The sequence below is a fragment of the Streptomyces sp. NPDC032745 genome, assembly GCF_055579465.1.
This window is the reverse complement of record NZ_JBVING010000011.1, coordinates 118,514-300,661: the sequence shown is the minus strand read 5'-3', so window position 1 is coordinate 300,661 and position 182,148 is coordinate 118,514. Positions and strand designations below refer to the sequence as shown.

The window sequence follows — 182,148 nt, the reverse complement described above, 5'->3', positions numbered from 1 at the left end:
CACGCTGTTGAGTTCTCAAGGAACGGACGCTTCCTTTGTACTCACCCTCAGTAACACTTACTGGGGCTTTCCTCCGGGCTTCGTTCTTCGTTTCCAACTCTACCAGATCATTTCCGTTGTCGTTTCCGAACTTGGATTTGAATTCCGGTGGCCGTTGGGGGCCTTTGCCTTTCGGCGTTCCACCACTTTAGCGCTTATCCCTTGCGACTCATAATCGAGCCAACGGATTCGAATTCGGGCATGCCGAAATCGACCCCGTCAGGGGTACGTCGTAGGTAGTGGGTTGGCCGCTCCGGGGGTCTGCTGATAGCAGTGCCCCGTTCAAGCGGCTCGGGCTACGTTAGGCGTCCGCCAAGGGCGAGTCAAGTTGAGCGGCGGCGTGGCGCGTGGGCGCGATACGGGCTCACCGTCGGGTCGTGGGTGATCCAATAGCGGTAGGGGTGGCCCGCGCCGGCGCCGCCGACCCCCGTGCGGGGACCGTTGCTCACCAGGTCGGGTGAGGTGGCAGTGCCCGTCAGGAGTGCCAGGGGGGATTCCGGACCGGCACAGAGGTCGGCGCCGTCCAGGGAGCGGTCCACCGCCAGGGCCGTGGCCAGCCGAGCCGGGCCTTTGGCCAGTTCCTTGTCGCTTCTGGCTGAAAGTCGACGTTTGCGGGCCAGGTCTGCACCCACGGTGATCTCACCCGCGCGCAGCAGGACCCCGCTCGCGTGGTCCCGTGGGCCGCACACCAGGTTGAGGCTGAACCACATCCCGTAGATGAAGTAGACGTACGCGTGTCCGGGCGGACCGAACATCGATGCGTTGCGCCGGGTGCGGCCCCGGTAGGCGTGGGAGCCCGGGTCGGCTTCGCCCTCGTACGCCTCCACCTCCGTGATGCGGAGCTCGAGGGGGCCTTCGGGTGTACGCCGGACCAGTACACGGCCGAGGAGATCCGGGGCCACCGTGAGGACCGGCCGGTCGAAGAAGGACCGGGCCAGGGGCGTACGGTCGGGGCGCGCGCTCATCCGCTCGAGCGTAGTGGAACGCGCACACCTGCAACCGGGGCCTAAGGTTCCGCGTTTGTCAGTGTGTACTCGTAAGCGGTAGTCGCACGAGCCTTCAAGGGGAGTCAGAGCATGGGGTTCAAGAAGCTGTTCGCGGCGCTGGGTGCCGGCGGTGCTTCGGTGGACACGATCATCACCGAGCCGAACGTGGTGCCGGGCGGGATCGTCCAGGGCGAGGTCCGCATCCAGGGCGGGTCCGTCGAGCAGCAGATCGAGGGCCTGTCCGTCGGCCTGCAGGCGCGGGTCGAGGTGGAGGGCGGCGACCAGGAGTACAAGCAGGACATCGTCTTCACCAAGCAGCGCCTCGGCGGTGCCTTCCAGGTGCAGGCGGGCGCCCTGCACGTGGTGCCGTTCGGGCTGGAGATCCCGTGGGAGACGCCGATCACCCACTTCGGGGGTCAGCACCTGCACGGGATGAACATCGGGGTCAGCACCGAGCTGGAGATCGCGCGTGCGGTGGACGCCGGCGACCTCGACCCGATCAACGTGCACCCGGTGCCGGCGCAGCAGGCGATCCTCGACGCCTTCCGTCAGCTCGGCTTCGGCTTCCGCAGTGCGGACATGGAGCGCGGGCACATCCGCGGGACGCGCCAGACGCTGCCGTTCTACCAGGAGATCGAGTTCCTGCCGCCGTCGCAGTACCGCGGGCTGAACCAGGTCGAGCTGACCTTCGTCTCGGACGGCCGCGAGATGGACGTCGTGCTGGAGATGGACAAGAAGTCCGGGCTGTTCTCCGAGGGCAGTGACACGTACCGCTGCTTCCAGGTGGGTCTGCAGTCGTACCAGGAGACCGACTGGGCTGCTTACCTCAACCAGTGGATCGCGTCCGTGGGTTCGCAGCGCAACTGGTTCTAGGCTCGGGCCCGGTACTGGTTCGGTACCGGTTCGCGATCAGGAGGTTCAGCAGTGGCCGAGCAGAACAGGGCACCCCTTCCGCACGACTTCCACCCTCAGGTGCACGCGTTCTCCGTGGAGAGCGTGGACCTCGAGCCCGGTGCGGACCTTGGCGATGCCCAGGTCCTGAAGGGCGGGAACCTCTCGCCGCATCTGCGGTGGGAGGGGTTCCCGGAGGGGACGAAGAGTTTCGCGGTGACGTGCTTCGACCCGGACGCCCCGACGGGCAGCGGGTTCTGGCACTGGGTGCTCTTCGATCTGCCTGCGTCGGTCACCGAGCTGCCGGCCGGGGCGGGGAGCGGGAAGTTCGAGGGGCTGCCCGCCGGGGCCGTGCACGTACGGAACGACTACGGCACGAGGGACTTCGGCGGGGCTGCTCCGCCGGCCGGGGAACGGCACCGGTACGTGTTCACCGTGTATGCGGTGGACCAGGAGAAGCTGGGCCCCGGGGCTGACGCCACTCCGGCGGCCGTCGGATTCAATCTGCGTTTCCACTCGTTGGGGCGGGCGCAGTTGATCGGTGAGTACGAGGCCCCCGCGAGCTGATCGTTCGCCGTGCGTTTGCCCGGTCCTGGTCTAAAGACGACCAGGACCGGGCATTTTTATTGCGTTGTCCCGCGTGGCGCGCGCGGCCAGAGTGGTTGCGGGCCCTGCCGCCAGGGTGGTTGCGGGCCTGCACACGGGAGGTGGGCGAGATGCGGGACACGCTGGTGCTGAATGCGAGCTTCGAGCCGCTGTCGACGGTGACGCTGAACCGGGCTGTGGTCCTGGTGCTCCAGGACAAGGCCGTCGTCGAGCAGTCGCATCCGGAACTGCGTGTGCGCGGTGCCTCCATGGATCTTCCGCTGCCCCGGGTGATCAGGTTGTGCCGGTACGTACGGGTGCCGTTCCGAAGACATGCCCCCTGGTCACGGAGGGGGGTGCTGGTCCGGGACCAGCACCGGTGCGCGTACTGCGGGAAGCGCGCGACGACCGTGGACCACGTACTGCCCCGCGCCCAGGGCGGTGGGGACACGTGGCTGAACACGGTGGCGTCCTGCGCCGAGGACAATCACCGCAAGGCGGCCCGGACTCCGGAGGAGGCGGGAATGCCGCTCCTCCGGAAGCCCTTCGTACCGTCTCCGGCGGACGCCATGCTGCTGGCCCTGGGGGTGGGGGGCCGCGATGCGCTCCCTGACTGGCTGGAGCGTTCCGCCTAGTCAGGCCGGTCCGGCTGGTCCCGCCGCATGATCGCCGGTGCGCTGGGCGACGTAATTCCGCTACGTCGCTCAGCGCAGCAGCAGCTGGACGATCGCGATGACGCCGACCGTCACGATGACCGCGCGGAGCACGGTCGGCGACAGGCGGCGGCCGACCTTGGCGCCGATCTGGCCGCCGAGGGTGGAACCGACGGCGATCAGCAGCACGGCCGTCCAGTCGAAGTCGGCGACGAAGAGGAAGAAGACGGCCGCGATGCCGTTCACCAGGGCGGCGATGACGTTCTTGACGGCGTTGATGCGCTGCAGGTCCTCGTGGAGCAGCAGGCCCATCAGGCCGATGTAGAGCACGCCTTGCGCGGCGCCGAAGTAGCCCCCGTACATGCTGGAGAGCAGCATTCCGGTGAGCAGGGCGGGGCCGCCGTCGGGGTGTCCGGTGTCTCCTCCGGCGGCTTCCTGGCGCCTGCGCAGGGCCGCGGCGAGCCGGGGCTGGAGGATGACGAGCACGAGGGCGAGTCCGATGAGGACGGGCACGATCGTGTCGAAGGAGTCCGACGGCAGGGTGAGGAGCAGGACGGCGCCCGCGAGTCCCCCGACGAGGGAGACGGCGCCGAGCCGGATGATGCGGCGGCGCTGGCCCTGGAGCTCCTTGCGGTAGCCGATGGCTCCGCTGATGGAACCGGGCACCAGGCCGAGGGTGTTGGACACGTTGGCGGTGACGGGCGGGAGTCCGGTGGCGAGCAGCACCGGGAAGGTGATGAGCGTGCCGGAGCCGACGATGGTGTTGATGGTGCCGGCGCCGATGCCTGCCGCGAACACCGCCACTGATTCCCAGATGGACATGGACATGGACTGGGCCATCCCCTTTGCATGAGTGAGTCGCCTCCCCGCCATGAAGGTCGAGGGGCCTCACTGATCATGCAGGAGGGGATGCCGGTCCGGGGCGGGCGGGGGTCAGTCGATCGGGGGCTGCTCGCGCCGGTCCGTGCCGTTCGCACCGTTGCCGGCACCGTTCCCGTCGACTCCGGCGGACTTGCCGGAGTTCTGCGGGTTGAAGCCGGAACCGCCGCCCATGGGGCCGAAGTTGCCCATGGCTCCCGAGAGGCCCTTGAGCGCGTCTCCGATCTCGCTGGGCACGATCCAGAGCTTGTTGGCGTCGCCTTCGGCGATCTTCGGGAGCATCTGGAGGTACTGGTAGGCGAGGAGCTTCTGGTCGGCGTCGCCGGCGTGGATGGACTCGAAGACCGTACGGATGGCCTGCGCCTCGCCCTCGGCGCGCAGGGCCGCGGCCTTGGCCTCACCCTCGGCGCGCAGGATGGAGGACTGCTTCTCACCCTCGGCGCGCAGGATCTCGGACTGCCGGACGCCTTCGGCCTGGAGGATCGCGGCGCGCTTGTCCCGGTCGGCGCGCATCTGCTTCTCCATCGAGTCCTGGATGGAGGTCGGCGGCTCGATCGCCTTGAGCTCGACGCGGTTGACGCGGATGCCCCACTTGCCGGTGGCCTCGTCGAGGACTCCGCGCAGGGCCGCGTTGATCTCCTCGCGGGAGGTCAGGGTCCGCTCGAGGTCCATGCCGCCGATGATGTTGCGCAGGGTGGTGACGGTGAGCTGCTCGATGGCCTGGATGTAGCTGGCGACCTCGTACGTCGCGGCGCGGGCGTCGGTCACCTGGTAGTAGATGACCGTGTCGATGTTGACGACCAGGTTGTCCTGGGTGATGACCGGCTGCGGCGGGAACGGCACGACCTGCTCGCGCAGGTCGATGCGGTTGCGGATCGAGTCGATGAACGGGACGACGATGTTGAGGCCCGCGTTGAGGGTGCGCGTGTAGCGGCCGAAGCGTTCGACGATGGCGGCGCTGGCCTGCGGGATCACCTGGATCGTCTTGACCAGTGCGATGAAGACCAGAACCACCAGAATGATCAGGACGATGATGATCGGTTGCATGCGGTTCCCCGTGCCCTTCCGGCTGTCTGTGCTGCCCCGTTGGGCGAGTCTCGCAGACCTCGCCGCCGCGGGTCGGCTCCTTGGCTCACAAGCTCACATCACGACCGCGGTGGCTCCGTCGATCTCCACGACGTCCACCTGCTGGCCCGGTTCGAAGCTGCTGTCCGCGTCGAGGGTGCGGGCGGACCAGATCTCGCCGGCGAGTTTGATCCGGCCTCCGCTGCCGTCGACGCGTTCGAGGACGAGCGCGCTTCTGCCCTTCAATGCGTCGATTCCGGTGCGGTGTTGGGGCCGCTGCTCGCGGTGGTGGTTGGCGATCGAGCGGACGACGGCGATGAGTGCCACCGACACGACGACGAAGACCAGGACTTGGGCGACGACTCCCCCGCCGAACGCCGCCGTGACGGCGGCCGCGACCGCGCCGACGGCGAACATGCCGAACTCCGGCATCGCCGTCAGGACGAGCGGGATGCCCAGTCCGACCGCGCCGATGAGCCACCACAGCCACGCGTCGATGTTCACATGGTCATGGTAGGTCGGGCGGGCGCGGTCGGGACAGGGTGCGACGGCGCCCGTACCGGCGGTGCCCGCCGCTACTAGCGCAGCGGAAGGCCCTGGGCGGTCCAGCGGTCGTGGTCGTTGCGCTCGACGACGAGCGGGAGGCCGAAGCAGAGCGAGAGGTTGCGGGAGGTCAGCTCGAGGTCGATCGGGCCCGCGGTGACGACCTTGCCCTGGCGGATCATCAGGACGTGGGTGAAGCCGGGGGCGATCTCCTCGACGTGGTGCGTGACCATCGCCATGGACGGCGCGAGCGGGTCGCGGGCGAGGCGGCCCAGGCGGCGTACGAGGTCCTCGCGGCCGCCGAGGTCCAGGCCGGCGGCGGGCTCGTCGAGGAGGAGCAGCTCGGGGTCGGTCATCAGGGCGCGGGCGATCAGGGTGCGCTTGCGCTCGCCCTCGGAGAGGGTGCCGAACTTCCGGTCGAGGTACTCGGTCATGCCGAGGCGGTCGAGGAAGGCGCGGGCGCGCTGCTCGTCGATCTCCTCGTACTCTTCCTGCCAGGTCGCCGTCATGCCGTAGGCAGCGGTGAGGACGGTCTCCAGGACGGTCTGGCGCTTGGGGAGCTTGTCGGCGAGCGCGATGCCGGCGACGCCGATGCGCGGGCGCAGCTCGAAGACGTCGCTGCCGGGCTTGCCGAGGGTGCTGCCGAGGATGGTGGCGGAGCCCTTGGTGGGGAAGAGGTAGCTGGAGGCGAGGTTCAGCAGCGTGGTCTTGCCGGCGCCGTTGGGGCCGAGGATCACCCAGCGCTCGCCCTCCTTCACCGACCAGGAGACCTGGTCCACCAGAGCCCGGCCCTCGCGGACCACGGATACGTCCACCAGCTCCAGAACATCGCTCATGAGCGTGTTGTCTCCCCTTGCAGTCTCGGTTTCGTCTGTGCACCGGTAGGCGCAGCCCCAGGGGAAAACCTACGCCACTCGGCGAGGGGTCCGGGCGCCAGGTGGGCCGCGGGCCCGGATCCGGGGTGATCCGTAAAGTGGGGGAATGCTTTTCGAACCACGTTCAGGGCGGTTGGCCGCCTGGGGGAACGCACTGCTGGCCGGACTGGTCTCGCCCGACGAGGCCGTGTTGTCGATCGTGGGCGAGGACGCCGTGCACCGGGTGGAGGGGCTGCCCGGCGAGTCGGGTCCGGTGGGCCTCACGCTGGCGCTCGGGCGGATGCGAGCGCTGGGGGTGACCGGGCTGCGGGTGGCGCTGCCGGCGCCGGGGCATCCGCTGGGGCTGAGCGGGCCTGCGGAGTTCAATGCGCGGGCGCTGGATGCCGAGGAGGCGGTGGTCGCGGTGGGCACGGCGCTGGGTCTGGTGCCGGAGGTGGCCGAGGCCGGGCCGGAGGGGGACGTGCACGTCTCGGTGACCTGGCACTGCCTGCCGGTACGGGAGGCCCCGCCGGCGGACGTGCCGTCGCTCGGTGAGGCGGAGCGGGAGCTGGCGGAGGCGCTGCGCGAGGCGACGGTGGTGCTGACCCGGCTGGACGTGGCGGGGTCGGGGCCGGTGGCGGAGGCCGCGCTGTCGGCGTACCGGGCGCGGGCGGAGGCCGGGCGGGAGGTGCTGGCGCCGGGGTATCCGGCGCGGGCGGTGCGGGTGCTGTCGCTGGCGCAGCGGGTGGATCTGCTGGTGTCGCTGGCGTACGAGCACGGGCCGGGCGGTGCGGTGGCCGCCTCGGAGATGGCGGCGAGGGCGGAGGCGCTGCGTCCGGTGGAGCGGGTGGCCCGGCGGGCGCTGGTCGCGGCGTACAACTCGGCGGTGGAGGAGCGCGAGCGGGGCTGAACGCACCGCGGCCCCGCTTCCCGGGGAGAGGTGGGGGAAGCGGGGCCGGTGGAGGGGGCGTCAGGCGTTCACGCCGGTGTTGCCGAAGGCGCCGTTCAGCAGGCCGATCACCGTGACGGTGTTGCCGACCACGTTCACCGGGACGTTGACGGGGGCCTGGATGAGGTTTCCGGAGACGACGCCGGGCGATCCCGCGGCCTCGCCCTCCGCCGACGCACCGCCGTGCGCCGAGGAGACGCCGGCGGCCGCGGCAAGGAGGCCGCCCGCGATCATGGTGACGGCAGTGGCCTTCTTGATGTTCTTCACGTTCTTCGTCCTCCGTTACGTCTGCCGCGGCCAGCCGCCGCGGCACGTCATGAAGAACGGTCATCCGATGAACGGGATACGCCATGTGGGCGACATACACCCGACCGTATGAATCCGGGATCGGAGCTGGACGGTCCGTTTCTGGCCCGCTCCGGCCGGGTTCAGTCGGTGATCCCGTGCCTGACCGCCCACAACGCCGCCTGGGTGCGGTCCGCGAGGTCCAGCTTCATCAGGATGTTCGAGACGTGCGTCTTGACCGTCTTCTCGGACAGCACCAGCGCGCGGGCGATCTCCCGGTTGGAGCGGCCGTCCGCGATCAGGGACAGGACCTCCCGCTCCCGCTCGGTCAGGGAGCCGCCCCGGCTCGACGACGGCTGTCCGTCCTGGGAGAGCAGGGCCTGCGCCACCTCCGGCTGGAGCAGCACGTGCCCGGCGTGGACGGAGCGGATCGCTCCGGCCAGGGCGTCGGGGTCGATGTCCTTGTAGACGTATCCCGCGGCGCCGCCGCGCAGGGCCGGCACGACCGTCCGCTGCTCGGTGAAGCTGGTGACGATCAGCACCCGCGCCGGGTTGGCCAGCGCACGCAGCCTGCGCAGGGCCTCGATGCCGTCGGTGCCCGGCATCTTGACGTCCATGAGGATCACGTCGGGCCGCAGCTCCTCGGCGCGGGCCACGCCCTCCTCGCCGTCGGCGGCCTCCCCGACCACCTCGATGTCGTCCTGGACCTCCAGGAACGTGCGCAGGCCGCGGCGGACCACCTGGTGGTCGTCCACGAGCAGAACGCGGATGGGTGTGTCAGCCACCGGGGACCTCCATCTCGATCGTGGTGCCCGTACCGGGCTCCGAGTGCACGGTGAGGCGGCCGCCGACACCGCTCGCCCGGTCCCGCATGGAGACCAGGCCGAGGTGGCGCCCGGCCGCGCGGATCGAGGAGGGGGAGAAGCCGCTTCCGTTGTCCGTGACGGTCAGGACGGCTCCGGCGTCCCGGCGGGCGAGGGTGACCTCGACGCGGTCGCCGCCCGAGTGCCGCAGGGCGTTGTGGAGGGCCTCCTGGGCGACGCGGAGCAGTGCCTCCTCCTGGGTCGCCGGGAGGGCCCGTACTCCGTCACAGGTGAAGGTGACGTGCGCGGTGTGGGCGCGGTCGAGTACGTGCGCCTGGTCCCGGAGGGTGGCGACGAGGCCGTCCTCGTCGAGGGCGGCCGGGCGCAGCTCGGTCACGGCGGCGCGCAGCTCGTCGGCGGCCTCCGCGGCGAGGACGGCGACCTGCTGGAGCTCGCCCTTGGCACGGGCCGGGTCGCGGTCCACGAGGGCGGCGGCGGCCTGGGCGGTCAGGCGGAGCGAGAAGAGCTTCTGGGCCACGGCGTCGTGCAGCTCGTGGGCGAGGCGTGAGCGCTCCTCGGCGATGGTGAGCTCGCGGCTGCGCTCGTAGAGCCGGGCGTTGGTGAGGGCGATCGCCGCGTGCTGGGCGAGGAGGGCGAGGAGCTCCTCGTCCTCCTCGGTGAAGCCGCCGGGTCTGCGTTTGTTGGCGAGGAAGAGGGCGGCGAGGGTCTCCTCGCCGTCGCGGACGGGCTGTCCGAGGAAGTCGGACATCTCGGGGTGGGCGGCGGGCCAGCCCTCGAAGCGGGGGTCCTTGCGTACGTCGGCCAGCCGCTCGGGGCCGTCCTGGTGGAGCATCGCGGCGAGGATGCCGTGCTGGCGGGGCAGCGGGCCGATCCGGCGCCACTGCTCCTCGGTGATGCCGTCGACGACGAACTGGGCGAAGCCGCCGTGGTCGTCCGGGACGCCCAGGGCCGCGTACTCGGCGTCGAGCAGCTCGCGGGCCGAGACGACGATCGTGCGCAGCACGTCGCGGACCTCCAGCCGGCGGCTCATGGCGAGCAGCGCGGTACTCACGGCGGCGAGGCCGCCGCGGGGTCCGCCGAACACGGGACTACCGGTCATGGGCTCACCGTACTAGTGGCTCTGACCTGCAGGATCGGGCTCGAGCCCTAGGGCCGGGGGCGGTGTCTCCTCCTCCTTCGGGAGGGGGTCGCGGGGGTCTTGTCTGCCTTGGGGATGAGGGCCGGCGGGGGTTTGTGGTCCTCAGGTCGGAGAATTCCGTTACAGAATGCATTGCTCTAGCAACGCATGGTGAGACCGTTACGTGGCCGATGTGAGCCCGCGCATAGGACCCACGTCACTTACGAAGGTGCCTAGTGGACGCGTAAAGACGGTGTCAGCACTGCTGCGCCTAGCGCATAGCCCGAAATTTCGGGCCAGTCGGCGCCCCCTGATCCACTAAGCGGGATCGTACGTCACACCTTTGCCACAAGATTTTGCCGCCGCTAAGAATTGCTCCCGTCGCACAGCACCACCGGATCCCGGATCCGAACGGTGCTTTCCTGCGGCTCCCGCTATTCGAAGAGGTTGCTACGCATGTCCAAGACCAGCACCCCCGGCCAGATTCGTCGTCTGACGAAGGCGCACAAGATGTCCTTCGCCGCCGTTGCCACCATCGGCGCCGCCGCCGTGGCCGCCACCCTCGTCCCCGCCGGCACCGCCGACGCCGGTACGACCGTGGCCGCCGCCCCCGTGGCGTGGACCCAGGCTGTCGAGGGTGTCCAGGCCAAGACCGTGCAGCACCTCTCCGCGCAGTCCAAGCTGGCCACGGACGCCGCGAAGCTCGAGGCCGCGGTGAAGGCCAAGGCCGCCGCCGCGAAGGCGAAGGCCGACGCCGACGCCGCAGCCAAGGCGAAGAAGGACCGCGAGGCGAAGGCGGCCGCCAGCCGCTCCACCGTCCGCAAGCCGGTCTACGCGAACAACCTTGACGGCTGGATCAAGGAGTCGCTGGCGATCATGAAGGCGCACAAGATTCCGGGCACGTACAACGGCCTGTACAAGAACATCATGCGCGAGTCGAGCGGCAACCCGCGGGCGATCAACAACTGGGACATCAACGCCCAGAACGGTATCCCCTCGAAGGGTCTGCTCCAGGTCATCAAGCCGACCTTCCTCGCGTACCACGTCCCCGGCACCCCGCTGGACCAGTACCACCCGGTCGCCAACATCGTCGCCGCGGCCAACTACGCCGCCGACCGTTACGGCTCGATCGACAACGTCAACAGCGCCTACTGAGGGCCACTGGCGTAGCAACCCCCATGCGCCTCAGGGCGGCACCCGGTATCCGGGTGCCGCCCTGAGGCGTTTGTGGCGGGGCCTGCGCGCAGCGGTGCCGGCTAGTTGCGCATGACCTCGGGCTCGTGGCGGCGCAGCAGCTTCTGCACGGCGAATCCGCAGGCGACGCCGATGAGCAGCAGGATCGTGATGTTCACGCCCCACTGGGCGACCGAGTGCTCCCACAGCGGGTCGGTGTTGGTCGGGTTCTGCTGGTCCCACGGCGGCATGAGCTTGCCGAGGTCGAGCGTGGTGCCCGCGGCGGCGACCGCCCAGCGCGACGGCATCAGCCAGGCGAACTGCTCCAGGCCCGGCGAGTCGTACACCTGGAAGAGGATGCCGGTGAAGACGACCTGGACGATCGCGAACATGACCAGCAGCGGCATGGTCTTCTCGGCGGTCTTCACCAGCGAGGAGATCACGAGGCCGAACATCATCGACGTGAAGCCGAGCGCGGTGACCGACAGGCAGAGCTCGACGGCCGGCGGCATGAGCAGGCCCTCGGTGGGCAGGTCGCGCGGGGCGAAGCCGATGGCGCAGATGACCGCGCCCTGGATGGCCGTGATGAAGCCGAGGACGATCACCTTCGACATGAGGTACGCCGACCGGGACAGGCCGGTGGCGCGCTCGCGCTCGTAGATGACCCGTTCCTTGATCAGCTCACGGACCGAGTTCGCGGCGCCCGAGAAGCACATGCCGACGCAGAGGATCAGCATGATCGTGCCGGCGTCGCCGTTGAACCGGGACGGCGGCTTCGGCGGCGCGAGGCCGAAGGTCGCGGGGATGACCGTCGAGACCACGCCGAGGACCGCGGGCAGGATCAGCATGAGGGCCATGAAGCCCTTGTCGGACGCGATCACCGAGACGTAGCGGCGGATCAGGGTCCACAGCTGGTCGCCCCAGCCCTGCGCCTTCGGCGGCATCATCTGCTGCATCGGCGGCATCGCGACCTGCTGCGGGGCGACCGAGTCGAGGTCGGCGGCGTACAGCTGGTAGTGCTGCGAGCCCTTCCAGCGGCCGGCCCAGTCGTAGTCGCGGTAGTTCTCGAAGGCCGAGAAGACGTCCGCCCACGTGGTGTAGCCGAAGAAGTTCAGCGCCTCGTCCGGCGGGCCGAAGTACGCGACCGAACCGCCCGGGGCCATGACCAGCAGCTTGTCGCACAGCGACAGCTCGGCCACGGAGTGGGTGACGACCAGGACCGTGCGGCCGTCGTCGGCGAGGCCGCGCAGCAGCTGCATGACGTCGCGGTCCATGCCCGGGTCGAGGCCGGAGGTGGGCTCGTCCAGGAAGATCAGCGAGGGCTTGGTGAGCAGCTCGAGCGCCACGGACACGCGCTTGCGCTGACCGCCCGAGAGCGCGGTGATCTTCTTGTCCTTGTGGATGTCGAGCTTGAGCTCGCGCAGGACCTCGTTGATGCGCGCGGCGCGCTCGGACTCGGCGGTGTCGCCGGGGAAACGGAGCTTGGCCGCGTACTTGAGGGCCGTGCTGACCTTCAGCTCCTTGTGCAGGATGTCGTCCTGCGGGACCAGGCCGATGCGCTGGCGGAGCTCCGCGAACTGCTTGTACAGGTTGCGGTTGTCGTAGAGGACGTCGCCCTCGTTGGCGGGCCGGTAGCCGGTCAGCGCCTTGAGCAGCGTCGACTTTCCGGAGCCGGAGGGCCCGATGACGCCGATGAGCGACTTCTCCGGGACGCCGAAGGTGACGTCCTTGAGGATCTGCTTGCCGCCGTCGACCGTCACCGTCAGGTGGCGGGCCGAGAAGGAGACGTCACCGGTGTCGACGAACTCCTCGAGCCGGTCGCCGACGATCCGGAACGTCGAGTGGCCGACGCCGACGATGTCGTTCGGACCGAGCAGCGCGGTGCCGGACTTGGGCAGCGGCTGGCCGTTGACGTAGGTGCCGTTGTGGCTGCCGAGGTCGTGGATCTCGAAGCGGCCGTTCGCCGAGCGGAACTCGGCGTGGTGGCGCGAGACCTGGAGGTCCGAGACGACCAGCTCGTTCTCCAGCGCACGGCCGATCCGCATGACGCGGCCGACGGCGATCTGGTGGAACGTCGTCGGGCTGCGGTCACCGCCGTACGCGGGAGCGGCGCCCTGTGCCGGCACACCGGCGCCGCCGCCCTGCTGCTGCGGGAAGTGCGGCTGCTGCGGCTGCTGGTGGGCGGCGGCTTGCTGCGGCTGCTGCTGCCAGGCCTGCTGCTGCGGCTGAGCCTGGGCAGGGGCCTGGTACGCCGGGGCGGCCTGCTGGGCCGGGGCCTGGTAGGCGGGCGCCGGGGCCTGGTAGGCCGGGGCCGCCTGCTGCGGTACGGCCTGCTGCGGCGCGGCGGCGGCGCTCAGATTCAGCCGCGGGCCGTCGGTCGCGTTGCCCAGGTGGACCGGCGTGCCGGGCACGAGCTCGGTCTGCTGGACCCGCGCGCCGCGCACGTAGGTGCCGTTGGTGCTGCCGTGGTCCTCGATGCCCCAACCCCGGCCGTTCCAGGCGATGGTGGCGTGCCGCCACGACACCCGGGCGTCGTCGATCACCACGTCTCCCTGGGGGTCGCGCCCCAGCGAGTACGACCTGGACGGATCGAGCGTCCAGGTCCTTCCATTCAATTCCAGTACGAGTTCCGGCACTCCAGCCCCACTTAGGTCCCCCGAGAATCCCCCTGGCGTCAGGGAGTCCGACGGCAGGGAGTCTAGGGATGGCGAACATCCGGGGGAACTATTTCAGGCCTGGGGCCACATGTGGAATCGGGGCCTTCCCGGGGCGTCTACGCCTGCCCGTTGACGGGGTCGAAAGTCACCCGGAGAGTGAGATACGGGACTTCTCGCCCTGGCCGGACCCGTCCTGCTCGGCACGCACACCCGCCACACCCGCCACACCCACCGCACACGCTCGGCACGCATCGGGGGCACGCATGCGCCGCATTCGCTGGGGAGACGTGGTCCTGTCGGGCATCGCCGCCACCGGCTGGGCCCTCGTCGTGATGGCCGGGGCCGCCGCGCTGGGGCTCCACCTGCTGGGCGCCGACGCCGCGGGAGGATCGCTCGGGGCGATGACGGCCGCCGTGGTGGTCCTCGCGATCGGCGGCACGGTGACCGCGTCGGGGGACGTGTCGGTCCTCGGAGTCACCGCGCCGGGTGCGCAGACCTCACTGGACGTCATGCCGCTCGGGGTGGGGCTGGCCGGGGCGCTGGTCCTGGCCGGGATCTTCCTGCGCTCGGTGCGGACCGGGGCGGGGCCGGGGGAACTCGCCGCCCGGGCGGCCTCGGTGGCGGTGCTGCTCGTGGCCGCGGCGGGCGGGCTGGCCCGGGCCGGGCACGACCTGGTCACCCTGGACGGGCCGCGACTTCCGAGGACCCCGCAGAAGGTGGTGGTCCCCGGGATCGGGGACATCGGCGGCTTGCTCCCGGACCGCATCGGCGACCTGATCGACACCGAGGCCCGGGTGGGGTTCTCGGTGGAGTTCGGGCCGACGCTGCTGGGCGCGGCGGTGTGGGCGCTGGCCGTACTGGCGGTGGCGCTGCTGGCTTCGCGGCGCGGCCCGGCGGCGCTCGCGCGGCTGCGGCCCGCGGTGTCGGCGCTGGTGGTGGCGCTGCTGGTGGCGGTGGCGGCCGGGCTGGCGGCGGCGGTGTGGGCGGCGCTGGGGGACGACCATCCGCGGCGGGTGCTGGGCGCCGCCCTGCTGGGGGCGCCGAACGGGGCCTGGACGGGGATGCTGCTGGGGTTGTCCGTACCGTTCGAGGGGCGGGCCACGGGCACGCTGGGCCGGCTGCTGCCGGATCCGCTGGACGATCTGCTGGGGGTGTCGGCGCGCGTGCCGGTGACGGTGGCCCGGCTCGCGGAGTACGACGGGCGGGTCTGGCTGCTGGTCGCGGGGGTGGGGTTGCTGCTGCTCTGCGCCGGAGTGCTGGCCGCCGTACGGACCCCGGGGCGCGGGATCCTGGGGTGCGCGGTGCGGCTGTCGGCCGTGACCGGGGTGGTGCTGGCGGGGCTGGTGTGGCTGACGGGGGTGTCGGTTGGGGTTCCCCCCGGCGGAGCTGGGGGAGCCTCGCTATCGGTGCTCGGCATCGACGCGGTGGACGCCGGGGTGGAGCTGCGGGGCGACGTGCCGTACGCGCTGCTGCTCGGGGCGGTCTGGGGTGCGGCGGCGGGCGGGGCGGGGGCGCTGCTGGCCCGGCGCCGCCGCCCGCCGCGGCCGGTCCCGGCGGCGCCGGGGGCTGCGCCCGATGCGCCGACGGCCCCGTACCGGCCCCCGCCGGGGCGCCCGTACCCGTACCCGAACCCCGGGCCGAACCCGAACCCCGGGCCGAACCCGTACCCCGACCCGTACCCCGACCCGTACGCCGAGCCCGACGGCTCCTGGGACGTCACGATCACGCGGCTGCCCCGGAGGCCCTCCGGGCGCCCGGCTCCGCCCCACCGCCCTCCGTTCACCCCGCCCCCGCCGCCTCCCCCACCGCCGCCGCTCGGGCCGCCGGGCTGAACCGCCGGGCTGAACCGTCGGGAAGGGGGCAAGGGGTATCAAATCGAACACGGACGGCCACCCGTCCGCCCCGAGGGCCCCTGACACCTCCCCGTCGGCCCCCGTTCACCCCGTCGCCGTCCCCCGGGCGCCTGCATCGGGCAGCGGCGGGGGGCGCTCCGCCGGAGAATGGTTCCGGCAGGTGGGACGGGGGTCCAAGCACGAAGGGCGGGAAGATACGGTGAGGGCACCATGAGCGCTTCGCAGACCTCCGACGTCCCCACCCTCCTCGTCAAGATCTTCGGCAAGGACCGTCCCGGGATCACCGCCGGGCTGTTCGACACCCTCGCCGCCTACTCCGTCGACGTCGTCGACATCGAGCAGGTCGTCACCCGTGGCCGCATCGTGCTGTGCGCCCTCGTCACCCAGCCCGTCGGCGGCACCGAGGGCGAGCTGCGGGCCACCGTCCACAGCTGGGCCGAGTCGCTCAAGATGCAGGCCGAGATCCTCTCCGGTACCGGTGACAACCGGCCGCGCGGCAGCGGCCGTTCCCACGTCACCGTGCTCGGGCACCCGCTGACCGCCGAGTCCACCGCCGCCATCGCCTCCCGGATCACCGCGACCGGCGGCAACATCGACCGTATCTTCCGGCTCGCCAAGTACCCCGTGACGGCCGTCGAGTTCGCCGTGTCCGGTTGCGAGACCGAGCCGCTGCGCACGGCCCTGGCCACCGCCGCCGCGCACATCGGCGTCGACGTGGCCGTGGTCTCGGCCGGCCTGCACCGCCGGGCCCAGCGCCTGGTCGTCATGGACGTGGACTCGACCCTGATCCAGGACGAGGTCATCGAGCTGTTCGCCGCGCACGCCGGCTGCGAGGCCGAGGTCGCCGAGGTGACCGAGCGGGCCATGCGCGGTGAGCTGGACTTCGAGCAGTCGCTGCACGCCCGCGTGAAGCTGCTGGCCGGGCTGGACGCCTCCGTCGTGGACAAGGTCCGCTCCGAGGTGCGGCTCACGCCGGGCGCCCGGACCCTGATCCGCACCCTCAAGCAGCTCGGCTACCAGGTCGGCGTGGTCTCGGGCGGGTTCACCCAGGTGACGGACGATCTGCAGGAGCGGCTGGGGCTGGACTTCGCCTCGGCCAACACCCTCGAGATCGTCGACGGGAAGCTGACCGGCCGGGTCACCGGCGAGATCGTGGACCGGGCGGGCAAGGCCCGGCTGCTGCGCCGCTTCGCCGCGGAGGCCGGCGTACCGCTGGCCCAGACGGTGGCCATCGGCGACGGCGCCAACGACCTGGACATGCTGAACGCGGCCGGGCTGGGCGTGGCCTTCAACGCCAAGCCGGTGGTCCGCGAGGCCGCGCACACGGCGGTGAACGTGCCGTTCCTGGACGCGGTGCTGTACCTGCTCGGGGTCACCCGTGAAGAGGTCGAGGCCGCCGGCCTGACCTGAGCCACTCGCGTACGAGGACGGGCCCCGTAGCGGATCGATCCGCGCCGGGGCCCGTCCTCGTAGCCGTGCTCAGTGGTCCTTGGGGGTCCAGTAGTCCAGCAGCGTGCCCACCCCGTGCTCCACTGACTTCCAGGAGCCGGTGAAGGAGACGACGGCGAACGCAGCGGTCGGGAACCCGGTACGGGTCATCCGGGCCAGGGTGTCGCCCTCCGCGCGCCCGGCGAGGGCGTCGGCGAGGGCGTGCATGCCGGGGTTGTGGCCGATGACGAGGAGGTCCTTGACCTCGTCGGACGTCTCGTTCAGCAGGGCGATGAGCTCGCCCAGCGAGGCGTCGTACAGCCGTTCCTCGTACGAGGTCCGCGGCCGGTGCGGCATTTCCTGGACGGCGAGCTTCCAGGTCTCACGGGTGCGGGCGGCGGTGGAGCAGAGGGCCAGGTCGAAGGCGATGCCGGTCTCGGCCAGCTTCAGCCCTGCGGCCGGTGCGTCCTTGCGGCCTCGCTCCGCCAGCGGGCGCTCGTGGTCGGACACCTGAGGCCAGTCGGCCTTGGCATGCCGGAGGAGGACGATCCTGCGGGGTGTGTCGGCGCTCATGGCTCCCAGCTTCGCATGGATCGGGCCATGGGGCGCAGGGTGTTGAGGGGCTGCGCCGCGGGCGCGGGTGGCTCCCGGCGCACGCCGGCGCGGGCGCCCGGCGGGCGGTCGGGGCGTACCCGCTCAGCCGACGGCGCGCAGGAGCTGTTCGGTGAGGTGGAGGAGCGCAGAGACCTCGCCGGATGCGGCATGGGCCTCGGCGGAGCCGGCGAGGAGCAGCAGCAGGAGGCCGAAGGCGAGCGCGGGCAGGGCCAGCGCCCACCAGTGCAGCCGGGTGCTCGCGCCGTGGACTCGGGGACCGGGGCCGGGGAGGTGCGGGGGAATCGTGGGGGCCGACATGGGCCGCCTCCGTGGGTGCGCGGGGTGGGACTGGCTCGCTCTCTTCGAATCTATGGATCCGAAGGCGCGGGGCCCATCCGGGGCACACCCCACTCGACCCTGAACCTGTCCCCCTAAGGGTTGGTGGGGTTAACCCCACCAACGGCCCCCGTCAGGGGGAGACCACGGACGCGATGACGGAGATGATCACGGTCACGACGAGCATGGCGCCGAGCACCATGCCGAGCTTCTTGTGGCTGTTCTGCGGGTTCGGTTCGAGTACGGGCGACATGCCGCTCAGTCTCGCATGCCGCATTCGTCCTCGATCGTGCGGTCCCGGCCGGCCAGGACGCCCAGCGCGACCTGCGGGATCAGCAGGCCCGCCATGAGGGTGAGGGGCAGGTCCCAGCCGCCGCTGTGCTGGTAGAGGGCGCCGATGAGGAGCGGTCCGGGGATGGAGATGAGGTAGCCGACGCTCTGGGCGAAGGCGGACAGCTTGACGACGCCGGCCGGGGACTTGGCGCGCAGCCCGATGAGGGTGATGACGAGCGGGAAGGCGCAGTTGGAGACGCCGAGCAGCAGCGCCCAGGCCCAGGCGCCGGCGGCGGGGGCGAAGTGGAGGCCGCTGTATCCGACGAGGCCGAAGACGCCGAGGACGGCGGCGATGGCCCCCTGGTTCTTCATCCGGCCGGCCAGGTTGGGGATGACGAACGCGAGCGGGACGCCCATGACCATGGTGACGGCGAGCAGGACGCCGGCGGTGGAGGCGGAGACCCCGGCGTCGCGGAAGATCTGCGGGAGCCAGCCCATGGTGATGTACGCGCCGGTGGCCTGGAGCCCGAAGTAGCAGGCCAGGGCCCAGGCGGTGCGGCTGCGGACGATCTTCGGGCCCGCGTCCGCCCGTACGTGCCCGGCCGGCTCCGAGGCGGCGGCCCGCTTCTCCCGCCGGGCGGCCGCCGCGACGGGCAGCCAGGGCACCACCGCGACCACCGCGAGCACGGCCCAGACCAGCAGGCCCGTACGCCAGCTGCCGCCGAGGGCGGCGGTCATCGGGACGGTCGCGGCGGCGGCGAGCGAGGTGCCGAGGGCCAGGGCCATGGAGTACAGGCCGGTCATGGTGCCGACGCGGTCCGGGAACCAGCGCTTGACGATGACGGGGAGCAGCACGTTGGTCAGGGCTATGCCCGCCAGGGACAGGGCGCTGGCGGCGAGGAAGCCGGCGGCGTTGTGGGTGAAGGGGCGGATCAGCAGGCCGGCCGCGACGGCGGCCATGCCGGCGCAGACGACTGCGGCCGGGCCGAAGCGGCGGGAGAGCCGGGGCGCGGTGACGCCGAAGACGGCGAAGCAGAGGGCAGGGACGGAGGTGATCAGTCCGGCGACGGTGCCGCTCATGCCGAGGCCCGTGCGGACCTCCTCGAAGAGGGCTCCGAGGCTGGTGATGGCGGGCCGCAGGTTGAGGGCGGCCAGCACGATGCCGACGATGAGGACCGGGCCGAGCCAGGTGGGCTGAGGGCTCGCGGGAATGGCGGGACGGGCCTGTGCGGGTACCGTGCGCGCGGCCTGGGGCCGGTCGATGGTCTGGGTTTCTTCGTCGGGCATTACACCATCATAGAATCATGGGATGATTGGTTGTCACCCCCCGGACCGGACCCCCGAGAGGACCCCGCCCGCATGCCGCTGACCTCGCCCCGGCGATCTGCGCTGGTCGACCAGGTGATCGCCCAGCTCAGGAACCAGATCACGTCCGGCGAATGGCCCGTCGGATCCCGCATCCCCACCGAGCCGGAGCTGGTGGAGCTGCTGGGCGTCGCCCGCAACACCGTCCGGGAGGCCGTCCGGGCCCTCGCGCACAACGGGCTGCTGGACATCCGGCAGGGCTCGGGTACGTACGTCATCGCCACCAGCGAGCTCGCCGGAGTGATGCACCGCCGCTTCGCGGGCGCCGACCCGCGGCACATCGCGGAGCTGCGCTCGACCCTGGAGTCCTCCGCGGCCCGGCTGGCGGCGGAGCGGCGGACCGAGCGGGACCTCGTACAGCTGGACGCGCTGCTGGCGCGGCGCGAGGCGGCCTGGGCGAGCGGGGAGGCGGAGCGGTTCGTGGCGGCGGACGTGGCGCTGCACATGGCGGTGGTGGCGGCCTCGCACAACGAGGTGCTCATCGAGCTGTACGCGGACCTCGGCGACCTGGTGGCGGACTGGCTGCGCACGGACGTCGGCACGGAGCTGGATCCCGCGTCGCACCTGGACCACGCCCGGCTGATCGAGGCGATCCGGCTCGGCGACGGGGACGCGGCGGCGTCGGAGGCGGCGGGCTACCCGTTCGTGTGCCTCGGCCGGAAGTAGCCCCGCCCGGGGTCACGACCGCTGGTGGGTGACCCAGGCCGAGCGGACTTCCTTCCAGCAGCGGCTGGCGAGCTCGACCCGGCCGGCCGGTCCGACGGCCACGGCGGCGCTGTCCGCGTCCAGGTCCCACCAGCGGTCGCATTCCACGTGCAGGCGGACGAGGTCGGTCTCCGGATAGCCGTTGTGGCAGCTCGCCCTCACCTGCGAGCCCTCGATCAGGGTGTCGCAGTCGGCGCCGAACAGCTCCGGGGCGGCGGGCGGCTCGGGCCGTACGGGGGGCTCTGCGGGGATCTCGTCGAGGTTCACGACGGCGGGGGCCGCCGCCTCGGGCCCGAGGGCCGGTTCTCCCCCGTCGGGCTGCGCGAAGGCTCCCGGGACCAGGAGTCCCGTCAGGACCACCGAGGTGACCAGCAGCGATACCGCTCGGCTCCGCCTCCCGCGCACGGCCCTGCCTCCTCCCCGCCGGAGCCGAGAAGATCCCGGCCAGGTCAGTTTGCAGGCATCTGTCCCGGTTTTCGACTCGGGAAGATCCGGCCGGAGGGCGAAAATCTGATCGAGCGCCCGGCCGTCCCCGCCCTCACCGGCACGTACGGCGACGGCCGCGCCTCCCGGAAGGGAGACGCGGCCGCCGCCGTACGGACGTACGAGTGCCTGGCTCAGGCACCCATCGCGTGCAGGCCGCCGTCCACGTGGACGATCTCGCCGGTGGTCTTCGGGAACCAGTCCGACAGCAGGGCGACGATGGCCTTGCCCGTCGGCTCCGGGTCGCTCATGTCCCACTCCAGCATCGAGCGGGAGTTCCAGACGTCCGCCAGGTCCGAGAAGCCCGGGATGGACTTCGCGGCCATCGAGCCGAGCGGACCGGCCGAGACCAGGTTGCAGCGGATGTTCTCCTTGCCCAGGTCGCGGGCGAGGTAGCGGCTGGTGGCCTCCAGCGCGGCCTTGGCCGGGCCCATCCAGTCGTACTGCGGCCAGGCGAACTGCGCGTCGAAGGTGAGGCCGACGACGGCCGCGCCCTCCGCCGGGAACAGCGGCTTGCACGCCATGGTCAGCGACTTCAGCGAGAACGCCGAGACGTGCATGGCGGTCGCGACCGACTCGAACGGGGTGTTGAGGAAGTTGCCGCCGAGGGCGTCCTGCGGGGCGAAGCCGATGGAGTGCAGGACACCGTCGAGGCCGCCGAGCTCGTCGCGGACGAGGCCCTCCAGGCGGGCCAGGTGCTCGTCGTTGGTGACGTCGAGCTCGATCACCTTGACCGGCTTGGGCAGCTTCTTGGCGATGCGCTCGGTCAGCGTCGGGCGCGGCCACGCGGTGAGGATGACCTCGGCGCCCTGCTCCTGGGCCAGCCTGGCGGCGTGGAAGGCGATGGACGACTCCATCAGCACCCCGGTGATGAGGATGCGCTTGCCGTCGAGAATTCCGCTCATGGTGATCAGTGACCCATGCCCAATCCGCCGTCAACGGGAATGACGGCTCCTGTGATGTACGCGGCGTCGTCGGACGCCAGGAAGCTCACGGCTGCCGCGATCTCCTCGGGCTGCGCGTAGCGGCCCAGGGGCACCTGGCCCACGATGCCCGCGCGCTGCTCGTCGGTGAGCACCTTCGTCATGTCGGTGTCCACGAAACCGGGGGCCACGACGTTGAAGGTGATGTTGCGGGAGCCGAGCTCACGGGCGAGCGAGCGGGCGAACCCGACCAGCGCGGCCTTGGAGGCGGCGTAGTTGGCCTGTCCGGCCGAGCCCAGCAGCCCGACGACCGAGGAGATCAGGACGACGCGGCCCTTCTTGGCACGCAGCATGCCACGGTTCGCGCGCTTGACCACCCGGAAGGTGCCGGTGAGGTTGGTGTCGACGACGGAGGCGAAGTCCTCCTCGGACATGCGCATCAGCAGCGTGTCCTTGGTGATGCCCGCGTTGGCCACCAGCACCTCGACCGCGCCGTGCGCGTCCTCGATCTGCTTGTAGGCCTGCTCCACCTGCTCGGAGTCGGTGATGTCGCAACGGACCGCCAGGACGCCGAGCGAGGTGAGCTCCTGCGGCGGCTCACCCGACCGGTACGTGATCGCGACCTTGTCGCCGGCCTGCGCGAAGGCTCGGGCGATGGCGAGGCCGATGCCCCGGTTTCCTCCGGTGACGAGAACCGAGCGGCTCAACGGATCACCCTTTCGACTAGCGGTCTGATTACCAAAAACCTATAGGCCCGGCCCCCCATGCGGAGAATCGATCTCCCACAGGGCCTCGCTACGGGCTCTGTCGAGTCCCTACAGAAAGATGTAGGCACAAGCGCCCCGAGCGCGACATGATCGAGGCGACCGGCCCCGACTCCGGGAGGACTTCCGTGCCCCATTCCATCGACGCGGCCTTCACCGCGCTGCCCCTGCGGGCGCTCGCCGACGCGGCGCTCGCCCGGGCCCGCGCGCTGGGCTGCGACCATGCCGACTTCCGGCTCGAGCGGATCCGCAGCGCCTCCTGGCGGCTGCGGGACGCAAAGCCCTCCGGCGGCTCCGACACCACCGACCTCGGGTACGCGGTCCGCGTGGTGCACGGCGGCAGCTGGGGGTTCGCCTCCGGTGTGGACCTGACCATGGACGGCGCCGCCAAGGTGGCCTCGCAGGCCGTGGCCATGGCGAAGCTGTCCGCCCAGGTCATCAAGGCCGCCGGCTCCGAGGAGCGGGTCGAGCTCGCCGACGAGCCGGTGCACGCCGACAAGACGTGGATCTCCGCGTACGACGTGAACCCGTTCGAGGTGCCGGACTCCGAGAAGGCGGCCCTGCTCGCCGACTGGAGCTCCCGGCTGCTGGCCGCCGACGGGGTGGCACACGTAGACGCCTCGCTGCTCGCCGTGCACGAGAACAAGTTCTACGCCGACACCGCCGGCACCATGACCACGCAGCAGCGCGTGCGGATCCACCCGCAGCTCACCGCGGTCGCCGTGGACGCCGGCACCGGCGAGTTCGACTCGATGCGCACCATCGCCCCGCCGGCCGGGCGCGGCTGGGAGTACCTGACCGGCACCGGCTGGGACTGGGACGCCGAGCTGGAGCAGATCCCCGTACTGCTCGCCGAGAAGATGCGGGCGCCGAGCGTCGAGGCCGGGCGCTACGACCTGGTCGTGGACCCGTCCAACCTGTGGCTCACCATCCACGAGTCCATCGGCCACGCCACCGAGCTCGACCGGGCGCTGGGCTACGAGGCGGCGTACGCGGGGACCTCCTTCGCCACCTTCGACCAGCTGGGCAAGCTCAAGTACGGCTCCTCCATCATGAACGTGACCGGTGACCGCACCGCCGAGCACGGCCTCGCCACCGTCGGTTTCGACGACGAGGGCGTCCAGGCCCAGAGCTGGGACCTGGTCAAGGACGGCACCCTGGTCGGCTACCAGCTGGACCGGCGGATCGCGAAGCTCACCGACCTGGGCCGCTCCAACGGCTGCGCCTTCGCCGACTCCCCCGGGCACGTGCCCGTCCAGCGCATGGCGAACGTCTCGCTCCGGCCGGATCCGGGCGGGCTGTCCACCGAGGACCTGATCGGCGGGGTGGAGCGCGGCATCTACGTCGTCGGCGACCGCTCCTGGTCGATCGACATGCAGCGCTACAACTTCCAGTTCACCGGGCAGCGGTTCTTCCGGATCGAGAACGGCAAGCTGGCCGGGCAGCTGCGCGACGTCGCCTACCAGGCCACGACCACCGAATTCTGGGGCTCGATGGAGAAGGTCGGCGGGCCGCAGACGTACGTGCTGGGCGGCGCCTTCAACTGCGGCAAGGCCCAGCCGGGCCAGGTCGCGGCGGTCTCGCACGGCTGCCCGTCCGCGCTGTTCCGCGACGTGAACATCTTGAACACCACGCAGGAGGCGGGCCGATGAGCCGTACGAGTCCCCACGAGATCGTCGAGCGCGCGCTGGAGCTGTCCACCGCCGACGGCTGTGTCGTCATCGCCGACGAGGAGTCGACGGCCAACCTGCGCTGGGCGGGCAACGCGCTCACCACCAACGGCGTCACCCGCGGCCGGACCCTGACGGTCATCGCCACGGTCGACGGCAAGGAGGGCACGGCCTCGGGGGTCGTCTCGCGCTCCGCCGTGACCACCGCGGACCTGGAGCCGCTGGTCCGGGCCGCCGAGGCCGCCGCACGGGGCGCGAGCCCGGCGGAGGACGCCCAGCCGCTGGTCACCGGCACCCCGTCCTCGCCGGACTTCACCGACGCCCCGGCCGAGACCTCCTCGGCGGTGTTCGCGGACTTCGCCCCGGCCCTCGGCGAGGCCTTCGCCCGGGCCCGCGCGGGCGGCCGGGAGCTGTACGGCTTCGCCAACCACGAGCTGGTCTCCACGTACGTCGGCACCTCGACCGGGCTGCGGCTGCGCCACGACCAGCCGAACGGCACCCTGGAGCTCAACGCGAAGTCCCCCGACCGGCAGCGCTCGGCCTGGGCCGGCCGCTCCACCCGGGACTTCAAGGACGTGGACCCGACCGTGCTGGACGCGGAGCTGGCCGTACGCCTGGGCTGGGCCGAGCGGAAGATCGACCTGCCCGCCGGCCGGTACGAGACCCTGCTGCCGCCGACGGCCGTGGCCGACCTGCTGATCTACCAGATGTGGTCCGCGGCGGCCCGGGACGCGGTGGAGGGCCGGACGGTCTTCTCCAAGCCCGGCGGCGGCACCCGGCTCGGCGAGAAGCTGTCCGAGCTGCCGCTGACCCTGCGCAGCGACCCGAACGCGCCGGGCCTGGAGTCCGCGCCGTTCGTGATCGCGCACAGCTCGGGCGACGACGCCTCGGTCTTCGACAACGGGCTGCCGGTCCCGGCGACCGAGTGGATCCGGGACGGCCGGCTGGCCCGGCTGACCACGACCCGGCACAGCGCGGCGATGACCGGGATGCCGGTCTCGCCCGGCTTCGGGAACCTGATCCTGGACGGCGGCGGCGACAAGTCGCTGGAGGAGATGGTGGCCGCCACCGAGCGGGGCCTGCTGCTGACCTGCCTCTGGTACATCCGCGAGGTCGACCCGGCGACGCTGCTGCTCACGGGCCTGACCCGGGACGGCGTCTACCTGGTGGAGAACGGCCAGGTCGTCGGCGAGGTGAACAACTTCCGGTTCAACGAATCGCCGGTGGACCTGCTGTCGCGGGCCTCGGAGGCGGGCCGGACCGAGAAGACCCTGCCGCGCGAGTGGAGCGACTGGTTCACCCGGGCCGCGATGCCCGCGCTGCGGATCCCGGATTTCAACATGAGCTCGGTCAGCAAGGGCGTCTGATCCACCTAGACTGAATCCTTGGGCGTGACGCAATTCCATTCGAAGGAGTCGAGAAACCGTGACGGACATCGTCGACGAGTTGAAGTGGCGCGGGCTCTTCGCCCAGTCCACCGACGAAGAAGCGCTCCGCAAGGCGTTCGCGGACGGTCCGGTCACCTTCTATTGCGGCTTCGACCCGACGGCGGCCTCCCTGCACGTGGGGCATCTCGTGCAGGTGCTGACCGTACGCCGGCTCCAGCAGGCCGGGCACCGGCCGCTGGCGCTGGTCGGCGGGGCCACCGGGCAGATCGGTGACCCGCGGCCGACCGCCGAGCGGACCCTGAACGACCCGGAGACCATCGCGAACTGGGTGACCCGGCTGCGCACCCAGATCGAGCCGTTCCTGTCCTTCGAGGGCGAGAACGCGGCGCTCATGGTGAACAACCTGGACTGGACGGCGGGCATGTCCGCCATCGAGTTCCTGCGGGACATCGGCAAGCACTTCCGGGTCAACAAGATGCTGACGAAGGACTCGGTCGCCAAGCGGCTCGACTCCGACCAGGGCATCAGCTACACCGAGTTCAGCTACCAGCTGCTCCAGGGCATGGACTTCCTGGAGCTGTACCGGCGCTACGGCTGCGTGCTCCAGCAGGGCGGCTCCGACCAGTGGGGCAACCTGACGGCCGGGCTCGACCTGATCCACCGGGTGGAGCCGGGCGCGGTCGTGCACGCGCTGGCGACCCCGCTGATGGTCAAGGCGGACGGCACCAAGTTCGGCAAGTCCGAGAGCGGGGCCGTGTGGCTCGACCCGGAGATGACCACGCCGTACGCGTTCTACCAGTTCTGGCTGAACGTGGACGACCGGGACATCTCCACCTACATGCGGATCCTGTCGTTCAAGTCCCTCGAGGAGCTCGAGGAGCTGGAGGCGCAGACCGCCGAGCGGCCGCAGGCGCGCGCCGCCCAGCGGGCGCTGGCGGAGGAGCTGACCACGCTGGTGCACGGCGCCGACCAGTGCGCGGCCGTGATCGCCGCGTCGAAGGCGCTGTTCGGCCAGGGCGAGCTGGCGGACCTGGACGAGGCCACGCTGGCCGCGGCCCTGTCCGAGCTGCCGCACGCCCGGGTCGCCGAGCTCGGCCTGGTGGTGGACCTGCTCGCGGAGACCGGGCTGGTGGCGAGCAAGTCGGCCGGCCGCCGGACCGTGAAGGAGGGCGGCGCCTACGTGAACAACGCGAAGGTCACCGCCGAGGACGCGGTCCCCGTCAAGGAGGACCTGCTGCACGGGCGCTGGCTGGTGCTGCGGCGCGGCAAGAAGAACCTGGCGGCGGTCGAGGTCACGGGCTGACACCCGGGGCCTGACGCCTGAGCGCGGCGGAGGGGCCGGTCCGGACACCACGTCCGGCCGGCCCCTCCGTCATGCCGCCCTCAGGTCATCTGCTTGCTGCCGCCCCTGAGCGACTTGTAGACCATCTCGCCGAGAGCCACGATGAGCACCGCTCCGGCAAGTTGCAGCAGGTGCCGGGTCCAGTCGATGCCCTTGGTCTCCCCGACGCCGATCCACCCCGCGACGGCGTTGCCGAGGATGGCGCCGACGATGCCGAACAGGGTGGTCAGCCAGAGGGGCTGATGCTGCTTGCCCGGCAGGACCGCCCGGGCTATGAGGCCCAGCACGAAACCGACGATGATCGCCCACAACCATGACATGTCGAGCCTCCTCGTGGCGCGTTGTGCGCATGTGGGCCCAGTTTCAACCCGTCCGGCGTACTGCGCATTTCGGACAGCCCCATTCGGGGGACACCCCCTCTCCTCGCCGCGGGATCGGCGGCGTACGGTGGGAGGATCCGGACCGGGGAGTGTCCGGCGGGCGGATCGGGCGGTGGAGCGTGGAGCGGAAGAAGCGGAACGGGGCCGAGGTCTTCCGGATCACCGGGGCCCGGATGGGCCTCGACGAAGACGTGCGGGGACGGCAGCGCCGGTACGTCATCTCGATGTCGATCAGGACGCTGTCGGTCCTGGCGACGGTAATCCTGTGGAACGTGGAACGTCATGTGGCGATCGTGACGCTCATCGCGGGCGCGCTGCTGCCGTACGTGGCCGTGGTCATCGCCAACGCGGGGCGTGAGTCGACCCCCTCACTGCCCTCGCACTTCATCCCGTCACCTGTGCGTCCCGCACTGAACACGGGAAACCTCAATAAAAGCTCAGATCAATCATGAAGTTCCGGTGCACTGCACCGGGTCCTGCGTGACATACTGCCTACGCGCTCCGCATCCCCCGTCGGAGCGACGGACCGACGCCGGGCAGCTCCCCCCGTGGCTGCTCGGCGTCGCCTTTCCGTGACAGCGGTTTGTAGGGTTGAGGCGTGAACTCCCCTGACTCCCCCGAATCCGCTCGTTCCACTGATCCCGTGGACGCGCCCACCTGCTCGGCCAAGGGCTGCCGCGATGCGGCCGTCTGGGTCCTGGCGTGGAACAACCCGAAGCTGCACACCCCGGAGCGCCGCAAGACCTGGCTGGCGTGCGGGGAACACCGCGAACACCTCTCCCAGTTCCTGGGGGTCCGCGGTTTCCTCAAGGACGTCGTGAAGCTCGACGAGTGGGTCCAGCCGGAGGGCTCGGAACGCCTCTAGCCGTCCGGGCCGGGGCCCTCAGCCGCCGATCGCGGACATCGGGCGGTCGGGCTGCAGGAAGGACGGGTCGTCGAGACCGGACCCGGCCTTCTTGCCCCACATCGCCACCTTCCACAGGCGGGCGATCTCCTCGTCCGGGGCGCCGGAGCGCAGAGCACCGCGCAGGTCCGACTCCTCGGTGGCGAACAGGCACGTACGGACCTGGCCGTCGGCGGTGAGCCGGGTGCGGTCGCAGGCGCTGCAGAAGGGCCTGGTCACCGAGGCGATCACGCCGACGGTGGCCGGGCCGCCGTCGACCACCCAGCGCTCGGCCGGAGCGGATCCGCGCTCCGCGGCGCCTTCCTCGGTGAGCGTGAAGCGGGTGCGCAGCGACGCGAGGATGTCCCCGGCGGTGATCATGCCGTCGCGCTTCCAGCCGTGCTGGGCGTCGAGCGGCATCTGCTCGATGAAGCGGAGCTCGTACTCGTTCTCCACGGCCCAGGCGAGCAGGTCCGGGGCCTCGTCGTCGTTCAGGCCCGGCATCAGGACGGCGTTGACCTTGACGGGGGTCAGGCCCACCTCGCGGGCGGCGGCCATGCCGTCGATGACGTCGCGGTGCCGGTCACGCCGGGTGAGGGTCTTGAAGACCTCGGGCCGCAGGGTGTCCAGCGAAACGTTTACGCGGTCCAGGCCGGCGGCCTTGAGCGCCTGTGCGGTGCGCTTGAGGCCGATGCCGTTGGTGGTCAGGGACATCTTGGGGCGGGGCTCCAGCGCCGCACACTGCTCGACGATCCCGACCAGGCCGGGGCGGAGCAGCGGCTCGCCGCCCGTGAAACGGACCTCGGTGATCCCGAGCTGCGTGACGGCTATCCGGATCAGCCGGACGATCTCCTCGTCACTCAGCAGATCCGTTTTCCCGAGCCACTGCAGACCCTCCTCGGGCATGCAGTACGTACAGCGCAGGTTGCACCGGTCGGTGAGTGAGACGCGCAGGTCAGTGGCCACGCGGCCATAAGTGTCGAGAAGCATTTCAGGCCCCCTCCCCTGTCCGGTCCATAGAGGTTCGCGCCACCTCGGATAAACGCCTGGCGCCGTAATCGAGCCTACGCGACGCGCGTGAGGCGTAGGGATGCCCGAATGAACGAGACGCGACGTGGCCGCGTCGTAGAGAAATACGACGCGGCCACGCTGTGTGTTCGGCCCATGTCACATGAGTACGGTCTCAGTGTGCGCCGGTTCCGGTAAGGGAGCGCACCTCGAGTTCCGCGAACTTCTGGGGGTCGGCCTTCTCCTTCGACAGCACGGTTCCCAGCCAGCCCAGCAGGAAGCCGAGCGGGATCGAGACGATGCCCGGGTTCTCCAGGGGGAACCAGTAGAAGTCGGCGTTCTTGAACATCGAGGTCTCCTTGCCGGAGACGACCGGGGAGAAGAGGACGAGGACGACCGCGGAGACGAGGCCGCCGTAGATCGACCACAGCGCGCCCTGGGTGCTGAACCGCTTCCAGAAGAGGCTGTAGAGGATGGTCGGCAGATTGGCGGAAGCGGCGACCGCGAAGGCGAGGGCGACGAGGCCGGCGACGTTGAGGTCGCGGGCCAGGGCCCCCAGGCCGATGGCGGCGGCGCCGATGACGACGGTGGACCAGCGGGCCGCCCGGACCTCCTCCTGCTCGGTGGCGTTGCCCTTGCGGATCACGTTCACGTACAGGTCGTGGGCGAAGGACGAGGAGGAGGCGAGGGTGAGCCCGGCCACCACGGCGAGGATGGTGGCGAACGCGACCGCGGAGATCACGGCGAGCAGGACCGCGCCGCCGGTGGAGCCCGCGCCGCCGCCGAGTTCCTGGGCGACGAGCGGGGCCGCGGTGTTGCCGGCCTTGTTCGAGGCGATGATGTCGGTGCGCTTGAGCAGGGCCGCGGCGCCGAATCCGAGGGCGATGGTCATCAGGTAGAAGGCGCCGATGATGCCGATGGCCCAGTTCACGGACTTGCGGGCGGCCTTGGCCGTGGGAACCGTGTAGAAGCGGATCAGGATGTGCGGCAGGCCGGCGGTGCCGAGGACCAGGGCGATGCCGAGCGAGATGAAGTCCAGCTTCGTCGTCGCGTCCTTGCCGTACTTGAGACCGGGCTCCAGGAACTTGGTGCCCCGGCCGCTGTTCTCGGCGGCCTTGCCCAGCAGGTCGGAGATGTTGAAGTTGAACTTCAGCAGCACCAGGAAGGTGATGAGCAGGGCGCCCGCGATGAGCAGGACGGCCTTGATCATCTGGACCCAGGTGGTGCCCTTCATACCGCCGATGGTGACGTAGAGGATCATCAGCACGCCGACCAGCGCGACGACCGCGACCTTGCCGCCGTCGCTGGTGATGCCGAGGAGCAGCGAGACGAGCACGCCGGCGCCGGCCATCTGGGCGAGCAGGTAGAAGATCGAGACGACGATGGTCGAGGTGCCGGCGGCGGTGCGGACGGGCCGCTGGCGCATCCGGAACGCGAGGACGTCGCCCATCGTGTAGCGGCCGGAGTTGCGCAGCGGCTCGGCGACGAGCAGCAGGGCGACCAGCCAGGCCACGAGGAAGCCGATGGAGTAGAGGAAGCCGTCGTAGCCGAAGAGCGCGATGGCGCCGGCGATGCCGAGGAAGGACGCGGCGGACATGTAGTCGCCGGAGATGGCGAGGCCGTTCTGGAAGCCGGTGAACTGGCGGCCGCCCGCGTAGAAGTCGGCGGCGTCCTTGGTCTGGCGGCCGGCCCAGATCGTGATGATGAGGGTGGCGACGACGAACAGCCCGAACAGGGTGATGATCAGCGGCCGGTGCTCGGTGGCCCCGGCGGCGGTGTTCGCCGCGAGGTGGAGGGGGAGGGTGCCGCTCATTCGCCGGCCTCCATCCGCGCCTTGATCGCCGCGGCCTTGGGGTCGAGCTTCTCGGCGGCGTGGCGGGAGTACAGCCAGGCGATGAGGAAGGTCGTCGCGAACTGGGCGAGGCCGAACACGAGGGCGACGTTGATGTTCCCGAAGAGCTTGGTCCCCATGAAGCCGCCGGCGTAGTTGGACAGCAGGACGTAGAGCAGGTACCAGGCGATGAAGGCCACGGTGAGCGGGAAGGCGAAGGAGCGGTAGGAACTGCGCAGTTCGGCGAATTCGGCGCCCTGCTGGACAGCTGTGAACTCTTCGGCCGTGGGGCTCGCCGTGGATGTTCCCGCGCTGCCGTGCGGCGGCGCTGCTTCGGTGGTCACGGGGGGTTCTCCTTGTGACGCGGGTGCGGTGGGGACGACGGACAAAACAACCTCCGTGTGGGGGGACGGTGGCGCTGAGCCCCCCTGCCCAACGGCACGGCCGGCGCGGCGGGACGGTTCAACACCCGTTGGTTCTTCGAAAACTGATTTCTCGAACTGATGGCGGAAAGACGAACCCCGGCACTAGGTTCACGTGTCATGAACTCGTCGTCCTGCGCGACCACGCGCGGACGGCTTCTTTCACGGATGATGTGGAGAACCCATGGCTCATCTGGGACCCGGCCGCCGGCGTATCGCCGTACCGGTCGGCCTGGCGCTCACCGCCTCGCTCGCCTTCCTGCCCTCGGTCGCGGCCTCCGCCGCCCCGCTGGGCAACACGGCGGGTACGGCGGCCGCGGCGAAGCCCGACACCACCGGCCCCAAGCTCTCGTACGTCGCGAACCTGAACTCGTACGCCACGGTGAAGGCCGCGAACAAGGCCATCGAGCGGGCCGGCGGAACGGTGGTGACGTCCTATGAGCAGATCGGGGTCGTCGTCGCACACTCCCAGAACCCGGACTTCGCCAAGCAGCTGCGTGCGCAGCGCGGCCTGTTCGTGTCGGTCGGCGCCACCCGGACGGCCCCCCTCCAGCCGGTGCAGACCACCGAGGAGGGCACGACGCAGAAGCTGAGCGCGGCGGACGCCGCCAAGGCGGCATCGGCCGCCGCGGACGGTCAGGAGCCGCTGGAGCCCAACCAGTGGGACCTGCGGGCGATCAAGGCCGATCAGGCGCACAAGATCAACGATGGCAGCCGGGACGTCACGGTGGGCGTCATCGACACGGGTGTCGACGACACCCACCCGGATCTCGCGGCGAACTTCTCCAAGGGCCAGTCGGCCAACTGCGTCGGCGGCGTCGCGGACACCACCGAGGGCGCGTGGCGCCCGTACGCCGACGGCAGCGACCACGGCACGCACGTGGCCGGCACCATCGCGGCCGCCCGCAACGGAATCGGCATCTCGGGCGTCGCGCCGGGCGTGCAGGTCGCCGCGATCAAGGTGAGCGAGCCGGGCACCAGCCTGTTCTTCACCGAGGCGGTCGTCTGCGGCTTCATGTTCGCCGCCGAGAAGGGGATCGAGGTGACCAACAACAGCTACTACGTCGACCCCTGGCTCTACAACTGCAAGGCGGACGACGACCAGAAGGCGCTGGTGGAGGCCCTCGGCCGGGCGACCAAGTACGCCGAGCGCAAGGGCGTGCTCAGCGTGGCCTCGGCCGGCAACTCGAACCACGACCTGGCGTCGAACGCGATCGTCGACGACACCAGCCCGGACGACGGCACCCCGGTCCCGCGCACGATCGACCCGCACGTCTGCCTGGACCTGCCCACCCAGCTGCCGGGTGTGGTCACGGTGAGCGCGACCGGCGACCAGGGCTTCAAGTCGTACTACTCCAGCTTCGGCCTGGGCGTCGTCGACGTCGCCGCCCCCGGCGGCGACAAGTGGCAGGTCCCGGCCACGCCGGACGCCAACGGCCGCGTGCTGTCGACCCTGCCGGGCGGCGGCTACGGCTACAAGCAGGGCACCTCGATGGCCGGACCGCACGTCGCGGGCGTGGCCGCGCTGCTCAAGAGCGCGCACCCGTCGGCCACGCCGTCGCAGCTCCAGGCCATGCTGAAGGCCCAGGCCACCAAGGCGGCCTGCCCGGAGAAGGTCTACGACGCGACCGGTGCGCTGGTCGACGCCACCACCTGCCAGAGCAAGTGGGGCCAGACCGGGTACTACGGCTACGGCGTGGTGGACGCGCTGAAGGCCGTGAAGTAGCCGCTTGAACACCTGAGCGCCCGAACAGGCGAAGGGGCCGGGCTTCGGGGGGATTCCCCCGAAGCCCGGCCCCTCCTGCCGTCACTCGGGCCGTCAGGGCTTGATGAGCACCTTCAGCGCGCTGCGGTCGTCCATCGCGCGGTAGCCGTCCGGGACCTCGTCCAGGGAAACGGCCCGGTCGAAGACGGGCGCCGGGTCGATCGCGCCGCTCAGCACGTCCTCCAGCAGCTCCGGTATGTACGCGCGCACCGGGGCGACGCCGCCGCGCAGGGTGATGTTGCGGTCGAACATCACGCCGAGGTCGAGGCCGGTGCCGCTGCCGTGCGGGACGCCGACGTAGCCGATGGCCCCGCCGTCGCGGGTGATGTTCACCGCGGTACGCATGGACTGCTCGGTGCCGACCGCCTCGATGACCGCGTGCGCGCCCTGGCCGCGGGTGAGTTCGCGGACGGCCGCCTCGGCGGCCTCGCCGCGCTCGGCGACGACGTCGGTGGCCCCGAAGAGCTTGGCGATGTCCGTACGGACGGTGTGGCGGCCCAGCGCGATGATCCGCTCGGCGCCCAGTCGCTTGGCGGCGAGGACCCCGCACAGGCCGACCGCGCCGTCACCGACGACGGCCACGGTGGAGCCCTTGCGCACGCCCGCGCCCAGCGCGGCGTGGTGCCCGGTGCCCATGACGTCGGACAGCGCGAGCAGGCCGGTCAGCAGCTGGTCGTCGGAGACGGCCGCGGCGGGCAGCTTCACGAGGGTGCCGTCGGCGTGCGAGACGCGGACCGCCTCGCCCTGGCCGCCGTCGTGGCCGACCGAGCCCCAGAAGCCGCCGCTCGTGCAGGAGGTGTACAGGCCCTCGGAGCAGTAGTGGCAGGTTCCGTCCGACCACATGAAGGGGGCGACGACGAGGTCGCCGGCCTTCAGTGTGGACACGGCCGAGCCGGTCTCCTCGATGACGCCGAGGAACTCGTGGCCGATGCGCTGGCCGGGCTGGCGCTCGGCCTCTCCGCGGTAGGCCCACAGGTCGCTGCCGCAGATACAGGCACGCAGGACGCGGACGACGGCGTCCTCGGGGCGCTGGATCGCAGCGTCGGGCACCTCCTCCACGCGGATGTCGTGCGGGGCGTGGATGACGGTGGCGCGCATGGGTGTGCAGCCCTCCGGATCAGTTGGTTGAGTCTTGTATGACCGTCCTACGGTACGCCTGCGTCGGAGTGAGCGCGCCGGTGGCCAGCAGGTACTGGGCGGCGACGTAGGTGGCCATGATCCAGAAGTCGGGGCGCGGCAGCTGCGGCCAGTCGGCGACCCCGGTGGCGATCAGCGTGTCGGAGAGCAGGAACAGGGCCCCGCCGAGGCCCGCGCGCAGGCCGAGGGCGCTGGAGCGGTAGGCCATGGCGGTGAGCAGCAGGCTGTACCCGGCCACCGGGATCCGCAGGTCGGCCGGCAGGTCGCCCCAGAGCAGGCCGACGGTCCCGAGGAGGGCGACGGCGTACGCGCCCCCGAGCGCGGGATGCGTCCTGCCCCGGCCGAAGAGCACGAGGTAGCAGACGTGCCCGGCGGCGAAGGAGCCCATGCCGACGAGGAAGGCGGGCTCGGCGTCGAAGAGCAGCGCCAGGTCCCCGCCCCACCCGAACAGCAGGGCCGCGATCAGCAGGCGGGGCGCCCTGCGGCTGATGACGTACGCGACGAGCAGCGGCATCAGCAGCGGCTTGGCGAGGACGTGCCCGAGGTGCCAGCCGGCCAGCAGCGAGCCGAGGTCGACGGCGGTGGCGGCGGCGAAGGCGCCGAGCAGGATCCGGCCGCGCGCACCGTCGGCGGCGGCCGCTGCGGGGCGGGCCCAGGAAGGCGTACGGGACTCGGTGGCGTTCACGCGGCGTGCTCCGAGGCCTTCGCGGGGGCGGCGGGCTCGACGGCGGACCCGGCGGCGGGCTCGACGGTGGGCTCGGCGGCGGGCTCGGCGGCGGCGCTCTCGGCCGCCACCGGGGCGGCGGGCTGCCAGCCGGGGCCGCGGAAGACGCGTCCGGCGCGCTCGCGCCAGCTGCCGGCGGCGCGGACGTCGCGGGCGATGGCGGCGTACTCGTGGGTGGCGACCCGCAGCGGGTTGTAGGTGCTGATGTTCTTGGTGAGCCCGTAGACGGGCTTGTCGGTCTCGCCCACCCAGGAGCCGAACATCCGGTCCCAGATGATCAGGATCCCGCCGAAGTTGCGGTCCAGGTAGCCGCCCTGGGAGGCGTGGTGCACACGGTGGTGGGAGGGGGTGTTGAAGACGTACTCGTAGGCCCGCGGCAGCTTGCCGATGCGCTCGGTGTGGACCCAGAACTGGTAGAGGAGGTTGATGCCGTAACAGAACGGGATCGCGGCCGGGTGCACGCCGAGGGCGACCATCGGCAGGTAGAACCACCACGTGGTCGCGCTGGTCCAGGGCTGGCGCAGGGCGGTGGTGAGGTTGAAGTTCCGGCTGCTGTGGTGGACGACGTGGCAGGCCCACAGGATCCGGATGACGTGGTGGCCGCGGTGCTGCCAGTAGTAGAGGAAGTCCTGGGCGAGCAGCATCAGCAGGGCGGTCCACCACAGGAACGGCACGCGCAGCGGGGTCAGTTCGTAGACCGCGGTGAAGACGGCGACGACCGGGAGCTTCCACAGCAGGTCGAAGCCGATGCTGCCGAGCCCCATGGCGACGCTCGTCGCCGCGTCCTTGGTGTCGTAGCCGGCGGCGTCCTCGTCGGGATGCAGCCGGTAGCTCACCACCTCGATGACGGTGAGCAGCACAAAGGCGGGTATGGACCACAGCACGACATCGGGCAGGTTCGGCATGCCCGCACCATAGAGCGGGTTCGGGGGCTCCGCTAGGGGTTGTTACCGATCGGTATCCGACTGGGTTACCGCAGGTACCCCTGATACTGGACGGCCAGGGTGGGGAGGCCGTGTGACGGGGTTCGAGACAGTTCTCTTACGGGTGGCGGGTACCGCGGCGGGAGCGGTGGTGAAGTCGCTCGTGGCACGGGCCCCGGGGGCGGGACTGACCCCCGACGCAGCCGCCCCCGCGCCGCGCTGGCGGCGGCCGGCGGAACTGGGCGACGCGGAGATCCGGAAACTGACCGGGACTCTGGTGGAACGGCTGGGCCCGGCGTGTGCGCTCCTGCCGGACCACGAGCGCCTCGCGGCCCTGAACGCGGTGGGCGACGCCTTCGGGGCGCTCGGGACGCTGGACGCGGAAGCCCTCTTCGCGGTGGACCTCGACCCGGGGGCCCTGGCGGCGGCGCTGCCACCGCCGCCGCCGGGCCTCGGCGCGCGGGCCGAGGCCCTCTACCGGCGACTGGCCGGCCTGTGCTGCGTCCACGTGGTCGAGTACGTGACGACGCTGCCCGGGTTCGGGGCGCGGGCGGATCTGGAACTGGTCCGCCGCACCGGCGGGCTGGAACGCCGCATGGACCGCATGGCGGCGCGGCTCGCGCCCGTCCCGGAGGCGGAGGCCGGCCGGTTCGAGGAGCGCTACGCCCGGTACATGGCCGAGGCTCACGGCCGGCTCCAGCTCTACGGCCTGACGCTCAGCCAGGCCCGCCAGGAATGGCCGCTCGACCTGGCCTACATCAGTCTGGCGGTGACCGGCGACCCGCTGCTGGAGGAGCCCGGCTCGCACCGGAGCGCCGTCAAGGTGGAACAGGCGATCGGCGGCTCCGCCCGGGTGCTGCTGCGCGGCCCGGCCGGATCCGGCAAGTCGACCCTCGTCCAGTGGATGGCGCTGAACGCGGCCCGGCGCAGCTTCGGGCGGCAGTTGGCGCACTGGAACACGCTCGTCCCCTTCGTCCTGCGCCTGCGCTCCTTCCACGCCTCCGAGGCCCTGCCCGTCCCCGAGGACTGGCTCCGGGCGTCCGGCGTACCGCTGCAGGCGCCGTCCGGCTGGACGGAGGGCCTCCTGTCGAGCGGGCGGGCGCTGGTGCTGGTCGACGGGGTGGACGAGGTGCCGCAGCGGCTGCGCAACCGGACCGAGGCGTGGCTGCGCTCACTGATCGCGGCCTTCCCGAGGGCGCGCTACATCGTGACCAGCCGCCCGTCCGCGGTGCCGGAGGACTGGCTCAAGGGGCAGGGCTTCGCCCCGCTGTCGCTGGTGTCGATGGAGCGGGACGACGTACGGGCGTTCATCACGCACTGGCACGACTCGGCGCGCGAGGAGTGCGGGTCCCGAGAGGAGCGGACGCAGCTCGACACCTTCGAGCGGACGCTGATCCAGTCGGTGGGCTCCCGGCGCGATCTCGGCCGGCTGGCGACGAACCCCCTGATGTGCGCGCTGCTGTGCGCCCTGAACCGGGACCGCCGGATGCAGCTGCCGCGGGCGCGCAAGGAGCTGTACGACGCGGCGCTGGACATGCTGTTGGTCCGCCGCGACGCCGAACGGGACATAGCCGGGGTCGAAGGGGTCTACCTCAGCCGGGACGAACAGACCGTGCTGCTCCAGCGGCTCGCCTACTGGCTCATCCGCAACGGGCAGGTGGAGGCGGCCCGTGAAGACGTCGTGCTGATGCTGGACGAGTGGCTGGACGCGATGCCCCAGGTGCGGGCGCAGGGCAGTACCGAGCGGGTGTTCAAGCACCTGCTGATCCGCAGCGGGCTGCTGCGCGAACCCGTGCCCGACTCCGTGCACTTCGTGCACCGCACCTTCCGGGACTACCTGGGTGCCAAGGCGGCCGTGGAGTCCCGCGACTTCGGGGTGCTGATCCGCAACGCCCACGAGGACGCCTGGGACGACGTGTTCCGGATGGCCGTCGGGCACGCCCGGCCCGACGAACGCGCCCGGATGCTGACCCAGCTGCTGCGACGCGCCGACAAGGTCAAGCGTGACCGCAGCCGGCTGGTGCTGCTGGCCGCGGCCTGTCTGGAGCACGCGCCCGAGCTGGATCCGCGGGTGCGGGCCGACGTGCAGGCGCGCACGGCGCAGCTGCTGCCGCCGCGCGGCCCGGGCCAGGCCGAGGAACTGGCCAAGGCGGGCGAGCTGGTGCTGGAGCTGCTGCCGGAACCGGTGGACCTCGGCGAGGAGGAGGCGGCGGCGACCGTACGCACGGCGGCGCTGATCGGCGGGGACCGGGCGCTCCAGGTGATCGCCGGCTTCCGGCGCGACGACCGCTACGAGGTGGGCCACGAGCTGTCCGAGTCCTGGGGCCGCTTCCCCACCGGGGACTACGCGGACGCGGTCCTTGCGGGCGCCACGATGAGCGCCGCCCACCTGCACATCCGCACGCCCGAGCAGCTGAGGTCGTTCCGCGGACTGCCGCACATCCGCCGGGTGCACCTCACCTGGGACGGGCCGCTGCCCCCCGAGATCACCGGGCGCCGGGACCTGCAGTGGCTGGTCCTGCAGCGCAACGCGGAGCTACTGGACCTCACGGCGCTGGAGGGGCATCACGCGCTGGAGCACTTCGGGATCTTCGACTGTCCGCAGCTGACCGGCATCGACCCGATCGGGGAACTGACCCCGGACAGCCTGGCCTTCGGATACGTGCCGGACGGGCTCTCGCTGGCCCCGCTCGCCGGTGTGCCCACCCTCCGGTCACTGGTGATCGGCTTCGAGCCGAAGGAGCGGCACATCGGGGACGTCCCCGCGTCACAGGGGCTGGTCAAGCTGACCCTGTGGCAGGGCGCGCGCGGCCTCTCCCTCGACGGGCTGGAGCGCTGGCCCGCAGTGCGCGATCTCACCATCGCCGGGGAGAGTCAGTACGGGCAGCTCGTGCGGCGGGAGCCGCTGACCGGGCTGACCTCGCTCCAGATCCGGCACACCGTGGCGGTGGACCTCGGGGTGCTGGCCCCGTACGAGCGGCTGACCGAGCTGATGCTGCTGCGCTGCGGATTCCCCGGCGGACTGGGGCCCCTCGGGCACCTGCCCGCGCTGGGCCGGCTCCGGCTCGTCGAGTGCGCCGGGGTCGTGGACCTGTCCCCGCTGGCCGAGCTGCACACGCTGCGGATCGAGCTGGACCGCCGGTCCGCCTTCACCGGCGCCGAGCTGATCCCGCCGGAGCGGCTTTCGTACATCCACTGAGCCGCTCCGGCGGCGGCGCCGGTGTCACCAGACCCGGACCGAGCCTCCCCTGGCGAAGGCCGGGCTCGTGGCCCCGGGGGGGATCTCGGTCAGCGGCTCGGCGATCTCCGAGACCAGGGGGCCGTGCTTCGCGGCCACCGCGTCCAGCAGGGGCAGGTCGAAGCCGTACACGCGGGCCGCGTTGCCGCCGGCCATCGCGGCGACCTCCTCCCTCGGGAGGCCTGCGTACGCGATGCGCAGGCCCTCGCGGGAGAACGGGGTGGTGCCCTCGTCGTGGGGGTAGTCGCTGCCCCACATGATCTTGTCGAGGCCGATCCGCTCCCGCAGCGGGACCTCGTGGGGGCGCATGAAGCTCGCCCCCACGAAGCAGTTGTCCCGCCAGACCTCGCCCGGGCCCTTGCCCATGGACTCCGCCAGGCCCGCCCCGAACTTGGCCTCCGCCGTGGCCGACGCCGCGACCAGGCGGCCGTGGTAGTAGTCCAGCATCTCCACGACCCCCGGGATCCAGCCGGAGCCCTGCTCCGTCAGGACCAGCTTCAGGCCGGGGTGGCGGCGGAAGGCCCCGCCGAAGATGAGGTGCCACAGCGCGCGGTGCGAGAACCAGGTCGTCTCCACCATGAACACGGCCCGGGCGGCCGGTTCGTCGCCGAGCGGCGGGGACGCCGAGCCGCCGTGGTGGTTGACCGGGACGTCGAGCTCGTCGCACACCGCCCAGATCGGGTCGTACACGGCCGAGTACAGCTCGGGGACCGACGAGCCGGGCGGGACACCGGGCAGCAGGATGCCACCCGTCAGGCCTGCCTCCCTCGTGCGGCGGATCTCCTGCACCGCCGCGTCCACGTCGTTCAGCAGGATCTGGACCACGCCCGCCCGCCGGCCCGGTGCGTCCGCGCAGAAGTCCGCCAGCCAGCGGTTGTGGGCCTGGAGCCCCGCCCAGCGCATCGTGTACTCCGCGGCCGTCGGAGGCTGGGCCATCAGCGAGGCCTTGGGAAAGAACGGCGGGATGGTGTTGGGGAAGAGGACCTCGGCCACGATGCCGTCCGCCTCGAGCTCGGACAGACGGCGGGCGGAGTTCCAGTTGCGGTCCGCGGTGTCCGCGAGGAGGTCCTCGTACGGGTTCACGTACGTGGCGGCCCAGGCGTCGAACTCATCGTGGTACCGCTTCTCCAGGTACGGCTTGTAGTCCAGCAGGTCCGCGCCCGCATGGCAGTCCGCCGAGATGACCGTGTAGCGGTCCGCCATCAGGACACCCCCAGGACGGGGAAGTCGTGGCCCGTCAGCCAGTGGCGGCCCGTCTCCCGCGAGCGGGCCCACGAGGACTCCACGGAAGTCTGGTCGGCCGGCTGGCCCAGCTCCGCCGGGGTGGGGCCGATCCGGCGGGCGACCGGAGCCAGCTTGTCCGTGTCGAAGCCGAAGACCTCCGCCGCCGCCAGGCCCAGCATCCGGCGGGTCTCGCCGACCGGGATGTCGTGGAAGGTGTTCCTCAGCCAGGTCCGGGTGTTCGGCCAGGTCCCTTCGGGGTGCGGGAAGTCCGAGCCCCACAGGATGTTGTCCACGCCGATCTCGTAGCGCTGCGCGAGTTCGCGCCGCTTGGTGTTCGTCGCGCAGATGAACACCTGGCGGTCCAGGTACTCGCTCGGCGGGCGCTTGAGCTCCTCGAAGGGCGACAGCTTCTTGCCGCCGTGCGCACCGAGGTACAGCCGGTCCATGAACCACAGCTGGTTCGGCAGCCACCAGCAGCCCGATTCGGCGACGCCGAACCTCAGGCCCGGGTGCCGCTCGAAGACCCCGGACCAGAGCAGGAACCACAGCGGGCGGGCCGGCCACCAGGTGACCTCGGAGACGAAGATGCCCAGGTGGTCGCCGTATTCGTGGCGGGGCGAGGACCCGGAGTGGGTGACGATCGGCATCTGCGTCTCGGCTGCGGCCGCCCAGACCGGGTCGTAGCGGCGGTCGTGGTACGGGGCCTTGTCCACCCACATCGCGGGGATCATCAGCGCGCCGAGCCCGGACTCCTTGGCCCGGTGGATCTCGGCGACGACCTTCGACGGTTCGCCCGTGATGGGCAGCAGGGCGACCCCGCAGTGCCGTTCGGGGGTCTGGGAGACGAACTCCGCGAGCCAGCGGTTGTGCGCCTGCGCGCCCGCCATGCCGAGCTCTGGGTCCTGGTCTCCGGAGAGCCCGAGGCCCACCCCGAAGGGCGCGGCGGTCTGGCTGTCCACGGCGTCGGCGTCGGGGAAGACGACCTCGGCGGCCACCCCGTCGCCGTCGAGTTCCTTCAAGCGCTGCGCCGTGTCCCAGCCGCCCTTGAGGCCTTCCTCGTGGTCGTGGAACCACTTCTCGGCGAAGGCCTCGTTGCGGACGCCGAGCTTCGTGGCCACGGCGCGGCGGGCGCCCTGCTGGCCGAGGAACTCGTCGAACTGCGGGTGGAAGCGGGAGTCGAGGTACGGGCGGTACTGCTCGGTCGGCAGGCCCGCGTGGCAGTCGGAGGAGATGATCAGGTACGGGTCTTCGTACGTGCTGTCGCTCACGGTCTCACTCACTGCAAACGCTCCTCAGTCGAGGATGAAGCTCTCCAGGTAGGCGGGGTCGGCGCGGTCGAGCATCGACTGCGACCGGGCGCGGATCTGCCGGTCGCTGTGCTCGCTCGCCGGGAGCATCCAGAAGCGGTCGGCGCGGATGCCGTCGACGACGTGCTCGGCGACCTCCTCGACCGGGGTGAATTCCACCTCGTGGCCGGCCTTCTTCATCGCGGCCTCGTACTGGTCGAGGCTGCGGTACGGGGTCTTGCGCGGCCGCTGCTTCGCGTACCGCCGGGGCCGGTTGCGGTGCGACTCCCACAGTCCGGTGCGCAGCATGTGCGGGCCGGGGAAGAGGACGGAGGCGCCGACGGCCGCGCCCTCCGCCTTGAGGTGGGCGTACAGGGACTCGGTCATGGTGACCACGGCCGCCTTGGTGACGGCGTAGACGGAGGCGGTGGGCAGCGGGGCGATGCCGCCGTCGCCGGAGGAGGTGTTGACGACGTGGCCGGGGCCGCCGGCCGCGATCATGCGGGGGACGAATGCCTGGATGCCGTGGAAGACGCCCCAGACGTTGACGGAGAAGGCCCACTTCCAGTCGTTGGGCTCGTGCTCCCACATCCGGCCCTCGGCGCCGGAGCCGACGCCCGCGTTGTTGCAGAGCACGTGCACGGCGCCGAAGGTGTCGTACGCGGCGTCGGCCAGCGCGATCACGGAGTCGCGGTCGCTGACGTCGACGAGCCGGGCGAGCACCTGGGCGCCGTCGGCGGTCAGCTCGTCGGCGGCCTTGTGCAGGGCGCCCTCCTCCACGTCGGCGAGGACGACCTTCAGCCCCTCGGCGGCGAAGCGGCGGGCCATGGCGAGGCCGATGCCGCCTGCGGCGCCGGTGACGACGGCCACCTGTCCCGGTTCGAGCCGCATCAGACGCTCCCCTCGGGCGGGCCGTCGAGAATCTGCATCGGGTCGTCGTAGCGCTGGTGGATGTACGGGAGGAGGGCCTGGGCGCTGACCCGCTCGACGACGCGGCCCTTCTGGTCGGTGGTCTTCTCGCCGATGGTGATCTCCACGATCCGGCGTACGGGGAGGTCGGCGACGGGGTCGAACATCGACTCGCGCAGGACCACGTCACCGGTGATGTGCTCCAGCTTGCGGACCTTCTCGTTGCGGGTGACGTGGACGAGCACCGGGTCGGCATCGAAGCCCGAACCGTCCACTGCCGGAAGGAACTTGAAGTAGAAGTCGGTCTTGGCGGCGGGCTCGGGCAGCGGCAGTTCGCGGTCCACCGCCCCGCGCACCTCCACGAAGGCGATCCCGTGCCGGGCCAGGGAGGCCCGCACGACGAGGCCCTCGCGCTCGACGTCGACCTCGCCCAGCTTCTTCGGCTCGCCGAAGACCTCGCGGCCGCCGACCAGGGCCCGCTCGTGGGTCATCGGCATGACCAGCGGGTACCAGCCCTCGACCCCGCCGTGCTGCGCGGCGACGGCCACCGAGCCGGCGCCGAGGGGGTAACCGGGCAGGTCGACCTTGCTGATGTTGGCCCGTACGAGGGGCCGCTCGGCGGGCTTGAGCGGCGGCGGCAGGACCGCCGCCACCACATCCGGGTCGCTCTCCCAGACCGCCACCACACCGGTGGACCAGATGTCGGGGAGCCGGGAACTCTTCTCGCGCAACGCCTTGATCTCGGCCTCGGTGCGCGCTCCGTACCGTACGCGTGCCATCTCTCGCACCATCCCTCGTCTCGGGGGGAGTCGGTTCTGTAACACAGTTACACCGCCACCGATGAAGGGTAAAGACCCCTGCACCGACCAGAACTGACGATCCGACAGATTGGCGGACTGCCGTGGCCAGAACCACGCTCACCCGTGACGAGGTACTGGCGGCGGCCGTCTGCCTGGTCAAGCAGCACGGCCCGGCCGCCCTCACCATGCGCAAACTCGCCGCCGAGCTGGGCACGGCGGTGACCTCCATCTACTGGCACGTCGGCAACCGCGAATCGCTGCTCGACGCCCTCGTGGAGCGGACCGTCCAGGAGATGGGCGTGATCCGGCCGGCCGGCCGCACCCCCACCGAGCGGATCCTGTCCGTGGCCCGGATCCTGCGCCGCGAACTGCGCGAGCGGCCGCACCTGATCGCGATGGTCCACGAACGCGGGCTCACCGAGCGGATGTTCCTGCCCGCCCAGCAGGCCCTGGTCCACGAGGTGCACGCGGCCGGGCTGCGCGGGGCCCGGGCGGCCGACGCGGTGCGCGCGGTCCAGTTCCAGATCGTCGGCTTCCTGCTCGTGGAGCGCAACCGCGAGCGATCCCCCGCCCAGTCCCCTGCCGAGAGCGACCTCTGGGACCCTCCCCCCGGCTCCGCCGAGGGGACCCCCACCGCCGTCCCCGACGACCCGGAACTCGGCCGCGCCCTGGCCCGCCCGGCGGATCCGGAAAGGCTGTTCCAGCTGTCCGTACGGGCCCTCGTACGCTCCCTGCTGGCCTCGGCGAACCCGCCCCTGCGATAAATCGGTTTGCGGCCGCCCGGGCCCGTGGTTGTATCTGCGGCGCGGGGGCGGCTCCGCGACGTGCTTCCTTCTCATCCTTCTGACGACACCCGTAGCGCGTCCCCTCTCCGCCCCGCCTCAATCCCTTTCCGGTTCCGGAGGAATCCCCCTTTTGCCCGAGCTGTCGACCGTCCTGTTGCGCCGTCTGCACACCGTTTACGTCGACCAGGCCGGGCCGCGCCCGGGCGACCCGTCGACAGCCGAGGGCCTGACGGCCCTGGAGGCCGAACTCCTCGACCGGGGCTACGCCCTGACCGGCCCCCTGCGCTCGGCGCTCGCGTGGCTCGGGCCCGCCGGACTCGCCGCCGCCGGAACCCAGTTGGTCCGGGACATCGACATCCTGCTGGGCGCCGACCGCACCCACATGCCGCTGTTCCGCTCCTTCCCCGCCTCGGTGCCCGACGACACGCACGCCCTCTGGATCGACCGCGTCCTCACCCTGCTCCTGCAATGGCCGGACCAGCCCTGCGTGCTGTGCGCGACCGTGGGCACCGTCCACCCGGTCGCACCCTGCGCCCACCTCGTCTGCCGCGGCTGCTGGGACGGCGCCGACTACGCGGGCTGCCCGGTCTGCCACCGGCGGACCGACCCCGCCGACCCGTTCCTGCGGCCGTCACCGCAGCCCGGCGCCGCTCCCCCCGGAGGCGGCCCGCTGCGGCTGCTGAACTTCGCCGCCGACCGCGCCGCCGACTGCGTCACCGCCCTCGGCAAGCTGCTCGCCCGCCGCACCCCGCTGTCCTCGCAGGACACCGAGGACGCCCGGGTCCTGCTCGCGCACGCCCCGGCCGCGCTCGACTGGCTGCCCGACGCCATGCCCGTACGGGAGACCAAGGCCCTGGTCCTCGGCACCCTGCTGCGCGACCACCGCACCCAGGAGGCCGTACGGGCCCTGCTGCCCGAGCGGCTCACCACGGCAACCGACGTCCTGCGGCTGCTCGCCGTCCGGTCCGGCGGCGAGGCGGACCTGCTGGCCCCGCCGCGCCTGCGCTCCCTGCCGCGGCCGCTGCGGCGCGAGCTGCTCGCCGTACTGGACGCGCTGGATCCGGCGCTGCTCGTCGAGGACGTACTGCGCCACGGCGACCTCTGGAAGCGCGCGGCCGAGATCCTGCACCCCTTCGAGCGGTACGAGCGCCACCCGCGCGCCGCGCTCGCCTTCGCCGTCCTGCGCGGGACCGACACCTCCGGGCCCGGGCTGGGCGCCGCGCTGCTGGCGACCGCCGCCGCGTATCCGCAGGCGGTACGGGTCGACGGCGCCCGGCTGCGCGCAGCCACCTGGACCGGCCGCGCCGAGGAGGCGCTGCGCGGCGGGGACCCGGACCGGGCCCTGGCCGTACTCGCCGAGCGGCCGGGCGAACTCGTACGGCGGCTCGACCACCTGCTGCGGCTGTACGCGGCCGAGACCCTGCCCGGGCGGGTGGCGGAGGTACTGGCCGAGCGGCTGCCGAAGGCGGGCCCCGGGCCGGTGCTTTCCGCGCTCGGCCGGCTTCGGATCCGCCATCTGCCCGGCACCCGGCGGGTGTTCTTCCCGCGCGGCCAGGTCGCGCACTCGTACACCCGGGACGAGGACCGGGCCCCGCTGGCCGAGGCGGTGACCCGCTCGGTGTGCGGGCTGTTCGAACGCGAGCTGCTGCGCCGGCTGGCCGCGGCCCGGCCGTACGACGTGGCGGTCCTCGACTCCCGCCTCGGCCACCTCCATGTGCCCTCCGCCGAACGGGCCGCCGCCAAGGCGCTGGTCACCGTACCCAAGGGCAGTTTCCAGGCGCTGCCCGGCGGCGAGGTGCTGCGGATGTTCCTGCACTGGATGGAGCCGCCGAAGAAGCGGGTGGACCTGGACCTGTCGGTGGTGCTGTTCGACGCCGACTGGAACTACGCGGGCCTGTGCGACTTCACGAACCTGGTCTACGGCGAGCGGGCCGTCGTCCACTCCGGGGACCTGACCTCCGCCCCCGCGCCCGACGGGGCGAGCGAGTACGTGGACATCGACCTGGACCGGCTCGCCGACACCGGGGTGCGCTTCGCCATGCCCGTGGTCTTCAGCTACAACAACATCCCGTTCGAGCTGCTGCCCGACGCCTTCGCCGGTTTCATGGCCCTGCCCGGCCGCTCCGGGCGCACCTCCCGCTACGACCCGCGGACCGTGCGGCAGCGCTACGACCTGGTCGGGAGCTCGCGGATCCACGTGCCGCTCCTCGTCGACCTGGAACGGCGCGGGTTCCTGTGGACCGACGTGCACCTGCCGGACGACGAGGGCTACCACAGCGTGTGGGCGCACCGGGAGGACCTCGCCCGCATCGGGCGCGACCTGTTCCAGTACTTCTCGACGGGCCGCACCACCCTGTGGGAGCTGGCGGCCTGGCACGCGGCCGCGCGCTGCCCCGAGGTGGTCGTGCTGCGCCGCACCCCGCGGCCGGGCGACCCCGACGAGCTGTGGACCTACCGGCGCGGGGCGGACGAGGACACCGCGGCCTTCGCCGCCCGGCTGGTCGGGCTGCGCGACCCGGACGGCCTGCGGCCCTCGGCGGACGTCGACGCCCTCGCGGGCGCCGCGGCCTCGGGGAGGTCGGCGTTCCTCGCACTGGTGGAGGGCGACGTCGCGCCGGCCGGGGCGAGCGGGTCCGTATACCGGCTGCTGCCGGGGCCTGTTGACGGCTGCGGGCTCGAACAGCTCGCCGCGGGCGACCTCGTCGCGGCGCTGGGGTGAGGGGCGGACGGCGACCGCTGACAGCCCATCGGGCTCCGGGTGTCAGTCCGTGCCGATATCCTCTGTGACCATGCTCGACGACCGTACGACCGCAGAGACGACGTGGCCGACCGCGTACCCCGAGGGGTACGCGGTCGTCGACGTGGAGACGACCGGACTCGCTCGCGACGACCGGATAATCTCCGCCGCCGTCTACCGGCTCGACGCGCAGGGCAATGTGGAGGACCACTGGTACACCCTGGTCAACCCGCAGCGGGACCCGGGCCCGGTCTGGATCCACGGGCTCACCAGCGACATGCTCCAGGACGCGCCGCTCTTCAAGGACATCGCCGAGGAGTTCGCGGGCCGGCTCGCGGACCGGGTGCTGGTCGCGCACAACGCCATCTTCGACTGGCAGATGATCGCCCGCGAGTACGCGCGGGCGGCCGAGACCGCGCCGGTCCGTCAGCGGCTGTGCACCATCGCCCTGTCGAAGGAGCTGAACCTCCCGCTGCCCAACCACAAGCTGGAGTCGCTCGCCGCGCACTTCGGCGTGGTCCAGCAGCGCGCCCACCACGCGCTCGACGACGCCCGCGTGCTCGCGGAGGCGTTCCGCCCGTCGCTGCACGCCGCCGCGCGGGACGGCGTACGGCTGCCCCTGCTGGAATGCCGGCCGCTGACGGAGTGGTCCGACTCCCCCGTCACCCCGCGGATCGGCCGGCAGGCCTCGTACGGGAGCGGCAGCTGGCGGCCCTCGCGCAAGCGGCCGCCGTGCCCGCACCCGAACCCGGGGCGCTTCGAGGACGGCAAGCCGCTGAAGCAGGGCATGCGGATCGCCTTCTCGGGTGACACATCGGTGGACCGGGAGCTGCTGGAGGACCGGGCGGTCGAGGCGGGCCTGCACGTAGCGACGAGTGTGTCGCGGCTCACGAGCCTGCTCGTGACGAACGACCCCGACTCGGCCACCTCCAAGACGGTCAAGGCGAAGTCCTTCGGTACGCCGGTGGTCGACGAGGCGGCCTTCACCCAACTGCTGCGGGACGTGGCTGCGGCAGACGGGTGAGCGTCGGGCGACTCGCCCGGCACCCGCTTCCGCGTTCCGCCCGTCCGGTCCCACCCTGTGGCGCATGGCACGTTGTGAGGTCTGCGGAAACGATTACGGCATGTCCTTCGAAGTGCACGCGCAGGGCAGCGTGCACGTCTTCGACTGCTTCTCCTGCGCCATCCACCGCATGGCGCCCATCTGCGAGCACTGCCGTGTGCAGATCATCGGGCAGGGCGTCGAGGTCGAGGGCCAGTGGTACTGCGGGGCGCACTGCGCCCGGGCGGAGGGGAAGGTGGGCATCGTCGACCGCGTGTGACCCTCCGCCCCTCCGACCCTGCGTGTGACGCTCCCCCGGTTCCCCTCCCCCGTCCCCCACCCCGTTCCCCTTCCCGACCCCGGACGGCCACCCGGCCACCGGGGTCTTCCCGGCTGGGGGTACCGTCGTGGGCGTGTACCGCTTTGTGCTGACCCGGCAATGGGTGTGCCTCACCCTCGTCGCCCTCGCCCTCATCCCCGCGATGATCAAGCTGGGGTTCTGGCAGTACCACCGCCATGAGCACCGGGTCGCCCAGAACGAGCTGATCGCGTCGAACCTGTCCGCGAAGCCGGTTCCGATGACCGAGGTGACCTCCCCCGGCCACACGGTCCCGCGGGCCGACTACTGGCGTGCCGTCACCGCCACCGGGACCTACGACACCGCGCACGAGGTCGTCGTACGGATGCGCACCGACAACGACGACAAGGTCGGCTTCCACGTCCTGACCCCGCTGGTGCTGGCCGACGGCCGGGTGGTCCTGGTCAACCGCGGCTGGGTGGCGGGCGGCGACGACCCGCGCGCCTACCCGCCGGTGCCGGCCGCGCCCGCGGGCGAGGTGACGGTCACCGGGCGGCTGAAGGCCGACGAGACGAGCGGCGGCAGCGGCATCAAGGACCGCAAGGGCCTGCCGGACCGCCAGGTGATGCTGATCAACAGCGCCCGGCAGGCGGAGTACCTCGGCAAGCCCGTCCTCGGCGGCTACCTGGAGCTCACCGCTCCGGCCCCGGCGGGCGGCAGCCCCGAGCCGGTCGCCGACCCCGACCACGACTCGATCGGCCCGCACATGGCGTACGCCGTGCAGTGGTGGCTGTTCGCCGCGTCGGTGCCGGTGGGCTGGCTGGTCCTCGTACGGCGCGAGAAGCGCGACCGCGCGGCGGTCGCTGCGGCCGGCGCCGACCCCGAGCGGGAGCCGGCGCCGACGGCGTAGCGTGTCGGGCATGGATCTTGGACTGAAAGACCGTGTCTACGTCGTCACCGGAGCCACCCGCGGCCTGGGCTTCGCCTCGGCGCGCGAACTGGCGGCGGACGGCGCGAAGGTGATCGTGACGGGCCGCGACGCGGCGCGCGCCGCCGAAGCGGCGGCCTCGCTGGGTCCGAACGCCGTGGGGATCGCCGCGGACAACTCCGACCCGGAGGCGGCGGCCACCCTCGTCGCCACTGCGAAGGAACGGTTCGGCCGCTTGGACGGCATCCTCATCAGCGTCGGCGGCCCCGCCCCGGGTACGGCGGCGAGCAACACCGACGAACAGTGGGCCACGGCGTTCGAAGCGGTCTTCATGGGCGCCGTACGCCTGGCCCGCGCGGCGGCTGCCGAGCTGGGCGAGGGCGGGGTCATCGGCTTCGTCCTGTCGGGCTCGGTCCACGAGCCGATCCCGGGACTGACGATCTCCAACGGCCTGCGGCCGGGGCTGGCGGGCTTCGCCAAGTCCCTGTCGGTGGAGCTCGGACCGCGCGGCATCCGGGTGGTCGGGCTGCTGCCGGCCCGGATCGACACCGACCGCGTCCGCGCGCTCGACGCGCTGTCGGGCGACGCCCAGGCGGCCCGTGCGGCCAACGAATCCGGCATTCCGCTGCGGCGCTACGGCACCCCGGAGGAGTTCGGCCGCTCGGCGGCGTTCCTGCTGTCGCCCGCGGCCTCGTACCTGACGGGCATCATGCTCCCGGTCGACGGCGGTTTCCGGCGCGGCTTCTGAGCCCCTGGGCCCGCCGTCAGGTGACGCGGCGGGCCCGGTGGGAGGTGATCCGGAAGCGGGCCTCCGCGGGAAGTGCGGGGAGGCCCGCCGACCGGCGGGCGTGGTTCAGCACCGGCCCGGCCAGCGCGGCCAGCGCATCGGCCGGGACGGCATGCGGCTCCAGCTCCAGCGCCACCTGCAGCTTGGGCGCACCGCGCTGGCCGCGCCTGCCCTGCCGCCCGCGCAGCACGACGCTGCACCGGGCGACCCCGTCCAGCGCCCCGGCCTCTGCGGCCACCGCCTCCTCCAGCGCCCGCCCCCGCAGCACCGCGAACGCCCCGTCCCCGGTGTCCACCACCAGCGCGGGCAGCCGCGGACGCCGCAGCTGGGCCAGCAGCCACCACAGCGCGAGCACCACGCACACCCCGAGCCCGGCGAGCACCGCCCACCACCACCAGCCCTCGGCATGCCAGTACCGCTGCCGGGTCGCCTCCGTCAGCAGCGGCTCGTGGCGGCCGCCGAGCGGCCGGAACGCCGTCAGCAGCGCCACCCCGGCCGCCAGCAGGACGAGGCCGATGACCCCGAGCAGGATCCGGTTCACCGTCCCGAGCATCCCCTCACCCCTTCCCGACGGCGGCCCGGGTGACCCGTACCCGCGGCTGCGGCGCGTGTGCGAGGCCCAGTTCCCCGATGCCGACCGCGAGTACCGCCTCCAGGTCGGCCCGTACGTCGTCCAGCTCGCGGAAGTGCGACGCGGCCCGGACCGCGACGTGGGACCGGCTCACCGCGACCCGCGCCGACTGCACCCCGGACACCTCCATGGCCCGGTCCCGCAGCACCTGCGCGGCGGCCTTCCGCCCGAGCCCGGCCCGTACCCCGGCGTCGGGGTCCGCCGTCCGCATCGGCAGGATCCTGCGGAGCCCGGGGGCCAGCGCGAGGAACAGGAGCACCGCCCCGGCCGAGGCGAGGGCCCCGGCGCCCACGAGCACCCAAGGGTCCGCGGGGGTGTGCCGCTCCAGCTGGTGGGCGAGTTCGCGGCGCCACTCCATCCCGGGGCGGCCGGTCCGTACGGCGGCCAGGTCGTAGAGGAACAGGCCCGCCACCCCGAGCACGACGAGGGCGGTCAGCGCGGCCGGGACCCGCCGGGCCGACCGGAACCGGGCGACGCGGACCGGGGGCTCCGGGGCCGGGTCCGGGGCCGGGGCACGGCCGGGGGCGGGCGCCGTCACCGCAGCTTCCGGTCCCGTGCGGCGGATCCGGGGGTGTGCGCGGTGTGCAGGTGCTCGATGTCGATGTCCACCTCGGGTACGGACATGGCGGCGCACTCCTCGATGCGCAGGACGACCTGGCGGCGTACGGCGGCGCACTGGGCGGCGAGGTCGGAGGGGTAGTCGAGCTCGAGGCTCACCCGCACCCGGGCGATGTCATGGTGCACGGTGACGGTGGCGTGCGGGGCGGCCGGCCCGGCGCCGCCGGACCCGGTGGACACGGCGAGTCCGGCGGCGCGCACCGTGCCCGTGGCCGGCTGCGGCCCGCCCGGCGGCGCGGTGAGCGCCTCCCGGGCGGCCTGGGCCGCGATCTTGGCGACGACCCGGTCGGCGATCCGGGTTGCCCCCCGGTCGGCCGGCGGAACCCGCGGCTGGGTCGCCCGTGGCGTGCTCATCGGGGCCTCACCTGTCGCGGTCGCGGGGGCGGAAGAAGTCGCCGAGTTCAAGGTCCCCCTCCAGGAACCGGCCCACGACGAAGCCGATGGCACCGAGCGCCGCCACCAGCAGGAAGGCCCCGAAACCGCCGAAGTATCCGGCGAAGGCCAGCGCCATGCCGGCGAAGAGGCCGACGACCGCCATCCTCATGCGGGCTCCCTCACTGGAGTCGGGACTCCGGCTCTTCGTCGGGCTCGTCGGGGAGCTTGACGTCGCTGACCGCGATGTTGACCTCGACGACCTCCAGGCTCGTCATCCGCTCGACCGCCGAGATGACGTTCTCCCGGACGGCCCGGGCCACGTCGCGGATCGATACGCCGTAGTCCACGACGATCTCCAGGTCGAGGGCCGTCTGCACCTCTCCGACCTCGGCCTTGACCCCGCGGGTGGCGGACGACTTCGCCCCGCCGGGGACGCGGTCGCGGACCGCACCGAAGGTACGGGAGAGGCCGCTGCCGCTGCCCATGGCATGGACACCGACCACCTCGCGGGCCGCGAGCCCGGCGATCTTCTCGACGACCCCGTCCGAAATGGTGGTACGGCCGCGGTCGGCCGGCTGGCGGGAGGCGCCCCCGGATGTGGATTCGGTCATCGCGTGTCCCTTCGCGTGGATGGACTCACTCCGCACCACGGTAAGCGCCCGGCCGCGGCGGCGCTCCGGGACTACGCCGGTCGGCCGGGACCGGATTCCCTCCGCTGCTTGACCTCAACTGCGGTCGAGGTCCGAGAGTGGGGTGAGTGATCAAGGCCGAAAGGCCATGGCGCGTTCCGAATGCCGAATGCGGAACGGCGAACGAGGGGATGTCATGCGGGCGATACGGGTGGACGGATACGGCGGTCCCGAGGTCCTGGTGCCGGTCGAGCTGGCGGACCCGGTCCCGGGGGCGGGAGAGGTGGTGGTCCGGGCCGAGGCCGTGGACACGATCTACGTGGAGACCCAGATCCGCGGGGGCTGGGGCGAGTCCTTCGGCATCCACCCGCCCTACGTGCCGGGCGGCGCGGCCGCGGGGACGGTCGTCGCGGTGGGTGAGGGGGTGGACCCGGCCTGGCGGGGCCGCCGGGTGGTGGCCGCACCGGGTACGAGGGGGACGTACGCGGAACTGGTCCGGGTCCCGGTGGAACTGCTGGTCCCGGTCCCGGAAGGGCTGGAATCGGCGGAGGCGGCGGCGCTGGCGCACGACGGGGTGACCGGCTCGGGCATCGCCCTGGGCGTCGGGATCAGGCAGGGCGACCGGGTGCTGATCCTGGGCGCGGCGGGCGGGATGGGGACGCTGCTGGTGCAGATGGCGGTGGCTGCGGGGGCGTACGTGGTGGGGGCGGCACGGGGCGAGCAGAAGCTGGCGCTGGTCCGGGAGCTGGGCGCGGACCGGGCGGTGGACTACACGGAACCGGGCTGGACCGAGGCGGTCGGCGGTCCGGTGGACGTCCTGCTGGACGGGGTCGGCGGTGAGCTGGGCCTGGCCGGCTTCGGACTGGTCCGGGACGGCGGGAGGGTCTCGGCGCACGGCGCCCCCAGCGGCGGCTTCACGGAGCTGGACCCGGCGGAGGTGGAGCGGCGCGGGATCGCTCTGCGGGGGATCGCGGAGGTCCAGTTCCCGCCGGCGGAGATCACCCGCCTGGCGGGCCATGCCCTGGCCGAAGCGGCGGCGGGGCGGCTCCGCCCGGTGATCGCGCGGAGGTTCCCGCTCGCGGAGGCCGCGGAGGCGCACCGCGCCATCGAAGCCCGGACGGTTGTGGGCAAGGCCCTCCTGATCCCCTGAGGGCCGGGCCGCTGCGCGGGGCTGTCCGCCACCCGCCCTTCCGCCGTCCCCCGGAGTTCGACCGACCGGACCCGCACCTCGAACGCCGGCGGGGCTGAAAACAGCCTGCCGGCGTTGGAGGCGGCGGGGGTCAGTCCGAGAGGCCGGCCAGGTCGCGGAGGCGGCGGGCCTGGGCGGCGCGTTCCGCCGAGCGCTGGTCGTCGTACGGGCGGGACACCGCCTCGCGGAGCAGCGCCTTCGTCTCGATCACGGCATCCCGCGGCGGAGCCAGCAGCGCCGTCGTGAGGTCCTGCACCGCCGCGTCCAGCTCATCGGCCGGTACGACCAGGTTGGCCAGCCCGACCCGCTCCGCCTCCTCGGCATGCACGAAGCGGCCCGTCGCGCAGATCTCCAGCGCGCGGGCGTAGCCCACCAGGGAAGTCAGCGGCTGCGTGCCCGCCAGGTCCGGCACGAGGCCCAGGCTGGTCTCGCGCATGGCGAACTGCACGTCGTCCGCGACCACCCGCAGGTCACACGCCAGCGCGAGCTGGAAGCCGGCGCCGATCGCATGCCCCTGCACGGCGGCGATGGAGACGATGTCGTTGCGCCGCCACCAGGTGAAAGCCTCCTGGTACTCGGCGATGGTCGATTCGAGCAGTTCATCCGAACCGCGCGCCAGATCGAGGAAGGACGGCTCACCCTCGAAACCCTCGGGGGTGAACGCCTGCCGGTCGAGTCCGGCGGAGAAGGACTTGCCCTCACCGCGCAGCACCACGACCCGGACGGTGCCCGGCAACGACCTTCCGGCCTCCGTCAACGCCCGCCAGAGCGCGGGGGACTGAGCGTTTCGCTTGGCCGGATTGGTCAGTGTCACCGTGGCGACCGAGTCGTCCACGGTGAGCCGTACGCCGTCCTTGTCGAGCAGAGCCATCTGGTGCCTCCGGTGTGCAGTCGGCCGCAATCCCGGCCTAAGTGACTGCACAGTAACCACCCGATCGGCCACAGGGCCGACCGGGGGTCACCGAAGGAACCGCGGTGTGGGCAGGCAAGCGTCTTCCACCCCGGCCCCGGGCCTCACGGCCAGGGTTCGGGTCAGGCCGAAGCCGCCTTCTTGCCACGCGTCGCGCCACCGCGACCACGCAGCACGACTCCGGACTCGCTGAGCATCCGGTGGACGAATCCGTAGGACCGGCCGGTTTCCTCGGCCAGCGCCCGGATACTCGCACCGGAGTCGTACTTCTTCTTCAGGTCTGCCGCGAGCTTGTCGCGCGCGGCGCCGGTTACCCGGCTGCCCTTCTTCAGAGTCTCGGCCACCCGTGCCTCCTCATGGGAAGTGCGCTCTGGACTTCTCATGATCACCCCTCCCCGGCTTCCTGGCCACCCATTCAGCAAGGTCGGTACGACGGCATTTCTCGACCAGTGGACACATCAGCAGAACGGAATCTTCTCTTCCGCTGCATGACGTGCGTCACACTTCTCCGACCTCGGCGGGAATCGCCAGGTCAGGGGCCAGACGCCGAAAAACGACGGCCCCGGCCGCATGCCCGGGCGGGCACGGCCGGGGCCGTCGTACAGAGCGCAGAGGTACGAGACCGTCTCACTCAGATGATGGATCACGCCTGAGCCGAATGATCCATAAGGAACTGGATCAACCCGCCGGGCAGCCGCCGGGCATCCCGGCGAACCTCAGGCGAGGGTGACGAGGTCCCGGTAGTCCGGGCCCCACAGGTCCTCGACGCCGTCGGGCAGCAGGATGATCCGCTCCGGTTCCAGCGCCTCGACCGCGCCCTCGTCGTGCGTGACGAGGATGACCGCGCCCTTGTACGTGCGCAGCGCGCCCAGGATCTCCTCGCGGCTGGCCGGGTCGAGGTTGTTGGTGGGCTCGTCGAGCAGCAGCACGTTCGCCGAGGAGACGACCAGCGTGGCAAGGGCCAGCCGGGTCTTCTCGCCGCCGGAGAGGACCCCGGCCGGCTTGTCCACGTCGTCGCCGGAGAAGAGGAACGAGCCGAGGGTCTTGCGTACGGCGACCAGGTCCAGGTCGGGCGCGGCGGAGCGCATGTTCTCGAGGACCGTGCGGTCGGGGTCGAGCGTCTCGTGCTCCTGGGCGTAGTAGCCGAGCTTGAGGCCGTGGCCCGGGGTGACCTCGCCGGTGTCCGGCTTCTCGGTGCCCGAGAGCAGGCGCAGCAGGGTGGTCTTGCCGGCGCCGTTGAGGCCGAGGATGACGACGCGGGAGCCCTTGTCGATGGCCAGGTCGACGTCGGTGAAGATCTCCAGCGAGCCGTACGACTTCGACAGGCCCTCGGCGGTCAGCGGGGTCTTGCCGCAGGGCGCCGGGTCCGGGAAGCGGAGCTTGGCGACCTTGTCGGAGGCGCGGACGGCCTCCAGGCCTGCGAGCAGCCGGTCGGCGCGCTTGGCCATGTTCTGCGCGGCGACGGTCTTGGTCGCCTTGGCACGCATCTTGTCGGCCTGCGAGTTCAGGGCCGCGGCCTTCTTCTCGGCGTTCTGGCGCTCGCGCTTGCGGCGCTTCTCGTCGGCCTCGCGCTGCTGCTGGTACAGCTTCCAGCCCATGTTGTAGACGTCGATCTGGGAGCGGTTGGCATCCAGGTAGAAGACCTTGTTGACGACGGTCTCGACCAGGTCGACGTCGTGGGAGATCACGACGAAGCCGCCGCGGTAGTTCTTCAGGTAGTCGCGCAGCCAGACGATCGAGTCGGCGTCGAGGTGGTTGGTGGGCTCGTCGAGGAGCAGGGTGTCGGCGTCCGAGAAGAGGATCCGGGCGAGCTCGACGCGGCGGCGCTGACCACCCGAGAGGGTGTGCAGCGGCTGGCCGAGGACCCGGTCGGGGAGGCTGAGGGCGGCCGAGATGGTCGCGGCCTCGGACTCGGCGGCGTACCCGCCCTTGGTCAGGAACTCGGTCTCCTGGCGCTCGTACTGCCTGAGCGCCTTCTCGCGGGTGGCGCCGGCGCCGGTGGCGATGCGCTCCTCGTTCATCCGCATCTTCTTGATGAGGACGTCGAGGCCGCGGGCGGACAGGATCCGGTCACGGGCGAGCACGTCCAGGTCGCCGGTGCGCGGGTCCTGCGGGAGGTAGCCGACCTCGCCCGAGCGGGTGATGGAGCCGGCGGCGGGCTGACCCTCGCCGGCGAGGCACTTGGTGAGGGTGGTCTTGCCCGCTCCGTTGCGGCCGACCAGGCCGATGCGGTCGCCCTTGGCGATACGGAACGAGGCGGACTCGATGAGGACGCGGGCGCCGGCGCGCAGCTCGACGCCGGTGGCGGTGATCACGGAAATACTCCAGGGCGGGGGGACGGCGGAAGGGGGGCAGGACGCGATGCTTCGACGCCGCTAATCCGCGAGGAGATTTGCCATGGGATTCATTCTACCGGGGGTGTGCAACTGGTTATGGGGGCGTCCGGCCCTTCACGCACGCCCCGCCCGTCCCCCGTCCGTCCCCCTTCCGGCCCCGTTCCCGGTCCCCCGTTCGGCCCACGGACCGCCCCGGTGGGCCGGGGCACGTATCAGGATGGACCGGGTGATATTCGCCGCAGGGCGGCCACGTGGAATCGAGGGCGGTGCGGGATGCAGTTCGACGACGACGCCGATCTGGACACTTCCGAGGTCGAGGACGTACGTGGCAGCCGCATCCCGGGCGGGCGGGCGACGATCGGCGGCGGTATCGCGGGCCTCATCGCACTGGTCCTCGGGCTGCTCTTCGGCGTGGGCCCGGACGAACTGGGGCTGTCCTCGGGGAACCCGGAGCCGGCGGCGACCTCGTCGTCCGTCAGTCAGGTGGAGCAGTCCTGCAAGAAGGGGCGGGACGCGAACGCCCGGGAGGACTGCCGGCTGGTCGCGGTCGTCAACAGCACCCAGGACTTCTGGAGGGAAGAGTTCACCCGGCGCGGCGGCCGGTACACCCCTGCGTCGACGGTCTTCTTCACCGGCCGCGTGAACACCGCCTGCGGGACCGCCACCTCGGCGGTCGGCCCCTTCTACTGCCCCGCCGACCGGCGGGTCTACCTGGACCTCGGCTTCTTCGACGACCTGAGGACGAAGTTCGGCGCGAGCGGCGGCCCGTTCGCCCAGGCCTACGTCGTCGCCCACGAGTACGGGCACCACATCCAGAACCTGACCGGAACCCTGCAGAAGGCCCAGGGCGGACAGCCGGGCGCGAACAGCAACGCGGTCAAGGTCGAACTGCAGGCCGACTGCTACGCCGGGGTGTGGGCGCACAACGCGACGAGGACCCCGGACGAGTCCACGGGCCGCCCGCTGATCACGCGCCTCACCGACCAGGACATCAGGGACGGCCTGGACGCGGCGGCCGCGGTCGGCGACGACCGGATCCAGGAGAAGTTCCAGGGCCGGGTGACCCCGGAGTCCTGGACGCACGGCTCCGCCCAGCAGCGCCAGCAGTGGTTCTACCAGGGCTACCGCACGGGCGACATGGCCCAGTGCAACACCTTCCGCTGACCGTCGGCGGCGCCTGCCATGCTGTGACACAGGTCACCGTCACGAGAGGGAGTGGTCGTCATGGCAGGCGTTCCGTCCATCTGTCCCACGCTGCGTTTCCGCGACGCGAAGGCGGCCATCAAGCTGCTGACCGAGGCCTTCGGCTTCAGCCAGGTCGCGGTGTACGAGGGCGAGGACGGCTCGGTGATGCACGCGGAACTGGCGTACGGCAACGGCCTGGTGATGCTGGGCAGCAAGGGCACCGGCAGCGTCTTCGACAAGGCCATGGAGGGCGGCGGTCCCGTGGGGGTCTACGTGGTGGTCGACGACGTGGACGCCCACCACCGGCGGGCCGAGGAGCACGGCGTGGAGATCCTGATGGAGCCCACCGACCAGGACTACGGGTCCCGCGACTACATGGCCAGGGACGCCGAGGGCAACATCTGGAGCTTCGGGACGTACGCGCCGCAGGTCTGAGACCCGCGGCGCGTTCCTGCGTACGTACCCCTACGGGAGCCGAGCGGCCTCGGGGAAGTGGGCGCACCCCCCTTCCCCGAGGCCGCTCAGGCGCCGCCGGTGTGGACCTGGAACGCGGCCCGGCGGACCGCTTTGGCCAGGGCCGGGTCCGGGTGGGCGGCGGCCAGGGCGACCAGGACCTGGACGGTGCGTGGATGGCCGACCGCGCGGACCTCGTCCAGCAGCCGCGGGACGGTGGTGCGGACGGCCGAGTCGAGGTGGCGCGCCAGCAGGTCGGCCTCCCCGTGGTCGGCGATGGCGGCCGCGGTGTCCACCCAGAGCCAGGTCGACTCCTCGGCGGTGAGCACGTCCTGGGCCTCGTCGGGATCCACCCCGTCGTGCTCGGCGAGCCAGAGCAGGGCGTAGGGCCGCAGGGCGGCGTCGCGGACGGCGGCGCGCACCTCGGGTTCGGCCGGGGCGCCGACCACGCGCAGGGCCTCGAAGGCCAGGCCGCGCAGCAGGGCGTCCTCGCCGCGGGCGGCGTGCAGCAGCTCGCTGACGGCATGGCCGACGGGCCGGGCGGCGAGCCAGGCCTGGTACTCGGCGCGGGCCGGTCCCGGGGTGAGCCGGGCGCAGCCGTGCAGCATCGCGGCGGCGGACTGCTCGATGTTCCCTGCGGGGCTCTGCGCGGCGACGCAGATCTGCTCGAGCTTGACCCAGACGGCCCAGCTGCCGAGCGGGGTGAGCGCGGCCTGGGCGGGGCCGAGGGTGACGGCGTCGACGGCGGCGAGTCCGCCGAGCGCCCAGCGCAGCAGCCGGGCGAGCGGGACGGGCGCCGTGTGAGCGGTGGCGGCCTCCGCGACCGCTGCCGCCGCCCCGGGGCCGGTCGCCTCGGAGCCGGACGCCTCGGGGCCGGACGCCTCGGCGTCGGCGGCGGCTGCCGTCCCGTCAGGGGGCGAAGTCTCGCGCGGCGGGGCGTCGTAGGGGACCTCGCACCGCTCGTCGCGCAGTTCGGTGACCCGCTGGCCGAGCAGGTCCAGCAGATCCGGCACGGTCACGGGACCGGCGGACAGCTGGAGCAGGGACAGCAGTTGGGGCATCGCCTCGACCACCTCGGCGACGACCGCGGGCGCGATGTCGGCGGGGGCCGGGTGGACCAGTGACCAGGCGTCGAACAGGGCGACCCAGCCGCGCAGTACGGCGGTGTCGTCGCGGTCCCAGGCGCGCAGCCGCCAGCCGGGCCGGGCGTGGCCGCCGTGCACTTCCACGAGACCGGCGAGCCGGGCGCGGTCCCAGCCGACCCGGATCTGCCCGTGTGTCAGGTTCAGTTCAGCGGCGGCCCGTTCCACGTCGGGGGCGGGCAGCGCTCCCGCCGGGGCGGGCCGGCCTCCGTCACCGGCGCCGAGGTTGAGCTCGGCCCAGCGGGCGAGCCGTACGGCGTCGGCGAGCGAGGCCCGGGCCCGGTTCGCGAGTTCGGCCGTGGCCGGGGTACCCGCCGGGGGCCGGGAGGCGGTACGGGCGCGCCGGTCGGTCACCGCCTTGCGGGCCGCGGCGACGGAACGCGGGGAGACGAGTCGGAGTCTGGAGTCGCGAGCCAACTGCTCATCAGGCTTTCGGGACGTCACGGAAGCAGTCTCGCCCGTCACCGGCCGAAAGCCCAAACGGAACCAGCCATTATCGCCGGTCGCCAGGGGGACATACGGGGAGAATGCACCCTCCCTGTCCCGTCCGGCACACGGCCTTCACATAAGAGGGGTGAGAAAGCGCCTCAGGGCTTCCTCGTATCCGGCCGGGTCGGCGTTCCACATCGCCCCGTGCGGGGCTTCGCGGACGGTCTTCAGGGTGACGAGGTCGGGGCGGGCGGCGGCGAGCCGGCGGGAGGGCTCCCAGGGGGCGAGCGTGTCGTCCGGGCCGTGGAAGACCAGGACGGGGACGCGCAGCGCCGCGGGGTCCGCCCCGGGCCCCGGGCGGTCGGCGCGCAGCCCGGCGCTCCCCTCGGCGGCCCGCACCGCGAGCGGCACCAGCGGGGCCGGGGTGCGGCGGGCGGCGACGAGCGCGCGCAGGGTGGCGTGCCAGTCGAGCACCGGCGAGTCCAGCACGAGCCCGGAGATCCGGTCGGCGAGGGCCGAGCGCTCCGCGGCGTACACGGCCATGGCGGCGCCGGTGGACCAGCCGTGCAGGACGACCCGGCGGGCGCCGTAGCGCAGGGCGTAGCGGATGGCGGCGTCCACGTCCCGCCATTCCGACTCGCCGAGGTGGCCGAGACCGTCCGGTGAGGCGGGGGCGCCGAGGTCGCCGCGGTAGGCGAGGTCGAGGACGGGCATCCGCTGGCGGTACAGGAAGGGCATGACCACCATCGGGTGCTCGCGGCCGGTGCCGAGCCCGTGGACGGTGATCACCCAGGTGTCGCGGGCGGCGGGCACGAACCAGGCGGGCAGCCCGCCGAGCTCACCGGGGATGTCCACGTCGGCGTGCTCGAGGCCGAGGGCGGTGCGGGGGTTGCCCGCGTGGACCTGGGGGGTGAGGGCGACCCGGGTGCCGGGCTCGAGGCTGCCGTGGGTGACGGCGAGGAGCCGGCGTACGACCGTGTCCGGGCCGGGAGCGGCCCCCTCGAGGACGGGCCCGACCACGGCGTGCACCCCGGGGGCGGTGAGTCCGTACGTACCGGGGCGCAGCGAGGCCAGCGAGCGGGTCAGCACGATCCGCCCGGAGCCGGCGGAGTGGACGCTGAGCCGCGGCTCGCCGGGCAGGGGGCGGCCGGGCTCGTGCCGCAGGGCGGCGTCGGCGGCGTACCGGCCGGCCGCGACCGCGGCTGCGCCGGCACCGACGAGGGAGGTGGCGACGACCGCGGCCGTCGCTGTGGCGGTACGCACGGCTCCAGTGTCGGCGCGCGAGCCCGGGCGGGCCACCTGAGCGGAACGCTCCGCATACCGCCGGGCGGGGCCGGGAAGGGATCGTTCAGCGGCGCGGCGGGCCGGCCGGAGGAGTGATCTAGGTCTCTTCCAGGACCCCTCGAGGGCGGGTCCAGGGGCCTCTGATCGTCCGCGGATCCTTTCGTTCACCCCGCTTTGACGTGCATTAATCGCGGTATCAGCGGCAAAATCAGGACGAAGGTCCCGATGGCACGACGGGCCAGTACACCGCTCCGCCCGCGTCAGTTCATCTTCCGTTCACTCAGGTTGCCTACGGTCGCCGAGCCACTGACGTCAAACAGAAGCCTGGGTAAATGGAGCACATAACGCTTCTCCTCGGGATCGTGATCATCACCGCTCTCGTGTTCGACTTCACGAACGGTTTCCACGACACGGCCAACGCGATGGCCACCACCATCTCGACCGGCGCCCTCAAGCCCAAGACGGCGGTGGCCATGTCCGCCGTGCTCAACCTCGTCGGCGCTTTCATGTCCGTGGAGGTCGCCAAGACGATCTCCAAGGGCCTGGTCAACGAGGAGGGCATCCAGCCAGAAGTGATCTTCGCCGCCCTGGTCGGCGCGATCCTCTGGAATCTCGTCACCTGGCTGGTCGGACTCCCCTCCAGCTCCTCCCACGCACTGATGGGCGGCCTGGTCGGCGCGGCCGTCGCCTCCGCCGGCCTCGGCGCCGTCAACGGCGGCACGCTCGTCAGCAAGGTGCTGCTCCCCGCGGTCGCCGCGCCGATCGTGGCCGGTGTGGCCTCGATGCTGGCCGCCAAGGTCACGTACAAGCTCGGCGGCAAGGTCGGCGGCAAGACCGCCACCAAGGGCTACCGCGCCGGGCAGATCGCCTCGGCCGGTCTCGTCTCCCTCGCGCACGGCACCAACGACGCGCAGAAGACGATGGGCATCATCACCCTGGCGCTCATCGCCGGCGGCGCCCTGGACTCCGGCGCCAACCCGCCGGTCTGGGTCATCGTCTCCGCCGGCATGGCCATCGCCCTGGGCACCTCCCTGGGCGGCTGGCGCATCATCCGCACCATGGGCAGCGGCCTGACCGACCTCCAGCCGCAGCAGGGCTTCGCCGCCCAGACCTCGGCCGCGAGCGTCATCCTGGCCTCCTCCACCCTCGGCTTCTCCCTCTCCACCACCCACGCGTGCTCCGGCGCCGTCATGGGTGCGGGTCTGGGCCGCAAGGGCGGCGTGGTCCGCTGGTCCACCGCCACCCGCATGTTCATCGCGTGGGGCCTGACCCTGCCGGCCGCGGCCGTCGTCGCCTCCGGTGCCGAGCTGGTCATGCGCACCGGTGACGTCGGCGTCGCCGCCGTCGCGCTCTTCCTGGTCGCCTCCTGCGTCGCCATCTGGGTCATCTCCCGCCGCCAGGTCGTCGACCACAGCAACGTCAACGACGCACAGCCGGCCGCGGCCGAGGAGCCGGGTGTCGTGACCACGGCCATGGCCGCCGTCGCCGTCCCGCCGACCGTGGCCGCCGAGGCCGCCGCCGGTACGACCGCCGCGGTCACGGACGACGCGCTGAAGGCCACCATCCCGGCGGCCGCCCCGACCACGCCGGCGGCCCCCGCCGCCGCGGTCTGACCCCGAGAACGACAGAGGAATCCGCAGTATGAAGATCGACTGGGCAGCACTCGGCTCCGTCTTCGGGGTCAGCCTCTCCGCCACCGTCGCGCTCGTGGCCCTGTTCACCCTGGGCCTGGTGGGCCTCTCCAAGCACGAGACCGCCACCGAGCAGGGCGGCACCGCCACCCTGGCCCGCAGCGGCGCGTACGCCTGCTTCGCGCTCGTCGCGGCGGCCGTGGCGTACGGCATCTACCTGATCGTCAGCTGACCGATTCGGGCACGGCGCACGAAAGCTCCCTCCGGGCTTCCCGGGGGGAGCTTTCCCGTACCTGCGGCCCGGGGTGGTGACCCGCCCCGCCGCAGGTCAACGGCGAGTTGACGGGCCTTCGCGGTGCGTGGTGGACTGCCCGAGCCAATACGGCGGCATGGAGAGGAAGTCCGGTGCGAATCCGGCGCGGTCCCGCCACTGTCACCGGGGAGCACGCGGCACGTGCGCCCCGGGAGCCAGGAACTCCCACCGCCGGACACGTCGAACCAGGGCGCGGACCCTGAGTGAGGACATACCTGCCACCATGCGTGCCGATCGCGTCTTCGCGTACGGCGCCACGGCGGGCCTGATCGGCGACCGGATCCTCGGTGATCCGCGCCGAGGGCACCCCGTGGCCGCCTTCGGACGAGCAGCCGCCGCCGTCGAAGGCGCCCTGTGGCGCGACGACCGCGCCCGGGGCCTCCTCCACACCCTCGTGTGCGCCGGGGGCGCGGCCGCCGTCGGCGCGCTGAGCGCCCGCGCCGTGCGCTCCCGGCCCGCGGCCGTCCGTATCGCCCTGACCGCAGCGGCCACCTGGGCCGTCGTCGGCGGAACCTCCCTGGGCCGTGAGGCCCGCGCCATCGGCGGCGCGCTCGCCGCCGGGGACGCCGAGGTGGCCCGGGAGCGGCTGCCGCACCTGTGCGGGCGCGACCCGCAGGCCCTGGACGAGCAGCAGATGGCCCGCGCCGTCGTGGAGTCGGTCGCCGAGAACACCTCCGACGCGGTGGTCGGGGCCCTGGTGTGGGGCGCCGCCGCCGGTGTCCCAGGGCTGCTGGCCTTCCGCGCCGTGAACACCCTGGACGCGATGGTGGGGCACAAGTCGCCGCGCTACCTGCGCTACGGCTGGGCCTCGGCCCGGCTCGACGACCTCGCGGGCTGGCCGGGCGCCCGGCTGACCGCCCTGGCCGCCGTACTGGCCGGACCCGACCGGCGGGGAGCCGTACGGGCCTGGCGTGCGGACGCCGCCAAGCACCCGAGCCCGAACGCCGGCCCGGTGGAGGCCTCGTTCGCCGGGGCGCTCGGCGTACGGCTGGGGGGCACCCTGGCGTACGCGGGGCGGGTCGAGCACCGGGCCGTGCTGAACGGCGGGGCGGGGCGGCCGGTGCAGGTCGCGGACATCGAACGGGCGGTGCGGCTGTCACGCCAGGTGACGTGGCTGGCGCTGGGGACGTGTGTGGCACTGCGCTGTGCGGTGTCACGTGTTGCTGGGAGGGGACGCCCGTGAGCGGCGGAAAGCTGGGCGGGGGACTCCTCGTCGCCGGTACGACATCGGACGCGGGCAAGAGCGTGGTCACGGCGGGCATCTGCCGCTGGCTGGCCCGGCAGGGCGTGAAGGTGGCGCCGTTCAAGGCGCAGAACATGTCGCTGAACTCGTTCGTGACGCGCGAGGGCGCCGAAATCGGGCGGGCGCAGGCGATGCAGGCGCAGGCGGCGTGCGTGGAGCCGACGGCGCTGATGAACCCGGTGCTGCTCAAGCCCGGCAGCGACCGCAGCAGCCAGGTGGTGCTGCTGGGCAAGCCGGTGGGCGAGATGAGCGCCCGGGGCTACCACGGGGGCAGGCAGGAGCAGCTTCTCGGGGTCGTCACGGACTGCCTGGAGCAGCTGCGGGGCACGTATGACGCCGTGATCTGCGAGGGGGCGGGCAGTCCGGCCGAGATCAACCTGCGCCGGACCGACATCGTGAACATGGGCATCGCGCGGGCCGCGCGGTTCCCGGTGGTCGTGGTCGGGGACATCGACCGGGGCGGGGTCTTCGCCTCGTTCTTCGGGACGACGGCGCTGCTGTCGCCGCAGGACCAGTCGCTGATCGCCGGATACATGGTGAACAAGTTCCGCGGCGACGTGTCGCTGCTGGAGCCGGGCATGGAGATGCTGCGTTCCCTGACCGGCCGGGCCACGTACGGGGTGCTGCCGTTCCAGCACGGTCTCGGCATCGACGAGGAGGACGGCCTGCGGGTCTCCCTGCGCGGGGCGGTCCGCGAGTCCGTGGTCGCGCCGCCGGTGGGCGAGGACGTGCTGCGGGTCGCGGTGTGCGCGGTGCCGCTGATGTCGAACTTCACGGACGTCGACGCGCTCGCGGCGGAGCCGGGGGTCGTGGTTCGGTTCGTGGACCGGGCCGAGGAACTGGCCGACGCGGACCTGGTGGTCGTACCCGGCACCCGGGGCACGGTGAAGGCCCTGGAGTGGCTGCGGGAACGCGGGCTCGCGGACGCGCTGCTGCGGCGGGCCGCCGAGGGGCGGCCGGTGCTGGGCATCTGCGGCGGCTTCCAGGTGCTCGGCGAGCACATCGAGGACGAGGTCGAGTCCAGGGCGGGCTCGGTGGACGGGCTCGGCCTGCTGCCCGTACGGATCCGCTTCGAGCGGGAGAAGACCCTGGCGCGGCCGCAGGGTGTAGCGCTGGGCGAGCCGGTGACGGGCTACGAGATCCACCACGGGGTGGCCGAGGTGCTCGGCGGCGAGGCCTTCCTGGACGGCTGCCGGGTCGGGTCGGTGTGGGGCACCCACTGGCACGGCTCGCTGGAGTCGGACGGCTTCCGCAGGGCGTTTCTCCGTGAGGTGGCCACGGCTTCGGGCCGCCGCTTCGTCCCGGCGCCGGACACGTCCTTCTCCTCCCTGCGGGAGGAGCAGCTGGACCTGCTGGGCGATCTGATCGCCGAGCACGCGGACACGGATGCCCTGCTGCGCCTGATCGAGGGCGGCGCCCCGCCGGGCCTCCCGTTCCTCCCCCCGGGCGCGCCGTGACGGCCCGCGCAGCGGCGACTCGCAGCCGGGCCGTGGACCATGCCCTGCACGCCCCTTGCCGGCCCGCCGCCGACGCACCACGCGCCCGCACCAGCCCGCGCACGCAGACCCGTACCCGCACAAAGAGAGGCACCGCATGAGCACGCCCTACCCGTTCACCGCAGTGGTCGGCCAGACCGACCTGCGGCTGGCGCTCCTGCTCAACGCCGTGAGCCCAGCGGTCGGCGGCGTGCTGGTCCGCGGCGAGAAGGGGACCGCCAAGTCCACCGCCGTCCGCGCGCTGTCCGCGCTGCTGCCGCAGGTGGACGTCGTTCCCGGCTGCCGGTTCTCCTGCGCTCCCGCCGCCCCCGACCCGGCCTGCCCCGACGGCCCGCACGGGCCCGGCCCGGGCCAGGACCGGCCCGCCCGCATGGTCGAGCTGCCCGTCGGCGCCTCCGAGGACCGCCTCGTCGGCGCCCTCGACATCGAGCGGGCCCTCGCCGAAGGCGTGAAGGCCTTCGAGCCCGGCCTGCTGGCCGACGCACACCGCGGCATCCTGTACGTCGACGAGGTCAACCTCCTCCACGACCACCTGATCGACCTGCTCCTCGACGCGGCCGCGATGGGCGCCTCGTACGTCGAGCGCGAGGGCGTCTCCGTACGCCACGCCGCCCGCTTCCTGCTCGTCGGCACCATGAACCCCGAGGAGGGCGAGCTCCGCCCGCAGCTCCTCGACCGGTTCGGGCTGACCGTTCAGGTGGCGGCCTCCCGCGAGCCCGCGCAGCGCGTCGAGGTGGTGCGCCGCCGGCTCGCGTACGAGGACGACCCGGCCGCCTTCGCGTCCCGCTGGTCCGGTGACGAGCAGGACATCCGCGCCCGCGTCGTGGCCGCCCGGGCCCTGCTCCCGAAGGTCCGCCTCGGCGACGCCTCACTGCTGCAGATCGCCGCGACCTGCGCCGGCTTCGAGGTCGACGGCATGCGCGCCGACATCGTGATGGCCCGTACGGCGACCGCGCTGGCCGCCTGGGCCGGGCGGACCGACGTACGCAAGGAGGACGTACGGCAGGCCGCGCTGCTGGCGCTCCCCCACCGCCGGCGCCGCAACCCCTTCGACGCACCCGGCCTCGACGAGGACAAGCTCGACGAGATCCTGGACCGGTTCCCCGACGAGGAGCCGGACGACGAGCCCGACCCGGAACCGGAGCCCGAGCCCGGGGGTCCGGACGACGGCGGTCCGCAGGACGGCGGCCCCGACGGCGGAGGCGGCGGGGTCCCCCCGCAGGGCGGACCGGACGCACCCGAGCCCGAGGCTCCCGAGACCTCCGAGGCTCAGGACGACCCGGCCCCGCCGGCCCCGGACGCCCCGGAGTCCCCGGAGCCGCAGCCCGCCTCCCGGGACGGCGCCGCACCGGAGCAGGCGGCCGTACGGGCCGCCGAGCCGTTCCGGACCAAGATGCTCAGCGTGCCGGGCCTCGGCGAGGGCGCGTCCGGGCGGCGTTCGCGCGCCCGCACCGCGCACGGCCGGACCACCGGCGCCCAGCGCCCCCGCGGCCACCTGACCAAGCTGCACCTCGCGGCGACCATCCAGGCCGCCGCCCCGCACCAGAAGGCGCGCGGGCGCAGCGGACGCGGGCTCGTCGTCCGCAAGGACGATCTGCGCCAGGCCACCCGGGAGGGCCGCGAGGGCAACCTGGTCCTCTTCGTCGTCGACGCCTCCGGCTCGATGGCCGCCCGGCAGCGCATGGGTGCGGTCAAGGGGGCGGTGCTCTCGCTGCTGCTGGACGCCTACCAGCGCCGGGACAAGGTCGGCCTGATCACCTTCCGCGGCGCCGCCGCCGAGCTGGCGCTGCCGCCCACCTCCTCGGTGGACGCGGCCGCGGCCCGGCTCGAGCAGCTGCCGACCGGCGGGCGCACCCCGCTCGCCGCGGGCCTGCTCAAGGCCCACGAGGTGCTGCGCATCGAACGGTTGCGGGACCCGAGCCGCCGTCCGCTGCTCGTGGTCGTCACAGACGGGCGGGCCACCTCGGCCGGTTCCGTCGGCGGGGACCCGCGCGAGCTCTCGGGCCGCAGCGCGCGGCTGCTCCAGGCCGAGGGCGTCGCCTCGGTGGTCGTGGACTGCGAGTCGGGGCCGGTCCGGCTGGGGCTGGCCGGTGTACTGGCCGCCGACCTCGGCGGGCCCGCCGTCACGCTCGACGGGCTGCGGGCCGACTCGCTGGCAGGGCTCGTGAAGAACGTACGTACCGCAGTGACTTCCCCGTCTCACCACACCACCAGGAGGGCCGCGTAATGCCGCAGGGACAGCCGACCGTCGTTCCGGACGACGGACTCACGACGCGCCAGCGCCGCAACCGCCCGCTCGTCTTCGTCCACACCGGCCCGGGCAAGGGCAAGTCGACGGCGGCCTTCGGGCTGGCGCTGCGCGCCTGGAACCAGGGCTGGTCGATCGGGGTGTTCCAGTTCGTCAAGTCGGCGAAGTGGAAGGTCGGCGAGGAGAACGCGCTCAAGGTGCTCGGCGCCTCCGGCGAGGGCGGCCCGGTCGTCTGGCACAAGATGGGCGAGGGCTGGTCCTGGGTCCAGCGGGACGCGCAGCTCGACAACGAGCAGGCGGCCAAGGAGGGCTGGGAGCAGGTCAAGCGCGACCTGGCCGCCGAGACGCACAAGCTGTACGTGCTGGACGAGTTCGCGTACCCGATGCACTGGGGCTGGATCGACGTCGACGAGGTCATCGAGGTGCTGCGCAACCGGCCCGGTACGCAGCACGTGGTGATCACGGGGCGCAACGCACCCGAGAAGCTGCTGGAGTTCGCGGACCTGGTCACGGAGATGACCAAGGTCAAGCACCCGATGGACGCCGGCCAGAAGGGCCAGAAGGGCATCGAGTGGTGACATCTCTGCACGTTCCGCGCCTGGTCGTTGCCGCGCCGTCGTCCGGCAGCGGCAAGACCACGGTCGCGACGGGCCTGATGGCGGCCTTCTCGGAGCGCGGCCTCGCCGTGTCCCCGCACAAGGCCGGGCCCGACTACATCGACCCCGGCTACCACGCGCTGGCCACGGGCCGGCCGGGGCGCAACCTCGACGCGTTCATGTGCGGGCCGGAGCTGGTCGCTCCGCTGTTCGCGCACGGGGCTGCGGGGTGCGATCTCGCCATCGTCGAGGGCGTGATGGGGCTGTACGACGGGGCCGCGGGGCGGGGTGAGCTGGCGTCGACGGCGCAGGTCGCGAAGCTGCTGCAGGCGCCGGTGGTACTGGTCGTCGACGCGTCGTCGCAGTCGCGCTCGGTGGCTGCGCTGGTGCACGGCTTCGCATCGTTCGACCCGCAGGTGCGGCTGGGGGGCGTGATCCTGAACAAGGTCGGGTCCGACCGGCACGAGGTGATGCTGCGGGAGGCACTGGAGGAGGCCGGGATGCCGGTCCTCGGCGTGCTGCGGCGGGCTCCGCAGGTGGCTGCGCCGTCGCGGCACCTGGGTCTGGTGCCGGTCGCCGAACGGCGCGCCGACGCGCTGTCCTCGGTCACGGCCCTGGCGGACCAGGTCCGGGCGGGCTGCGACCTGGAGGCCCTCATGGCCCTGGCCCGCACGGCCCCGCCGCTGGCCTGTGCAGCCTGGTCACCGGAACAGGCCTTGTTCCCCCGCCCCGCCCCTTCCCGAAACCGTGCTCTGCCCGGACCCGGTCCTCGAACGCCGGAGAATTCAGCCCCGCCGGCGTTCGAGGCGCGGGGGTTCGGGGGCAGCGCCCCCGACAGCGGCGCCGCACCCGTCATCGCCGTTGCGGGCGGGCCGGCGTTCACGTTTTCCTACGCCGAGCACACGGAGTTGCTCACCGCCGCTGGGGCGGAAGTGGTCACCTTCGACCCCTTGCGGGACGAGACGCTCCCGCCCGGAACCGCCGGCCTGGTGATCGGCGGCGGGTTCCCCGAGGTGTACGCCCCCGAGCTCGCCGCGAACGAGCCGCTGCGCAAGGCCGTGGCGGCCTTCGCCGCGGACGGCGGGCCCGTCGCCGCCGAGTGCGCCGGGCTGCTGTACCTGGCCCGCTCCCTGGACGGCAAGTCCATGTGCGGGGTCCTCGACGCCGATGCGCGGATGTCGGAGCGCCTGACCCTCGGCTACCGCGAGGCCGTCGCGGTGTCGGACAGCGCGCTCGCCGCCACCGGCACCCGGCTCCGCGGCCACGAGTTCCACCGCACCGTGATCGAGCCCGGCGCCGGCGCCGCCCCCGCCTGGGGGTTCACGCACCCCGAACGCCGGGTCGAGGGCTTCGTACAGGGGGGTGTGCACGCCAGCTATCTGCACACGCACTGGGCGGCGGAGCCCTCCGTGGCCCTTCGGTTCACGGAAGCCGCGGCGCGGGCCAGGTGAGTTCAGTCCGCGAGGCCCACCACCAGCCAGATCCCGGCCACCCCGCCCACCGTGCACATCAGCGTGGACAGGGCGGGGTGCTTGTGGTGCGCCTCCGGCAGGATCTCGGCGGCCGCGAGGTACAGCAGGGCTCCGCCGAAGAAGCCGAGGTACGCCCCGAGCGGTTCCTCCGGAAGGGTGAACAGCAAAGTGGACGCCGCGCCCAGAACCGGGGCCACCGCGTCCGCGAAGAGCATCAGCACGGCCTTGCGGCGGGCGTTGCCGTACAGCCGGGTGAGCGTGTACGTGTTGAACCCGTCGGCGAAGTCGTGCGTGACGACGGCCAGCGACACGGCCACGCCCATCCCGCCGCCGACCTGGAAGGCCGCGCCCAGGGCCACTCCGTCGGCGAAGCTGTGGCCGACCATCGCCGCGGCGGCCGTCAGCCCGACCTCGGGGACGCGGCCCCCGTTCTCGGCTCCGTGCGCGGCCTGCCGTACCGCCAGCAGGCGTTCCACGACGTGCGCGATCAGGAACCCGGCCACGAAGAGCAGCAGCGCGAGCGGGACGCCGAACACCTCGCGGCCCGCCGCGCGCAGCGATTCCGGCAGCAGGTCGAGTCCCACGACGCCGAGCATCAGCCCGCCGGCCAGGCCCAGCACGAGGTGGCGGCGGTCGGTGACGCGCTGCGCCGTCCATCCGCCCGCCAGGGTCATCAGGAACGCGCCCAACGCCACGATCACGGCCATGTGCCCCTGAATACCGACTCCTCGCCCCGTGCGCACGTGTGCGCGCGGGCGGCGGGCCACGAACCATTGACGACTACGGAGGGGGCATGATCCCGGTGGGCGAGTACGCGACGCAGCTGGTGGTCGGGGTCGGCGGACGGGCGGGGGTGTCCGTGGCGGAGGTCTGCGCCCTGGTCGAGGAGACGCTGCGGGGGGCCGGGCTGACCGCCGGGGCGGTGAAGGCGCTGGCCACGGTGGAGTCGAAGGCCGGCGAGGCCGGGATCACGGGCGCGGCGGAACGTTTCGGCGTACCACTGCTCAGCTATCCCGCCGAGGAGCTGGCGGGCATCTGCGTACCGCACCCCTCCGACACGGTGCGCGACGCCGCCGGGACTTCCTCGGTGGCGGAGGCCGCGGCGCTCGCGGGCGGCGGGGAGCTGCTCGTACCGAAGCGGCGCTCGGTCGCGGCGACCTGCGCCGTGGCCACCGCGCAGGCCCATGACCTGCGCCATCACGGGGACGCGGAGGTACGCGGCGACGGCGGCGCGCTGGTGGACCTCGCAGTGAACGTACGGGCGCACACCCCGCCGGAGTGGCTCAAGCAGCGCATCGCGGCTTCGCTCGACGTTCTCTCCGCATACCCCGACGGGCGGTCGGCCCGCGCGGCGGTGGCGGCTCGGCACGGGCTGCCGGCCGATCGGGTGCTGTTGACGGCGGGGGCCGCGGAGGCGTTCGTGCTGATCGCGCGGGCCCTGGGCGCGCAGCGACCGGTCGTCGTGCACCCGCAGTTCACGGAGCCGGAGGCGGCCCTGCGCGACGCGGGGCACACGGTGGAGCGGGTGGTGCTGCGGGCGGCGGACGGGTTCCGGCTGGACCCGGCGGCGGTGCCCGAGGACGCGGACCTGGTGGTGGTGGGCAACCCGACCAACCCGACGTCGGTCCTGCACCCGGCGGCGGTGCTGGCCGCGCTGGCCCGGCCGGGCCGGATCCTGGTCGTGGACGAGGCGTTCATGGACGCGGTCCCGGGTGAGCGGGAGGCGCTGGCCGGGCGGACGGACGTGCCGGGCCTGGTGGTGCTGCGGAGCCTGACCAAGACGTGGGGGCTGGCGGGGCTGCGGATCGGCTACGTGCTGGCCGAGCCGGACGTGATCGCGAAGCTGGCGGCGGCGCAGCCGCTGTGGCCGGTGTCTTCGCCGGCGCTGGTGGCGGCAGAGGCCTGTATGGCCGCGGCGGCGCTGTCGGAGGCGGAGGCCGCGGCCCGGCAGATCGCGGTGGACCGGGCGCATCTGCTGGCGGGCCTTGCGGAGTTCGAGGAGATCACGGTGTCGGGGGTCGCGGAGGGGCCGTTCGTCCTGATCCAGGTGGCGGGGGCCATGGAGATCCGCACCCGGCTGCGCGCCCTCGGCTTCGCGGTCCGCCGCGGGGACACCTTCCCGGGCCTGGACCACTCCTGGCTGCGGCTGGCGGTCCGGGACCGCGCCACGACGGGCCGCCTCCTCCAGGCCTTCGACCACGCCCTGGCGCTGACCGCCCGCTGACCTGCGCCTCCCGGACGCAGGGCCGGTCACCCGAGCGGGCCGTGCCGCGCAGCCGACACCTCTGACCTGCGACGCCTCGGATATCCGGACGATCCGGCTCCGTTGGCGGGGCGAGCGGAGGTAGGCGATGATCTCGGCATCAGCAGGGAACCCCGGGGGGCCGGAATGAACACGAAGACGAAAACAGGCTTGGCACTGACCGCGGTGGCGGCCGTGGCCGGCGGGATCCTCGCCCTGCCGAGCCTGCTCGACCACCTCGACGCCGACGGGGGACGGGGCAACGGCGAGCAGCGGCTCGGGGCCGAGCCCGGCCAGGGCAAGGCGGGCCAGGGCAAGGCGAGTCCCAAGACGCCCGCCGGCGCCAAGCCGTTCACGCTGGTCGCGACGGGCGACATCATCCCGTACCCGTCGATCGTCCAGCGGGCCGCGGACGACGCGCAGGGCAGCGGCCAGAGCCACGACTTCCGGAAGATACTCGCGGGGGTCAAGCCCCTGGTGGCCGCCGCGGACCTGGCGATATGCCACCACGAGATACCGTACGGCCGGCCCGGCGGCCCCTACACCGGATATCCCGCGTTCAAGGCCCCGCACCAGCTGGCCGACGCCCTGAAGGACGCCGGGTACGACAGCTGCTCGACCGGCTCGAACCACACCCTGGACGACGGCTACGACGGCCTCGTCCGCACCCTGGAGCACCTGGACCGGGTCGGCATCAAGCACGTCGGCTCGGCCCGCAGCGCCGACGAGGCCAAGGCCCCGGCGGTCCTCTCCGCCGGCGGTGCCAAGGTCGCCCAGCTGGACTACACGTACGGGACGAACGGCATCCCGGTCCCGGCCGGCAAGCCCTGGTCCGTCAACCTGCTCGACCAGAACCGGATCGTCGCCGACGCCCGCGCCGCCCGGGCGGCCGGCGCGAACGTCGTCGTCCTCAGCGTCCACTGGGGCACCGAGTGGCAGACGGCACCCGACCAGCAGCAGCGCGATCTGGCGCAGGCGCTGACCGCCTCGCGCGGCCCGGACGGGCTGCCCGACATCGATCTGATCATCGGCACGCACAACCACGTGCCGCAGCCGTACGAGAAGATCAACGGCACCTGGGTCGTCTTCGGCATGGGCGACCAGATCGCCAGCTTCTACGAGGCGGACAAGGCGCGCGGCAACATGTCCTCGATCCCGCGCTTCACCTTCGCCCCGGCGGCCGCCCACCCCGGCCGCTGGGAGGTGACCAAGGCCGAGTACCTCACGCAGTACTCGGACATGAACCCGCCGTTCCGCGTCGTCTGCACCTCCTGCGCCCCCTCCGACTCCGGGCTCGGCGCGGCCAGGCAGTCCGCGTACGCCGCCGTCGACAAGCAGGTCAGCGAGGCCGTGCTGTCGCGCGGAGCCGACAAGCAGGGCCTGGTGCACGCCACCCGCTGAGCTGCGGACCCCGTTACGAGGTCACGCGATCACGAGGTCACGAGCTGCGGCCGCGCCGGGTCACGACCAGCGCGGTCACGCCGATGCCGAGCAGGGCCAGTGCACCGCCCGCGACGTAGGGGGTCACCGAACCGCCGCCGGTCTCGGCCAGGTTGGCGTCGGTGGTGAGGGCGGCCCCGGTCCCGGAGGCAGCCGTCTGCGCCTTGACGTCGGGCTTCGCGGACGGCTCCGGGGCCGGCCCGGCCGGGGTTTCGCAGTGCGCCTCGGCGAGCACGACCTCGCCCTCGACCTGCGCCACGTTGAGGTCCAGCGGGTTCACCGACACCTTCAGCCGGAGCGCGGCCGCGGCGGCCGTGGTGGAGGTGGTCTCGGTACCGGAGAGCTCCAGGCTGACCATGCCCACCTTGGGGACCTCGAGCTTGGTCGGGCCGCCCGCCGAGAGGGTGACCTTCTTGCCGAGCGCGGTCACCGTGCCCAGCACGTTCGAGCTGGCCACGGGCTTCTTGCCGGCCTCGCACAGGGCCTTGGAGGTGACCTTCTCCACCTGGATCAGGGAGAGCAGCGGCAGCCCGGGCACGTGCACCTCGGCGTTGGCCAGGTTGGCTTCCGCCTCGGCGCGGTCCTTGTCCGCGGTCGCCTTGGACGTGGCGACGTCGGCACGCAGCACGCTCACCGGCTGCCCTCCCTCGACCCCGTCCAGAGTCACGGAGAGGGCGGTCTTCTGGGCCGTCGCGGGGGCGCTGACCTCGTTGAGGGTGGTCTTCAGCGGCACGTGGACGGTCTTGTTGAGCAGGCCCACGTCCAGTCCGGCGCGCAGGACGACCGCGCCGGCCTTGCCCTCGCCGCCGCCCGTGGAGCCGCCGCCTCCGGTGGCGGCGGCCGGCGGGGCGGTGAGCAGGGCGACCGCTCCGGTGGCGAGCAGGACGGCTGCGGGCATGCGGAAGGTGTTGCTGTTCAAGGTGGTGGAACCCCCGGGGAGATGGGAGCCGTCGCGCCGCCAATGGGGGACATCGCGCGCCGACGGCCTCTAACCCTCGGAATCTTTACGCACGGAGAGTGAACGGGCGGCAACCCGAGGTGAGTTCACCCCAAAGGGTGGTTTCCATGCACGTATTCGATTAGCTGCGCATCACAAGGAACGGGAGTTCTTTTCCGCCACAGGGCGGAGGGGAATGCGCCGACGCCGGCGCCCCGGACGGCCGTTCACAACGACCGCCGGGGCACCGGCGTCACGCGCGCGTCAACTCCTCGCTCAGGCCCGGACCTTGCCGTTCACGATCACGCGCCGCGGCTGCGCCAGCGCCCGCACGTCGGCCCGCGGGTCGGCGTCGTAGACGACGAGGTCCGCCGGCGCCCCCTCGGTCAGGCCTGGTCTGCCGAGCCACTCGCGCGCCGCCCAGGTCGTCGCCGAGAGGGCTTCCAGGGCCGGGATCCCGGCCCGCACCAGCTCCGAGACCTCCGCCGCGACCAGGCCGTGCGGCAGGGAACCCCCCGCGTCGGTGCCGACGTACACGCCGATGCCCGCGTCGTAGGCGGCCCGCACGGTGTCGTACCGGCGCTCGTGCAACCGCCTCATGTGTGCCGACCAGCGCGGGAACTTGGCCTCGCCGCCCGCCGCCATCTTCGGGAACGTCGCGATGTTCACGAGCGTCGGGACGATCGCCACCCCGCGCTCCGCAAACAGCGGAATGGTGTCCTCCGTGAGCCCGGTGGCGTGCTCGATGCAGTCGATGCCCGCCTCGACCAGGTCGCGCAGCGAGTCCTCCGCGAAGCAGTGCGCGGTGACGCGGGCGCCCAGCCGGTGCGCCTCGGCGATGGCCGCCTCGACCTCGGCCCGCGGCCAGCAGGGCGCCAGGTCCCCGACCTCGCGGTCGATCCAGTCCCCCACCAGCTTCACCCAGCCGTCGCCGCGCTGCGCCTCGCGGCCCACGTACGCGACGAGGTCGGCCGGCTCGATCTCGTGGGCGAAGTTGCGGATGTAGCGCCGCGGGCGGGCGATGTGCCGACCGGCCCGAATGATCTTCGGCAGGTCCTCGCGGTCGTCGATCCAGCGGGTGTCGGAGGGGGATCCGGCGTCGCGGATGAGCAGGGTGCCGGCGTCGCGGTCGGTCAGGGCCTGCCGTTCGGCGGTCTCCGCGTCGACCGGGCCGTGGGCGTCCAGCCCCACGTGGCAGTGCGCGTCGACCAGGCCGGGCAGGGCCCAGCCGGACACGGTGGTGATCTCGCGGGCCCCGTGCGGGCGTTCGTACGAGATCCGGCCGCCGACCACCCAGAGCTCGTCGCGCGCGTCGTCGGGCCCGACGAGCACACGCCCCTTCACATGCAGCACGTCATCGGTCATGTCCCGCACTGTACGTGCGTGCTGGGTAGGCTCATGCGGTCACCCCGAACGCCCCGGACGAGACGCCCCGGACGAAGAGAGCACCGCCGTGAACCACCCCCTCCTGCACCTTCCGCCGCTCACCGCGGAGCGCTTCGCGCAGATCGAGCAGGGGGTCGCGGACCTGCTCGGCACCCGCGAGGACGTGGTGATCACCCAGGGCGAGGCGCTGCTGCCGCTGGAGGGGTGCATCCGCTCGGGGGCGCGGCCCGGTTCGACGGCGCTGAACGTCGTGACCGGCCCGTACGGGACCACCTTCGGCAACTGGCTGCGCGACTGCGGGGCGAACGTGGTGGACCTGGCGGTCCCCTTCGACACGGCGGTGACGGCGGACCAGGTGGCGCACGCCCTGGCCGCCCACCCGGAGATCGACTTCGTGTCCCTGGTCCACGCGGAGGCGGCGACCGGCAACACGAACCCGGTCGCGGAGATCGGTGAGGCCGTACGGGCCCACGGCGCGCTGTTCATGCTGGACGCGGTGGCGTCGGTGGGCGCGGAGGCGCTGCTGCCGGACGCGTGGGGCGTGGACCTGTGCGTGATCGGCGCGCAGAAGGCGATGCGCGGCCCGGCGGGTGTCTCGGCGGTGTCGGTCTCGGAGCGGGCCTGGGCCCGCTTCGCGGACAACCCGGCCGCTCCGAGGCGCTCGTACCTCTCGCTGCTGGACTGGAAGGAGCGCTGGATCGACGCGGGCCGCACCGCGCTGCCGCATGCTCCGGCGCAGCTGGAGATGCTGGCGCTGGAGGCCTGCCTGGACCGGATCGCGGCCGAGGGCCTGCCGACGGTGACGGCCCGCCATGCGGCGGCCGCGGCGGCGACCCGGGCGGGCGCGGTGGCGCTGGGCCTCGCCCCGTACGTCGGCCGGTCCTCGGAGGCGGCTCCGGTGGCCACCACGCTGCGGGTGCCGGAGGCCTCGCTGGTGGTGGCCAAGGCCCTCGCAGCCGACCCGGCTGCCCCGCTCGCGGCGGGCGGCGGCGCGCTGGCCCGGGAGATGGTCCGGGTGAACCACTACGGCCAGGCCGCGTCGCTGCCGGCGGTCCTGACCTCCCTGACGGCCCTGTCCACCGCGCTCTCGGCGGACCCGTCCGAGGCCATGGCCGCCGCGGAAGCCGCCTGGGCCGAAACCCTGCACTGAGCCGTCCGGCCAGCCGGCAATCCGGAAACGGGCCGCACCCCCAGGCCACCAGACCCCGGGCTGCGCCCCAGCAACACCCGCCCGACACCACCCGATGGCCCGGAGCCCCAGCCCCACCAGCCCGGAGCCCGGGGGCGCAGCACCGTTGGCCGGGGGGCCGGGGGCGCAGCACCCGGGAAACGGTGGAAGGGCGGGGCGGGGAGACGGCTCCGCGCAGCGGCACGTGCTCGCCCGCGCTCCTCCGGCCGCCGACCAGGTCCGGCTCCAGCCACCGGGGCCAGACCGTGGCAGGCCGAGTCGGCCGACGGCCGGCACACGGGCACGGCCGCGTCAGGCCGAGGCCGGGTCCGAACCGGGCAGAGCCCAGGCCACGCACAGCCCGACCGGGGGTCAAGCCCTGTGCAGGGCCAGGCCCGACCGGGGGTCAAGCCCTGGGCAGGTCAGGCCCCGGGCCGGGCAGGCCCACCGGGGTCAGGCCCGGGGCCGGGGCAGGCCCCACCGGGGGTCAGGCCGTGGGGCGGGTCAGGCCTGCGGGACGGCGCAGCCGTCTTCGGGGTCGCAGGCGTCGGCCGTGGCCGCCGGCCCGGTGAGCTCGCGGCCCGCCCACGCCTGCTCCAGCGCCTGCGTGAACACCTCCGCGGGCTGCCCGCCGGAGATCCCGTAGCGGCGGTCGAGGACGAAGAACGGCACGGCGTTGGCGCCGAGTTCCGCCGCCTCGCGCTCGTCCGCCCGCACCTCCGCCGCGTACGCGGAGTCGTCCGCGAGGACGGCGCGGGCCTCCGCCTCGTCCAGCCCCGCCTCGACCGCCAGGGCGACGAGCACCTCGGAGTCGAAGACCGACCGCTCCTCGGCGAAGTTCGCTCGGTAGGCGAGGTCGAGCAGCTCCTCCTGGTGGCCGCGGGCGGCAGCCAGGTGCAGCAGGCGGTGGATGTCGAACGTGTTGCCGTGGTCACGGCCGTCGGTACGGTACGTCAGCCCCTCCGCGCGGGCGCTGGCGGCGACGTGCTCCTCCATGCCGCGCGCCTCGTCGAGGGTGCGGCCGTACTTCTTGGCGAGCATCTCCAGGACCGGCGCCGTGCTGCCCTTCGGGCTGTTCGGGTCGAGCTCGAAGGACCGGAAGACGACCTCCACCTCGTCGCGGTGCGCGAACTCGGCCAGCCCCTTGGTGAAACGGGCCTTGCCGATGTAGCACCAGGGGCAGGCGATGTCGCTCCAGATCTCGACGCGCATGATCCTTCTTCTCTCCGGGTTCATTGGGACGCCGCGGCTGTGCGCCGCGACGGTTTCCCGTTCAACCACCTGGCGGAGCGTCTCATTCCCCGGACGCGGCCTGCAGGCCGACGCTGAGCCACAGCGTGAGGTGGGAACCGGACCGCGCGGCCCCGGCCGGATCCGGGCGCCAGCCGTGGCGGGCGTAGAAGGCCTGGGCCCGGAGGTTGTGCTCGTAGACCTCCAGCCGGGCACGCTCGACACCGGCCAGCCGCCAGGCGTCGAGGCAGGCGGCGTGCAGGGCGGCCCCGGTACCCCGGCGCCAGTGGACCGGGTCGACGTGCAGCTGGGTGAGGGTGGTCTCGCCCTCCGCGGTGCGGAAGGCGGCAACCCCGGTGAGCTCGCCGTCCTCCTCCGCGCAGAGCACCCCGCCGTCGGCGGCGGCCCGCGCGACCGCCTGGGACCAGCCTTCTCGGGTCCGCGCGAGTTCGGCTGCGCCTGCGTAGGCCTGCTCGGGGACGCGGCCGCGGTAGTAAGTGGCCCGGGCCCGGCTGTGGAGGGCGGCTATGGCGTCGAGGTCTGCGGGTTGCGCGGTCCTGATCATGGGAAAGGAAACGCGCCGGGAACCCTGTCGGTTCCCGGCGCGCCCTGCGGCGACCGGCGCGGCTACTTCTTCAGCCACGCCTCCATCATCTTCTGGGCGATGGGGGCGGCGAGCTTGCCGCCGCCGATCTCGGAGCGGTCGGTGTCCGAGTTCTCGATCACCACGGCAACCGCGATCTGCTTGCCGCCCTGCTTTCCGTACGAGGTGAACCAGGCCAGCGGCGGCAGGCTGTTGTTCACGCCGCGCTGCGCGGTGCCGGTCTTGCCGCCCACCTCGGCGCCCGCCACCTGGGCGGGCTTGCCGCCGCCCTCGGTCGCGACCGTCCGCATGGCGTCCTGGAGCATCGATGCGGTCTTGGCCTTCATGACCTGCTCGGACTTCGGGTTCTTGAAGCTCTCCAGCACGTTGCCGTTCGCATCGGTGACCTCGGAGACCGAGTGCGGGGCGACGAGCTTGCCGCCGTTCTCGATCGCGGCGGTCACCATCGCCATCTGGAGCGGGGTGGCCTGCACGTCGAACTGGCCGATACCCGTCTGCGCGACCTGGTCGACGGACATCTTGTTCGTCGGGTACTTGCTCGCCGGCCGGGCGGTGACGGGCGTCGCGGTCTCCGTGTTGAAACCGAGCTTCTCGGCCATCGCCCGCATCTTGTCCTGACCGAGCTTGTGCGCCAGCTCCGCGAACACGTTGTTGCAGGACAGCCGCAGCGCGGTGCGCGCGGAGACGTTGTTGCAGGCCGCCGATCCCGCCTCGCTGGGCAGCAGCGTCCGGGTCCCGGGGATCGTGTACGGATCCGGGGTGCCGGTCGGCGTGTCCAGGTTGGTGACCAGCCCGTTCTCGATGGCCGCCGCCAGGGTGACCAGCTTGAAGGTGGAGCCGGGCGCCTGCGGCTTGCGCAGGGCCACGTTCTCCATCGCCTTGCCCTTGTCCTCGATCAGCTTCTCCCAGGCCGCCTTGTCGTTGGCGCCCGTGATGCTGCCCGGATCGAAGGAGGGGTTGTTGACGATGGCGAGGATCTCGCCGGTCGCCGGGTCGATGGCGACGGCGGCGCCCTGCTTGCCCTGGAGCGCGTCGTACGCGGCCTTCTGCACGGCCTTGTCGATGGTGGTCAGCACGTTGCCCGGCGCGGCCCGCTTGTTGGTGAGCATGTCCATCACGGTCTTGAGCCGGTCGTCGGACCCGTTCAGGATCTTCTTGTAGACGCCTTCCAGCATGCTCGTGCCGAAGGCCTGGGAGCTGTAGCCGGTGAGCGGCGCGTAGAGCGGACCGTCGACGTACGTGCGCTTGTACCCGAAGTCCTTTCCGTCCGTCTTCACCGAGCCGGTGATCGCCTCCCCGCCCACGATGATGTTGCCCAGCGGGTTCTCGTACTGCCCGATGAGGTTCCGCCGGTTGTTCTCGTTGTCTGCGAGGGCCTGGCCTTGGTAGGCCTGCACCCAGGTGACCCGCACCAAAAGGGCCAGCACCAGGAGCAGACAGAAGACCGACGCACGCCTGATCGTCTTGTTCATCCCCCAGAAGGACGTGCCGAGGCCCCCGGTCGTTCCGCTCTGCCCCGATTGTGGCCGGGTTCTCAGCCTTTCTTCATGAAGCCGCCCTCGTAGGCCGCGATGACCGCCTGGGTGCGGTCGCGGGAGCCGGTTTTGGAGAGGACCGCGGCGACGTGGGTCTTGACCGTCTGGGGACCGACGCCGAGGCGTTCGCTCATCTCGTGGTTGGACAGTCCGGTGGCCATCAGGCGCAGTACGTCGGCCTCCCGCTCGGTGAGCCGGGCCACCCAGGGGGCGGCGGGACCCGGGGCCCCGGGGGCGTGGGAGGCGGCGAGCGAGCGGACGGCCGCCGGGAAGAGCAAGCAGTCGCCGCGGGCGACGAGGCGGACCGCGCCGACCAGCTCGTCGGGGTCGGCCCGCTTGAGGAGGAACCCCGAGGCACCCGCGCGCAGCGCGTCGTAGACGTACGCGTCGTTCTCGAAGGTGGTGACGACCACGATCCGGGGCGGTTCGGCCATGCCGGCGATGATCTGCTCGGTGGCCCGGATGCCGTCGATCTCGGGCATCCGGACGTCCATCAGCACCACGTCGGGGACCAGGGAACGGACCAGCGGGACGGCTTCGGCGCCGGAGGCCGCCTCGCCGACCACCTCCAGGTCCGGCTCGGCCTCGAGGATCACCCGCAGGGCGGTGCGGACCATGCGCTCGTCGTCGGCGAGCACGATGCGCAGCGGCGGCCGCCGCGCCGCGGGCCCCGCGCTCATCGGGACCCCCCGTCGAGCGGGAGGACGGCCCGCAGCCGCCACAGCCCCTGGTGCGGGCCCGCTTCGACGCGGCCGCCCAGCAGGCCGGCCCGCTCGGCGGCGCCGCGCAGCCCGCGGCCCCCGGTGGTGCGGGGCTGCTGCCCGTCGGGGGTACCCGGCGGATTGGTCATGGTGATCTCCAGTTCACGGTTGGTGCTGCCGATGCCGTCCGCCCTGCCCTGTACGGCGATCCGCAGCTCGACGGGGCCCGCGCCGTGGCGCAGGGCGTTGCTCAGGCCCTCCTGGACGATCCGGTACGCCTCGCGGGAGGCGATCGCCGGGAGCTGCGCCCAGTTCCCGGCCGGTCCGGGGTCCTGCAGGGCGGTGACGGTGGTGCCGGCGGCCCGGGTGCGGGCCAGCAGCCCGTCGAGGTCGGCGGAGAGGGTCGGTGCGGGTGCGGCGTCGGGCCGGGCCGGGTCGCCGTCCCGCAGCAGGCCCAGCACGGCGTCCAGCTCGCCCACCGTCCGCCGGGTGGTGTCCTCGATCGCGGCCAGGGCCTCCCGTACGAACCCGGGGTCGCTGTCGAGCACCCGCCGGGCGGCGACCGCCTGGAGGGTGACGGCGCTCAGGGCGTGCCCGACCGCGTCGTGCAGCTCCCGGGCCAGCCGGTTGCGCACGGCCAGGTCGGCGGCCCGCTCCTCGGCCGCGGCCAGCCGGTCCGCCGCCGTCGGCCCGAGCAGTACGGGTGCCAGCCGGGCCAGCAGCGCCCCGGCCCCGGCGGCGCACAGGACGAGCCCGCACAGCAGCCCGATCCCGAGCAGCGGGGCGGCGTACGAGGCGGTGTCGGTGCTGAACCAGCCCATCCCCATGGGGGTCTCCCGCAGCGCGCTCACGAAGGGCACCGCGATCAGCACCACCGCCATGGGCGGCACCGCGAGGCTCATGCCGCTGATCGCCGCGCCGACCCCCACGTGCAGCGTCCACCAGGCCGAGGTCCGCCCCCGGGCCGCCCAGGAGCGGGCCGGACCCTCCGCCAGCCGCTCGCCCGGCACCCCGCACAGGGCCCGTACGGCGCCCACCGACATCGGCCGGACGAGCCCGAAGACGGCGGTCACCGCGGCCATCGGCAGGGAGAGCCCGTAGGAGGCGAAGGTCAGCGGGGTGGAGCCGAAGATGTTGCCCCCGCCCGTCACGACACTGACCACCACCTGGGACAGGAGGAAGTACGGCATCAGCAGGGCCCCGCCCAGGATCAGGTGCACCCAGCGCAGCCGGGCCCGCGCCCCCAGCACCCGCCCCACACCGGCCCGCGTCCCCGCCCACATCCCACTGCCCCCCGGCATCCCGCTGACCCAGCCCTGCCTGCCCCAGCCCCAGCCCCTGCCCCAGCCCCTGCCCCAGCCCCTGCCCCTGCCCCTGCCGGTCCCCCTGCCGCTCGCGCCCCTCCGCGTCACGCTGTGCTGCGGCGTGAGGCGAGGAACCGGGCCAGGACGGCCGCGGCGAGCAGACCGGTGATCATCTGGCCAGCGTAGGTCAGGACCATCGCGGTGGTGACCGCCTTCGCGGGATCGGCGGTGCCCGCGCAGGAGATCAGGAGCCACAGCCCCCAACTCGCCGCGGCCGCCGCCCCGATCCATGCGACGGCCAGCGCCCGCCGGGCCTGCCGGGCCCCGCCCCGGGCCAGGTTCACGGCTCCCGCCCCCGCGACCAGCGTGCACATCCCGTAGGTGGCGAACACCACGCCCGTTTCGGGGTTGAACTGCGCGATCTGTGACGCGCTGAGCCCGGCCGTACCTCCGAAGGCCCAGGTGAACTCCACTGCTGCCACGGCCACGGCCAGCGCCGCCGCGGCTCCCGCCACCACCCCCGTGGGTGACGGGAGCCGCTCCCCCTGAACGCCCTGCCACACGCTGCCCCAGCGCTCTCGCGCATAAGGGACGAACAATGCGGCCAGGGCTACGGCCTGCACGATGAAGCCGCCGTAGACGACGTTGAACACCCATGGGTCGAGGAAGGGCTCCCTGGCCGCCTGCGCGGCCGCGTCCGGCCCCAGCCCCACTGCCCTCACGAGGAGTTGGCCGGGGAAGGCCACGACGATCGGCACGAGCAGTCCGGTGGCGACGAACACCGGGAGGGTCAGCAGCCATGACGGCACCCGTCTGCCCCAGGGCCGGGTGAACACCAGCACGAGCACGATGACGGCCGCGTCCATGACCAGCGTGACGGCGTTCGCCACCTTGAAGAACATCCCGGGTCCCAGCAGCACGCTGCCGTCCGGTATCCCGATGCGGCTCCCCGCCACCCAGGCGCCCTTGAGGCACAGGTACGGCACGGTGGCGGCCAGGGCCACCGCTCCAAGGACCCTGCGCCGGGCAGCCGGGCCGGCGCGCGTCGACTGCGCCGCGTCCGTGCCCACCGTCTCGTTCGTGTTCACCGCTGGTGTGGTCATGACTCAACAGTCGCGTCCGCGCCGCCCCGCCACCTCCCCCATGAAGGTGAACCGCCTCCCCCACCCGGGGGAGGCGGTTCGCACGCGGCGGGCCCGCGTCCGCCGCCTCACATACGGCGGGTCGCCACCGACAGCCGGTCCCGCGCCTCGAACAGCGCCGCCTTGATCCTCTGCTCGTGGCCCGCCGTCAGCCGGGCCACGGGCACCGAGCAGCTCACCGCGTCCCGGGCCGGCGTCCGGTACGGCACCGCCACCCCGAAACAGCGCAGCCCGAGGGTGTTCTCCTCGCGGTCCACCGCGTAGCCCTGCTCCCGTACCAGCGCCAACTCGTCGACGAGCCGCTCCCGGTCGGTGATCGTGTGCTCGGTGACCGCCTCCAGCCGCCGCGGCAGGAGCGCCCGCACCTCCTCGTCGGAGTGGCTCGCCAGCAGGGCCTTGCCCAGCGCCGTCGAGTGCACGGGCAGCCGCCGCCCGACGCGGGTGAACGGTCGCAGGTAGTGCTGGGACTGGCGGGTGGCCAGGTAGACGACGCTCGTGCCGTCCATCCGGGCCAGGTGGATGGTCTCGGTGGTGTCGTCGGAGAGCCGGTCCAGGGTGGGCCGGGCCGCGGCGACGACCTCGTCCCCGTCGATGTACGAGCTGCCGACGAGCAGGGCCCGTACGCCGATGCCGTACCGCGTGCCCGTCGCGTCCGTCTCCACCCACCCCAGGTTCACCAGCGTGCGCAGCAGCATGTAGAGGCTCGACTTGGGCAGCGAGAGGTCGTGCTGGATGTCGGCCAGGCTGTGCAGCCCGGGCCGCGCCGCGAAGTGCTCCAGCAACAGGACCGTGCGGACGGCCGATTTGACGGCCGCCGATGCCCCCGGGCCCCCCGGGCCCCCCGGCCCCTCCGGTTCCGCGGCGGACCGGTCCGGCTCAGTTGTGGTCATTCGCCTTCTTGCCCCTCTTGTCTCTTGTCAACGCGGAAGACCCGGAAATAGAGTCCGGAGCGGATGTGATCATTCATCCATCGGAACGGCGTTCAGAATACTGAACGCCACCGCGCGGGTCAGCGTAGATCCAGGAGGCAGTGCGCCATGGCAGCAACACCAGTCTGGAGTGTGGACCCCCGCACCGGGAAGCAGCGCGAACAGGTTGCGGTGGAAGCCACATCCGGTGAGGTGGACGAGGCCGTACGCGCCGCCCACGCGGCCCGCGGCGCGCTCGCCGACCGCACCACCCGCGCGGCCTTCCTGCGCACCGCCGCCGAGCTGCTCGACGAGGCCGCGGACCACGTGATCGAGGCCGCCGACGCCGAGACCGCCCTCGGGCCGGGCCGGCTGACCGGCGAGCTCGCCCGCACCACCGGCCAGCTGCGGGCCTTCGCCGACGCCGTGGACGAGGGCTCCTACCTCGACATCCGCATCGACCGCGCGGACGCCGCCGCCGTCCCGCCGCGCCCCGAACTGCGCCGCTACAAGGTGCCGCTGGGCGTGGTCGCGGTCTACGCCGCCTCCAACTTCCCGCTCGCGTTCTCCGTGCCCGGCGGGGACACCGCGAGCGCGCTGGCCGCCGGCTGCCCGGTGGTCGTCAAGGCCCACCCCGACCACCCGGCCACCTCCGAGCTGTGCGCCTCGCTGCTGCGCCGCGCAGCCGTGGCGGCCGGGCTGCCGGCCGACGTGGTCCGCGTCGTCCACGGGTTCGGCGCGGGCCTCGAGCTGATCCGCCACCCCCTGGTCTCCGCCGCCGGATTCACCGGTTCCATCCGGGGCGGGCGGGCGCTGTTCGACGCGGCCGCCGCCCGTCCCGTCCCCATCCCCTTCCACGGCGAACTCGGCTCCCTCAACCCCGTCGTGGTCACCCCCGCGGCCGCCGCCGAGCGCGCCGAGGAGATCGCCGCCGGGCTCGCGGGCTCGGTCACCCTCGGCGTCGGCCAGTTCTGCGTCAAGCCGGGCCTGGTCCTGGTCCCCCAGGGCGCGGACGGCGACCGGTTCACCGGCGCGCTGACGAAGGCCCTCGGCGAGACCGAGCCCGGCGTCCTGCTCGACCACCGGATGCGGGAGAACTTCGTCTCCGGCGTGCGCGAGCGGGCCGCGCTGCCCGGCGTCACCGCGCCTGTCACCCCGGGTTCCGGCGGCGAGCACACGGTCGGCGCGGGCTACCTGACCGTGCCGGCGGGGACGCTCCTCGAGGGCGGCGCGTACGAGGTTCTGCTCGAGGAGTGCTTCGGACCGGTGACCGTGGTCGTACGGTACGCCGACCAGCGCGAGGCCGGGTCGGTGCTCGGCCTGCTCCCCGGGAACCTGAGCGCCACGCTCCAGCTGTCCGCGGCCGAGGCCGACGGCGGTCCGGGCCCGGCGGCGGAACTGATCGCGCAGGTCACGGCGCTGGCCGGGCGGATCGTGGTCAACGGCTGGCCGACCGGTGTCGCGGTGGCCCCGGCCCAGCACCACGGCGGCCCGTACCCGGCGGCGACCTCGCACTCCACCTCGGTCGGCGGGACCGCCATCGAGCGCTGGCTGCGGCCGGTGGCCTACCAGTCGGTGCCGGACCCGCTGCTTCCGGCGGAACTGCGCGAGGCGAACCCGCTGGGGCTGCCGCGCCGCGTCACCGGCGACTGAGGCCGGCCGCGGGTCAGGCCCCGCCCCGGCGGGCCGGACCCGCCCACGGCCCGCTCCGCCCGCCGGGCCGTAAACCCGTTGCCCGCCCCGCCCCCGCGGGGGCAGGCTGCCGGTCATGCCGAGACCTCACGGATTCACGTACGAACAGCGCAGCGACAGCAGCGTGGTCATCACGCACCAGGGGCGGGCCGCGAGCACCCTGCGGGGCGGGCGGGCCGAGAAGTTCCTCGCCGAGGTCGAGTCGGGCGACGCGCAGCTCGTGATGGCCCGCTGGACCGGCGCGTACAAGTTCGGCAACGAGCGGACGGCGAAGAACCACCCCCGCAACCGGCGCTGAAATCCGCGGCGAGGGTAAGGGAACGGCAAAGGGCCTCCGGTCGTTCTCCCGGCATGACCGCTATGACCCCAGGTTCCAACCTGCCGCTCAATACCGTCCGTGTGACGGTGGACGTGGCTGCCCCGGTGCGGCTCGACGTGTCGGGACTCCTTCTCGCGGCGGACGGCAAGGTGCGTTCCGACGCCGACTTCATCTTCTACAACCAGCCGTCCGGGCCCGGTGTCAGCCACCGGTCGGGCGGCGGGGCGGCGCCGGACTCGATCACGGTGGACACGGGCGCGCTGCCGCCGGGCATCGAGCGGATCGTGGTCACGGCCAGTCCCGACGCCGCAGGTCAGACCTTCCAGGGCATCGAGCCCACGGCCACCGTGCGCAATGCGGACAGCGGCGCCGTGATCGCCACCTTCACCCCTCCGCAGCTGGGCACCGAGACCGCGCTCGTGGTCGTCGAGGTCTACCAGCGCGGCGGCGTGTGGAAGGTGCGTGCGGTCGGCCAGGGGTACGCCAACGGCCTCGCCGGGATCGCGACCGACTTCGGGGTCTCCGTGGACGAGGAACCCACTCCGCCGCCCGCGGCCGCCCCGCAGGCCCCTGCGGCCCCGGTCACCCCTTCGGCCCCTGTCTGGGGTCAGACCCCCTCGGCGCCCTCCGCCCCGTCCGCCTCCTCCTGGCCGAGCGCCCCCGCGGCCCCCGCTGCCCCCGCCGCCCCGCCCGCGCCGCCCACTGCGGCCCCGGCCGCCACCGGCACCGGGAAGATCAACCTCGACAAGGGCCGGGTCAGCCTCCAGAAGAACCAGACCGTCTCCCTGGTCAAGAACGGCCGCCCCCTGCTCTCCCAGGTGAAGATGGGCCTGGGCTGGGAGCCGGCGTTCCGCGGCCGGGACATCGACCTCGACGCCTCCGTCATCGCGTACGGCCCGCAGCGCAACCACATCGACAGCTGCTATTTCGGCAAGCTGTCCATCCTGGGCGGCGCCATCAAGCACTCGGGCGACAACCTCACCGGTGAGGGAGCCGGGGACGACGAGGTGATCGTGGTGGACCTCGGGCGGCTGCCCGCCGAGGCCACGGGCCTGGTCTTCACCGTCAACTCCTTCTCCGGCCAGAAGTTCACCGAGGTCGCCAAGGCCTACTGCCGCCTGATCGACGCGGCGAGCGGGGAGGAGCTGGTGCGCTTCGACCTCACCGGCGCCCAGCCGCAGACCGGGGTCATGATGGCCAAGCTGGTCCGCCAGTTCTCGGGCGAATGGGAGATGACGGCGATCGGAGACTTTGTGAAGTCGCGCACAGTACGCGGCATGGTCCAGCCCGCCTCACAGGCACTCTGAGCAGGTGGGCGGGCACACGGAGCTACCGTGACCGATCGGCCCGGGGGCCGAGGTGATGGATTCCACCCTTAATCCGGAGGTGACTGTCAGTGCCCGCCCGTAGCCTTGGAAGCATGTACAGCACACTCCGGCCCGCGGGTCCCGCCCGTCCGTCCGCCGCTGAGGCGAACGAGGCGATACGGCACCTCGTCGAGACCCGGGTGGACGAGGAGTGGCCCTCCGAGGCGTACGAGTTCCTGCTCGAGGAATGGGCCGCAGCCAGCCGCGCCGAGGTCGCCGCCGCTCAGTGAACGATCGAAGGCTGCGCCGCCGCCCGGTGAACGGGTGGCGGCGCAGCCTTCGATCGCGAATACCGGCCCGCCCCCGGAATACCGGCCCCCGGATCATCGGCCTCCGGTCCGCCGGCCGCCGACGCGTCAGTGCGCGCGCCGCCACGGACCGGTGATGGCCAGCATGATGCCGGGGTCCTGGATGTTGGCGTACAGCGTGCGCCCGTCCGGGGAGAAGCAGACCCCCGTGAACTCGGAGTACTCCGGCTTCTCCGCCGTCCCGATGTTCAGCTCGTTGCGCGCCAGCGGGTAGGTGCGTCCCGACTCGGTTGCGCCGAACAGGTGCTGCAGGCCGCTGCCGTCCTCCGCGATGACGAGGCCGCCGTACGGGGAGACCGTGATGTTGTCGGGGCCGTCGAGGGAGCCGTCCTTGGCCGGGTCGGCGTTCACCCCGAGCACCACCATCAGCCGGACCGTACGCCGCTTCGGGTCGTAGAACCACACCTGGCCGTCGTGCGCCGTGCCCGGGCTCTCCTCACGGGCGTACGAGGAGACGAAGTAGGTGCCGCCGTCGGCCCACCACATGCCCTCCAGCTTGCGGGCGCGGGTCACCGCGCCGTCCGCGAACTGCTTGCGCACCGGCACCGTCCGCGCGTCGCGGTCCGCCACGTCCACCCAGTCGACCCCGTAGACGGTGCCGGTCTTCGTCGCGCGCGAGAGGTCGTCGACGAACCGGCCGGCACTGTCGAAGCACTTGGCGGCGGCCAGCACGCCGGCGTCGGCGGCGAGGGTACGGAGCTTGCCGCGCCCGTGGCGGAAGCCGCTCGGCGGGGTCCAGCGGTAGAGCAGCCCGTTGGGGCCGGAGGCGTCCTCGGTCAGGTAGGCGTGGCCCTGGCGCGGGTCGATGACCACGGCCTCGTGGGCGTACCGGCCGAAGGCCTTGATCGGCTTGGGGTCGCGGTTGGCGCGGCGGTCGTGCGGGTCGACCTCGAACGCGTACCCGTGGTCCTTGGTCATCCCGTTCTTGCCGGCGAGGTCCTCGGTCTCCTCGCAGGTCAGCCAGGTGCCCCAGGGGGTGGCACCGCCCGCGCAGTTGGTCGACGTACCGGCGACGCCCACCCATTCGGCGACCTCGCCGCCGCGCCGGACCTCGACGACCGTGCAGCCGCCGGCCGCGGCCGGGTCGTAGACGAGGCCCTCGGTGAGGGGGACGGGGTGGGCCCAGTTCGCCCGCTTGCCCTTGAGCTCGTGGTTGTTGACGAGGAGGGTGACCCCGCGGTGGCCCTCGAAGGCGGCCGTTCCGTCGTGGTTGGACGGCGTGGACTCGCCGGACTCGAGCGTGGTGACGCCGCTGTGGGTGATCACGCGGTAGCCGAATCCGGCGGGGAGGGCGAGCAGTCCTGCCGGGTCCGGGAGGAGCGGACCGTAGCCGGGCTCGCAGGGCCGGCCGTGCTCGTCGCGCCGGGTGCCGTCCTCGGCCGCCAGCGCTCCCGGGGCGGTGGCGAGTGCGCCGACCGTTCCGGTGAGCGCGACTCCCGCGCCGGCGATGACGGTGCGGGCGGTGAAGTCTCTACGGCTGAGCGGCATCGGGTCTCCAGGGGTGGGGAGGTGGTGCGCCTGTCGTGCGGTCGTCGGCGCACACGCTCCCGCCCGCACGTGAACGGCGGCTGAACTACCCACGAAGGGAAACCGGCCCCTTCCCGGCGGCCGGAATGGCCAACTCCGGCTCAGGAACGGCGCGTTCCCCCCTCGTTCCCCCTCGTTCCCCCTCGTTCCCACCCTCGTTCCCACGCTCGTTCCAGCGCGTCAGGACTGCCGCGAGCGCGCCTTGAAGGCAGCCTTGCGGGCCTCCTTGGCGGCCTTCTTGTCCGGGTGCAGCCGGCCCATAGCCTCCAGCACGTACGCCGTCGCCGGGTGCTCCACCCGCCAGACCTGGTCGAAGAACCCTGCGTGGTGCGCGGTCAGCGACTCCATCAGCAGCGGCAGTTCCGCGGCCTCCCCGTCCGCCGCGAGCTGCGCCGCGATCGTGTCGACGGTCAGCCAGAACACCATCGCCCCGTCCGGCGCCGGTACGTCGGCCACCCCGCGCTCGGACAGCCAGACGCGGGCGAGCCCGCCGAGCTCCGGATCGTCCAGCACCGCACGGACCGCCGGCTCGGCCTCCGGGCCGGCCGGTGCGAGGGCCTGCTGGCAGCGCAGCCGGCGCAGCGGGCCGCCCTCGTCGGCGCCGCGGGCGGCGGCCAGCAGTTCGGCGACCGCGGCGGGCAGTTCGCGGCCGGTGAGCCACTGCTCGATCTCGGCCTGGGCCGCGCCCTCGGGGTAGCCGGAAACGGCGTCGAGCAGGGCGTCCGCGCCCTTGTCGGCCAGCTCTCCGACGGCGGGGGCGACGACCCCGGCCTCCAGCATGCGGGCGCGGATCCCGTACAGGCCGAGCGGGGTCAGCCGCACCATCCCGTACCGGGAGACGTCCTCGTCGTCGGCTGCGCCACCCGCCACCGAACCGGCGGCGAACTCCTCGTCGTCCGCCTCCGCCATCAGCGCCTCGTCGACGGGCTGGAACTCCACGAGCCCGATCGGCTCCAGCTGCCGGAACTGGTCGTCGAGGCGCATCATCGCGTCCGAAACCTGCTCCAGCACGGCGTCGGTCGGCTCGCTCATGTCCTCCGGGATGACCATCGAAGCGGCGAGCACGGGCAGCGGAACCGGGCCGTCCGAGGCGCCGTGCCCGGCGACGGTGAGCAGGTAGAGGTTGGCGAGGACCCCGTCGAGGAAGTCCGCCTCGCGGCGCGGGTTCCAGTCCAGCTGGTCGAAGTCGATCTCACCGCCCGCGTCCAACGCGTCGACGAGGCCGTCCAGATCGGGCACGGCCGCGTCCGCGAGCACGGTGTCCAGGGCGGCCAGCCACAGGGCGAGCACCTCGCCCGGCGCGCCGCCGCTCACCAGGGCCAGGTCCTCGCCGGGCACGGCGGTGCCGGACTCCTCGTCGCCGTCGTCCTCGGGCTCGGTCACGTCGACCAGGCCGGTGTCCACGGCCACGCGCCATGCCCGGCTCGCGAGCACCGGGGCTTCCTCGTCGGCGGCCTCGAAGCCGAGCGCGGCGGCGGCCTCGGGCAGCTGTGCGGCGACCAGTTCGCCGCCGATGTCGACGCGGGTGTCCGGTCCGGCCCAGCGGGCCAGCCGTACGGCGCGGGCGAACAGCGGGGCGACGAGGGCGTCGCGGGCCAGTTCCGCATCGGAGGGCAGCCGTACGGGCGGCAGCGTGGCGTGCGGCTCTGCGGACATGGGGCGGTCTCCTCGCGGACGCGGTGGGGCGGTGGTCCGGCCGCCGCGGGCGGCCGTCCGGCGCACAAGCGTAGACGCATATCGGGCGCGCCCGAGGGGCCATCTCCTTTGGTTCATCCCACAGTCAGCTTCCGTATCCCCTGGAGGCCTTGACAACTTCCCTGGTCACACAGGAAATTGACGCGCGTAGATCTATGGGGAACCACTGGGATTCCTGCGGATCTCCTGCGGCCCGGCCGCGGACCCACCGCACATATCCCGCCAAAACCACGCATCACCCCCTCGCTCGTCTCTTCCACACACCGGAGTTCCTGACCATGCGCTCCTCGCATCCCCGTTCCGCCGCCGTCTCGGCACTCGTCGCCACCGCCCTGGCCACCGGCCTGCTGGCGGGCACCGCCGACGCCGCCGAAGGCGCCGCGTCCGCCGATCCGATACGCATCCACGACATCCAGGGCACCACCCGGATATCGCCGCTGAACGGCAAGCAGGTCGCCGATGTCGCGGGCATCGTGACCGGCGTGCGCACGTACGGCTCGCGCGGTTTCTGGATGCAGGACCCGGACGCCGACGACAACGACGCGACCAGTGAGGGCGTCTTCGTCTTCACCAGCTCCGTCCCGACCGTCGCCGTCGGCGACGCGGTCAAGGTCTCCGGCCTGGTCGGCGAATACATCCCCGGCGGCGTCTCCTCCGGCAACCAGTCGGTCACCCAGATCTCCAAGCCGGCCGTGACCGTCGTCTCCTCGGGCAACGCGCTGCCCGAGGCCACCGCGATCAACGAGTACAACGTGCCCGCCGAGTACGCCCCGGCGGGCGACCCGGCCGCCGCCGGCAGCATCAACGGCCTGGCCCTGGAGCCCTCGCGCTACGCCCTGGACTTCTACGAGTCCCTCGAGGGCATGAACGTGAAGATCGGCACCTCGCGCGTGGTCGGCGCCACCGACCCGCACGCGGAGCTGTGGGTCACGGTGAAGGGCTGGGAGAACACCGCCAAGCGCGGCGGCACGATCTACGGCTCGTACGAGTCCCAGAACACCGGCCGGCTCCAGGTCCAGCAGCTCGCGCCGCTGGCGCAGCAGCCCTTCCCGGTGGCCAACGTCGGCGACAAGCTGACCGGCACCACCGAAGGCCCGCTGGACTTCAACCAGTTCGGCGGCTACACCCTCGTGGCCCGCACCCTCGGCACGGTCAAGGCGGGCACGCTCGCCCCCGAGAAGACGAAGGCGCAGGCCGCGAACGAGCTCGCGGTGGCCACGTACAACGTGGAGAACCTCGACCCGAGCGACCCGCAGGAGAAGTTCGACAACCTGGCGAAGGCCGTCGTCGCGAACCTCGCCTCGCCCGACATCCTGGCGCTGGAGGAGATCCAGGACGACAACGGCGCCAAGAACGACGGCACGGTGTCGGCGGAGCAGACGCTGACGAAGTTCACGGCGGCGATCGCCGCGGCCGGCGGCCCGGCGTACCAGTGGCGCACCATCAGCCCGGAGAACAACAAGGACGGCGGCGAGCCCGGCGGCAACATCCGCCAGGTGTTCCTGTTCAACCCGGCCCGCGTCTCCTTCACCGACCGCGCGGCGGGCGACGCGGTGACCGCGACCGGTGTCGTCAAGGAGCAGGGCAAGGCCGCCCTGACCCACTCCCCCGGCCGGATCGACCCGGCGAACCCGGCGTGGGCCGACAGCCGCAAGCCGCTCGCGGGCGAGTTCGTCTTCAAGGGCAAGACGGTCTTCGTGATCGCCAACCACTTCGGCTCCAAGGGCGGCGACGAGGGCCTGACCTCGTCCCACCAGCCGCCGGTCCGCTCCTCGGAGGCCAAGCGGCTGCTGCAGGCGCAGGCCGTGAACGGCTTCGTCAAGGAGCTCCTGGCGGCGGACAAGAACGCGAACGTCCTCGCCGTCGGCGACATCAACGACTTCGAGTTCTCGGGTACCACGCAGGCGCTGGAGGACGGCGGGGCGCTGTACTCGGCGATCAAGTCGCTGCCGAAGGCGGAGCGCTACTCGTACGTCTACCAGGGCAACGCCCAGGTACTGGACCAGATCCTGACCAGCCCGGGGATCAAGTCGTTCACCTACGACAGCGTGCACATCAACGCGGAGTTCTCGGCGCAGAACAGCGACCACGACCCGCAGGTGCTCCGCTTCCGCCCGTAACCGCGGTGCGGACCTGAGCCGCAGGGGGCCCGGACGCCGTCACGTCCGGGCCCCCTGCCACACTTCCGGTCATGATCTTCCGTACTGCCACCCGTGAGGACCTGCCCGCCGTACTGGCCCTGCTGGCGGTCGCCGGCGAGGAGGAGCGGGCCGAGGTCACCGAGGCGCACGAGCAGGCGTTCGCCGCGATCGAGGCGGACGCCCGCAACGAGATGCTGGTCCTCTGCGAGGGCGGGACGGGGACGGTGCTCGGCTGCCTCCAGCTGACGTACGTCCCGGGCCTCGGCCAGGGCGGGCGGGAGCGGGCGCTGGTCGAGGCGGTGCGGATCCGCGAGGACCGCCGGGGCGGCGGGCTGGGCGCGGAGCTGATGCGGCGGGCGGTGGCGCGGGCGCGCGAGCGCGGCTGCGGCCTGGTCCAGCTGACCAGCAACAAGCAGCGGGCGGACGCCCACCGCTTCTACGAGCGGCTGGGCTTCACGCGCAGCCACGAGGGCTTCAAACTGCGCCTGGCGGACTGACCGGGGAGGCCGCCGGGCCGGTTCTGCGGACAAGTGGGGACTTTCGCCCCTGGCGTGACGCTCGCCACATCACCACCCATTCGCCCCGGGTTGTGGTGTTGAGTGTCCCCACGCTCGACAGTGTCCCCACGCTCGGCCATGTCGGCCCGTATCCCCGGAGGACCGCGTGTTCCCCTCCATCTCCCCCGCCCAGGAAATCGGCCTTGCCGTCCTGCTCGTGGCCGCCCTCGTCTGGGTGCTCGGCTTCGGCCACATGCTGTGGGACGCCCGCTTCCACCACCCGGAGCCCGGCGCGTTCGAGGGCATCGCGGTGATCCCGGCGCAGCGCACTGCTGCCGCGCACCCGATGGAGTCGGTCGAGCTGACCGAGGCGGAGGAAGAGGCCTTCGCAGGCCTCATCCGCACCCTCCCCCACTCCTGACCGGCCCGTCCTCCCGCGCTCGGGGCGGGAGGACGTCACGCCGGTCCCCGCCACCGGCGGTTTCATCGCACCGGAAGCCGAAATGCCCTCCCGGGCCGTTGCGGGGCCGTGGGAGGGCACTCGTGGTGGCCGGCGTGAGGACCGGCGACGGCTCGCCGCAGGTGCGGCGGGGCGTCAGTTGTGGCTGTGGAGGACCTCGTTGAGGCCGCCCCAGACCGCGTTGTTCGGGCGGGCCTCGACCGTGCCGGTGACCGAGTTGCGGCGGAAGAGGATGTTGCTGGCGCCCGAGAGCTCCAGGGCCTTGACGATCTGGCCGTCCGGGAGGGTGACGCGGGTGCCCGCGGTCACGTACAGGCCGGCCTCGACGATGCACTCGTCGCCCAGCGCGATGCCGACGCCTGCCTCGGCGCCGATCAGGCAGCGCTCGCCGATCGAGATGATCTGCTTGCCGCCGCCCGAGAGGGTGCCCATCGTGGACGCGCCGCCGCCGATGTCGGAGCCGTCGCCGACCACGACGCCCGCCGAGATGCGGCCCTCGACCATGGAGGTGCCGAGGGTGCCGGCGTTGAAGTTGACGAAGCCCTCGTGCATGACGGTGGTGCCCTCGGCGAGGTGCGCGCCGAGGCGGACCCGGTCCGCGTCGGCGATGCGCACGCCCTTGGGGGCGACGTAGTCCGTCATCCGCGGGAACTTGTCGATCGAGGTGACCTGGAGGTAAAGGCCCTCGGCGCGCGCGTTCAGCCGTACGGTCTCCACCTGGTCCACGGCGACCGGGCCCAGCGAGGTCCAGGCGACGTTGGCCAGCAGTCCGAAGACGCCGTCCAGGCTCTGGCCGTGCGGCTTGACCAGGCGGTGGCTGAGCAGGTGCAGGCGCAGGTACGCGTCGTGCGCGTCCAGCGGCTTGTCCTCGAGGGAGGAGATCACGGTGCGGACGGCTACGACCTCGACGTCGCGGACCGCGTCCAGGCGGATCGCCTTGGCCGCGGCGGCGCCCAGCAGCTCCACGGCCTGGTCGGCGGTGAGGCGCTCGGTGCCGGCCGGGCCGGGCTCGGCGACCAGCTCGGGGGCGGGGAACCAGGTGTCGAGGACGGTGCCGTCGGAGGCGATGGTGGCAAGTCCGGCGGCGACGGCGCCGGTGGTACGCGTAGCAGTCATGTCCGAAACCTAACCGGCGACGGCCTGCGGTTGCGAACCGGTCTCATGTGCCGGTCGGCCCGCGTGTCGCCGCTGCCGCACCGAAACCCACAGCACCGCCCCGCCCGCGCCCGCCGCCAGCGCCGCGCACAGCGGCCACAGCAGCCCGGGCGCGGCCGCGTACAGCGCTCCGCCCAGCGGTGGCCCGAGGACGACACCGCTGACCGAGACCCCCGCGTACAGGCTCTGGAACCGCCCGATGGCGTGCTCGGGCGCCTGGTCGGCCACGTACGCGGTGGCGGTGGTCTTGTACAGGATCTCGCCGAGGCTCAGCAGCACCATCATCACCACGGCACTCGTCACCCCCACGCCTGGCAGCAGCGCCGCGTACCCGGCCCCGACCAGCACCAGCCCGGTCCCGATGACCGGGAGCGGCGGCCGGGCGCGCAGCGCGACGGCGGCCGGGAGCTCGAGCAGCAGGATGACCGCGCCGTTGAGGGCGATCACGAGGCCGAAGGCCCGGGTGCCCTGTCCGTGGTCGGCGAGGAAGACGGGGAAGGTGCCGTACTGCTGGCGGTAGACGAGGTCGGTCACCAGGATCGCGCCGAGGAGGACGAGTACGGCGGGCCGGGCGCGCAGCTCCGCCCACAGACCGCGGCCCCGACCCCCGTCCGGGGCCGCGGCGGCATTGCGGGAGGCACCGCGGGCGGGGACGACCCGCGCGGTCCAGAGGGCGAAGAACAGGGTCCCGAGGCCGTCGCAGACGAAGAGCCAGTCGTACGAGAGCCCGGTCGCGATCAGGGCTCCGAGGGGCGGGCCGAGGGTGAAGCCGCCGTTGGAGACGCAGCGGACGACGGCGAAGGCCTGCCGGCGGGCCCCCTCGGGGACGGTGACGGCGACCAGCGCGGAGTTCGCGGCCCGGACCACGCCGGAGGCGTACTGGGCCAGCGGCAGGGCCGCGTAGAGCCCGGCGGTGGGCAGGAGCGGGAAGGACATCAGGGCGAGGCCGCCGGCGGTGGAGGCGGCGAGCAGCACCCGGCGGTGGCCGAAGCGGTCCCCGTACCAGCCGCCGGTGAAGTTCCCGGCGACGAGGCCGACGCCGCCGATGCCGGTGACCAGGCCCGCCTGGGCGGCGCCGAGGCCGCGCGGGCCGGTCAGGTACAGGAAGACGAAGACGAAGGTGAAGCTGACGACGGCGTTGACGAACACTCCCGCCGCCAGCAGCCACACCGCTCTCGGCACGTCCTTGAAGCCTTGCACCGCGCCCCCCGCACCCTTGGTCAGTTCCTTTTGGGAACGGACTATGTCAGCATGACAGCCTTGGGTCAACGGACAAAGGAGTGCCCATGGCCCAGCGCACACACCTCGACGATGCGGACTGCGCCATCGCCCAGGCCCTCGACGTGGTGGGTGACTGGTGGACGCTGCTGATCGTGCGCGACGCCGCGCGCGGCGTGCACCGCTTCGACGCGTTCCAGCGCGAGCTGGGGATGTCCCGCAAGGTGCTGGCCGAGCGGCTGAAGCTGCTGGTCGAAGCCGGGGTGCTGACGCGCGAGCCGTACCAGGAACGTCCGGTGCGGCACGAGTACCGGCTGACCCCGCGCGGGCGGGGGCTGCTGCCGGTCCTGGTGGCCCTCCAGGACTGGGGAGACACCTGGGTCCTGGGAGAGGGAGACATGACGGCCACGACGGAGGAGTCCTCGCGGGAGGCGGAACGGGTGCACGCGCTGCGCGGCACCCAGCTGCCGGAGCTGGCACTGCCGGACCGGTTCGGGGAGGTCCGGGATCCGGTGGCGGACACGCCGTTCACGGTCCTGTACTGCTTCCCCGGCGCGTACGCCCGGGCCGATTCCTACCCGCCGGGGTGGGCGGGGATCCCGGGGGCGAAGGGCTGCACGTTCGAGTCGTGCACGTACCGGGACCAGCTGGCGGAGTTCACGACGGCAGGGGCGACGGTGCACGGGGTGTCCACCCAGCGGCCCGATGAGCAGCGGGAGTTCGCGGAGGCGGAGGGGCTGCGGTTTCCGCTGCTCTCCGATGCGGACCTTTCGCTGACGGCGGCGTTGCGGTTGCCGACGTTCCGGGCGGCGGGGGTCAGCCGGCTGAAGCGGTTGACGCTGGTGGTGGACCGGGAGCGGGTGGTGCGTGAGGCGATCTACCCGATCCGGGACATCGAGGGCAGTGTCGCTGCGGCGTTGGCCGCGGTCCGGGCCGCCGGCCAGGGAGTGTCGTCGAAGTAGCCCCGGGCCCCCGGGCTCCCGGACCCCCGCGCCTCACGTGCCGCCGGGGCCGGAGTTCAGGATGCGGGCCAGGATCTCGCGGGTGCAGGGCTCGTCGTACTCCCCCGCCGTCAGCAGGACCTGGAGGCCGATGCCGTCCATCACCGCCACCAGGGCCCGGGCCGTCTGCGGGTCCACTCGGCGGGCCAGGGCCGCCGAGACCGACTCCGTCCACTCCGCCGCCACCGGGCGCAGCGCCGGGCGGCGCAGTGCCTCCAGGTACAGCTCGTACTCCAGCTCCGCCCGCGCCCGGTCCGCCGTCAGGAACTCCCCCAGCAGCCGCGCCAGCGCCCCGGCCAGATCCGGGTCGTCGACGTCCGGCACCGGGACGAAGCCTGCGTTCGCCTGTCGCAGCGCCGCGACCAGCAGGTCGTCCAGCGTCTTGAAGTGGTACGTGGTCGAGCCCAGCGGAACATCCGCCTCCGCCGCCACGCTGCGGTGGCTCAGCCCTGCGATGCCCTTGGCGCCCACCACCCGGATCGCCGCGTCGATGATCCGCTGCCGCCGGTCCGGGTCGTACCTGCGCCCGCCGGTGCCCGCGGGGGCCATCAGTGCGCCCCGCCCAGGTTCAGCAGCACCACGCCGCCGATGATCAGTGCGATCCCGGCGATCTTCGCGGCGGTGGCCGCCTCCCCCATGAACGCCATCCCGATCGCGGCGATGGCGGCCGTGCCGACCCCGGCCCAGATCGCGTACGCCGTGCCCACCGACATCGACTTCAGCGTCTGCGCGAGCAGCGTGAACGCGACGGCATAGCCGGCCAGCGTGCCCAGCGACGGCCACAGCTTCGTGAAGCCGTCGCTGAACTTCATGGCGGTGGTCCCGGCCACCTCGGCGGTGATGGCCGCGGCAAGCAGTACGTAGGGCATGTGTACGAGAGTACACATGCCCTGCGCGGCCACCTCTGCCTCAGTTCAGCGTGAACCAGGCCGCCCGGGCCTTCTTCCACTCCGGGTGCGTCAGGTCCTTGGCCTCGACGCCGTCCCCGTACAGGTCCGCGGACCCGCTGTCCGTGATCAGCTGTACGCGCGCCCCCTGCACCGACAGGTCGGGCACGTCCACGACGGCCTCCCAGCCGCCCGGGTCGGTCGTCGGCAGGTCGGCCCGCTTGACCGGGGCGTGGCCCGCGACGCCGTCCCACTGGTAGAGCGCGTACGGGTCCGAGTTGTCGTCCGCGGCCCAGGAGCCGGCCAGGATCAGGTACTGGTTCGCCGCGTTCTTGCGGATGTCGCGGATCGACAGCCCGCCGAGGTCGAGCTCGATGCCCGCCCCGAACGTGGCCTTGGTCCCGCTGGAGAGCACCTTGTCGAAGTTGGTCACCGGCACGATCAGCGCCTTGCCGCCCGGCACCGCCGGGGCCAGCGGGGCGCGGAAGCCCAGGTACGCGGTCGTGGTCGAGCCCGGCGCGAACTCCAGCCCCTCCACGTTGAAGCCGTCGATCTGCTTGGGCGCCTCGCCGGCCGCCGTGCCGGCCGCGAAGCCGTAGCGGTTGCCGTTCGCCTTGTCCCAGGCCACCAGGTCGTCGCGGAGGTTCTTGTACGAGCGCCCGTACGCGAGCTGCGTACCCGGCCCGGAGCCGGTCACCGTGGTGGTGAACACCGTGTTCCGGGGCGCCTTGTACTCGCCGTCCTTGTTGTTGCCGAGCGAACCCGTCCAGTACACGGTGTTGCCGATCAGGGTCGCCCCCTCGATGTCCACCTCCTTGGTGACTCCGAGCTGCGAGCTGAAGTCCCAGGTCCGGACCGGGGCGGCCGAGCGGGAACGGTCGTACAGGCGCAGCACGTTGCTCTCGTCGTCGGCGACCACGGTGTAGCCGCCGCCGACGTCCACGGCGGCCGAGGAGTCCGAGGCGCCGGTGAAGTACCGGGCGTCGGCAGGGTTCTGCACGGCGGCCGAGGCGGCGTAGGACAGGGTCTTGGTGGCGCTCTTGCCGCCCAGCCCCGACACCTTGACGGTGAGGCTGGTGTAGCCGCGGCCGCGCGCGGTGACGGCCAGCTGCCGCACCGCCCCGGCCCCGGTGACGGTCACGTCGCCCGTGCCGGCGACCGAGGCCCTGCTCGACGCGGAGGCGCTGACCGTCAGCGCGGACACGTCGGCGCCGCTCTGCCCCACGGTCACGTCGACCACGGGGTCCCCGACCGCGCCGACGGCGCCGGACAGGTACGCCGCGGACAGGCTGATGGTCGGCGTCCCGTACGTCACCGCCTGCGCGGGCACGACCGTGACCGTCCCGGCGACGACCAGCGCCGCGATCCCTGCGATACCAAGCTGCTTCTTCATCGGTGTCCCCACGAGTCGAGCCGAGCGCGAACCACGTCACGCCGTGACGGCCGTCGAGCAGGTTCGGCCACCGTGGCCAACTCCCGGTGCACTTCAATCGTCCGCCGGACGAACACGCAGGGCCTCCCGGGAGCTTTCGGGAGCTCCCGGAAAACGCGAAGGGCCCCTGGCACAGAGTGCCGGGGGCCCTTCGCGGAGCGGGGTGGCTCAGACGTTGAAGCCGAGCGCGCGCAGCTGCTCGCGGCCGTCGTCCGTGATCTTGTCCGGGCCCCACGGGGGCATCCAGACCCAGTTGATGCGGAGCTCGTTGACGATGCCGTCCGTCGCCGACTTCGCCTGGTCCTCGATGACGTCCGTCAGCGGGCACGCCGCCGAGGTCAGCGTCATGTCGAGGGTCGCGATGTTCGCGTCGTCGATGTGGATGCCGTAGATCAGGCCCAGGTTGACGACGTCGATGCCCAGCTCGGGGTCGACCACGTCGTAGAGGGCCTCGCGGACCTCCTCCTCGGTGGCGGGCTTGATCGACGCCTCGGCGGGCGTCGCGTTCTCGGTCATGCCGTCTTCCTCTCCGCGCCGTCGCCCAGTGCCTGGGCGGTCGCGTCCTTCCAGGCCATCCAGCTCAGCAGAGCACACTTCACGCGAGCCGGGTACTTGGAGACGCCGACGAACGCGACCGCGTCCTCCAGCACCTCCTCCATGGCCTCGTCGGGCTCGATCTTGCCCTTCGACTGCATCATCTCCAGGAACACGCCCTGGATCTTCTGCGCCTCGGCCAGCTCCTTGCCGACGAGCAGCTCGTTCAGCACGGACGCGCTGGCCTGGCTGATGGAGCAGCCCTGGCCCTCGTACGAGACGTCGGTGAGCGTCTCGCCGTCGTACTTCACGCGCAGCGTGATCTCGTCGCCGCACGTCGGGTTGACGTGGTGCACCTCGGCGTCGCCGTCGCGCAGGCCACGCCCGTGCGGGTGCTTGTAGTGGTCCAGGATCAGTTCCTGGTACATCGAATCCAGCTTCACTGCGTCGTCCTCGTCGCCCTCGTCAGCCGAAGAAGTTCCGTACGTGCTCCAGCCCGTCGATCAGTGCATCGACGTCGGCCGGAGAGGAGTACAGGTAGAAAGACGCTCGCGTGGTCGCGGGAATTCCGTAGCGCAGGCAGACCGGGCGCGCGCAGTGGTGTCCCACGCGCACCGCGATGCCCTGCTCGTCCAGGACCTGGCCGACATCGTGGGGGTGGATGTCACCGAGCGTGAAGGAGATCGCGGCGCCGCGGTCCTCGGCCGTGGTGGGGCCGATGATCCGCAGGTCGGGGACCTCCAGGAGGCGCTTCACCGCGTACTCGGTGATCGCGTGCTCGTGCGCGGCGATCTTGTCCATGCCGATCGCGGTCAGGTAGTCCACGGCCGCGCCGAGGCCGACGGCCTGGGCGATCGGGGGCGTACCCGCCTCGAACTTGTGGGGCGCCGGGGCGTACGTCGAGGCGTGCATCGACACGGTCTCGATCATCTCGCCGCCGCCGAGGAACGGAGGCAGGTCCTCCAGGAGCTCCTGGCGGCCCCAGAGGACGCCGATGCCGGTCGGGCCGCACATCTTGTGGCCGGTGAAGGCCACGAAGTCGGCGCCGAGCGCCTGGACGTCCAGCGGCATGTGCGGAGCGGCCTGCGAAGCGTCGATCAGCACCAGCGCGCCGACCTCCTGGGCGCGGCGGACGATCGCCTCGACCGGGTTGATCGTGCCCATGATGTTGGAGACCAGCGTGAAGGAGACGATCTTCGTCTTCTCCGTGATGACCTCTTCGATGTTGGACAGGTCGAGCCGGCCGTCGTCGGTCAGGCCGAACCACTTCAGCTTCGCGCCGGTGCGCTGCGAGAGCAGCTGCCACGGGACGATGTTGGAGTGGTGCTCCATCTCCGTGATGGCGATCTCGGTCTCGCGGTCGACCCGGTAGGGCTCGTCCGCCCAGCCGAGCATGTTCGCGACCAGGTTGAGCGACTCCGAGGCGTTCTTGGTGAAGATCACCTCGTCGCGGCTCGGCGCGTTGATGAAGGCGGCGACCTTGTCGCGGGCGCCCTCGTACAGCGCCGTGGCCTCCTCGGCGAGCACGTGCACGCCACGGTGGACGTTGGCGTTGTGCTGCTCGTAGTACTCGTTCAGCGCGTCGAGCACCTGGCGCGGCTTCTGCGAGGTCGCCGCGTTGTCCAGGTAAACGATCTTCTTCCCGTCGTGGACCACGCGATCCAGAAGGGGGAAGTCCTTGCGGATCGCCTCGATGTCGAGGAGGCCAGGCATCTGTGTCACGCGGTTGCGCCACCCTTCACGTACTTGTCGTAGCCCTCGGCCTCCAGCTGGTCCGCCAGCTCGGCGCCACCGGACTCGGCGATGCGGCCGTTCGCGAACACGTGCACGAAATCGGGCTTGATGTAGCGCAGGATGCGCGTGTAGTGGGTGATCAGCAGCGTGCCGACCTCACCGGTCTCGCGGACGCGGTTGACACCCTCGGAGACGATGCGCAGGGCGTCGACGTCGAGGCCGGAGTCGGTCTCGTCGAGGATCGCGATCTTCGGCTTGAGGAGCTCCAGCTGGAGGATCTCGTGGCGCTTCTTCTCACCGCCGGAGAAGCCCTCGTTGACGTTGCGCTCGGCGAAGGCCGGGTCCATCTGGAGCTGCTCCATCGCGGACTTGACCTCCTTCACCCAGGTACGCAGCTTCGGCGCCTCGCCGCGGATGGCGGTGGCCGAGGTGCGCAGGAAGTTGGAGACCGAGACGCCAGGGACCTCGACCGGGTACTGCATGGCGAGGAAGACGCCGGCGCGGGCGCGCTCGTCGACGGACATCTCCAGGACGTCTTCGCCGTCGAGGGTCACGGTGCCACCGGTGATGGTGTACTTCGGGTGACCGGCGAGCGAGTACGCCAGGGTGGACTTGCCGGAGCCGTTGGGGCCCATGATGGCGTGCGTCTCACCCTGCTTGACGGTGAGGTCGACACCCTTGAGGATCTCCCGGGCGCCGTTCTCGGCCTCGACGGAGACGTGCAGGTCGTGGATTTCAAGCGTTGCCATGGGTGCCTCAGGACTCCTGGGTGAGGGAGACGAGCACGTCGTCCCCTTCGATCTTTACGGGGTAAACGGGTACGGGGCGGGTCGCCGGCAGACCGGAGGGCTTGCCGGTGCGCAGGTCGAAGGAGGACCCGTGCAGCCAGCACTCGATCATGCAGTCCTCGACCTCGCCCTCCGAGAGCGAGACGTTCGCGTGCGAGCAGATGTCGTTGATCGCGAACACCTCCCCCTCGGTGGAGACGATGGACACCGGCGTGCCGTCGAGTTCCACCCGCTTCGGGGTGTTCTCCTCGAGCTCGCTCAGCGCACAAGCCTTGACGTAGGTCATCAGACGGACGCCTCGAGCTCGGTCTCGATCTTGGCGAGGAGTCGCTCCTCGATGTCCGGGACACCGATCTGCTGGACGAGCTCGGCGAAGAAGCCGCGCACGACCAGGCGGCGGGCCTCGTCGGCCGGGATGCCGCGGGCCTGCAGGTAGAAGAGCTGCTCGTCGTCGAAGCGGCCGGTCGCGGAGGCGTGGCCGGCGCCGACGATCTCGCCGGTCTCGATCTCCAGGTTCGGCACCGAGTCGACCCGCGCGCCGTCCGTGAGGACGAGGTTGCGGTTCATCTCGTAGGTGTCGGTGCCCTCGGCGCTCTTCTCGATGAGGACGTCACCGATCCAGACGGCGTGGGCGCCTTCGCCCTGCAGCGCACCCTTGTAGACCACGTGGGACTTGCAGTGCGGGGCGTCGTGCGTGACCAGGAGGCGGTGCTCCTGGTGCTGGTCGGCGTCCGTGAAGTACAGGCCGAGGAGCTCGGCCTCGCCGCCGGGGCCCGCGTAGCTGACCCGCGGGTGGAGGCGTACGACGTCGCCGCCGAAGGTGACCACGATCGACTTGAAGGTCGCGTCGCGGCCGACCAGCGCGTTGTGCTGGGAGCAGTGGACGGCGGTGTCCTCCCAGTCCTGCACGGAGACGACGGTGAGCTTGGCGCCGTCGCCGACGAGGAAGTCGACGTTGCCGGCGCGCACGCCGTCACCGGTGTGGTCGATGACGACGACGGCCTCGGCGAAGGCCTGTACGTCGAAGACGGTGTGCCCGAAGGTCGTGCCGCCCTCGCCGTGCAGCGAGACGCGCACCGGCTCGGTCAGGACGGCCTCCTTGGGCACGGTGACGACCGTGGCCTTGGCGAAGGACGAGAACGCCTGGGCGGCGATCCGGTCCACCGGGGTGCCGGCCTTGCCGATGCGCGCGTCGTCGCGCTCCACCGACTCGACGGTGACGCCCTCGGGCGCGTCGATCTGGGCCTTCATGGTGCCGTCGGCGACCGCGGTTCCGTCGTGCAGACCACGCAGGCGCGCCAGCGGGGTGAACCGCCACTCCTCCTCGCGGCCGTGGGGGACGGGGAAGTCCGCCACGTCGAAGGACGGGGGTGCGCTCATCCGGGTGGCGACGGTGGACTCGGCGGCCACCGCGATCGCGCCGGCGGTGGTCGAACCCGCCGGAATGTTCTGAGCCTCAGCCATGGCTGTCGTCTTGCTCGCTCTCGTGTCTACGTCAAAGAATGTGCTGCGGTACGGGCGGCCGGCCGGGATTAACCGACCGAACCCTCCATCTGCAGCTCGATCAGCCGGTTGAGCTCCAGCGCGTACTCCATGGGCAGCTCGCGCGCGATGGGCTCGACGAAGCCGCGCACGATCATGGCCATGGCCTCGAACTCCGTCAGACCGCGGCTCATCAGGTAGAAGAGCTGGTCGTCGGAGACCTTGGAGACCGTGGCCTCGTGGCCCATGGAGACGTCGTCCTCGCGGACGTCCACGTACGGGTACGTGTCCGAGCGGGAGATGGTGTCGACCAGGAGCGCGTCGCAGAGCACGTTCGACTTGGAGCCGTGGGCACCCTCGCCGATCTCGACCAGGCCGCGGTACGAGGTGCGGCCGCCGCCTCGCGCCACCGACTTGGAGACGATGTTGGAGGAGGTGTTCGGCGCCATGTGGACCATCTTGGAGCCGGCGTCCTGGTGCTGGCCCTCGCCCGCGAAGGCGATGGACAGGGTCTCGCCCTTGGCGTGCTCGCCCATCAGGTAGACGGCCGGGTACTTCATGGTGACCTTGGAACCGATGTTGCCGTCGATCCACTCCATGGTCGCGCCCTCGTACGCCACGGCGCGCTTGGTGACCAGGTTGTAGACGTTGTTCGACCAGTTCTGGATGGTCGTGTAGCGGCAGCGGCCGCCCTTCTTCACGATGATCTCGACCACGGCGCTGTGCAGCGAGTCCGAGGAGTAGATCGGGGCGGTGCAGCCCTCGACGTAGTGGACGTACGCGTCCTCGTCGACGATGATCAGCGTCCGCTCGAACTGGCCCATGTTCTCCGTGTTGATACGGAAGTAGGCCTGGAGCGGGATGTCGACCTTGACGCCCTTGGGCACGTAGATGAACGAGCCGCCCGACCACACGGCGGTGTTCAGCGACGCGAACTTGTTGTCGCCGACCGGGATGACCGTGCCGAAGTACTCCTGGAAGAGCTCCGGGTGCTCCTTGAGCGCGGTGTCCGTGTCGAGGAAGATGACGCCCTGCTCCTCCAGGTCCTCGCGGATCTGGTGGTAGACGACCTCGGACTCGTACTGGGCCGCGACACCGGCGACGAGGCGCTGCTTCTCCGCCTCCGGGATGCCGAGCTTGTCGTACGTGTTCTTGATGTCCTCCGGCAGGTCCTCCCACGAAGCAGCCTGCTTCTCGGTCGAACGCACGAAGTACTTGATGTTGTCGAAGTCGATGCCGGAGAGGTCGGAGCCCCAGGTCGGCATGGGCTTCTTGCCGAAGAGCTTGAGGCCCTTGAGGCGGAGCTTCAGCATCCACTCCGGCTCGTTCTTCTTGGCCGAGATGTCGCGCACGACGTCCTCGGACAGACCCCGCTTGGCAGCGGCGCCGGCCGCGTCGGAGTCGGCCCAGCCATATTCGTAGGTGCCCAGGCCATCGAGCTCAGGGTGAGCAGTCTCCGTGGTCATGCGGGGTTCCTCCCGGCCGTACTTGCAGATGCTGATGTGTCGGTCTGTGCGGTGCCCGCGCCTCGTGGGATGAACGTGGTGCACACCCCGTCGCCGTGGGCGATCGTGGCGAGGCGCTGCACATGCGTCCCGAGCAGGCGGGAGAAGACCTCGGTCTCCGCCTCGCAGAGCTGCGGGAACTGCTCGGCGACATGGGCGACCGGGCAGTGGTGCTGGCAGAGCTGTTCACCGCTGTGCGGACCGGGAGCGCTCTTCGCCGTAGCAGCGTACCCGTCCGCGGTCAACGCCTTGGCAAGGGCCTCGGTGCGCTCCGCGGGGGCGGCGGCGTCCAGGCTCTCCCGGTAGGTCTCGGCCTGTGCGTCCATCCGCGCCCTGGCGAAGGCGGCGACGGCCGCCTCCCCCTGCTCGCCTCCGCCGGCGGCCTGCGCGATCCAGCGCATTGCGTCCGCGGCGAGCGAGTCGTAGGACTGGTCGAACGCGTCGCGGCCGCAGTCGGTCAGCGCGAAGACCTTGGCGGGCCGGCCCCGGGTGCGCGTGCCGTAGACGCGCTGCTCACGGGGCTCGACCACGTCGTCGGCGACGAGCGTGTCGAGGTGGCGGCGGACGGCGGCCTGGGTGAGGCCGAGACGTGCGGCGAGGTCGGCGACGGTGGACGGACCGTGGTCCAGGATGGAGCGCGCGACCCGGTTGCGGGTTGACCGCTCCCCGGTAGCGAGTTCCCCCTGGGGGGTCTCGATCATCCGTTCGCCGTATTTCACAACGCCATTGTTGCGTAATTAGTCGAGCCCCGACAAGCCGTGACGGAGGCCACCCCTGGTGGCCTCTATCACTAAGGGTTACCTAATTTGTCTACGCAGAGTTAAGCGGATGGCATTGCTCCGCGTCCGTTCCGAGCCCCTGAGGTGCGCCGGGAAACGGCTCCCACCAGCAATCCCCCGCCCACGGCGTTCCGCGGCACGGCGCGCGTCGAATTGCAGAAAAGATCACCGAAACCGACTGGTCCATCCAGGCTGCGCACCCGAAAAAGTCATCGGTACACACGTCCGCACCCCCTCGACCCCGGGACCCGGGACCCCTTCTACGGCTCCGTAGACTCACCCGCATGAGCAATGACCCCGCCGTGGAGATCCGCGGACTGGTGAAGCGGTACGGACCCAAAACCGCGGTGGACGGCCTGGACCTCACCGTCCGCAAGGCGTCGGTCACCGCCGTCCTCGGTCCCAACGGCGCGGGCAAGACGACCACCGTGGAGACCTGCGAGGGCTACCACCGCCCCGACGCGGGCACCGTCCGCGTCCTCGGCCTCGACCCGGTCGCCCAAGCCGAGGCACTGCGCCCGCGGATCGGCGTGATGCTCCAGTCCGGCGGGGTCTACTCCGGCGCCCGCGCCGTCGAGATGCTGCGCCACATGGCCAGGCTGTACGCCGACCCGCTCGACGTGGACGTCCTGGTGGAACGGCTCGGGCTGGGCGGCTGCGGCCGCACCGCCTACCGCCGCCTCTCCGGCGGCCAGCAGCAGCGCCTGGCCCTCGCCATGGCCGTGGTGGGCCGGCCCGAGCTGGTCTTCCTGGACGAGCCGACCGCCGGGCTCGACCCGCAGGCCCGCCGGGCGACCTGGGACCTCGTACGGGAACTGCGCGCCGACGGGGTCTCCGTCGTCCTCACCACCCACCACATGGACGAGGCCGAGCAGCTCGCGGACGAGGTCGCCATCGTCGACGCGGGCCGGGTCATCGCCCACGGCAGCCCCGAGCAGCTGTGCCGCGGCGGCGCCGAGAACACCCTGCGCTTCACCGGCCGGCCCGCCCTCGACCTCGGCTCGCTGCTGAAGGCTCTGCCCGACGGCACCGAGGCCGCCGAGCTCAGCGCCGGCGTGTACCGGGTCGTCGGCGCCGTGGACCCGCAGCTGCTGGCCACCGTCGCCTCCTGGTGCGCGCAGCACGGGGTGATGCCGAGCAGCCTCTCGGTGGAGCGGCACACCCTCGAAGACGTGTTTCTGGAGCTGACCGGTAAGGAGCTGCGCGCATGAGCGCCGGTACGTTCGCCCCCAACCCGGGGGCCGCGCCCGTGTCCCGCATGATCCTGGCGCAGACCGCGCTGGAGACGCGGATGCTGCTGCGCAACGGGGAGCAGCTGCTGCTGACCGTGATCATCCCGGCTCTGCTGCTGGTGCTGTTCTCCGCCGTCGACATCGTCACCGTGCCCGTCCAAGAGGGGGGCGCCGAGAAGTCCGTGGACTTCCTCGCGCCCGGCATCCTGGCGCTGGCCGTGATGTCCACCGCCTTCACCGGCCAGGCCATCGCCACCGGCTTCGACCGCCGCTACGGGGTGCTCAAGCGGCTCGGCGCCTCGCCGCTGCCGCGGTGGGCGCTGATGGCCGCGAAGACCCTGTCCGTGCTGGTCACCGAGGTGCTGCAGATCGCGCTGCTGACCGTGATCGCCTTCGCCCTGGGCTGGTCCCCGCACGGCAACCCGCTCGCGGTCGCCGCACTGGTCCTGCTGGGCACGGCCGCCTTCTCCGGGCTCGGGCTGCTGATGGCGGGCACCCTGAAGGCCGAGGCCACGCTGGCCGCCGCCAACCTGGTGTTCCTGCTGTTGCTGGTCGGCGGCGGGGTGATCGTGCCGATGGAGAAGTTCCCCGGCGCCGTGCAGTCCGTACTCGGCCTGCTGCCGATCTCGGCGCTGTCCGACGGGCTGCGCGAGGTGCTCCAGCACGGGGCCGCGCTGCCCTGGGGGGACGCGGCCGTGCTCGCCGCGTGGGCCGTGCTCGGGCTCGGCGCCGCCGCGAAGCTGTTCCGCTGGGAGTGAATCGCCGCCCCCGGACGTTGGCCTGGCAGGAGGATGGGCGCCGCCCCGCGGGGGCGGTGCACACCAGAACGCCGGGGGGCGGGCATGGCGCAGCGGGAAGACGTTCTACGGCTGGACGCTCAATGGGCACGGATCCGGTCGGGGGCCGCACGGGCGGCGCCCGCCGAGGCCGAGGCGCTGCTGACGGAGCTGATCGGCGCACTGCGCGAACCGGCGCGGAGCGATCCGGAGTGCGCGGCGCGGCTCGGCCTTCGCCTCGGTGACCTGGCGGCCCGCCGGTTCGCCGGCGGCGACCGGGCCGGGGCCCTGGCGGCCGTCGAGGAGGGGCTGCGGTCCGCGCAGCAGGCGGCCGGGCACGCCCCGGAGTACGCCCGCTGGTACGCCCGGGGCCTGATCAACCAGGGGGTCTGGCTGTCCTGGCCGCTGAGCGACGGGGAGCGGCTGCCCCGCTATCCGCTCGGCCCCGCGGCGGAGACCGGCCCGAGTGCCATGGAGCGGGCGGCGGGCGAGCGCGCGCGGGACCTGACCCGGGCGGCGGTCGAGGTCTGGGCGGGCCTGGACCAGCACGATCCGGTCAACCGGCGCGGCCTCGCGCAGGCCAAGGTGTTCCTCGGGGACCGCCTCGCCGAGCTGGGCTCCGCCGAGGAGGCGGTGGCGTGGGCGGTGGACGCGGAGGGCGGTTTCCGCCAACTGCTGCTCGCGGCCCCCGCTTCGGAGGAGGCCCAGGAGGCGGAGGAGGCCCTCGACCACATCGGCCGCCAGCTGGAACTGCGTCTGCGCTTCCTGTCCTTCGGCTCCCTGGTGAACCTGCGCGCGCAGGGGCTGCTGCCTGAACCCCTGCTGCCGCGGGCCGTGGTGGCGGCCAGGATCCAAGGGGTGGCCGAGCCCGAGATCGCGGCCCGGCTGCACCTCGGCGCCGAACAGGTGCGCACGATGCTGGAGGTCACGCCTTGGCGCGCGGTATGGCGCTTCGAGGTGCGCGGTCCTGACGGCCTGTGGAACGTACTGGAACATCCATGGCACAGCGGGGCAGATGTAAGAAACAGGACAGCCGAGGACGTAGGCGCCGAATTGGTGCACGGGTTCACCGGTTCCGCGGACTACCCGGGCGACGGCGCCCATTGGCGCGTGCGGGTCTGGTGGCACGAGGAAGGCGACCCCGCCGGGGCCCGGTTCCGGCTGGCCGTCGGGCCCGATGCAGCCACGGGCAGCCCGCCGGGGACCCCCTCGTGAAAGTTTGCACAAGGCTCCGCGTACGATAAGGGCCGTGTTGACCCCTCTCGCTTACATCGCAGGCCGCTGGACTCCGTCACCCCGGATCGTCCGGCAGGCCGCGTTCGCCGCGCTCGTCATGAGCGTGCTCATCGTCGTCACCGGCGGTGCGGTGCGGCTGACCGGATCCGGTCTCGGCTGCGACACCTGGCCCAAGTGCACGGACGACAGCCTGATCGTGACCCAGGCGCAGGGCTTCCACGGGGCCATCGAGTTCGGCAACCGCATGCTGACGTACGTGCTCAGCGCGGCCGTCGGCTGGTGCATCATCGCGGCCCGCTCGGCCAAGCCGTGGCGCCGTTCGCTGACGAAGCTCGGCTGGGTCCAGTTCTTCGTCGTGATGGGCAACGCGGTCCTCGGCGGCATCACCGTCCTGACGGGGCTCAACCCGTACAGCGTGGCCGGGCACTTCCTGCTCGCCACCGCACTGATCACCGTCACGACCGTCACCTGGCAGCGCGCCCGCGAGGGCGACGGCGCTCCCCGGCCGCGCGTGCCCGCTCCCGTGCGCAAGCTCTCGTGGGCGCTGATCGCGACCACGCTGGTGCTGATCGCCGCGGGCACGGTGGTCACCGGTTCCGGTCCGCACGCCGGCGACCGCAGCGAGATCAAGCGGATGCCGTTCGACTGGGCGGCCACCGCCCACGTCCACGCGATCTCCGCCTGGGTGGTGTGCGCGCTCGCCTTGGCCATGTGGCTGGTGCTGCGCGTGGTCGACGCGCCGGCCGACACCCGGGCGCGCGCCCGCGACCTGCTGATCGTGCTGCTCGCCCAGGGCGGCATCGGCTACGTCCAGTACTTCACCCACGTGCCCGAGGCCCTGGTCGCCGCCCACATGCTCGGCTCCTGCCTGGTGTGGATCGCCGTGGTCCGCGTGGCGCTGAGCCTGCGGGAGCGGCCCGTGGCGCAGGCGGAGATCCCGGCGCAGAGCGACCCGCAGCTCTCCTCCGTCTGAGCCGCGGGGGCCGCCCGGGCGCCGGCCCGGGCGAGCTCACGGGCTCACGGGCTCACGCGCTCTCGGATTCACGGGCTCGCGCTTCACCCGCGCTCGTCCAGCCGGTAGACGCGCCGGGCGTTGCCCGCCGCGATCATGGCCGCCACCCGTTCGGCGTCCCGCCAGGACCAGGCTCCCTCGCCGACCCAGCCGCCCAGCACCCGGCCCAGCGCCTCCCGGAACACCAGGGCGCCCACCGCGTGCAGTTCGGGCAGCCGGCCCCCGCCGCTGGAGAACAGCAGCTTGCCGAAGGGGGCGAGCTCGAGCACCTCGGCCAGCACCCCCGCCGCCCGCGGTCCGCTCTGGCCGAGCGCCGCGCCGAGATCGGCGTGGACGTGCGGGAAGGCCGCCGCCAGCTGGGCGGCGTGCCGTTGGTACGGGTATCCGCCGAGCAGCACCAACCGGGTCCCCAGCCCCGCGGTGGCCCGTACGAACCCGGTCAGCAGCGCCGGATCGGCCTGCTCCGGCCGCTGCCCCGGCTCCCCCGCGCCCGCCCCGGTGTGCAGCTGGAGCGGCAGCCCGGTCGCCACCGCGCTCCACAGCAGGTGCCGCAGGAGTACGGGGTCCCGGACGGCCCCGCCCTTGGAGCGCCGGGCCAGCCACCGCCCGGCGGCCCCGTGCACCTCGCCCGGACCGGGCGGCTCGGGGGCGCGCCCGAGGGCGGCGGGATATCCCGCCTCCGCACCGCAGGTGAAGGCCACGGCAGCCGCGGCGGCGTGGTGGACGGCCTCGGCGAGGTTGGCGAGGAAGGCGGGGACCGTGCCGGAGGTGTCGGCGACCTGCTCGGCCAGCAGCTCCAGCCGTACGACCTCGAAGGCGTCGGCGTCCCCCGCGAGCGCCAGTTCCTTGGGGCCGGTGAGGTCCCCCGGCACTCCGGTGTCCACCAGATAGGCGGCGACGCCCGAGCCGCGCAGCAGCCTGCGCCCGGACTCGACCACGCCGAGCTCGCGCCGCCGCGCCAGGTACCGGGCGGGGGCGCAGTGCGGCTCCAGCCCGAGCAGCGGCGGGCACCAGCGGCGCACCGCGAAACCGGTCTGGGTGTCGAAGAAGGTGGTCCCGGCGGCGGGCGGGCCGGCCGAGCGGATCAGCTGGGCCTCGAAGGTGCCGAGGCCCAGCTCCGTACGGAGCACTCCGTGGCAGTACTGGTCCACCAGGGGCGGCGTTTCGATCATCCGGGCATCCCGTTGCGGACGTGAGGGAGGAAGGGGCTTCCACACGTCCTAACGGGTGAGCGGGGTGTGAGGTGTTGCTCGCGCTGTTGACCGAGCGGCCACCGAAGGGGCGAAGCCCCGTCGGAGCACGGCACCCTCGGGCGTCAGGCCGCCGGGTTCGCCGCCCCGCCGAGCTGGATGCCGGCCATGCGCGACCACTCGTACGGGCCGGTCTTCACACGCGCGGCGAACTCGCCGTCGAACTCCTCGTGGAGGGTCAGGCCGGCCTTCTCGGCGGCCAGCTGGGCCACCGCGTAGGTCGGGGCCACCAGGTCGCCCCAGCCGCCGTCCGTGCCGACGAGGACGATCCGGGTACCGGCCTGGCCGATGTGCGCGATCTGGCCCTCGGCGCCGCCGTGCTCCTTGGCGAACGCGCCGATCTGCTTGGCCAGCTTCGCGGCCTTCCGGTCCTGCTTCTTGTCTGCGGTGTCCGCGGTGGTGTCTGCCATGGACAGCATGCTACCGGCGGGTAATGAACGGAGGAAGCGTCAGCGGAGGAAGGGATCCACGGCCACGGCGACGAAGAGCAGCGACACGTACGTGATCGACCAGTGGAACAGGCGCATCTCCTTGAGCTTCGCGCCCGTCAGGCCGGCCTTGGCCCGTGCGTGCAGCGCGTGCGCCTCCCACAGCCACCAGCCGCCCGACGCCAGCGCGACCGCGGTGTAGAACCAGCCGGTGTACCCCAGCGGGGTCAGCAGCAGCGAGACGGCCACCATCACCCAGCTGTAGAGGACGATCTGGCGCGCCACGGCCTTGTTGCCGGCCACGACCGGCAGCATCGGCACGCCGACGCGCGCGTAGTCGTCCTTCACCTTCATGGACAGCGGCCAGTAGTGCGGCGGCGTCCAGAAGAAGATGACGAGGAAGAGGATCACGGCGGCCCAGGAGACCTCGTTCTTGACGGCGGACCAGCCGATGAGCACCGGCATGCAGCCCGCGATGCCGCCCCAGACGATGTTCTGCGCGGTGCGCCGCTTCAGCAGCATCGTGTAGACGACGACGTAGAAGAGGAGCGCGCCGAGCGCGAGCGCAGCCGACAGCCAGTTGACGAGCAGCCCGAAGAACAGGGTGGAGACCACGCCGAGGGTGATGCCGAAGGCAAGGCACTCACGCGGGCTGACCATGCCGGTCACCAGCGGCCGCTGCGAGGTCCGGTCCATCAGCGCGTCGATGTCGCGGTCGATGTACATGTTCAGCGCGTTGGCGCCGCCCGCGGACAAGTAGCCGCCGAAGCAGGTCGCGAGGACCAGCCACAGCGACGGCACGCCCTGCTCCGCGAGGAACATCACCGGCACTGTGGTGATCAGCAGAAGTTCGATGATCCGCGGCTTGGTCAAAGCCACGAAAGCCATGACCCGGGCCCCGAACGGCCGGTGACCGGGGCTCGTCCCGAGCACCCCCGCTGGACGGGATTCGACGGCCGTCACGCACACCCCTGACAGAGAAACCAGCAAGCTCCGGACATAAAGGTCCGCTGAAGGCTCGCACGTACCACGCCACTCTAGACGTTGCACTTACGTCGCCCTGCGCGGGGGTCGGCTCGTGTTGGTCCGATCGGACCGCCGACGTTGTGACGGACTGCGGGCACTCGAATAGCTGCACGCCGTCACGGGGGTAGGCTCGGAATCGCGCCGGTGCACCGTTCGTCACCGGGTAACAGACATGTGGAGAGGAGCCCTGACCCACGGTGAGCACCAAGCCGACGACCACAGAGCTCGACTGGACCGATCTCGACCAGCGGGCCGTCGACACCGCCCGCATCCTGGCCGCCGACGCGGTCCAGAAGGTCGGTAACGGCCACCCCGGTACGGCGATGAGCCTGGCCCCCGCCGCGTACACCCTCTTCCAGAAGGTGATGCGGCACGACCCGGCCGATCCCGAGTGGGTCGGCCGCGACCGTTTCGTGCTTTCCGCGGGGCACTCGTCCCTCACTCTCTACACCCAGCTCTACCTGGGCGGCTTCGGCCTGGAGCTGGCCGACCTCGAGGCGTTCCGCACCTGGGGTTCCAAGACCCCCGGCCACCCGGAGTACGGCCACACGGCCGCCGTCGAGACCACCACCGGCCCGCTGGGCCAGGGCATCGCCAACGCGGTGGGCATGGCCATGGCCGCCCGCTACGAGCGCGGCCTGTTCGACCCGGAGGCCCCCCAGGGCACCTCTCCGTTCGACCACATGGTCTACGCGATCGCGGGCGACGGCTGCCTCCAGGAGGGCATCTCCCACGAGGCGTCCGCCCTGGCCGGCCACCAGAAGCTCGGCAACCTGGTGCTGCTGTGGGACGACAACCACATCTCCATCGAGGGTGACACGGAGACGGCCGTCTCCGAGGACACCCTGAAGCGCTACGAGGCGTACGGCTGGCACGTCCAGCGCGTCGCGCAGCAGCCGAACGGCGACCTCGACCCCAAGGCGCTGTTCGAGGCCCTGGCCGCGGCCAAGGCCGAGACCGGGCGCCCCTCCTTCATCGCGATGCGCTCGATCATCGCCTGGCCGGCCCCGCACGCACAGGGCACCGAGGCCTCGCACGGCTCGGCCCTCGGCGACGACGAGGTGGCCGCCACCAAGCGCGTCCTCGGCTTCGACCCGGAGAAGTCCTTCGACGTCTCCGACGAGGTCCTCGCGCACACCCGCAAGGCGCTGGACCGCGGCCGCGAGGCCAAGGCCGCCTGGGAGAAGGACTTCTCCGCCTGGCGCACCGCCAACGCGGAACGCGCCGCCGAGTTCGACCGCATCAACGCCAACGAGCTGCCCGCGGGCTGGGAGGACAAGCTCCCCGTCTTCGAGACCGGCAAGGGGCTCGCCACCCGCGCGGCCTCCGGCAAGGTGCTCGAGGCGCTCGGCGCGGTCATCCCGGAGCTGTGGGGCGGCTCGGCCGACCTGGCCGGCTCCAACAACACCACGATCGACAAGCACTCGTCCTTCCTCCCGAAGGGCAACCCGCTGCCGGAGGCCGACCCGTACGGCCGCACCGTCCACTTCGGCATCCGCGAGCACGCCATGGCCGCGACCATGAACGGCATCGCGCTGCACGGCCACACCCGTATCTACGGCGGCACCTTCCTGGTGTTCTCCGACTACATGCGCAACGCCGTGCGCCTGTCCGCGCTGATGCACGTGCCGGTCACGTACGTGTGGACGCACGACTCCATCGGCCTGGGCGAGGACGGCCCGACCCACCAGCCGGTCGAGCACCTCGCCTCGCTGCGCGCCATCCCGGGCCTGAACCTGGTCCGCCCGGCCGACGCGAACGAGACCGTCATCGCCTGGCGCGAGATCCTGCGCCGCCACACCAAGGTGTTCGGCAAGGGCGCCCCGCACGGTCTGGCGCTGACCCGTCAGGGCGTGCCGACGTACGAGCGCAACGAGGACGCCGCCAAGGGCGGGTACGTGCTCTTCGAGGCCGAAGGCGGCCAGGCGCAGGTCGTCCTCGTCGGCACCGGCTCCGAGGTCCAGCTCGCCGTCGCCGCGCGCGAGGCGCTGCAGGCCGAGGGCATCCCGGCCCGCGTGGTCTCGATGCCGTCCGTCGAGTGGTTCGAGGAGCAGGACCAGGCGTACAAGGACAGCGTCCTGCCGCCGTCCGTCAAGGCGCGCGTCGCGGTCGAGGCCGGGATCGGCCTGACCTGGCACCGCTACGTCGGCGACGCCGGCCGGATCGTCTCGCTGGAGCACTTCGGTGCCTCCGCCGACGCCAAGGTGCTGTTCCGCGAGTTCGGCTTCACCGCCGAGGCCGTGACCGCCGCCGCCAAGGACTCCATCGCCGCCGCCGCGCGCTGACGCCCGTACAAAACCAGTAGGAGATGCAATTCCCATGACAGACGCACTCAAGCGCCTCTCCGACGAGGGCGTGGCGATCTGGCTGGACGACCTGTCCCGCAAGCGCATCACGTCCGGCAACCTGGCCGAGCTCATCGACCAGTCGCACGTGGTCGGTGTCACCACCAACCCGTCGATCTTCCAGAAGGCGATCAGCAGCGGCGACGGCTACGAGCAGCAGCTCGCCGACCTCGCCGCCCGCAAGGTCACCGTCGACGAGGCCATCCGCATGATCACGACGGCGGACGTCCGCGACGCCGCCGACATCCTGCGCCCGGTCTACGACCGCACCGACGGCCAGGACGGCCGGGTCTCCATCGAGGTCGACCCGCGCCTGGCCCACAACACCACGGCGACCATCGCCGAGGCCAAGCAGCTCGCCTGGCTGGTGGACCGCCCGAACACGCTGATCAAGATCCCGGCGACCAAGGCCGGCCTGCCGGCGATCACCGAGGTCATCGGCAAGGGCATCAGCGTCAACGTGACGCTGATCTTCTCGCTGGAGCGTTACCGCGAGGTCATGGACGCGTACCTGGCGGGTCTGGAGAAGGCCAAGGCCGCGGGCCTGGACCTCTCCCTGATCCACTCGGTCGCCTCCTTCTTCGTGTCCCGCGTGGACAGCGAGATCGACAAGCGCCTGGACGCCGTCGGCTCCGACGAGGCGAAGGCCCTCAAGGGCAAGGCGGCGCTCGCCAACGCCCGTCTGGCCTACGAGGCGTACGAGGAGGTCTTCTCCTCCGACCGGTGGAACGCCCTGGAGCGTGTCGGCGCCAACAAGCAGCGTGCGCTGTGGGCCTCGACGGGCGTCAAGGACCCGGCGTACAAGGACACCCTGTACGTGGACGACCTGGTCGCCCCGAACACGGTGAACACCATGCCGGAGGCCACCCTGGAGGCCACCGCCGACCACGGTCAGATCACGGGTGACACCGTGCGCGCCACGTACGACCAGTCCCGCGCCGAGCTCGATGCGGTCGCGAAGCTGGGCATCTCGTACGACGATGTGGTGCAGCTGCTCGAGGACGAGGGCGTCGAGAAGTTCGAGGCGTCCTGGAACGACCTGCTGAAGTCCACCGAGGCGGAGCTCGAGCGCCTCGCCCCCACGGAGGCCTGAACACTTTGACTGTGAACGGAGCGAACCCGCTTCGTGACGCACAGGACCGGCGGCTCCCGCGCATCGCGGGGCCGTCCGGCCTGGTCATTTTCGGCGTTACGGGTGACCTGTCGCGCAAGAAGCTGATGCCGGCCATCTACGACCTGGCGAACCGGGGGCTGCTGCCGCCGGGCTTCTCGCTGATCGGTTTCGCCCGGCGTGAATGGGAGCACGAGGACTTCGCCCAGGAGGTGTACGAGGCCGTCAAGCAGCACTCGCGCACCCCCTTCCGGGAGGAGGTCTGGCAGCAGCTGGTGCAGGGCTGCCGGTTCGTGCAGGGCGACTTCGACGACGACGCGGCGTTCGAGACGCTGAAGTCGACGATCGACGAGCTGGACAAGGCGCAGGGTACGGGCGGCAACTTCGCCTTCTACCTGTCCGTGCCGCCGAAGTTCTTCCCGAAGGTCGTCCAGCAGCTCAAGAACCACGGGCTGGCGCAGAAGGAAGGCTCCTGGCGGCGTGCCGTCATCGAGAAGCCCTTCGGGCACGACCTGAAGAGCGCCGAGGAGCTCAACAAGGTCGTCCACGAGGTCTTCCCGCGGGACGAGGTCTTCCGGATCGACCACTACCTCGGCAAGGAGACCGTCCAGAACATCCTGGCGCTCCGCTTCGCCAACACGATGTTCGAGCCGATCTGGAACCGGTCGTACGTCGACCACGTGCAGATCACCATGGCCGAGGACATCGGCATCGGCGGCCGGGCCGGCTACTACGACGGCATCGGCGCGGCCCGCGACGTCATCCAGAACCACCTGCTCCAGCTGCTCGCGCTGACCGCGATGGAGGAGCCCGGCTCCTTCCACCCCAAGGCGCTGGTGGCGGAGAAGCTCAAGGTCCTCACGGCCGTCGAGCTCCCCGAGGACCTGGGCAAGCACACCGTGCGCGGCCAGTACTCGGCGGCGTGGCAGGGTGGCGAGAAGGTCGTCGGGTACCTCGAAGAGGACGGCATCGACCCCAAGTCGAAGACCGACACCTACGCGGCCATCCGCCTGGAGATCAACAACCGCCGCTGGGCGGGCGTCCCGTTCTACCTGCGGACCGGCAAGCGCCTGGGCCGCCGGGTGACCGAGATCGCGGTGGTCTTCAAGCGGGCTCCCTACCTGCCGTTCGAGTCGGGCGCGACCGAGGAGCTGGGGCAGAACGCCCTGGTCATCCGGGTCCAGCCGGACGAGGGCGTGACGGTGCGCTTCGGCTCCAAGGTTCCGGGCACCTCCATGGAGGTCCGGGACGTCACGATGGACTTCGCCTACGGCGAGTCCTTCACGGAGTCGAGCCCCGAGGCGTACGAGCGGCTGATCCTCGATGTCCTGCTGGGTGACGCGAACCTCTTCCCGCGCCACCAGGAGGTCGAGCTGTCCTGGAACATCCTCGACCCGATCGAGGAGTACTGGGACAAGCACGGCAAGCCCGCGCAGTACCCGGCGGGAACCTGGGGGCCGGTCGAGGCGGACGAGATGCTCGCACGAGACGGACGGAGCTGGCGCCGGCCATGAAGATCGACCTCACGGAGACCACCTCCAGCAAGATCAACGCCGCTTTGGTGCAGGCGCGCCGGGACATCGGCACGCCGGCCATCGGCATGGTCCTCACGCTGGTGATCGTGACCGACGAAGAGAACGCGTACGACGCGCTCAAGTCGGCGAACGACGCGTCCCACGAACACCCTTCGCGGATCGTCGTCGTCATCAAGCGGGTCAGCCGCTCGCCGCGCAGCCGCCGCGACGCCCGTCTCGACGCGGAAATCCGCGTCGGGGCGGACGCAGGCACCGGCGAGACGGTGGTGCTCCGCCTTCACGGTGAACTGGTCCACCACGCCCAGTCGGTGGTTCTCCCGCTCCTGCTGCCGGACGCGCCCGTCGTGGTCTGGTGGCCGGACGGTGCCCCGTCGGACCTGGCGGGCGACCCGCTGGGTGCGCTCGGGCAGCGCCGGATCACGGACACGTACGCCTGCGAGAACCCGCTGCAGGGGCTCGGGGAGCGGGCTGCGGCCTACGCCCCGGGTGACACGGACCTGTCCTGGACCCGGGTCACGCCGTGGCGGTCGATGCTGGCCGCCGCGCTGGACCAGCAGGCTCTGAAGGTCACCTCGGCGGCCGTCGAGGGCGAGGACGAGAACCCGAGCTGCGAGCTGCTGGCCATGTGGCTGGCGGACCGCCTCCAGGTGCCCGTCAAGCGGACCCGTTCGGAGGGCCCCGGCCTGACCTCGGTCCGGCTGGAGACCAAGGACGGCGACATCGTCCTGGACCGGGCCGACGGCTCGCTGGCCACCCTGTGCATGCCGGGGCAGCCCGACCGTGCGGTGGCGCTCAAGCGCCGTGACACGGCCGAGCTGCTGGCGGAGGAGCTGCGCCGGCTCGACCCGGACAACACGTACGAGGCCTCGCTGAAGTTCGGCGTGGCCAAACTGGCCGCCGCGGCCCCGGCCCCGGCGGGGGCTCCGGCTCCGGCCAAGGCCTCGGCCTCGGACTCCCCCGAGACCGTGACCGGCCCCAAGGCCGACGCCGAGCCGGCGAAGCCCGCGGCCAAACCGTCGAAGAAGGCCCCGGCCAAGTAGGACCGCTGCGCGGGGCCCTCTCCCCGCCCCTTCCCGAACCGGGGCTCCGCCCCCGGACCCCGCGCCTCAAACGCCGGCGGGGCTGGTTCTCCCAGCCCGTCCGGCGTTTGAGGACCGGGGGTCCGGGGGCGGAGCCCCCGGTTTCGGGAAGGGGCGGGGCGGGGGAAGAAGCCCCGCGCAGCGGAACCCGCACCCCCGCACACCCGCACTACGACAAGGCGGCAGCAGACATGGGTATGACGACTCCCCAGGTCGTCGTCCACCGGGACAAGGAGCTGATGGCCCAGGCCGCAGCGGCCCGGCTCATCACGAAGATCGTCGACGCGCAGGCGGCCCGCGGCAGCGCCTCCGTCGTCCTCACCGGCGGCCGCAACGGCAACGGCCTGCTCGCCGCACTGGCGGCCGCCCCGGCCCGCGACGCCGTCGACTGGGCCCGGCTGGACCTGTGGTGGGGCGACGAGCGGTACGTCCCCGCCGACGACCCCGAGCGCAACCACGTACAGGCCCGTGCGGCGCTCCTGGACGCCGTCCCGGTGGACCCGGCACGCGTGCACGTCATGCCGGCCTCGGACGGCCCGTACGGGGACGACGTCGATGCGGCGGCGGACGCGTACGCGGAGGAGCTGCGGCAGGCCGCGGGTCCGGAGGACCACGGTCCGGTGCCGCGTTTCGACGTGCTGATGCTGGGCGTGGGCCCGGACACGCACGTGGCCTCACTGTTCCCGGAGCACCCGGCGGCGCGCGAGACCGAGCGCACGGTGGTCGGCGTCCACGGCGCGCCGAAGCCCCCGCCGACGCGGGTCTCGCTGACCCTCCCGGCGATCCGGGCGGCCCGCGAGGTCTGGCTGCTGGCGGCCGGCGAGGACAAGGCGGGCGCGGTGGCGATCGCGCTCGGCGGCGCCGGGGGGATCCAGGCCCCGGCGGCGGCCGCGTACGGGCGCTCCCGCACGCTGTGGCTCCTGGACCGCGCGGCGGCCGCGAAGCTCCCGTCGTCGATGTACCCCCCGGCCTCGGCCTGACCCGTACACCGTTCGACCGAAGGGCCCGCCCCCTGACGGGGAGCGGGCCCTTCGTACGTCGCGAGGCCTACCGGATCAGGCTCGGCCGCGCAGCCCGCGGTACGCGGCCACGAGGGCCTTCGTCGAGGCGTCCAGCCCCGGTACGTCCGCGCCCTCGCTCAGCGCCGGCTCGACCCGCTTCGCCAGGACCTTGCCGAGCTCCACGCCCCACTGGTCGAAGGAGTCGATGTTCCACACCGCGCCCTGTACGAACACCTTGTGCTCGTAAAGGGCGATCAGCTGGCCCAGGACCGCCGGGGTGAGGTCCTGCGCAAGGATCGTCGTGGTCGGGTGGTTCCCCTTGAAGGTCTTGTGCGGGACCAGGGGCTCCGGTACGCCCTCCGCGCGGACCTCGTCCGCGGTCTTGCCGAAGGCCAGCGCCTGCGTCTGCGCGAAGAAGTTCGCCATCAGCAGGTCGTGCTGGGCCGCGAGCTTGGGCGGCAGTTCGCCGACCGGCCGGGCGAAGCCGATGAAGTCCGCCGGGATCACCTTCGTGCCCTGGTGGATCAACTGGTAGTACGCGTGCTGCCCGTTGGTGCCGGGCGTGCCCCAGACGACCGGACCGGTCTGCCAGTCCACCGGCTTGCCGTCCCGGTCCACCGACTTGCCGTTGGACTCCATGTCCAACTGCTGCAGGTACGCCGTGAAGCGGGAGAGGTAGTGGCTGTACGGCAGGACCGCGTGCGACTGGGCGTCGAAGAACGCGCCGTACCAGATCCCCAACAGGCCCATCAGCAGCGGTGCGTTCTGCTCCGGGGGCGCCGTGCGGAAGTGCTCGTCCACCGTCCGGAAGCCGCCCAGCATCTCCCGGAAGGAGTCCGGCCCGATCGCGATCATCAGCGAGAGCCCGATCGCGGAGTCGAAGGAGTAGCGCCCGCCGACCCAGTCCCAGAAACCGAACATGTTGGCCGGATCGATGCCGAACGCGGTGACCTTCTCCGCGTTGGTCGACAGCGCCACGAAGTGCCGCGCCACGGCTGCGGTGTCACCCCCGAGACCTGTCAGCAGCCACTCCCGCGCCGACTCGGCGTTGGTGATGGTCTCGATGGTCGTGAAGGTCTTGGAGGCGATGATGAACAGCGTCTCGGCCGGGTCCAGGTCCCGTACGGCCTCGTGCAGGTCGGCGCCGTCCACGTTGGACACGAACCGTACGGTCAGGGCGCGGTCGGTGAACGCGCGCAGCGCCTCGTACGCCATCGCCGGGCCCAGGTCGGAGCCGCCGATGCCGATGTTGACCACGTTCTTGATGCGCTTGCCGGTGAAGCCGGTCCACTCCCCCGACCGGACCTGGCCGGCGAAGGCCGCCATCTTGTCGAGGACGGCGTGCACCGCGGGGACGACGTTCTCGCCGTCCACCTCGACCACCGCGTCCTTCGGCGCGCGCAGGGCGGTGTGCAGGACCGCCCGGTCCTCGGTCGTGTTGATCTTCTCGCCGCGGAACATCGCCTCGCGCAGCCCGGCCACGCCCGTCGCCGCCGCGAGTTCCCGCAGCAACTCCAGCGTCTCGTCGGTCACCAGGTGCTTCGAGTAGTCGATGTACAGGTCCCCGACCCGCAGCGTGTAGCCCGTGCCCCGGTTCGGATCCGCCGCGAACAGCTCTCGCAGATGCGTCTGCCCCAGCTCTTCTCGGTGCTTGCCGAGTGCCAGCCACTCGGGCGTCCGGTTGAGCCTCATCCGGCTGTCTGCGTTCATCTCGGACATCAACCCGTTTCTTCCGTCCTGTCGTGCCCCGCCGATCACCAACCTAAGGGATCGGAAGGGACGCACCGTACGCAAAGGGGCCCGGCCCGCTGGAGAACAACTCCTGCGGGCCGGGCCCGATGTCACACCGTCACTCTTGCGTTTTCAGATCTCGCCGCGGAGCTTGGCGAGCGCCTCGGCGAGGATCGCCTCGCCGTCGGCGTCCGTGCGGCGCTCCCGTACGTACGCCAGGTGCGTCTTGTAGGGCTCGGTGCGCGGCGGCGCCGGCGGGTTGTCCCGGTCCTGGCCGGCCGGGAACCCGCAGCGCGGGCAGTCCCAGGTGTCCGGCACCTGCGCGTCGCTGGCGAAGCTCGGCTGCGTCTCGTGCCCGTTCGAGCACCAGAAGGAGATGCGCAGGCGGGGCGCGGACTCGCCGCGCTCGGCCTCACCCATCGGCCCCGCTCCGACCCGACTACCACGGATCGCGTTGCCACTTGCCACGGTCGTAACTCCCTGCGTGATGGTGCCGCGAAGCGTGAGTGGATTCCGCCGCGGGCGCCCCAGTCTACGTAAGGCCCAACGCACGTCCAGCAAATGGAGTTACTCACTCCAGGCCGCGGACGCCGTCCTCATGATAGGCGGGGCGGAGCCGACCGGACCGGCTGAATGGCCAGAACCGTCGGCTTCCTACTTCAGCAGAATGCCGAGCGCCATGATGCAGGCGAACCAGAGCAGACCCACCACGACGGTGATGCGGTCCAGGTTGCGCTCCGCGACCGAGGAGCCGCCGACCGACGACTGCATGCCGCCGCCGAACATGTCGGAAAGGCCGCCGCCCTTGCCCTTGTGCATCAGCACGAGGAGCATCAGCAGGCCGCTGAAGACGATCAGGGCGATCGAGAACCCCATAATCACGGCTGATTCCTACTTTCTGGCTTTTCTGGCTTTCCGGCTCTGCTGGATGTGCGCGGGGGCCAGTGGCTGGTGGTTCAGCCTCCTGGCCCCCGCAAGGGTACGACGGATCCGCCCTACCGCCTACTCGCTGCGACGATCACGCAGCTCACTGGTCGCGGAACCGGACGATCTTCACGAACTCGTCCGCGTCCAGTGCAGCGCCGCCGATCAGGGCGCCGTCGACGTCGGGCTGGGCCATGATCGCCGCGATGTTGCCGGACTTCACCGAGCCGCCGTACTGGATGCGGACCTTGTCGGCCAGCTCCTGGGAGTACAGCTCGGCGAGGCGGCCGCGGATCGCCCCGCAGACCTCCTGCGCGTCGTCGGGGGTGGCGACCTCGCCGGTCCCGATCGCCCAGACGGGCTCGTACGCGATCACGATGGACTCGACCTGCTCGGCCGGGACGTCCTTGAGGCCGCCGTCGACCTGGGCCAGCGTGTACGGGACCTGCTGTCCGGCCTTGCGGATGTCCAGGCCCTCGCCGACGCACAGGATCGGGGTGAGCCCGTGCTGGTAGGCGGCCTTGACCTTGGCGTTGCAGAGCTCGTCGCTCTCGCCGTGGTACTGGCGGCGCTCGCTGTGGCCGACGGCCACGTACGTGCACTTCAGCTTCGCGAGCATCGAGCCGGAGATCTCGCCGGTGTAGGCACCGGACTCGTGCGCCGAGATGTCCTGGGCGCCGTACTTGATCTTCAGCTTGTCGCCGTCGACCAGGGTCTGGACCGAGCGCAGGTCGACGAAGGGCGGCAGGACCGCGACCTCGACGGCGTCGTAGTCCTTGTCGGCGAGCGCGAAGGCGAGCTTCTGGACGTGCGCGATGGCCTCGAGGTGGTTGAGGTTCATCTTCCAGTTGCCCGCCATGAGCGGGGTACGCGTGGTCATTGAGGGTCAGACCTCCAGTGCGGCGAGGCCGGGGAGCGTCTTGCCCTCGAGGTATTCGAGGGAGGCGCCGCCACCGGTAGAGATGTGGCCGAAAGCGTTCTCGTCGAAGCCGAGCGTACGCACGGCGGCGGCGGAGTCCCCGCCGCCGACCACGGTGAACGCGCTGCTGTCGACGAGGGCCTGCGCGATGGCGCGGGTGCCTCCGGCGTAGTCGGGGTGCTCGAAGACACCGACCGGGCCGTTCCAGAAGACGGTCTCGGCGTCGGCGATCTTCGAGGCGTACAGCTCACGGGTCTTGGGACCGATGTCCAGACCCTCCTTGTCGGCGGGGATCTTGTCCGCGTCGACGGTGGTGAACTCGGCCGGGGTCTTGCCCTTGAGGTCGGGGAAGTCCGCCGAGGCCAGGATGTCGACCGGGAGGACCAGCTCGACGCCCAGCTTCTCGGCGCGCGCCATGTACTCGAGGACGACGGGGATCTGATCCTCCTGCAGGAGGGAGATGCCGATCTCGTGCCCCTGGGCCTTCAGGAAGGTGTAGGCCATGCCGCCGCCGATGAGGATGCGGTCGGCCTTGCCGAGCAGCTGGTCGATGACGGCCAGCTTGTCGGAGACCTTGGCGCCGCCGAGGACGACCACGTACGGGCGCTTGACGTCGGCGGTCAGCTTCTTCAGAACGCCGACCTCGGTGGCGATCAGGTAGCCGGCCGCGTGCGGGAGGCGCGCGGGCAGGTCGAAGACCGAGGCGTGCTTGCGGTGGACGGCGCCGAAGCCGTCGCCGACGTAGATGTCGGCGAGCTCGGCGAGCTGGTCCGCGAAGGCGCCGCGCTCGGCGTCGTCCTTCGAGGTCTCACCCGCGTTGAAGCGCAGGTTCTCGATGACGGCGACCTGGCCGTCGGCGAGGGCCGCGACGGTCTCCTTGGCGGAATCACCGACGGTGTCGGTGGCGAACGCGACGTCCGCACCGAGCAGTTCACCGAGCCGCTTGGCGGCCGGGGCGAGGGAGAAGGCCGGGTCCGGGGCGCCCTTGGGGCGGCCCAGGTGCGAGGCGACGACCACGCGGGCGCCGGCTTCGGCGAGCTTCGCGATGGTCGGCTGCACGGCGCGGATGCGGCCGTCGTCGGTGATCTTGTCGCCGTCGAGCGGCACGTTGAGATCGGCGCGGACGAAGACCCGCTTGCCGGAAACGCCGTCGGCGAGCAGTTCGTCGATCGTCTTCATGTGTTTCTACTCCTTATCCCCATACACGGGTTCTGCCGGTGCGGGGCCGATCGGTCGAGGCAGACGACAGGGCCCGTGCAGCGCTCCATCGCGCTGACCGGACCCTGTGCCCACATCTTGGTGCCTAGCCCTGCTACCTGAGACTTAGAGCTGACCGCCGACGAAGACGGTCAGGTCGACGAGGCGGTTGGAGTAGCCCCACTCGTTGTCGTACCAGCCGACGACCTTGACCTGCGTACCGTCCTGAACCATGGTCAGGGAGGAGTCGAAGGTGCAGGAAGCCGGCCAGTTCACGATGTCGGAGGAGACGATCGCGTCCTCGGTGTAGTCGAGGATGCCCTTGAGCTGACCCTCGGCGGCCTTCTGGAAGGCGGCGTTGATCTCTTCCTTGGTGGTCTCGCGGGAGAGCTCCAGGACGAGGTCGGTGACCGAGCCGGTCGGGACCGGGACGCGCATCGCGATGCCGTCCAGCTTGCCCTTGAGCTGCGGGAGGACCAGCGCGGTGGCCTTGGCGGCACCCGTCGAGGTCGGGATGATGTTCTCGGCGGCGGCACGGGCGCGGCGCAGGTCCGAGTGCGGGAAGTCCAGGATGCGCTGGTCGTTCGTGTACGCATGGACCGTGGTCATCATGCCCTTGACGATGCCGAAGTTCTCGTCGAGAACCTTGGCCATCGGCGCCACGCAGTTGGTGGTGCAGGAGGCGTTGGAGATGACGTGGTGGTTGGCCGCGTCGTACTTGTCCTGGTTGACGCCCATCACGATGGTGATGTCCTCGTCCTTGGCCGGAGCCGAGATGAGGACCTTCTTCGCGCCCGCGGCGATGTGCTTGGCGGCGTCGGCCTTCTTGGTGAAGATGCCGGTCGACTCGATGACGATGTCCGCACCGAGCTCGCCCCAGGGCAGGTTCGCGGGGTCGCGCTCGGCGAACGTCTTGAAGGTCTTGCCGTCGACCGTGATGGTGTCGTCGGTGTGGGAGACCTCGGCCTTGAGGCGGCCCAGGATGGTGTCGTACTTGAGCAGGTGCACCAGGGTCGCGTTGTCAGTCAGGTCGTTGACACCGACGATCTCGATGTCCGCTCCCTGCTCAAGGAGCGCCCGGAAGTAGTTGCGGCCAATGCGGCCAAAACCGTTGATGCCTACGCGGATCGTCACGAACCGATCTCCTCGTTGGTGCGCCGGCCTGTCCCGCCGGCGAGCTGTATGGGATGTCCCCGACCGCTTACGACCCTACCTCTCCGTGAGCTTTTGAGTGACATCGGCCGGGACCTGACACTCCCCCCGCCACATGGGGGGACCGCGGCCGGGGCCCCGTACCGTGCGCTCGGTGCGGGACCCCGGACCTTCGACCTCCGTCACTCAGGGTGAGCGACGGGGGCTCTTATGATCAGCGGTGCAGTGACCTGAGCGCCTTACCGACGAGTACGGCTCGGTCCGCCGCCGCCGGCAGGTGTTCGAGGCCGAACCCGAGGAGCACCGTGTTACGCGTAGTGACCGACGCGTACGACTTGAACAGCTCCCCGGACCGGGACCAATCGCCCGCGACCACGGGGCTTCCGGCAGGTGCGCCCTGGGCGGTCCAAGTCCCCAGCGAGGTCTCGAATCCCTCCACGGCCTGGTCGGCTCCGCCGACCGAGACGCGCGCCTCGTCCGCGAACACACCCCGGCCGCCGGCGCCGCCGTCCGAGACGTACGAGAGGGAGACCTCGACGGTCTTGCCCGCGTACGCGCTCAGGTCGAAGGAGACCTGCTTCCAGCCGTCGGACGAGCCGGTGAAGCTGTTCCACGAGCCGCTCGTGCCCCGGGCGGCGCAGCCGGCGCTGTCGAGGGTGAGGTAGTGGCGCAGGAACGGGTGGCCGTTGACGAAGAAGCCGGCCCCGCACTCCTCCGGGACGGCGGTGCCGCTCAGGCCGCCCGCCTCGGGCAGCGTGGTCCAGTCCTCCGCGCCGGCCGTGTGGGCCTCGAGCACCGCGTGGTCGTAGCCCTGTTCGGTGTTCCAGTTGAGGGCCATCTTGAGCTGCGGCTTGTCGGCGGCGGTGACCTTGGTCAGGTCGACCGTGCGGGTCAGCCGCTTCCACTCGTCGTCCGCGTGGGTGGCCGCGGCCATCCCGGCGCCGCTGTAGGGGGCGTACGGGTTCACGACCCCGGCGTACTGGCCTGCCTGCGCGCTCCTGAACTGCGGGAACTGCGCGGCGGGCAGGGAATCGGAGGTGACCGCGTAGGAGCCGGGGGCGTTGAGCGGATTGCCGGCCGCGTCGCCCAGGCCGCCCTTGGCGCCGGCGAGGGCACCCGTACCGGTGAAGCCGGTGGCCCCGCCGGCACTCGTACGGCTGTAGGCGCCGAGGTAGTACTGGCTGAAGTCGTCGGTCACGGCGCGGCCGACCTGGGCGTTGCCGCCCGCGAGCTCGCCGGCCTCGATCAGCTTGCCGCCCTCGTTGAGGAAGTCGCGCACGGCGAGCTGGGTGTCGCCGCCGGGCGTCTTGGCGCCCGTGTAGTGCACGGCCGTACGGAAGTGGGAGAGCACGCCGAGGTGGTGCGGGGCGCCCTGCACCGCCACGTCCCAGACCGCCGCGGACTTCCCGTTGGCGCGCAGTGCGTCGACGTACTCCTGCGCGTGCTGGGCCTTGGCGCCCTCCTCCGCGATCACCAGCACGTCGGCGCGCGGCCGCTCGGCCACCGTGTACGTGAAGTGCTCGCTGGACACCTGCTTGCCGGAGCGGTCGCGGCCGGTGAACCAGACCTCGACCTTGTCGCCGGGCCTGGCGCCGTCGACCTTGGCCCGGTACTCGTCGAACCAGTTGTTGTCCTCGCCGCCGTAGACGTCGCCGCCCTTCCAGGCCTTCAGTCCGTCGTCGTGCGTGCGGCCGCCGTTGACCCGGAACTTGAGCTGCTTGTCCTTCAGCGCCTTGCGGGCGGTGACGGAGACCGTCTGGTCCTCGCCCTTGGTCACGTAGGAGGTGGTGAAGGGGTCCAGGGTGAAGTCCGCGGCGCTCAGGCCCACGGAGGACTTCGGCTGGTCCGGGTGGGCGGCGCTCTCGCCGACGGCGAGCGCGAAGGAGACGTTCTTCGCGAACTCCGCCTGGATGAGCTTCTCGTCGTCCGGGAAGTTGAAGCCGGACCGGCAGTCCTCGGGCTTCCACCGGTCGTTCGGGTCGCTCGCGGAGGCCGTCTGGCAGGTGGTCATCTCCGGCGTGAACATCATGATGCCGTTGACGTTGGAGGCGTGGCCGTCGGCCTCGCCGTTGGTGGTGTAGAGCTCGGAGGAGACCTGCGGGTAGTAGCCGGGGACGGCGGGGTTCTCCGGGGTGCCGGCGAGCGCCTTGTAGGCGACGTCGTCGGGGGTGGGGGTGGCCACCTGCCAGCCGACGCCGTAGAGCAGCAGCTCGGCGGCGGAGTGGTAGTTGATCGCGTACTTGAAGCCGATGCGCTTCTCGAACCTGTCGAGGGCGACGGTCTCCGGCTCGGAGGACGCCTTGGTGCCGCGGTAGGTCTCGCTCGACGGGTTCGGCGAGGAACCCTCGTTGTCGTAGCCCCACTTGTAGGCGAAGTTCCGGTTGAGGTCGACGCCGTCACCGGTGGTGATCTTGCCGTCCCCGTTGTTGTCGTGCAGGTTCTTGCGCCACAGCCGCTCGCCGTCGGGGGAGTGGGTGTAGTCGTACCCGTCCGGGTTGGCGGACAGCAGGAACCACAGCTCGGTGGAGTCCACCAGCTGGGTGATCCGCTGGTCCTTGCCGTAGTTGTCGAGGGTGTGGTGCATCAGCCGCCGGGTCATCTCCGGAGTGATCCACTCCCGGGCGTGCTGGTTGGACATGTAGAGCACGGACGGCTTGTCGCCGTCCTTGGCCGTACGGGCGTTCTTGGTGACCTTCAGGGCGAGGATGTCCTTGCCCTGGACGGTCTTGCCGATGGAGACCACCTTGGCCAGGCCCGGGTTGGCCTGGGCGGTCTTGAGGATCTCCTCCTGGAGGCCGCCCTTGCCGCTGTACGGGCGGAAGACCCCGTCGCCGGCGGCCTGGGAACGGGCCGCGCCCGCGGGGACCTTGTGCTCGGCCAGCTTGACGCCCCGGCCGGCGAGCTCCTTGGCCTGGCCGCCGGTGAGGAACAGCTCGACCTTGGCGGTCCCGGTCTCCGGGGCGCGTTCGGTGAGTTCGTGGGCGTCCTGGCCCGCGGCGAGGAGGAGCGGGATCTGCTCCTTGGTGACGTCCGCGTCGTAGACCCGTACCTCGTCGGCGCCGGGTGCGGCGTCTGCCAGTGGCCGGGCGTGGGCCGCCGGGAGGACGGCCAGTGTGGTTCCGAAGACGAGTGCGCTTGCGGCGAGGATCGATCTCGCGCGGTGCCTCATGTGCCCCCCTGGGCGTCGTCTGCCACGAAAGCGTTCGGACGACAGGCTCACGATCAGGCGATGCTCATGTCAATGGGGCGTGTCTCAAAGGGGCCCGCACGTGTGACGTGCGGGCCCCCTTGCGGCGTACGGGACGAGGCGCGGCTAGCCGGCCATGTTGTCGGCCAGATCCTCGCTGAGGTTCGACTCGGTGCCCGGGATGCCGAGGTCCTGGGCCCGCTTGTCGGCCATCGCCAGCAGGCGGCGGATCCGGCCCGCCACCGCGTCCTTGGTCAGCGGCGGGTCGGCGAGCGCGCCCAGCTCCTCCAGGGAGGCCTGCTTGTGCTCCATGCGCAGCCGGCCGGCCGCGGCGAGGTGCTCGGGCACCTCCTCGCCGAGGATCTCCAGCGCACGCTGGACGCGGGCTCCGGCGGCCACCGCGGCCCGCGCCGAGCGGCGCAGGTTGGCGTCGTCGAAGTTGGCGAGGCGGTTGGCGGTGGCGCGCACCTCGCGCCGCATCCGCCGCTCCTCCCAGGCCAGCACCGACTCGTGCGCGCCGAGGCGGGTCAGCAGGGCGCCGATGGCGTCGCCGTCGCGGACCACGACCCGGTCCACCCCGCGCACCTCGCGCGCCTTGGCGGCGATGGAGAGCCGGCGGGCGGCGCCCACCAGGGCCAGGGCGGCCTCCGGACCGGGGCAGGTCACCTCCAGGGAGGAGGACCGGCCCGGCTCGGTGAGCGAGCCGTGGGCCAGGAAGGCGCCGCGCCAGGCCGCCTCGGCGTCGCAGGTGGCCCCGGAGACCACCTGCGGGGGCAGACCGCGGATGGGGCGGCCGCGGCCGTCCACGAGGCCCGTCTGGCGCGCCAGCTGGTCGCCGCCGGCGACGACCCGGACGACGTACCGGCTGCCGCGGCGCAGGCCGCCGGGAGCCATGACCACCAGGTCCGAGGAATGGCCGAAGATCTCCAGGATGTCCTTGCGCAGGCGTCTGGCCGCGATCCCCGTGTCCAGCTCCGCCTCGATGACGATGCGGCCGCTCACCAGGTGCAGCCCGCCCGCGAACCGAAGGATCGCCGAGACCTCCGCCTTCCTGCAGCAGGTCCGGGTGACGGGCAGGCGGGAGATCTCATCCTTCACCGCAGGCGTCATCGCCATGGGCCGATCCTTCCATGCATCCGAAAAATACGGTCGTACGCGGCGGCGAGCAGCTCCGGATCATGCTTCGGAGAGCCGTCTTCCCTGGCCACCGGCGCCAGCTCGACCGCGGCACCGAACCGTTTTGCGGCATCGGCGAGGGACTCGCGGTCGGGCACGGCGGCCTCGTCGGCCAGCACCACGTCCAGGGCGAGTTTAGGGGCGTGTCGGGCCAAAACCTCCAAATGACGCTGCGGAGAGAAGCCCTCTGTTTCGCCGGGCTGCGGCGCGAGGTTCAGCGAGAGGACCCGCCGGGCCTTGGTCTCGATCAGCGCGTCGAGCAGTTCCGGCACCAGCAGGTGCGGGATCACGGAGGAGAACCAGGATCCCGGACCGAGCACCACCCAGTCGGCGTCCAGGACCGCCGCGACGGCCTCCGGCACGGCCGGCGGATCGCCGGGCACGACCTGTACGGAGAGCACCTCGCCGGGGGTGGTGGCCACCGTGGCCTGCCCGCGGACGGTGTCGACCTCGCCCGGGCGGGCGGGGTCGTGGCCGCGGACCAGCGCCTGCAGCTCCAGCGGCACCGCCGACATCGGCAGGACCCGGCCCTGCGCGCCCAGCAGCTTCCCGACCAGGTCGAGTGCCTGGACGGGGTCGCCGAGTTGCTCCCACAGGGCCACGATCAGCAGGTTGCCGACCGCGTGCTCGTGCAGGGCGCCGGCCGACTGGAAGCGGTGCTGGATCACGCGGGCCCAGGTCTGGCCCCAGTCGTCGTCCCCGCACAGCGCGGCCAGCGCCTTGCGCAGGTCGCCGGGCGGCAGCACGCCGAGCTCCTCGCGGAGGCGGCCGCTGGAGCCGCCGTCGTCGGCGACCGTGACCACGGCCGTGAGCTCGCCGGTGATCCGGCGCAGGGCTGCCAGGGAGGCCGACAGGCCCATGCCGCCGCCGAGGGCGACGACCTTGGGTGCGACCACCTTGGGGGCTGCGCCGCGGCGCAGCCCGGTGCGGCCCGCGCCGTCCTCGCCCCGCCCCGAGGTGAGGCGGCGCAGGCGGCGCAGCCGCAGGGTCCGTCCGGTCACTCGCGCCCCATGTCCCGGTGGACTACGACGGTCTCGACTCCCTCGGAGGCGAGGCGGGCAGCGAGCTTCTCGGACATGGCCACACTGCGGTGCTTGCCGCCGGTGCAGCCGACCGCGATGGTCACGTACCGCTTGCCCTCGCGGCGGTAGCCGGTGGCGATGAGCTGGAGCAGCTCGGTGTAGCGGTCGAGGAACTCCTTGGCGCCGGGCTGGCTGAAGACGTAGCCCGACACCTCCGGGTTGAGGCCGGTGAAGGGGCGCAGCTCGGGGACCCAGTGCGGGTTCGGGATGAAGCGGCAGTCGACCACGAGGTCGGCGTCGACGGGGAGGCCGTACTTGTAGCCGAAGGACATGACGGTCGCCCGCAGCTCGGGCTCCTCGTCGCCCGCGAACTGGGCGTCCATCTTCGCGCGCAGCTCGTGCACGTTCAGGCTGGAGGTGTCGATGACCAGGTCGGCGTCACCGCGCAGCTCGCGCAGCAGGTCGCGCTCGGCGGCGATGCCGTCGGTGATGCGGCCGTCGCCCTGGAGGGGGTGCGGGCGGCGGACCGACTCGAAGCGGCGGACCAGTGCGTCGTCGGAGGACTCCAGGAAGACGATGCGCCGGGTGACGCCCTTGCTGTCGAGGTCGGCGAGGGACTCGCGCAGGGCGTCGAAGAACTGGCGGCCGCGGACGTCGACGACGACGGCGATGCGCGCCACGTTGCCCTGCGAGCGGGCACCGAGCTCCACCATGGTGGGGATCAGCGCCGGCGGGAGGTTGTCGACGACGAACCAGCCGAGGTCCTCCAGACACTTGGCCGCCGTACTGCGGCCGGCCCCGGACATCCCGGAGATGATCACCAGCTCGGGGATGGCCGCCTCGGCGGTATCTCCGGGCTCCACTGTCGTGCCCGTACTCACCTGTGCTCCGTCTCGGTCGTGCTCGGTCGTGTGGCCGGTCATCTCGTCGGTCGTCTGCTCGGTCTCGCGCTCGGTCATTGCTCGGTCCCCCGTTCGGACGATGTCCCCCGGCTGCCGCCGGGAGGTGCCCCCACCCGTGGGGGCGGGGTCTCATCCTCAATGATCTCTCCTGTCGCCGTGTTGACGGCAGGACCAGCGGGAACCGACTGGGCGAGCGCCGCGGCCACGGTCTCGGCCGTCTTGCGGCCTATGCCGGGGACCTCGCAGATCTGGTCGATTGTCGCCTGTCTCAGCTTTTTCACCGAACCGAAGTGCTTGACCAGGGCCTGCCTGCGGGTTTCCCCGAGACCGGGCACCTCGTCGAGCGGGCCCGCCTTGAGCCGCTTTCCGCGCTTGTTCCGCTGGTACTGGATGGCGAACCGGTGGGCTTCGTCACGTACCCGCTGGAGCAGGTAGAGCCCCTCGCTGGTGCGGGGCAGCACGACCGGGTCGTCCTCGCCGGGGAGCCAGACCTCCTCCAGCCGCTTGGCCAGCCCGCACACGGCCACGTCGTCGATGCCGAGCTCCTCCAGGGCCCGCTTGGCGGCGGCCACCTGCGGCTGCCCGCCGTCGACCACGACGAGCTGGGGCGGGTACGCGAAGCGCTTGGGCCGCCCGTCGTCCTCGGCGAAGGGGTCCTCCCCGTCCTCCGGGGACCACTCCCCCGTCTTCAGCTTCTCCTGGAGGTACCGGCGGAAGCGCCGGGACACCACCTCGTGCATGGACCGGACGTCGTCCTGCCCCAGATGCGACTTGATCTGGAAGCGCCGGTACTCGCTCTTGCGCGCCAGCCCGTCCTCGAAGACGACCATCGAGGCCACCACGTCGTCGCCCTGGAGGTGCGAGATGTCGAAGCACTCGATGCGCAGCGGCGCGCTGTCCAGCTCGAGGGCCTCGGCGATCTCCTCCAGGGCCCGGGAGCGGGTGGTGAGGTCGCTGGCGCGCTTGGTCTTGTGCAGGGCCAGGGACTGCTGCGCGTTGCGGTGGACGGTCTCCATCAGCGCCTTCTTGTCCCCGCGCTGCGGGATGCGCAGGCTGACCTGCGACCCGCGCCGCCCGGCGAGCCACTCCGCGAGGGCGGGCGTGTCCTCGGGCAGCGCCGGAACCAGCACCTCCTTGGGCACGCTCTCCCCGGTCTCCTCCCCGTAGAGCTGCTGGAGGGCGTGCTCGACCAGCCCTGCGGTGTCGACGGCCTCCACCTTGTCGGTGACCCAGCCGCGCTGCCCGCGCACGCGCCCGCCGCGGACGTGGAAGATCTGCACGGCCGCTTCGAGCTCGTCCTCGGCGACGGCGATGAGATCGGCATCCGTGGCGTCGGCGAGGACGACGGCGTTCTTCTCCATGGCCCGGCGCAGCGCTCCTATGTCGTCGCGCAGCCGGGCGGCCTTCTCGTACTCCATCTCCTCGGCGGCCTCGTGCATCTGCCGCTCGAGCCGGGAGAGGTACGTCCCGGTCCGTCCCGCCATGAAGTCGCAGAAATCCTCGGCGAGTTCGCGGTGCTCCTCGGGGGTGACCCGGCCGACGCAGGGCGCGGAGCACTTGCCGATGTAGCCGAGCAGGCAGGGCCGGCCGATCTGCGCGGAGCGCTTGAACACCCCGGCGGAGCAGGTCCGTACCGGGAACACCCGGAGCATCAGGTCGACGGTCTCGCGAATCGCCCAGGCGTGCCCATAAGGCCCGAAGTACCGCACGCCCTTCTTCTTGGGCCCCCGCATGACCTGAACCCTCGGGTACTCCTCGTTCATCGTCACGGCGAGGGAGGGGTAGCTCTTGTCGTCCCGGTACTTGACGTTGAACCGGGGGTCGTACTCCTTGATCCAGGAGTACTCGAGCTGCAGCGCCTCGACCTCGGTGGAGACGACGGTCCACTCGACGGAGGCGGCCGTGGTCACCATGGTGGCGGTGCGGGGGTGCAGCCCGGCGAGGTCCTGGAAGTAGTTGGCCAGCCGCTGCCGCAGGCTCTTGGCCTTCCCGACGTAGATCACCCGGCGGTGCTCGTCGCGGAATCGGTAGACCCCCGGGGAGTCGGGAATCTGCCCCGGCGCGGGACGGTAGCTGGAAGGGTCGGCCATGCCAACCACCCTACTTGCGGGGGCTGACAACGGACCCCCGCCATCCCCCCTCCCCGGGGTGTCACTCCGGCCCCCCGCGCATCCGGCCCCGCCGGCGTTCGGGCGCGGGGCCGTTCCAGCCCCGCCGGCGCTTGAGGCGCGGGTCCGGGCAGCGCCCGGGGAACGGGGGAAGGGCGGGGAGGGGCATTGCAGCCCGCAGGGCCCGGCGTCCGGGGGGACGGCCGGACCCTGCGGGGGTCACGGGGTCAGCCCTGCGCAGCGGTGCGCCGGCGCAGCCGCAGCACGGCCACGAATCCGGCCGTGCCCAGTGCGAGCGCTCCTGCGGCTCCGGCCGCCACCGGCGTACCCGCACCGGCATCGGCATCGGCGGCGCCCGCCGAGTACCCGCCGGCCTTGCCCCCCTTCGCGTACGCCGACCCCGGCAGCTTGTCCCCGTACGCCCGCGTCACCCGCGACCGGTATGCGGCGAGGCTGGTACCCCCCGCGCCGACGGCGCGTTCGGCGTCCTCGTCCAGCGGCAGCACCCGGCTGCCCTGGGCCACGTACCAGGCGTCGATCTGCGGTTCCCGGAACACCGTGCCGCCCGGCAGCTTCGCGGCGCCGAGCTGCGCGTAGCGGAATTCGTCGTCGCCGGTGGCGATGTTCACGACCTGCCACCCCGCCTCGGTCCGGGCGGTCCACAGCGCGGCCTGCTGCCCGTCCGAGGAGACGGCCTTGCTGGCGAGGAACTCCAGCCGGGCCACGGACGCCCCGGCCTTGCCCGCCACGAAGTCCGGGGACAGGTAGCTGACCGGTATCGCCTCCCCCTCGACCCGCGGCCGGGCCGCATCCGGCGCGACCTTGCCCTCACGGGCGAAGAAGCGGGAGAGCGTGGCCAGGGTGTCGGGGGCGGCGGCCGCCTGCGCGGCGGCGGCCCTGGTCTCGGCGGTGACGGACTGCGGCTGCGGTACGGGGGCCGCCGAGGCCTGCGGGGCCGCTACGCCGATGACGGCGACGGCGGTCGCGGCGAGAACCGCGGCGGCGGCGCGCCTGGTCGTGACGGTCATGGCGCTCACGCCCCGATCCGGTAGAGCGAGTGGGTCCAGGAGAAGGTGCTGTTGTCCACGTACCAGGCGTGCGAGGCCCAGTTGTAGCGGTCGCTGGACGGCCACGGATCGCCCCAGTAGACCCAGCTGCCGGCGGTGTCGTAGCCGTAGATGACGTGCATGTGGCCGCCGCCGTTGGACCACTGGATCCGGGTCTCGACCGGCCGGTTCTCGTCGATCTCGCTCTGCACGGTGGTGTAGCGGAGCCAGCCGTTCACGTACGAGCCGGAGTTGATGCCGGCCCAGTTCAGGGCGGTCTGGACGTTGCCGAGGGTGGCCTGGTTGTTGGGGCAGTCGTAGCCCTGCTGACGGTTGAAGGCGGCGTTGCAGAACTGGTTCTGGGTGTAGTTGCGGCCGAACCAGGTGGCGATGGTGTTGCCGCTCGCGGCCCAGCACCAGTTGGTCTTCTGCTGGGCCTGCATGGTGATGTTCAGGCGCTTGTACGCGAGGGCGGATTCGGTACCGGCATCGCTCGTGGGGGCAGCGGTGGCGGTGGCGGTGGGCAGGGCGAAGAGCACGGCGGTGAGGACGGCGGCCAGGGAAAGCCGCCGCCGGTTTCGGTTGCGCATCGCGTTCCTCCCGTGTGGGGATCTCCCCGGTGGGGCCGGGGAGGGTGGGGATGGAGGAGCGCGTCCGGACGCTGCTGCCGAGCATCAGGGTGTTGTCGCGATCAGGTCAACAGGCTTCAATACGCCGTGACATTGCAGTGTGAACGGCGGGGCCGCAGTGTGAACGACTGCCGTCCTTTCACCTGGACCCCGGGTGCCACCGGCGAGCACTCCCGCCCCACCGCGCGTGAATGTTCACAGGAGGAGCCGTCATGCGGTCGACCGGGGAGAGCGCGGAGGCGAGCGCGGAGGAACTGGGGCACCTGCTGCGGGCCGGCCCCTTCCACCTCGCCCTGCGCGCCGCCCTCACCGCCCGCGGCCTGCCCCTGCACCGCGTCCAGCACCGCCTCGCGGCCCGCGGCATCAAGCTCGGCGTGACCAGCCTCAGCTACTGGCAGCAGGGCGCCCGCCGGCCGAGCCGCCCCGAGTCACTGAAGGCCGTACGGGCCCTGGAGCAGATCCTGGAACTGCCCGAGGGCACGTTGCTGCGGCTGCTGGCCGCCCCGGAGGGCGCCGGACCCGAGGCGGTCCGCCCGCCGGCCCGCTCGTACCGGGCACTGGTCAGCGTCGGCGCGGCCGTGGAGGGGCTGCTGGCCGGCATGGAACTGCCCGCCGACGGCGGCCTGCACACCGTGGGCCACCACGAGCGGGTGCGGATCGGGGCGGGCGGCGAGCTGCTGGGCCGCGAGTCGCAGCACGTCGTACGGGCCCACCGCGACGGGGTCGACCGGTACGTCGCCGTCCACCACGGCGACCCCGGCTGCGACCCGGCCAGGGTCGGCGTCCGGGCGGACGAGAACTGCCGGACCGGACGCGTCCGCTGGCACCGGAACGCCGAGGTGCTGGTCGCCGAGCTGCTCTTCGACGCCCGGCTGCGCGCCGGGGACACGTACGTCTTCGGGTACGGCTTCGAGGACGGGACCGGCGGCCGCTGCACCGAGTACGTCCGCGGGTTCAGCTACAGCGGCGGGCAGTACGTGCTCCAGGTCCGCTTCGACGAGGCGGCGCTGCCGGTGCGCTGCCGGCGGTTCAGCCGGTCCGGACCGGGCGCGCCGCGCAGCGGGCTGACGGACCTGACACCGAGCGGGCGCCACCGGGCCGTGCACCTGGTGGAGCCGGGGGTGCGGCGCGGGCTGCTGGGGATCGCCTGGGACTGGGCGTAGCCGCCGTGCCGGGGTTCTCCGGCTCAGCCCGCGATGAGCTTGCCGCCCTCGGCCTTGACAGGGACGGCGGGCAGCGGGTCGGTGGCGGGGCCGCGCAGCACCTTGCCGGTCGTCACGTCGAAGCGGCTGCCGTGGCAGGGGCAGTTGCCCTCGCCGTCGTCGATCTTGTCCAGGACGCAGCCGGCGTGCGTGCACTGGGCGCTGAAGGCCTTGTACTGGCCCTCCGCCGGGCAGCTGACGACCAGCTTCTTCTCCCGGAACAGCTTCGACCCGCCGACCGGGACCTCGGACGCGGCGCCGAGCTCCACCGGGGCGGCCGGGACCGCCGGGGAGCCCGAGCCGCTGTTGCTCTCGGTGGAGCAGGCCGTGAGCGCCGTCCCGCCGCCGACGGCCCCGACGATCGCGGCGGCGCCCTTGAGCACGGTACGGCGGGCGGCGGACTGCGACGCGGACATGCGGTTCTCCTGGCCTGAGGGTTCCGGTGGTTCCGGTGGTTCCGGTGGTTCTGCGGGTGCTGCGGCTGCTGCCGGTGCTGCCGGTGCTGCCGGTGCTGCCGGTGCTGCCGGGTCCCCCGACGATACCGCCGCCCGGTTCCGCCGCCCGATGGGATACCTTCCCCCGCGTGATCGTCGTCGGTGGAGAAGCCCTGATCGACCTCGTGCCCGTGGCGCAGCCGCCGGGCGCGCTCGTGCCGCGGCCGGGCGGGGGGCCGTACAACACCGCCCTCGCGCTGGGCCGGCTCGGTGCGGAGGTCGCCTTCTGCTCCCGGGTCTCGACGGACGGCTTCGGCGAGGGCCTCCTCTCCGGGCTGCGTGCGGCCGGGGTGGACCTCTCACTGGTCCAGCGCGGGCCGGAGCCCACCACCCTCGCCGTGCCCTCGCTGGCCCCGGACGGCTCGGCGGCGTACGGCTTCTACGTGGAGGGCACGGCCGACCGGCAGTTCACCCTGCCCGAGGCGCTCCCCGCGGGCACCCGGGCCCTGGCGCTCGGCACCTGCTCCCTCGCCCTGGAGCCGGGCGCGAGCGCGTACGAGGCCCTGCTGCGCCGGGAGTCCGGGCGCGGGGTGCTGACGCTGCTGGACCCCAACATCCGCCCGGCGCTGATCGCGGATCCGGCGGCGTACCGCGCCCGGTTCCTGGGCTGGCTGCCGTACGTGTCCGTCCTCAAGCTGTCGGAGGAGGACGCCCGGTGGCTGGGCGGCCGCGTCTCGGACTGGCTGGCGGCGGGGCCCTCGGCGGTGGTGCTGACCCGGGGTGCGCAGGGGCTGACGGTCCGGACCCGGGAGGGTGCGGAGTACACCGCGCAGGCCCGCCGGGTCGCCGTGGCGGACACGATCGGCGCGGGCGACACGGTCAACGCGGCCCTGCTGCACCGGCTGTCGGGTCCGGCGGGGCCGGCCGACGGCCCGGTGGACTGGCCCGGCGTGCTGGCCTACGCGGCCCACGCCGCGGCGCTCACCTGTACCCGGGCGGGCGCGGAGCCGCCGTACGCGGCGGAGCTCAGCGGATAGCGGCCCACAGGGTCCGGGCCACGGCGGGGGCGAACTCCTCGACGGGCCGGACCACCTCCGGGCCCGAGAAGTGCAGGAAGAAGGCCCGCTGGAAGCAGGCGCCGAGCAGCAGCTCGGCCGCCGCCTCCGGATCGGCGTCGGGGCGCAGCCGCCCCCGCTCGAGCTCGCGGCGCAGCCGGCCGGTCAGTGCGTCGCGTACGACGTGGGGGCCGGTGCCGATCTCCTGGACGCCCTCGCGGTGCCGGGTCAGCAGGGCGGGCTCGGCGAAGAGCGAGGCGGCCATGGGCATGGCGTCGGCGTAGAAGAGCGAGGCGTGGCGGGCGATCGCGGTGAGCTCCTCCTCGACCGAGCGCCCGTCGTGGTCGCCGGCGAGCTCGGCCATGAGCGGCCCGGCGTTGGGGGTGCGCTCCATGAGGACGCGCACGAAGAGCTCCTCCTTGTTCGCGTAGTGCTTGTAGAGCGCGGCCTCCGAGCAGCCGGCCTCGCGGGCGATGGCCTTGGTGGTGGTGTTGGCGAGGCCGATGGTGCGCATGAGCTTCTCGGCGGCGTCGAGGAGTCGCTCGGGGGTGGGCCGGCTTGACTTCGGGGTGAGCATTCACTCACCCTAGCTGAAGAAGGGGTGAGTAAATGCTCACCCACCCTTGGACGGGAGCCGGCCATGAAACTGACGGTGTTCGGAGCCACGGGCGGTGTCGGCCGTGAGGTCGTCCGGCAGGCCCTCGACGCCGGCCACGAGGTGACGGCGGTGGTCCGCGACCCCGCCCGGCTGGGCGTGCCGGCGCACGACTGCCTCCACGTGGCCGTGGTGCGCGATCTGACGGACGAGGACGCGCTGCTCCCGGTCCTCACGGGCCGGTCGGCGGTGGTCTCCGCCCTGGGCTCGGCGAGCAACAAGCAGGCCCGGCTCGCGCCGGTCACCGGCCCGGCGCTACGGGCCATCGTGTCGGCGATGGACCGGGCGGGCGTGAGCCGTCTCGCGGCGGTGAGCGCGGCCCCGGTCGGCCCGGACGTCGCCACCGACGGGTTCGTGGCCCGGAGGGTCTTCCTCCCCCTGCTGCGCCGGGCCCTGCGCGATCTGTACGCCGACCTGGCGGTCATGGAGGCGACGATCCGCGCGAGCGGCACCGAGTGGACGGTGATCCGCCCGCCCCGCCTCTTGAACAAGCCGCGGACCGGGAGCTACCGCCGGGCCATCGGCGCCAATGTCCCGGGCGCCCGGACCATCTCCCGCGCGGACGTCGCGGACGCCCTGCTGACCTCCCTGACGGACCCGTCGACCGCGGGCCGGGCGGTGGGCGTGGCGGCCTGACCCGGCGGGCCCCGCCGCGGGCGGCCCCCACGGGGGTGGAGCCGCCAGGGGAGGCGGGGGCAGAGGAGGGCCCCGGCAGCCGTTCGGCTGCCGGGGCCCTCCTGCGTTCGGCGCTCCGCGGTCAGGCCTTGCGGGCCCGCGTCGCGGTCTTCTTCGCCGGCGCGGCCTTCTTGGCCGCAGTCCGCTTCGCGGCGGCCTTCTTCGGCACAGCCACGAGCGACGCGGCGTCGGAGACCCGCTCCGCCCCCAGGATGTCCCGCAGGAACTTGCCCGTGTGGCTCGCGCCCACCGACGCGACCTGCTCCGGCGTGCCCTCGGCGACCACCAGGCCGCCTCCGTACCCGCCCTCGGGACCCATGTCGATGACCCAGTCCGCGGTCTTGATGACGTCCAGGTTGTGCTCGATGACGATCACCGAGTTGCCCTTGTCCACCAGCCCCGACAACACCTTGATCAGCTTCGAGATGTCCTCGAAGTGCAGACCCGTCGTCGGCTCGTCCAGCACGTACACCGTCCGCCCCGTCGACCGCTTCTGCAGCTCCGACGCCAGCTTCACGCGCTGCGCCTCACCGCCCGACAGCGTCGGCGCCGACTGGCCGAGCCGGACGTAACCCAGCCCCACCTCGTTCAGCGTGCGCAGGTGCCGTGCGATCGTCGGCACCGCCTCGAAGAAGTCCAGCGCCTCCTCGATCGGCATGTTCAGGACCTCGGCGATGGACTTGCCCTTGTAGTGGACCTCCAGCGTCTCCCGGTTGTACCGGTCGCCGTGGCAGACCTCGCACGGGACGTACACGTCCGGCAGGAAGTTCATCTCGATCTTGATCGTGCCGTCGCCGGAGCAGTTCTCGCACCGGCCGCCCTTCACGTTGAAGGAGAAGCGGCCCGGCAGGTAGCCGCGCACCTTCGCCTCCATCGTCTCCGCGAAGAGCTTGCGCACGTGGTCGAAGACGCCCGTGTACGTCGCCGGGTTCGACCTCGGGGTCCGGCCGATCGGCGACTGGTCGACGTGCACGACCTTGTCGACGAGGTCGTCCCCGTCCACCCGCGTGTGCCGCCCCGGCACCGACCGGGCGCCGTTCAGCTCGCGCGCCAGGTGCGTGTACAGGATGTCGTTGACCAGCGTCGACTTGCCCGACCCCGACACGCCCGTCACCGCCGTGAGCACGCCCAGCGGGAAGGACACGTCGATGTCCCGCAGGTTGTTCTCCTTGGCGCCGTGGACGGTCAGCCTCCGGTCCCCGTTCACGGGCCGGCGGATGTCCGGCACCGCGATGGACCGCTTCCCGGACAGGTACTGCCCGGTCATCGAGTCGCCGTTCTTCAGCAGCTCCTTCAGCGAGCCGCTGTGCACGACCTTGCCGCCGTGCTCGCCGGCACCCGGGCCGATGTCCACGACCCAGTCGGCCACCTTGATGGTGTCCTCGTCGTGCTCGACCACGATCAGAGTGTTGCCCATGTCCCGCAGCCGCACCAGCGTCTCGATCAGCCGGTGGTTGTCCCGCTGGTGCAGCCCGATGGAGGGCTCGTCCAGTACGTACAGCACGCCGACCAGGCCGGAGCCGATCTGGGTGGCGAGGCGGATGCGCTGGGCCTCGCCGCCCGACAGGGTGCCGGCGGCGCGGTTCAGCGAGAGGTAGTCCAGGCCGACGTCGACGAGGAAGCGGAGCCGCTCGTTGACCTCCTTCAGGACCCGCTCGGCGATCTTCTTGTCGCGGGCGTCGAGCTTCATCCGCCCGAGGAAGTCCGCGCACTCGCTGATCGACATCGCGGCGACCTCGGCGATGGACTTCTCCATCACGGTCACCGCGAGCACGATCGGCTTGAGCCGGGTGCCCTCACAGGTCGGGCAGGGCACCTCGCGCATGTAGCCCTCGAAGCGCTCGCGGCTGGCGTCGCTCTCGGACTCGGAGTGCCGGCGCTTGACGAACGGCACGGCGCCCTCGAAGGCCGTCGTGTACGCCCGCTCGCGCCCGTACCGGTTGCGGTAGCGGACCTCGATCTGCGTCTTGTGCCCGTACAGCAGGGCCTTCTTCGCCCGCTGCGGCAGCCCGGCCCACGGGATGTCCGTACGGAAGCCCAGCTCGCCGGCGAGCGCTCCGATCAGCCGCTGGAAGTAGTCCTTGGTGTGGCCGAGGGACCACGGGGAGACCGCGCCCTCGTCCAGGGACTTGTCCTCGTCGGGGACGATCAGCTCCGGGTCGACCTCCATGCGCGTACCGATGCCGGTGCACTCGGGGCAGGCGCCGAAGGGCGAGTTGAAGGAGAAGGAGCGCGGCTCCAGCTCCTCGAAGGACAGGTCGTCGTACGGGCAGTAGAGGTGCTCGGAGTACATCCGCTCACGCTCGGGGTCGTCCTCGGCGAGGTCGACGAAGTCCAGGATCACCATGCCGCCGGAGAGGCCGAGGGCGGTCTCCACGGAGTCGGTGAGCCGGCGCTTGGCGCTGTCCTTGACGGTGAGGCGGTCGATGACCACCTCGATCGTGTGCTTCTCCTGCTTCTTCAGCGTGGGCGGCTCGGAGAGCTGGATGGTCTCCCCGTCCACCCGCGCCCGGCTGTAGCCCTTGGTCTGGAGGTCGGAGAACAGGTCGACGAACTCGCCCTTGCGCTCGCGCACCAGCGGCGAGAGCACCTGGAAGCGGCTGCCCTCGGGGAGCGCGAGCACCTTGTCGACGATCGCCTGCGGCGACTGGCGGGAGATGGGGCGGCGGCACTCGGGGCAGTGGGGCTTGCCGATGCGCGCGAAGAGCAGACGGAGGTAGTCGTAGACCTCGGTGATGGTGCCGACCGTCGAGCGCGGGTTGCGCGAGGTCGACTTCTGGTCGATCGAGACGGCCGGCGAGAGCCCCTCGATGAAGTCCACGTCGGGCTTGTCCATCTGCCCCAGGAACTGGCGGGCGTACGACGAGAGCGACTCGACGTAGCGGCGCTGGCCCTCGGCGAAGATCGTGTCGAAGGCCAGGGAGGACTTGCCCGAACCGGAGAGTCCGGTGAAGACGATGAGTGAGTCGCGGGGCAGGTCGAGCGAGACGTTCTTGAGGTTGTGCTCGCGAGCGCCACGAACGATGAGACGGTCGGTCACGCCGGTCCGCACCTTTCTTGAGAGAGCGGGGGCACGGGCCCCCGTCCCAGGGTATGGGGGGCGCCTCTGCAACGGGGAAGAGAGCTTGGACTTCGAGCGTATAGCACGCGCATTCGATTTACGGCACTCCCCGGACGGCTTCACCCGTTCGTGTGGTCGGGGCGCCGCGGCACTAGGCTCGGATCCATGACTGATCATGTGCACGACCTGCAATCTGTACGTGAAGCCACGGACCGACTGCTGACCGCGGTCGCGAAACTGGACAACGCCGCCCTGGCCGAGGAGTCACACCTCCCGGGCTGGACCCGCGGCCACGTGCTGGCCCACCTCGCGCGCAACGCGGACGCCCTCGTCAACGTCTTCGCGGGCCGCCCGATGTACGCGAGCGCCGAGGCCCGCGACTCCGACATCGAGCGCGACGCCCCGCGCCCGCTGGACGTCCAGCTCGCCGACCTGCGCGAGACCCACGCGGGCTTCCTGGCGCAGACCGGGCAGGACCAGGACTGGTCGCGCACCGTCGAGCTGCGCAACGGGGTCACCGACCTGGCCGCGAACGTGCCCTTCCGCCGCCTCGTCGAGGTCGAGCTGCACCACTTCGACCTGAACATCGGCTACGAGCTCTCCGACCTCCCGGAGGAGTTCACCGGGCGCGAGATCGCCTTCCTCGCCGACCGCTGGACCGGGCGCCCCGAGGTGCCCCCGGTGACCCTGCAGATCGAGGGCGACGGCAGCGGCTCCACGTGGCACACCGGCGGCGCCGAGGGCGGCCCGGTCACCCTGGTCGGCACCGGGGCCGAGCTCCTCGGCTGGCTGGCCGGGCGCGGGGACAAGGGCGCACACCTCACTGTCGTCGGCGGCCCCCTCCCGGCCCTCCCCCCGCTCTAGGATCAGGACATGACGTATAGCGGAGCGGTCAAGGTCGGCGGTCCGGCCGACGTGCACGAACTCCCGGACCTGATGATTTCCAAGGTCGCGGTGGGCACCATGAACAACAACGCGTACCTGCTGCGCTGCCGGGCCACCGACGAGCAGCTGCTGATCGACGCGGCCGCGGAGCCGGCGACCCTGCTGCAGTTGATCGGCGACGACGGCATCGCGTCCGTCGTCACGACGCACCGGCACGGCGACCACTGGGGTGCGCTCCAGGCCGTGGTCGACGCGACCGGCGCGCGCACCTATGCGGGCGCCGACGACGTCGAGGGCATTCCGGTGGCCACCGAAGTGCCCGTCACGGACGGGGACACGATCCAGGTGGGGCGGGTCACGCTGACCGCCCGCCACCTGGTCGGGCACACCCCCGGCTCGATCGCCCTCATCTACGACGACCCGCACGGGCATGCGCACGTGTTCACCGGGGACTGTCTCTTCCCGGGCGGCGTCGGCAACACCGGGGGCGACCCGAAGGCCTTCGCCAGCCTCATCGACGACGTGCAGCACAAGCTCTTCGAGCAGCTGTCGGACGAGACCTGGGTCTACCCGGGACACGGCAACGACACCACGCTCGGCGCGGAGCGGCCGCACCTGGCCGAATGGCGCGAGCGCGGCTGGTAACACCCGCCCGGTCCCGGTCAACACCGCGACAGGAAGCACTCCTTCCGGTCGAAGATGACCGAACGCACGTCCTGGGGGTGTGGGGCGGGGTAATTGCTGCACCATGCAACAAGACCCCTCCCCCGCCCTCCCTCTCCCCGTCGTTCCCCGCTCACCCTCGATGCTGCGGCTGGCCTCGGCCTCGCTCGCCGGAACGGCCATCGAGTTCTACGACTTCTTCGTCTACGGCACGGCCGCCGCCCTCGTGCTCGGCCCGCTGTTCTTCCCGTCCTTCTCCCCGCTCGCCGGGACCCTCGCCGCCTTCGCCACCTTCGGCGTCGGCTTCCTCGCCCGCCCGCTGGGCTCGGTGGTCTTCGGCCACATCGGCGACCGCTACGGGCGGCGCCCGGTCCTGCTCGGATCCCTGCTGCTCACCGGCCTCGCCACGGTGGCGGTCGGCTGCGTGCCGACGTACGCGACGATCGGCATGGTGGCGCCCCTCCTGCTGCTGGTACTGCGCTTCCTGCAGGGGCTCGGCCTCGGCGGCGAGTGGGGCGGCGCGGTCCTGCTGACCGCCGAGCACGCCCCCGAGCAGAAGCGCGGGCTGTGGGCGAGCTTCCCGCAGGCCGGCCCGGCGGTGGGCTTCCTGCTGGCCAACGGCATGACCCTCACCCTGTCCGCGACGCTGACCGACGGGCAGTTCGCCTCATGGGGCTGGCGCGTCCCCTTCTGGGCGGCGGGCGTACTGGCCCTCGCCGGGCTGTGGCTGCGCCGCTCGGTGGAGGAGACCCCGCAGTTCCGCGCCCTCGCCGAGACCGGCCGGCGCTCCGACGCCCCGCTGTCCGAGGTGGTGCGCGGGCACTGGCGACTGCTCCTGCTGACCGGCGGGGCCCTGTCCATCGGGTACGCGGTCTTCTACGCGGTCACCACCTGGTCCCTCGCGTACGCGACCGAGCACCTCCGCGTGGACCGGACGGTGATGCTGGCCTGCATCATGACGGCCGTCGCGCTCAAGGGCCTGATGACCCCGGTGATGGCGGTGCTCGGCGACCGCCACGGCCGGCGGCCGCTGTGCCTGGTCGGCTGCGCGCTCTGCCTGGTCTGGATGTTCCCGTTCATCGCGTTGCTGCGCACCGGGGACCCGCTGCTGATGACGCTGGGCTGCCTCGGCGGGCTGCTGGGCATGGTGACGATGTTCGCCGTGGTGGGCGCGTACCTGCCGGAGCTGTACGCCCCGCGGATCCGCTGCACGGGCGCGGCCGTGGGCTACAACCTGGGCGGGGTGCTGGGCGGCGCGCTGACCCCGATCGTGGCGACGGCGCTGGCGGACGGTTCCGGTCCGCCGTGGGGCGTGGCCGTGTACCTGAGCGCGATCGCCCTGCTCAGCCTGGTCTGCTTCGCGCTGCTCCCGGAGACGAACCCGACGGTCGTGCGGGCTCGCACCGGCCCCGGTACCGAGTCGGGCACGAGCGCAGGTACGGGAACGGGGGCGGCCGAAGCGGCCGCCCCCGCATAGCCCTTCGGGGCTGCAGGGCCCTACGCGTCGACACTCTCCGAGCGGGCGGCGGCCTCGGCGGCCGCCTGCTTCTTCGAGGCCATCAGGCTGGTGATCGTGGTGATCACCAGGACACCGCAGATGACGCCCAGGGAGACCGGGATGGAGATCTGCGGGACGTGCACCCCGGACTCGTGGAGGGCGTGCAGCACCAGCTTGATGCCGATGAAGCCGAGGATGACGGACAGGCCGTAGCTGAGGTGGACCAGCTTCTTGAGCAGGCCGCCGATGAGGAAGTACAGCTGGCGCAGACCCATCAGGGCGAAGGCGTTGGCGGTGAAGACGATGTACGGGTCCTGGGTGAGGCCGAAGATCGCGGGGATCGAGTCCAGGGCGAACAGCACGTCGGTGGTGCCGATGGCCAGCATCACGATCATCAGCGGGGTCAGGATCCGCTTGCCGTTGTTCCGGATGAAGAGCTTGGTGCCGTGGTACTGGTCGGCGACGCCGAACTTCCTCTCGATCGACTTGAGGAGGCGGTTCTCCTCGAACTCCTCTTCCTCCTCGCCCTTGGTGGCCTCCTGGATCAGCTTCCACGCGGTGTAGATGAGGAACGCGCCGAAGATGTAGAAGACCCACGAGAAGTTGGTGATGATCGCGGCGCCGGCCGCGATGAAGATCGCGCGGAGCACCAGGGCGATCAGCACGCCCACGAGCAGCACGCGTTGCTGGAGCTGGGAGGGCACCGCGAACTTCGCCATGATCAGGACGAAGACGAACAGGTTGTCCACGCTCAGGGACTTCTCGGTGATGAAGCCGGCGAAGAACTCCTGGGAGGCCTGGCTGTTGCCGAAGAACATCAGGCCGAGGCCGAAGAGTGCGGCGAGGACGATCCAGACGACCGTCCAGATGCCGGCTTCCTTCACCGACACGTCATGGGGCTTGCGGCCGATGAAGAAATCGGCGCCGATCAGGATGCTCAGACCGAGAATGGTCAGCACCCAGAGGGTCAACGAAACATCCACTGCTTATTCGCCTCCGGCAGATGGCTCAGCACACATGTCAGCGTCATCGCTGCCGGAGGTCTCTTCCACCCGGGCGGCCTGGAGGCCGTGGGCCGGCGCCCCGGGACCGACTGCGGTTCACATGACCCATGCGGTTCACGTGCCGAAATGGTCCGTATTGACGGGTACGCCGTAGCAGGAAAGCAGGAATACTCCCCTCCGCGAAGCCCAGGTTACCCGTCAGAGCCCGAAAAGGTAAAGAGAACGCCAAGGATCGGTCATGGACGGGCATTGCGCCGGGCCGCGGCGATCCGGTCCAGGGTCTGTTCCAGGACCCGGCTGCCCTGCGGTGGCAGGTCCGGCTCGAAGGTCCAGGCGTGCCCGACCCACGGGTCGGCGAGATGGTTGTCCGGCACCGGCGACAGCCGCATCAGCGAGCGCCACAGCGGGTCGAGCAGCGGTCCGTACGCCGAGGCCTCGTCGCGGTCCGCCACCATCAGCAGGTGCACACCGACCGCCGGCCCCTCGTCGGCCAGGTAGCGCAGCCGGGTGACGGCCCGGTCGTCGAAGCCGTGCGGGAAGTCGTGCACGATCAGCAGCTGGTCGGCGGTGTCCACATCGGGCGGCAGGTCCTCGGGCGCGCCGGCCCGCACGGCCATCTGCACGAGGTCCACCCGTCGGGTCAGCTCCGCCAGGGTCCGGGTGACCCCGGCGGCCCCGGCGGCGGGCGGGCCGGCCAGTGCCCCGGCCGCGACGAGCGGTGCCAGGGAGGCGGCCCCCGCCCCGGCCGCGTCGATGACGTGCACGGAGAACCGGTCCCCGGGGTGGACCGCGAGCAGCCGGACCGCGTGGGCGACGGCCATGTCCATGGCGGCCCGGCGCAGCCGGTCGGTGTCCATCGTCATGGCTGCCTCGGAGCCGGTGCGGCCGTTGTCGATCCACAGCCCGCGCTCGAGCGGGAGCCGCACGAGCATGGGGATCCGCAGGTCGGGCCGCTCGGGCAGGTGCAGGTCGCCGAGGCGCAGGGCCATCGGGGCCTCCTCGGGGACCCCGTGCCCGTGCCAGACGGGGTTGGCCCAGCGGGCGTACGGGGCCGGCAGCGCGGGCTCTACCACCTCGGACTCGGCGATCAGCTGGGCGAGGTCCCGGTCGAGCACGGCCTTGGCCTGGTCGACGAGCTCGTCGTGGCGGGCCCGGGCCTCGTCGCGGGCGGCGTTGCCGGAACCGCCCAGGCGGTGGCGGGGGTCGGACAGCGCCTCGTCGAGCTCGCGGTCCATCCGGGACTCGGCGAAGTCGCAGGCGCTGCGGTAGGCGGCCACCGAGCGGGCCAGGTCCTCGAACATGCCCCAGACCTGGTTGTAGAGCCGCTCGTCCATGGACCAGCCGCTGGCGTCGCCGGCGACGGGCACGGGCGGCCGGCCGGGCTGCGCGGGTGCGGCGGCCTGCGGCGCCGGTTCGGGCGGCTCGGTGGTGCTGCGGCGCCGGCGCGGGTGCACGTAGTTGAGTGTGGGTGCGTTGAGTGTGGGTGCGTTGAGTGTGGGTGCGTTGAGTGTGGGTGCGTTGAGTGTGGGTTCGCCGAGCGTGGGTTCACCGAGCGTCGGCGGGCCGTCGCCGGAGTCGCCGGGCGCAGTGCCCGGCGTACCGGCGTACGGGCCCCCGGACACCGGCACCGGGAACGGCTGCTCGGGGGCCACCGGGGCGGGCACGGCCGAAGCCGCGTCCTGCGGTTCCGGGCGGCCGGGCGGAGCCCCGGGGACGGCCCCGGGGCGCAGGGGCGCAGTGGGCGCGGGCGCGCGCGTGGCCTCGTCCCGCGCGGCCGCTCCCACGACCGCGGCGGCCAGGGCGATGGCGGCCGGTGTGCCCAGTCCGGCGTCGGCGAGCAGCGCGCCGAGCCCGTCTGCGTACCCCTGGCCCACGGCGCGGACCTTCCAGGCGCCCTGGCGCCGGTAGAGCTCGAGGGCCACCACGGCGGTCTCGGACTCCAGCCCGGTCACGGTGTACCCGGCGAGCTCGGCGCCCTCCGGGTCGGCCACGGCCACGTACGAGGCAGGGGCCGCGCCGAAGCGCGTCGGGCCGCCGGGCGGCAGGACGAGCACCACCCCGAGCCGGTGCACGGACGGTGCGACGGCGTCGAGGTCGACGGCGAAGCGGTGCTCACCCGCCACGGCCCCCGGCACCTCCAGTCCGGGCAGGTTCCGGGCGCCGGGGTGGGCCACCGACTCGGGGCCGGCCAGCCGGCCCGAGTCATCGCAGGCCGAGGCCAGGGCCAGGACGGGCGTGCCCGCCGAGACCCTGATCTCCACCTGCGTCTGGGACAGGGGGTGGTTCTGCCCCCGGACCAGTTCGGCCGTCATCGTGCAGCCCTCCCCCGTGCCCTTGCTCTTCTGTTCTGGTGCTCTGCCGTACTGCGGTGGTGCCGTACTGCCTACAGGTGCGGCAGGATCGCCGGCATCAGGTCCTGGAAGGTGCGGCCGTTGGCGGGGTTGCCGAGGGCCGTCATCTGCCAGCCGCTGCCGGCGCGCGACACCTTCGCCATGATCTGCGCGGTGTACTGCCCGCCGCCGTCCAGGGTGTAGCGGGCCAGCTCCTGGCCGTTGGTCTCGTCGACGATGCGGCAGAACGCGTTCTGCACCTCCTGGAACGTCTGGCCGGTGAACGAGTTCACCGTGAAGACGATCTGGTCGATGTGCACCGGCACGCGCTGGAGGTCGACGAGGATCGACTCGTCGTCCCCGCCCTGACCGGCGCCGCCGACGAGGTTGTCACCGGTGTGCCGGACCGAGCCGTCGTCGCTCTGCAGGTGCCGGAAGAACACCACGTCCACCGGCTGCTTGTCGGCGAAGAGCACCGCCGACGCGTCCAGGTCGATCTCCCGGGTCCGCGAGCCGAACAGCCCACGGCGCTTGGCCGCCTGCCAGCCGAGGCCCATCCGGACCGCGGTCAGGGTGCCCCCGTCCTGCTTCTGCAGACTGATGGCCTGACCCTTGGTCATGTTGACCGTCACGCGCTGTCCCCTCTCCTAGCCCGCCCCCGATGTGGGTGCGCACATGTACCTGCGGCTGCGCCCAACCCTACTGACCGGCCCCGGGTCAGGCGAGGCCCGCTTCCTTCATCTGCCGCAGCTCCTTCTTCAGCTCGCCCACCTCGTCCCGGATCCGGGCCGCGACCTCGAACTGGAGCTCGGCCGCCGCGCCGCGCATCCGCTCTGTCATCTGCTCGATGAGCGCGGCCAGTTCCTCGGCCGGACGGTCCGTCAGCGCCGCGGCCTCCTTGGCGGCCTTGGCGGCCTTGGCTCCCTTGACCCCCTTGCCGCCCACGGTGACCTGGCCCGCCTTGACCACGCCGAGCGAAGGCACGGGAGCCTTGGCGGCCTTGCCGTCCTTCCCCTGGCGGTACCCGGTGCCGAGGAGCTCCTCGGTGTCCAGTTCCTCGCGGGCGATGGTGGCGACGATGTCGTTGATCTTCTTGCGCAGCGGCTGCGGGTCGATCCCGTTCGCCGTGTTGTAGGCGATCTGCTTCTCCCGGCGCCGGTTGGTCTCGTCGATGGCCTTCTCCATCGCCGGGGTCATCTTGTCCGCGTACATGTGGACCTGGCCCGAGACGTTGCGCGCCGCGCGGCCGATGGTCTGGATCAGCGAGGTCCCCGAGCGCAGGAAGCCCTCCTTGTCTGCGTCGAGGATCGCCACCAGCGACACCTCGGGAAGGTCGAGCCCCTCGCGCAGCAGGTTGATGCCGACCAGGACGTCGTACTCGCCGGCGCGCAGCTCGCGCAGCAGCTCGATGCGGCGCAGGGTGTCGACGTCGCTGTGCAGGTAGCGGACCTGGATGCCGAGCTCCAGGAAGTAGTCCGTGAGGTCCTCGGCCATCTTCTTGGTGAGGGTGGTGACCAGGATGCGCTCGTCCTTCTCCACCCGCTGCCGGATCTCGTGGACCAGGTCGTCGATCTGCCCCTCGGTGGGCTTGACCACGACCTCGGGGTCGACGAGGCCGGTGGGGCGGATGATCTGCTCGACGAAGCCGTCGCCGCGGGAGAGCTCGTACTTGCCCGGGGTCGCAGACAGGTAGACCGTCTGGCCGATCCGCTTCTGGAACTCCTCCCACTTCAGCGGCCGGTTGTCGAGCGCGGAGGGCAGCCGGAAGCCGTGGTCGACCAGGGTCCGCTTGCGCGAGGCGTCGCCCTCGTACATCGCACCGATCTGCGGCACGGTGACGTGCGACTCGTCGATGACGAGGAGGAAGTCCTCGGGGAAGTAGTCGATGAGGGTGTTGGGCGCGGAGCCGCGCTCGCGGTCGTCCATGTGCAGCGAATAGTTCTCGATGCCGGAGCAGGACCCGATCTGGCGCATCATCTCCAGGTCGTACGTGGTGCGCATGCGCAGGCGCTGCGCCTCCAGCATCTTGCCCTGCTTCTCCAGCTCGGCGAGGCGCTCCGCGAGCTCCGTCTCGATGCCGGCGATGGCCTTCTCCATGCGCTCGGGGCCGGCGACGTAGTGGCTGGCGGGGAACACGTACAGCTCGCGGTCCTCGCTGATGACCTCGCCGGTCAGCGGGTGCAGGGTGGAGAGGGCCTCGATCTCGTCGCCGAACATCTCGATGCGGACGGCCAGTTCCTCGTAGACCGGGAAGATCTCGATCGTGTCCCCGCGCACGCGGAAGGTGCCGCGGGTGAAGGCCACGTCGTTGCGCGTGTACTGGATGTCGACGAAACGGCGCAGCAGCTGGTCCCGGTCCATCTCCTCGCCGACCTTGAGGGGGACCATCCGGTCGACGTACTCCTGCGGGGTGCCGAGGCCGTAGATGCAGGACACGGACGCCACGACGATCACGTCGCGCCGGGTGAGCAGCGAGTTGGTCGCGGAGTGGCGCAGCCGCTCCACCTCCTCGTTGATCGAGGAGTCCTTCTCGATGTAGGTGTCCGACTGCGGAACGTACGCTTCGGGCTGATAGTAGTCGTAGTACGAGACGAAGTACTCGACGGCGTTGTTCGGCAGGAGCTCGCGGAACTCGTTCGCCAGCTGGGCGGCGAGGGTCTTGTTCGGCGCCATCACGAGGGTCGGGCGCTGGAGCTTCTCGATCATCCAGGCGGTGGTCGCCGACTTGCCGGTGCCGGTCGCACCCAGCAGGACGACATCCTTCTCACCTGCACGGATGCGCTTCTCCAGCTCGGCGATGGCCGCCGGCTGGTCGCCGCTGGGCTGGTAGGGGCTGACGACCTCGAAAGGCGCCACCGTGCGTTCGATCTTCGATACGGGCCGCATGACTCCACCGTACGACCCCCCACTGACACTCACGCAGCCGCGCGCGGTCCGCGGCGCCGTGCCAGGTCCGGCGGTCCGGTCGGAAGTCCTCCTTTCTGGTCCGTTTGTCGTAGTTCGGTGGCGGCCCCGTGATCATCAACCGCATGATCGCCGTAGAGGTCCCCCGTGTAGTGCATCGCCGCAACGTCTGCCATTCCGCACGCGTCTGACGCAGGAACAGGGCTCCGAACCGAGGAGAACGCACATGTACGTCCGACCCGCCGCCGCGGCCGCCGCCGCATTCCTGGGCTTCACCCTGACCGTCCTGGGCGGGACGACCTCGTCCGCCGCCACCGGCCCCTCCTCCCCCGCTTCCCCGGCCTCTCCCGCCGGCGCGCCGGGGCTGCTGGGCCCCGTCGTGTACGCCCACCGGGGGGCTTCCGCGTACGCGCCGGAGAACACCCTCGACGCGATCGACCTCGCGATGCGGCTGGGCTTCGACTGGGTGGAGAACGACGTCCAGCGCACCAGGGACGGGGAGCTGGTCGTGGTCCACGACGACACCCTGGCCCGCACCACCGACGTCGAGCAGGCGTTCCCGGACCGGGAGCCCTGGCGGGTCAAGGACTTCACGGCGGCGGAGATCGCCACCCTCGACGCGGGCAGCTGGTTCGGCGAGGAGTTCGCGGGCGCCCGGGTGCCGACCCTGCGGGAGTACCTCGACCGGGTGCAGCGCAACCGGCAGCGGCTGCTGCTGGAGATCAAGAAGCCCGAGCTGTACCCCGGGATCGAGAAGGAGACCCTGCGGGTGCTGGACGAGGCCGGCTGGCTCGATGCGGACCACGTGCAGCGCCGCCTGGTCGTGCAGAGCTTTAGCGCGGACTCCGTACGCATCGTGCACGGCCTGCGCCCGGACCTCGTGACGGCCTTCCTGGGCACCCCGACCGTCGCCGACCTGCCGAAGTACGCCGAGTTCACGGACCGGATCAACCCGTGGCACACCACCATCTCGGCCGACTGGGTGGCGGCGGTGCACGGCCTTCTGGGCGCCCACGGAAAGGCGATGGAGGTGGACACCTGGATCGTGGACGACGCGGCGACGGCCCGGAAGGTGCAGGGCATGGGCGTGGACGGGATCATCACCAACGCCCCGGACGTCGTGCAGAAGGCGGTGCTCGGGGCCTTCGCGTACTGAGCGGCCTCGGGGAGCGGCGCGAGGTCTCCGGGCTGTCACACCCTCCCCGTACGGTGGAGGGGTGGACAGCACCGAGCGGCCCCGCGGGCCGCACCTCGAATGGACCGTGGTCCCCGGCGAAAGCGTCATCGGCGGACCTCTGCTCCTGGCCGCGACCCCGGAGGGTCTGGTCCGGGTCGAGTTCCATGCCGGTCCGGACCGGGTCGAGAAGATGATCGGCTCCCTCGTCTCCCGGCTCGGCGCCGACGCCTGGCGACCGGCACCGGGCCAGGAGGTGCTGCTGGCCGAGCCGGTACGCCAGCTGACCGCCTACTTCGCGGGCTCGCTCAAGCGCTTCGACCTGCCGCTGGACTGGCGGCTCAGCTCCGGCTTCAACCGGCAGGTGCTCCAGGAGCTGGACCGCTCGGTGCCGTACGGGGCGGTCGTGGGGTACGGGGAGCTCGCGGCCCGCGTCGGACAGCCGGGCGCGGCCCAGGCCGTGGGCAACGCCATGGGGTCGAACCCGCTGCCGCTGGTGGTGGCCTGCCACCGGGTCGTGGAGAACGACGGGGGCATCGGCGGTTTCGGCGGCGGGGTGGAGACCAAGCGGTCCCTGCTGGCGCTGGAGGGCGTCCTGCCGCAGCCGCTGTTCTGAGGGGAGTGGTCGGGCGCAGGCGCGGGCGGCAGGCGCGGGGCGCGGGCGGCAGGCGCGGGGCGCGGGCGGCAGGCGCGGGGCGCGGGCGGCAGGCGCGGGGTGCATCCCCCGTTCCGTCCGGCCGTAAGGGGTGCGAAACTGCCGCGGTGACTACTGCCACCGTCTCCGGCCGCACTGCGCCCGTATCCCGCCCTGCGCCGCCGCGACGGCGGTGGGCGGTATGACCGCCGTCCGCGGCACCGACCGCCCCGCTCCGCCGGCCGGCCTGGCGGACCTGCCCAGGCTGCAGCGGCGCACCTCCGGGGTGCTGATCGCGAGCCAGATGCTGGGCGGCCTCGGCGTGCCCATCAGCATCGCCCTGGCCCCGGTCCTCGCGACGCAGGTCAGCGGCACCGAGTCGCTGTCCGGCTTCGCCTCCACCGCCGCGGTGATCGGCACCGCGGCCGTCTCCCTGCCGCTCGCCGCCCTGATGACCGCGCGGGGCCGCCGCCCGGGGCTGGTCCTCGGGTACGGGATCGGCGCCGCCGGTGCGGCCCTGGTGGTCCTCGCCACCGCGATCAAGAGCTTCCCGCTGCTGATGCTCGGCATGGCCGCCTTCGGAGCGGCCTCGTCCGCCAACCTCCAGGCCCGGTTCGCGGCCGCCGACCTCGCCGCCCCGGACCGGCGGGCCCGGGCGGTCGCCGTCGTCGTCTGGGCGTCGACCCTCGGCGCGGTGCTCGGCCCCAACCTCTCCGCCCCGGCCAGCCGCAGCTTCGCCGGGACCTCCATACCCGAGACGGCGGGCCCCTTCGTGTGGGCCGGCGCCGTCTTCGTCCTCACCGGCACCCTGATCGGCATATTCCTGCGGCCGGATCCGTTGCTGACGGCCCGGGCGCTGGCCGCGCCCGAGGAGCAGACCCGCGAGGGCCGCTCGCTGCGCGCCGGGCTCGCGGCCGTCAAGGCCTCCCCGCGGGCGCGGCTGGCCCTGGTCACCGTGGCGGTGTCCCACACCACCATGGTCTCGATCATGGTGATGACCCCGGTCGACCTGGGCCACCACGGCGCCGGGCTGGAGCTCGTCGGCCTGGTGATCAGCGGCCACATCGCCGGGATGTTCGCCTTCTCGCCCGTCATGGGCTGGCTCGCGGACCGGGTCGGCCGGCTGTCGGTGATCGGCCTGGCGGCCGGGCTGCTGTCGCTGGCGGCCCTGCTCGCCGGCACCGCCGGACCCGACCACGCGCAGAGCGCCGTCGGCCTGTTCCTGCTCGGCCTCGGCTGGTCCGCCGGGATGGTGTCCGGCTCGGCGCTGCTCACCGACTCGGTGCCGCAGGCCGCGCGGGCCGCCGTACAGGGTCTGAGCGACCTCACGATGAACACCTGCGCGGGCGTGGGCGGCGCGGCCGCGGGCCTGGTCATGTCCCACGCGGGCTACGGCTGGCTGAACGTGATCGGCGCGGGCCTGCTGCTGCCGATGGCGGCGCTCGCCCTGTTCACCGGGCGCCGCCATCCTGCTGCGGCTGCTGCCGCTAGTAGCTGATGTGGTAGGCCTTGCGCAGCGTCTCGTGGACGGTCCAGGTGGTCTTGTCGCCCTCCCGGAGCACACAGGCGGAGCCGGGGCCCACCTCCAGGGTCTCCCCGCCCTCGACCTCGATGGTGGCCCGGCCGCTGACCACGACGAACAGCTCGTTCGCCTCGGTGTCGGTCACCACGCCCGGGGTGATCTGCCAGATGCCGCGCAGCTGCTTGCCGTCAGGTGACTCCCACAGCACCTTGCCCGTCACGACGGGCTCGCCGGAGAGGATCTGGCCGGGATCGAGGTCCTCGACCTCCAGCTCGGCGTCCGGTACGGATACGGCGAACGAGGCGGGACCGTGCTCACTGGTGCTCATGCCGAGTCACCCTAATCCGGCCGTGCGGCGCGCCGCGGTGAACAGAGCGTCCAGGTTCCGCCCGCCGGACAGGTCAACCTGTCCAGCCGGGAGTTCGTACCGGTCTGCGAGTTCGTAGGGGAAGGTGCGGGTGTCCCGGGGGTTCATGGGGGACGCTACTCGGACAGGTTCGGAAGGCGGGCCGGGAGCGCGTTTGGGGGCGCACGTCCCGTGCCATGGATGGGACATGCACACATCACCCGAGGTCCCCGTCCTGTCCGAAGAGGTCCGCGAGGCGCTCGACCGGGGCCGTCCCGTCGTGGCTCTGGAGTCGACGATCATCGCGCACGGCCTGCCCCGCCCCCGCAATCTCGCCGTGGGCGCCGAACTGGAGGCCCTGGTACGTGCCGAGGGGGCGGTTCCGGCCACGATCGCGGTCGTCGACGGCGTGGCGTACGCCGGCCTCGACAAGGCGCAGCTGGAGCGGATCGCCGGCGGCGAGGGCGTGCGCAAGCTCGGCCACCGGGATCTGGCTCCCGCGCTCGCGGCCGGTGCGACCGGCGCGACCACGGTGTCCGCGACCGCGTTCCTGGCTGCACGGGCCGGGCTGCGGGTCTTCGCCACGGGCGGGCTGGGCGGCGTGCACCGGGAGTACGCGCAGACCCAGGACGAGTCGGCTGATCTGCAGTTGCTGGCGCGCACCCGGATCACGGTGGTGTGCGCGGGAGTGAAGTCGATCCTGGACGTGCCGGCCACGCTGCAGCGGCTGGAGACGCTCGGGGTGGGGGTACTGGGGTACGGGACGGAACGTTTCCCCGGGTTCTACCTGGCCAGTTCCGGCGAGCCGGTGGACTGGACCGTCCACCGGCCGGAGGAGGTGGCGGCGGTGATGGCCGCTCAGGATGCCCTCGGTGGACCGGAGTCGGCACTGCTGGTGGCGAATCCGGTGGCGGAGGCCGACCAGTTGGATCCGGACCTGCACGACCGCGTGCTGGCCGAGGCCCTCGAGGAGTGCCACGAGCGGGGGATCACGGGACAGGCGGTGACGCCGTTCCTGCTGGGGTTCCTGGTACGGGCGACGGGCGGGGCCTCGCTGGAGGCCAACCTGGCGGCGGTACGGGGCAACGTGGCGCTCGGGGCCAGGATCGCGGGAGCCTGGGCGGCGCGCGCGTGACCGCGCCGGGGGCGCTGCTGGTCGTCGGGGACGTGGTGACGGACGTCGTGGCGGTGCATCCCGAGCCGCTGACTCCGGCCACGGACACGGCCGCGCGGATCCGGACCCTGCCGGGCGGCGCCGGGGCCAACGCGGCCTGCTGGGCGGCCCACTCGGGGGTGGCGGAGGTACGGCTCCTGGCGCGGGTCGGCACCGAATCGGCCCGGTGGCACGAGCAGTGCCTGCGGGACTCGGGGGTGCGGCCTCGGATGGTGATCGATCCGGCCGAGCCGACCGGGACGGTGGTGGCGCTGGTCGGCGAGGACGCGGAGCGCACCTTCCTCACCGACAGCGGCGCCGCGCTGCGGCTGTCCCCCGAGGACTGGGCGCCGGCCCTGCTGGACGGGGCGGCCCATCTGCACCTGTCCGGCTACCTCTTCTTCGCCGACAGCAGCCGCGAACTGGCCCTCGTCGCGCTGCGGGCGGCCCGGGCCCGCGGGGTGCCGGTGAGCGTGGACCCGGCCTCGGCGGGATTCCTGGCCGCGCTGGGTCCGCAGCGCTTCCTCGATGCCGTGGCGGGGATCGGCGTACTGCTGCCCAACGAGGACGAGGCGCGGCTGCTGGCCGGGGTGCCGGAGCCGGCCGGGGCGGCCCGGGCGGCAGCCGAGCTGAGCCGCCGGGTGCCGCTGGTGGTGGTCACCCGGGGTGCGGCCGGGGCACTGGTGGCGGAGGCGGGCCGGGTGACCGCCGAGGTGTCCGCGGAGTCGGCCGAGGCGGTGGACTCCACGGGTGCCGGGGACGCGTTCACCGGCGGGTTCCTGGCGGCCCGGCTCGCGGGCGCGGCCCCGGCGGACGCCGCCCGGGCCGGCTGCCGCGCGGCCGCGCAGGCGGTCACCCGGCTCGGCGGGCGCCCGTAGGGACTCGGCGGGCGCCCGTAGGGAGCGGCGCGGCGAGCGGAGGCTACGAGATGTACTCCTCCTGGCCGAGGGTGTCGATCACGCCCGCCTTGTTCACGTTGTAGTGGAACACCAGACCCTTGTTCGGGTGGGTCTCCAGCCACGAGGTGAGCTCGTGCGTGGTGATCGGCTTGTTCGCGGAGCCGGAGAGGATCGGGGAGTGGGCGCCGATCTTGGCGTCCTCGGCGATCGGGATGTAGGTCTCCTCGCCGACGGTCACGAAGGGCGTGGCACCGCCCGCGACGGGGCAGGCCCAGTGGCCGTGCTTGACGATCAGGCTGTACTGGCCGCCCTCGGGGGTGTAGCGGTAGACGGCGATCTCGTCGGGCGAGACTGCGCCCTTGGAGGCGCAAGCGGGTCCGGGTACGGGCGGCTTCGGCTTGGCCGGGACGGTGGCGGTCGGGGCCGGTTTCTTCGAGGAGGCCGCGGAGGCGGACGGCGTCGCTCCGCCTGCCGGGGTGGCGGAGGTGGCAGGGGTGGCCGACGGACTCACCGGGCTCGCGCCGGGGGTCGCACCGGCGGCTCCCGCTCCCGCGTCACTGCCGTCGTCGCCGTTGCAGGCCGCGAGGGCCAGGGCTCCGCACAGCACCAGCGCGGCGCAGGCGGCCTGCCGCCGCAGCCGTCTCGGACCCTGAACCGCCGTACCTCGTCCGCCCATTGCCGTCTCCTTCTGCCAAGGCGCCACCGGGTGGCCGCCGTCGAAGCGTGGCGTCAACGTAGCGCCGTGCTTCCGGCCGCGGCGATGGCCGGATCCCGTTCGTCGCAGAGCCGCGATGCCGCTGTTGCGGATCCCGGACGTCCGTGACGGGACGGGCGCGCGGAGGTCAGCCGGTGGGACCCGTGAGGCCGGTCCAGGCGGGGTGGCGGGGGTCGTCGGCCCGGACCACGGCGTCGGCCTGCGCCGCGGGGTCGGTCTCCGCCTCGTAGCGGGCGAAGGCGGGCAGGGTCCAGTGCGCGGACTCCTCGGTGCGGCGGGCCAGCGCCCCGGGCGAGAGCCGGACGTGCACGCTGAGGTCGAAGGGGAACCAGTGGCCCAGCAGCAGGGGGCCGTGCACGATCACGATGCCGCCCGGCGGGAGTTCGGAGTACGGGCTGCGGGTCGCCCGGTCGGTCGCCGGGTCCCAGAGGTCGGGCAGCACTCGGCCGGTGCCGCCCGGGTCGGTCGGGCCGAACACCTCGCGCCAGAGGGCGGCGGTGTCGTACCAGCCGCCGAGGTAGGAGTCCACGTCCTCGCGGCCGAACTCGAAGCGGAGTGAGGCCGGCCGCAGGAAGCCCTCGGCCGGGACCACCAGGACCGGGCGGCTGCGCAGGCGCAGTTCGTCGGCGAGGTGGCCGGCGAGCACGCCGGTAGCGGCGGCCGGCGCACCGTCGATGCCCACCCGCTGCCACGTCGCCTGCCCGGGTGGCGTCTTGTGGTCGTCGAGGTGACCGGCGAGCCGCTCGGCCATCCGCTGCCATGTGATCGCTTCCAGCTGCACGGGCCCATTGTCCGTGCTCCTCGCGGCCCGGCCGGATACCGCGGCGACGGCCGTGGACGTGAAGTCGGCGGCGGCGCCGGGCGGGGCGGCCCGCGGAAGGCGGTTCAGGCGAAGTCCCCCGAGCAGGAACACGGTGTTGCGCCGCGCGGGGCGGCCGCGGGTATGGAGAAGGGCTCGCCCTCGGCCAGCGTGGAGGTCACGTACAGCACGACGGGTGCAGCGGCGAGGTTGCGGCCGAGGTGCAGGTGCTCGATGCCGGGCGGCTCTACGAAGCTGGACCCCGGCGGGTGCACGACGACCGAGTTGTCGTGCAGGATCCGGGTCAGCGTCCCGGACTTGACGAGTGCGATCAGCGGAACGCGGTGGAAGTGCCAGCCGGTGCAGCCGCCGGGCTCTATGACGACCTCCCGGCCCGCGAGGTCCTCCGCGCCGGCCGTGTCCCGCGTGCGCCGCACCGTTGCCTGCCATCCACCCATGTACGCCCCCTCCCCCATGGGCATCGCGGCTCTACCGCAGCCCCAGCGCCCCACGGTAGAGGGACATCCGGACATCGGGAAAAGTTGGCGAATCCTCAACCACCTTTTTCGGCAAGGTGATAAGCGGACCGGACGGCGGTATCACATCGTCATGAGCCTCGTGGTGTTCGAGTCGCTGAAGCAGATCAACTGTGCGGAGTGCCGCCAGGGGCCGCTCCGGCATCTCGTCCGCGAGGCCGGTGTGCCCCGCTGCCTGGATTGCGCCGACCTCGGGCACCTCGTCTACCTGCCGCGCGGGGATGCCGCACTCACCCGGCGGGCCCGTGAGGCCAGTTCGCTCTCCGCCGTCGTCGTCCGCTTCAACAAACGGCGACGCCGCTACGAGCGCCAGGGGCTCCTGGTCGAGGACCCCGCCCTCGCCCGCGCGGAGCGCGCCTGCCTCGCGGACGCCGAGGCGCGGGCCCGCCGCCGGGCGCGCGACCGGCTGCGCCGTGCGCTCGAGGACATCCGGTTCACAGCCGCCTTCGCCGCGGAGATCCGCCGGCTGTTCCCCGGCTGTCCCGCCGAGCGGGCGGCGGCGATCGCCGCCCACGCCTCGCTGCGCGGCAGCGGCCGGGTGGGCCGTACGGCGGCCGGCCGGGCCCTCGACGAACAGGCGGTGTCGGTGGCGGTCCGGGCGGCGGTGCGGCACACCGACACCGAGTACGACGCCCTGCTGATGGCTGGCGTCCCGCGGTTCGCGGCCCGGGCCCGGCTGGCGGCGCGGATCGACGCGGTCCTGGACGGCTGGCGCACACCCCCGCCATCCCCGCCCCTGCCCCCGCTCCCACTCCCGCTCCCGCCGCACGCTTCGGGCCCCGAGCCGTAAGTCCTGCGGCCTACTGGAGGCGGAAGCGGCGGTAGAGCAGGACCCCGCCCAGCAGCAGCGCCCCGCCGCCGGGCAGCAGGTAGCCGGCGCCGTCCGCCCCGGTGTGGGCGAGCGCCGGGCCGTGCTGAGGCGGTGCGGCCGGGGAGACGGGCCGTTCGACGACGGGCGGCTGCTGCGGCGGCTTCCCGCCGCTCGGCTCCTCGCCGTTGACGGAGGTGTTGCCGGTGGAACTGTTGCCGACCCCGACGACGCTGACCGCGTTCCCGCTGATGTTGACCGGGACGTCGACCGGAAGCTGGATCCCGTTGCCGGACAGCAGCCCCGGCGAATCCTTTCCGCGCCCTTCGGCGCGGGCTCCCCCGTCCTTACCGGTCCCGCTTCCGTTCCCGGTCCCGGGTTTCGCGGGATGCGAGGACACGGACCCTGGATGCCCGTCGCCACCGCCCCCGGTCCCGTTGGCACAGCGGTTGCCCGCGGCCGGGTTGAGCAGGCCGACCACGCTCACGGTGTTGCCGCACACGTTCACCGGGGTGTGCACCGGCAGCTGCACCAGATTCCCGGACAGCAGCCCTGGCGATCGCTCCGCGTTCCCGCCCGCGTCCGCATCGGCGTAAGCGAACCCGCCGACACCCGCGACCGCCAGTCCACCTCCCGCGACCACCGCCGCGATCAAGCCGTTCCGACGACTGTGACGCATCAGTTTCCCTGCCTTCCGGAGGAGTTCACGGGTGCTGCACCCGCACCGGAAACAACGCCGTAAGCCCATTCGGGTTATAGAGCCGGTAGGTATTTCACTCCATCGTGTACTGGGTAGTGCCTACTTCATGACTGATCGCCCGCTCCTGCTCCTCGACGTGGACGGCCCCCTCAACCCCTTCCGGTCCCGCCTCGCCGGACTGCGCGGATACACCAGTCACCGGATGCGTCCGGCCGGCTGGATGTCCCACCGGGACCCGGAATCGCGCAGCGCCCGGCGCGGGCTGCGGGTCCGCCTGCACCCGTCGCACGGCGGCCGGCTGCTGGCCCTGCCCTACGAACTCACCTGGGCCACCGCCTGGATGCACGAGGCCAACACGATGATCGCCCCGCACATCGGACTACCCGCTGATCTTCCCGTCATCGAGTGGCCGGAACTCTTCGCCGACGACCCCGACGGTCTCTTCTGGAAGACCCGTCCGCTCCTCGACTGGGCCGCGGGACGCCCCTTCGCCTGGGTCGACGACATGATCACCCCCCAGGACCGCGCCTGGATCGCCGCCCACCACCCCGCTCCGGCCCTCCCCCTCACCATCCACGCCCGCCACGGCCTGCGCGACCGCGACTTCACCACGTTGACGCGCTGGGCGGCCGAGGTCAGTGGTGGAGGGCGGTGAGGGGGTTCGGGGACGGGGTGCCCGTGGGCCACCAGTCCTCGGTGTCCGGGCGGGATTCGTAGGCGTACCAGAGTCCGTCGCGGCCCAGGCGCAGTTGGCGGGTGTGCGCCGTGAGGCGGTTGCGGTCGGGGCGGAAGGCGCCCTGGGAGGCGGCCAGGAGGGCCGGCCGGGCGCGGTCGAAGGGGCCCGCCGGGGGGTCCCAGGGCTCCTCGAGGGCGGCGAGCGCGGGCAGGCCGCCCTGGCGCCAGGCCGCGGCGGCCCGGGCCAGGTCGGTGGTGGTGCGGCCGGTGGCGCGGGCCAGCTCCCGGTAGAGCGTGCGGGCCGCGCCCGTGAGGCCGGCCGTGTGGTGCGCGGAGGCCAGGCGCACGGCGTCCTGCCAGAGGCTGAGGCCGGCGATCGGGTCCTCGGCGGTGGCGAGCAGCGCGAGGGCGCGGGCGGCGGCGTCCGTGGCGAGCTGGTCCAGGGCCAGCGGGTCGGGGGCTGCCGGATCGGCCGGGTAGGCGGGCGGGAGGCCCACTGCGGCGGGCGCGGCCATCGGGGCCGGCAGCGGCGGCAGGCTGGTGCGGGCCAGGGCGGCGCGGGCCGGGACACCGGGGAAGTCCGGTGCGGCGTCGGGCTGTTCGCGGGCGGCGTGGGCTGCATTGCGGCGGGTCAGCTCGTCGAGGAGTTCCCGCTCGCCCCGGCCGCGCAGGAGCAGCAGGACGAACGGGTCCTCGTCGAGGAGACGGGCCGCCCGGTAGCAGAGGGCCGCGGCGTGCTTGCACGGCGGACGGGCGGTGTCCGGGCACGAGCAGCGCGGGGCGAGCTCGCCCGCGCCGGGCAGGACCGCGCCCGCCAGCGACTGCGGAACCTCCCGCTCCAGCAGGCTCGCGAGGGCCGTGGGGTCCGCGGCCACCGCCTCCAGGAGTTCGCCCCACTCGTCGTCCGGGAAGGGGGTCAGGGCCAGTTCCGTGCGGTACGGGCGGACTCGGCTGCCCCGCACGTACGCCACGATCCGGCCCGGGGTGACCGTGACCGCGTCGACATGGCCCTCGGCGGCGTACGCCCGGCCGCGGGCCATGCGGGCCGGGTCGCGGGACACCTCCTCGAGCACCGACACCCAGGCCCGGCCCCACCAGCTGACGGCCTCCACCCCGGCGGGCACGGTCTCGAAGGTGCGGCGGCGGTCGTCCCGCGCGGTGATCATGCGGGCCTCCGCAGGGATACGAGGTCGGCCAGCTCGCGGTCGGTCAGCTCGGTCAGCGCCGACTCCCCCGAGCCGAGCACGGCATCGGCCAGGGCCCGCTTCGCCTCCAGCATCTCGGCGATCCGGTCCTCCACGGTGCCCTCGGCGATGATCCGGTGGACCTGGACGGGCTGCGTCTGGCCGATCCGGTAGGCGCGGTCGGTGGCCTGCTCCTCCACCGCCGGGTTCCACCAGCGGTCGAAGTGGATGACATGGCCGGCCCGCGTGAGGTTGAGCCCCGTACCCGCCGCCTTCAAGGAGAGCAGGAAGACCGGGACTTCACCGGACTGGAAGCGGTCCACGAGCTCCTCGCGGCGCGCCACCGGGGTCCCTCCGTGCAGGAGCTGGTTCGAGATCCCCCGGGCGGCCAGGTGCCGCTCGATGATCCGGGCCATCGTCACGTACTGGGTGAAGACCAGCACCGAGCCGTCCTCCGCGAGGATCGTGTCCAGCAGCTCGTCCAGCAGGGCCAGCTTGCCCGAGCGGTGCGGGATCCGGGGCTGCTCCTCCTTCAGGTACTGCGCGGGGTGGTTGCAGATCTGCTTGAGCGAGGCCAGCAGCTTCATGATCATGCCGCGCCGTTCGATGCCCTCGCTCGCCTCGATGACGGCCATCGCCTCGTCCACCGCGGCCTGGTAGAGCGAGGCCTGCTCACGGGTGAGGGAGACCGGATGGTCTGTTTCCGTCTTCGGCGGCAGCTCGGGGGCGATCCCCGGGTCGGACTTCTTTCGCCGCAGCAGGAACGGCCGTACGAGCGCGGCCAGCCGGGCCACCGCCGCCTCGTTGCCCCCGTCCTCCTCCTGCTGGTGCTCCACCGGGCGGGCATGCCGGGCCCGGAACGCCGTCAGCGGCCCCAGCAGCCCCGGCGTGGTCCAGTCGAGCAGCGCCCACAGCTCGGAGAGGTTGTTCTCCACCGGGGTGCCCGTCAGCGCCACCCGCGCCGGCGCCGGGATCGTGCGCAGCGCCTTCGCCGTCGCCGAATGCGGGTTCTTCACGTGCTGCGCCTCGTCGGCCACGACCATGCCCCAGGGCTGCCCGGCCAGCCGTGCCGCGCTCGCGCGCATCGTCCCGTACGTGGTCAGCACGAAGCCCCCGGCCAGCCCGTCGAGGCTGCGGCTGCCGCCGTGGAAGCGGCGCACCGCGACCCCGGGCGCGAACTTCTCGATCTCCCGCTGCCAGTTGCCCAGCAGGGAGGCGGGACAGACGACGAGCGTCGGTTCGGGGCGGTCCCGGTGCAGGTGCAGCGCGATCAGGGTGACGGTCTTGCCCAGGCCCATGTCGTCGGCGAGGCAGCCGCCGAGGCCGAGCGAGGTCATCAGGTCCAGCCAGGCCAGGCCACGGGCCTGGTAGTCACGCAGGGTGGCCTTCAGCCCGACGGGCTGCGGCAGCGGGGTCTGCTCGCCGGTCAGCCGCTCCCGCAGGGCGGCCAGCGCACCGACCGGAACCGCCTCCACCGGCTCCCCGTCGACCTCGGCCGTCCCGGTCAGTACGGTGGCCAGCGCATCCACCGGATCCAGCAGGCCCAGCTCCCGCTTGCGCGCCTTGCGCACCAGCTCGGGATCGACCCGTACCCACTGGTCGCGCAGCCGCACCACGGGGCGGTGGGCCTGCGCCAGCGCGTCCATCTCCCCCGGGGTGAGCCGGTCGCCGCCCAGCGCGAGCTCCCAGGAGAAGGCGAACAGGTGCCGGGCGTCGAAGAACGCGGTGCCGTCCGTGGCGGAGCCGGGCGCGGTCGACCGTACGACGGCGGTCGCGGACAGCGTACGAGCCAGCTCCCGCGGCCAGTGGACCAGGACCCCGGCGGCCGCGAGCCGGTTCGCGGCCCGGCCCAGCAGGTCTTCGAGCTCCGGATCGGAGAGGGCGAGGACATCGGGCATCGGCTGGTCCAGCAGCCGCAGCAGCGGCGGCCAGACCCGGGCGGCCCGGCGCAGCGCCAGTACGGCGTCGATCCGGGCGCGCGGCCCGAAGCCGGCGGCGGCCGCACCGGCCCACAACAGCCCGGCGTCGGTGACGAGGGTGGGGTCGGCGAGGCTGTGGACCTGGACGACGGCGGCGCCCGCGCGGCGGATGTCCTCCGCGTCCGCCGCGCCTCCCCCGTCCGGCTCGTCCGCCCCGTCGAAGAGGCGGAAGGAGGACAGGTCGAGGCGCAGTGAGATCCCCACCCCGGCATCGGCGCCCGCCGCGACCTGCGCGGCCCACTCCTGTATGCCGGGCACCCGCTGCGGCTCCTGTGCGGCGAACGGCCGCCCGGCGACCACCGGCGCGGCCGGGGTGCGGGGCAGGCTGTCGGCGACGGCATCGAGGAACGCCCGGACCAGGGCCTCCGGTTCGGGCAGCCGGAGCGGGCGGCGGCCGGCCAGAGGGGTGGCGTACCCCTCGTACGGAAGGGCGGCGGCCACCGCGCGCAGGTGCCCGACGTCCTCGGCGTCGAGGGGACCGGCCCGCCAGGCGTCGACCCCGTCGGGGGTGACCCCGGGGAGCAGCCGGCCGCGGGCGACGAGCGCGAGGGCGTGGAGGGCGGCGGTGCCCCAGGCGCGGGTGGCGGGGTGCGTGACGGCGCTGCGCGGGGCGCGGGCGAGCAGGGGCAGGGCGTCGGTGACGGAGAGGCCGAGGGAGGGGACGGTACGGGTACGGGCGCCGTGGGCGCCGTGCGGGCGTACGACGGTGAGCGGGGCCGGGGTGACCGCCGGGAGCTCGGGGAGGGGGTCCCCGTCGGGGGACCAGAAGGCGATGCGGGCCTCGCGGGGGACGGGGGCGGGGAGGAAGACTGCGGGGTGGCGCAGGAGGGCGGCGTGGGGGTGCGGCTGCTGCCGTTGCGGCTGCGGTGTCACTGTGCTGCCTCCCCTCACCCTCGGTTCCACCAGGTCGGACGGATCCCGTCTGCCCCGAGTCTAGGTGCGGGCACTGACAACGCCGCTGAGCTGGGCAGATGCCGACTCCCGGGCCGCTGCGCGCGGCTTCTCCCCGCCCCGCCCTCCTCCCGTTCACCGGGGCGGGCCCCGGACCCCGCACTGGTGCGGCGCCGTTCGCGGGGGCCGGTCCCCGCACCCCCGCGCCTCAAACGCCGGCGGGGCTGAATCCGGCGCGGCGGATCCTCGGCGCCGCCGATCTGCCGCCGCATGCCGGCTCGCCCTGGCAGGCCGGCAAGGTCACCGAGGGCTGCCCGAAACGGCGCCGTTCTGCCTGGACGGGGCCCTTCCGGCCACCGGCAGCTGGCATCGGCGCTTCGGGACCGACCTCGACACCGGCGCCGTGCAGATCTCCGTACGGGCCGCCTCGAAGGACTACGGAACGCTGCCCGTCGAGGAGGGCGCGCACGTCTACGGGGTGCACACCTCGATCCCCGAGTCCGAGCCCGGCGTCACCTCTTCGGTATCGGGCGCGACGGCTCCACCGTGACCGTCGTCCAGTGGGGTCAGACGGGCGACCTGAGCGACGCCCCCGTCGCCGCTTTCAAGAAGACGACCACGACAGCCGTGAACCGCCTCAACCCCTGACGCTTGCCACCGCACCACCGCCCCGCCGGTGGGACCATGGACCTGAGGCGATGGTCATGCGTTCCGGAAACGAGCCGGTGACCGCCCGCAGTCCGCTGCGGCTGCGGTTCTGGCTCAGCCTGTGGGGGCTGATCTGGGCTGTCGCCGGGACGGCCGCGTTCTCGCTGGTCGGCCGTCCCGGGTGGGCGGCCGCCTGCGGGGTGCTCGCGGTCCTCGCCGCCGTGGACCTGGCCGTGGTCCTCCACCACATCCACCAGGGCCCGCACTACCAGCCCGGCCCGGACATCCCCCCGTACGAGCCTCCCCGCGGCCGGTGACCTGTCCTAGTCCTCGAAGCGGGCCGCTGCCAGGTAGTCCGGCCGGGGGTCCAGGGCGGCAGCCAGGCGGAAGTGCTTGCGGGCCTGTTCGGGTCGCCCGGAGCGCTCGTGCGTGCGGGCCAGCGCGAAGTGCGCGAAGGCGTTGTCCGGCTCTCGTTCCAGCACCAGCTCGAACTCCAGCGTCGCCGGACGCAGTTGGGCGGCGGCGAAGAAGGCGCGGGCGCGCAGCAGCCGGGCCGCCGTGTTCTCCGGGTGGGCGGCTATGACCGAGTCGAGCAGCTTCACGGCGCCGCGCGGGTCCCGCGCGGCCAGCAGGTGCTCGGCGGCCCGGTAGTCGATGACGTGCGTCTCGGGGGACGAGCCGGACGGCGGGGGCGGCTGCGACGGTATGGGCTGCGGCGTGGTGTCGGACACGGCTTGTTCCTTCCCTCTGCAGCCGCGTTCAACGCCCCGCACCCCGCCCGCTATTCCATGTGCACGTCAGGCACCAGCCGTGTCCGCCGCCGCCCGCTCCCCGAGCTCCGCCCACACCTTGCGCACCTGCGGCTCCAGTGCCTCCAGCGGCCCGTCGTTGTCGATCACGAGCGTGGCCACCGCCAGCCGCTGCTCCCGCGTGGCCTGCGCGGCCATCCGGGCCCGCGCCTCCTCCTCGGCCATCCCGCGCAGCGCGGTCAGCCGGGCCAGCTGCGTCTCGGCAGCCGCGTCCACCACGACCACCAGGTCGTACAGCGGCGCCAGGCCGTTCTCCGCGAGCAGCGGTACGTCGTGCACCACGATCGCGCCGGGCCCTGCGGCGGCCTCCAGCTCGGCCGACCGGGCCCCGACCAGCGGGTGCACGATCGCGTTGAGGGTCTGCAGCTTCGCCGGGTCGGCGAACACGATCGACCCCAGCTTCGGCCGGTCCAGCGTCCCCTCGGGGGTCAGCACGGACTCCCCGAAGGCCGCCACGACCGCCGCCAGCCCCGGCGTACCGGGCTCCACGACCTCCCGCGCGATGCGGTCGGCGTCCACGACGACCGCCCCGTACCCCGCCAGCAGCCGCGAGACCTCGCTCTTGCCGGCACCGATTCCGCCTGTCAGGCCCACCTTCAACATGCCCAGCAGACTAGACCCCGCACCCCGGCCCCCGTACAGCCCCCCGGCCCGGCCCAAGCAACCCCAGCCGGAACGCCCCGGCCGGAACGAACCCGGCCGAAGCGCACCCGCCCGAAGCGCCCGGGCCAAAGCGCCCCGGCCGAAGCCGACCGCTCAGCCCTCGCCCTCGCGCTCCGCCAGGAACCGCTCGAACTCGCGGCCGATCTCGTCCGCCGACGGGATCTCCTGCGGCTCGGCGATCATGTTGCCCCGCGTCTCGGCGCCGGCCGCCGCGTCGTACTGGTGCTCCAGCCCCTGGACCAGGGAGACCAGTTCCTCGTCGCCCTCGCGGATCTGCCGGTCGATCTCCGTCTGCGTGCGGTGCGCCTCGGTGCGCAGCGCGTGTGCCACCGCCGGCAGGACCAGCCCGGTCGCGGCCGTGATCGCCTCCAGCACCGTCAGCGCGGCGTCCGGGTACGGGGAGCGCGCGATGTAGTGCGGTACGTGCGCGGCGACACCCAGCACGTCGTGCCCGGCCTGGCCGAGCCGGAACTCCACCAGGGACTCCGCGCTGCCCGGTACCTGCGCCTCGTCGAACGGGCTGCGGTGCCCGGGCATGAGGTCCGTCCGGTTGCCGTGCGGGGTGATCCCGACGGGCCGGGTGTGCGGGACGCCCATCGGGATGCCGTGGAAGTTGACCGAGAGCCGGACGCCGAGGCGTTCGACGATCTGCCGGACGGCGACGGCGAAGCGCTCCCACTCCACGTCCGGCTCGGGGCCGGAGAGCAGCAGGAACGGCGCGCCGGTGGCGTCCTGGACGAGGCGCACCTCGAGCCGGGGCTCCTCGAACTCGGTCCAGTGGTCGCGCTGGAACGTCAGCAGCGGGCGCCGGGCGCGGTAGTCGACCAGGCGGTCCGCGTCGAACCGCGCCACCACCTGGTGGGGCAGGGTGTCGAGCAGCCGCTCGACGATCTGCTCCCCGGCCTCGCCCGCGTCGATGTACCCCTCGAAGTGGTACAGCATGACCAGCCCGGCCGAGTCCTGGGCGAGCGCCAGGTCCGCCACTGCCAGGCCCTTGGCATCCCATTCGTACAAACCCTGTGGATCAAGCACCGCCACCACTCCTCCTCGCTGCCTTCTCAGCGAAGAACGTCCAAGGCGGCTGCTCCATTCCCCAGTTGGCCCCTTTCACAGGAACGCAACAAGGCCCGCCCCCCTGAGGGGACGGGCCTTGCTCTTCAGCTCTGCTCAGCTCGGCTCACACCGGAGTGTGATCCGCTGCTGCGCTGCTGCGCTGCGATCAGCTCTGGCCGCCGGCCAGCTTCTCGCGGAGCGCGGCCAGGGCCTCGTCGGAGGCCAGGGCGCCCGAGGTCTCGTCCGACTCCGAGGAGTACGAACCACCCGAGATGCCCGCACCGGCGTTGCCACCGGCGGCCGGGGCGGCAGCGCCCTCGGCAGCGGCGGCCTCGTCGGCCTCGCGGCTCTTGATGACCTGGGCCTGGTGCTGCTCGAAGCGGACCTGCGCCTCGGCGTACTGGCGCTCCCACGTCTCGCGCTGGGTCTCGTAGCCCTCGAGCCAGTCGTTGGTCTCGGGGTCGAAGCCCTCGGGGTAGATGTAGTTGCCCTGGTCGTCGTAGGACGCGGCCATGCCGTACAGGGTCGGGTCGAACTCGACCGACGCCGGGTCGGCACCGAAGGACTCGTTGGCCTGCTTCAGCGACAGCGAGATCCGGCGACGCTCGAGGTCGATGTCGATGACCTTGACGAAGATCTCGTCGTTGACCTGGACGACCTGCTCCGGGATCTCCACGTGGCGCTCGGCCAGCTCGGAGATGTGGACCAGACCCTCGATGCCCTCGTCCACGCGGACGAACGCACCGAACGGAACCAGCTTGGTGACCTTACCCGGGACGACCTGACCGATCTGGTGGGTCCGGGCGAACTGCTGCCACGGGTCCTCCTGCGTCGCCTTCAGCGACAGGGAGACACGCTCGCGGTCCATGTCGACGTCGAGGACCTCGACGGTGACTTCCTGGCCGACCTCGACAACCTCGGACGGGTGGTCGATGTGCTTCCAGGACAGCTCGGAGACGTGGACGAGACCGTCGACGCCACCCAGGTCCACGAAGGCACCGAAGTTGACGATCGAGGAAACGACGCCGGAGCGGACCTGACCCTTCTGCAGGGTGGTGAGGAACGTCTGGCGAACCTCGGACTGGGTCTGCTCCAGCCAGGCGCGGCGGGACAGGACCACGTTGTTGCGGTTCTTGTCCAGCTCGATGATCTTCGCCTCGAGCTCCTTGCCCACGTAGGGCTGGAGGTCGCGGACGCGGCGCATCTCGACGAGGGAGGCCGGCAGGAAGCCGCGGAGGCCGATGTCGAGGATGAGACCACCCTTGACGACCTCGATGACGGTACCGGTGACGATGCCGTCTTCTTCCTTGATCTTCTCGATCGTGCCCCAGGCACGCTCGTACTGAGCGCGCTTCTTGGACAGGATCAGACGGCCTTCCTTGTCCTCCTTCTGGAGAACCAGGGCCTCGATCTCGTCGCCGACCTTGACGACCTCGTTCGGGTCGACGTCGTGCTTGATCGAGAGCTCACGGCTCGGGATCACGCCTTCGGTCTTGTAACCGATGTCGAGCAGGACCTCGTCCCGGTCGACCTTCACGATGACGCCGTCGACGATGTCGCCGTCGTTGAAGTACTTGATCGTCTCGTCGATCGCGGCGAGGAAGGCTTCCTCGTTACCGATGTCGTTGACCGCTACCTGCGGGGTGGTAGAGGTGGTCTCGGTGCTGCTCGTCATGTGGGAAAGGGCTCCGGTTACGGACAGAAAGTCGTAGGTACTGCTACGCCGGGAGCCCTTATCGGCATCTGCCGAAGAAGCCGGACAGCCAAGGAAGCCCATGCTCCGCCGTGAAGCGGACCGGGCCTCGAGAACCGAGGGGTCATCAACAGATGCAAGCGCAGCCTGCTAGGTCTGAGGAGCACAGGCTCGCAGCGCAACTTGTAGCATACGGGGGCAGCCGGGCAGGGTCAATGCGCGAAGGCGCACACCCCGGGCGGATCACCGCATAACCGGCACAATTCGTGGGCGGGAGGGCGCCGATGGCGCTTCCCCACCTCGTTTCGAACTCTTTCCGCAGACTACGACGACAGGCCCCATGAACCAAGAGGACTACGCCACCGAAGAAGCGTACGAAGCCGACGGCAGCGCCGGCGAAGACGCCGAGGCCACCCGGCGTGACGCCGACGATGCGGAGAGCAGCCGGGCGAGCCGGGGCTGGTGGGACCGCAACGCCGACGAGTACCAGAACGAGCACGGAGCGTTCCTCGGCGACGACCGCTTCGTATGGGGGCCGGAGGGCCTGGACGAGGCGGAGGCCGCGCTGCTCGGCCCGGCGGAGTCCCTCAAGGACAAGGACGTCCTGGAGATCGGCGCCGGCGCCGCCCAGTGCTCGCGCTGGCTGGCCGCCCGGGGCGCCCGCCCGGTGGCCCTGGACCTCTCCCACCGCCAGCTCCAGCACGCCCTGCGCATCGGCGAGGACGTCCCCCTCGTAGAGGCCGACGCCGGCCGGCTGCCCTTCCGCGACGGCTCCTTCGACCTGGCCTGTTCCGCGTACGGAGCCGTCCCCTTCGTCGCCGACCCCGTCAACGTCATGCGCGAGGTGCACCGCGTCCTGCGCCCCGGCGGCCGCTGGGTCTTCTCCGTCACCCACCCGATCCGCTGGGCCTTCCCCGACGAGCCGGGTCCGGAGGGGCTGTCCGTCGCCGCCTCCTACTTCGACCGGACCCCGTACGTGGAGCAGGACGAGCAGGGCCGCGCCGTATATGTGGAGCACCACCGCACCCTCGGCGACCGGGTCCGCGATGTGGTGGCCGGCGGGTTCCGCCTGGTGGACCTGGTGGAGCCGGAGTGGCCCGCCTGGAACACGCAGGAGTGGGGCGGCTGGTCCCCGCTGCGCGGCAACCTGATCCCCGGCACCGCGATCTTCGTCTGTGTGAGGGACTGACCCGACGTGACCGCGATCCGCCAGGCCGACCTCGACGCCCTTCCCGTACGGGAGGCCGTGCCCGCGCTCGTCTCCGCGCTGGACGCCCACGGCACGGCGGTGCTCTGCGCCCCGCCCGGCACCGGCAAGACCACGCTGGTGCCGCTGGTCCTGGCCGGGCTGGTGGGCGGCGGGCCCCGGCGCCGGGTCGTCGTCGCCGAACCCCGGCGGATCGCCGCCCGGGCGGCGGCGCGCCGGATGGCCTGGCTGCTGGGCGAGGCGGTCGGCGGCTCGGTGGGCTTCACGGTGCGCGGCGAGCGGGTCGCGGGGCCGGGGACGGTGGTCGAGGTCGTGACCACCGGGGTGCTGCTGCAGCGGCTGCAGCGCGACCAGGAGCTGTCCGGCGTGGACCTGGTGATCCTGGACGAGTGCCACGAGCGGCACCTCGACGCCGACACGGTCGCCGCGTTCCTCCTGGACGTACGGGAGACCCTGCGCCCGGAGCTGCGGCTCGTGGCGGCTTCCGCGACGACCGATGCGGCCGGCTGGGCCCACGTCCTCGGGTCTGGCCGTCCGGGCGGCGCGCCGGTGGTGGAGGCCGCGGGGACCTCGTACCCGGTGGAGACGGTCTGGGCCCCGCCGCCGCGGCCGGTACGGCCCCCGCACGGGATGCGGGTGGACCCGGCGCAGCTGGCGCACGTGGCCTCGGTGGTGCGCAGGGCGCTGGCGGAACGCAGCGGCGACGTGCTGTGCTTCCTGCCCGGCGTCGGCGAGATCGCACGGGTCGCGGGGCAGCTGGGCGGGGTCGAGGCGGAGGTGCTCCAGATACACGGCCGGGCCCCGGCGGCGGTCCAGGACGCGGCGCTCTCCGTGGCGCAGCACCGCAGGGTGATCCTTTCCACCGCCGTGGCGGAGTCGAGCCTGACCGTGCCGGGCGTACGGGTGGTCGTGGACTCCGGGCTGGCCCGGGAACCCCGGGTGGACCACGCGCGGGGGCTGGGCGCGCTGGCGACCGTACGGGCGTCCCGCGCGGCCGGACGCCAGCGGGCGGGCCGGGCGGGGCGCGAGGCCCCGGGAGCGGTGTACCGCTGCTGGGCGGAGGCGGAGGACGGCCGCCTGCCGGCGTTCCCCTCTCCCGAGATCCGGATCGCGGACCTGGCGCAGTTCGCGCTGCAGTCCGCGTGCTGGGGCGACCCGGACGCGACGGGCCTGGCGCTGCTGGACCCGCCGCCGGCCGGGGCGATGGCCGCGGCGCGAGAGGTGCTGGTGGCGGTGGGCGCGGTGTCCCCGCCGGGGCGGGTGACGCCGCGCGGTCAGCGGATGGCCCGGCTGGGCCTGCACCCGCGCCTGGCCCGCGCCCTGCTGGACGGCTCCGCCGCGCTGGGGGCCCGCCGGGCGGCGGAGCTGGTCGCCCTGCTGAGCGAGGAGCCGCCGCGGGAGTACGGGGACGACCTGGCCGCCGCCTGGCGCCGGGCCCGCGCGGGCGGCGACGCGTACGCCGCGCGCTGGCGGGCGGAGGCCCGCCGCCTGGACCGCGCGGTGGCTCCGGCCGCCGCCGGGACCGGGACGCGGGGTGCCGGGGCCGCTGCGCGGCCGCGGGGTGCCGGGGCCGCTGCGCGGGGCTCTTCCCCCACCCCGCCCCTTCCCGAAACCGGGGCTTCGCTCCGGACCCCTTCCGGGGCTCCGCCCCCGGACCCTTCCCCGGCTACCGCTGGGGGTGCCCCCAGCGGTACGAACGGCGGCGAGGCCGGGATCTCCCCGCGCGCAGACCAGCCGCGCCGCGCAGACGGCAGCAGCCGGAATCCGGGCCCGCCGGCGTTCGAGGCGCGGGGTCCGGGGCGGAGCCCCGGCAGCGGCGACGTACCCGACGACGTCGCCGCCGGGCTCGTCGCCGCGCTGGCGTTCCCCGAGCGGGTGGCACGGGCCAAGGGCGAGGGGGCCTTCCTCATGGCCGGCGGAACCGCGGCCGAGCTCGGCGACGGCTCGCGGCTGCGCAGCGCGCCCTGGCTGGCCGTTGCCGTCGCCGACCGGGGCCCGCATTCCGCGTCCGCCCGGGTCCGGCTGGCCGCCGTCATCGACGAGCACACCGCCCGCGATGCCGCGGAGCACCTCCTCGTCGCGGGAGAGGAGGTGCACTGGGAGGACGGCGATGTCGTCGCCCGCGCAGCGGAACGGCTCGGCGCGATCGAGCTCGCCGTGCGCCCGCTCAAGAACCCCGACCCGGACCTGGTCAGGGCCGCCCTCCTCGACGGCCTGCGCAGTGAAGGGCTCGGTCTGCTGCGCTGGTCCGCGGACGCACACGCGCTCCGGGGCCGGCTCGGCTTCCTGCACCGCACCCTCGGTGGCGGCTGGCCCGACGTCCGGAACGACGACGCGCTGCTGGACCGCGCCGACGACTGGCTCGAGCCCGAGCTGTCCCGGGCCCGGCGCCGCGCCGATCTCGGGCGGATCGATGCCGGGCAGGCGCTGAACCGGCTGCTGCCCTGGGCCACCGGTGAGGCCGCCCGCCTCGACGAGCTGGCCCCGGAGCGGATCGAGGTGCCCAGCGGCTCCCGGATCCGGGTGGACTACTCCGCCGAGCACGGGCAGCCCGTCCTCGCCGTGAAGCTGCAGGAGCTGTTCGGGCTGGCCGAGACCCCGAAGGTGGCCGGGGTGCCCGTGCTGGTCCACCTGCTGTCCCCGGCCGGGCGGCCCGCCGCCGTGACCGCCGACCTGGCCTCGTTCTGGCAGGGCGGCTACCGCGCAGTACGCGCCGAGCTCCGCGGCCGCTACCCCAAGCACCCCTGGCCGGAGGACCCGGCCACCGCCGAGCCGACCCGGCACACCAACGCCCGGCTCAGACGACAGCAGTGAGCCTCGTGGTGAGCCCCTCCCCCTCCTCCGTGCCGCCCCGGCGGCCGCGGGCCTCCAGCCACAGTGCCAGCCCGAGCAGTACGAGCCCGCCGGCCGCCAGGCCGATCGGGGCGTACGTGTGCAGCGCGAGGACCTTCGTACGGTTCGACCTGACCAGGTCGACGGTGTACCTGCCGTAGTCCTCGCGCATCTTCACGTGCCCGGCGAAGACGGTGAGCCTGCCGTCGGGTGCGCCGGCCGCGATACCGCCGCGCATCTCCTGCTCGATGACCTGCTCGGCGTTGACGGGCGCCCCGGTCACCGGGTCGACCCAGAACATGGCCTTGACCTTGTACCAGAGGCTGGTGCCGGTGCTCTGCTCGAACGTCGCCGGGTCGATGCCCTCGATCGGCATCTTCTTCGGCAGGGAGACCTTCGTCCACGGCACGGTCTGCTCGTAGTAGTAGACGTCCATCCCCTCGTACGTGCGCGGGCCGACGTAGTGGATGGGCGAGGCGGTACGGGTCTGCGCGTCGAAGTAGAGGTAGTCGCGCGGCTCGGTGAAGAACGGCCACTTGAACTCGATGCCCTCGCGCTTGACCGGGTCCCCGTCCACCGCCTCGCCGGTGGCGTGCACCGGGTCCTGGGTGTGGGCGTCGAAGATGTAGCGCTCGGGGATCTGGGAGACCATCTTCCCGTCCGGGCCCATGATGTACGACAGCGTGTCCCAGACGACGACGTCCTTGCCGGCGCTCGCCTCGATCTCCTTCGACGCCTCGACGTTGCCCTTCAGGGTCTGGACGATGGTGACCTTGTCGACCTTCTTCGGCTGCATGCCGGCGGTGTAGTCGAGGAGGGTCGCGTCCTTCGCCTCCAGGACCATCTCCTGGTACTGGTTCGGCGGGATCTTGGCGAGCCGGGGGTACGCGTACCAGCGCAGCAGCGGTGCGAGGGCTGCGCAGAACACCGCCAGGGCAAGCAGGACGAGGCTCGCTCTGCGTCGCATGGCCGGGCCTCCTCTTACTTTCCGGGCGCGGCGGGCGCGGTGGTGAGCAGCGGCTTGGGCGAGGTCTTGCCTTCCGGCACCCCGAACGCCGTGATGGCGAACACGAGGGCCAGCGCGGCGGCCAGCCCGATGGCGGCGGCGACGAGTGCGCGCATGCCGGGCCTCCGGAATCTGATTGGGCGTCAGGGACGAGGCACCGTAGCAATGCGGAGGCGAGATGAGAACCGTTCGGGCCCGACGGCCGGTGGCCCCATACCGGCTGTTCGCGCTGCGCCGCCGACGTCTTTGCCCTAAGGGGTCCGGGACGGGCTCGCGCTCGGCGTACGCGTCGGAGTCGGGCTCGGGCTCGGCTTGGCGCTCGGCGTGGGGCCGGGCGTGGAGCTGGGCCTCGGCGACGGGGTCGCGGGCACCGTCGGACTGGGTATCGGGGTGGGTGTCGGCGTGGGAGTCGGCGTGGGCGTGGGCTTCGGAGTCGGGGTCGGACTCGGTGTTGGGGTCGGCTTCGGGGTCGGGGTCGGGGTCGGGGTCGGACTCGGCGTGGGCTTCGGAGTCGGGGTCGGACTCGGCGTTGGGGTCGGCTTCGGAGTCGGCGTCGGGGGGTGTGCACTCGTACCGTCCGGGATTTCGTGCGTTCCCTCGAGGTAATACGTGAACCACGACTTCACCGTGCGCAGGTACTCCGCGGACTGGTTGTACGAGAGCACCGCGCGGTCCAGGTCGGCGGGGAGCCGGAGGTCCCGGGTGCCTGCGCAGAGGTAGCGGGCGGCCGCGAGGGACGCGTCGTAGACGTTGTTCGGGTTGCGGCGGCCGTCGCCGTCCGCGTCCTGGCCCCATGCCGCCCACGTCGACGGGATGAACTGCATCGGGCCGACCGCCCGGTCGTACGCGGCGTCCCCGTCGTACGCCCCGCCGTCGGTGTCGCGGATGTTCGCGAAGCCGTTGCCGTCGAGTACGGGGCCCAGGATCGGCCGCAGCGTCGTGCCGGCGGCGTCCACGCGGCCGCCGCCCGCCTGCCCGGACTCGACTTTGCCGATGGCCGCGAGCAGCTGCCAGCGCAGCCCGCATCCGGGGTCGCTCTCGCCCGCCTTCTTCTCCGCCAGCCGGTACGCAGCCAGGACGGTCGCCGGTATCCCCTGGGCGCCCTCGCCGGTGCCCATGGCCACGGGCTCGTTGTGCGACGCGGTCCCGGCGACGGTCGTACCCGGCTGCGCGGAAGGGGTGTCCTGCGGGAGCAGGACCACCGGGGGCCGGGGGCTGGGCAGGGGCGGGAGTTCGGTGAAGTAGGCGGAGTCCCCGCCGGATCCGGCGGGCTGCGACGGCTGCGCGCCTTCGTCGGCGGCCGCCGATATCCGCTCCCCCGGCGGGCCTTGGGATGCGGTCACCGCGGCTGCCACGAGTGCGCAGACCAGGGCGGCGGCCCCGCCCTTGCGCAGCTCCCGCAACCTGCCTGCGAACCGAGTCGTCTTACGAGCCGACATGAGCCGGTCCCCTCCCCCTCGACGTCGGCGCTGACCTTATGTCAGCTCCCTTCACACCGCACGGATCGTGGTCCGGATTTCACGAGTTCCCCACGTGCTGGGCAGCTCACGCATACTGTCCAGGCCAATTCGGGACGCAATGGCCCGAAGTAAGGAAGAGATGTCATGCCGTTCACCCTCAGCCATGCGGCCGCCGTGCTGCCGGCCGTCCGGCGGACGGGCCGCGCCCGTGGGCCGCTGGTCGCGTCTGCGCTGGTCCTCGGATCGTTCGCGCCGGACACGTTCTACTTCGCCGACGCAGTCGTCGAGGGGGTCATGCCGTACGGCACGTTCACGCATTCGCTGCCGGGTGTGCTCACCGCCGACGCCGCGCTCACGGCCGCCCTCGTGGCGTGCTGGCTGCTGCTGCGCGAGCCGCTGATCGCACTCCTGCCGCGCGCCTGGCGGGGCCGTGTCCACGCCTTCGTGCGCGGCGAGCACTGGCGGGGGCGCCAACTGCTCTCGCTCGCGCTCTGGTTCTACCTCTCGGCGGTCGTCGGCTCCCTCACGCACGTCGCGTGGGACAGCTTCACGCACCTGGACCGCTGGGGGACGAACGCGCTGCCCGAGCTCGGTGAGCCGCTCGCCTTCGGCCTGCCCCTCTACTCGTACCTCCAGTACGGGACTTCGGCGATCGCCGCCTGCGCCCTCCTCTGGTTCACGGCGACCGCCCTGCGCCGGCTGCCGCCCTCCCCGGTCCCCGCGTCCGTGCCGGTGCTGACCCGCGCCGAGATCGGGTGTGCACTCGCCCTGCTCGTGGTGTGCGTGGCGGCCGGGGTCACGATGCGCGTGATCCGCTTCTTCACCTTCTTCGACCGGATCCGTACGCCGCTCGACATCATCCCGACCGTCTGCTTCGGGGCGGGCGGCGGCCTCGCCGTGGCCCTGCTGCTGTACGGGGTACTCGTACGGGTCCGGCACCGCGGCGACCGCGCCCGTAGTACGCGGGACGACGTGCGAACGCCCGTCCCCACCGCATAGCGGGGACGGGCGTTCGGCGAACCCTGCGCGGGCGGCTCAGTGCGCGGCGGACTCCCAGTCGGTGCCGACGCCCACGGACACGTCCAGCGGGGCGCGGAGCTCGACGGCGGCGGCCATCTCGCGGCGCACCAGCTCCTCGACCTTCTTCCGCTCGCCGGGAGCGATCTCCAGCACGATTTCGTCGTGGACCTGGAGCAGCATCCGCGACTTCAGGCCCGCCTCGGTGATCGCCCGGTCCACGCGCAGCATGGCGACCTTGACGATGTCGGCGGCGGTGCCCTGGATCGGGGCGTTCAGCGCCATCCGCTCGGCGGCCTCACGGCGCATGCGGTTGTCGCTGTTGAGGTCGGGCAGGTAGCGGCGGCGGCCGAAGACCGTCGCCGTGTACCCGGTGGCCCTGGCCTCCTCGACCACGCGGCCCAGGTAGTCCCGGACCCCGCCGAACCGCTCGAAGAAGGTCTCCATCAGGCCGCGCGCCTCGGCGGGCTCGATGTTCAGCTGCTGCGAGAGGCCGAAGGCGGACAGCCCGTACGCGAGCCCGTACGACATCGCCTTGATCTTGCGCCGCATCTCGGCGTCGACCTCGGAGCGCTCCACCCCGAACACCTGGGAGGCGACGGTGGTGTGCAGGTCCTCACCGGACAGGAACGCCTCGATCAGGCCCTCGTCCTCGGAGAGGTGCGCCATGACGCGCAGCTCGATCTGGCTGTAGTCGGCGGTCATGAGGGATTCGAAGCCCTCGCCGACGACGAAGCCGCGGCGGATGGCGCGGCCCTCGTCGGTGCGCACCGGCACGTTCTGCAGGTTGGGGTCCGTGGAGGACAGGCGTCCGGTCGCGGCGACGGTCTGGCTGAAGCTGGTGTGCACCCGGCCGTCGGCGGCGATCGTCTTGACGAGGCCCTCGACGGTGACGCGCAGCTTGGCCTGCTCCCGGTGACGGAGCATGATCACCGGCAGCTCGTGGTCGGTCTGCGTGGCCAGCCAGGCCAGCGCGTCCGCGTCCGTGGTGTAACCGGTCTTGGTCTTCTTCGTCTTGGGCAGGTCCAGCTCGCCGAAGAAGACCTCCTGGAGCTGCTTGGGCGAGCCGAGGTTGAACTCGTGCCCGACCGCCGCGTGCGCCTCCTTCACCGCCTGCTGCACCGCTCCGGCGAACTGCTGCTCCATGGCCTCCAGGTGGTCGCGGTCGGCGGCGATGCCGGACCGTTCCATCCGGGCCAGCAGCTCGGAGGTGGGCAGCTCCATGTCGTGGAGCAGCTCGGCTGCACCGACCTCGGCGAGCTTGCCGGTGAACGCGTCACCGAGGTCGAGGACGGCGCGGGCCTGCGCCATCAGGGCCTCCGCCTCGGCGGTCTCGTCGGCGCCGAAAGCCAGCTGGCCGTCGGCCGCGGCGGGCTGGAGCTCACGGTGCAGGTATTCGTTGGACAGCACGTCCAGGGCGAAGGAGCGGCGGCCCGGCTTGACCAGGTACGCGGCGAGCGCGGTGTCCATGGTGACGCCGGCCAGGCTCCAGCCGTGCTCGGGGAAGACCCGCATCAGGCCCTTCGCGTTGTGCACCACCTTGGGGCGCGCCGGGTCGGCGGCCCAGGCCGCGAAGGCCCGGTCGTCGGCCTCGTCCAGGGAGGACGGCTCGAACCAGGCGGCGGCCCCGCCGGCCGCGGCCAGCGCGATCTCGCTCACATTGCCCTGGCCCAGCGCCCAGCTGTCCACGGTGGAGACGCCCAGCGGCCCGCCCGCGTGGCTCGCCAGCCACGGCGCCAGCTCGCCCGCGCCCAGCACGCTCGCATCGAGCTCCACGCCGGCGGCCGGAGCCGGGGCCTCCTCCTCGGCCGCGCCCGGGTCCACGGCGAGCAGCCGCTCGCGCAGCGAGGCGTTGCGGATCTCCAGCACGTCCAGCACGCCGGTGACGGCGGAGCGGTCGTAGGGGAGGCGCGCCAGGTCGCCCGCGGCCTTGGGCAGCTCGACGTCCTTGACCATCTCGGTCAGGACCCGGTTCAGCTTCACGGCCTCCAGGTGGTCCCGGAAGTTCTGCCCGGCCTTGCCCTTGACCTCCTCGGCGCGCTCCACGAGCTCCGCGAACGACCCGAACTGGGTGATCCACTTTGCGGCGGTCTTCTCGCCGACTCCCGGGATGCCCGGCAGGTTGTCGGACGGGTCGCCGCGCAGCGCCGCGAAGTCCGGGTACTGCTGGGGGGTGAGCCCGTACTTCTCCTCGACCTTCTCCGGGGTGAACCGGGTCAGCTCGGAGACGCCCTTGGTCGGGTACAGCACGGTGGTGCGCTCGGAGACGAGCTGGAAGGAGTCCCGGTCGCCGGTGACGATCAGCACCTCGAAGCCGAGGGCCTCC

170 protein-coding genes and 1 riboswitch (1 of these 171 running past the window's edge) are annotated in these 182,148 nt (G+C 72.3%); of the genes, 70 read left to right on the top strand and 100 right to left on the bottom strand.

Annotation, left to right across the window (positions count from 1 at the left end):
- Window positions 1–214 (top strand): hypothetical protein (locus ACZ5WG_RS27770; protein WP_468726653.1); only part of this gene is annotated, 214 nt, incomplete at its 5' end.
- 148 nt (window positions 215–362) lie between these two features.
- Here the strand turns inward: ACZ5WG_RS27770 and ACZ5WG_RS27765 are convergent.
- Window positions 363–1,004, bottom strand: a complete 642-nt coding sequence (locus tag ACZ5WG_RS27765) for a DNA-3-methyladenine glycosylase (protein WP_468726652.1) — start codon at window positions 1,002–1,004, stop codon at window positions 363–365.
- 111 nt (window positions 1,005–1,115) lie between these two features.
- On the opposite strand from ACZ5WG_RS27765, the gene ACZ5WG_RS27760 reads away from it, so the two are divergent.
- The 3 genes from ACZ5WG_RS27760 to ACZ5WG_RS27750 all read left to right on the top strand — a co-directional run bounded on the left by ACZ5WG_RS27760 (window position 1,116) and on the right by ACZ5WG_RS27750 (window position 3,136).
- On the top strand, window positions 1,116–1,898 hold the full coding sequence (locus ACZ5WG_RS27760; RefSeq protein WP_468726650.1) for a sporulation protein: 783 nt from the start codon (window positions 1,116–1,118) through the stop codon (window positions 1,896–1,898).
- 51 nt (window positions 1,899–1,949) lie between these two features.
- Window positions 1,950–2,483: a YbhB/YbcL family Raf kinase inhibitor-like protein gene (locus ACZ5WG_RS27755; RefSeq protein WP_468726649.1), complete on the top strand. Its 534-nt coding sequence runs from the start codon at window positions 1,950–1,952 to the stop codon at window positions 2,481–2,483.
- 149 nt (window positions 2,484–2,632) lie between these two features.
- Window positions 2,633–3,136 (top strand): HNH endonuclease, encoded by a 504-nt coding sequence (locus ACZ5WG_RS27750; protein WP_266630572.1) that lies wholly within the window; start codon window positions 2,633–2,635, stop codon window positions 3,134–3,136.
- A 69-nt stretch (window positions 3,137–3,205) separates the two neighbouring features.
- Here ACZ5WG_RS27750 and ACZ5WG_RS27745 read toward each other — a convergent pair whose 3' ends face one another.
- From ACZ5WG_RS27745 to ACZ5WG_RS27730, 4 genes are all read right to left on the bottom strand, one after another.
- A complete protein-coding gene (locus ACZ5WG_RS27745; RefSeq protein ID WP_468726647.1) occupies window positions 3,206–3,982 on the bottom strand; it encodes a sulfite exporter TauE/SafE family protein in 777 nt (258 codons plus the stop codon).
- Between the two features lie 105 nt (window positions 3,983–4,087).
- On the bottom strand, window positions 4,088–5,080 hold the full coding sequence (locus ACZ5WG_RS27740) for an SPFH domain-containing protein (RefSeq protein ID WP_468726646.1): 993 nt from the start codon (window positions 5,078–5,080) through the stop codon (window positions 4,088–4,090).
- Window positions 5,081–5,173: 93 nt separating this feature from the next.
- Entirely contained in the window at window positions 5,174–5,602 is a 429-nt protein-coding gene (locus ACZ5WG_RS27735) for an NfeD family protein (protein WP_468726645.1), read from the bottom strand.
- 74 nt (window positions 5,603–5,676) lie between these two features.
- Complete coding sequence (locus ACZ5WG_RS27730; protein ID WP_468726643.1) at window positions 5,677–6,477, bottom strand: ABC transporter ATP-binding protein; 801 nt, start codon at window positions 6,475–6,477, stop codon at window positions 5,677–5,679.
- A 145-nt stretch (window positions 6,478–6,622) separates the two neighbouring features.
- Between ACZ5WG_RS27730 and ACZ5WG_RS27725 the strand changes: the two genes are divergently transcribed.
- Entirely contained in the window at window positions 6,623–7,405 is a 783-nt protein-coding gene (locus ACZ5WG_RS27725; protein WP_468726642.1) for a hypothetical protein, read from the top strand.
- Window positions 7,406–7,465: 60 nt separating this feature from the next.
- On the opposite strand, the gene ACZ5WG_RS27720 is transcribed toward ACZ5WG_RS27725, so the two are convergent.
- The 3 genes from ACZ5WG_RS27720 to ACZ5WG_RS27710 all read right to left on the bottom strand — a co-directional run bounded on the left by ACZ5WG_RS27720 (window position 7,466) and on the right by ACZ5WG_RS27710 (window position 9,637).
- Complete coding sequence (locus tag ACZ5WG_RS27720; protein ID WP_468726640.1) at window positions 7,466–7,711, bottom strand: chaplin; 246 nt, start codon at window positions 7,709–7,711, stop codon at window positions 7,466–7,468.
- A gap of 161 nt (window positions 7,712–7,872) precedes the next feature.
- A complete protein-coding gene (locus ACZ5WG_RS27715; RefSeq protein WP_468726638.1) occupies window positions 7,873–8,514 on the bottom strand; it encodes a response regulator in 642 nt (213 codons plus the stop codon).
- Entirely contained in the window at window positions 8,507–9,637 is a 1,131-nt protein-coding gene (locus tag ACZ5WG_RS27710; RefSeq protein ID WP_468726677.1) for a GAF domain-containing sensor histidine kinase, read from the bottom strand. Before ACZ5WG_RS27710 ends, ACZ5WG_RS27715 begins: the two co-directional genes overlap by 8 nt.
- Before the next feature lie 489 nt (window positions 9,638–10,126).
- Here ACZ5WG_RS27710 and ACZ5WG_RS27705 point away from each other — a divergent pair, with 489 nt between their 5' ends.
- A complete protein-coding gene (locus ACZ5WG_RS27705; RefSeq protein ID WP_468726637.1) occupies window positions 10,127–10,825 on the top strand; it encodes a transglycosylase SLT domain-containing protein in 699 nt (232 codons plus the stop codon).
- 101 nt (window positions 10,826–10,926) lie between these two features.
- Here ACZ5WG_RS27705 and ACZ5WG_RS27700 read toward each other — a convergent pair whose 3' ends face one another.
- The gene (locus ACZ5WG_RS27700; RefSeq protein ID WP_468726635.1) at window positions 10,927–13,479 is read right to left on the bottom strand and encodes an ABC transporter ATP-binding protein/permease; all 2,553 of its coding nucleotides are present in this window, start codon (window positions 13,477–13,479) and stop codon (window positions 10,927–10,929) included.
- Window positions 13,480–13,763: 284 nt separating this feature from the next.
- On the opposite strand from ACZ5WG_RS27700, the gene ACZ5WG_RS27695 reads away from it, so the two are divergent.
- Both ACZ5WG_RS27695 and serB read left to right on the top strand, forming a co-directional pair.
- Window positions 13,764–15,332, top strand: coding sequence for a streptophobe family protein (locus ACZ5WG_RS27695; RefSeq protein ID WP_468726634.1), 1,569 nt, complete (start codon window positions 13,764–13,766; stop codon window positions 15,330–15,332).
- A gap of 231 nt (window positions 15,333–15,563) precedes the next feature.
- Complete coding sequence (gene serB, locus ACZ5WG_RS27690) at window positions 15,564–16,763, top strand: phosphoserine phosphatase SerB (protein ID WP_468726632.1); 1,200 nt, start codon at window positions 15,564–15,566, stop codon at window positions 16,761–16,763.
- 69 nt (window positions 16,764–16,832) lie between these two features.
- Here serB and ACZ5WG_RS27685 read toward each other — a convergent pair whose 3' ends face one another.
- The 4 genes from ACZ5WG_RS27685 to ACZ5WG_RS27670 form a co-directional block, all read right to left on the bottom strand.
- Window positions 16,833–17,354 (bottom strand): SixA phosphatase family protein, encoded by a 522-nt coding sequence (locus tag ACZ5WG_RS27685; protein ID WP_468726631.1) that lies wholly within the window; start codon window positions 17,352–17,354, stop codon window positions 16,833–16,835.
- A 123-nt stretch (window positions 17,355–17,477) separates the two neighbouring features.
- Window positions 17,478–17,693, bottom strand: coding sequence for a hypothetical protein (locus ACZ5WG_RS27680; protein ID WP_468726630.1), 216 nt, complete (start codon window positions 17,691–17,693; stop codon window positions 17,478–17,480).
- 151 nt (window positions 17,694–17,844) lie between these two features.
- Window positions 17,845–17,964, bottom strand: coding sequence for an SGM_5486 family transporter-associated protein (locus ACZ5WG_RS27675; RefSeq protein WP_376202100.1), 120 nt, complete (start codon window positions 17,962–17,964; stop codon window positions 17,845–17,847).
- A gap of 5 nt (window positions 17,965–17,969) precedes the next feature.
- Complete coding sequence (locus ACZ5WG_RS27670) at window positions 17,970–19,271, bottom strand: CynX/NimT family MFS transporter (RefSeq protein ID WP_468726628.1); 1,302 nt, start codon at window positions 19,269–19,271, stop codon at window positions 17,970–17,972.
- A 72-nt stretch (window positions 19,272–19,343) separates the two neighbouring features.
- Here ACZ5WG_RS27670 and ACZ5WG_RS27665 point away from each other — a divergent pair, with 72 nt between their 5' ends.
- Window positions 19,344–20,015 carry a FadR/GntR family transcriptional regulator gene (locus ACZ5WG_RS27665; protein ID WP_468726627.1) on the top strand — a complete coding sequence of 224 codons (672 nt, stop codon included), beginning with the start codon at window positions 19,344–19,346 and terminating at the stop codon, window positions 20,013–20,015.
- A gap of 12 nt (window positions 20,016–20,027) precedes the next feature.
- Here ACZ5WG_RS27665 and ACZ5WG_RS27660 read toward each other — a convergent pair whose 3' ends face one another.
- From ACZ5WG_RS27660 to fabG, 3 genes are all read right to left on the bottom strand, one after another.
- A complete protein-coding gene (locus ACZ5WG_RS27660) occupies window positions 20,028–20,459 on the bottom strand; it encodes a hypothetical protein (protein WP_468726625.1) in 432 nt (143 codons plus the stop codon).
- 212 nt (window positions 20,460–20,671) lie between these two features.
- A complete protein-coding gene (fabI, locus tag ACZ5WG_RS27655; protein WP_030300577.1) occupies window positions 20,672–21,442 on the bottom strand; it encodes an enoyl-ACP reductase FabI in 771 nt (256 codons plus the stop codon).
- 5 nt (window positions 21,443–21,447) lie between these two features.
- The gene (fabG, locus tag ACZ5WG_RS27650; RefSeq protein ID WP_389409099.1) at window positions 21,448–22,167 is read right to left on the bottom strand and encodes a 3-oxoacyl-[acyl-carrier-protein] reductase; all 720 of its coding nucleotides are present in this window, start codon (window positions 22,165–22,167) and stop codon (window positions 21,448–21,450) included.
- A gap of 185 nt (window positions 22,168–22,352) precedes the next feature.
- Here fabG and ACZ5WG_RS27645 point away from each other — a divergent pair, with 185 nt between their 5' ends.
- The 3 genes from ACZ5WG_RS27645 to tyrS are packed head-to-tail and all read left to right on the top strand — an operon-like array spanning window position 22,353 to window position 26,585.
- Complete coding sequence (locus tag ACZ5WG_RS27645; protein WP_468726624.1) at window positions 22,353–23,876, top strand: TldD/PmbA family protein; 1,524 nt, start codon at window positions 22,353–22,355, stop codon at window positions 23,874–23,876.
- The gene (locus tag ACZ5WG_RS27640; RefSeq protein WP_468726622.1) at window positions 23,873–25,261 is read left to right on the top strand and encodes a metallopeptidase TldD-related protein; all 1,389 of its coding nucleotides are present in this window, start codon (window positions 23,873–23,875) and stop codon (window positions 25,259–25,261) included. The genes ACZ5WG_RS27645 and ACZ5WG_RS27640 overlap by 4 nt, the downstream gene beginning before the upstream one ends.
- Before the next feature lie 58 nt (window positions 25,262–25,319).
- Window positions 25,320–26,585: a tyrosine--tRNA ligase gene (gene tyrS / locus ACZ5WG_RS27635; RefSeq protein ID WP_468726620.1), complete on the top strand. Its 1,266-nt coding sequence runs from the start codon at window positions 25,320–25,322 to the stop codon at window positions 26,583–26,585.
- 80 nt (window positions 26,586–26,665) lie between these two features.
- On the opposite strand, the gene ACZ5WG_RS27630 is transcribed toward tyrS, so the two are convergent.
- Window positions 26,666–26,944: a GlsB/YeaQ/YmgE family stress response membrane protein gene (locus ACZ5WG_RS27630; RefSeq protein WP_383520521.1), complete on the bottom strand. Its 279-nt coding sequence runs from the start codon at window positions 26,942–26,944 to the stop codon at window positions 26,666–26,668.
- Between the two features lie 179 nt (window positions 26,945–27,123).
- Here ACZ5WG_RS27630 and ACZ5WG_RS27625 point away from each other — a divergent pair, with 179 nt between their 5' ends.
- Together ACZ5WG_RS27625 and ACZ5WG_RS27620 are read left to right on the top strand one after the other, a co-directional pair.
- Window positions 27,124–27,456, top strand: a complete 333-nt coding sequence (locus tag ACZ5WG_RS27625; RefSeq protein WP_037636280.1) for a DUF3099 domain-containing protein — start codon at window positions 27,124–27,126, stop codon at window positions 27,454–27,456.
- Between the two features lie 146 nt (window positions 27,457–27,602).
- Window positions 27,603–27,869, top strand: a complete 267-nt coding sequence (locus ACZ5WG_RS27620; protein ID WP_468726618.1) for a hypothetical protein — start codon at window positions 27,603–27,605, stop codon at window positions 27,867–27,869.
- A gap of 18 nt (window positions 27,870–27,887) precedes the next feature.
- Here ACZ5WG_RS27620 and moaA read toward each other — a convergent pair whose 3' ends face one another.
- The 3 genes from moaA to ACZ5WG_RS27605 all read right to left on the bottom strand — a co-directional run bounded on the left by moaA (window position 27,888) and on the right by ACZ5WG_RS27605 (window position 31,070).
- Window positions 27,888–28,877, bottom strand: a complete 990-nt coding sequence (moaA, locus tag ACZ5WG_RS27615) for a GTP 3',8-cyclase MoaA (protein WP_468726616.1) — start codon at window positions 28,875–28,877, stop codon at window positions 27,888–27,890.
- 193 nt (window positions 28,878–29,070) lie between these two features.
- Window positions 29,071–30,708: a solute symporter family protein gene (locus ACZ5WG_RS27610; protein WP_468726614.1), complete on the bottom strand. Its 1,638-nt coding sequence runs from the start codon at window positions 30,706–30,708 to the stop codon at window positions 29,071–29,073.
- Window positions 30,705–31,070 carry a DUF485 domain-containing protein gene (locus ACZ5WG_RS27605; RefSeq protein WP_468726612.1) on the bottom strand — a complete coding sequence of 122 codons (366 nt, stop codon included), beginning with the start codon at window positions 31,068–31,070 and terminating at the stop codon, window positions 30,705–30,707. Before ACZ5WG_RS27605 ends, ACZ5WG_RS27610 begins: the two co-directional genes overlap by 4 nt.
- A gap of 262 nt (window positions 31,071–31,332) precedes the next feature.
- Between ACZ5WG_RS27605 and ACZ5WG_RS27600 the strand changes: the two genes are divergently transcribed.
- Window positions 31,333–32,874 carry a S8 family peptidase gene (locus ACZ5WG_RS27600; protein WP_468726610.1) on the top strand — a complete coding sequence of 514 codons (1,542 nt, stop codon included), beginning with the start codon at window positions 31,333–31,335 and terminating at the stop codon, window positions 32,872–32,874.
- A gap of 93 nt (window positions 32,875–32,967) precedes the next feature.
- Here the strand turns inward: ACZ5WG_RS27600 and ACZ5WG_RS27595 are convergent, their stop codons facing one another.
- The 3 genes from ACZ5WG_RS27595 to ACZ5WG_RS27585 are packed head-to-tail and all read right to left on the bottom strand — an operon-like array spanning window position 32,968 to window position 35,679.
- The gene (locus ACZ5WG_RS27595; RefSeq protein WP_468726609.1) at window positions 32,968–34,011 is read right to left on the bottom strand and encodes a zinc-dependent alcohol dehydrogenase family protein; all 1,044 of its coding nucleotides are present in this window, start codon (window positions 34,009–34,011) and stop codon (window positions 32,968–32,970) included.
- Between the two features lie 19 nt (window positions 34,012–34,030).
- Window positions 34,031–34,735, bottom strand: coding sequence for a lysoplasmalogenase (locus ACZ5WG_RS27590; RefSeq protein ID WP_468726607.1), 705 nt, complete (start codon window positions 34,733–34,735; stop codon window positions 34,031–34,033).
- Complete coding sequence (locus ACZ5WG_RS27585) at window positions 34,732–35,679, bottom strand: sterol desaturase family protein (RefSeq protein ID WP_468726606.1); 948 nt, start codon at window positions 35,677–35,679, stop codon at window positions 34,732–34,734. The genes ACZ5WG_RS27590 and ACZ5WG_RS27585 overlap by 4 nt, the downstream gene beginning before the upstream one ends.
- Before the next feature lie 112 nt (window positions 35,680–35,791).
- Between ACZ5WG_RS27585 and ACZ5WG_RS27580 the strand changes: the two genes are divergently transcribed.
- Complete coding sequence (locus tag ACZ5WG_RS27580) at window positions 35,792–38,896, top strand: NACHT domain-containing protein (RefSeq protein WP_468726605.1); 3,105 nt, start codon at window positions 35,792–35,794, stop codon at window positions 38,894–38,896.
- Window positions 38,897–38,920: 24 nt separating this feature from the next.
- Here the strand turns inward: ACZ5WG_RS27580 and ACZ5WG_RS27575 are convergent, their stop codons facing one another.
- From ACZ5WG_RS27575 to ACZ5WG_RS27560, 4 genes are read right to left on the bottom strand one after another with little or no spacing between them, the layout of a single operon-like run.
- Window positions 38,921–40,138, bottom strand: coding sequence for an amidohydrolase family protein (locus ACZ5WG_RS27575; RefSeq protein WP_468726603.1), 1,218 nt, complete (start codon window positions 40,136–40,138; stop codon window positions 38,921–38,923).
- A complete protein-coding gene (locus ACZ5WG_RS27570) occupies window positions 40,138–41,427 on the bottom strand; it encodes an amidohydrolase family protein (RefSeq protein WP_468726676.1) in 1,290 nt (429 codons plus the stop codon). Before ACZ5WG_RS27570 ends, ACZ5WG_RS27575 begins: the two co-directional genes overlap by 1 nt.
- Window positions 41,428–41,451: 24 nt before the next feature.
- Window positions 41,452–42,336 carry an SDR family NAD(P)-dependent oxidoreductase gene (locus ACZ5WG_RS27565; RefSeq protein ID WP_468726602.1) on the bottom strand — a complete coding sequence of 295 codons (885 nt, stop codon included), beginning with the start codon at window positions 42,334–42,336 and terminating at the stop codon, window positions 41,452–41,454.
- Window positions 42,336–43,133: an acetoacetate decarboxylase family protein gene (locus tag ACZ5WG_RS27560; RefSeq protein ID WP_468726601.1), complete on the bottom strand. Its 798-nt coding sequence runs from the start codon at window positions 43,131–43,133 to the stop codon at window positions 42,336–42,338. Before ACZ5WG_RS27560 ends, ACZ5WG_RS27565 begins: the two co-directional genes overlap by 1 nt.
- 122 nt (window positions 43,134–43,255) lie before the next feature.
- Between ACZ5WG_RS27560 and ACZ5WG_RS27555 the strand changes: the two genes are divergently transcribed.
- From ACZ5WG_RS27555 to ACZ5WG_RS27530, 6 genes are all read left to right on the top strand, one after another.
- On the top strand, window positions 43,256–43,918 hold the full coding sequence (locus ACZ5WG_RS27555) for a TetR/AcrR family transcriptional regulator (RefSeq protein WP_468726599.1): 663 nt from the start codon (window positions 43,256–43,258) through the stop codon (window positions 43,916–43,918).
- 151 nt (window positions 43,919–44,069) lie between these two features.
- Window positions 44,070–46,658 (top strand): MXAN_6230/SCO0854 family RING domain-containing protein, encoded by a 2,589-nt coding sequence (locus tag ACZ5WG_RS27550; protein ID WP_468726598.1) that lies wholly within the window; start codon window positions 44,070–44,072, stop codon window positions 46,656–46,658.
- A 64-nt stretch (window positions 46,659–46,722) separates the two neighbouring features.
- A complete protein-coding gene (locus ACZ5WG_RS27545) occupies window positions 46,723–47,700 on the top strand; it encodes a DEDDh family exonuclease (RefSeq protein WP_468726675.1) in 978 nt (325 codons plus the stop codon).
- 64 nt (window positions 47,701–47,764) lie between these two features.
- Window positions 47,765–47,998: a hypothetical protein gene (locus ACZ5WG_RS27540; RefSeq protein WP_078622409.1), complete on the top strand. Its 234-nt coding sequence runs from the start codon at window positions 47,765–47,767 to the stop codon at window positions 47,996–47,998.
- A 133-nt stretch (window positions 47,999–48,131) separates the two neighbouring features.
- The gene (locus ACZ5WG_RS27535; protein WP_468726597.1) at window positions 48,132–48,926 is read left to right on the top strand and encodes an SURF1 family cytochrome oxidase biogenesis protein; all 795 of its coding nucleotides are present in this window, start codon (window positions 48,132–48,134) and stop codon (window positions 48,924–48,926) included.
- Window positions 48,927–48,936: 10 nt separating this feature from the next.
- On the top strand, window positions 48,937–49,692 hold the full coding sequence (locus ACZ5WG_RS27530; protein WP_468726595.1) for an SDR family oxidoreductase: 756 nt from the start codon (window positions 48,937–48,939) through the stop codon (window positions 49,690–49,692).
- Between the two features lie 16 nt (window positions 49,693–49,708).
- Here the strand turns inward: ACZ5WG_RS27530 and amaP are convergent, their stop codons facing one another.
- From amaP to ACZ5WG_RS27505, 5 genes are read right to left on the bottom strand one after another with little or no spacing between them, the layout of a single operon-like run.
- Window positions 49,709–50,284, bottom strand: coding sequence for an alkaline shock response membrane anchor protein AmaP (gene amaP / locus ACZ5WG_RS27525; RefSeq protein WP_468726593.1), 576 nt, complete (start codon window positions 50,282–50,284; stop codon window positions 49,709–49,711).
- 4 nt (window positions 50,285–50,288) lie between these two features.
- Window positions 50,289–50,900: a DUF6286 domain-containing protein gene (locus ACZ5WG_RS27520; protein WP_468726592.1), complete on the bottom strand. Its 612-nt coding sequence runs from the start codon at window positions 50,898–50,900 to the stop codon at window positions 50,289–50,291.
- Entirely contained in the window at window positions 50,897–51,334 is a 438-nt protein-coding gene (locus tag ACZ5WG_RS27515) for an Asp23/Gls24 family envelope stress response protein (RefSeq protein ID WP_468726591.1), read from the bottom strand. The genes ACZ5WG_RS27520 and ACZ5WG_RS27515 overlap by 4 nt, the downstream gene beginning before the upstream one ends.
- 7 nt (window positions 51,335–51,341) lie before the next feature.
- Window positions 51,342–51,524 carry a hypothetical protein gene (locus ACZ5WG_RS27510; protein WP_468726590.1) on the bottom strand — a complete coding sequence of 61 codons (183 nt, stop codon included), beginning with the start codon at window positions 51,522–51,524 and terminating at the stop codon, window positions 51,342–51,344.
- Between the two features lie 10 nt (window positions 51,525–51,534).
- Window positions 51,535–51,966: an Asp23/Gls24 family envelope stress response protein gene (locus ACZ5WG_RS27505; RefSeq protein ID WP_365955073.1), complete on the bottom strand. Its 432-nt coding sequence runs from the start codon at window positions 51,964–51,966 to the stop codon at window positions 51,535–51,537.
- Between the two features lie 214 nt (window positions 51,967–52,180).
- Between ACZ5WG_RS27505 and ACZ5WG_RS27500 the strand changes: the two genes are divergently transcribed.
- A complete protein-coding gene (locus tag ACZ5WG_RS27500; RefSeq protein WP_468726589.1) occupies window positions 52,181–53,134 on the top strand; it encodes a zinc-binding dehydrogenase in 954 nt (317 codons plus the stop codon).
- Between the two features lie 130 nt (window positions 53,135–53,264).
- On the opposite strand, the gene ACZ5WG_RS27495 is transcribed toward ACZ5WG_RS27500, so the two are convergent.
- The 3 genes from ACZ5WG_RS27495 to ACZ5WG_RS27485 form a co-directional block, all read right to left on the bottom strand.
- Entirely contained in the window at window positions 53,265–54,044 is a 780-nt protein-coding gene (locus ACZ5WG_RS27495) for an enoyl-CoA hydratase/isomerase family protein (RefSeq protein ID WP_468726588.1), read from the bottom strand.
- Between the two features lie 161 nt (window positions 54,045–54,205).
- On the bottom strand, window positions 54,206–54,427 hold the full coding sequence (locus ACZ5WG_RS27490) for a helix-turn-helix domain-containing protein (protein ID WP_005319113.1): 222 nt from the start codon (window positions 54,425–54,427) through the stop codon (window positions 54,206–54,208).
- 372 nt (window positions 54,428–54,799) lie between these two features.
- Window positions 54,800–56,398 carry an ABC-F family ATP-binding cassette domain-containing protein gene (locus ACZ5WG_RS27485; protein WP_468726586.1) on the bottom strand — a complete coding sequence of 533 codons (1,599 nt, stop codon included), beginning with the start codon at window positions 56,396–56,398 and terminating at the stop codon, window positions 54,800–54,802.
- Window positions 56,399–56,692: 294 nt separating this feature from the next.
- Between ACZ5WG_RS27485 and ypfJ the strand changes: the two genes are divergently transcribed.
- Window positions 56,693–57,583, top strand: a complete 891-nt coding sequence (ypfJ, locus tag ACZ5WG_RS27480; protein WP_468726585.1) for a KPN_02809 family neutral zinc metallopeptidase — start codon at window positions 56,693–56,695, stop codon at window positions 57,581–57,583.
- Between the two features lie 60 nt (window positions 57,584–57,643).
- Window positions 57,644–58,039 (top strand): VOC family protein, encoded by a 396-nt coding sequence (locus tag ACZ5WG_RS27475; RefSeq protein ID WP_468726583.1) that lies wholly within the window; start codon window positions 57,644–57,646, stop codon window positions 58,037–58,039.
- An 86-nt stretch (window positions 58,040–58,125) separates the two neighbouring features.
- Here ACZ5WG_RS27475 and ACZ5WG_RS27470 read toward each other — a convergent pair whose 3' ends face one another.
- Together ACZ5WG_RS27470 and ACZ5WG_RS27465 are read right to left on the bottom strand one after the other, a co-directional pair.
- Window positions 58,126–59,643 carry a hypothetical protein gene (locus ACZ5WG_RS27470; RefSeq protein ID WP_468726582.1) on the bottom strand — a complete coding sequence of 506 codons (1,518 nt, stop codon included), beginning with the start codon at window positions 59,641–59,643 and terminating at the stop codon, window positions 58,126–58,128.
- Window positions 59,644–59,760: 117 nt separating this feature from the next.
- Window positions 59,761–60,891: an alpha/beta hydrolase family protein gene (locus tag ACZ5WG_RS27465; protein ID WP_468726581.1), complete on the bottom strand. Its 1,131-nt coding sequence runs from the start codon at window positions 60,889–60,891 to the stop codon at window positions 59,761–59,763.
- A gap of 353 nt (window positions 60,892–61,244) precedes the next feature.
- Here ACZ5WG_RS27465 and ACZ5WG_RS27460 point away from each other — a divergent pair, with 353 nt between their 5' ends.
- The 7 genes from ACZ5WG_RS27460 (at window position 61,245) to ACZ5WG_RS27430 (ending at window position 69,890) form a co-directional block, all read left to right on the top strand.
- Window positions 61,245–62,525: an inorganic phosphate transporter gene (locus tag ACZ5WG_RS27460; protein WP_468726580.1), complete on the top strand. Its 1,281-nt coding sequence runs from the start codon at window positions 61,245–61,247 to the stop codon at window positions 62,523–62,525.
- 28 nt (window positions 62,526–62,553) lie between these two features.
- Window positions 62,554–62,775: a hypothetical protein gene (locus ACZ5WG_RS27455; protein ID WP_266630466.1), complete on the top strand. Its 222-nt coding sequence runs from the start codon at window positions 62,554–62,556 to the stop codon at window positions 62,773–62,775.
- Between the two features lie 114 nt (window positions 62,776–62,889).
- Window positions 62,890–63,040: riboswitch (cobalamin riboswitch) on the top strand.
- Window positions 63,041–63,079: 39 nt separating this feature from the next.
- A complete protein-coding gene (locus tag ACZ5WG_RS27450) occupies window positions 63,080–64,039 on the top strand; it encodes a cobalamin biosynthesis protein (RefSeq protein ID WP_468726579.1) in 960 nt (319 codons plus the stop codon).
- A gap of 11 nt (window positions 64,040–64,050) precedes the next feature.
- The gene (locus tag ACZ5WG_RS27445; protein WP_468726673.1) at window positions 64,051–65,556 is read left to right on the top strand and encodes a cobyric acid synthase; all 1,506 of its coding nucleotides are present in this window, start codon (window positions 64,051–64,053) and stop codon (window positions 65,554–65,556) included.
- Window positions 65,557–65,692: 136 nt separating this feature from the next.
- Window positions 65,693–67,822, top strand: coding sequence for a putative cobaltochelatase (locus ACZ5WG_RS27440; RefSeq protein WP_468726578.1), 2,130 nt, complete (start codon window positions 65,693–65,695; stop codon window positions 67,820–67,822).
- Complete coding sequence (gene cobO / locus ACZ5WG_RS27435; RefSeq protein ID WP_266668262.1) at window positions 67,822–68,421, top strand: cob(I)yrinic acid a,c-diamide adenosyltransferase; 600 nt, start codon at window positions 67,822–67,824, stop codon at window positions 68,419–68,421. Before ACZ5WG_RS27440 ends, cobO begins: the two co-directional genes overlap by 1 nt.
- Window positions 68,415–69,890, top strand: coding sequence for a cobyrinate a,c-diamide synthase (locus tag ACZ5WG_RS27430; RefSeq protein ID WP_468726577.1), 1,476 nt, complete (start codon window positions 68,415–68,417; stop codon window positions 69,888–69,890). Before cobO ends, ACZ5WG_RS27430 begins: the two co-directional genes overlap by 7 nt.
- 2 nt (window positions 69,891–69,892) lie before the next feature.
- Here the strand turns inward: ACZ5WG_RS27430 and ACZ5WG_RS27425 are convergent, their stop codons facing one another.
- Window positions 69,893–70,618 (bottom strand): ZIP family metal transporter, encoded by a 726-nt coding sequence (locus ACZ5WG_RS27425; RefSeq protein WP_468726576.1) that lies wholly within the window; start codon window positions 70,616–70,618, stop codon window positions 69,893–69,895.
- Between the two features lie 86 nt (window positions 70,619–70,704).
- Between ACZ5WG_RS27425 and cobC the strand changes: the two genes are divergently transcribed.
- Together cobC and ACZ5WG_RS27415 are read left to right on the top strand one after the other, a co-directional pair.
- Window positions 70,705–72,135 (top strand): Rv2231c family pyridoxal phosphate-dependent protein CobC, encoded by a 1,431-nt coding sequence (gene cobC, locus ACZ5WG_RS27420; RefSeq protein ID WP_468726575.1) that lies wholly within the window; start codon window positions 70,705–70,707, stop codon window positions 72,133–72,135.
- Window positions 72,136–72,300: 165 nt separating this feature from the next.
- Window positions 72,301–73,554 carry a CapA family protein gene (locus ACZ5WG_RS27415; RefSeq protein ID WP_468726574.1) on the top strand — a complete coding sequence of 418 codons (1,254 nt, stop codon included), beginning with the start codon at window positions 72,301–72,303 and terminating at the stop codon, window positions 73,552–73,554.
- Window positions 73,555–73,591: 37 nt separating this feature from the next.
- Here ACZ5WG_RS27415 and ACZ5WG_RS27410 read toward each other — a convergent pair whose 3' ends face one another.
- Window positions 73,592–74,512, bottom strand: coding sequence for an SCO1860 family LAETG-anchored protein (locus ACZ5WG_RS27410; protein ID WP_468726573.1), 921 nt, complete (start codon window positions 74,510–74,512; stop codon window positions 73,592–73,594).
- Between the two features lie 294 nt (window positions 74,513–74,806).
- The gene (locus tag ACZ5WG_RS27405) at window positions 74,807–75,895 is read right to left on the bottom strand and encodes an amidohydrolase family protein (RefSeq protein ID WP_468726572.1); all 1,089 of its coding nucleotides are present in this window, start codon (window positions 75,893–75,895) and stop codon (window positions 74,807–74,809) included.
- A gap of 88 nt (window positions 75,896–75,983) precedes the next feature.
- Between ACZ5WG_RS27405 and ACZ5WG_RS27400 the strand changes: the two genes are divergently transcribed.
- A complete protein-coding gene (locus ACZ5WG_RS27400; RefSeq protein WP_468726571.1) occupies window positions 75,984–77,066 on the top strand; it encodes a pyridoxal-phosphate-dependent aminotransferase family protein in 1,083 nt (360 codons plus the stop codon).
- Window positions 77,067–77,588: 522 nt separating this feature from the next.
- On the opposite strand, the gene ACZ5WG_RS27395 is transcribed toward ACZ5WG_RS27400, so the two are convergent.
- The 7 genes from ACZ5WG_RS27395 to ACZ5WG_RS27365 all read right to left on the bottom strand — a co-directional run bounded on the left by ACZ5WG_RS27395 (window position 77,589) and on the right by ACZ5WG_RS27365 (window position 84,490).
- Window positions 77,589–78,296 carry a DsbA family oxidoreductase gene (locus tag ACZ5WG_RS27395; protein WP_468726570.1) on the bottom strand — a complete coding sequence of 236 codons (708 nt, stop codon included), beginning with the start codon at window positions 78,294–78,296 and terminating at the stop codon, window positions 77,589–77,591.
- 82 nt (window positions 78,297–78,378) lie between these two features.
- A complete protein-coding gene (locus tag ACZ5WG_RS27390; RefSeq protein WP_468726569.1) occupies window positions 78,379–78,879 on the bottom strand; it encodes a GNAT family N-acetyltransferase in 501 nt (166 codons plus the stop codon).
- Between the two features lie 62 nt (window positions 78,880–78,941).
- Window positions 78,942–80,390 (bottom strand): peptidoglycan D,D-transpeptidase FtsI family protein, encoded by a 1,449-nt coding sequence (locus tag ACZ5WG_RS27385; RefSeq protein WP_468726567.1) that lies wholly within the window; start codon window positions 80,388–80,390, stop codon window positions 78,942–78,944.
- A 62-nt stretch (window positions 80,391–80,452) separates the two neighbouring features.
- Entirely contained in the window at window positions 80,453–81,133 is a 681-nt protein-coding gene (locus tag ACZ5WG_RS27380) for a response regulator transcription factor (protein WP_468726565.1), read from the bottom strand.
- Window positions 81,130–82,455 carry a sensor histidine kinase gene (locus tag ACZ5WG_RS27375; RefSeq protein ID WP_468726564.1) on the bottom strand — a complete coding sequence of 442 codons (1,326 nt, stop codon included), beginning with the start codon at window positions 82,453–82,455 and terminating at the stop codon, window positions 81,130–81,132. Before ACZ5WG_RS27375 ends, ACZ5WG_RS27380 begins: the two co-directional genes overlap by 4 nt.
- 107 nt (window positions 82,456–82,562) lie before the next feature.
- Complete coding sequence (locus ACZ5WG_RS27370; RefSeq protein ID WP_468726563.1) at window positions 82,563–83,561, bottom strand: hypothetical protein; 999 nt, start codon at window positions 83,559–83,561, stop codon at window positions 82,563–82,565.
- 107 nt (window positions 83,562–83,668) lie between these two features.
- Window positions 83,669–84,490, bottom strand: coding sequence for an IclR family transcriptional regulator (locus ACZ5WG_RS27365; RefSeq protein WP_468726561.1), 822 nt, complete (start codon window positions 84,488–84,490; stop codon window positions 83,669–83,671).
- A 147-nt stretch (window positions 84,491–84,637) separates the two neighbouring features.
- Here ACZ5WG_RS27365 and ACZ5WG_RS27360 point away from each other — a divergent pair, with 147 nt between their 5' ends.
- The 4 genes from ACZ5WG_RS27360 (at window position 84,638) to ACZ5WG_RS27345 (ending at window position 88,116) form a co-directional block, all read left to right on the top strand.
- A complete protein-coding gene (locus ACZ5WG_RS27360; protein WP_468726560.1) occupies window positions 84,638–86,161 on the top strand; it encodes an aldehyde dehydrogenase (NADP(+)) in 1,524 nt (507 codons plus the stop codon).
- A 115-nt stretch (window positions 86,162–86,276) separates the two neighbouring features.
- Entirely contained in the window at window positions 86,277–86,498 is a 222-nt protein-coding gene (locus ACZ5WG_RS27355) for a hypothetical protein (RefSeq protein WP_468726559.1), read from the top strand.
- Window positions 86,499–86,560: 62 nt separating this feature from the next.
- Window positions 86,561–87,826, top strand: a complete 1,266-nt coding sequence (locus ACZ5WG_RS27350; protein WP_468726557.1) for a TerD family protein — start codon at window positions 86,561–86,563, stop codon at window positions 87,824–87,826.
- Window positions 87,827–87,939: 113 nt separating this feature from the next.
- A complete protein-coding gene (locus ACZ5WG_RS27345) occupies window positions 87,940–88,116 on the top strand; it encodes a hypothetical protein (protein ID WP_166663187.1) in 177 nt (58 codons plus the stop codon).
- 126 nt (window positions 88,117–88,242) lie between these two features.
- Here ACZ5WG_RS27345 and ACZ5WG_RS27340 read toward each other — a convergent pair whose 3' ends face one another.
- Together ACZ5WG_RS27340 and ACZ5WG_RS27335 are read right to left on the bottom strand one after the other, a co-directional pair.
- Complete coding sequence (locus tag ACZ5WG_RS27340; protein WP_468726556.1) at window positions 88,243–89,682, bottom strand: alkaline phosphatase PhoX; 1,440 nt, start codon at window positions 89,680–89,682, stop codon at window positions 88,243–88,245.
- Between the two features lie 219 nt (window positions 89,683–89,901).
- Window positions 89,902–91,377, bottom strand: coding sequence for a hypothetical protein (locus tag ACZ5WG_RS27335; protein ID WP_468726555.1), 1,476 nt, complete (start codon window positions 91,375–91,377; stop codon window positions 89,902–89,904).
- Between the two features lie 317 nt (window positions 91,378–91,694).
- Here ACZ5WG_RS27335 and ACZ5WG_RS27330 point away from each other — a divergent pair, with 317 nt between their 5' ends.
- The 3 genes from ACZ5WG_RS27330 (at window position 91,695) to ACZ5WG_RS27320 (ending at window position 94,475) form a co-directional block, all read left to right on the top strand.
- The gene (locus tag ACZ5WG_RS27330) at window positions 91,695–93,536 is read left to right on the top strand and encodes an endonuclease/exonuclease/phosphatase family protein (RefSeq protein ID WP_468726554.1); all 1,842 of its coding nucleotides are present in this window, start codon (window positions 91,695–91,697) and stop codon (window positions 93,534–93,536) included.
- 71 nt (window positions 93,537–93,607) lie between these two features.
- Window positions 93,608–94,054 carry a GNAT family N-acetyltransferase gene (locus tag ACZ5WG_RS27325; RefSeq protein ID WP_468726553.1) on the top strand — a complete coding sequence of 149 codons (447 nt, stop codon included), beginning with the start codon at window positions 93,608–93,610 and terminating at the stop codon, window positions 94,052–94,054.
- Window positions 94,055–94,220: 166 nt separating this feature from the next.
- Window positions 94,221–94,475: a hypothetical protein gene (locus ACZ5WG_RS27320; protein ID WP_468726552.1), complete on the top strand. Its 255-nt coding sequence runs from the start codon at window positions 94,221–94,223 to the stop codon at window positions 94,473–94,475.
- Window positions 94,476–94,649: 174 nt separating this feature from the next.
- Here ACZ5WG_RS27320 and dapD read toward each other — a convergent pair whose 3' ends face one another.
- Entirely contained in the window at window positions 94,650–95,630 is a 981-nt protein-coding gene (dapD, locus tag ACZ5WG_RS27315) for a 2,3,4,5-tetrahydropyridine-2,6-dicarboxylate N-succinyltransferase (protein ID WP_468726551.1), read from the bottom strand.
- A 9-nt stretch (window positions 95,631–95,639) separates the two neighbouring features.
- On the bottom strand, window positions 95,640–96,869 hold the full coding sequence (locus ACZ5WG_RS27310; protein WP_468726550.1) for an MFS transporter: 1,230 nt from the start codon (window positions 96,867–96,869) through the stop codon (window positions 95,640–95,642).
- Between the two features lie 86 nt (window positions 96,870–96,955).
- Here ACZ5WG_RS27310 and ACZ5WG_RS27305 point away from each other — a divergent pair, with 86 nt between their 5' ends.
- Window positions 96,956–97,849, top strand: a complete 894-nt coding sequence (locus ACZ5WG_RS27305) for a winged helix-turn-helix transcriptional regulator (protein WP_468726548.1) — start codon at window positions 96,956–96,958, stop codon at window positions 97,847–97,849.
- A 33-nt stretch (window positions 97,850–97,882) separates the two neighbouring features.
- Here ACZ5WG_RS27305 and ACZ5WG_RS27300 read toward each other — a convergent pair whose 3' ends face one another.
- From ACZ5WG_RS27300 to ACZ5WG_RS27250, 11 genes are all read right to left on the bottom strand, one after another.
- Window positions 97,883–98,437: a TetR/AcrR family transcriptional regulator gene (locus tag ACZ5WG_RS27300; RefSeq protein ID WP_468726547.1), complete on the bottom strand. Its 555-nt coding sequence runs from the start codon at window positions 98,435–98,437 to the stop codon at window positions 97,883–97,885.
- On the bottom strand, window positions 98,437–98,757 hold the full coding sequence (locus ACZ5WG_RS27295) for a DMT family transporter (RefSeq protein WP_468726546.1): 321 nt from the start codon (window positions 98,755–98,757) through the stop codon (window positions 98,437–98,439). The genes ACZ5WG_RS27300 and ACZ5WG_RS27295 overlap by 1 nt, the downstream gene beginning before the upstream one ends.
- Before the next feature lie 40 nt (window positions 98,758–98,797).
- On the bottom strand, window positions 98,798–100,168 hold the full coding sequence (locus ACZ5WG_RS27290; RefSeq protein ID WP_468726545.1) for a DUF3616 domain-containing protein: 1,371 nt from the start codon (window positions 100,166–100,168) through the stop codon (window positions 98,798–98,800).
- Between the two features lie 207 nt (window positions 100,169–100,375).
- Window positions 100,376–100,723, bottom strand: coding sequence for a metal-sulfur cluster assembly factor (locus ACZ5WG_RS27285; RefSeq protein WP_030292256.1), 348 nt, complete (start codon window positions 100,721–100,723; stop codon window positions 100,376–100,378).
- Window positions 100,720–101,184, bottom strand: a complete 465-nt coding sequence (gene sufU, locus ACZ5WG_RS27280; protein WP_030858995.1) for a Fe-S cluster assembly sulfur transfer protein SufU — start codon at window positions 101,182–101,184, stop codon at window positions 100,720–100,722. The genes ACZ5WG_RS27285 and sufU overlap by 4 nt, the downstream gene beginning before the upstream one ends.
- A 22-nt stretch (window positions 101,185–101,206) precedes the next feature.
- Window positions 101,207–102,463 (bottom strand): cysteine desulfurase, encoded by a 1,257-nt coding sequence (locus ACZ5WG_RS27275; protein WP_383508624.1) that lies wholly within the window; start codon window positions 102,461–102,463, stop codon window positions 101,207–101,209.
- The gene (sufC, locus tag ACZ5WG_RS27270) at window positions 102,460–103,224 is read right to left on the bottom strand and encodes a Fe-S cluster assembly ATPase SufC (protein ID WP_053785807.1); all 765 of its coding nucleotides are present in this window, start codon (window positions 103,222–103,224) and stop codon (window positions 102,460–102,462) included. The genes ACZ5WG_RS27275 and sufC overlap by 4 nt, the downstream gene beginning before the upstream one ends.
- Window positions 103,225–103,231: 7 nt before the next feature.
- Window positions 103,232–103,549 carry a bifunctional 3-phenylpropionate/cinnamic acid dioxygenase ferredoxin subunit gene (locus ACZ5WG_RS27265; protein ID WP_053785806.1) on the bottom strand — a complete coding sequence of 106 codons (318 nt, stop codon included), beginning with the start codon at window positions 103,547–103,549 and terminating at the stop codon, window positions 103,232–103,234.
- Complete coding sequence (gene sufD / locus ACZ5WG_RS27260) at window positions 103,549–104,727, bottom strand: Fe-S cluster assembly protein SufD (RefSeq protein WP_468726544.1); 1,179 nt, start codon at window positions 104,725–104,727, stop codon at window positions 103,549–103,551. The genes ACZ5WG_RS27265 and sufD overlap by 1 nt, the downstream gene beginning before the upstream one ends.
- Before the next feature lie 68 nt (window positions 104,728–104,795).
- Window positions 104,796–106,211 (bottom strand): Fe-S cluster assembly protein SufB, encoded by a 1,416-nt coding sequence (gene sufB, locus ACZ5WG_RS27255; protein WP_468726543.1) that lies wholly within the window; start codon window positions 106,209–106,211, stop codon window positions 104,796–104,798.
- Window positions 106,208–106,969: a helix-turn-helix transcriptional regulator gene (locus ACZ5WG_RS27250; RefSeq protein WP_389409155.1), complete on the bottom strand. Its 762-nt coding sequence runs from the start codon at window positions 106,967–106,969 to the stop codon at window positions 106,208–106,210. The genes sufB and ACZ5WG_RS27250 overlap by 4 nt, the downstream gene beginning before the upstream one ends.
- Before the next feature lie 344 nt (window positions 106,970–107,313).
- Here ACZ5WG_RS27250 and ACZ5WG_RS27245 point away from each other — a divergent pair, with 344 nt between their 5' ends.
- The 4 genes from ACZ5WG_RS27245 (at window position 107,314) to ACZ5WG_RS27230 (ending at window position 111,246) form a co-directional block, all read left to right on the top strand.
- Entirely contained in the window at window positions 107,314–108,240 is a 927-nt protein-coding gene (locus ACZ5WG_RS27245; protein ID WP_468726542.1) for an ABC transporter ATP-binding protein, read from the top strand.
- Window positions 108,237–109,019 (top strand): ABC transporter permease, encoded by a 783-nt coding sequence (locus ACZ5WG_RS27240; RefSeq protein ID WP_468726541.1) that lies wholly within the window; start codon window positions 108,237–108,239, stop codon window positions 109,017–109,019. Before ACZ5WG_RS27245 ends, ACZ5WG_RS27240 begins: the two co-directional genes overlap by 4 nt.
- A gap of 84 nt (window positions 109,020–109,103) precedes the next feature.
- A complete protein-coding gene (locus ACZ5WG_RS27235) occupies window positions 109,104–110,252 on the top strand; it encodes a hypothetical protein (RefSeq protein WP_468726539.1) in 1,149 nt (382 codons plus the stop codon).
- Window positions 110,253–110,256: 4 nt separating this feature from the next.
- Window positions 110,257–111,246, top strand: coding sequence for a COX15/CtaA family protein (locus tag ACZ5WG_RS27230; protein ID WP_468726537.1), 990 nt, complete (start codon window positions 110,257–110,259; stop codon window positions 111,244–111,246).
- A gap of 83 nt (window positions 111,247–111,329) precedes the next feature.
- Here the strand turns inward: ACZ5WG_RS27230 and ACZ5WG_RS27225 are convergent, their stop codons facing one another.
- The 3 genes from ACZ5WG_RS27225 to ACZ5WG_RS27215 form a co-directional block, all read right to left on the bottom strand.
- Window positions 111,330–112,457 carry an amidohydrolase family protein gene (locus ACZ5WG_RS27225; RefSeq protein WP_468726536.1) on the bottom strand — a complete coding sequence of 376 codons (1,128 nt, stop codon included), beginning with the start codon at window positions 112,455–112,457 and terminating at the stop codon, window positions 111,330–111,332.
- 143 nt (window positions 112,458–112,600) lie between these two features.
- The gene (locus ACZ5WG_RS27220) at window positions 112,601–112,945 is read right to left on the bottom strand and encodes a hypothetical protein (RefSeq protein ID WP_266630393.1); all 345 of its coding nucleotides are present in this window, start codon (window positions 112,943–112,945) and stop codon (window positions 112,601–112,603) included.
- A gap of 39 nt (window positions 112,946–112,984) precedes the next feature.
- Entirely contained in the window at window positions 112,985–113,926 is a 942-nt protein-coding gene (locus ACZ5WG_RS27215; protein WP_468726535.1) for a heme o synthase, read from the bottom strand.
- A 260-nt stretch (window positions 113,927–114,186) separates the two neighbouring features.
- Between ACZ5WG_RS27215 and tkt the strand changes: the two genes are divergently transcribed.
- The 5 genes from tkt (at window position 114,187) to pgl (ending at window position 121,039) form a co-directional block, all read left to right on the top strand.
- On the top strand, window positions 114,187–116,274 hold the full coding sequence (tkt, locus tag ACZ5WG_RS27210; protein WP_468726534.1) for a transketolase: 2,088 nt from the start codon (window positions 114,187–114,189) through the stop codon (window positions 116,272–116,274).
- A gap of 34 nt (window positions 116,275–116,308) precedes the next feature.
- Window positions 116,309–117,427 carry a transaldolase gene (gene tal, locus ACZ5WG_RS27205; protein ID WP_468726533.1) on the top strand — a complete coding sequence of 373 codons (1,119 nt, stop codon included), beginning with the start codon at window positions 116,309–116,311 and terminating at the stop codon, window positions 117,425–117,427.
- 5 nt (window positions 117,428–117,432) lie between these two features.
- A complete protein-coding gene (gene zwf / locus ACZ5WG_RS27200) occupies window positions 117,433–118,959 on the top strand; it encodes a glucose-6-phosphate dehydrogenase (RefSeq protein ID WP_468726531.1) in 1,527 nt (508 codons plus the stop codon).
- Window positions 118,956–120,020, top strand: a complete 1,065-nt coding sequence (opcA, locus tag ACZ5WG_RS27195; RefSeq protein WP_468726530.1) for a glucose-6-phosphate dehydrogenase assembly protein OpcA — start codon at window positions 118,956–118,958, stop codon at window positions 120,018–120,020. The genes zwf and opcA overlap by 4 nt, the downstream gene beginning before the upstream one ends.
- A gap of 236 nt (window positions 120,021–120,256) precedes the next feature.
- Window positions 120,257–121,039: a 6-phosphogluconolactonase gene (gene pgl / locus ACZ5WG_RS27190; RefSeq protein ID WP_468726528.1), complete on the top strand. Its 783-nt coding sequence runs from the start codon at window positions 120,257–120,259 to the stop codon at window positions 121,037–121,039.
- 75 nt (window positions 121,040–121,114) lie between these two features.
- Here the strand turns inward: pgl and pgi are convergent, their stop codons facing one another.
- The 13 genes from pgi to ACZ5WG_RS27125 form a co-directional block, all read right to left on the bottom strand.
- Window positions 121,115–122,770 (bottom strand): glucose-6-phosphate isomerase, encoded by a 1,656-nt coding sequence (pgi, locus tag ACZ5WG_RS27185; protein WP_468726672.1) that lies wholly within the window; start codon window positions 122,768–122,770, stop codon window positions 121,115–121,117.
- 153 nt (window positions 122,771–122,923) lie between these two features.
- On the bottom strand, window positions 122,924–123,259 hold the full coding sequence (locus tag ACZ5WG_RS27180; RefSeq protein WP_007263454.1) for an RNA polymerase-binding protein RbpA: 336 nt from the start codon (window positions 123,257–123,259) through the stop codon (window positions 122,924–122,926).
- 186 nt (window positions 123,260–123,445) lie between these two features.
- Window positions 123,446–123,667: a preprotein translocase subunit SecG gene (secG, locus tag ACZ5WG_RS27175; RefSeq protein ID WP_266633638.1), complete on the bottom strand. Its 222-nt coding sequence runs from the start codon at window positions 123,665–123,667 to the stop codon at window positions 123,446–123,448.
- A gap of 151 nt (window positions 123,668–123,818) precedes the next feature.
- Window positions 123,819–124,595: a triose-phosphate isomerase gene (tpiA, locus tag ACZ5WG_RS27170; protein ID WP_468726527.1), complete on the bottom strand. Its 777-nt coding sequence runs from the start codon at window positions 124,593–124,595 to the stop codon at window positions 123,819–123,821.
- A gap of 6 nt (window positions 124,596–124,601) precedes the next feature.
- The gene (locus tag ACZ5WG_RS27165) at window positions 124,602–125,813 is read right to left on the bottom strand and encodes a phosphoglycerate kinase (protein ID WP_468726525.1); all 1,212 of its coding nucleotides are present in this window, start codon (window positions 125,811–125,813) and stop codon (window positions 124,602–124,604) included.
- A 144-nt stretch (window positions 125,814–125,957) separates the two neighbouring features.
- Window positions 125,958–126,965 (bottom strand): type I glyceraldehyde-3-phosphate dehydrogenase, encoded by a 1,008-nt coding sequence (gene gap, locus ACZ5WG_RS27160; protein WP_008741072.1) that lies wholly within the window; start codon window positions 126,963–126,965, stop codon window positions 125,958–125,960.
- Window positions 126,966–127,197: 232 nt separating this feature from the next.
- On the bottom strand, window positions 127,198–130,152 hold the full coding sequence (locus tag ACZ5WG_RS27155; RefSeq protein ID WP_468726523.1) for a M14 family metallopeptidase: 2,955 nt from the start codon (window positions 130,150–130,152) through the stop codon (window positions 127,198–127,200).
- Between the two features lie 144 nt (window positions 130,153–130,296).
- Window positions 130,297–131,286, bottom strand: a complete 990-nt coding sequence (gene whiA, locus ACZ5WG_RS27150; RefSeq protein WP_030160342.1) for a DNA-binding protein WhiA — start codon at window positions 131,284–131,286, stop codon at window positions 130,297–130,299.
- Complete coding sequence (locus ACZ5WG_RS27145) at window positions 131,277–132,347, bottom strand: gluconeogenesis factor YvcK family protein (protein WP_468726521.1); 1,071 nt, start codon at window positions 132,345–132,347, stop codon at window positions 131,277–131,279. Before ACZ5WG_RS27145 ends, whiA begins: the two co-directional genes overlap by 10 nt.
- Window positions 132,344–133,291, bottom strand: a complete 948-nt coding sequence (gene rapZ, locus ACZ5WG_RS27140; protein ID WP_468726671.1) for an RNase adapter RapZ — start codon at window positions 133,289–133,291, stop codon at window positions 132,344–132,346. Before rapZ ends, ACZ5WG_RS27145 begins: the two co-directional genes overlap by 4 nt.
- Before the next feature lie 32 nt (window positions 133,292–133,323).
- Complete coding sequence (gene uvrC, locus ACZ5WG_RS27135) at window positions 133,324–135,360, bottom strand: excinuclease ABC subunit UvrC (RefSeq protein ID WP_468726519.1); 2,037 nt, start codon at window positions 135,358–135,360, stop codon at window positions 133,324–133,326.
- A 245-nt stretch (window positions 135,361–135,605) separates the two neighbouring features.
- On the bottom strand, window positions 135,606–136,406 hold the full coding sequence (locus ACZ5WG_RS27130; RefSeq protein ID WP_468726670.1) for a hypothetical protein: 801 nt from the start codon (window positions 136,404–136,406) through the stop codon (window positions 135,606–135,608).
- Window positions 136,407–136,411: 5 nt separating this feature from the next.
- Entirely contained in the window at window positions 136,412–137,014 is a 603-nt protein-coding gene (locus ACZ5WG_RS27125; RefSeq protein WP_468726518.1) for a papain-like cysteine protease family protein, read from the bottom strand.
- A gap of 251 nt (window positions 137,015–137,265) precedes the next feature.
- On the opposite strand from ACZ5WG_RS27125, the gene ACZ5WG_RS27120 reads away from it, so the two are divergent.
- Window positions 137,266–138,216: a hypothetical protein gene (locus tag ACZ5WG_RS27120; RefSeq protein ID WP_468726517.1), complete on the top strand. Its 951-nt coding sequence runs from the start codon at window positions 137,266–137,268 to the stop codon at window positions 138,214–138,216.
- 23 nt (window positions 138,217–138,239) lie between these two features.
- On the opposite strand, the gene ACZ5WG_RS27115 is transcribed toward ACZ5WG_RS27120, so the two are convergent.
- Window positions 138,240–138,671, bottom strand: coding sequence for a Rieske (2Fe-2S) protein (locus tag ACZ5WG_RS27115; RefSeq protein WP_468726516.1), 432 nt, complete (start codon window positions 138,669–138,671; stop codon window positions 138,240–138,242).
- 167 nt (window positions 138,672–138,838) lie between these two features.
- Between ACZ5WG_RS27115 and ACZ5WG_RS27110 the strand changes: the two genes are divergently transcribed.
- Window positions 138,839–139,726 carry a carbohydrate kinase family protein gene (locus tag ACZ5WG_RS27110; RefSeq protein WP_468726669.1) on the top strand — a complete coding sequence of 296 codons (888 nt, stop codon included), beginning with the start codon at window positions 138,839–138,841 and terminating at the stop codon, window positions 139,724–139,726.
- Here the strand turns inward: ACZ5WG_RS27110 and ACZ5WG_RS27105 are convergent.
- Window positions 139,716–140,321, bottom strand: coding sequence for a TetR/AcrR family transcriptional regulator (locus ACZ5WG_RS27105; protein WP_468726515.1), 606 nt, complete (start codon window positions 140,319–140,321; stop codon window positions 139,716–139,718). The two genes, ACZ5WG_RS27110 and ACZ5WG_RS27105, sit on opposite strands and share 11 nt — an antisense overlap.
- A gap of 63 nt (window positions 140,322–140,384) precedes the next feature.
- On the opposite strand from ACZ5WG_RS27105, the gene ACZ5WG_RS27100 reads away from it, so the two are divergent.
- The gene (locus ACZ5WG_RS27100; protein ID WP_468726514.1) at window positions 140,385–141,035 is read left to right on the top strand and encodes an NAD(P)-dependent oxidoreductase; all 651 of its coding nucleotides are present in this window, start codon (window positions 140,385–140,387) and stop codon (window positions 141,033–141,035) included.
- 121 nt (window positions 141,036–141,156) lie between these two features.
- Here ACZ5WG_RS27100 and uvrA read toward each other — a convergent pair whose 3' ends face one another.
- On the bottom strand, window positions 141,157–144,114 hold the full coding sequence (uvrA, locus tag ACZ5WG_RS27095; protein ID WP_468726513.1) for an excinuclease ABC subunit UvrA: 2,958 nt from the start codon (window positions 144,112–144,114) through the stop codon (window positions 141,157–141,159).
- 186 nt (window positions 144,115–144,300) lie between these two features.
- Between uvrA and ACZ5WG_RS27090 the strand changes: the two genes are divergently transcribed.
- From ACZ5WG_RS27090 to ACZ5WG_RS27080, 3 genes are all read left to right on the top strand, one after another.
- Window positions 144,301–144,999 carry a maleylpyruvate isomerase family mycothiol-dependent enzyme gene (locus tag ACZ5WG_RS27090; RefSeq protein ID WP_468726511.1) on the top strand — a complete coding sequence of 233 codons (699 nt, stop codon included), beginning with the start codon at window positions 144,301–144,303 and terminating at the stop codon, window positions 144,997–144,999.
- A 9-nt stretch (window positions 145,000–145,008) separates the two neighbouring features.
- Window positions 145,009–145,665 (top strand): MBL fold metallo-hydrolase, encoded by a 657-nt coding sequence (locus ACZ5WG_RS27085; RefSeq protein ID WP_468726510.1) that lies wholly within the window; start codon window positions 145,009–145,011, stop codon window positions 145,663–145,665.
- Window positions 145,666–145,825: 160 nt separating this feature from the next.
- Window positions 145,826–147,160, top strand: a complete 1,335-nt coding sequence (locus ACZ5WG_RS27080; RefSeq protein ID WP_468726668.1) for an MFS transporter — start codon at window positions 145,826–145,828, stop codon at window positions 147,158–147,160.
- A 20-nt stretch (window positions 147,161–147,180) separates the two neighbouring features.
- Here the strand turns inward: ACZ5WG_RS27080 and ACZ5WG_RS27075 are convergent, their stop codons facing one another.
- The 4 genes from ACZ5WG_RS27075 to uvrB all read right to left on the bottom strand — a co-directional run bounded on the left by ACZ5WG_RS27075 (window position 147,181) and on the right by uvrB (window position 153,401).
- The gene (locus tag ACZ5WG_RS27075) at window positions 147,181–148,164 is read right to left on the bottom strand and encodes a TerC/Alx family metal homeostasis membrane protein (protein WP_468726509.1); all 984 of its coding nucleotides are present in this window, start codon (window positions 148,162–148,164) and stop codon (window positions 147,181–147,183) included.
- A gap of 257 nt (window positions 148,165–148,421) precedes the next feature.
- Window positions 148,422–150,497, bottom strand: coding sequence for a TerD family protein (locus ACZ5WG_RS27070; protein WP_468726508.1), 2,076 nt, complete (start codon window positions 150,495–150,497; stop codon window positions 148,422–148,424).
- 71 nt (window positions 150,498–150,568) lie between these two features.
- Window positions 150,569–151,147: a TerD family protein gene (locus ACZ5WG_RS27065; RefSeq protein ID WP_030292185.1), complete on the bottom strand. Its 579-nt coding sequence runs from the start codon at window positions 151,145–151,147 to the stop codon at window positions 150,569–150,571.
- Window positions 151,148–151,232: 85 nt separating this feature from the next.
- Window positions 151,233–153,401 carry an excinuclease ABC subunit UvrB gene (gene uvrB, locus ACZ5WG_RS27060; protein WP_468726506.1) on the bottom strand — a complete coding sequence of 723 codons (2,169 nt, stop codon included), beginning with the start codon at window positions 153,399–153,401 and terminating at the stop codon, window positions 151,233–151,235.
- Between the two features lie 244 nt (window positions 153,402–153,645).
- Here uvrB and ACZ5WG_RS27055 point away from each other — a divergent pair, with 244 nt between their 5' ends.
- From ACZ5WG_RS27055 to ACZ5WG_RS27045, 3 genes are all read left to right on the top strand, one after another.
- On the top strand, window positions 153,646–154,575 hold the full coding sequence (locus tag ACZ5WG_RS27055; RefSeq protein WP_468726504.1) for a glycerophosphodiester phosphodiesterase: 930 nt from the start codon (window positions 153,646–153,648) through the stop codon (window positions 154,573–154,575).
- Between the two features lie 61 nt (window positions 154,576–154,636).
- Window positions 154,637–155,209, top strand: a complete 573-nt coding sequence (locus ACZ5WG_RS27050; protein WP_468726503.1) for a methylated-DNA--[protein]-cysteine S-methyltransferase — start codon at window positions 154,637–154,639, stop codon at window positions 155,207–155,209.
- A gap of 220 nt (window positions 155,210–155,429) precedes the next feature.
- Window positions 155,430–156,725, top strand: coding sequence for an MFS transporter (locus tag ACZ5WG_RS27045; protein ID WP_468726502.1), 1,296 nt, complete (start codon window positions 155,430–155,432; stop codon window positions 156,723–156,725).
- On the opposite strand, the gene ACZ5WG_RS27040 is transcribed toward ACZ5WG_RS27045, so the two are convergent.
- On the bottom strand, window positions 156,715–157,077 hold the full coding sequence (locus tag ACZ5WG_RS27040; RefSeq protein ID WP_053785770.1) for a cupin domain-containing protein: 363 nt from the start codon (window positions 157,075–157,077) through the stop codon (window positions 156,715–156,717). The genes ACZ5WG_RS27045 and ACZ5WG_RS27040 overlap by 11 nt on opposite strands.
- A 226-nt stretch (window positions 157,078–157,303) precedes the next feature.
- Between ACZ5WG_RS27040 and ACZ5WG_RS27035 the strand changes: the two genes are divergently transcribed.
- Complete coding sequence (locus ACZ5WG_RS27035; protein ID WP_468726500.1) at window positions 157,304–158,230, top strand: pseudouridine-5'-phosphate glycosidase; 927 nt, start codon at window positions 157,304–157,306, stop codon at window positions 158,228–158,230.
- Entirely contained in the window at window positions 158,227–159,126 is a 900-nt protein-coding gene (locus ACZ5WG_RS27030; protein ID WP_468726498.1) for a carbohydrate kinase family protein, read from the top strand. Before ACZ5WG_RS27035 ends, ACZ5WG_RS27030 begins: the two co-directional genes overlap by 4 nt.
- Window positions 159,127–159,169: 43 nt before the next feature.
- On the opposite strand, the gene ACZ5WG_RS27025 is transcribed toward ACZ5WG_RS27030, so the two are convergent.
- From ACZ5WG_RS27025 to ACZ5WG_RS27015, 3 genes are all read right to left on the bottom strand, one after another.
- Complete coding sequence (locus ACZ5WG_RS27025; protein WP_468726497.1) at window positions 159,170–159,823, bottom strand: hypothetical protein; 654 nt, start codon at window positions 159,821–159,823, stop codon at window positions 159,170–159,172.
- Window positions 159,824–159,989: 166 nt separating this feature from the next.
- On the bottom strand, window positions 159,990–160,643 hold the full coding sequence (locus ACZ5WG_RS27020) for a nucleoside/nucleotide kinase family protein (RefSeq protein WP_468726495.1): 654 nt from the start codon (window positions 160,641–160,643) through the stop codon (window positions 159,990–159,992).
- Window positions 160,644–160,747: 104 nt separating this feature from the next.
- A complete protein-coding gene (locus ACZ5WG_RS27015; protein WP_468726494.1) occupies window positions 160,748–161,119 on the bottom strand; it encodes a cupin domain-containing protein in 372 nt (123 codons plus the stop codon).
- Window positions 161,120–161,270: 151 nt separating this feature from the next.
- Here ACZ5WG_RS27015 and ACZ5WG_RS27010 point away from each other — a divergent pair, with 151 nt between their 5' ends.
- On the top strand, window positions 161,271–161,987 hold the full coding sequence (locus tag ACZ5WG_RS27010) for a DUF2293 domain-containing protein (protein ID WP_468726493.1): 717 nt from the start codon (window positions 161,271–161,273) through the stop codon (window positions 161,985–161,987).
- 10 nt (window positions 161,988–161,997) lie between these two features.
- On the opposite strand, the gene ACZ5WG_RS27005 is transcribed toward ACZ5WG_RS27010, so the two are convergent.
- A complete protein-coding gene (locus ACZ5WG_RS27005) occupies window positions 161,998–162,684 on the bottom strand; it encodes a chaplin (RefSeq protein ID WP_468726491.1) in 687 nt (228 codons plus the stop codon).
- 127 nt (window positions 162,685–162,811) lie between these two features.
- Here ACZ5WG_RS27005 and ACZ5WG_RS27000 point away from each other — a divergent pair, with 127 nt between their 5' ends.
- Window positions 162,812–163,360 (top strand): hypothetical protein, encoded by a 549-nt coding sequence (locus tag ACZ5WG_RS27000; RefSeq protein ID WP_468726490.1) that lies wholly within the window; start codon window positions 162,812–162,814, stop codon window positions 163,358–163,360.
- Here ACZ5WG_RS27000 and ACZ5WG_RS26995 read toward each other — a convergent pair.
- Together ACZ5WG_RS26995 and ACZ5WG_RS26990 are read right to left on the bottom strand one after the other, a co-directional pair.
- Window positions 163,341–164,546, bottom strand: coding sequence for an SWIM zinc finger family protein (locus ACZ5WG_RS26995; protein ID WP_468726489.1), 1,206 nt, complete (start codon window positions 164,544–164,546; stop codon window positions 163,341–163,343). The genes ACZ5WG_RS27000 and ACZ5WG_RS26995 overlap by 20 nt on opposite strands.
- Window positions 164,543–167,416, bottom strand: a complete 2,874-nt coding sequence (locus tag ACZ5WG_RS26990; RefSeq protein ID WP_468726488.1) for a DEAD/DEAH box helicase — start codon at window positions 167,414–167,416, stop codon at window positions 164,543–164,545. The genes ACZ5WG_RS26995 and ACZ5WG_RS26990 overlap by 4 nt, the downstream gene beginning before the upstream one ends.
- Before the next feature lie 421 nt (window positions 167,417–167,837).
- Between ACZ5WG_RS26990 and ACZ5WG_RS26985 the strand changes: the two genes are divergently transcribed.
- Both ACZ5WG_RS26985 and ACZ5WG_RS26980 read left to right on the top strand, forming a co-directional pair.
- Window positions 167,838–167,984 carry a hypothetical protein gene (locus ACZ5WG_RS26985; RefSeq protein ID WP_468726487.1) on the top strand — a complete coding sequence of 49 codons (147 nt, stop codon included), beginning with the start codon at window positions 167,838–167,840 and terminating at the stop codon, window positions 167,982–167,984.
- 154 nt (window positions 167,985–168,138) lie between these two features.
- Window positions 168,139–168,399, top strand: a complete 261-nt coding sequence (locus tag ACZ5WG_RS26980) for a DUF6343 family protein (RefSeq protein WP_468726486.1) — start codon at window positions 168,139–168,141, stop codon at window positions 168,397–168,399.
- 6 nt (window positions 168,400–168,405) lie between these two features.
- Here the strand turns inward: ACZ5WG_RS26980 and ACZ5WG_RS26975 are convergent, their stop codons facing one another.
- From ACZ5WG_RS26975 to rpsA, 4 genes are all read right to left on the bottom strand, one after another.
- Window positions 168,406–168,813 carry a tetratricopeptide repeat protein gene (locus ACZ5WG_RS26975; RefSeq protein ID WP_266668102.1) on the bottom strand — a complete coding sequence of 136 codons (408 nt, stop codon included), beginning with the start codon at window positions 168,811–168,813 and terminating at the stop codon, window positions 168,406–168,408.
- Between the two features lie 66 nt (window positions 168,814–168,879).
- Complete coding sequence (coaE, locus tag ACZ5WG_RS26970; RefSeq protein WP_468726484.1) at window positions 168,880–169,494, bottom strand: dephospho-CoA kinase; 615 nt, start codon at window positions 169,492–169,494, stop codon at window positions 168,880–168,882.
- A gap of 153 nt (window positions 169,495–169,647) precedes the next feature.
- Window positions 169,648–170,586, bottom strand: coding sequence for a PAC2 family protein (locus ACZ5WG_RS26965; RefSeq protein WP_468726483.1), 939 nt, complete (start codon window positions 170,584–170,586; stop codon window positions 169,648–169,650).
- Window positions 170,587–170,773: 187 nt separating this feature from the next.
- Entirely contained in the window at window positions 170,774–172,282 is a 1,509-nt protein-coding gene (rpsA, locus tag ACZ5WG_RS26960; protein WP_030292147.1) for a 30S ribosomal protein S1, read from the bottom strand.
- A gap of 358 nt (window positions 172,283–172,640) precedes the next feature.
- Between rpsA and ACZ5WG_RS26955 the strand changes: the two genes are divergently transcribed.
- Together ACZ5WG_RS26955 and ACZ5WG_RS26950 are read left to right on the top strand one after the other, a co-directional pair.
- On the top strand, window positions 172,641–173,489 hold the full coding sequence (locus ACZ5WG_RS26955; RefSeq protein WP_468726482.1) for a class I SAM-dependent methyltransferase: 849 nt from the start codon (window positions 172,641–172,643) through the stop codon (window positions 173,487–173,489).
- A gap of 6 nt (window positions 173,490–173,495) precedes the next feature.
- Window positions 173,496–176,321 carry an ATP-dependent RNA helicase gene (locus tag ACZ5WG_RS26950; RefSeq protein ID WP_468726480.1) on the top strand — a complete coding sequence of 942 codons (2,826 nt, stop codon included), beginning with the start codon at window positions 173,496–173,498 and terminating at the stop codon, window positions 176,319–176,321.
- On the opposite strand, the gene pgfA is transcribed toward ACZ5WG_RS26950, so the two are convergent.
- The 3 genes from pgfA to ACZ5WG_RS26935 form a co-directional block, all read right to left on the bottom strand.
- Entirely contained in the window at window positions 176,305–177,306 is a 1,002-nt protein-coding gene (gene pgfA, locus ACZ5WG_RS26945) for a cell envelope lipid trafficking protein PgfA (protein ID WP_468726478.1), read from the bottom strand. The genes ACZ5WG_RS26950 and pgfA overlap by 17 nt on opposite strands.
- Window positions 177,307–177,320: 14 nt before the next feature.
- The gene (locus tag ACZ5WG_RS26940) at window positions 177,321–177,461 is read right to left on the bottom strand and encodes an SPW_0924 family protein (RefSeq protein WP_365923716.1); all 141 of its coding nucleotides are present in this window, start codon (window positions 177,459–177,461) and stop codon (window positions 177,321–177,323) included.
- Window positions 177,462–177,596: 135 nt separating this feature from the next.
- On the bottom strand, window positions 177,597–178,784 hold the full coding sequence (locus tag ACZ5WG_RS26935; RefSeq protein ID WP_468726477.1) for a lytic transglycosylase domain-containing protein: 1,188 nt from the start codon (window positions 178,782–178,784) through the stop codon (window positions 177,597–177,599).
- Between the two features lie 165 nt (window positions 178,785–178,949).
- On the opposite strand from ACZ5WG_RS26935, the gene ACZ5WG_RS26930 reads away from it, so the two are divergent.
- Window positions 178,950–179,804, top strand: coding sequence for a DUF4184 family protein (locus tag ACZ5WG_RS26930; protein WP_468726476.1), 855 nt, complete (start codon window positions 178,950–178,952; stop codon window positions 179,802–179,804).
- A 36-nt stretch (window positions 179,805–179,840) separates the two neighbouring features.
- On the opposite strand, the gene polA is transcribed toward ACZ5WG_RS26930, so the two are convergent.
- Window positions 179,841–182,148: the 3' portion of a DNA polymerase I gene (gene polA / locus ACZ5WG_RS26925; protein ID WP_468726475.1), read on the bottom strand. Its footprint extends 413 nt past the window's final position; the window shows 2,308 of its 2,721 coding nt (coding positions 414–2,721); the start codon falls outside the window, past its right edge — the gene reads right to left on this strand; the stop codon is at window positions 179,841–179,843.

Bases quoted from the DNA above. Each gene is read 5' to 3' on its own strand.
- ACZ5WG_RS27765 (WP_468726652.1), bottom strand. From the start codon at position 1,004: ATGAGCGCGCGCCCCGACCGTACGCCCCTGGCCCGGTCCTTCTTCGAC.
- ACZ5WG_RS27760 (WP_468726650.1), top strand. From the start codon at position 1,116: ATGGGGTTCAAGAAGCTGTTCGCGGCGCTGGGTGCCGGCGGTGCTTCG.
- ACZ5WG_RS27750 (WP_266630572.1), top strand. From the start codon at position 2,633: ATGCGGGACACGCTGGTGCTGAATGCGAGCTTCGAGCCGCTGTCGACG.
- ACZ5WG_RS27745 (WP_468726647.1), bottom strand. From the start codon at position 3,982: ATGTCCATGTCCATCTGGGAATCAGTGGCGGTGTTCGCGGCAGGCATC.
- ACZ5WG_RS27740 (WP_468726646.1), bottom strand. From the start codon at position 5,080: ATGCAACCGATCATCATCGTCCTGATCATTCTGGTGGTTCTGGTCTTC.
- ACZ5WG_RS27730 (WP_468726643.1), bottom strand. From the start codon at position 6,477: ATGAGCGATGTTCTGGAGCTGGTGGACGTATCCGTGGTCCGCGAGGGC.
- ACZ5WG_RS27725 (WP_468726642.1), top strand. From the start codon at position 6,623: ATGCTTTTCGAACCACGTTCAGGGCGGTTGGCCGCCTGGGGGAACGCA.
- ACZ5WG_RS27705 (WP_468726637.1), top strand. From the start codon at position 10,127: ATGTCCAAGACCAGCACCCCCGGCCAGATTCGTCGTCTGACGAAGGCG.
- ACZ5WG_RS27695 (WP_468726634.1), top strand. From the start codon at position 13,764: ATGCGCCGCATTCGCTGGGGAGACGTGGTCCTGTCGGGCATCGCCGCC.
- serB (WP_468726632.1), top strand. From the start codon at position 15,564: ATGAGCGCTTCGCAGACCTCCGACGTCCCCACCCTCCTCGTCAAGATC.
- ACZ5WG_RS27685 (WP_468726631.1), bottom strand. From the start codon at position 17,354: ATGAGCGCCGACACACCCCGCAGGATCGTCCTCCTCCGGCATGCCAAG.
- ACZ5WG_RS27680 (WP_468726630.1), bottom strand. From the start codon at position 17,693: ATGTCGGCCCCCACGATTCCCCCGCACCTCCCCGGCCCCGGTCCCCGA.
- ACZ5WG_RS27675 (WP_376202100.1), bottom strand. From the start codon at position 17,964: ATGTCGCCCGTACTCGAACCGAACCCGCAGAACAGCCACAAGAAGCTC.
- ACZ5WG_RS27670 (WP_468726628.1), bottom strand. From the start codon at position 19,271: ATGCCCGACGAAGAAACCCAGACCATCGACCGGCCCCAGGCCGCGCGC.
- ACZ5WG_RS27665 (WP_468726627.1), top strand. From the start codon at position 19,344: ATGCCGCTGACCTCGCCCCGGCGATCTGCGCTGGTCGACCAGGTGATC.
- fabI (WP_030300577.1), bottom strand. From the start codon at position 21,442: ATGAGCGGAATTCTCGACGGCAAGCGCATCCTCATCACCGGGGTGCTG.
- ACZ5WG_RS27640 (WP_468726622.1), top strand. From the start codon at position 23,873: ATGAGCCGTACGAGTCCCCACGAGATCGTCGAGCGCGCGCTGGAGCTG.
- ACZ5WG_RS27630 (WP_383520521.1), bottom strand. From the start codon at position 26,944: ATGTCATGGTTGTGGGCGATCATCGTCGGTTTCGTGCTGGGCCTCATA.
- moaA (WP_468726616.1), bottom strand. From the start codon at position 28,877: ATGCTTCTCGACACTTATGGCCGCGTGGCCACTGACCTGCGCGTCTCA.
- ACZ5WG_RS27610 (WP_468726614.1), bottom strand. From the start codon at position 30,708: ATGAGCGGCACCCTCCCCCTCCACCTCGCGGCGAACACCGCCGCCGGG.
- ACZ5WG_RS27600 (WP_468726610.1), top strand. From the start codon at position 31,333: ATGGCTCATCTGGGACCCGGCCGCCGGCGTATCGCCGTACCGGTCGGC.
- ACZ5WG_RS27595 (WP_468726609.1), bottom strand. From the start codon at position 34,011: ATGCGCGCCACCGTCATCCACGCCCCGCACGACATCCGCGTGGAGGAG.
- ACZ5WG_RS27585 (WP_468726606.1), bottom strand. From the start codon at position 35,679: ATGCCGAACCTGCCCGATGTCGTGCTGTGGTCCATACCCGCCTTTGTG.
- ACZ5WG_RS27575 (WP_468726603.1), bottom strand. From the start codon at position 40,138: ATGGCGGACCGCTACACGGTCATCTCGGCGGACTGCCATGCGGGCGCG.
- ACZ5WG_RS27565 (WP_468726602.1), bottom strand. From the start codon at position 42,336: ATGCGGCTCGAACCGGGACAGGTGGCCGTCGTCACCGGCGCCGCAGGC.
- ACZ5WG_RS27560 (WP_468726601.1), bottom strand. From the start codon at position 43,133: ATGGCACGCGTACGGTACGGAGCGCGCACCGAGGCCGAGATCAAGGCG.
- ACZ5WG_RS27540 (WP_078622409.1), top strand. From the start codon at position 47,765: ATGGCACGTTGTGAGGTCTGCGGAAACGATTACGGCATGTCCTTCGAA.
- ACZ5WG_RS27530 (WP_468726595.1), top strand. From the start codon at position 48,937: ATGGATCTTGGACTGAAAGACCGTGTCTACGTCGTCACCGGAGCCACC.
- amaP (WP_468726593.1), bottom strand. From the start codon at position 50,284: ATGCTCGGGACGGTGAACCGGATCCTGCTCGGGGTCATCGGCCTCGTC.
- ACZ5WG_RS27515 (WP_468726591.1), bottom strand. From the start codon at position 51,334: ATGAGCACGCCACGGGCGACCCAGCCGCGGGTTCCGCCGGCCGACCGG.
- ACZ5WG_RS27510 (WP_468726590.1), bottom strand. From the start codon at position 51,524: ATGAGGATGGCGGTCGTCGGCCTCTTCGCCGGCATGGCGCTGGCCTTC.
- ACZ5WG_RS27505 (WP_365955073.1), bottom strand. From the start codon at position 51,966: ATGACCGAATCCACATCCGGGGGCGCCTCCCGCCAGCCGGCCGACCGC.
- ACZ5WG_RS27500 (WP_468726589.1), top strand. From the start codon at position 52,181: ATGCGGGCGATACGGGTGGACGGATACGGCGGTCCCGAGGTCCTGGTG.
- ACZ5WG_RS27495 (WP_468726588.1), bottom strand. From the start codon at position 54,044: ATGGCTCTGCTCGACAAGGACGGCGTACGGCTCACCGTGGACGACTCG.
- ypfJ (WP_468726585.1), top strand. From the start codon at position 56,693: ATGCAGTTCGACGACGACGCCGATCTGGACACTTCCGAGGTCGAGGAC.
- ACZ5WG_RS27475 (WP_468726583.1), top strand. From the start codon at position 57,644: ATGGCAGGCGTTCCGTCCATCTGTCCCACGCTGCGTTTCCGCGACGCG.
- ACZ5WG_RS27460 (WP_468726580.1), top strand. From the start codon at position 61,245: ATGGAGCACATAACGCTTCTCCTCGGGATCGTGATCATCACCGCTCTC.
- ACZ5WG_RS27455 (WP_266630466.1), top strand. From the start codon at position 62,554: ATGAAGATCGACTGGGCAGCACTCGGCTCCGTCTTCGGGGTCAGCCTC.
- ACZ5WG_RS27450 (WP_468726579.1), top strand. From the start codon at position 63,080: ATGCGTGCCGATCGCGTCTTCGCGTACGGCGCCACGGCGGGCCTGATC.
- ACZ5WG_RS27440 (WP_468726578.1), top strand. From the start codon at position 65,693: ATGAGCACGCCCTACCCGTTCACCGCAGTGGTCGGCCAGACCGACCTG.
- cobO (WP_266668262.1), top strand. From the start codon at position 67,822: ATGCCGCAGGGACAGCCGACCGTCGTTCCGGACGACGGACTCACGACG.
- ACZ5WG_RS27425 (WP_468726576.1), bottom strand. From the start codon at position 70,618: ATGGCCGTGATCGTGGCGTTGGGCGCGTTCCTGATGACCCTGGCGGGC.
- cobC (WP_468726575.1), top strand. From the start codon at position 70,705: ATGATCCCGGTGGGCGAGTACGCGACGCAGCTGGTGGTCGGGGTCGGC.
- ACZ5WG_RS27415 (WP_468726574.1), top strand. From the start codon at position 72,301: ATGAACACGAAGACGAAAACAGGCTTGGCACTGACCGCGGTGGCGGCC.
- ACZ5WG_RS27405 (WP_468726572.1), bottom strand. From the start codon at position 75,895: ATGACCGATGACGTGCTGCATGTGAAGGGGCGTGTGCTCGTCGGGCCC.
- ACZ5WG_RS27395 (WP_468726570.1), bottom strand. From the start codon at position 78,296: ATGCGCGTCGAGATCTGGAGCGACATCGCCTGCCCCTGGTGCTACATC.
- ACZ5WG_RS27390 (WP_468726569.1), bottom strand. From the start codon at position 78,879: ATGATCAGGACCGCGCAACCCGCAGACCTCGACGCCATAGCCGCCCTC.
- ACZ5WG_RS27385 (WP_468726567.1), bottom strand. From the start codon at position 80,390: ATGAACAAGACGATCAGGCGTGCGTCGGTCTTCTGTCTGCTCCTGGTG.
- ACZ5WG_RS27380 (WP_468726565.1), bottom strand. From the start codon at position 81,133: ATGAGCGCGGGGCCCGCGGCGCGGCGGCCGCCGCTGCGCATCGTGCTC.
- ACZ5WG_RS27375 (WP_468726564.1), bottom strand. From the start codon at position 82,455: ATGCCGGGGGGCAGTGGGATGTGGGCGGGGACGCGGGCCGGTGTGGGG.
- ACZ5WG_RS27370 (WP_468726563.1), bottom strand. From the start codon at position 83,561: ATGACCACACCAGCGGTGAACACGAACGAGACGGTGGGCACGGACGCG.
- ACZ5WG_RS27365 (WP_468726561.1), bottom strand. From the start codon at position 84,490: ATGACCACAACTGAGCCGGACCGGTCCGCCGCGGAACCGGAGGGGCCG.
- ACZ5WG_RS27360 (WP_468726560.1), top strand. From the start codon at position 84,638: ATGGCAGCAACACCAGTCTGGAGTGTGGACCCCCGCACCGGGAAGCAG.
- ACZ5WG_RS27355 (WP_468726559.1), top strand. From the start codon at position 86,277: ATGCCGAGACCTCACGGATTCACGTACGAACAGCGCAGCGACAGCAGC.
- ACZ5WG_RS27350 (WP_468726557.1), top strand. From the start codon at position 86,561: ATGACCCCAGGTTCCAACCTGCCGCTCAATACCGTCCGTGTGACGGTG.
- ACZ5WG_RS27345 (WP_166663187.1), top strand. From the start codon at position 87,940: ATGTACAGCACACTCCGGCCCGCGGGTCCCGCCCGTCCGTCCGCCGCT.
- ACZ5WG_RS27340 (WP_468726556.1), bottom strand. From the start codon at position 89,682: ATGCCGCTCAGCCGTAGAGACTTCACCGCCCGCACCGTCATCGCCGGC.
- ACZ5WG_RS27335 (WP_468726555.1), bottom strand. From the start codon at position 91,377: ATGTCCGCAGAGCCGCACGCCACGCTGCCGCCCGTACGGCTGCCCTCC.
- ACZ5WG_RS27330 (WP_468726554.1), top strand. From the start codon at position 91,695: ATGCGCTCCTCGCATCCCCGTTCCGCCGCCGTCTCGGCACTCGTCGCC.
- ACZ5WG_RS27325 (WP_468726553.1), top strand. From the start codon at position 93,608: ATGATCTTCCGTACTGCCACCCGTGAGGACCTGCCCGCCGTACTGGCC.
- dapD (WP_468726551.1), bottom strand. From the start codon at position 95,630: ATGACTGCTACGCGTACCACCGGCGCCGTCGCCGCCGGACTTGCCACC.
- ACZ5WG_RS27305 (WP_468726548.1), top strand. From the start codon at position 96,956: ATGGCCCAGCGCACACACCTCGACGATGCGGACTGCGCCATCGCCCAG.
- ACZ5WG_RS27300 (WP_468726547.1), bottom strand. From the start codon at position 98,437: ATGGCCCCCGCGGGCACCGGCGGGCGCAGGTACGACCCGGACCGGCGG.
- ACZ5WG_RS27295 (WP_468726546.1), bottom strand. From the start codon at position 98,757: ATGCCCTACGTACTGCTTGCCGCGGCCATCACCGCCGAGGTGGCCGGG.
- ACZ5WG_RS27290 (WP_468726545.1), bottom strand. From the start codon at position 100,168: ATGAAGAAGCAGCTTGGTATCGCAGGGATCGCGGCGCTGGTCGTCGCC.
- ACZ5WG_RS27285 (WP_030292256.1), bottom strand. From the start codon at position 100,723: ATGACCGAGAACGCGACGCCCGCCGAGGCGTCGATCAAGCCCGCCACC.
- sufC (WP_053785807.1), bottom strand. From the start codon at position 103,224: ATGGCAACGCTTGAAATCCACGACCTGCACGTCTCCGTCGAGGCCGAG.
- ACZ5WG_RS27265 (WP_053785806.1), bottom strand. From the start codon at position 103,549: ATGACCTACGTCAAGGCTTGTGCGCTGAGCGAGCTCGAGGAGAACACC.
- sufD (WP_468726544.1), bottom strand. From the start codon at position 104,727: ATGGCTGAGGCTCAGAACATTCCGGCGGGTTCGACCACCGCCGGCGCG.
- sufB (WP_468726543.1), bottom strand. From the start codon at position 106,211: ATGACCACGGAGACTGCTCACCCTGAGCTCGATGGCCTGGGCACCTAC.
- ACZ5WG_RS27245 (WP_468726542.1), top strand. From the start codon at position 107,314: ATGAGCAATGACCCCGCCGTGGAGATCCGCGGACTGGTGAAGCGGTAC.
- ACZ5WG_RS27240 (WP_468726541.1), top strand. From the start codon at position 108,237: ATGAGCGCCGGTACGTTCGCCCCCAACCCGGGGGCCGCGCCCGTGTCC.
- ACZ5WG_RS27235 (WP_468726539.1), top strand. From the start codon at position 109,104: ATGGCGCAGCGGGAAGACGTTCTACGGCTGGACGCTCAATGGGCACGG.
- ACZ5WG_RS27225 (WP_468726536.1), bottom strand. From the start codon at position 112,457: ATGATCGAAACGCCGCCCCTGGTGGACCAGTACTGCCACGGAGTGCTC.
- ACZ5WG_RS27220 (WP_266630393.1), bottom strand. From the start codon at position 112,945: ATGGCAGACACCACCGCGGACACCGCAGACAAGAAGCAGGACCGGAAG.
- tal (WP_468726533.1), top strand. From the start codon at position 116,309: ATGACAGACGCACTCAAGCGCCTCTCCGACGAGGGCGTGGCGATCTGG.
- opcA (WP_468726530.1), top strand. From the start codon at position 118,956: ATGAAGATCGACCTCACGGAGACCACCTCCAGCAAGATCAACGCCGCT.
- pgl (WP_468726528.1), top strand. From the start codon at position 120,257: ATGACGACTCCCCAGGTCGTCGTCCACCGGGACAAGGAGCTGATGGCC.
- pgi (WP_468726672.1), bottom strand. From the start codon at position 122,770: ATGAACGCAGACAGCCGGATGAGGCTCAACCGGACGCCCGAGTGGCTG.
- secG (WP_266633638.1), bottom strand. From the start codon at position 123,667: ATGGGGTTCTCGATCGCCCTGATCGTCTTCAGCGGCCTGCTGATGCTC.
- tpiA (WP_468726527.1), bottom strand. From the start codon at position 124,595: ATGACCACGCGTACCCCGCTCATGGCGGGCAACTGGAAGATGAACCTC.
- ACZ5WG_RS27165 (WP_468726525.1), bottom strand. From the start codon at position 125,813: ATGAAGACGATCGACGAACTGCTCGCCGACGGCGTTTCCGGCAAGCGG.
- ACZ5WG_RS27155 (WP_468726523.1), bottom strand. From the start codon at position 130,152: ATGAGGCACCGCGCGAGATCGATCCTCGCCGCAAGCGCACTCGTCTTC.
- whiA (WP_030160342.1), bottom strand. From the start codon at position 131,286: ATGGCGATGACGCCTGCGGTGAAGGATGAGATCTCCCGCCTGCCCGTC.
- rapZ (WP_468726671.1), bottom strand. From the start codon at position 133,291: ATGACCGGCCACACGACCGAGCACGACCGAGACGGAGCACAGGTGAGT.
- uvrC (WP_468726519.1), bottom strand. From the start codon at position 135,360: ATGGCCGACCCTTCCAGCTACCGTCCCGCGCCGGGGCAGATTCCCGAC.
- ACZ5WG_RS27130 (WP_468726670.1), bottom strand. From the start codon at position 136,406: ATGACCGTCACGACCAGGCGCGCCGCCGCCGCGGTTCTCGCCGCGACC.
- ACZ5WG_RS27125 (WP_468726518.1), bottom strand. From the start codon at position 137,014: ATGCGCAACCGAAACCGGCGGCGGCTTTCCCTGGCCGCCGTCCTCACC.
- ACZ5WG_RS27120 (WP_468726517.1), top strand. From the start codon at position 137,266: ATGCGGTCGACCGGGGAGAGCGCGGAGGCGAGCGCGGAGGAACTGGGG.
- ACZ5WG_RS27115 (WP_468726516.1), bottom strand. From the start codon at position 138,671: ATGTCCGCGTCGCAGTCCGCCGCCCGCCGTACCGTGCTCAAGGGCGCC.
- ACZ5WG_RS27105 (WP_468726515.1), bottom strand. From the start codon at position 140,321: ATGCTCACCCCGAAGTCAAGCCGGCCCACCCCCGAGCGACTCCTCGAC.
- ACZ5WG_RS27100 (WP_468726514.1), top strand. From the start codon at position 140,385: ATGAAACTGACGGTGTTCGGAGCCACGGGCGGTGTCGGCCGTGAGGTC.
- ACZ5WG_RS27090 (WP_468726511.1), top strand. From the start codon at position 144,301: ATGACTGATCATGTGCACGACCTGCAATCTGTACGTGAAGCCACGGAC.
- ACZ5WG_RS27085 (WP_468726510.1), top strand. From the start codon at position 145,009: ATGACGTATAGCGGAGCGGTCAAGGTCGGCGGTCCGGCCGACGTGCAC.
- ACZ5WG_RS27080 (WP_468726668.1), top strand. From the start codon at position 145,826: ATGCTGCGGCTGGCCTCGGCCTCGCTCGCCGGAACGGCCATCGAGTTC.
- ACZ5WG_RS27070 (WP_468726508.1), bottom strand. From the start codon at position 150,497: ATGACGGCCGAACTGGTCCGGGGGCAGAACCACCCCCTGTCCCAGACG.
- uvrB (WP_468726506.1), bottom strand. From the start codon at position 153,401: ATGCGGCCCGTATCGAAGATCGAACGCACGGTGGCGCCTTTCGAGGTC.
- ACZ5WG_RS27055 (WP_468726504.1), top strand. From the start codon at position 153,646: ATGTACGTCCGACCCGCCGCCGCGGCCGCCGCCGCATTCCTGGGCTTC.
- ACZ5WG_RS27045 (WP_468726502.1), top strand. From the start codon at position 155,430: ATGACCGCCGTCCGCGGCACCGACCGCCCCGCTCCGCCGGCCGGCCTG.
- ACZ5WG_RS27040 (WP_053785770.1), bottom strand. From the start codon at position 157,077: ATGAGCACCAGTGAGCACGGTCCCGCCTCGTTCGCCGTATCCGTACCG.
- ACZ5WG_RS27035 (WP_468726500.1), top strand. From the start codon at position 157,304: ATGCACACATCACCCGAGGTCCCCGTCCTGTCCGAAGAGGTCCGCGAG.
- ACZ5WG_RS27025 (WP_468726497.1), bottom strand. From the start codon at position 159,823: ATGGGCGGACGAGGTACGGCGGTTCAGGGTCCGAGACGGCTGCGGCGG.
- ACZ5WG_RS27015 (WP_468726494.1), bottom strand. From the start codon at position 161,119: ATGGGTGGATGGCAGGCAACGGTGCGGCGCACGCGGGACACGGCCGGC.
- ACZ5WG_RS27010 (WP_468726493.1), top strand. From the start codon at position 161,271: ATGAGCCTCGTGGTGTTCGAGTCGCTGAAGCAGATCAACTGTGCGGAG.
- ACZ5WG_RS27005 (WP_468726491.1), bottom strand. From the start codon at position 162,684: ATGCGTCACAGTCGTCGGAACGGCTTGATCGCGGCGGTGGTCGCGGGA.
- ACZ5WG_RS27000 (WP_468726490.1), top strand. From the start codon at position 162,812: ATGACTGATCGCCCGCTCCTGCTCCTCGACGTGGACGGCCCCCTCAAC.
- ACZ5WG_RS26995 (WP_468726489.1), bottom strand. From the start codon at position 164,546: ATGATCACCGCGCGGGACGACCGCCGCCGCACCTTCGAGACCGTGCCC.
- ACZ5WG_RS26980 (WP_468726486.1), top strand. From the start codon at position 168,139: ATGCGTTCCGGAAACGAGCCGGTGACCGCCCGCAGTCCGCTGCGGCTG.
- coaE (WP_468726484.1), bottom strand. From the start codon at position 169,494: ATGTTGAAGGTGGGCCTGACAGGCGGAATCGGTGCCGGCAAGAGCGAG.
- rpsA (WP_030292147.1), bottom strand. From the start codon at position 172,282: ATGACGAGCAGCACCGAGACCACCTCTACCACCCCGCAGGTAGCGGTC.
- ACZ5WG_RS26955 (WP_468726482.1), top strand. From the start codon at position 172,641: ATGAACCAAGAGGACTACGCCACCGAAGAAGCGTACGAAGCCGACGGC.
- pgfA (WP_468726478.1), bottom strand. From the start codon at position 177,306: ATGCGACGCAGAGCGAGCCTCGTCCTGCTTGCCCTGGCGGTGTTCTGC.
- ACZ5WG_RS26940 (WP_365923716.1), bottom strand. From the start codon at position 177,461: ATGCGCGCACTCGTCGCCGCCGCCATCGGGCTGGCCGCCGCGCTGGCC.
- ACZ5WG_RS26935 (WP_468726477.1), bottom strand. From the start codon at position 178,784: ATGTCGGCTCGTAAGACGACTCGGTTCGCAGGCAGGTTGCGGGAGCTG.
- ACZ5WG_RS26930 (WP_468726476.1), top strand. From the start codon at position 178,950: ATGCCGTTCACCCTCAGCCATGCGGCCGCCGTGCTGCCGGCCGTCCGG.